Annotated in this window: 249 protein-coding genes, 2 tRNA genes and 2 pseudogenes (2 of these 253 cut by a window edge); 162 read left to right on the top strand and 91 right to left on the bottom strand. The window is 56.1% G+C overall.

Translation table 11 applies throughout. The annotated features are described in order from the left end of the window. From ACZ5PA_RS02275 to ACZ5PA_RS02260, 4 genes are all read left to right on the top strand, one after another. On the top strand, positions 1 to 330 hold the end of the coding sequence (locus ACZ5PA_RS02275; protein WP_464930676.1) for a CofH family radical SAM protein. 750 nt of this gene lie to the left of the window's left edge; the window shows 330 of its 1,080 coding nt (coding positions 751-1,080); the start codon falls outside the window, past its left edge; the stop codon is at positions 328 to 330. Between the two features lie 27 nt (positions 331 to 357). Next, the gene (gene sixA, locus ACZ5PA_RS02270) at positions 358 to 819 is read left to right on the top strand and encodes a phosphohistidine phosphatase SixA (RefSeq protein WP_464930675.1); all 462 of its coding nucleotides are present in this window, start codon (positions 358 to 360) and stop codon (positions 817 to 819) included. Positions 820 to 1,220: 401 nt separating this feature from the next. Continuing rightward, positions 1,221 to 2,501, top strand: coding sequence for a hydrogenase formation protein HypD (gene hypD / locus ACZ5PA_RS02265; protein ID WP_464930674.1), 1,281 nt, complete (start codon positions 1,221 to 1,223; stop codon positions 2,499 to 2,501). A 1-nt stretch (position 2,502) separates the two neighbouring features. Then, the gene (locus ACZ5PA_RS02260) at positions 2,503 to 2,850 is read left to right on the top strand and encodes a HypC/HybG/HupF family hydrogenase formation chaperone (protein ID WP_464930673.1); all 348 of its coding nucleotides are present in this window, start codon (positions 2,503 to 2,505) and stop codon (positions 2,848 to 2,850) included. 2 nt (positions 2,851 to 2,852) lie between these two features. Here the strand turns inward: ACZ5PA_RS02260 and ACZ5PA_RS02255 are convergent, their stop codons facing one another. The 13 genes from ACZ5PA_RS02255 to ACZ5PA_RS02195 form a co-directional block, all read right to left on the bottom strand. Next, entirely contained in the window at positions 2,853 to 3,482 is a 630-nt protein-coding gene (locus tag ACZ5PA_RS02255; protein WP_464930672.1) for an ATP-binding cassette domain-containing protein, read from the bottom strand. Next, on the bottom strand, positions 3,467 to 4,120 hold the full coding sequence (locus ACZ5PA_RS02250) for a hypothetical protein (RefSeq protein ID WP_464930671.1): 654 nt from the start codon (positions 4,118 to 4,120) through the stop codon (positions 3,467 to 3,469). The genes ACZ5PA_RS02255 and ACZ5PA_RS02250 overlap by 16 nt, the downstream gene beginning before the upstream one ends. Further along, positions 4,117 to 4,383 carry a PDGLE domain-containing protein gene (locus ACZ5PA_RS02245; RefSeq protein ID WP_464930670.1) on the bottom strand — a complete coding sequence of 89 codons (267 nt, stop codon included), beginning with the start codon at positions 4,381 to 4,383 and terminating at the stop codon, positions 4,117 to 4,119. The genes ACZ5PA_RS02250 and ACZ5PA_RS02245 overlap by 4 nt, the downstream gene beginning before the upstream one ends. Further along, positions 4,380 to 5,012 (bottom strand): energy-coupling factor ABC transporter permease, encoded by a 633-nt coding sequence (locus ACZ5PA_RS02240; protein ID WP_464930669.1) that lies wholly within the window; start codon positions 5,010 to 5,012, stop codon positions 4,380 to 4,382. Before ACZ5PA_RS02240 ends, ACZ5PA_RS02245 begins: the two co-directional genes overlap by 4 nt. Positions 5,013 to 5,084: 72 nt before the next feature. Continuing rightward, a complete protein-coding gene (locus ACZ5PA_RS02235; protein ID WP_464931263.1) occupies positions 5,085 to 5,678 on the bottom strand; it encodes a hypothetical protein in 594 nt (197 codons plus the stop codon). Then, on the bottom strand, positions 5,678 to 5,926 hold the full coding sequence (locus tag ACZ5PA_RS02230) for a hypothetical protein (RefSeq protein WP_464930668.1): 249 nt from the start codon (positions 5,924 to 5,926) through the stop codon (positions 5,678 to 5,680). Before ACZ5PA_RS02230 ends, ACZ5PA_RS02235 begins: the two co-directional genes overlap by 1 nt. Beyond that, entirely contained in the window at positions 5,910 to 6,422 is a 513-nt protein-coding gene (locus ACZ5PA_RS02225; protein ID WP_464930667.1) for a hydrogenase maturation protease, read from the bottom strand. Before ACZ5PA_RS02225 ends, ACZ5PA_RS02230 begins: the two co-directional genes overlap by 17 nt. Next, positions 6,401 to 8,320 carry a nickel-dependent hydrogenase large subunit gene (locus tag ACZ5PA_RS02220; RefSeq protein WP_464930666.1) on the bottom strand — a complete coding sequence of 640 codons (1,920 nt, stop codon included), beginning with the start codon at positions 8,318 to 8,320 and terminating at the stop codon, positions 6,401 to 6,403. Before ACZ5PA_RS02220 ends, ACZ5PA_RS02225 begins: the two co-directional genes overlap by 22 nt. Before the next feature lie 52 nt (positions 8,321 to 8,372). After that, entirely contained in the window at positions 8,373 to 9,395 is a 1,023-nt protein-coding gene (locus ACZ5PA_RS02215; RefSeq protein ID WP_464930665.1) for a hydrogenase cytochrome b subunit, read from the bottom strand. Then, positions 9,392 to 10,741, bottom strand: coding sequence for an NADH-quinone oxidoreductase subunit B family protein (locus ACZ5PA_RS02210; protein ID WP_464930664.1), 1,350 nt, complete (start codon positions 10,739 to 10,741; stop codon positions 9,392 to 9,394). The genes ACZ5PA_RS02215 and ACZ5PA_RS02210 overlap by 4 nt, the downstream gene beginning before the upstream one ends. A 21-nt stretch (positions 10,742 to 10,762) precedes the next feature. Further along, positions 10,763 to 11,341 carry a helix-turn-helix domain-containing protein gene (locus ACZ5PA_RS02205; protein WP_464930663.1) on the bottom strand — a complete coding sequence of 193 codons (579 nt, stop codon included), beginning with the start codon at positions 11,339 to 11,341 and terminating at the stop codon, positions 10,763 to 10,765. Continuing rightward, complete coding sequence (locus ACZ5PA_RS02200; RefSeq protein WP_464930662.1) at positions 11,325 to 11,810, bottom strand: Ni,Fe-hydrogenase maturation factor; 486 nt, start codon at positions 11,808 to 11,810, stop codon at positions 11,325 to 11,327. Before ACZ5PA_RS02200 ends, ACZ5PA_RS02205 begins: the two co-directional genes overlap by 17 nt. A 100-nt stretch (positions 11,811 to 11,910) precedes the next feature. Continuing rightward, complete coding sequence (locus ACZ5PA_RS02195; protein ID WP_464930661.1) at positions 11,911 to 12,222, bottom strand: hypothetical protein; 312 nt, start codon at positions 12,220 to 12,222, stop codon at positions 11,911 to 11,913. A 37-nt stretch (positions 12,223 to 12,259) separates the two neighbouring features. Here ACZ5PA_RS02195 and ACZ5PA_RS02190 point away from each other — a divergent pair, with 37 nt between their 5' ends. The 7 genes from ACZ5PA_RS02190 to hypF all read left to right on the top strand — a co-directional run bounded on the left by ACZ5PA_RS02190 (position 12,260) and on the right by hypF (position 19,933). Continuing rightward, positions 12,260 to 12,652 (top strand): CopG family ribbon-helix-helix protein, encoded by a 393-nt coding sequence (locus ACZ5PA_RS02190; RefSeq protein WP_464930660.1) that lies wholly within the window; start codon positions 12,260 to 12,262, stop codon positions 12,650 to 12,652. 29 nt (positions 12,653 to 12,681) lie between these two features. Continuing rightward, complete coding sequence (locus tag ACZ5PA_RS02185) at positions 12,682 to 13,092, top strand: hydrogenase maturation nickel metallochaperone HypA/HybF (RefSeq protein WP_464930659.1); 411 nt, start codon at positions 12,682 to 12,684, stop codon at positions 13,090 to 13,092. After that, positions 13,089 to 13,820, top strand: coding sequence for a P-loop NTPase (locus ACZ5PA_RS02180; RefSeq protein WP_464930658.1), 732 nt, complete (start codon positions 13,089 to 13,091; stop codon positions 13,818 to 13,820). The genes ACZ5PA_RS02185 and ACZ5PA_RS02180 overlap by 4 nt, the downstream gene beginning before the upstream one ends. Next, positions 13,820 to 15,721, top strand: coding sequence for an AMP-binding protein (locus ACZ5PA_RS02175; RefSeq protein WP_464930657.1), 1,902 nt, complete (start codon positions 13,820 to 13,822; stop codon positions 15,719 to 15,721). The genes ACZ5PA_RS02180 and ACZ5PA_RS02175 overlap by 1 nt, the downstream gene beginning before the upstream one ends. Before the next feature lie 50 nt (positions 15,722 to 15,771). Then, positions 15,772 to 16,806 (top strand): hydrogenase expression/formation protein HypE, encoded by a 1,035-nt coding sequence (hypE, locus tag ACZ5PA_RS02170; protein WP_464930656.1) that lies wholly within the window; start codon positions 15,772 to 15,774, stop codon positions 16,804 to 16,806. Beyond that, positions 16,800 to 17,390 carry an MBL fold metallo-hydrolase gene (locus tag ACZ5PA_RS02165; protein ID WP_464930655.1) on the top strand — a complete coding sequence of 197 codons (591 nt, stop codon included), beginning with the start codon at positions 16,800 to 16,802 and terminating at the stop codon, positions 17,388 to 17,390. The genes hypE and ACZ5PA_RS02165 overlap by 7 nt, the downstream gene beginning before the upstream one ends. A gap of 287 nt (positions 17,391 to 17,677) precedes the next feature. Next, entirely contained in the window at positions 17,678 to 19,933 is a 2,256-nt protein-coding gene (gene hypF, locus ACZ5PA_RS02160; RefSeq protein WP_464930654.1) for a carbamoyltransferase HypF, read from the top strand. 123 nt (positions 19,934 to 20,056) lie between these two features. Here the strand turns inward: hypF and ACZ5PA_RS02155 are convergent. Next, positions 20,057 to 20,174 (bottom strand) — tRNA-Met (locus tag ACZ5PA_RS02155). Between the two features lie 125 nt (positions 20,175 to 20,299). On the opposite strand from ACZ5PA_RS02155, the gene ACZ5PA_RS02150 reads away from it, so the two are divergent. From ACZ5PA_RS02150 to ACZ5PA_RS02140, 3 genes are read left to right on the top strand one after another with little or no spacing between them, the layout of a single operon-like run. After that, positions 20,300 to 20,497, top strand: coding sequence for a hypothetical protein (locus ACZ5PA_RS02150; RefSeq protein WP_464930653.1), 198 nt, complete (start codon positions 20,300 to 20,302; stop codon positions 20,495 to 20,497). A 29-nt stretch (positions 20,498 to 20,526) separates the two neighbouring features. Continuing rightward, positions 20,527 to 20,856, top strand: coding sequence for a hypothetical protein (locus tag ACZ5PA_RS02145; RefSeq protein WP_464930652.1), 330 nt, complete (start codon positions 20,527 to 20,529; stop codon positions 20,854 to 20,856). 32 nt (positions 20,857 to 20,888) lie between these two features. Then, positions 20,889 to 21,077 (top strand): hypothetical protein, encoded by a 189-nt coding sequence (locus tag ACZ5PA_RS02140; protein ID WP_464930651.1) that lies wholly within the window; start codon positions 20,889 to 20,891, stop codon positions 21,075 to 21,077. Here the strand turns inward: ACZ5PA_RS02140 and ACZ5PA_RS02135 are convergent. Further along, a complete protein-coding gene (locus tag ACZ5PA_RS02135; protein WP_464930650.1) occupies positions 21,055 to 21,978 on the bottom strand; it encodes an ATPase domain-containing protein in 924 nt (307 codons plus the stop codon). The genes ACZ5PA_RS02140 and ACZ5PA_RS02135 overlap by 23 nt on opposite strands. A 116-nt stretch (positions 21,979 to 22,094) precedes the next feature. Beyond that, positions 22,095 to 22,604 carry a hypothetical protein gene (locus tag ACZ5PA_RS02130; protein ID WP_464930649.1) on the bottom strand — a complete coding sequence of 170 codons (510 nt, stop codon included), beginning with the start codon at positions 22,602 to 22,604 and terminating at the stop codon, positions 22,095 to 22,097. A 433-nt stretch (positions 22,605 to 23,037) separates the two neighbouring features. Here ACZ5PA_RS02130 and ACZ5PA_RS02125 point away from each other — a divergent pair, with 433 nt between their 5' ends. Then, positions 23,038 to 23,220: a winged helix-turn-helix domain-containing protein gene (locus tag ACZ5PA_RS02125; protein WP_464931262.1), complete on the top strand. Its 183-nt coding sequence runs from the start codon at positions 23,038 to 23,040 to the stop codon at positions 23,218 to 23,220. On the opposite strand, the gene ACZ5PA_RS02120 is transcribed toward ACZ5PA_RS02125, so the two are convergent. The 5 genes from ACZ5PA_RS02120 to ACZ5PA_RS02100 all read right to left on the bottom strand — a co-directional run bounded on the left by ACZ5PA_RS02120 (position 23,217) and on the right by ACZ5PA_RS02100 (position 30,536). Beyond that, on the bottom strand, positions 23,217 to 23,462 hold the full coding sequence (locus ACZ5PA_RS02120; protein ID WP_464930648.1) for a hypothetical protein: 246 nt from the start codon (positions 23,460 to 23,462) through the stop codon (positions 23,217 to 23,219). The two genes, ACZ5PA_RS02125 and ACZ5PA_RS02120, sit on opposite strands and share 4 nt — an antisense overlap. A 655-nt stretch (positions 23,463 to 24,117) precedes the next feature. Beyond that, a complete protein-coding gene (locus ACZ5PA_RS02115; protein ID WP_464930647.1) occupies positions 24,118 to 24,783 on the bottom strand; it encodes a hypothetical protein in 666 nt (221 codons plus the stop codon). Between the two features lie 356 nt (positions 24,784 to 25,139). Further along, complete coding sequence (gene brxL / locus ACZ5PA_RS02110; protein WP_464931261.1) at positions 25,140 to 26,573, bottom strand: BREX system Lon protease-like protein BrxL; 1,434 nt, start codon at positions 26,571 to 26,573, stop codon at positions 25,140 to 25,142. Then, positions 26,573 to 30,265, bottom strand: coding sequence for an Eco57I restriction-modification methylase domain-containing protein (locus tag ACZ5PA_RS02105; RefSeq protein ID WP_464930646.1), 3,693 nt, complete (start codon positions 30,263 to 30,265; stop codon positions 26,573 to 26,575). Before ACZ5PA_RS02105 ends, brxL begins: the two co-directional genes overlap by 1 nt. Before the next feature lie 79 nt (positions 30,266 to 30,344). Then, entirely contained in the window at positions 30,345 to 30,536 is a 192-nt protein-coding gene (locus tag ACZ5PA_RS02100; protein ID WP_464930645.1) for a hypothetical protein, read from the bottom strand. A gap of 368 nt (positions 30,537 to 30,904) precedes the next feature. On the opposite strand from ACZ5PA_RS02100, the gene ACZ5PA_RS02095 reads away from it, so the two are divergent. From ACZ5PA_RS02095 to ACZ5PA_RS01925, 35 genes are all read left to right on the top strand, one after another. Then, on the top strand, positions 30,905 to 31,552 hold the full coding sequence (locus tag ACZ5PA_RS02095; RefSeq protein WP_464930644.1) for a hypothetical protein: 648 nt from the start codon (positions 30,905 to 30,907) through the stop codon (positions 31,550 to 31,552). A gap of 108 nt (positions 31,553 to 31,660) precedes the next feature. Beyond that, positions 31,661 to 32,398, top strand: coding sequence for a hypothetical protein (locus ACZ5PA_RS02090; protein WP_464930643.1), 738 nt, complete (start codon positions 31,661 to 31,663; stop codon positions 32,396 to 32,398). Then, complete coding sequence (locus tag ACZ5PA_RS02085; protein WP_464930642.1) at positions 32,395 to 32,736, top strand: hypothetical protein; 342 nt, start codon at positions 32,395 to 32,397, stop codon at positions 32,734 to 32,736. The genes ACZ5PA_RS02090 and ACZ5PA_RS02085 overlap by 4 nt, the downstream gene beginning before the upstream one ends. A gap of 29 nt (positions 32,737 to 32,765) precedes the next feature. Further along, positions 32,766 to 32,978: a hypothetical protein gene (locus tag ACZ5PA_RS02080; protein ID WP_464930641.1), complete on the top strand. Its 213-nt coding sequence runs from the start codon at positions 32,766 to 32,768 to the stop codon at positions 32,976 to 32,978. Positions 32,979 to 33,093: 115 nt separating this feature from the next. After that, complete coding sequence (locus ACZ5PA_RS02075; RefSeq protein WP_464930640.1) at positions 33,094 to 33,429, top strand: hypothetical protein; 336 nt, start codon at positions 33,094 to 33,096, stop codon at positions 33,427 to 33,429. Continuing rightward, positions 33,426 to 34,133, top strand: coding sequence for a ParA family protein (locus tag ACZ5PA_RS02070; protein WP_464930639.1), 708 nt, complete (start codon positions 33,426 to 33,428; stop codon positions 34,131 to 34,133). Before ACZ5PA_RS02075 ends, ACZ5PA_RS02070 begins: the two co-directional genes overlap by 4 nt. After that, positions 34,130 to 35,656 carry an ATPase, T2SS/T4P/T4SS family gene (locus tag ACZ5PA_RS02065; protein ID WP_464930638.1) on the top strand — a complete coding sequence of 509 codons (1,527 nt, stop codon included), beginning with the start codon at positions 34,130 to 34,132 and terminating at the stop codon, positions 35,654 to 35,656. Before ACZ5PA_RS02070 ends, ACZ5PA_RS02065 begins: the two co-directional genes overlap by 4 nt. A 30-nt stretch (positions 35,657 to 35,686) precedes the next feature. Next, on the top strand, positions 35,687 to 35,962 hold the full coding sequence (locus ACZ5PA_RS02060; protein WP_464930637.1) for a hypothetical protein: 276 nt from the start codon (positions 35,687 to 35,689) through the stop codon (positions 35,960 to 35,962). 10 nt (positions 35,963 to 35,972) lie between these two features. Beyond that, positions 35,973 to 36,290: a hypothetical protein gene (locus ACZ5PA_RS02055; RefSeq protein ID WP_464930636.1), complete on the top strand. Its 318-nt coding sequence runs from the start codon at positions 35,973 to 35,975 to the stop codon at positions 36,288 to 36,290. Positions 36,291 to 36,320: 30 nt separating this feature from the next. After that, positions 36,321 to 37,520 (top strand): hypothetical protein, encoded by a 1,200-nt coding sequence (locus ACZ5PA_RS02050; RefSeq protein ID WP_464930635.1) that lies wholly within the window; start codon positions 36,321 to 36,323, stop codon positions 37,518 to 37,520. A 35-nt stretch (positions 37,521 to 37,555) separates the two neighbouring features. After that, positions 37,556 to 38,164, top strand: coding sequence for a hypothetical protein (locus tag ACZ5PA_RS02045; RefSeq protein WP_464930634.1), 609 nt, complete (start codon positions 37,556 to 37,558; stop codon positions 38,162 to 38,164). A gap of 52 nt (positions 38,165 to 38,216) precedes the next feature. Then, positions 38,217 to 39,155 carry a hypothetical protein gene (locus ACZ5PA_RS02040; RefSeq protein ID WP_464930633.1) on the top strand — a complete coding sequence of 313 codons (939 nt, stop codon included), beginning with the start codon at positions 38,217 to 38,219 and terminating at the stop codon, positions 39,153 to 39,155. A gap of 45 nt (positions 39,156 to 39,200) precedes the next feature. Continuing rightward, positions 39,201 to 39,617, top strand: a complete 417-nt coding sequence (locus ACZ5PA_RS02035; protein ID WP_464930632.1) for a hypothetical protein — start codon at positions 39,201 to 39,203, stop codon at positions 39,615 to 39,617. Between the two features lies 1 nt (position 39,618). Then, on the top strand, positions 39,619 to 40,437 hold the full coding sequence (locus ACZ5PA_RS02030) for a hypothetical protein (RefSeq protein WP_464930631.1): 819 nt from the start codon (positions 39,619 to 39,621) through the stop codon (positions 40,435 to 40,437). 1 nt (position 40,438) lies between these two features. Further along, positions 40,439 to 41,068 carry a hypothetical protein gene (locus tag ACZ5PA_RS02025; protein WP_464930630.1) on the top strand — a complete coding sequence of 210 codons (630 nt, stop codon included), beginning with the start codon at positions 40,439 to 40,441 and terminating at the stop codon, positions 41,066 to 41,068. 35 nt (positions 41,069 to 41,103) lie between these two features. Further along, on the top strand, positions 41,104 to 44,073 hold the full coding sequence (locus ACZ5PA_RS02020) for a hypothetical protein (protein WP_464930629.1): 2,970 nt from the start codon (positions 41,104 to 41,106) through the stop codon (positions 44,071 to 44,073). Then, positions 44,070 to 44,540 carry a hypothetical protein gene (locus ACZ5PA_RS02015; RefSeq protein WP_464930628.1) on the top strand — a complete coding sequence of 157 codons (471 nt, stop codon included), beginning with the start codon at positions 44,070 to 44,072 and terminating at the stop codon, positions 44,538 to 44,540. The genes ACZ5PA_RS02020 and ACZ5PA_RS02015 overlap by 4 nt, the downstream gene beginning before the upstream one ends. 71 nt (positions 44,541 to 44,611) lie before the next feature. After that, a complete protein-coding gene (locus tag ACZ5PA_RS02010; protein WP_464930627.1) occupies positions 44,612 to 47,011 on the top strand; it encodes a hypothetical protein in 2,400 nt (799 codons plus the stop codon). A gap of 614 nt (positions 47,012 to 47,625) precedes the next feature. Further along, the gene (locus ACZ5PA_RS02005) at positions 47,626 to 47,886 is read left to right on the top strand and encodes a hypothetical protein (protein ID WP_464930626.1); all 261 of its coding nucleotides are present in this window, start codon (positions 47,626 to 47,628) and stop codon (positions 47,884 to 47,886) included. Continuing rightward, positions 47,874 to 48,173, top strand: coding sequence for a hypothetical protein (locus ACZ5PA_RS02000; RefSeq protein WP_464930625.1), 300 nt, complete (start codon positions 47,874 to 47,876; stop codon positions 48,171 to 48,173). Before ACZ5PA_RS02005 ends, ACZ5PA_RS02000 begins: the two co-directional genes overlap by 13 nt. 44 nt (positions 48,174 to 48,217) lie before the next feature. Next, positions 48,218 to 48,706, top strand: a complete 489-nt coding sequence (locus ACZ5PA_RS01995) for a hypothetical protein (RefSeq protein ID WP_464930624.1) — start codon at positions 48,218 to 48,220, stop codon at positions 48,704 to 48,706. Then, complete coding sequence (locus ACZ5PA_RS01990) at positions 48,703 to 48,987, top strand: hypothetical protein (RefSeq protein ID WP_464930623.1); 285 nt, start codon at positions 48,703 to 48,705, stop codon at positions 48,985 to 48,987. Before ACZ5PA_RS01995 ends, ACZ5PA_RS01990 begins: the two co-directional genes overlap by 4 nt. Next, positions 48,984 to 50,882 (top strand): helicase HerA domain-containing protein, encoded by a 1,899-nt coding sequence (locus tag ACZ5PA_RS01985; RefSeq protein WP_464930622.1) that lies wholly within the window; start codon positions 48,984 to 48,986, stop codon positions 50,880 to 50,882. Before ACZ5PA_RS01990 ends, ACZ5PA_RS01985 begins: the two co-directional genes overlap by 4 nt. Then, entirely contained in the window at positions 50,879 to 51,592 is a 714-nt protein-coding gene (locus ACZ5PA_RS01980) for a hypothetical protein (RefSeq protein WP_464930621.1), read from the top strand. Before ACZ5PA_RS01985 ends, ACZ5PA_RS01980 begins: the two co-directional genes overlap by 4 nt. Continuing rightward, positions 51,586 to 52,350 (top strand): hypothetical protein, encoded by a 765-nt coding sequence (locus tag ACZ5PA_RS01975; protein ID WP_464930620.1) that lies wholly within the window; start codon positions 51,586 to 51,588, stop codon positions 52,348 to 52,350. Before ACZ5PA_RS01980 ends, ACZ5PA_RS01975 begins: the two co-directional genes overlap by 7 nt. After that, the gene (locus ACZ5PA_RS01970) at positions 52,350 to 53,267 is read left to right on the top strand and encodes an AAA family ATPase (protein ID WP_464931260.1); all 918 of its coding nucleotides are present in this window, start codon (positions 52,350 to 52,352) and stop codon (positions 53,265 to 53,267) included. The genes ACZ5PA_RS01975 and ACZ5PA_RS01970 overlap by 1 nt, the downstream gene beginning before the upstream one ends. Then, the gene (locus ACZ5PA_RS01965; RefSeq protein ID WP_464930619.1) at positions 53,254 to 53,838 is read left to right on the top strand and encodes a hypothetical protein; all 585 of its coding nucleotides are present in this window, start codon (positions 53,254 to 53,256) and stop codon (positions 53,836 to 53,838) included. Before ACZ5PA_RS01970 ends, ACZ5PA_RS01965 begins: the two co-directional genes overlap by 14 nt. Continuing rightward, positions 53,828 to 54,241 carry a hypothetical protein gene (locus ACZ5PA_RS01960; protein ID WP_464930618.1) on the top strand — a complete coding sequence of 138 codons (414 nt, stop codon included), beginning with the start codon at positions 53,828 to 53,830 and terminating at the stop codon, positions 54,239 to 54,241. Before ACZ5PA_RS01965 ends, ACZ5PA_RS01960 begins: the two co-directional genes overlap by 11 nt. A 50-nt stretch (positions 54,242 to 54,291) precedes the next feature. Next, positions 54,292 to 55,233, top strand: a complete 942-nt coding sequence (locus ACZ5PA_RS01955; RefSeq protein ID WP_464930617.1) for an ATPase domain-containing protein — start codon at positions 54,292 to 54,294, stop codon at positions 55,231 to 55,233. A gap of 190 nt (positions 55,234 to 55,423) precedes the next feature. Further along, a complete protein-coding gene (locus ACZ5PA_RS01950; protein WP_464930616.1) occupies positions 55,424 to 55,873 on the top strand; it encodes a hypothetical protein in 450 nt (149 codons plus the stop codon). 46 nt (positions 55,874 to 55,919) lie between these two features. Beyond that, the gene (locus tag ACZ5PA_RS01945; RefSeq protein WP_464930615.1) at positions 55,920 to 56,390 is read left to right on the top strand and encodes a hypothetical protein; all 471 of its coding nucleotides are present in this window, start codon (positions 55,920 to 55,922) and stop codon (positions 56,388 to 56,390) included. Next, positions 56,390 to 57,190 carry a hypothetical protein gene (locus tag ACZ5PA_RS01940; RefSeq protein ID WP_464930614.1) on the top strand — a complete coding sequence of 267 codons (801 nt, stop codon included), beginning with the start codon at positions 56,390 to 56,392 and terminating at the stop codon, positions 57,188 to 57,190. Before ACZ5PA_RS01945 ends, ACZ5PA_RS01940 begins: the two co-directional genes overlap by 1 nt. Further along, on the top strand, positions 57,187 to 68,742 hold the full coding sequence (locus ACZ5PA_RS01935; protein WP_464930613.1) for a hypothetical protein: 11,556 nt from the start codon (positions 57,187 to 57,189) through the stop codon (positions 68,740 to 68,742). The genes ACZ5PA_RS01940 and ACZ5PA_RS01935 overlap by 4 nt, the downstream gene beginning before the upstream one ends. 205 nt (positions 68,743 to 68,947) lie before the next feature. Continuing rightward, positions 68,948 to 69,343 carry a class III signal peptide gene (locus tag ACZ5PA_RS01930; protein WP_464930612.1) on the top strand — a complete coding sequence of 132 codons (396 nt, stop codon included), beginning with the start codon at positions 68,948 to 68,950 and terminating at the stop codon, positions 69,341 to 69,343. 25 nt (positions 69,344 to 69,368) lie between these two features. Continuing rightward, positions 69,369 to 70,469, top strand: a complete 1,101-nt coding sequence (locus tag ACZ5PA_RS01925) for an RAD55 family ATPase (protein WP_464930611.1) — start codon at positions 69,369 to 69,371, stop codon at positions 70,467 to 70,469. Here the strand turns inward: ACZ5PA_RS01925 and ACZ5PA_RS01920 are convergent. Further along, positions 70,410 to 70,889: a flavin reductase family protein gene (locus ACZ5PA_RS01920; protein ID WP_464930610.1), complete on the bottom strand. Its 480-nt coding sequence runs from the start codon at positions 70,887 to 70,889 to the stop codon at positions 70,410 to 70,412. The two genes, ACZ5PA_RS01925 and ACZ5PA_RS01920, sit on opposite strands and share 60 nt — an antisense overlap. Positions 70,890 to 70,984: 95 nt before the next feature. On the opposite strand from ACZ5PA_RS01920, the gene ACZ5PA_RS01915 reads away from it, so the two are divergent. Then, positions 70,985 to 72,145 carry an NAD(P)/FAD-dependent oxidoreductase gene (locus ACZ5PA_RS01915; RefSeq protein ID WP_464930609.1) on the top strand — a complete coding sequence of 387 codons (1,161 nt, stop codon included), beginning with the start codon at positions 70,985 to 70,987 and terminating at the stop codon, positions 72,143 to 72,145. After that, a complete protein-coding gene (locus ACZ5PA_RS01910; RefSeq protein WP_464930608.1) occupies positions 72,142 to 72,573 on the top strand; it encodes a helical membrane plugin domain-containing protein in 432 nt (143 codons plus the stop codon). The genes ACZ5PA_RS01915 and ACZ5PA_RS01910 overlap by 4 nt, the downstream gene beginning before the upstream one ends. 10 nt (positions 72,574 to 72,583) lie before the next feature. Here ACZ5PA_RS01910 and ACZ5PA_RS01905 read toward each other — a convergent pair. Further along, positions 72,584 to 72,997 (bottom strand): annotated as a pseudogene (locus tag ACZ5PA_RS01905) (hydantoinase/oxoprolinase family protein); the annotation flags it as partial. Positions 72,998 to 73,057: 60 nt separating this feature from the next. On the opposite strand from ACZ5PA_RS01905, the gene ACZ5PA_RS01900 reads away from it, so the two are divergent. The 3 genes from ACZ5PA_RS01900 (at position 73,058) to ACZ5PA_RS01890 (ending at position 73,952) form a co-directional block, all read left to right on the top strand. Beyond that, on the top strand, positions 73,058 to 73,186 hold the full coding sequence (locus ACZ5PA_RS01900) for a hypothetical protein (RefSeq protein WP_464930607.1): 129 nt from the start codon (positions 73,058 to 73,060) through the stop codon (positions 73,184 to 73,186). 134 nt (positions 73,187 to 73,320) lie between these two features. Next, positions 73,321 to 73,632, top strand: a complete 312-nt coding sequence (locus ACZ5PA_RS01895; protein WP_464930606.1) for a hypothetical protein — start codon at positions 73,321 to 73,323, stop codon at positions 73,630 to 73,632. Between the two features lie 41 nt (positions 73,633 to 73,673). Continuing rightward, positions 73,674 to 73,952, top strand: coding sequence for a hypothetical protein (locus ACZ5PA_RS01890; protein ID WP_464930605.1), 279 nt, complete (start codon positions 73,674 to 73,676; stop codon positions 73,950 to 73,952). Between the two features lie 172 nt (positions 73,953 to 74,124). Here the strand turns inward: ACZ5PA_RS01890 and ACZ5PA_RS01885 are convergent, their stop codons facing one another. The 4 genes from ACZ5PA_RS01885 to ACZ5PA_RS01870 all read right to left on the bottom strand — a co-directional run bounded on the left by ACZ5PA_RS01885 (position 74,125) and on the right by ACZ5PA_RS01870 (position 77,087). After that, on the bottom strand, positions 74,125 to 74,541 hold the full coding sequence (locus ACZ5PA_RS01885; RefSeq protein WP_464930604.1) for a hypothetical protein: 417 nt from the start codon (positions 74,539 to 74,541) through the stop codon (positions 74,125 to 74,127). A 213-nt stretch (positions 74,542 to 74,754) separates the two neighbouring features. Continuing rightward, complete coding sequence (locus ACZ5PA_RS01880) at positions 74,755 to 75,753, bottom strand: hypothetical protein (protein ID WP_464930603.1); 999 nt, start codon at positions 75,751 to 75,753, stop codon at positions 74,755 to 74,757. Positions 75,754 to 75,771: 18 nt separating this feature from the next. Next, positions 75,772 to 76,020, bottom strand: a complete 249-nt coding sequence (locus tag ACZ5PA_RS01875; RefSeq protein ID WP_464930602.1) for a hypothetical protein — start codon at positions 76,018 to 76,020, stop codon at positions 75,772 to 75,774. Positions 76,021 to 76,466: 446 nt separating this feature from the next. Then, on the bottom strand, positions 76,467 to 77,087 hold the full coding sequence (locus tag ACZ5PA_RS01870) for a hypothetical protein (RefSeq protein ID WP_464930601.1): 621 nt from the start codon (positions 77,085 to 77,087) through the stop codon (positions 76,467 to 76,469). Between ACZ5PA_RS01870 and ACZ5PA_RS01865 the strand changes: the two genes are divergently transcribed. From ACZ5PA_RS01865 to ACZ5PA_RS01850, 4 genes are all read left to right on the top strand, one after another. Further along, positions 77,080 to 77,412: a winged helix-turn-helix domain-containing protein gene (locus tag ACZ5PA_RS01865; protein WP_464930600.1), complete on the top strand. Its 333-nt coding sequence runs from the start codon at positions 77,080 to 77,082 to the stop codon at positions 77,410 to 77,412. The genes ACZ5PA_RS01870 and ACZ5PA_RS01865 overlap by 8 nt on opposite strands. A gap of 546 nt (positions 77,413 to 77,958) precedes the next feature. Continuing rightward, a complete protein-coding gene (locus ACZ5PA_RS01860) occupies positions 77,959 to 79,128 on the top strand; it encodes a zinc ribbon domain-containing protein (protein WP_464930599.1) in 1,170 nt (389 codons plus the stop codon). A 616-nt stretch (positions 79,129 to 79,744) separates the two neighbouring features. Continuing rightward, the gene (locus tag ACZ5PA_RS01855) at positions 79,745 to 79,957 is read left to right on the top strand and encodes a hypothetical protein (RefSeq protein ID WP_464930598.1); all 213 of its coding nucleotides are present in this window, start codon (positions 79,745 to 79,747) and stop codon (positions 79,955 to 79,957) included. Between the two features lie 19 nt (positions 79,958 to 79,976). After that, the gene (locus tag ACZ5PA_RS01850) at positions 79,977 to 80,153 is read left to right on the top strand and encodes a hypothetical protein (RefSeq protein ID WP_464930597.1); all 177 of its coding nucleotides are present in this window, start codon (positions 79,977 to 79,979) and stop codon (positions 80,151 to 80,153) included. Positions 80,154 to 80,661: 508 nt separating this feature from the next. Here ACZ5PA_RS01850 and ACZ5PA_RS01845 read toward each other — a convergent pair. The 6 genes from ACZ5PA_RS01845 to ACZ5PA_RS01820 form a co-directional block, all read right to left on the bottom strand. Continuing rightward, the gene (locus ACZ5PA_RS01845; protein ID WP_464930596.1) at positions 80,662 to 80,844 is read right to left on the bottom strand and encodes a TrmO family methyltransferase domain-containing protein; all 183 of its coding nucleotides are present in this window, start codon (positions 80,842 to 80,844) and stop codon (positions 80,662 to 80,664) included. Positions 80,845 to 80,941: 97 nt separating this feature from the next. Next, complete coding sequence (locus ACZ5PA_RS01840) at positions 80,942 to 81,166, bottom strand: hypothetical protein (RefSeq protein WP_464930595.1); 225 nt, start codon at positions 81,164 to 81,166, stop codon at positions 80,942 to 80,944. A 365-nt stretch (positions 81,167 to 81,531) separates the two neighbouring features. Further along, positions 81,532 to 82,560, bottom strand: coding sequence for an encapsulin (locus ACZ5PA_RS01835; RefSeq protein ID WP_464930594.1), 1,029 nt, complete (start codon positions 82,558 to 82,560; stop codon positions 81,532 to 81,534). Between the two features lie 245 nt (positions 82,561 to 82,805). Then, on the bottom strand, positions 82,806 to 83,402 hold the full coding sequence (locus tag ACZ5PA_RS01830; RefSeq protein WP_464930593.1) for a molybdopterin cofactor-binding domain-containing protein: 597 nt from the start codon (positions 83,400 to 83,402) through the stop codon (positions 82,806 to 82,808). Beyond that, the gene (locus ACZ5PA_RS01825) at positions 83,288 to 83,584 is read right to left on the bottom strand and encodes a hypothetical protein (RefSeq protein WP_464930592.1); all 297 of its coding nucleotides are present in this window, start codon (positions 83,582 to 83,584) and stop codon (positions 83,288 to 83,290) included. The genes ACZ5PA_RS01830 and ACZ5PA_RS01825 overlap by 115 nt, the downstream gene beginning before the upstream one ends. A gap of 722 nt (positions 83,585 to 84,306) precedes the next feature. Next, the gene (locus tag ACZ5PA_RS01820; protein WP_464930591.1) at positions 84,307 to 84,957 is read right to left on the bottom strand and encodes a PD-(D/E)XK nuclease family protein; all 651 of its coding nucleotides are present in this window, start codon (positions 84,955 to 84,957) and stop codon (positions 84,307 to 84,309) included. A 159-nt stretch (positions 84,958 to 85,116) separates the two neighbouring features. Here ACZ5PA_RS01820 and ACZ5PA_RS01815 point away from each other — a divergent pair, with 159 nt between their 5' ends. The 12 genes from ACZ5PA_RS01815 to ACZ5PA_RS01760 all read left to right on the top strand — a co-directional run bounded on the left by ACZ5PA_RS01815 (position 85,117) and on the right by ACZ5PA_RS01760 (position 94,982). Continuing rightward, positions 85,117 to 85,338, top strand: coding sequence for a hypothetical protein (locus ACZ5PA_RS01815; RefSeq protein ID WP_464930590.1), 222 nt, complete (start codon positions 85,117 to 85,119; stop codon positions 85,336 to 85,338). Then, positions 85,335 to 85,523, top strand: coding sequence for a hypothetical protein (locus ACZ5PA_RS01810; protein WP_464930589.1), 189 nt, complete (start codon positions 85,335 to 85,337; stop codon positions 85,521 to 85,523). Before ACZ5PA_RS01815 ends, ACZ5PA_RS01810 begins: the two co-directional genes overlap by 4 nt. Before the next feature lie 504 nt (positions 85,524 to 86,027). Next, positions 86,028 to 86,318, top strand: coding sequence for a hypothetical protein (locus ACZ5PA_RS01805; RefSeq protein WP_464930588.1), 291 nt, complete (start codon positions 86,028 to 86,030; stop codon positions 86,316 to 86,318). Between the two features lie 230 nt (positions 86,319 to 86,548). Next, positions 86,549 to 86,938: a hypothetical protein gene (locus tag ACZ5PA_RS01800; protein ID WP_464930587.1), complete on the top strand. Its 390-nt coding sequence runs from the start codon at positions 86,549 to 86,551 to the stop codon at positions 86,936 to 86,938. A 209-nt stretch (positions 86,939 to 87,147) separates the two neighbouring features. Next, the gene (locus ACZ5PA_RS01795) at positions 87,148 to 88,509 is read left to right on the top strand and encodes a thermopsin family protease (protein ID WP_464930586.1); all 1,362 of its coding nucleotides are present in this window, start codon (positions 87,148 to 87,150) and stop codon (positions 88,507 to 88,509) included. Next, a complete protein-coding gene (locus ACZ5PA_RS01790; protein WP_464930585.1) occupies positions 88,484 to 89,188 on the top strand; it encodes a hypothetical protein in 705 nt (234 codons plus the stop codon). Before ACZ5PA_RS01795 ends, ACZ5PA_RS01790 begins: the two co-directional genes overlap by 26 nt. A 24-nt stretch (positions 89,189 to 89,212) precedes the next feature. Beyond that, positions 89,213 to 90,346: a glycosyltransferase family 2 protein gene (locus ACZ5PA_RS01785; RefSeq protein WP_464930584.1), complete on the top strand. Its 1,134-nt coding sequence runs from the start codon at positions 89,213 to 89,215 to the stop codon at positions 90,344 to 90,346. Further along, positions 90,343 to 91,440, top strand: coding sequence for a glycosyltransferase family 4 protein (locus ACZ5PA_RS01780; protein ID WP_464930583.1), 1,098 nt, complete (start codon positions 90,343 to 90,345; stop codon positions 91,438 to 91,440). The genes ACZ5PA_RS01785 and ACZ5PA_RS01780 overlap by 4 nt, the downstream gene beginning before the upstream one ends. A 108-nt stretch (positions 91,441 to 91,548) precedes the next feature. Continuing rightward, positions 91,549 to 92,622, top strand: a complete 1,074-nt coding sequence (locus ACZ5PA_RS01775; RefSeq protein WP_464930582.1) for a glycosyltransferase family 4 protein — start codon at positions 91,549 to 91,551, stop codon at positions 92,620 to 92,622. 593 nt (positions 92,623 to 93,215) lie between these two features. Continuing rightward, positions 93,216 to 93,422: a hypothetical protein gene (locus ACZ5PA_RS01770; protein ID WP_464930581.1), complete on the top strand. Its 207-nt coding sequence runs from the start codon at positions 93,216 to 93,218 to the stop codon at positions 93,420 to 93,422. A gap of 118 nt (positions 93,423 to 93,540) precedes the next feature. After that, complete coding sequence (locus tag ACZ5PA_RS01765) at positions 93,541 to 94,368, top strand: glycosyltransferase family A protein (protein ID WP_464930580.1); 828 nt, start codon at positions 93,541 to 93,543, stop codon at positions 94,366 to 94,368. A 20-nt stretch (positions 94,369 to 94,388) separates the two neighbouring features. Then, positions 94,389 to 94,982: a DUF1616 domain-containing protein gene (locus ACZ5PA_RS01760; RefSeq protein WP_464930579.1), complete on the top strand. Its 594-nt coding sequence runs from the start codon at positions 94,389 to 94,391 to the stop codon at positions 94,980 to 94,982. Here ACZ5PA_RS01760 and ACZ5PA_RS01755 read toward each other — a convergent pair. Beyond that, positions 94,959 to 95,594, bottom strand: a complete 636-nt coding sequence (locus ACZ5PA_RS01755; protein WP_464930578.1) for a hypothetical protein — start codon at positions 95,592 to 95,594, stop codon at positions 94,959 to 94,961. The two genes, ACZ5PA_RS01760 and ACZ5PA_RS01755, sit on opposite strands and share 24 nt — an antisense overlap. 216 nt (positions 95,595 to 95,810) lie before the next feature. Between ACZ5PA_RS01755 and ACZ5PA_RS01750 the strand changes: the two genes are divergently transcribed. The 7 genes from ACZ5PA_RS01750 (at position 95,811) to ACZ5PA_RS01720 (ending at position 103,989) form a co-directional block, all read left to right on the top strand. Further along, on the top strand, positions 95,811 to 97,487 hold the full coding sequence (locus ACZ5PA_RS01750; RefSeq protein WP_464930577.1) for a hypothetical protein: 1,677 nt from the start codon (positions 95,811 to 95,813) through the stop codon (positions 97,485 to 97,487). Then, the gene (locus ACZ5PA_RS01745) at positions 97,487 to 98,413 is read left to right on the top strand and encodes a glycosyltransferase family 2 protein (RefSeq protein ID WP_464930576.1); all 927 of its coding nucleotides are present in this window, start codon (positions 97,487 to 97,489) and stop codon (positions 98,411 to 98,413) included. The genes ACZ5PA_RS01750 and ACZ5PA_RS01745 overlap by 1 nt, the downstream gene beginning before the upstream one ends. Before the next feature lie 4 nt (positions 98,414 to 98,417). Then, positions 98,418 to 99,440 carry a glycosyltransferase family 4 protein gene (locus ACZ5PA_RS01740; RefSeq protein WP_464931259.1) on the top strand — a complete coding sequence of 341 codons (1,023 nt, stop codon included), beginning with the start codon at positions 98,418 to 98,420 and terminating at the stop codon, positions 99,438 to 99,440. Continuing rightward, positions 99,433 to 100,551 (top strand): glycosyltransferase, encoded by a 1,119-nt coding sequence (locus tag ACZ5PA_RS01735; RefSeq protein ID WP_464930575.1) that lies wholly within the window; start codon positions 99,433 to 99,435, stop codon positions 100,549 to 100,551. The genes ACZ5PA_RS01740 and ACZ5PA_RS01735 overlap by 8 nt, the downstream gene beginning before the upstream one ends. Then, a complete protein-coding gene (locus ACZ5PA_RS01730; protein WP_464930574.1) occupies positions 100,548 to 101,093 on the top strand; it encodes a glycosyltransferase family 2 protein in 546 nt (181 codons plus the stop codon). Before ACZ5PA_RS01735 ends, ACZ5PA_RS01730 begins: the two co-directional genes overlap by 4 nt. A gap of 443 nt (positions 101,094 to 101,536) precedes the next feature. Then, positions 101,537 to 102,694, top strand: a complete 1,158-nt coding sequence (locus tag ACZ5PA_RS01725; RefSeq protein WP_464930573.1) for a glycosyltransferase family 2 protein — start codon at positions 101,537 to 101,539, stop codon at positions 102,692 to 102,694. A gap of 2 nt (positions 102,695 to 102,696) precedes the next feature. After that, positions 102,697 to 103,989, top strand: coding sequence for a glycosyltransferase family 4 protein (locus ACZ5PA_RS01720; protein ID WP_464930572.1), 1,293 nt, complete (start codon positions 102,697 to 102,699; stop codon positions 103,987 to 103,989). A 225-nt stretch (positions 103,990 to 104,214) separates the two neighbouring features. Here ACZ5PA_RS01720 and ACZ5PA_RS01715 read toward each other — a convergent pair whose 3' ends face one another. Then, positions 104,215 to 104,337 (bottom strand): hypothetical protein, encoded by a 123-nt coding sequence (locus ACZ5PA_RS01715; RefSeq protein ID WP_464930571.1) that lies wholly within the window; start codon positions 104,335 to 104,337, stop codon positions 104,215 to 104,217. A 124-nt stretch (positions 104,338 to 104,461) separates the two neighbouring features. Then, the gene (locus ACZ5PA_RS01710) at positions 104,462 to 105,253 is read right to left on the bottom strand and encodes a glycosyltransferase (RefSeq protein ID WP_464930570.1); all 792 of its coding nucleotides are present in this window, start codon (positions 105,251 to 105,253) and stop codon (positions 104,462 to 104,464) included. A gap of 73 nt (positions 105,254 to 105,326) precedes the next feature. Between ACZ5PA_RS01710 and ACZ5PA_RS01705 the strand changes: the two genes are divergently transcribed. The 7 genes and pseudogenes from ACZ5PA_RS01705 to ACZ5PA_RS01675 all read left to right on the top strand — a co-directional run. Next, positions 105,327 to 106,271: an FkbM family methyltransferase gene (locus tag ACZ5PA_RS01705; protein WP_464931258.1), complete on the top strand. Its 945-nt coding sequence runs from the start codon at positions 105,327 to 105,329 to the stop codon at positions 106,269 to 106,271. Position 106,272: 1 nt separating this feature from the next. After that, the gene (locus ACZ5PA_RS01700) at positions 106,273 to 107,148 is read left to right on the top strand and encodes a class I SAM-dependent methyltransferase (protein WP_464930569.1); all 876 of its coding nucleotides are present in this window, start codon (positions 106,273 to 106,275) and stop codon (positions 107,146 to 107,148) included. Between the two features lie 407 nt (positions 107,149 to 107,555). Then, the gene (locus tag ACZ5PA_RS01695) at positions 107,556 to 108,605 is read left to right on the top strand and encodes a glucose-1-phosphate thymidylyltransferase (protein WP_464930568.1); all 1,050 of its coding nucleotides are present in this window, start codon (positions 107,556 to 107,558) and stop codon (positions 108,603 to 108,605) included. Beyond that, on the top strand, positions 108,602 to 109,567 hold the full coding sequence (gene rfbB, locus ACZ5PA_RS01690; RefSeq protein WP_464930567.1) for a dTDP-glucose 4,6-dehydratase: 966 nt from the start codon (positions 108,602 to 108,604) through the stop codon (positions 109,565 to 109,567). Before ACZ5PA_RS01695 ends, rfbB begins: the two co-directional genes overlap by 4 nt. Then, on the top strand, positions 109,564 to 110,415 hold the full coding sequence (locus ACZ5PA_RS01685; protein ID WP_464930566.1) for an SDR family oxidoreductase: 852 nt from the start codon (positions 109,564 to 109,566) through the stop codon (positions 110,413 to 110,415). The genes rfbB and ACZ5PA_RS01685 overlap by 4 nt, the downstream gene beginning before the upstream one ends. A gap of 442 nt (positions 110,416 to 110,857) precedes the next feature. Continuing rightward, positions 110,858 to 111,661 carry a DUF8196 domain-containing protein gene (locus tag ACZ5PA_RS01680; protein ID WP_464930565.1) on the top strand — a complete coding sequence of 268 codons (804 nt, stop codon included), beginning with the start codon at positions 110,858 to 110,860 and terminating at the stop codon, positions 111,659 to 111,661. Between the two features lie 218 nt (positions 111,662 to 111,879). Continuing rightward, positions 111,880 to 112,041 (top strand): annotated as a pseudogene (locus tag ACZ5PA_RS01675) (glycosyltransferase); the annotation flags it as partial. Between the two features lie 612 nt (positions 112,042 to 112,653). Here the strand turns inward: ACZ5PA_RS01675 and ACZ5PA_RS01670 are convergent. Genes ACZ5PA_RS01670 through ACZ5PA_RS01640 form a run of 7 tightly spaced genes read right to left on the bottom strand, consistent with a single transcriptional unit; the run spans position 112,654 to position 117,884 of the window. Further along, complete coding sequence (locus tag ACZ5PA_RS01670; protein WP_464930564.1) at positions 112,654 to 113,592, bottom strand: AAA family ATPase; 939 nt, start codon at positions 113,590 to 113,592, stop codon at positions 112,654 to 112,656. After that, positions 113,574 to 114,290: a hypothetical protein gene (locus ACZ5PA_RS01665; RefSeq protein WP_464930563.1), complete on the bottom strand. Its 717-nt coding sequence runs from the start codon at positions 114,288 to 114,290 to the stop codon at positions 113,574 to 113,576. Before ACZ5PA_RS01665 ends, ACZ5PA_RS01670 begins: the two co-directional genes overlap by 19 nt. After that, the gene (locus ACZ5PA_RS01660; RefSeq protein ID WP_464930562.1) at positions 114,274 to 115,764 is read right to left on the bottom strand and encodes a DUF4129 domain-containing protein; all 1,491 of its coding nucleotides are present in this window, start codon (positions 115,762 to 115,764) and stop codon (positions 114,274 to 114,276) included. The genes ACZ5PA_RS01665 and ACZ5PA_RS01660 overlap by 17 nt, the downstream gene beginning before the upstream one ends. Continuing rightward, positions 115,761 to 116,000, bottom strand: coding sequence for a hypothetical protein (locus ACZ5PA_RS01655; RefSeq protein ID WP_464930561.1), 240 nt, complete (start codon positions 115,998 to 116,000; stop codon positions 115,761 to 115,763). The genes ACZ5PA_RS01660 and ACZ5PA_RS01655 overlap by 4 nt, the downstream gene beginning before the upstream one ends. Next, entirely contained in the window at positions 115,997 to 116,632 is a 636-nt protein-coding gene (locus ACZ5PA_RS01650; RefSeq protein ID WP_464930560.1) for a hypothetical protein, read from the bottom strand. Before ACZ5PA_RS01650 ends, ACZ5PA_RS01655 begins: the two co-directional genes overlap by 4 nt. Continuing rightward, positions 116,629 to 117,138, bottom strand: coding sequence for a DUF1616 domain-containing protein (locus ACZ5PA_RS01645; protein WP_464930559.1), 510 nt, complete (start codon positions 117,136 to 117,138; stop codon positions 116,629 to 116,631). Before ACZ5PA_RS01645 ends, ACZ5PA_RS01650 begins: the two co-directional genes overlap by 4 nt. Next, entirely contained in the window at positions 117,120 to 117,884 is a 765-nt protein-coding gene (locus ACZ5PA_RS01640; protein WP_464930558.1) for a DUF1616 domain-containing protein, read from the bottom strand. Before ACZ5PA_RS01640 ends, ACZ5PA_RS01645 begins: the two co-directional genes overlap by 19 nt. Before the next feature lie 45 nt (positions 117,885 to 117,929). Between ACZ5PA_RS01640 and ACZ5PA_RS01635 the strand changes: the two genes are divergently transcribed. Then, positions 117,930 to 119,018, top strand: coding sequence for a DUF58 domain-containing protein (locus tag ACZ5PA_RS01635; protein WP_464930557.1), 1,089 nt, complete (start codon positions 117,930 to 117,932; stop codon positions 119,016 to 119,018). Positions 119,019 to 119,694: 676 nt separating this feature from the next. Here ACZ5PA_RS01635 and ACZ5PA_RS01630 read toward each other — a convergent pair. Beyond that, on the bottom strand, positions 119,695 to 120,075 hold the full coding sequence (locus tag ACZ5PA_RS01630) for a hypothetical protein (RefSeq protein WP_464930556.1): 381 nt from the start codon (positions 120,073 to 120,075) through the stop codon (positions 119,695 to 119,697). 764 nt (positions 120,076 to 120,839) lie between these two features. On the opposite strand from ACZ5PA_RS01630, the gene rfbC reads away from it, so the two are divergent. From rfbC to ACZ5PA_RS01610, 4 genes are all read left to right on the top strand, one after another. Further along, positions 120,840 to 121,397: a dTDP-4-dehydrorhamnose 3,5-epimerase gene (rfbC, locus tag ACZ5PA_RS01625; protein WP_464930555.1), complete on the top strand. Its 558-nt coding sequence runs from the start codon at positions 120,840 to 120,842 to the stop codon at positions 121,395 to 121,397. Between the two features lie 153 nt (positions 121,398 to 121,550). After that, on the top strand, positions 121,551 to 121,757 hold the full coding sequence (locus tag ACZ5PA_RS01620) for a hypothetical protein (protein WP_464930554.1): 207 nt from the start codon (positions 121,551 to 121,553) through the stop codon (positions 121,755 to 121,757). 60 nt (positions 121,758 to 121,817) lie between these two features. Continuing rightward, on the top strand, positions 121,818 to 122,006 hold the full coding sequence (locus ACZ5PA_RS01615; protein WP_464930553.1) for a hypothetical protein: 189 nt from the start codon (positions 121,818 to 121,820) through the stop codon (positions 122,004 to 122,006). A 27-nt stretch (positions 122,007 to 122,033) separates the two neighbouring features. Beyond that, a complete protein-coding gene (locus ACZ5PA_RS01610; protein WP_464930552.1) occupies positions 122,034 to 122,660 on the top strand; it encodes a hypothetical protein in 627 nt (208 codons plus the stop codon). 140 nt (positions 122,661 to 122,800) lie between these two features. On the opposite strand, the gene ACZ5PA_RS01605 is transcribed toward ACZ5PA_RS01610, so the two are convergent. Both ACZ5PA_RS01605 and ACZ5PA_RS01600 read right to left on the bottom strand, forming a co-directional pair. Continuing rightward, positions 122,801 to 123,802 carry a glycosyltransferase gene (locus ACZ5PA_RS01605; RefSeq protein WP_464930551.1) on the bottom strand — a complete coding sequence of 334 codons (1,002 nt, stop codon included), beginning with the start codon at positions 123,800 to 123,802 and terminating at the stop codon, positions 122,801 to 122,803. A 271-nt stretch (positions 123,803 to 124,073) separates the two neighbouring features. Next, positions 124,074 to 125,153, bottom strand: a complete 1,080-nt coding sequence (locus tag ACZ5PA_RS01600) for a glycosyltransferase family protein (RefSeq protein WP_464930550.1) — start codon at positions 125,151 to 125,153, stop codon at positions 124,074 to 124,076. Between the two features lie 757 nt (positions 125,154 to 125,910). On the opposite strand from ACZ5PA_RS01600, the gene ACZ5PA_RS01595 reads away from it, so the two are divergent. The 7 genes from ACZ5PA_RS01595 to ACZ5PA_RS01565 all read left to right on the top strand — a co-directional run bounded on the left by ACZ5PA_RS01595 (position 125,911) and on the right by ACZ5PA_RS01565 (position 133,557). Continuing rightward, complete coding sequence (locus tag ACZ5PA_RS01595; protein ID WP_464930549.1) at positions 125,911 to 127,110, top strand: glycosyltransferase; 1,200 nt, start codon at positions 125,911 to 125,913, stop codon at positions 127,108 to 127,110. Between the two features lie 95 nt (positions 127,111 to 127,205). Continuing rightward, complete coding sequence (locus tag ACZ5PA_RS01590; protein ID WP_464930548.1) at positions 127,206 to 129,080, top strand: AMP-binding protein; 1,875 nt, start codon at positions 127,206 to 127,208, stop codon at positions 129,078 to 129,080. A 47-nt stretch (positions 129,081 to 129,127) separates the two neighbouring features. Beyond that, positions 129,128 to 130,270: a thiolase domain-containing protein gene (locus ACZ5PA_RS01585; RefSeq protein WP_464930547.1), complete on the top strand. Its 1,143-nt coding sequence runs from the start codon at positions 129,128 to 129,130 to the stop codon at positions 130,268 to 130,270. Then, positions 130,267 to 131,454 carry a thiolase domain-containing protein gene (locus ACZ5PA_RS01580; protein ID WP_464930546.1) on the top strand — a complete coding sequence of 396 codons (1,188 nt, stop codon included), beginning with the start codon at positions 130,267 to 130,269 and terminating at the stop codon, positions 131,452 to 131,454. The genes ACZ5PA_RS01585 and ACZ5PA_RS01580 overlap by 4 nt, the downstream gene beginning before the upstream one ends. Further along, on the top strand, positions 131,451 to 131,984 hold the full coding sequence (locus tag ACZ5PA_RS01575; protein ID WP_464930545.1) for a Zn-ribbon domain-containing OB-fold protein: 534 nt from the start codon (positions 131,451 to 131,453) through the stop codon (positions 131,982 to 131,984). Before ACZ5PA_RS01580 ends, ACZ5PA_RS01575 begins: the two co-directional genes overlap by 4 nt. After that, complete coding sequence (locus tag ACZ5PA_RS01570; protein ID WP_464930544.1) at positions 131,981 to 132,412, top strand: Zn-ribbon domain-containing OB-fold protein; 432 nt, start codon at positions 131,981 to 131,983, stop codon at positions 132,410 to 132,412. The genes ACZ5PA_RS01575 and ACZ5PA_RS01570 overlap by 4 nt, the downstream gene beginning before the upstream one ends. Next, complete coding sequence (locus tag ACZ5PA_RS01565; RefSeq protein WP_464930543.1) at positions 132,409 to 133,557, top strand: acyl-CoA dehydrogenase family protein; 1,149 nt, start codon at positions 132,409 to 132,411, stop codon at positions 133,555 to 133,557. Before ACZ5PA_RS01570 ends, ACZ5PA_RS01565 begins: the two co-directional genes overlap by 4 nt. Here the strand turns inward: ACZ5PA_RS01565 and ACZ5PA_RS01560 are convergent. After that, positions 133,547 to 133,753: a hypothetical protein gene (locus ACZ5PA_RS01560; protein WP_464930542.1), complete on the bottom strand. Its 207-nt coding sequence runs from the start codon at positions 133,751 to 133,753 to the stop codon at positions 133,547 to 133,549. The two genes, ACZ5PA_RS01565 and ACZ5PA_RS01560, sit on opposite strands and share 11 nt — an antisense overlap. A gap of 63 nt (positions 133,754 to 133,816) precedes the next feature. Here ACZ5PA_RS01560 and ACZ5PA_RS01555 point away from each other — a divergent pair, with 63 nt between their 5' ends. Next, a complete protein-coding gene (locus ACZ5PA_RS01555; RefSeq protein ID WP_464930541.1) occupies positions 133,817 to 134,794 on the top strand; it encodes a hypothetical protein in 978 nt (325 codons plus the stop codon). Here ACZ5PA_RS01555 and ACZ5PA_RS01550 read toward each other — a convergent pair. Further along, a complete protein-coding gene (locus tag ACZ5PA_RS01550; protein ID WP_464930540.1) occupies positions 134,757 to 135,152 on the bottom strand; it encodes a putative metallopeptidase in 396 nt (131 codons plus the stop codon). The genes ACZ5PA_RS01555 and ACZ5PA_RS01550 overlap by 38 nt on opposite strands. A 41-nt stretch (positions 135,153 to 135,193) precedes the next feature. Between ACZ5PA_RS01550 and ACZ5PA_RS01545 the strand changes: the two genes are divergently transcribed. The 3 genes from ACZ5PA_RS01545 to ACZ5PA_RS01535 are packed head-to-tail and all read left to right on the top strand — an operon-like array spanning position 135,194 to position 137,574. Continuing rightward, entirely contained in the window at positions 135,194 to 137,056 is a 1,863-nt protein-coding gene (locus ACZ5PA_RS01545; protein WP_464930539.1) for a molybdopterin-dependent oxidoreductase, read from the top strand. 37 nt (positions 137,057 to 137,093) lie between these two features. Then, positions 137,094 to 137,369 carry a 50S ribosomal protein L44e gene (locus ACZ5PA_RS01540; RefSeq protein WP_464930538.1) on the top strand — a complete coding sequence of 92 codons (276 nt, stop codon included), beginning with the start codon at positions 137,094 to 137,096 and terminating at the stop codon, positions 137,367 to 137,369. A 1-nt stretch (position 137,370) separates the two neighbouring features. Next, a complete protein-coding gene (locus tag ACZ5PA_RS01535; RefSeq protein WP_464930537.1) occupies positions 137,371 to 137,574 on the top strand; it encodes a 30S ribosomal protein S27e in 204 nt (67 codons plus the stop codon). Here the strand turns inward: ACZ5PA_RS01535 and ACZ5PA_RS01530 are convergent. From ACZ5PA_RS01530 to ACZ5PA_RS01515, 4 genes are all read right to left on the bottom strand, one after another. Beyond that, a complete protein-coding gene (locus ACZ5PA_RS01530) occupies positions 137,571 to 138,047 on the bottom strand; it encodes a DNA replication complex GINS family protein (RefSeq protein ID WP_464930536.1) in 477 nt (158 codons plus the stop codon). The genes ACZ5PA_RS01535 and ACZ5PA_RS01530 overlap by 4 nt on opposite strands. A 20-nt stretch (positions 138,048 to 138,067) precedes the next feature. Beyond that, the gene (locus tag ACZ5PA_RS01525; RefSeq protein WP_464930535.1) at positions 138,068 to 139,000 is read right to left on the bottom strand and encodes a DNA primase small subunit domain-containing protein; all 933 of its coding nucleotides are present in this window, start codon (positions 138,998 to 139,000) and stop codon (positions 138,068 to 138,070) included. Between the two features lie 119 nt (positions 139,001 to 139,119). Continuing rightward, complete coding sequence (gene pcn / locus ACZ5PA_RS01520; RefSeq protein ID WP_464930534.1) at positions 139,120 to 139,872, bottom strand: proliferating cell nuclear antigen (pcna); 753 nt, start codon at positions 139,870 to 139,872, stop codon at positions 139,120 to 139,122. A gap of 45 nt (positions 139,873 to 139,917) precedes the next feature. Beyond that, positions 139,918 to 140,247, bottom strand: a complete 330-nt coding sequence (locus ACZ5PA_RS01515; protein ID WP_464930533.1) for a transcription factor S — start codon at positions 140,245 to 140,247, stop codon at positions 139,918 to 139,920. 77 nt (positions 140,248 to 140,324) lie between these two features. Between ACZ5PA_RS01515 and ACZ5PA_RS01510 the strand changes: the two genes are divergently transcribed. The 12 genes from ACZ5PA_RS01510 to ACZ5PA_RS01455 all read left to right on the top strand — a co-directional run bounded on the left by ACZ5PA_RS01510 (position 140,325) and on the right by ACZ5PA_RS01455 (position 146,734). Continuing rightward, positions 140,325 to 140,801, top strand: coding sequence for a 30S ribosomal protein S19e (locus ACZ5PA_RS01510; protein ID WP_464930532.1), 477 nt, complete (start codon positions 140,325 to 140,327; stop codon positions 140,799 to 140,801). Continuing rightward, positions 140,801 to 141,133: a DNA-binding protein gene (locus tag ACZ5PA_RS01505; protein ID WP_464930531.1), complete on the top strand. Its 333-nt coding sequence runs from the start codon at positions 140,801 to 140,803 to the stop codon at positions 141,131 to 141,133. The genes ACZ5PA_RS01510 and ACZ5PA_RS01505 overlap by 1 nt, the downstream gene beginning before the upstream one ends. 38 nt (positions 141,134 to 141,171) lie before the next feature. Beyond that, the gene (locus ACZ5PA_RS01500) at positions 141,172 to 141,327 is read left to right on the top strand and encodes a 50S ribosomal protein L39e (protein WP_464930530.1); all 156 of its coding nucleotides are present in this window, start codon (positions 141,172 to 141,174) and stop codon (positions 141,325 to 141,327) included. Between the two features lie 23 nt (positions 141,328 to 141,350). Beyond that, positions 141,351 to 141,626, top strand: a complete 276-nt coding sequence (locus ACZ5PA_RS01495) for a 50S ribosomal protein L31e (RefSeq protein ID WP_464930529.1) — start codon at positions 141,351 to 141,353, stop codon at positions 141,624 to 141,626. Further along, positions 141,626 to 141,976 carry a hypothetical protein gene (locus tag ACZ5PA_RS01490; RefSeq protein ID WP_464930528.1) on the top strand — a complete coding sequence of 117 codons (351 nt, stop codon included), beginning with the start codon at positions 141,626 to 141,628 and terminating at the stop codon, positions 141,974 to 141,976. Before ACZ5PA_RS01495 ends, ACZ5PA_RS01490 begins: the two co-directional genes overlap by 1 nt. Before the next feature lie 26 nt (positions 141,977 to 142,002). Then, on the top strand, positions 142,003 to 143,223 hold the full coding sequence (locus tag ACZ5PA_RS01485; protein WP_464930527.1) for a helicase C-terminal domain-containing protein: 1,221 nt from the start codon (positions 142,003 to 142,005) through the stop codon (positions 143,221 to 143,223). Next, positions 143,223 to 144,119, top strand: coding sequence for an ATP-binding protein (locus ACZ5PA_RS01480; protein WP_464930526.1), 897 nt, complete (start codon positions 143,223 to 143,225; stop codon positions 144,117 to 144,119). The genes ACZ5PA_RS01485 and ACZ5PA_RS01480 overlap by 1 nt, the downstream gene beginning before the upstream one ends. 238 nt (positions 144,120 to 144,357) lie before the next feature. Next, positions 144,358 to 144,720, top strand: coding sequence for a DNA-binding protein (locus ACZ5PA_RS01475; protein ID WP_464930525.1), 363 nt, complete (start codon positions 144,358 to 144,360; stop codon positions 144,718 to 144,720). Between the two features lie 31 nt (positions 144,721 to 144,751). Beyond that, the gene (locus tag ACZ5PA_RS01470) at positions 144,752 to 145,714 is read left to right on the top strand and encodes a M48 family metallopeptidase (RefSeq protein WP_464930524.1); all 963 of its coding nucleotides are present in this window, start codon (positions 144,752 to 144,754) and stop codon (positions 145,712 to 145,714) included. Beyond that, on the top strand, positions 145,693 to 146,085 hold the full coding sequence (locus ACZ5PA_RS01465; protein ID WP_464930523.1) for a hypothetical protein: 393 nt from the start codon (positions 145,693 to 145,695) through the stop codon (positions 146,083 to 146,085). The genes ACZ5PA_RS01470 and ACZ5PA_RS01465 overlap by 22 nt, the downstream gene beginning before the upstream one ends. A gap of 24 nt (positions 146,086 to 146,109) precedes the next feature. Further along, the gene (locus ACZ5PA_RS01460) at positions 146,110 to 146,286 is read left to right on the top strand and encodes an FYVE zinc finger domain-containing protein (RefSeq protein WP_464930522.1); all 177 of its coding nucleotides are present in this window, start codon (positions 146,110 to 146,112) and stop codon (positions 146,284 to 146,286) included. Further along, positions 146,258 to 146,734: a hypothetical protein gene (locus ACZ5PA_RS01455; protein ID WP_464930521.1), complete on the top strand. Its 477-nt coding sequence runs from the start codon at positions 146,258 to 146,260 to the stop codon at positions 146,732 to 146,734. Before ACZ5PA_RS01460 ends, ACZ5PA_RS01455 begins: the two co-directional genes overlap by 29 nt. 19 nt (positions 146,735 to 146,753) lie before the next feature. Here the strand turns inward: ACZ5PA_RS01455 and ACZ5PA_RS01450 are convergent, their stop codons facing one another. After that, on the bottom strand, positions 146,754 to 147,827 hold the full coding sequence (locus ACZ5PA_RS01450; RefSeq protein ID WP_464930520.1) for a sugar phosphate nucleotidyltransferase: 1,074 nt from the start codon (positions 147,825 to 147,827) through the stop codon (positions 146,754 to 146,756). Next, positions 147,827 to 148,519 (bottom strand): hypothetical protein, encoded by a 693-nt coding sequence (locus ACZ5PA_RS01445; RefSeq protein WP_464930519.1) that lies wholly within the window; start codon positions 148,517 to 148,519, stop codon positions 147,827 to 147,829. Before ACZ5PA_RS01445 ends, ACZ5PA_RS01450 begins: the two co-directional genes overlap by 1 nt. 68 nt (positions 148,520 to 148,587) lie before the next feature. Here ACZ5PA_RS01445 and ACZ5PA_RS01440 point away from each other — a divergent pair, with 68 nt between their 5' ends. The 6 genes from ACZ5PA_RS01440 to spt4 are packed head-to-tail and all read left to right on the top strand — an operon-like array spanning position 148,588 to position 151,507. Continuing rightward, on the top strand, positions 148,588 to 148,809 hold the full coding sequence (locus tag ACZ5PA_RS01440) for a hypothetical protein (protein WP_464930518.1): 222 nt from the start codon (positions 148,588 to 148,590) through the stop codon (positions 148,807 to 148,809). A 21-nt stretch (positions 148,810 to 148,830) separates the two neighbouring features. Next, the gene (locus tag ACZ5PA_RS01435) at positions 148,831 to 149,304 is read left to right on the top strand and encodes an HIT family protein (RefSeq protein ID WP_464930517.1); all 474 of its coding nucleotides are present in this window, start codon (positions 148,831 to 148,833) and stop codon (positions 149,302 to 149,304) included. Continuing rightward, positions 149,295 to 150,341, top strand: a complete 1,047-nt coding sequence (locus tag ACZ5PA_RS01430; RefSeq protein WP_464930516.1) for an ATP-binding protein — start codon at positions 149,295 to 149,297, stop codon at positions 150,339 to 150,341. Before ACZ5PA_RS01435 ends, ACZ5PA_RS01430 begins: the two co-directional genes overlap by 10 nt. Beyond that, a complete protein-coding gene (locus ACZ5PA_RS01425; protein ID WP_464930515.1) occupies positions 150,338 to 150,679 on the top strand; it encodes a PIN domain-containing protein in 342 nt (113 codons plus the stop codon). Before ACZ5PA_RS01430 ends, ACZ5PA_RS01425 begins: the two co-directional genes overlap by 4 nt. 37 nt (positions 150,680 to 150,716) lie before the next feature. Next, positions 150,717 to 151,286, top strand: a complete 570-nt coding sequence (locus tag ACZ5PA_RS01420) for a DNA-directed RNA polymerase (protein ID WP_464930514.1) — start codon at positions 150,717 to 150,719, stop codon at positions 151,284 to 151,286. Further along, positions 151,283 to 151,507, top strand: a complete 225-nt coding sequence (gene spt4, locus ACZ5PA_RS01415; RefSeq protein ID WP_464930513.1) for a transcription elongation factor subunit Spt4 — start codon at positions 151,283 to 151,285, stop codon at positions 151,505 to 151,507. Before ACZ5PA_RS01420 ends, spt4 begins: the two co-directional genes overlap by 4 nt. Here the strand turns inward: spt4 and ACZ5PA_RS01410 are convergent. Then, positions 151,480 to 151,890 carry a hypothetical protein gene (locus ACZ5PA_RS01410; protein ID WP_464930512.1) on the bottom strand — a complete coding sequence of 137 codons (411 nt, stop codon included), beginning with the start codon at positions 151,888 to 151,890 and terminating at the stop codon, positions 151,480 to 151,482. The genes spt4 and ACZ5PA_RS01410 overlap by 28 nt on opposite strands. 44 nt (positions 151,891 to 151,934) lie before the next feature. On the opposite strand from ACZ5PA_RS01410, the gene glmS reads away from it, so the two are divergent. The 3 genes from glmS to ACZ5PA_RS01395 are packed head-to-tail and all read left to right on the top strand — an operon-like array spanning position 151,935 to position 155,763. Beyond that, positions 151,935 to 153,740: a glutamine--fructose-6-phosphate transaminase (isomerizing) gene (gene glmS, locus ACZ5PA_RS01405; RefSeq protein WP_464930511.1), complete on the top strand. Its 1,806-nt coding sequence runs from the start codon at positions 151,935 to 151,937 to the stop codon at positions 153,738 to 153,740. Positions 153,741 to 153,742: 2 nt separating this feature from the next. Beyond that, entirely contained in the window at positions 153,743 to 154,822 is a 1,080-nt protein-coding gene (locus ACZ5PA_RS01400; RefSeq protein WP_464930510.1) for an NDP-sugar synthase, read from the top strand. After that, a complete protein-coding gene (locus tag ACZ5PA_RS01395) occupies positions 154,819 to 155,763 on the top strand; it encodes an acyl-CoA thioesterase (RefSeq protein WP_464930509.1) in 945 nt (314 codons plus the stop codon). Before ACZ5PA_RS01400 ends, ACZ5PA_RS01395 begins: the two co-directional genes overlap by 4 nt. Here the strand turns inward: ACZ5PA_RS01395 and deoC are convergent. After that, positions 155,756 to 156,424, bottom strand: coding sequence for a deoxyribose-phosphate aldolase (gene deoC, locus ACZ5PA_RS01390; RefSeq protein WP_464930508.1), 669 nt, complete (start codon positions 156,422 to 156,424; stop codon positions 155,756 to 155,758). The two genes, ACZ5PA_RS01395 and deoC, sit on opposite strands and share 8 nt — an antisense overlap. Positions 156,425 to 156,466: 42 nt before the next feature. On the opposite strand from deoC, the gene ACZ5PA_RS01385 reads away from it, so the two are divergent. From ACZ5PA_RS01385 to ACZ5PA_RS01370, 4 genes are read left to right on the top strand one after another with little or no spacing between them, the layout of a single operon-like run. Continuing rightward, positions 156,467 to 157,219 carry a hypothetical protein gene (locus tag ACZ5PA_RS01385; RefSeq protein WP_464930507.1) on the top strand — a complete coding sequence of 251 codons (753 nt, stop codon included), beginning with the start codon at positions 156,467 to 156,469 and terminating at the stop codon, positions 157,217 to 157,219. Positions 157,220 to 157,258: 39 nt separating this feature from the next. Beyond that, positions 157,259 to 158,554 carry a signal recognition particle protein Srp54 gene (locus tag ACZ5PA_RS01380; protein WP_464931257.1) on the top strand — a complete coding sequence of 432 codons (1,296 nt, stop codon included), beginning with the start codon at positions 157,259 to 157,261 and terminating at the stop codon, positions 158,552 to 158,554. Further along, positions 158,551 to 159,033 carry an RNA methyltransferase gene (locus tag ACZ5PA_RS01375; protein WP_464930506.1) on the top strand — a complete coding sequence of 161 codons (483 nt, stop codon included), beginning with the start codon at positions 158,551 to 158,553 and terminating at the stop codon, positions 159,031 to 159,033. The genes ACZ5PA_RS01380 and ACZ5PA_RS01375 overlap by 4 nt, the downstream gene beginning before the upstream one ends. Positions 159,034 to 159,052: 19 nt before the next feature. Continuing rightward, positions 159,053 to 160,285, top strand: coding sequence for a tRNA pseudouridine(54/55) synthase Pus10 (locus ACZ5PA_RS01370; RefSeq protein ID WP_464930505.1), 1,233 nt, complete (start codon positions 159,053 to 159,055; stop codon positions 160,283 to 160,285). A 46-nt stretch (positions 160,286 to 160,331) separates the two neighbouring features. Here the strand turns inward: ACZ5PA_RS01370 and ACZ5PA_RS01365 are convergent, their stop codons facing one another. Both ACZ5PA_RS01365 and thiI read right to left on the bottom strand, forming a co-directional pair. Continuing rightward, positions 160,332 to 160,967 carry a DUF981 family protein gene (locus tag ACZ5PA_RS01365; RefSeq protein ID WP_464930504.1) on the bottom strand — a complete coding sequence of 212 codons (636 nt, stop codon included), beginning with the start codon at positions 160,965 to 160,967 and terminating at the stop codon, positions 160,332 to 160,334. A 125-nt stretch (positions 160,968 to 161,092) separates the two neighbouring features. Further along, positions 161,093 to 162,505 carry a tRNA uracil 4-sulfurtransferase ThiI gene (gene thiI / locus ACZ5PA_RS01360; RefSeq protein ID WP_464930503.1) on the bottom strand — a complete coding sequence of 471 codons (1,413 nt, stop codon included), beginning with the start codon at positions 162,503 to 162,505 and terminating at the stop codon, positions 161,093 to 161,095. 355 nt (positions 162,506 to 162,860) lie between these two features. Between thiI and ACZ5PA_RS01355 the strand changes: the two genes are divergently transcribed. Then, entirely contained in the window at positions 162,861 to 163,040 is a 180-nt protein-coding gene (locus ACZ5PA_RS01355; RefSeq protein ID WP_464930502.1) for a hypothetical protein, read from the top strand. Between the two features lie 369 nt (positions 163,041 to 163,409). Here ACZ5PA_RS01355 and ACZ5PA_RS01350 read toward each other — a convergent pair whose 3' ends face one another. From ACZ5PA_RS01350 to ACZ5PA_RS01315, 8 genes are all read right to left on the bottom strand, one after another. Beyond that, positions 163,410 to 164,384, bottom strand: a complete 975-nt coding sequence (locus ACZ5PA_RS01350) for a Gfo/Idh/MocA family protein (RefSeq protein WP_464930501.1) — start codon at positions 164,382 to 164,384, stop codon at positions 163,410 to 163,412. 21 nt (positions 164,385 to 164,405) lie between these two features. Continuing rightward, positions 164,406 to 165,557: an aspartate aminotransferase family protein gene (locus ACZ5PA_RS01345; RefSeq protein WP_464930500.1), complete on the bottom strand. Its 1,152-nt coding sequence runs from the start codon at positions 165,555 to 165,557 to the stop codon at positions 164,406 to 164,408. A gap of 27 nt (positions 165,558 to 165,584) precedes the next feature. Beyond that, positions 165,585 to 166,400: a nitrilase-related carbon-nitrogen hydrolase gene (locus ACZ5PA_RS01340; protein ID WP_464930499.1), complete on the bottom strand. Its 816-nt coding sequence runs from the start codon at positions 166,398 to 166,400 to the stop codon at positions 165,585 to 165,587. Next, positions 166,391 to 167,245, bottom strand: coding sequence for an NAD+ synthase (locus ACZ5PA_RS01335; protein ID WP_464930498.1), 855 nt, complete (start codon positions 167,243 to 167,245; stop codon positions 166,391 to 166,393). Before ACZ5PA_RS01335 ends, ACZ5PA_RS01340 begins: the two co-directional genes overlap by 10 nt. 17 nt (positions 167,246 to 167,262) lie before the next feature. Continuing rightward, a complete protein-coding gene (locus ACZ5PA_RS01330) occupies positions 167,263 to 167,736 on the bottom strand; it encodes a class II glutamine amidotransferase domain-containing protein (protein ID WP_464930497.1) in 474 nt (157 codons plus the stop codon). Between the two features lie 235 nt (positions 167,737 to 167,971). Then, positions 167,972 to 169,273 carry a glutamine synthetase family protein gene (locus ACZ5PA_RS01325; RefSeq protein ID WP_464930496.1) on the bottom strand — a complete coding sequence of 434 codons (1,302 nt, stop codon included), beginning with the start codon at positions 169,271 to 169,273 and terminating at the stop codon, positions 167,972 to 167,974. A gap of 127 nt (positions 169,274 to 169,400) precedes the next feature. Continuing rightward, positions 169,401 to 171,455, bottom strand: a complete 2,055-nt coding sequence (locus ACZ5PA_RS01320; RefSeq protein ID WP_464930495.1) for an FMN-binding glutamate synthase family protein — start codon at positions 171,453 to 171,455, stop codon at positions 169,401 to 169,403. Positions 171,456 to 171,745: 290 nt separating this feature from the next. Continuing rightward, positions 171,746 to 173,455, bottom strand: a complete 1,710-nt coding sequence (locus ACZ5PA_RS01315) for a GltB/FmdC/FwdC-like GXGXG domain-containing protein (protein ID WP_464930494.1) — start codon at positions 173,453 to 173,455, stop codon at positions 171,746 to 171,748. 97 nt (positions 173,456 to 173,552) lie between these two features. Here ACZ5PA_RS01315 and ACZ5PA_RS01310 point away from each other — a divergent pair, with 97 nt between their 5' ends. The 7 genes from ACZ5PA_RS01310 to ACZ5PA_RS01280 all read left to right on the top strand — a co-directional run bounded on the left by ACZ5PA_RS01310 (position 173,553) and on the right by ACZ5PA_RS01280 (position 178,618). After that, on the top strand, positions 173,553 to 174,020 hold the full coding sequence (locus ACZ5PA_RS01310) for a PadR family transcriptional regulator (protein WP_464930493.1): 468 nt from the start codon (positions 173,553 to 173,555) through the stop codon (positions 174,018 to 174,020). A gap of 32 nt (positions 174,021 to 174,052) precedes the next feature. After that, complete coding sequence (locus tag ACZ5PA_RS01305) at positions 174,053 to 176,479, top strand: COG1361 S-layer family protein (protein ID WP_464930492.1); 2,427 nt, start codon at positions 174,053 to 174,055, stop codon at positions 176,477 to 176,479. 22 nt (positions 176,480 to 176,501) lie between these two features. Continuing rightward, on the top strand, positions 176,502 to 176,927 hold the full coding sequence (locus ACZ5PA_RS01300; protein WP_464930491.1) for a hypothetical protein: 426 nt from the start codon (positions 176,502 to 176,504) through the stop codon (positions 176,925 to 176,927). Next, entirely contained in the window at positions 176,924 to 177,484 is a 561-nt protein-coding gene (locus tag ACZ5PA_RS01295) for a MarR family transcriptional regulator (protein WP_464930490.1), read from the top strand. Before ACZ5PA_RS01300 ends, ACZ5PA_RS01295 begins: the two co-directional genes overlap by 4 nt. Then, positions 177,481 to 177,804 carry a TusE/DsrC/DsvC family sulfur relay protein gene (locus ACZ5PA_RS01290; RefSeq protein WP_464930489.1) on the top strand — a complete coding sequence of 108 codons (324 nt, stop codon included), beginning with the start codon at positions 177,481 to 177,483 and terminating at the stop codon, positions 177,802 to 177,804. The genes ACZ5PA_RS01295 and ACZ5PA_RS01290 overlap by 4 nt, the downstream gene beginning before the upstream one ends. A 62-nt stretch (positions 177,805 to 177,866) precedes the next feature. Then, positions 177,867 to 178,301 (top strand): helical membrane plugin domain-containing protein, encoded by a 435-nt coding sequence (locus ACZ5PA_RS01285; RefSeq protein ID WP_464930488.1) that lies wholly within the window; start codon positions 177,867 to 177,869, stop codon positions 178,299 to 178,301. Between the two features lie 23 nt (positions 178,302 to 178,324). Then, positions 178,325 to 178,618 (top strand): translation initiation factor aIF-1A, encoded by a 294-nt coding sequence (locus ACZ5PA_RS01280; RefSeq protein WP_464930487.1) that lies wholly within the window; start codon positions 178,325 to 178,327, stop codon positions 178,616 to 178,618. Here ACZ5PA_RS01280 and ACZ5PA_RS01275 read toward each other — a convergent pair. Next, complete coding sequence (locus ACZ5PA_RS01275) at positions 178,615 to 179,967, bottom strand: glutamate synthase-related protein (RefSeq protein WP_464930486.1); 1,353 nt, start codon at positions 179,965 to 179,967, stop codon at positions 178,615 to 178,617. The genes ACZ5PA_RS01280 and ACZ5PA_RS01275 overlap by 4 nt on opposite strands. A 277-nt stretch (positions 179,968 to 180,244) precedes the next feature. On the opposite strand from ACZ5PA_RS01275, the gene ACZ5PA_RS01270 reads away from it, so the two are divergent. Continuing rightward, a complete protein-coding gene (locus ACZ5PA_RS01270) occupies positions 180,245 to 181,294 on the top strand; it encodes an asparagine synthetase A (RefSeq protein WP_464930485.1) in 1,050 nt (349 codons plus the stop codon). Positions 181,295 to 181,308: 14 nt separating this feature from the next. Here ACZ5PA_RS01270 and ACZ5PA_RS01265 read toward each other — a convergent pair whose 3' ends face one another. Next, a complete protein-coding gene (locus tag ACZ5PA_RS01265; RefSeq protein ID WP_464930484.1) occupies positions 181,309 to 181,716 on the bottom strand; it encodes a DsrE/DsrF/DrsH-like family protein in 408 nt (135 codons plus the stop codon). An 83-nt stretch (positions 181,717 to 181,799) separates the two neighbouring features. Between ACZ5PA_RS01265 and ACZ5PA_RS01260 the strand changes: the two genes are divergently transcribed. The 3 genes from ACZ5PA_RS01260 to ACZ5PA_RS01250 are packed head-to-tail and all read left to right on the top strand — an operon-like array spanning position 181,800 to position 183,809. Beyond that, positions 181,800 to 182,039 carry a sulfurtransferase TusA family protein gene (locus tag ACZ5PA_RS01260; RefSeq protein WP_464930483.1) on the top strand — a complete coding sequence of 80 codons (240 nt, stop codon included), beginning with the start codon at positions 181,800 to 181,802 and terminating at the stop codon, positions 182,037 to 182,039. Further along, on the top strand, positions 182,036 to 183,223 hold the full coding sequence (locus ACZ5PA_RS01255; protein WP_464930482.1) for an NAD(P)/FAD-dependent oxidoreductase: 1,188 nt from the start codon (positions 182,036 to 182,038) through the stop codon (positions 183,221 to 183,223). Before ACZ5PA_RS01260 ends, ACZ5PA_RS01255 begins: the two co-directional genes overlap by 4 nt. Beyond that, positions 183,216 to 183,809 carry a DUF1641 domain-containing protein gene (locus ACZ5PA_RS01250; protein ID WP_464930481.1) on the top strand — a complete coding sequence of 198 codons (594 nt, stop codon included), beginning with the start codon at positions 183,216 to 183,218 and terminating at the stop codon, positions 183,807 to 183,809. The genes ACZ5PA_RS01255 and ACZ5PA_RS01250 overlap by 8 nt, the downstream gene beginning before the upstream one ends. On the opposite strand, the gene ACZ5PA_RS01245 is transcribed toward ACZ5PA_RS01250, so the two are convergent. Further along, positions 183,802 to 184,179: a GyrI-like domain-containing protein gene (locus ACZ5PA_RS01245; RefSeq protein WP_464930480.1), complete on the bottom strand. Its 378-nt coding sequence runs from the start codon at positions 184,177 to 184,179 to the stop codon at positions 183,802 to 183,804. The genes ACZ5PA_RS01250 and ACZ5PA_RS01245 overlap by 8 nt on opposite strands. Positions 184,180 to 184,232: 53 nt before the next feature. Here ACZ5PA_RS01245 and ACZ5PA_RS01240 point away from each other — a divergent pair, with 53 nt between their 5' ends. From ACZ5PA_RS01240 to ACZ5PA_RS01220, 5 genes are read left to right on the top strand one after another with little or no spacing between them, the layout of a single operon-like run. Then, the gene (locus ACZ5PA_RS01240; RefSeq protein WP_464930479.1) at positions 184,233 to 184,907 is read left to right on the top strand and encodes a DNA/RNA nuclease SfsA; all 675 of its coding nucleotides are present in this window, start codon (positions 184,233 to 184,235) and stop codon (positions 184,905 to 184,907) included. 19 nt (positions 184,908 to 184,926) lie between these two features. After that, positions 184,927 to 185,646, top strand: a complete 720-nt coding sequence (locus ACZ5PA_RS01235) for a hypothetical protein (RefSeq protein WP_464930478.1) — start codon at positions 184,927 to 184,929, stop codon at positions 185,644 to 185,646. Further along, positions 185,639 to 186,127, top strand: coding sequence for an AAA-associated domain-containing protein (locus ACZ5PA_RS01230; RefSeq protein WP_464930477.1), 489 nt, complete (start codon positions 185,639 to 185,641; stop codon positions 186,125 to 186,127). Before ACZ5PA_RS01235 ends, ACZ5PA_RS01230 begins: the two co-directional genes overlap by 8 nt. 13 nt (positions 186,128 to 186,140) lie before the next feature. Beyond that, positions 186,141 to 186,689 carry a THUMP domain-containing protein gene (locus ACZ5PA_RS01225; RefSeq protein ID WP_464930476.1) on the top strand — a complete coding sequence of 183 codons (549 nt, stop codon included), beginning with the start codon at positions 186,141 to 186,143 and terminating at the stop codon, positions 186,687 to 186,689. Positions 186,690 to 186,708: 19 nt separating this feature from the next. Further along, positions 186,709 to 187,266, top strand: coding sequence for an alpha/beta fold hydrolase (locus ACZ5PA_RS01220; protein ID WP_464930475.1), 558 nt, complete (start codon positions 186,709 to 186,711; stop codon positions 187,264 to 187,266). Here the strand turns inward: ACZ5PA_RS01220 and ACZ5PA_RS01215 are convergent. Together ACZ5PA_RS01215 and ACZ5PA_RS01210 are read right to left on the bottom strand one after the other, a co-directional pair. Continuing rightward, entirely contained in the window at positions 187,263 to 188,111 is an 849-nt protein-coding gene (locus tag ACZ5PA_RS01215) for a methyltransferase domain-containing protein (protein ID WP_464930474.1), read from the bottom strand. The genes ACZ5PA_RS01220 and ACZ5PA_RS01215 overlap by 4 nt on opposite strands. 19 nt (positions 188,112 to 188,130) lie before the next feature. Next, a complete protein-coding gene (locus ACZ5PA_RS01210; protein ID WP_464930473.1) occupies positions 188,131 to 189,021 on the bottom strand; it encodes a dihydropteroate synthase in 891 nt (296 codons plus the stop codon). A gap of 29 nt (positions 189,022 to 189,050) precedes the next feature. Between ACZ5PA_RS01210 and ACZ5PA_RS01205 the strand changes: the two genes are divergently transcribed. Genes ACZ5PA_RS01205 through ACZ5PA_RS01195 form a run of 3 tightly spaced genes read left to right on the top strand, consistent with a single transcriptional unit; the run spans position 189,051 to position 191,065 of the window. Beyond that, positions 189,051 to 189,473 (top strand): hypothetical protein, encoded by a 423-nt coding sequence (locus tag ACZ5PA_RS01205; protein WP_464930472.1) that lies wholly within the window; start codon positions 189,051 to 189,053, stop codon positions 189,471 to 189,473. Between the two features lie 29 nt (positions 189,474 to 189,502). Then, positions 189,503 to 189,802 carry a hypothetical protein gene (locus tag ACZ5PA_RS01200; RefSeq protein WP_464930471.1) on the top strand — a complete coding sequence of 100 codons (300 nt, stop codon included), beginning with the start codon at positions 189,503 to 189,505 and terminating at the stop codon, positions 189,800 to 189,802. An 18-nt stretch (positions 189,803 to 189,820) separates the two neighbouring features. Further along, entirely contained in the window at positions 189,821 to 191,065 is a 1,245-nt protein-coding gene (locus ACZ5PA_RS01195; RefSeq protein WP_464930470.1) for a tRNA (N(6)-L-threonylcarbamoyladenosine(37)-C(2))-methylthiotransferase, read from the top strand. Here ACZ5PA_RS01195 and metG (ACZ5PA_RS01190) read toward each other — a convergent pair. The 5 genes from metG (ACZ5PA_RS01190) to ACZ5PA_RS01170 all read right to left on the bottom strand — a co-directional run bounded on the left by metG (ACZ5PA_RS01190) (position 191,062) and on the right by ACZ5PA_RS01170 (position 196,024). Beyond that, positions 191,062 to 192,777, bottom strand: a complete 1,716-nt coding sequence (metG, locus tag ACZ5PA_RS01190) for a methionine--tRNA ligase (protein WP_464930469.1) — start codon at positions 192,775 to 192,777, stop codon at positions 191,062 to 191,064. The two genes, ACZ5PA_RS01195 and metG (ACZ5PA_RS01190), sit on opposite strands and share 4 nt — an antisense overlap. Positions 192,778 to 192,980: 203 nt before the next feature. Beyond that, positions 192,981 to 193,685 carry a polyprenyl diphosphate synthase gene (gene uppS / locus ACZ5PA_RS01185; RefSeq protein WP_464930468.1) on the bottom strand — a complete coding sequence of 235 codons (705 nt, stop codon included), beginning with the start codon at positions 193,683 to 193,685 and terminating at the stop codon, positions 192,981 to 192,983. After that, positions 193,675 to 194,001: a methionine--tRNA ligase subunit beta gene (metG, locus tag ACZ5PA_RS01180; RefSeq protein ID WP_464930467.1), complete on the bottom strand. Its 327-nt coding sequence runs from the start codon at positions 193,999 to 194,001 to the stop codon at positions 193,675 to 193,677. The genes uppS and metG (ACZ5PA_RS01180) overlap by 11 nt, the downstream gene beginning before the upstream one ends. Positions 194,002 to 194,039: 38 nt before the next feature. Continuing rightward, positions 194,040 to 194,432 carry a hypothetical protein gene (locus ACZ5PA_RS01175; protein ID WP_464930466.1) on the bottom strand — a complete coding sequence of 131 codons (393 nt, stop codon included), beginning with the start codon at positions 194,430 to 194,432 and terminating at the stop codon, positions 194,040 to 194,042. After that, positions 194,429 to 196,024: a hypothetical protein gene (locus ACZ5PA_RS01170; RefSeq protein WP_464930465.1), complete on the bottom strand. Its 1,596-nt coding sequence runs from the start codon at positions 196,022 to 196,024 to the stop codon at positions 194,429 to 194,431. Before ACZ5PA_RS01170 ends, ACZ5PA_RS01175 begins: the two co-directional genes overlap by 4 nt. Positions 196,025 to 196,865: 841 nt before the next feature. Here ACZ5PA_RS01170 and ACZ5PA_RS01165 point away from each other — a divergent pair. Further along, positions 196,866 to 197,615, top strand: a complete 750-nt coding sequence (locus ACZ5PA_RS01165) for an HAD family hydrolase (protein WP_464930464.1) — start codon at positions 196,866 to 196,868, stop codon at positions 197,613 to 197,615. On the opposite strand, the gene ACZ5PA_RS01160 is transcribed toward ACZ5PA_RS01165, so the two are convergent. Genes ACZ5PA_RS01160 through ACZ5PA_RS01140 form a run of 5 tightly spaced genes read right to left on the bottom strand, consistent with a single transcriptional unit; the run spans position 197,588 to position 199,917 of the window. Beyond that, positions 197,588 to 198,352, bottom strand: a complete 765-nt coding sequence (locus tag ACZ5PA_RS01160) for a ParA family protein (protein ID WP_464930463.1) — start codon at positions 198,350 to 198,352, stop codon at positions 197,588 to 197,590. The two genes, ACZ5PA_RS01165 and ACZ5PA_RS01160, sit on opposite strands and share 28 nt — an antisense overlap. Next, entirely contained in the window at positions 198,352 to 198,585 is a 234-nt protein-coding gene (locus tag ACZ5PA_RS01155) for a hypothetical protein (protein WP_464930462.1), read from the bottom strand. Before ACZ5PA_RS01155 ends, ACZ5PA_RS01160 begins: the two co-directional genes overlap by 1 nt. 21 nt (positions 198,586 to 198,606) lie before the next feature. Then, on the bottom strand, positions 198,607 to 198,915 hold the full coding sequence (locus tag ACZ5PA_RS01150) for a DNA-binding protein (protein ID WP_464930461.1): 309 nt from the start codon (positions 198,913 to 198,915) through the stop codon (positions 198,607 to 198,609). A gap of 36 nt (positions 198,916 to 198,951) precedes the next feature. Further along, positions 198,952 to 199,233 (bottom strand): hypothetical protein, encoded by a 282-nt coding sequence (locus ACZ5PA_RS01145; RefSeq protein ID WP_464930460.1) that lies wholly within the window; start codon positions 199,231 to 199,233, stop codon positions 198,952 to 198,954. Positions 199,234 to 199,248: 15 nt separating this feature from the next. After that, the gene (locus ACZ5PA_RS01140) at positions 199,249 to 199,917 is read right to left on the bottom strand and encodes a hypothetical protein (RefSeq protein ID WP_464930459.1); all 669 of its coding nucleotides are present in this window, start codon (positions 199,915 to 199,917) and stop codon (positions 199,249 to 199,251) included. 136 nt (positions 199,918 to 200,053) lie between these two features. On the opposite strand from ACZ5PA_RS01140, the gene ACZ5PA_RS01135 reads away from it, so the two are divergent. After that, positions 200,054 to 200,956, top strand: coding sequence for an AbrB/MazE/SpoVT family DNA-binding domain-containing protein (locus ACZ5PA_RS01135; protein WP_464930458.1), 903 nt, complete (start codon positions 200,054 to 200,056; stop codon positions 200,954 to 200,956). Positions 200,957 to 201,000: 44 nt separating this feature from the next. Further along, complete coding sequence (locus ACZ5PA_RS01130; protein WP_464930457.1) at positions 201,001 to 201,672, top strand: DUF1614 domain-containing protein; 672 nt, start codon at positions 201,001 to 201,003, stop codon at positions 201,670 to 201,672. Positions 201,673 to 201,892: 220 nt separating this feature from the next. Here ACZ5PA_RS01130 and ribC read toward each other — a convergent pair whose 3' ends face one another. Next, positions 201,893 to 202,348, bottom strand: coding sequence for a riboflavin synthase (gene ribC / locus ACZ5PA_RS01125; protein WP_464930456.1), 456 nt, complete (start codon positions 202,346 to 202,348; stop codon positions 201,893 to 201,895). 46 nt (positions 202,349 to 202,394) lie between these two features. Between ribC and ACZ5PA_RS01120 the strand changes: the two genes are divergently transcribed. Genes ACZ5PA_RS01120 through ACZ5PA_RS01100 form a run of 5 tightly spaced genes read left to right on the top strand, consistent with a single transcriptional unit; the run spans position 202,395 to position 205,307 of the window. After that, a complete protein-coding gene (locus ACZ5PA_RS01120; RefSeq protein ID WP_464930455.1) occupies positions 202,395 to 202,763 on the top strand; it encodes a CopG family ribbon-helix-helix protein in 369 nt (122 codons plus the stop codon). Further along, positions 202,760 to 203,677, top strand: a complete 918-nt coding sequence (locus ACZ5PA_RS01115; protein WP_464930454.1) for a (Fe-S)-binding protein — start codon at positions 202,760 to 202,762, stop codon at positions 203,675 to 203,677. The genes ACZ5PA_RS01120 and ACZ5PA_RS01115 overlap by 4 nt, the downstream gene beginning before the upstream one ends. A 2-nt stretch (positions 203,678 to 203,679) precedes the next feature. Then, a complete protein-coding gene (locus ACZ5PA_RS01110; RefSeq protein ID WP_464930453.1) occupies positions 203,680 to 203,979 on the top strand; it encodes a 4Fe-4S dicluster domain-containing protein in 300 nt (99 codons plus the stop codon). Then, positions 203,945 to 204,322 carry a M67 family metallopeptidase gene (locus ACZ5PA_RS01105; protein ID WP_464930452.1) on the top strand — a complete coding sequence of 126 codons (378 nt, stop codon included), beginning with the start codon at positions 203,945 to 203,947 and terminating at the stop codon, positions 204,320 to 204,322. The genes ACZ5PA_RS01110 and ACZ5PA_RS01105 overlap by 35 nt, the downstream gene beginning before the upstream one ends. 7 nt (positions 204,323 to 204,329) lie before the next feature. Continuing rightward, positions 204,330 to 205,307 carry a M24 family metallopeptidase gene (locus tag ACZ5PA_RS01100; RefSeq protein ID WP_464930451.1) on the top strand — a complete coding sequence of 326 codons (978 nt, stop codon included), beginning with the start codon at positions 204,330 to 204,332 and terminating at the stop codon, positions 205,305 to 205,307. Here the strand turns inward: ACZ5PA_RS01100 and dcd are convergent. Beyond that, positions 205,304 to 205,843 (bottom strand): dCTP deaminase, encoded by a 540-nt coding sequence (dcd, locus tag ACZ5PA_RS01095; protein ID WP_464930450.1) that lies wholly within the window; start codon positions 205,841 to 205,843, stop codon positions 205,304 to 205,306. The genes ACZ5PA_RS01100 and dcd overlap by 4 nt on opposite strands. Before the next feature lie 90 nt (positions 205,844 to 205,933). Between dcd and ACZ5PA_RS01090 the strand changes: the two genes are divergently transcribed. Next, positions 205,934 to 206,458 carry a hypothetical protein gene (locus tag ACZ5PA_RS01090; protein ID WP_464930449.1) on the top strand — a complete coding sequence of 175 codons (525 nt, stop codon included), beginning with the start codon at positions 205,934 to 205,936 and terminating at the stop codon, positions 206,456 to 206,458. A gap of 42 nt (positions 206,459 to 206,500) precedes the next feature. Here ACZ5PA_RS01090 and ACZ5PA_RS01085 read toward each other — a convergent pair whose 3' ends face one another. Beyond that, positions 206,501 to 206,767 (bottom strand): MoaD/ThiS family protein, encoded by a 267-nt coding sequence (locus ACZ5PA_RS01085; protein WP_464930448.1) that lies wholly within the window; start codon positions 206,765 to 206,767, stop codon positions 206,501 to 206,503. Positions 206,768 to 206,810: 43 nt separating this feature from the next. On the opposite strand from ACZ5PA_RS01085, the gene ACZ5PA_RS01080 reads away from it, so the two are divergent. The 4 genes from ACZ5PA_RS01080 to ppdK all read left to right on the top strand — a co-directional run bounded on the left by ACZ5PA_RS01080 (position 206,811) and on the right by ppdK (position 211,021). Further along, complete coding sequence (locus ACZ5PA_RS01080) at positions 206,811 to 207,230, top strand: methylated-DNA--[protein]-cysteine S-methyltransferase (RefSeq protein WP_464930447.1); 420 nt, start codon at positions 206,811 to 206,813, stop codon at positions 207,228 to 207,230. Between the two features lie 25 nt (positions 207,231 to 207,255). Further along, entirely contained in the window at positions 207,256 to 207,489 is a 234-nt protein-coding gene (locus ACZ5PA_RS01075) for a ferredoxin (protein ID WP_464930446.1), read from the top strand. Then, entirely contained in the window at positions 207,486 to 208,109 is a 624-nt protein-coding gene (locus ACZ5PA_RS01070; protein ID WP_464930445.1) for an HAD family hydrolase, read from the top strand. The genes ACZ5PA_RS01075 and ACZ5PA_RS01070 overlap by 4 nt, the downstream gene beginning before the upstream one ends. A 155-nt stretch (positions 208,110 to 208,264) precedes the next feature. Beyond that, complete coding sequence (gene ppdK, locus ACZ5PA_RS01065; RefSeq protein ID WP_464930444.1) at positions 208,265 to 211,021, top strand: pyruvate, phosphate dikinase; 2,757 nt, start codon at positions 208,265 to 208,267, stop codon at positions 211,019 to 211,021. Between the two features lie 6 nt (positions 211,022 to 211,027). Here ppdK and ACZ5PA_RS01060 read toward each other — a convergent pair whose 3' ends face one another. The 3 genes from ACZ5PA_RS01060 to ACZ5PA_RS01050 form a co-directional block, all read right to left on the bottom strand. Continuing rightward, positions 211,028 to 211,360, bottom strand: a complete 333-nt coding sequence (locus ACZ5PA_RS01060) for a hypothetical protein (protein WP_464930443.1) — start codon at positions 211,358 to 211,360, stop codon at positions 211,028 to 211,030. 435 nt (positions 211,361 to 211,795) lie between these two features. Beyond that, positions 211,796 to 212,629 (bottom strand): metallophosphoesterase, encoded by an 834-nt coding sequence (locus tag ACZ5PA_RS01055; protein WP_464930442.1) that lies wholly within the window; start codon positions 212,627 to 212,629, stop codon positions 211,796 to 211,798. A 90-nt stretch (positions 212,630 to 212,719) separates the two neighbouring features. Continuing rightward, positions 212,720 to 213,433, bottom strand: a complete 714-nt coding sequence (locus ACZ5PA_RS01050) for a TatD family hydrolase (protein WP_464930441.1) — start codon at positions 213,431 to 213,433, stop codon at positions 212,720 to 212,722. A 78-nt stretch (positions 213,434 to 213,511) separates the two neighbouring features. Here ACZ5PA_RS01050 and ACZ5PA_RS01045 point away from each other — a divergent pair, with 78 nt between their 5' ends. After that, positions 213,512 to 215,251 carry an isomerizing glutamine--fructose-6-phosphate transaminase gene (locus tag ACZ5PA_RS01045; RefSeq protein WP_464930440.1) on the top strand — a complete coding sequence of 580 codons (1,740 nt, stop codon included), beginning with the start codon at positions 213,512 to 213,514 and terminating at the stop codon, positions 215,249 to 215,251. Continuing rightward, positions 215,248 to 215,697, top strand: a complete 450-nt coding sequence (locus ACZ5PA_RS01040; RefSeq protein ID WP_464930439.1) for an aminoacyl-tRNA deacylase — start codon at positions 215,248 to 215,250, stop codon at positions 215,695 to 215,697. The genes ACZ5PA_RS01045 and ACZ5PA_RS01040 overlap by 4 nt, the downstream gene beginning before the upstream one ends. Here the strand turns inward: ACZ5PA_RS01040 and ACZ5PA_RS01035 are convergent. The 3 genes from ACZ5PA_RS01035 to ACZ5PA_RS01025 all read right to left on the bottom strand — a co-directional run bounded on the left by ACZ5PA_RS01035 (position 215,665) and on the right by ACZ5PA_RS01025 (position 216,879). Beyond that, on the bottom strand, positions 215,665 to 215,865 hold the full coding sequence (locus ACZ5PA_RS01035) for a hypothetical protein (protein WP_464930438.1): 201 nt from the start codon (positions 215,863 to 215,865) through the stop codon (positions 215,665 to 215,667). The two genes, ACZ5PA_RS01040 and ACZ5PA_RS01035, sit on opposite strands and share 33 nt — an antisense overlap. A gap of 30 nt (positions 215,866 to 215,895) precedes the next feature. Then, entirely contained in the window at positions 215,896 to 216,306 is a 411-nt protein-coding gene (locus ACZ5PA_RS01030; protein ID WP_464930437.1) for a CBS domain-containing protein, read from the bottom strand. A 461-nt stretch (positions 216,307 to 216,767) separates the two neighbouring features. Next, positions 216,768 to 216,879: transfer RNA gene (locus ACZ5PA_RS01025), tRNA-Cys, on the bottom strand. A 48-nt stretch (positions 216,880 to 216,927) separates the two neighbouring features. Here ACZ5PA_RS01025 and ACZ5PA_RS01020 point away from each other — a divergent pair. Then, positions 216,928 to 218,082, top strand: a complete 1,155-nt coding sequence (locus tag ACZ5PA_RS01020; RefSeq protein WP_464930436.1) for a fucose isomerase — start codon at positions 216,928 to 216,930, stop codon at positions 218,080 to 218,082. Here the strand turns inward: ACZ5PA_RS01020 and ACZ5PA_RS01015 are convergent. Beyond that, positions 218,068 to 219,441 carry the 3' portion of a UbiD family decarboxylase gene (locus ACZ5PA_RS01015; protein ID WP_464930435.1) on the bottom strand. Its footprint extends 51 nt past the window's final position, so 1,374 of the gene's 1,425 nt are visible here — the last part of the coding sequence; the start codon falls outside the window, past its right edge; its stop codon occupies positions 218,068 to 218,070. The genes ACZ5PA_RS01020 and ACZ5PA_RS01015 overlap by 15 nt on opposite strands.

Here is a 219,441-nt window from a genome sequence, read left to right as displayed (position 1 = left end):
CCCCAGAACACCGAGCTGTACGCCCGCGGCGTAGTGACCAAGCCCGCCTCGTCTATATACGACGTGAAGGTGGTCGCCATCGCCAGGCTGATCTTGAAGGACGAATTGAAAGTAGGGGCCTATTGGCTGTCGGCGGGCAAGAAGCTCGCCTCGACCCTCCTGCTCGCCGGCGCCAACGACCTAGTGGGCACTATGTACAACGAGGCCGTCTTGAGGGCGGCGGGCGCGAGGCATAGCGCAACGACGGAGGAGCTCGCCGCGATAGCCAGAGAGGCGGGGAAAAGGCCGGCGTTGAGGGATACGTTCCACAAAATCCTCGCCTACCTTTAACCCTTAAATACGCGGCTTGGCCAGTACATGCCTGCGTTGTATCTGGCACAACACGGGAAGGCCTTCTCGGAGGCGGAAGGCCCCGAGAGGAGGCTCACGCCCGAGGGAGTCGCCGAGACCGAGAGAGTCGCCTCGTTCTTGGCCAAGGCCGGGGTCAAGGTGGGGCGAGTGGTCCACAGCGGCAAGACCAGGGCGAGGCAGACGGCCGAGATATTCGCGAGGCATTTAGGCGCCTCCGTGAGGGCCGAGGACGGCCTAAACCCCAACGACGACCCGGCCATCTGGGCCGCCAAGGCCGAGGCGCTCGCTGAGGACCTCATGGTGGTCGGCCACCTCCCCCACCTCTCCAGGCTGGCCTCCTTGTTGCTGACGGGCGATGCCCAACGGGAGGTGGTGAAGTTCAGATACTCGGGGGTGGTCAAGCTGGAGAAGGCGGAGGCCGGCTGGAGGCTCGCGTGGTATATAACGCCGGAGATCGCGATCTGTTAGGGCCTCGGCCAAGGCGAGGGTCGCGCCTGCCGACGTTCGTCGAGGGCTTCGGCTCTAAGGACGCCGACTTTGTCCAAACGCAAGTGCGTGGACACGTCTCCCCGGCTCGCCTCGGCCCTCTCGCCAGCTACGAGTCTGGAGGCATCGACTTGCTCCGCAAATTTCGACCGCCTTGTCTTTGGAATGGACGGCATTAACTTAATACGCCCCTCGGTTGTTATCGCCCCTCTTATAATAAGTAATGAAATGATATAGGAATTATAATAATAGCAATAATATAAATTATTTTAATTATAATTAAAATCAAATTAAATTTATATATTTACAAATAATTTTATTTCAACAAGATTTTCCGTATAACTGAAAACATATCTTATAGCTCAAGGACGGATAAGTGCTTCATGTCATGCGTTTCGCTCCCAACCGACTTCCCCGTAGCGCCGACGTTGGACTGTTGGAAATGCCCAGTGATGAAGCGCGAGATGGCAGCGATAGAGCTAGCGTTTAGGCGCAAGACCGCGGTGACCTCGACCCTCATCCGGAGCATAAGGAAATATTCGGAGGAGCTCAAGGCGAGGAATCCCGGCTACGTCTACAAGACCATGGACTTCTGCGGCACCCACGAGTGGACCATCGTGCATTTCGGCTTAAGGAGCCTCCTCGAGAAGGCGGGGGTCGACAACGTGGAGCTAGTCGCGGGGCCGGGCTGTCCCGTGTGCGTAACGCCCTCTTATTACATAGAACAAGCCATTAAGTTGGCCCTCGAGGGCGTAGTGGTATACACTTATGGCGACGTGTACAAGGTGCCGGACCTACGCCCCGTCAAGGGCGCGCGCTCGCTCGCCGAAGCGAAGGCCTTGGGCGGCGACGTCAGGATAGTCCACTCGTTCCTCCACGCGATCCTCGACGCGCGGAAACACGCCAAGCCCTCGGCCTTCGTCGGGATAGGGTTCGAGACGGTTGCGCCGGGCTATTCCGAGGCCGTATTGAAGGGCCTAGTGCCGGATCACCTCAAGCTAATGTCCTTGGTCAAGCTCACCCCGCCGGCCATGTTCTACACCCTCGAGGTGGTGAGGGAGAAGCCCACCGATTTCCCCATATCGGGCGTCATAGCGCCGGGCCACGTGTCGACCATAGTGGGCGGCAAGGCTTGGCGGCCCGTGGCGGAGCAGTTCGAGATCCCGGTCGTGGTGGCGGGCTTCGAGCCCAACGACGTCTTGACCGCTATCGCGGAGATATTGAGGCAGTTAGTCCGGGGCGAGCACAAGGTGGCGATAGAGTACACGAGGGCGGTCACATGGGAGGGCGACTTAAAAGCACAGTCGTCTATAAGGACTGTGTTCGAGACCGTGGACTCCGCGTGGAGGGGCATAGGCTATATACCCAAGAGCGGGCTGGCGCTTAGGGAGGAGTTCAAGAAACACGACGCGTTGGAATACTTCGGAATCCCCGACCTAACGCCGGACACTTGGCGTTATGATCTCCCGGCCAACTGCAAATGCGCCGAGGTGAACTTGGGCAAGGCCAAGCCCACGGACTGTCCGTTGTTCATGAAGGCGTGTACTCCTGATAGGCCTATAGGCCCTTGTATGGTCTCGGTAGAGGGGACTTGCGCCGTGTGGGCCAGATTCGGCGGGGGCGGGTTGGCCGAGGAGATAGCGAAAGAGATCGGCGTGTTGTGATATGTGCTGGGCCGTCCCGTCCGTCGTCACAAAGATCGAGGGCGGCATAGCTTGGGTAGATCCAGGCGATGGCGTGGAGAGGCCGGCGGTGATAGGGATCGAGGAGTCGGCGCTCCAACCCGGCGACTTGGTCATGGTGCACGCCGGCGTGATCATAGCCAAGGTGGACCTCGCGACGCTTAGGGAAAGCATGGAGATGTGGAAACAGATGGCGAGGGAGCTCGCCTTATCTACAGGGGAGGATCCAGAGGCCGCCGCCAAGATAATAGAGGAGGAGATGTGGCGCGTGTTGAAGATAGCCGAGGACGCCAAAAAAGGAAGGAGGGAGGCCGTCAGAGAGCTGGCTTAACATCACGGCGCACATCTACACCTATCGTATCCGTATTCCTTGGCTTTCGCCAAGGCCTCATCGCCTGAGTAGAGAACACCGTCGGCCAAGAAGTAGAAGTTCCAGCCCAGCTCCAGGAACTGGTGCGACGTCATCACCACGGTCTTCGCCGCGGCCGTCGCGACGGAGAGGGCCTTCTTGAAGACATTGGGCGAGAGGCCCTCGGGGAGCTCGTCGAGGAGCAACACGTCCGGTTTTCTGGCGAGCGAGCACAAAAGCGCTGCGAGTTTTTTCTGGCCCCAGCTCAAATAAAACGGGGATTTGTCGAGGATATCGCCTATGCCGAGCCTATCGGCGATTTCCGCGATCTCGCGCTCGTCGGATCGGCCCGCGCTCCACAAAACGGCGTTCTCCAACACCGTCCCCGCCACGAAGTGCATCTCGGGGTCTTGGAACATTATGGAAACAGACCCTTCTACTTCGATTTTGCCGCGTTGCGGCCTCAACACTCCAACGATGGCGTGGAGGAGAGCGGTTTTGCCCGAGCCGTTGGGCCCGAGCAATAGGTTCAAGCCCTTGAATTCGCCCAAGGCTCCTCTCAACACAGCCCTTCCGCCGAGCTCGAGCCAGACGTCCTCTAGACGAACGGCCATATCGCTATAGCCGCGATGAACGGGAGATCCCACAACGACAACGTCTTTTTACAACGGGGGATCAACATAGTGGATACGGTGTACACCTCTCTGTACCTCACCTCCATCCTCCGCAACATGTAAGCTACGGCGAAGGCTGCCCCTTGGAGGTCCAGCCGCCCTCTCAACGCCTTGTACGCGCTCACGGCGTTTTGTAGAGCGTTCGGGGACAACAACACGGTCTTCAACATGGACACGACAGCGGCGCCGTCAACGCCTATGCATATCAACGAGAGGGCCGTGGGCGTGAACCCCCTCAAGGCCACGAAGGCCCCCAAGAGGGACGCCGAGGATATAACTCGGTAGAAGGTCGGGAGGGCCTCTTGGGGCAAGCTGCGCGCCAAGACCATCCCGAGGGCGTATATAACTGCGGTGAACGCGGCGGCCGTCGCGGACATCCTCAACACCACTCCGATGCGCCTCCCGGCGGACCCCATCGATATCGCCAATGCGAATAAGAGCGCGTATAGATCCACCTTGAAGGCGTATAGCGATACCGCCGCGGCCGCGATTATTAGAGATATGGGGGACGCAGGCTCCCACTTCTCCTTGACGAGGGAGAGCAAAAAAGATTGAAGTTCTGATAGGAAGGCGCTCACCTCCGCCTCTCGAGGAGCAATGTCAGTACTATAAAAATCGCGACGCCCATAGCTCCCGCTACTATATAACTCACCTCGTCGGGGAGGCCGGGCACTGTGTAGTCCTTGAACGGAGTCCAATTTATGGCCGACTCGTTTAGGTGCAACATATCCGCTATGTGGTCGAGAGGCTCCGCGTATCCGACCGCGTTGGCTAGGATAACGCCGAATATGGGCGATATCAGCAGTAAGATTAGTATGAGGACCAAGTAGCGCTTGGTCATGGCCTAGGCGTTTGTATCGTTGGTAATTGCGCCGGCATCATCTTGTAGTGCTGCAAGGCGCCCACCAAGGCCGCCGTGATGGCGCCCTCTACTAATCCCAATAGGAAGTGGGGGAGCGCCATGGCGGGCACCGTCACTGAGAGCGGGAAGCCCACGGTGGGCATCAGCCCGATCTCCAAGCCCGCGACGGTCCCTGCGATGAACAAGCCCAGCCAGCCTCCTAGGAAGGCCCCAGCTACTGGATACCTCCTCGCGAGGAGCTTCCACAAAGCCCACCCAATCCAGACGTCCACTACGCCCATGTTCAACACGTTGGCTCCGTACGTGGTGATGCCCCCGTCGTGGAACAACAAGGTCTGCACGGCCAAGACCAACGCGATGGATATCGAGGCTGCCCACGGGTTTCCTAAATACATGGCTGCGAAGGCGCCTCCGACGAAATGGAGAGATGTGCCGCCCGGTATCGGCCAATTGAGCATCTGTGTTACGAAGATCCCGCCGGCAGCCGCCGAGATCTTCGGCAGTAAGTCCTTGGGCGTTCTCTTCGCCGCAAAATAGAGACAGACGGCCGTGATCAGCCAAGTCGCGCCTGCTATATAGGGATCTAGCCACCCATCCGGTATATGCATAACGGCGTAATACATTATCTCAATATAAGTAATATTTTCGGCGGGACGAAAAACTAGAGGCGCGCCGCTTAGCTACGCGGCCTTGTTGCAGTTGAAGAAGGACAAGAGGGAGTTCACGATATCCCCTGCCCTCTTCAAGCGGGAGACGACGTATTGCCAACTCCCGCCGATTATTATATACGCCATATAGCGGTTATCTCCCAAGGGCGTGATGGATATGTAAATGCCCTCTCCGCCTTGCGGCTTCCCGCTTATCAGCACGAGGCCCGTCTTGATGAACTCCTCGCCGGCGAGGGCTATCCTCTCGCTCTTGCAATCGTTGCCGAGGAAGCCGAAGGATATATGTAGCTCGGCCCTCGGAGGCTCGGGCGCGGAGAGCTCAGCGAACGTCCTCGAAAGATCGGCGACGCCTCTATTCACTAAGTTGTAGCTATCTGCGTATACCCCCAACGCTCCTCTGTTCAAATCGGCGAGCACGTACACCACTCCGTCCTCGTAGACGCGTTTGGCGGCCGAGCCGTCCGGGAGCGGCTCCAAGTGGACTAGCCCTTGCCTATAGGCGGCCTTGCCGACCTCGTAGCCCAGCCCCACTAGCTTGGCCAAGACGGCCGGGAGGTCTATGTTGGTGCCGTATATGAACCAATAGATATAGGAGAGGCCGTACATCACTTGAAATGTTCCTTGATTTTTTTATATAGTTCCTCTAAATCTACGTTTTGTAGCTCTTTGGCGTTGCCTAGATCGGTCACCCACGAGTAGAGTATCGAGCTGAGCGTTTTCTTGAACTCCTCCTCGATTGGTTGCGCGATGGGCCTCACGATCTCGGCTCTCAGCTCCTCTATGGGCTTTAATATCGGTTCCACTGCTCTCTTCAACTCTTGGTAGATCTTCAAGAAGTCACGCGCGGAGGACACGTCTATAACACTCCTCAATCCCTTTTTTAACATCGCCCTCGACCTTGAGCTCGTATCTGAACTCCGCGAGCTTGGCCTTGAGCTCGGAAAGAACTACGTAAGACGCCGCGAGGACCTCCTCGGAGGGTTGCGAGAGCGGCTCCACCCTCTTGGGCCCTACCGCTATTAAATACGCCTTGGGGTTCCTCCCCATGGCCCTCAGATAACCGACGAGGAGGGAAGGAGGCGTCCTATGGGCGTCGACCAGCCTAGTGTCGGACACCGTGAGCGAGCCCTCGATCCTCTCGACGGCAACTGCTCCAGGAGGCAATTTAGCGTCAACGTCTAGGAATATCAAGACGTCGTAGTCCGCGAGAGTGCCGAGCACGCCAATGCCGTGCGCGTCGGCGTCTAGGACGAAGGGGTTGGAAAGCGACAAAAACTGGGCGAGACAAGAACCGAAGCCGTCGTCGCCGTAAATGGGGTTGCCCAGCCCTACAACGAGCAAGCGTTCCATATAACTTTCTCTATCACGTTATACACGCGGCCGCCCTCGCCCTTGGCTTCAAAGTGCACGGCGCATGCCAGACAAGGATCGAAGCTACGTATAGCGCGGACGAAGTCGAGGCCTGTCCACTGATCCGGCGGCACTTCCTCCGTCACTTTGCTGTTGCGGACGGACATCTCGAACGGGCCGGAGCACTGGCCCTTCCACGGATCGGTACATCTGTTGTTGGTCGGGCTGACGTTGGGCGTAGTCGGCGCTTCGTATTGGTAATTCGCTATGCGGCCGTTCTGTTGGACTAGCCAATGCATGCAGTTGCCTCTCGGCACTTGCCACCAGCCGAAGCCGTAGGAGAAACTGGGCCACTTGCCGTAGCTCCACGGCCTAGAGGTCTGGGCCTTCCCGGCGCTCACGAGCTTCAAGCCGTAGAGCAAGTTCGCCCACGCCAAGGACGCCGCAAGGGCCAAGTGGACGGCCCTGGCCAATAGCCTCTCCATTGTGGTGGAGTAGTTGGGCATGTTCCAAGTTATCACCAACTCCTCGGCCGTGCCCGGCGGCAAGTCGGGGTTCACGGTGTTTCCCGGCAGATAGACCTTGAGCTGGCTCCCGTTGCTCTCCCAAGCCTTGTAGTTATCCACTTGCACCGTGGCCGCGTGTAGCGTGTCGAGCCACAGCTGAGCTATGGGCCCGGTCTCTATGGGGGCGATCCTACCGTCCTTTAACAACAGCCTAGGCTCGGCGGCCCACGTGTATTTCTCGGCGAAGTTGACGGCGCCGGGCTTCGGGATAGTCGTGCGGTTCCACATGTGGTACTTGAACAACGGATCGTTGCCGTATGCTAGAGGCCTACCCAAGGGATCCTCCTTGAGCCAGCCGTAGGGCGGGGCCACGTTGGCCGCGACCCAGTCCTCGTAGAAGGAGGAGTCCGCGAACTCGAGATAGCCGAGCTGTATCTCGGTGGGGTTGGGGCTATAGATCTCGTGGCCTATCGCGAAACCCGGCTTCTCCCATCTGGCGTTATAGGCCTTGTCCAGAAGGGAATACATCTTAGTCCAATCCCCGCCGGCCTCGTCGTATATGTTGCTGTATATTTCGGGGTCGTCGGACCAGCCGCCGGCGAGCAGTACAGGCGGGTCGTGGGTCTTGCCTTGGACTAAGGCGTAGGGCTGCCCGTCGGGCGTCGAGACGTGGTCTCTGAAGAACTCGTAGAGGTCTTGCCATATGGCCCACACGAATTTAACCCAAGCGGTCAAAAGGGAGAGGCGCGCGTAGTATTCCTGGAGCAACGAGCCCAAGAGGGTTACGTCGGTCGATATGCCGCCGGGTATCAACGTGGACGGGTGCGAGTGGCGTCCGTATATCAACACCCCGGCCTCTCTGGCTATGCGTTGGTGCTTGACAGTCAACTGCCAGATGCGCCCTTGGATGGGGTTGAGGTCGCGCATTATGTCCGCGATCGTGCGGTAGCCGTGTATGCTGGAGTAGTTGGCGGGCGTCTGCTGGGCCGTCTGCCACACCGAGGGCGTCAACTTGCTCACCATCAATTCGCTGTAGTCGGGGCCCTCTAACATGTTGAGGATTATGGAGTGGTCGTAGGTGTAGTCGGTCATGGCGTAGGCCAAATTCCTCAATACGTTGCCCATGGGGAGCGGCGTCATGCCCGCCGCGGCGTCGCAAGCCCTCGTGGACGCGTTGGCGTGGGCCGCGCCGCAGACGCCGCAAGTGCGCGAGGTTATATGGATGGCGTCCTCCGGAGGCCTTCCCCTTAAAAATACCTCAAAGCCGCGGAACATCATGACGGTGGTCTTAGCCGTGGAGACCGCGCGAGCGGCGGCGTCCACCTCTGCGTAAAGCGCGAGGTGGCCCTCTATACGCGTTATGGGATCTATCCAGAGTTTTATTGTGGACATAGAATTATTGAAAAAGACAATTAAAAAATCCCGTTTTCAAGCCCACGAAAAATCACTTGCCGGAGGTCTGTTTATACCAGAGCGGATGTTCCTCTCTCGCTACGCCCTCGGGCATTTTGCCCTCGTGGAACATCTTGTTATAGGGGAATATATGCGGCATGAAGTGCGTATACGTTATGTGTACTATTAACAAGAAGCTAACGGCCAAGATGGCTTCCTTGGTGTGGAATAGAAACGCTAAACCGTCAAAGGCCGAGGGGCCGTATATGGCCATCAACGCGCCTGGGATGCCCAATATGACAATACCCCAGTATACGCCCCAGTACTCGAACAACTGCTCCTCGTCGTATTTGTGATACACGGGGGGCTTCCATCTGGGACTTATCAGCCAGAGCGATCTTCTAACTAAGCTGACCACGAAGCTCCAAGTCCAGAACCTTAAGATGGGCCATTTCTCCATTACGCGCTCTCTTCTAATAATGCCGATCAATACCCGCACTCCATAGTAGGCGAAATGCGCTATCACTAAAACGCCCATCGTGATCCCGGACCAGACGTGTATCACATAGATCCAAGGCACCGGGCCCGTCTGGGACGGCCAGAGGAAATAAGGCGGCGGGCCCGCCGCTTGGTAGACGCCGGGTATGTTGAAGTATTGTACTTGCGGGTTGTTTATCTCCATGCCTATGAAGCCCGTGACCGCCGTCAACACGAGCGTCACGAACATCGCGATGTGTTGTACCCTCTGCATGACGGACCACCTCTGCACCTTCGGGGTGTTCATGAGTTGTCTGTAGTGGTCGTAGTTGGCCGCGTAGACGGCGAAATGTCCCAACGTCCAGAACGAGCCGTAGATGGCTATGAGGGTTATCAAGACGTCGAAGAAGACGCTCCAGAAAAGCGTCTCGAACTGAAGATCGAATATCCTAATCCCGTAAGTGCTCATATAGGACCATAACAAGGGCCACGTCTCGCTTAAGGAGGGTAGCACTAAGAAATACCAGATCGACCAAGTCGCCCCGACGGCTATCGCGGTCCCGATAAGGCTACCTATGATCCTCCCGGTCCACTTCATTTCTTTTCCTCCTGCCCGCCGCTCTGGGCTTTCTTCTCGGCCCTGGCCCTAGCGGCGGCCCACGCGCCTCCTATCACGCCGGCGCCGGCTATGGCCGCCGCCGTGACTACGGCCACGTCGGTCAATGATTTAAGCCCTACCGGCGCGTACGGCAGTTTTGCGTAGAACGGCTCGAAGGCGTCGGTGAAGCCGGGCTGGGTACATCCTATACAGACGCCGCCCGTCCTCGTGGGCCCTCCAACGCCGCCGACCCAGCCCACCTTGTTCCAAGGACAGTGCGAGACAGGGCCCTTACAGCCGACTCCGTACAAACACTTCGCGTCGCCGGCGCCGGGGTAGGGCCTGAAGTCGCCTGCGGCGTACCAAGCAGCCCTCGGGCATTGCTCGTGGGTAGTATATTCAAATATAAACATAGGCCTTGCGTATTCGTCCAAGAAAGTCTCGCGGCGCAATACGCTGATGTCTAAATATCCCGCCGCTACTAGGACCAACAACGCGAGGGTCCTCATGATGCCGTTGCCGTTAGCCGGACAGCCGGGCACGGCCACGGCAGGTTTAATCGTCTTGAGGTCCGGCACTCCGCCCTCGTCGATGTATTTACGGAACGGCTCCACCTCCGGCTGGAAATAAGACTGGTGTATTACTCCCTTTATCCCGCGCAAGGGGTCGTCGAAGAAGCCTATGGCCCCCGTCGGCGACTGCGACCACGTGGCGTAGTTAAAACCAGGCGGAGGCTCCAACACCTTATTGGCCGGAATGCCGCCGTAAGTTGCGCAATTGCCCACGGCTACTACCGCGACCGCGTTGGGCAACAATTTCTTGAGCCATTCAGTGCACGTGTGTTGGCCTATTTTGCAGTAGTAGCCGCCCCCAGCGGTTATGTTGGAGCCGGATATGCCGTACTCTTGCGGGAAGCTCCCCTCCAGTACTAAGACGTAGGGGCCGTACTTGCCGTTCGCCAAGTCCGTCAATATGGCGTCCGCGTTACCGGGAGCTGGCTGTTGTGAAACTATAGAGGCCAAGTATTGGTCGTTGTTGACGTCCGAGGGCGACGTCATGTGATATGCCCCCCACTCGGGCATCACGGTTTCGTGGAACAAGAGCCTCACGGTGCTGGGGCCCACCAACGGCGTCGTCCCCAATAAGACGTCCACGAGCGAGGGATCAGTGGCTTGTATGACGGAGGTGGTGTTGCCGGCACAGTCCTGCGCCTCGAGCCAAACAACTCCTATATCGCCGTTTTTGATGGCCTCGCCCGCCGCCTTTACTAAAGTACCCCAGTTGAGCGACGCCAACATCGACGCGAGAGCCGACGCCTTTAAGAAATCACGTCTTTTTATTAGCATTGGTAGATTTCTTAGCGGCGCTTAAAAATCGTATTTCCAGATATTTGGAAAAATCTTAATGCGATGGCATTCGGGGTATAACTCGAAGCGAACTCCGCCACAAAGATTGCATTGAGCCGCGATAATTCCCCCTTTCCCGAGAATAAACTTAGAGCCGTTTATCTCTATCGCGCAGTCCTCGCAGAACTTCAACAAGAGCTTAGCGGCGAGCTCCTCAGCTCGTGTGCCGCGTAGCCCCCTCAACGAGCTAGGCCCTATTAAGCCCACGGTGTCCGCCAAGGTCTTCACAGGCAAGTCGTTGACTTTACTACAGAGGAACGCCAGGTACTCCTCGACTGCCGATGCGGCGACTCCGTATTTGCGGGCCAAGATCGCTAAGGCCGTCGGATCGCCGTGGCTTGCCAAGACCGCGAGCCCCGCCTCGGTCACCTCGATGTTGCCCCTCTTGTACTCCACCAGCCCTGCGTCGGCCAGACGTTGGACCATCCTCCAAGCGGAGGTCAAAGGGAGGGAGGTCTTCTTGTAGGCGTGATAGAAGCGCTGAGATTCCAGCGAGGCCTTCAGCAGCTCCAACTCCCTTTTCTCAAGCTTTTTGCACATGGCCCAACAGCTCCAACGCTTTCTCGGCCATTAACTTAGCGCATTTCTCCCCCTCGGGGGATAAACCTATGCCCGGCTCGGGGCGCGGGGGCTCGCAATCTATCACGTACACCTTCTTGGAGACGGGGCCCAAGACGCTGAGGCCTACGAGCAGATCTTGGAGCGATATCCTCCCCTCCAACGAGGGGCGGAGCGCGTCCGCCGCCGCGAGGACGTCGTCGAATTTCTGAGGCTCAAACTCGTACACCTCGAGGGTGCCGGGAGGACGGCCCTTTTGTATAGCGCCCAGCAAGATCAAAACCTCGTGAGGGCGCTTCTTTAGCTCATCGATCATAGCGAAGACGTCTCCGGACAGCTCCAGCACCTCGAGGCCTCTCTCCCTCAATATACGAGCGGCCTCATACCCTATTGCGCAATCCCTCTTCAAAAAATAGCCTACAGAAGCTATTAAGGTACTATATAAGCTCATAATCTATTCGGAAACCTGATCTTAAAATACTTTTAACTAATATATATTGTATAATTATTACTATTTTATTATGAAAATTTTCTTACAAAAAGTATAAAAATCATTCCTTTTCAAGAATAGTAGATACTATTTCTTCAATTGAGGTAATTCTTAGTTTATCAAGATCAGCGTCGTAGACCAAAACACTCTCTACGCCCTTTAAGACGAACCGCCTCATCTCAGAGTCGTGCCATACGTTCGGCAACAAGGAGCCGAACATGGACATCAGATCGTTGGCCGCTATGGCGTAGCAGATCTCCTTTTTCTTGGCCGCGGCGCACTCCTTGTACCTCGTCCTTATACTCCTCAAGCCGTCTCTGACCATATCAACTTTCAGTTCTCTTGGCGTTATGCCGTCGTCCATCTTGAACATGAGGGGAAGTTTTTTAGTATTGATAAGGATCGCAAACGTGAAACGCATCAGCTTGGCCCTTGACGATAAACTTTACAAGGAGGTGGAAAACGCTATGTCGATAATAGGCGAGACCAACAGATCTCGTTTCATAACCTCTATAATAGCCGAGAAAATCAGCGAGATTGTACAAAAGCCCATAGCTTCAATTATAGTTTATATATATGACCATGAGGTGGGGGACGTGGCCAAGAACATAACCGAGATACAACACGAGTTCAGGGACGTTATACGAGCATCTACTCACATACACCTCGACGACAGGAACTGCCTAGAGGTGATACATGCGCTCGGCGACAGCGAGAGGATAAGAGATCTAGTCGCGAGGATGTCCAGAGTAGGCAGAGGCCTTAAGTTCTTGAGAGTCGTGAACGTCCCGCGCCTCGAGTAGCACTTTAATACTCTAAACGCCTACCTGATATGCACGAGTGGTCGTTGGCGTTATCCTTGATACAGACGTTGGACCGCTGGGCTCTAGAGCGCGGCGTTGGGATAAAAAAAGTGGTCTTGTCGGTGCCCTCGCCGGCTCAACTAGACATATCCGTGTTGACCGAGGCCTTCGACACGCTCAAGAGGGAGTCTAGGCTGGAGGGGGCGAGGCTGGAGGTCAAGGTGAGGTCGCCCCGTTACCGTTGCCGCGCTTGCGGGTACGAGTTCGGCCAAGAGGAGGTGGAGCCTCAGATTAAGCGCATAGCGGGCGAATACGGCGAGGAGTACCCCTTGCATTTGATCCCGGAGCTCCTCCCTACTTTTATCAAATGCCCCAGATGCGGCTCCCACGACATAGAGGCCGAGCTCTCGATAAAGGTAGAGGAGGTGGAGACCGTATGAGGCCTCTCTTAGGGCTCGCGAAGGATAAGCTGAGGGGGAGGAAAGTAATAGCCGTGTTGAGCGGCAAGGGCGGCGTGGGCAAAAGCGTTATAGCGTCTTTATTGGCGCTGAGCGTTGAGAACTCCGTTTTGATAGACCTAGATCTCAGCGGCATGTCCATCCCGAAGCTCTTCGGCGTTTCGGGCAAATTACACGAGGTGGGAAAGGAGGGCATAGAGCCCCTCGTCGTCGGCGGTTTGAAGTTGTTCTCGTTGGGCGGCATTGTGGGCGATAGGTACGTGATCCTCCCTGGATACAGCCAAGCCGGGACGGTCGAGGCCCTAATCGCCTTCGCCAAGCTCGGCGATGTTAACACCATAGTGGTCGACATGCCGCCCGGCATGGGCGAGGAGTTGTTGGCCTTGGGCAGAATCGCCGATTATATCCCCGTGGTGGTCTCCACGCCATCTAAGGCCTCCTACAAGGTCGTGAAACACCTAGTTGACTACTTAACCGAGGCGGGCCGTAGGCCGAAGGCCTTCGTCCTCAACATGGCCTACGTCGATTGCGGAGGGGCTAGGGTCTATCCCTTCGGCCGCGGCGATGACGCGAGGAAGTTGGGCGAGGATATCGGCGCCCGCGTCTACGAAGTCCCGATAGATCCCTCGCTCGAGGACTACGTCGGGAGGCTACACGAATATAAAGGCCCTGTGGCCAAGGCAGTGCAAGAGGTGGCGAGGTCTCTCTAATGGAGGCCTTACTGAAAGAAATCATGAGCGAGGAGCGAGTGGTCCCGCCGCTTTTTAAGTATAAGACAATCGACTACGCCCAATACAAGAAAATACATCGAGAGAGCTTAAGGCCGGAGTTCTGGGCCGAGGAGGCGTCTCGTCTGATCTGGGAGAGGCGATGGTCGAAGCTCGTGGAGGGGGATCCCCCGGCCGTTAAGTGGTTCGTGGGGGGCGAGCTGAGCCCCTACAAGAACGTGGTGGGGAAACACGCCGGCACTTGGATCTGGGACAAAATAGCCTTGATCTGGAGGGGGGAGGACGGCCTCATCAAGGCCTTCACGTACTCCGACTTGGACCGCCTCGCCGTGAAGTATTCGGGCGCGCTCAGGGCTCTGGGCGTGGGGAAGGGCGATTGGGTCATGTTCTACGCGCCGCCGACGCCTGAGGTCATCGCGCTTATGTTGGCCGCGGTGCGCATAGGCGCGCCCTTCGAGCCCGTCTTCACGGGCTTCGGCCACGGCGATTTGGCGGCGCGGGTCGAGGACAGACGCCCCAAGCTCCTCGTGACGGTGGACGCGTTCCCCAGGAAAGGGAAGGCGATAAGGACCAAGGAGGTCGTCGACAAGGCGTTGAGGTCGACGAAACATGCCCCCAAGGTGCTAGTAGTGCGTAGGATGGGCGTCGACGTGGAGTTAGTCGACGGGAGGGACTTCGTCCTGGACGACGTCTCGCCCGTCGAGGCTGAGGAGGCCGTGGTGGAGTCCTCACACCCGCTCTTCGGCCTCCACGTGGGCTACGACGAGGGCTTAGGCTTCGTCGCGCACGGGGCTGGCGGCTACTTGACGCAGACCTACGCCACGACTAGGTGGATGGGCTTAAGGCCGCGGGATACTTATTTCTGCACGGTCTTGCCCGGGTGGATAACCGGCGTGACCTACGTCTTATTCGGGCCCTTCATGGTGGGCTCGGCGGTCGTCGTGTACGAGGGAGGGCCCGATTACCCGAGCTGGGATATATGGTGGAGCGTGTTGGAGGACTACGCGGTCAACGTCTTCTTGACGACGGCGGGGGCCTTGAGGCTCCTCTCCAGACAAGACCCCAAGATCCTCGAGGAGCACAATCTAGACATGTTGAAGCTCATCTTGACCACGGCGGAGCCCTTGGAGGTCAAGTACTGGAAATGGGCGTACCACTACGTGGGGACCGGCGCCGCGCCCTCCATAGACTCTCTGCCCGGCAAGCTGAGCGGGAGGATACCCGTTATCCATATGTTCATCCAGACGGAGCTCGGGACCTTCGTCACGGGTAGCCTCCCCAACTACGCGTTCGTCCCCTTGGCGCCAGGCTCCGTCGGGCCTCCGATGCCCGGCTTCGACATAGACGTGGTGGACGAGAGGGGCGATCCCGTGAGGGGGAGGCCGGGCCAATTAGTCGTCAAAATGCCTTGGCCGGCGATGCCGGTGGAGTACTCGAAATGGTTCGCCGAGAAGTGGAGAGGCGGGATCTACTACGTCGGCGATATGGCCGTGATGGCCGACGACATGAACATATTCCCCCTCGGCAGATCGGACGCCGTGATGAAAGTGAACGGGTACAGGATATCGCCTGCGGTTATCGAGGAGGCCGCGTCGTCGTTGCCGGGCATTAGGGGCGCGATCGCGGTAGGCGTATACGACCCCCAGAAGTTCGAGGCCCCGCTCCTCGTAGTTGAGGGCGAAGTTCAGCCCGAGGACGTGAGGCGTAGGGTCAGAGAATACGTGGGCCCCATAGCGGAGCCCTCGGCGGTGGTCGTAGTCGACGAGATCCCGCGGGAGCCCAAAAGGCAGTTGCGCCTCGCCCTAAAGCTGGCGTTGAGGGGGGTGAAGGGGGTTCATCCGTGGGCCGAGGAAATCGCCTCGCGGCTGAGGGCGGGGACATGAGCGGGCCCGCGTCGTAGCGAGTCCGTTATTTATAGGCTGTTTTTATCTCCATGAGTGAGGTCATTAGGCTCGCCCACGGGGCCGGCGGTGTCGAGACGTCGCAAATCCTCGAGGCGTTGATATTCTCCAAGGTCGAAGAGAAGTTGAAAAAAGTAGAGGGGGGTTTAGGCATAGATTTCCCCGACGACGCCGCGGCTATACCCATCGGCGATGGGCGCTACTTGGTCGTGACCATCGACTCCTACACGGTCAATCCGCCTTTCTTTCCCGGCGGCGATATAGGCGTTCTCGCAGCCGCCGGCTCCATCAACGACGTCTTGATGATGGGGGGAAGACCTATCGCCCTCATGGACGCCATCATAGTCGAGGAGGGCTTTCCTATGGAGGACTTGAGAAGGATAGTGGACTCGATGTTGAGGGTATTGCGCGAGGAGGGCGTTGCGTTGATAGGCGGCGATTTTAAAGTCATGCCGAGGGGTCAAATAGACAAAATAGCGATAGCCACGGTGGGCATAGGCGTTGCCGATAGGCTGATAGTAGATAGGCCTCAGCCCGGCGATAAGATAATCGTGAGCGGATATCTCGGAGATCACGGGGCTGTGATATTGGCGAGGCAGATGGGCCTCGAGGAGCCGGGCGGGGGGCTCATAAGCGATGTGAAGCCCTTGACGAAGCTCATGTTGCCCTTGGTCGAGAAATACGGCCAGTACATCCACGCGGCCCGCGACCCGACCAGAGGCGGTTTAGCCATGACGCTCAACGACTGGGCCAAGGCCTCGGGGAGCGTGATAGTCGTGGACGAATCGACTATACCCATCAAGCCGCAAGTGGCGTCCTACGCCAACATGTTGGGCATAGACCCCTTGGCGCTCGCCAGCGAGGGCGCGGCCGTGCTCTCCGTGAGCCCCGAGGCGGCCGACGAGGTCGTGGAGTTCATGAAGAAACTCGGCTTCGAGAACGCGGCGATAATAGGCGAGGTCAAGAAGGCGGAGAAGTACAAGGGGTACGTCCTCCTCAAGACCGTGGTCGGGGGGTTGAGGATATTAGAAGCGCCTAGAGGCGACCTAGTGCCGAGGATATGCTGAGGCTTGAGTTCAGAGGCGTCGAGGTGCGCAGGGCGGGCGGCCCCGCCGGCGTGGCTATAAGACGCGGCGAAACCGCCTTGTGCATCGACGCGTTGGACTTAGACAAGTGCGACTACCTCCTCTACACTCACGCCCATCCAGCCCATTTCCCCGGCGGAATTTCCGAGTTCTACTCCCCCCTCGGCGGCCGCAAGGTAAAGCCAGGCGATGTCCTGGACTTGGGGCCCTTCAAGGTAGCCGTAGTGGACGCCTACAACGTCACCAAGCTCATGGGAGGGCGGCCGATCCACCTCAAGGGCGAGGGCGTGGGGTACGTCGTGGAGGCGGGCGGGGTGAGGCTCTACCATACAGGCGATACGGACCTCATAAAGGAGATGTCGTCCGTGGGGCCTATCGACGTGCTCCTAGTGCCCATAGGCGGCGGCTCCGTCATGACGCCCGAGGAGGCCGCCGAGGCCGTGATGTTGTTAAGGCCTAAGATAGCCGTGCCGCTCCACTACGTCGAGAAGAAACACTACGTCAAGTTCAGAGATATAGCCTACCCCTATACGAACATAATCGCTTTGCCCGCCGATAGGTCCTAGGCCATGCTGGCGAGGTCGTGGAGGGCTTCGGCGAAATGGCCGTCGAATTCTTCCAGGAGGTCCTCGGAGCGGGTCGACGCCTCCAAGCGCTTGTTCGGCGCCCGGGGAGCCCGCCTAGGGAGCGCGAGGTCTTGGCGGTTGTCGACAGCGTATTGGATCGCCCAAACGCGCCCGACGGCTGCTCCGCCCAAGCTCCCGATCTCCGAGACCTCGACGGCCTCCTCGGCGAACGCCCTCGCCGCCCCTCTTTTAGTTCTGCGTTATCGCGACGCGGCGATAAGCGCTTTATGTCGAACGGCCTCGTGAAGGCGTTTAGGATATACGCCATCGGCATAGTGCAAGGCGTGGGCTTTCGGCCCTACGTGAAGATGTTGGCGAGCTCGTTGGGGCTTACGGGATACGTCAAGAACATGGGCGGAGGCGAGGTGGAGATCTTCGTGGAGGGGGAGAAGGCGGCGGAGTTCATAGAGGCGCTCCGGAACAGCCGGCCTAAGGCCATAATGCTCGAGGAGCTCGTGGTGCAAGAGGCGGAGCCCCGAGGCTATAGCTCTTTCGAGATATTGAAGAGCGACGAGGAGGCGCGCACGCCGTCTAATATACCCCCCGACATGGCCATCTGCGACGAGTGTTTGAGGGAGGTCCTCGAGGGCGAGTGGAGGAGGCGCGGCTATTACTTCAACTCTTGCAGCTTCTGCGGCCCCCGCTTCTCGGTGATGAGGCGCCTCCCCTACGATAGGGAGAACACGAGCTGGGCGAGCTTCCCCATGTGCCCCCGCTGCGAGGCCGAGTACTCGTCGCCCCAAATAGGAGGCATTAGGAGGTTCTTCTACCAAGGGATATCGTGTAAACTCGACGGGCCTCGGGCGAGGCTCCTAGACTCCTCCGGCAAGCCCTTAGACGTAGAGGACCCGGTCTTGAAGGCGGCTGAGCTGGTGTCTGAAGGGCGCATAGTCGCCGTGAAGGGCATAGGGGGATATCACATATTCGCGAAGGCGACCGACGACTCCGTCGTGGCGGAGCTGAGGAGGAGGAAGAGGAGGCCGAGCCAGCCCTTCGCCGTAATGGCATTGGACTTGGCCGCGGCCGAGCGCCTCGTCCATATAGACGAGAAAGCCGCCGGCTTGTTGACCTCGCCCCAACGGCCCATAGTCCTATTGCCGAAAAGGGAGGACAGCCCCGCCTCCCCGCTCGTCTCCCCCGGCCTCGACAAAGAGGGCGTGTTCTTGCCCTATACGGCCCTGCAGTACTTGTTGTTGGCGAACACCGACGACAAATTCGCCGTGGCCACCAGCGGCAACGCACACGGCGAGCCCATGTGCAAGGACCTCAAATGCGCCTTGGAGAAGCTGGGGCGGATCGTGGACTTCGTGTTGGACCACGACTTGGAGATAGCGCATAGGGTGGACGACAGCGTTGTGAGGTTCACGAACGGCGCGCCGACTTTTCTCAGGAGATCTAGAGGCTACGCGCCGGCGTGGATCCGCGTCCGGCGCAAGTTCAAGAGGCCCGTCGTCGCGTTCGGCGCAGATCTACAGACGGCCGGCGCCGTGGCCTTCGAGGACAAGGTGGTCTTGACCCAGTATATAGGCGATTTGGACGACTTCGACGCCCTCAAGGACCTGGACGAGGAGCTGAGGTGGTTCGCCAAGGCGTATAGGCTCAAGGACCCCGTATTGGTCTGCGACAAGAACCCTGCGTATAACAGCACGAAGCTCTGCAAAGAGTGGGCTGAGGAGTTGAAAGCTGAAATGCTCGTCGTGCAGCACCACCACGCCCACGCGCTCGCCGCGGCCGCCGACGCTGGGCTAGCAGAGCCCTTCGTGGCCGTCGCCATAGACGGCGTGGGGTACGGAGACGACGGGATGGCTTGGGGCGGCGAGGTGCTCTTCGTGGAGGGGGCCGAATACGCGAGGGAGCGCCATCTGCGCTACGTCCCCATGCCCGGAGGCGATCTAGCCGCCTTGAGGCCCGCCAGGATGGCCGCGGCGTATTTCAAAGAAGCCCTCGGCGACGTGCCGCAACAACTCGCCGATCGTCTGCCAGGAGGGCTCTTGGAGCTCGAGGCGGTTGTCAAAGAGCTCAAGGCGCCGAGGCTCTTCACGTCGAGCGCGGGGAGGTTCTTGGACGCAGTGGCCGCCGCGTTGGGGATCGCCTGGGAGCGCACCTACGAGGGCGAGCCGGCCATAAGGCTCGAGGCCGCCGCGACGGGCGGGAGGCCTCTGCCGTTTAGGGCCGAGGACCAAGTGGAGCTGTTCGCGGAGGTCGTGGAGGCGTTCCGGTCGGGTTCGCCGGCGAGGGACGTGGCGTACTCGGCGCAGTTGAGGCTCGGCTCCATCCTAGGCTCTTGGGCGTGCGAGAGCGCCCAGAGGAGGGGCGTCGACGTCGCGGCTGTGTCGGGAGGCGCCGCCGTGAACGATATCGTGGTAGCGGGCATAGCCCACGAGGTTAAGAGGTGCGGGCTGAGGCTAGTGCAGCAGACGAAGGCTCCGCCGGGCGACGGCGGCATCGCCCTCGGGCAGGCGTACTTCGCGACGTTCGTATAACGGTCGACGGCCGCCGCGGCCATAACCGTCGCCCACAGCGATGTGTCGTGGTGCCTCTGCCGGTTAAAACCGAACAGCACGGAGGCCGGACTAGGAGCGTGGCAGTTGAGGAACGAAGAAAGGTAGCGGGGCCGGGATTTGAACCCGGGACCTCGGGGCTGCTCGGGCCTAGAGGCCCTTTCTGCTCGGGCCTTAGGGGCCCTTTATGAGCCCCGCGGCCTGCCCGCTGGCCCACCCCGCTATCTATTTTTCCAATTTTTCTGGGTTTATAAACTTTTCCCGATTATTACTGCGAACAGCCCATCCCTATTAGTTCGCGCGGCGTGTTTAGGAGTAAAATTTTTCCGCCCCTCCACGGCGGTTTGCGTGGTCTTTCGGCCTCTGCTCCCTCCCACCGCCCTCCTCCACTACAGGGACTTCGACTTGGCGTGTTCAATGCTGGACGGGGTGCGCGAGGCGGTGGAAAAGGCCATATCGAGGCTGTCCCACACGTTGAGGGAGTTGGCGATGCGCCTCCCCCGCCGCCTGTGGCTTTACTTAGCTGGCGGTTGGGGGGCCGTATAGAGAAGGGCGGGCGGCGTTTAAAAAGGGGCGTGCGTGCCCGAATACAGTTAGACGAAATAGACAAAGTCCCGGCGAAGGAGCTGGCCGTGCTCCTGCCGGTGCTCGAGGGCAGGAGGCTGGTGGTCAGGAAGCACGGCAAGGCAGCGTCGATAGACCTCGCGGGGATGAAGGCCGTGGCCACGGCGAACGTGGCGTTTAGGAAGACGAAGGTGTGGGAGCAGGTGAGCGACCGCATGCTGGTGGTGGAGTTCGACGCGATCCCCCCAGAGGAGTTCCGCCAGCTGATACTGAGGGAGGTGCCGAACGCTGACCCGGAGGTCGTGGAGGCCGTTGTGAAGAACTTTGAAAAGTGTCTATAAGAAACGCCATAAACAAGGGGCATATGCGCCTCGTGCCAGGGTCTAAGACGAAGACCGCGCGGCCGGGGAATTGGGAAAACGACCTAAACAGCCCCTCCCTATCCGACAGCGCCGCCGCCACTGAGAAGACGTCTACGTATAGGCACGTGACCCCCTCCAACGTGGCCGGCATAAGCTCTGCCTCTACGCCCTTCCTCTTCATTCCAGCCCCGCGTCGGTGATGCGGTATTCTATCCTCACGTCCGGCGCCATGCCCGGCACGTCGAGAGGCCACATATAGCCCTCCGCCTTGGCCTTGTTGGGCCTCACCATCATGAACCTCGCGTTGACGGCGTGGGCCAAGACGTTGCCTCCGGCCGGCCTCTTGCCCACTGAGAAGGCCTCCGGCACGTCCATGACCTGGTTTGTAAGCACCGACGTAAGGCCGAAGGTCCTGGCGTGCCTCCTCAGCCAGTCCACTAGGTAATGGATGCGCTGTTGCCTGGCGGCCAGCATTTCGCGGCCGGGGAACTCCGCCCTATACAAGGCCGTGATGGTGTCGATTATGACCAGGCGGCATCCCTCTTGTATATGCCGCGGCAGCTCGAACTTCACGATCTGCTCTAGCTGCACCACGTTGGCGGGCTGGTACACCACTACTGCCCCCTCCGGCACCTCCACGCCGAACCGCCTGGCCACGGCCTCTATGAGGGCGGGGTTGAAGGTGCCCTCCGTGTCCACGTACACCACTCTCTGTGTGAACCCCTGGGCTATCGAAGCCACTGCCAGCTGGTGCGCCAGCATGGACTTCCCCGCCCCGAACTCCCCGGCGAACTCGTAGATGAAGGCCTCGCGGACGCCTCTCCAAGGGGTCTTCTCGTCGAAGGCGGCCACGCCGGTTTTGAAGGTCTTGAACTGCCTCTGCTTGAGCTCTGTCAGAGTCATGGCCTTGGCCGTGTCCACCCTCTGCAACGCCTGCTGGAGGAGCTTGATGGCCCGGTCGTATTCAATGCCAGCCTCTACCAGCTCCTCTATGGTGAACTCTGACAAATGTTCTATCGAAACTACGCTCAGCTCTTCTAGTTTTTCCAGCGTCTTGGGGCCCACGCCCTCTAGAGAGGCGAGTTTCTTGTCTTTTTTCACACTTCAGAACTCGAGTATGTCAAGTGTAAATACGGCGTTCAGGATCCTGAGCGGCGAAAATACGTTTTACTTACCCATATTCTGTGAGTAATCTTTGTCAACTACTACACGGGAGTTCAATATATCAACGGGGGTTTGCCATGCCTGGAGATTGAAAAGAGGCTTTTAACAAGCTCCAAGATGTGTAAAAACTTGGAGAATACATAGCCAAAACGCGCCATTGCAAGTGCCGAGGTGTCTGGCTCGTTATTGAGCAACAGACCGCCAGTGACACTGATAACACGTGTCAAGGCAATGTTTAGGGCGTTTGCGAGACGATCCATTATGGCGTGGGCCTCCTCTGCCGAGACGCTTGGGTCTTCCTCCGCCTGTTGCGCTACCTGCCACATGAGCAACTTAGCCACCGCCGCAATTGCGCGGATAATGCGGCGGTAGGCGTATTCTATATTCGCCGTGGTAACGGAGTAGAGAGTCTCGTCGAAGATCATGGAGGCGATGTACTCGCTGATTAGGTGCGCCACTTTGGAGAGAGGTTCGTTGTTCTTAAGCGCATTGTAGATGTCTACCTCTGTGACTTTGACCTCGGCAAATTTAACCGGCGGCGGGGTGTTTGTTATCCTGTACATCCCACTCACAAGCACGCCAACAAGCCCATATTTATTTTTGTCTGTCTACTACTCACCACTCATACGCCCCGGTCCACATCTCCACAGCCGCCCAGGGCCTCTCCAAAACCCCCTCTTCATCGCCTGGAACCCCCGGTGTCCGCCCAAAAATCGCCGCGGGGCGGCTTTGTGGTGGCTAGGTTGACCATCCAATCCACCCTAAAGGGCAGGGGGGAATTTGTATACCAGCCGCAGGGCGGTCACTGCTTGCCTTGGATGTGGTGTCGTGTTTCATGCGTAACGGCGCGGCTGGGGGATGGCTTGTGGAGGAGCCCGCCGCCGGCGCGGCGAGCCTCTAAGTCGCCGAGGCGTGTCAGTTGGGCGAATTTGCATGTTTAACATGTGCCTAGTAAATTGAACTGTGTTACTAATTTACACTTGTATCGTGTCAGCCATGGAATCACGTGTTGGGATTGTGGAGCTCCTCCGCTGCGAGGGGCCTCTGTATACTCGCGACATCGTGAAGAGTCTTGGCATGCCGTGGAGTACTGTAATTGAGACGCTTAGGAGGCTCGCCAAGCGCGGCGTCGTCGTTGTGGAGAGGGATGGAACTCGGTACATTTGGCGCTTCCGCTAAGAGGGCGAGTCGCCGACGTGGCCGACGCCCCGCGTGGCGAGGCGGTAGCTCGAGCAGAGGGCTGTGGAGCTTCTTAGACGCGCGCCGTTGACCACTTCTGCTCTTGCGAAGCTACTTGGCGAGAAGTACGCCACGACGTACGGCATACTTCGCCGGCTGAAGAGCCGCGGCTCAGCCACACCCTCGGCGTAGCAGAGCTCAGACGGCGTGAGGCCCAGCTCCCTCGCCTTTTCGAAAGCCATTTCTACCAGCTCCTCAAAGCCCAGCTCGCCGTCCCCCGCGGGGACAAAGCGGTCTGGCCAGCCAAATCATGTAGTAAAAAACACTCAATATTAAATAACTTACACACCCACGCCACGGCCATATCTACAGAGGCTAAGCTATGTTGAGTTAACTGTGAGAATGAGCTCTACCTCAATCTCCTAAGCCGCATTGTTGTAGAACAAGTATAGTCTTATTAGAATCTCAAAACTTTTCTAAACTAGACGAGTCCTATCTTAGCTAATACTTATATCTATTTGACTAACGCCTTAGTTGCCACGCGGCTTTAACGTAACTCTAGGTTTAGAACTGACATGACGCTTTTCACGCCGCCTATAGCTACGCTCTATGTAGCTGCTGAGAGTTATGTAAATGTTATGAGGAATTTGCTAAGTCGACGAGTTAAAAACTTGGCCGCTGGCGCCTCTTTTAGCGACACAGCCCGCTCAGCTCGCCTAACACAAGCCCCAGCCTCGTCAACCACAGACCACTCAGGCGAGGCGCTTTCTTCTGATGGATAGTCGCCTTACGGGCGTATACAATCGCCGCATAGCCGACGGGGTCGACCGCCTCAGCATGCCCCCTCTTCCATACGCCGTGGTGTCATCCCGACTCCGGTGCATGTGGAAGAAGGCTTTAACAACACGTCTTTACCACCCTAAGTACGCACCCCACGTCTAGAGACCTCATAAAACACTGGTTGAACTGTTCTAGCGGAATCTTCCTCCCGTTCACTAAGACGTAGTGTTGAGAGTAGGCGTACTTACTCACGCCCCACCTCGCCGGCTCCTCCACCACGGCGGCGTCGCGTTGTAATTCCACTTCGCCGAACCGCTCAGCCAGCTCCCATAGCAAATCGGCTTGCCACTGCTTTAGGCCGCCCTCCTCGCGCCGACGCCGCTCCTCCTCTCTCCACCTTCGCTTCCTTTTGGCGAAATAAAAGGGGCACTGTACTTCTTCGCCGATATAACATGTAAACTTAATCTTGGCGAAGGCTTTGCGGTATCTCCCATATACCGTAAAGATCCACCAGCCGCCCTCCTCTACACATTCCACCCTCTCCACCGTGGCCTCGAAGATCTCGCGGAAGAGCCTAGAGACGCGACTCCACTTGGGGCACGAGATCAGCCGCGGCTTCTGCGCCTCCCCTGGGACAAGCCACAAGTCTAGCGTCGTAGTAGCCCCACTTCCACGTATGTCGTGTGCATTAGATTTTGATCGAATTCTCCTATAATTCTCCCCGCCGTTATCAAGTACCTTGCCGCCAACTTCTCTATGAGGCGCCTCTGGATTGCCCTCCACGCAACTATTTTTCTTTATATCCAACTATACCCAGCCATTGCTAAACACGCCTCGTCCAATGACTTGTGCTACACGGCGAGGGAAATAGTCGCCATAACGACGTGTCGTAGAGGAGGAGAAAGGGGAATAGGTTGCCGCGTGTCTCGACACAAGGGGATATACGCACAACAAGAAGATGTTATACGTTCGGCATGGCCCGCGACTAGGCCCTCCTTATGTTAGTCTCCGTGGGCCACAGCGCCCGTCCACGCAGACACATTAGCCCCTCTCCGGGCAACTAATGCCATGTTGACCATGGCCGACATCTCGCCAGCACGGCAAATCTGCTGCCTCGCCTCCTTAGCGGCGTTTATATTTTACGGTTTTATGGCATATGATAGTCTTTCCTTTGGAAACTCTCCTGGAGATAGTTTATGTAGCCAGTCTCTAATCATCTGTCTCATCTCCACGGCGTACTCCACAACTACCTTAAGCTCGCTTTTGTCAAATTGTAGATTTGGAAGGAGGAGCTTCATGAAAGCGCTAATTATCTTCTTAATGGCTTTTTCATCTCTAATAGTCGTATTTCCAATCAACTCCACGTGCTTACCCACCTCACCCACTAAAGACTCCTTCCTCATGGTATGAAGCGCCTCGGAGAAGTAGTCTAGAGCTATTCCAAATCCTTGAGATAGATAATGCCTAGCTCTGCCTATTTTAGGAAGCTCCCAGCCTGGTATAAGCCCTCTAATCCTATCTATCAGGGCTGAGTCCCTCATGGGCTTTGGCAGTATGTACGTTAAGTCCTCCACGGGCACATAAGCCCCCTCCCTCTCCTCAACTTCCACATTCCCAAGCATAGCTAGAGAACACCCTGAAGTAACTCTCTGTCTACCCCTCTCGTACTGGCCGCTTTCCATGAAGTCCTTGAGTTTAGCAACTATCTCATCGGGATTGGGAAATCTGACTTTGGATATCTCATCGAATACTACTGAATCCCTAACAGCTATCTCGCCGGGCATGCCGTTTCTGAGATTGTAGAACAAGGCCGCTGGGCTTATCATGCCGCCTACGATAATCCTCGTATACCTACTCACATTCCTAAACACGTAAGTCTTGCCGGTAGCCTTAGGCCCAAACTCCACAATATGCAAATTCTCCTCCACAAGCGGTAAGAGCCTCGAGAGGAGGACAAGCTTCCTCCCAATGCCCGGATAGGCGTTGTGATTATAACCAATGGTGTTTATGAGAACATCAAGCCATTCCTCAAAGGTAAAGTAGCCCCGGGCCTCAGCAAGTATCTTAGGATCCGAGGTGGGCGCCTGGAACGGCGTGAAGCCCGTCACGATGACTGGATTTTCTACGAAATTTTCACTTATCCTCGCAGTTTCAGGCGAGTATTCGAGTTCTATTAGACCCCACATCCCCGTGATCATGGTCATGGGATAATTCCTGGCTATATCCGGCGGGACTCTTACGTCGCTCTCACCAATAGATGGGATTATACCCCTGTGCTCGCCGCTTTCTAAATCCACCCAAACCCTTAACTCATCTATAATCTTAATGCGCCTCTCCTCAACAAGCCTATGCTTAAGATACTCCTTCTCACTAGCCTCAAAATAATGCTGTTTAATGAACTCCCTAAGCCTCGTCTGCCAATCATCGGGATACTCCGCCGCGAACTCCGTTATGAGGTACTCAGCAACAAAACCCGGCAGCCTAGATATCTCCGTCTCATGAAGTAGGCTCTTATCCACAGCATAGTCCCCAAAAGCCCTCCTAATCTTAGCATAAAGATCGCCCACAACCATCACCCAAGTCTAAGAGTCCTGGGCCTCCTAGGCCCCTCCGACAACCTGGAGGATGCCGTTACCTTAACACTACCATCATGCTCATAATCAGAGCACTTAAAACTATACGCAACCTCATAAACCCCCTCAGGGACCTTAACCTCAATCCTATGCCTACCATCACCAAGGTTCAGCGTCTGCGTGCCCCAGGGCCACCTAAGAACGAGCACAGCCTTATCACAAAGCTCCGCAGTCACAATATTAACCTCCAGGTAATCAGTCTGCCCAGCAACAACATCGACCTTGAGAAACTCCACCGAGGGCCTAACAACCCCCGCGACGCCCTCCCCCTCTTCGGGAACACCCTCACCAGCCAACACACCCAGTAACTTCCTGAACTCCTCTAAGGCACCCTCGGGTATGCCATAGAGCTGGGCCACAGCCCTATCAAGCTCCTCCTCAACCCTCCTAAGCTCACCCTCTGGGTCCTTAACTTCCCTGCAGTAATCGGGCTTGGCATTGGCGTGGATACACCTGGCGATTTCGTGAGCCCTTTTAGAGAGCCCGGCAATCCTCATGTGTAATTCATTATTAGGATAATAACGAGGAATTCTTATAAAATCGATTATATGCGTTTCTTGCCTCAGCTCATATGTATATGCCGCTATTATTGCCCTTACAACAATTGAATTAAGGATGCCAGCAATATAGTAGGCCTCCTTCAGATCGTTAAGATCTATTAGTATAGTCCCATCATCAGGTATCACAGGCTTTTTACCCGAATGCCCTACCTCTATGGGTTCTACCACAGCACATGAAAAACTAACAGCCTTACCACTAATGCCCCCGGCAATTCTACTCCACACTACCTTGTAGGGAGCTAGGCTAGGCTCTACGTTGAACACCCAGTAAAACGGTGGCGCACTTTTTTCCGCTACCTCAAGCGGCAACCTCCTATAAGGTTCTAACTTACTTTTGTAGGGCTCGCCACCCCTATTCACTAGATCTCTGAAGAATTCATAGAAGTACCTATATGTATTGGGATACTTTATCTTCATTTTATCATGCTTAATTGTATTCCCCCGCTCGTCTACAGGAAGAATGATGTACCTCTCCCTGTAGTCCACATACCACTTCTTAATGTCCCTGCCCCTAATGAGCGGGTAGACAAGGTCAGGCTCTATAGCCGCCTCAACTTGCCTAACCCTCTTCTTCTGCCCAGGCTCCGGCGGGTTAGTGATTAGCAACTTACCATCCGGAAGCCTCTGTTTGATCTGTATGAAGTATACCTGGTTTAGACCCGTATATACTCCCGCATGCGCCTCGTATGGTGAGGGCCCAGAGGTTATCTTCCTAATGTAGGGTAGTACTTTCCTTGTTACCTGCATCCAGGGACTTGAGGGGTCCCCCTCTACTAGGGGCGCCATTATGGCCTCGAACCTCTCCGTATCCTTGAGGATGTCCTCCAGGTGCGCATCGGTGGGTATGGGCTTCCCTGTCTTGTTAACCCATATTACGTGCCTAACCCCATCCCTATTCTCCGCAGTGTTGCCCGTCTCGGGTTTCTCAACAACTATTGCCGAGACTCTGTTCACGGTCCCCTCGAATGGATACAGAGTTACCATGTCGTGCACAACATGCACCCTGGTTTTGGTGGCTAGGAACCTCCTAAACCCCGAGCCAGCCTGTGTCTTGAATACCGTGAACGGCATTAAGAAGCCGTGCCTACCACCTGGTTTTAGGTATAGGTCGAAGCACCTGGCCATGAAGAGCATCGCCAAGTCCCTCTTAACCTTACCCAACCCCGTCTTCCCCCTAATCTCGGCCAGCCCATAGTGCTGCCACAAGTCCCTGGACAACTCCCTGAAGTCCTCAGGCAAGTTTTCCCAGTTGACCCATGGTGGGTTACCCACAACGTAGTCGAACTTGCCCCTCAGTATTGGTGCGAAGGCGTTCCTTATTATGGATACCCAAACATCGTCCTTACCCTCCTCCTCCAGCTTTAGTAGCGTGCTGTAGAAATCCACCAGGACGCTGAGCTCGTTTTCCTCTAACTCCCTGAACCTATACCTCAGCCTCTCTCTAAACTCACTTGGTTTGTACCTGTTTCTCAGTGCGTCAGCCACCTCATGGAGTATACCTGGCAGTAGGTTCTTCTCGACAATGCCTGCTGGTATCCTGAACTCCCCAGCCGTTGTCTTCAGCACGTAAACATCACCCATTAGCGTGGACCTCCTCTCAACCATCAGGGAGTCCGCTAGGTAGATTGGTATCTCCACCCTGCCCCTCCTAGGTAAGTCCGCAATCATGAGTAAGTAGTTTGTCCTGGCGGTGAGTACCGCCAATGGGTTTAGGTCGTACCCAACGACGTTCTGGAGTAGGTAATCGACCAGGACATCCTCCAGGAAGTGCTCCCTGGCATAAGCCCTAAGCCTCGCTATGTACCTCACAAGGAAGGTGCCCGAGCCACATGCTGGGTCCAGAACCCTCAATTGCAGCGGTTTCAGTGGGTCCTCCTCGCCCATCTTCATGAGGTTCTCTAGGCTGAGGCCCACCTCATCGAGTAGGAAATCAGCAAGCCAGTCCGGTGTGTAGTACTCACCAAGCCTATGCCTAATGTCCCCGGGTACTAACTGCTGATACAGTCTCTTTAGGAGATCCCTGGCGTACTCGGGCTCCAACTGAGGCGTTGCTGGTTCGTAGTCCGAGAGCCTCCTTATCACTTCAGCCAGTGCATCAGCTAACTCCCTATCAAGCTCCTCAAGGTACCATGAGAAGTAATCACCCTCCAGGAAATTCTCATAGCCAAAGTGTTTAAAAACGCCGCCGCTTTCCAACTCCCTAAGCTCATCCCTTAGGGCGTCGACACCGCCCCTTGTGTACGCGTCGTCGAGCTCGGCTATGTAGGACTTGTAGAACCTGCCACCGCCGTATAGGTACACAACCTCCGCTGCCAGGAGCTTTAGTATGAAGGCGTAGTACGTCTGTATCGCGAATATGAGCGCGTCATAGTTGACGTTGCCCGTTAACCCGTACTCCCGAGCCAACGCGGGTAATTCCTCAAGCTCCTCAGGCCTGTAACCCGTTGCCTGCCTGAAGAGCCTCATCCAATCCTCAAACAACACCCTAGTCCTCGGGCTCTTACTCTCAACGAGCCTCCTATACAACGCCCTAATAACCCTCTTAGCAAGTTCCGACCGGGGGCCGAAGTCCCTCAGGAGGTTATCCACACTGAGCGCCTTCCTCCTTAGCCCCCTCAGGGCCTCAATAACCTTTATGACGCTCTCCCTGGTGATGTTGTACGGGCCCCTTAGGACCCAAGTATCCTGCGGTTTGTAGTACCTCACGAAGGCTATCCTATCACTGATTACAATACCCAGGTACCTATCCCACTCAGCCTTTGAGGCAGCCTCCGTTTTAATGTAGTTTATTACCTGCTCCTTAGCCTTGGCTATGTCGGTGTTTGTTGAGAATTTGCCTGGGGCTTTGTACTCTATGATTACGTGCCCGTAGAGGGCATCAACCCTAGCCCCGGAGACTAGGGTGTACTCGTAGCGACCGTATTGCGTTATACCCAGTGGTTTGAGGATCATGTCCTCTATGCACTTGGACACGCTAATCCTCAACTCCTCCTCATTACTAGCCCTCTTAACACCCTGTAAGAAACAATTTAAAACGCCATCAACATCTATTTGAAAGCTCGACGTAGCCACAGAGATTAGTAAATAAAGAAATTTAACCCTAACTCATGAAGCGTCGACATAGGACCCCCAGCGCCTCGTTTTGTGTTGTCTAGCCCTGTCGCCGCCCCGCCGGCCTTCTCGGCCCGACTCTGAGTACGAATTCCCTGCCCTTGCCCGCGTAGTGGTTGAAGAGGCCTCCACAGCTCTTACAACGGTAATGCGTCACGTCGTATCCCTGCTTGGGCATTTTCCAACTCTTAACAACCTCCACGTCGACTGAGCCGCAATACGGACATTTCATGCTCTCACTATATAGGTATAATATATACATAATGGCTATGACCTTCGACATATCTGCGGCGGCTACTCAACGAGCCGCTTGGCGCCTACACATGGACGAACTCTCAGAGCTATACTAAGTGAATAGAACTCGACGACGACGGGCAGAGGGCGCTGGATACGTGACAGCGTTCCCGGGGAGATGTGGGACTCGGCTGGGGAGGCTTGACAATGCGCGGGGCTGGGACGTGGGTCGAAGGCTGGGCTGTGAGCAGAGAGGTGTAGAGGTGAGAGGAGGGGGTGTTGTAAAATACGCGCGGCTTGGGGCTACGTATATCACTTCCCTTGTTAGCCTAACTAGAGCAGTAGCTTTTAAAGATCTATATATATGTGGTGTATAAACCAGAGCTGCCTCCCACTGCCCTCCTCCATTACAAGGATTTCGACTTGGCGTGTTCTAGGCTCGACGGCATATGCGAGGCCATGGAGAGGGCCATAAGCGCCAAGCTTCCGTACACGTTAAAAGAAGTGGCCATGGCCGACCCCTCCCTCCTTCGCTTTTTCCTCCACGAAGAGGTGGACGGCCCCTACAAGGCCGAGTGGTTGCGGTTCAAGAGAGGGTTGCCCATAGGCTTGCACGAGGTATGGCAAGTGCCCAAGAGCGGGTGCGTCTTGGACGAGGCCTGCCGGGCGGGCCCGGAAGTGTTCCTCGCCCCGCCCCACGTGCAGTACAAGTACCTCTCGATGTGCCCCTCCGTCACGAGCCGGTATAAGGCGCTCTTCGGGACTATGCCCTGGGATTACGACACAGCGAAAAGAGTGATCGTAAAGCCCTTCCCGAAACCCGTCTTCATGCTCGAGCGCTTGCTCCGCGACCTCCCGCCTCCCGAGAAGATCGCCTCTTGTAAGCCGTCCGTCAAGTACGTAAAATCGCTGAACCCGCTGGCCTCCCTCGTCTACTGGGCCAGGACGAGGGGTGTGGCCTCTATTGATAATCTGTTAGATTCGTCAAGCACGCTACCGGTGGTGTTAAAATGAAGGGCGGGTGTAAAGATAATAGGCTCTATCATTTTCACACTTCGCATTCATTCGTACACCTTATCAGCATGCTTTACATATTTATAAAACAACCTATGTTATTTAAATATGGACTCAATTGAGTGTCAAGAGATACGTAAGACTAAGTATGGGACCGCTTGCCTAGCCAAGGCGCCTGCGTCTATTCTGCCCCGCGCGATCTCCTTGACGAGGGAGGACGCCGAGGTGCCGGACAGCGACTTGTACAAGATCATAAAACACGTCTGGAAGGGGGATCTCCCCATCCTCTCCTCGGCGCTTGTCGTGAACGCCGATTGCGGGAGGCTCGAGGAAAAACGCCTATTGCTCGATGTCGAGTGCCGCGACGCGTACAAAATCGATGTCAAGGGCGCCATGTCCAGCGTGATAATACTGTCCGACAACTACATAGAGGCGGCCCACGACATCGTCTTGTATTTGCTGAACGCAGGGCATCACCACGTGTTGGACGCGTCCGTCCTCAAGGCGTTCGAGGGCATCGGCCTCGACCACAATGAGTTCATCAAAGAGCTGGCCTCCTACAAGGAGCCCCAAGATAGCCGGAATCCCTCTTTCCTCGAGCCGCCGGCGGATTGGCCCGTTGTGGTTGCGCCGCGAGTGCGGACGGATCTCCGCGAAGACGGCGCCCTCCAGGCGGAGGAGCCCGACGTAGTAGACGTCCGCGCCACGCCTGAGCTCAGCCTAGACGCGATATGCCGAGCGCTCGCCGCCGACAAGGAGCTCTTCGACGTGGTGAAGAACATCTACTCGAAGTTCCAGGAGAAGCGCGAGGCCACGATTGAGCTCGTGAAGAAGATGTTGGCATGACCTTCCGGGCCGCCGCCGCGGAGTACGTGAAGGCGTTGACGGAGATATGGAAGCTGTGCAAGAGGAGGGGGTTCGTGAGGAGGGGGCCTTGCCTAGCAAAGCTGTGCGCGCTCGCCTACGCCGCGACGCTGAATCCCATAGGCCGCGTCGTCAGGTGCAACTACTACATCTACGCCTACCACGAGCTGGACGACAAGAACGACTACGACGTCTTGGCCAAGGCGGCTACTAGGCTCGTCAAGTGCTACGACGAGCGGAACATCATCGACTACGAGCAGTTGCTCGCCAAGGCCATAGCTTATTACGAGTACCTGCGCGTCCGCGGCTGTCGCAAGTAAGGGTTTTTCGGCCTCCCAGACGAGCTCCCGTGATCGAGGCCGTGGTCGAGGACAGGTGCATGCGCATGTTACAGACAATCGACCACGTACGCGAATCGGCGAAGGTGTGGTGCAAGAAGCCGCGTGGGCCTTTCTGCCGGGCGCTGGAGGTCTACGAGGCCATTTGGCGCTACAGAGACCGCGATGAGGTGCCCCTCTCCGCCGAGGCCCTCGGCTTGACGTCGAGGCATGTGCCGTTTTAATCCCGCTACAACAACGCTTCGGCAGATCGGCGCCGTTCGAGGACGCGGCGTTGTACTACATAGCGGTGTTGCTCAAGGCGCTGGACCGCCATGTGATGTGGGTCCTCAAAAGGCTATGATAGACTGGGATTATCTGAAACGCCTCCTCTGCGAGAGGACGAAGGAGCTCTACGCCAAATACGCCGGCTACGACGAGTGCCTCGAGGGCGGCGCGCTCAAGTCGTTGAGCGATAAGTGCGTGGCGCTGTACGTGCTGGTCAAGTTGGCCGGTTCCGGCAACTGCGTCTTCAAGAACTACAAGGAATTCGCCGAAGCCGTGGGCTTGGACCACCCCGTGCTGAGGAAGATATGGAGGCGCGCTAAAGGGAAGCGCTCGGCGGTCTACGCCGCGTGGCTCAAGGACGAGGCGGAGTTAATGCTTTTCCGCTCCGACGCCGGCTCGGAGACATGAGGCCCGTTAAGATAGTCGTTATCAATTCCCTCGACGGAGGCGTCGGGAAGACGACTTTAGCCACGGTGCTCTCCGTGGCCAAGGGCTACACGCTACTGATAGATGCGGACTGGGAGAAGGCGGACCTCTCGCAACTCTTCAGAGCGCCCAAGAAGCCCGGCTGGCTCGCTCCCTACATCGACGGGCAGATGCCCTACGTGCACAAGGTCAACCCCACTCTCTACGTGATCCCCGGCTACGAGGCCTACGAGCTCTACCAGCGCATGGGAGACGGCGCCGTATCGGAGTTCGCCGAGGCCTTGTTGGAGTGGGCGACGCTGATGCCGAAGTTCGTGGCGAAGATGAGGATGCCCGTGGACACCGTCGTGATAGACACGACGGCTGCCCTCAGACTGGACGTGTTGGCCAAGCTACAGAAAATGGGCGCATACACGATCTTCATGGCCGACCGCCGCCTCATTTCCCGCATTTCCGACGTCAAGGCCGAGCAGTACCGCCAGTACATGGCCTACTCGGCGCTCGTGGTGGTCAACCAGCTCGAGAAAGAGGACTTCAAGATCGCGCGCAAGATCGCGCCGATTCTTCTGAAGCGGGTCAAGATGCCGTCCGAGTACTACGGCGAGGTGGTGGCCAACGCAATCTTGAAGGACAAGGACAACAAGAAGTCGGTAGACGCCATAATCACTAGGATAAAGACGGTATGATATACGCCCACGCGGACAACTCACTGAGAGCTAGGTGTTGGCTACGCAGAGAGGGCATCATAGTGGACAGAGGAGTCCGGATCGACGCGTGCATCACGGAGGATTTGATGTACGTAGTGCTCGACCCGGAGATCCCGGACGAGCTCCAGACGGCGCTCCTCCTCATAATGTTCAGAGGCTCCATCCCGCCCGACGAGCGCGAGTACCCCAAGATTATGAAGTCCATCTCGGAGGGACTTCGCGACAAGGCAATATGGTCCCTCTACAAGGACTTCAGAGATCCCGTTCACCTCTTCCTCGATCGCTGGTCGGGCCGCGGCGAGTTCGGAGGATACGGCGCGCTCGAGGTCCTCATGAGAGACCCCATGTTGACGGAGATCGTGATCCCCCAGCCCGTGGCGCCCTCCGCCAAGTACACCTACGTGCCCAAGTCGCTCAAGGAGCAACTGGAGTACATCCGCTTCCAGATGGTCGAGCTGGGCCGATACAGGCGCGTGATAGCCGTGCGCAACGAGCTACGCATGCCGACCAACATAGTGATCCCGGAGCCGTTGATGTATGTCGCCGTCAAGCAACTGATGCCGTCCTTGACCATGGACCGCCCCATGGCGACGCGCGAGGACCAGATCTACAAGGCGAGGATAGCCGCCGATCTCTTGGAGTACAATGTGAACATAAGGAAGACGTCGACGTACCCGAAGCCGTCGTTGTCGTTGCTCAAGCCGTACGTGATGAGGCCGAAGGCGGAGGAGGCGAAGATCGCGCAAGCGCACAAGCCTGAGGGGCTCGAGGTGCTGGCCTTGGCCTCGCTCGTCCTCGAGACCAAGGGCAGCGTCGTGTTCTCGGGCGCCATGGGCACCGGCAAGACCACCCAGCTGAACCAACTGCTGTACCTCACCCCTCCCTGGTTCCAGGTAGTGGTGGTGGAGAGAGGCGCGCGCGAAATTTGGGCCCCCCTTGAGGGGCAGATGCTCCACCTCTCAGTCCCCAGCGAGGACAAGCTCTGGACCGCCTTGGACCAAGCCCTCCGCTACGGCACTATGCACGCAGTGGTGGCGCTGGCCGAGGCGAGAACGCCCCAGGAGTTGCGCACCTTGGTGAACTACAAGTTGACAGGCCACGGAACGCTCACCACCATGCACGCCGATTCCGTGAAGGACGCCATTCTCCGCATTAGAGAAGCCGAGGCACCGCCCGAGGGGCTGGACGGCGTGCTTGTAATTCAGCTAGGCGCGTCGGGCGGGACCCGATACGTCAAGGAGGTCAAGGCCATTGTGGCCGACGGGCGCGACGTGAGGGCGGTGGAGCCGGCGGAGCTCACGCCCCGCCTAGACGCATACGTGCGCGAGATGTACGGCTTGGACTTGAAGAGGGAGCTGACCCTCAGAATCGAGGCCTTGCAGAAAGCCGCCGAGGTCGACGAGCCGCTGACGGCCAGGCGCGCCATCCTGGAGCATATCTGGTCCCGCGTGGACTTCAAATCGGCGGTGGAGGAGGAGGCCCGCCGCTTCGGCTATGCCTAAGGTTTATCCGATCCCCGTTAAGCCGAGGACATGTTGAGGAGGAGGTTGTCGGACTTGCTGGGACAGGAAGCCGCCCAACAAGCCGAAGCGCCTGCGCTACCTCCCGAACCGCCTCCCGAGCCCGCCCAGGAGCCCGTCCACGACGACTGGAAGCACTACTTGGCGATAGCCATAGCCAACATGCCCGACGAGATCGCCTCGAAGATGGCGAAATGTCTCGGGAAGGATCTGCTTCTGGATATCGTGAAGAGCAGGAACGACCCCTACTTGAAGCTCGCCATCCTTCTGCTGAAGGATGTGCAATGAGAAGGAGGCTTTGAAGAAGGGGCTCACCCTCTCCACGGCCAAGTGGATCTGCGAACTTGCAAGGGAGCTCCGCGTGGACTACAAGAAGCTTCTCAAGGCGATCGAAAAGATGGCGAAACAAGGCGTGTTCTTGGACGCCGACGATTGGCGCTTCATAGCCCGCTTCGTCGACCTCAACAAACACATGGACATGATCGTGGACTACATCGCCAGGCGGGTCGCGTCGGGCGTCCTCCCCGCGCAGGCCGTGAAGGAGTTGCCCGAGGCAGTGGCGAAGGCGGGCAAGCTGGAGCACGTCAAACGCGTCCTCGAGGACGTACTGAAGTAGCGTTTTTCCGCCCGCGCTCTTTTTTGCCCCATGAAGAAGGAGGACTACTACACAACGGCAGCGCCCGTGTTCGCGACCTACTTGGGCGTCACGTCCGGCAACGAGGCGTTGAAATTCACCTCCGTCAACACCGCCGACATAGACGAGAAGGAGGCCCGCGGCCTCTTCGTGGCCTCGCTGACGCCTACGCCCTCCGCGTTGTTCCTGGACGCCAAGGAGGAGGCCGCGAGGCTCTTCGGCTTCGCGTTGGCCCAAGAAGAGGCCGGCGTCGACAGGAACGTGTTGGTCCACTCCTTCCTCGAGTCCATGAAGACGGTGGCGCTCGCGAAGACAGAGGCCAAGGCCAAGACGTATGAATCGCTCGCCTCCTCCTTGGGCGCGTTGTTCTTGACGCCGTTGTTCTTGCTGTTCTTGTGGTCCCTCGGCGTGTTCCCGATAGAACCCGTGTTACTCTACGCCGTGATGTTCGCCGTGCTCGTCGGCATAGGCGCCTTGGCGTACATGACGATGCCCCGCGACTTAAGCCTCTGGCGCACCTACGAGTGGTCCCTCCCCTTGGGCGCCGCCGTCGCGGCCGTAGCCGCCGCGTTCCAGCCGGTCTTGGCCTTCGCCGCGTTCGGCGCAGTGACGTGGATATGGCTCGTCTTGAAGGATAGGGAGTGGTGGTTCTCGATCGCCAGGGAAGTTCCGCCGATGCTCCGCTCAGTCGCGGCCATGCTCAGAGAGGGCGCGCCGCCCGACATCATTCTGGGCCGCCTCATCGGCAAGTACAAGACGGCGGCTAGGATCGCCTACGGCTACTTCATACCCTCGAGATATTTCGTGCTGGCGCGTAGCATGTTCCGCGCCATCGCCGAGGCTGGAGGGACGGCAGCGCTCAAGGCCGTGGAGTGCATCCAGTCCATAATAGACATAGAGAGCACCGCGGTGAGGAAGATGGTCAGGATGGCCATGGCCTTCTTCGTCCTCTTCATCGTCGCGGTCGTGGTGTTGGCCTACGCGATCTCCACGGCCTCCAAGGCTCTAGAGCAAGCGCAAGTGTCGACGTCCGTGCCCTTCTTCACGCCGCCGCCCTACGAGGAGGTGAAAGGCGTAGTCGTCACCGCGTTGTCCTTGATCACGGCCACCTTCATCGCCGTGTTCCTCATGCCGATGGGGCTACACAGATCCATGACGTTCGGCGGCCTCGCCGGGATCGCGATGCAGTACGCGTTGTGGCTGTACCTCTAAGCTAAGCTTTTTCCGCTCCCCCTCTCGCGCTTTTCATGTCCGAGAAGCCCGCAAAGAAGGCGCGCAACATCGCCGCGATGGGGTTGTTGTTATTGCTGATGGCGATCTCGGCCGAGGCCGCCCCATCCGCCCCGCAAGCGCTTGCGTTGTTGGCGATCGCGGTCCCGGTAGTCGTCCAGCCGAGAAGGCTACGCGGAATGACCACGATCGAGGCGCTACTGGTCGCCGCGGCGTTTATAATCGTCGGCGTGATCGGCCTAATGGTGTTCCAAGGGATGGGCAAGGCGATGGCACAAGCGCTCAGGAGCAACGCGATAGTCACTGTGGACAAGTACGGCTTCGACGTAACGCTGGAGGTGTTGAACGGCCAAGCAAACGGCGTGCTCGTGTACTACGGCGTGAACAACCAGCCTCCCACTACCGCCGCCCAGATCCAGTATTGCATAACCAAAGACGGCACCACGCTAAGCTCTAACACCAGCTGGAATCCTCCCGTGGTGGCAGGGGAATCGATTACGTGTCGTTTCAACGCAGGCCCCTTTAACCCCGGCGACTCTGTGACGTACATCGTCTACGTCGTCGACGCCAACTCCGGCAAATCGGTCCAAATCGCTAAGGGCACGGTCACTGTCGGGATCTCGTAACCCCCTCTTTTTTCGCCCCTAACTTTTTTCCGACCCTTTTCCCTCCCTCTCCATGCGGGCGTCGATGGCGATAATACTAATGGCGGCCATAGCGTTTGCCCAGTGGGTAAGCTGGTATCCGCCGGGCGCGTTGATCGTCCAAGCCAACCCCATGAACACGACACATTTCATGGCGTATCTCGGGAGCAAGGCCGTCTACATAGCGCAAGAAGGACTCACGTTCATGGGCTCGAAGGCCGAGCAGAACGCGGCGTTGCAGTACCTCTACTCCTTATGTAAGTTCGTGGCCGTGGACGTGCACAACGCGACCGCGGTCGGATACGCCTTGGTCTGGACCGGCGACGTCTACTGCGGAAACGGCACTATGTGGATGCCGCTGAAGTGGCTGTCCCTCAGATTCACGGCATATGTCAGCAATGTCAAATTCGTCAACGTCACGAACGCCACAGTCGTGACGCCGATCGGGGCGTTCTACTACACTATCCCCGCGGGCTGGTACTACGACCCGGCGACGAGGACTGTGTTCAACATACCGCAGAACAACGTCACGGCGATACAGAAGCTGGACGCGTTGTACGCCCAAGCGCAAAAGCTTCAACAACAACTACAAATCGCTGGCCAGAACAACACCGAGCTGGCTATTCTCGCCGCCCAGTTGAGCGCTAAGCTGGCCGACGCGCAGAAACAAGTAGCCGACCTCCAAAACGCGCTCAACGAGAAGGACTCCCAGATCAAGGCGCTTCAAGCCGAGCTGAACGCCGCGACTGCCGAGAACGAGAGGCTGAGGGCGCAGATACGGGATCTGCAAGCACGACTGGCGAACCAGAGTAGGCTAGTGCAACAGCTCCAGTTGCAACTTCAGCAACAACAGCAACAACAACTGCCGCTTCCGCAAGAAGGAGGCTTCAACATGACGTATTTGCTGATAGCGGCGTTGGTCGGAGTAGTGGGAGCCCTCATCTATATCAGGAAGAAGAGGGCCGAGGAGTAGCGCTCGGACGACCAACTTTTTTCCGCCCCTTCCCTCTCCCCCCTCATGGAGGACGTAGTGGCGGCAGCGGTCTTCTCTTTGGCGGTCGTGGTACTTTTCGTGTTCATGATAGTGGTGCTGATGCCCTTCCTGCCCGGCAGGATCGCGGAGGCGCCTGTCTCGCCCGGCAACGACACGCCCGTGAGGTACATCTACGTCTACGACACGGGATACGCGGTGGAGTACCCCGGCAAGAACATAAGCGCCTTGGCGCCGCTCATCGGCGTCTCCGGGAAGCCGATCGCCGAATTCGTCGTCTACCCGGGCGGCTATAGATGTAACGGGTCGGCCGTCAGAATCGGCACAGACCCCTACACGGGGCTCTGGTGCCCTCCGCCCATACAGCCGCGAAGCGTGAGCGGTTGCACGCCGATAGGCGTCACCTCGCAAGGGAGGTTCATAATAGTGCAGTACGCGTGTTGACATGTTCGCCGTACGCGACCTCCTGATCGCCGCCTCGCTGGTCGCCGTTGCCGTCGCGGTTATCGCAACGCTCTTCCCAGTACGCGAGGGCGTATCGCCAGCGCCCGCCTGCTCGGACTGCGCGTTCAAGCTCACCGGCCCCTACGTGTTGGCGCAATACGGCAACTACGCCGCGATTCAACTCGGAGGAAGGGAGGTGGCGAGGTACGGCTGGGCCTACGCCTACGGCCGTCCGTTGAGGCCGGGAGAAGCCGCGTCTTGCGACCCCATGTTCGTCTACGTAATTGCGGGCAACGCCTACGTCTCCTGCAACGCGACGGTGCCCGCTATAGGCGGAGAGGCCACTATGCCTGCCTACAAGCCGCCGTCCTCGCTGATCCCACCGCCTCCACCGCCTCCGCCACTGATATGGTACAAGGCTGTTATTAACTATTACTCGAATTATTACTACACTACTTGGTGTAGCAACAACATTCACGTAACGGTCGGGAGCAAAGAACTGGCATTTTGCTCCAATTCGAACTGGGGCACTGCGACCGTCTGGTTCTCCAACTACGGCAACTTGACGGCCAAGGACCCCGGGCTTCAGTGCAACGCGGGCGCAACGCCGACGAGAGTGGATAAGTACGCGTCGGGAGAAGTCTTCAGTCTCACTGTAAGCGTTAGCGGAAATATGGTACAATTCGAAGGAATAGCTTGGATTGCGGATTTAGGCGTTGTCGTATACATGCCGGGAGGCGCCAACGCGACAATACACTCGTGGATGGACTACCAACACACTTTGGAAAGAGCCTACATCTACTTGTACGCCTGTCGGTGATATGTGGTCGGTGACCTTCGGCCTAATAGCGCTCGCCGTCGTGGCCTTCGCGGTGGTCTACGTCGCGCTCCACACGCCGCAGTTGATCACGCTGAACATAGCCGAGGAATGGTACTACGCGAAGCTGAAGGCCGCTTGGGGGGCCAAATCGCTTGAGACGAGCAACTTGACCGTCTTCAACTCGGCGAGGACCAACGCCACGTACTACGTCGTCGTGAACGGCATCGGCTACCCCGTGGCAGTGAAGGCGGAGGGGGCGATCAACGGCACGACGAAAGTCGTCTATTCCGTCTACCTCTACCTCTCGAACTGCACCTATGTCTACACAGCGACGGGCGAGCGGGCGCGGCTCTACATAATCGCGATGAGGCACCCGCAGATAATGCCTTGGCTGGACGTATACACGCTCTACCCCGGGCCCGGCTTTTGGCAATACTTCAAGGGGAGGGTGATCGGCTACGACGACCCGCTCTACCCGCGCGGCTTCAAATACCTCGTCGCGGAGAAGGCCGAGTGGGCGCTTGTGAGAGCCCCTGACGGCTCCTACGCGCTCTACGTCTTGGCGCCTCCCAACGCGACGGCCGTGTACGTGGTGGATTACCCAGCGGGCTTCGTGTTTGCCTGCCCGTAATTCAAGGTTTTTCCGAGATCCCCCCTCCTCTCCTCATGCGTCCCCAACTCCTGATAACGGCGATAGCGACGGCGGTAGCGCTCTTAGGCCTCATCCCGGCGGCCAATGCGCAGACGTTGATCTCGCAGAACGTGAACTGCGTCCGCATAGGCGCATTCAACTACACCGGCGTCCCCGCGACCGCGACCGTGGGCTTCAACTGGAAGGCCTACGCCCCCGCCTGGAGCCAGTGGGGTATGATACAGATGGGCAACTGGTTGCTCTCGCCGTTGTCGTCAGTGCAGTGGAACTACACGTTGTTCTACAACGTCACTGTGCAGTACATCGACGCTTGGCTCGTCGGCAACTACAACTGCACTCTGACGCAAGTGTGGCAGTCTGGCAACAAAACCTACACGACCTACCAGACCGAGATCGTCGGTAGAGTGGATAAGGAGTACTGGAACTCGACCGTCGTCTCGTTCAAGGTGGGTATTAATGAGGTGAGCCACGTCGAGTCGAAGACAGTGCCCATCAGAGAGTACAACGCGCAGTACTGCTCCGATCTGCCCACCGTTTCGTCTTGGCCGAACTGCGCCTCCTACTACCAACAACCGTCCACCAAGGCATCTCTGCAGAAGCCCGGCGAGTGGCCGGCCTTGGAGATAAACGGGCTGGCCACAGGCGCCAACTACACTGTGGGCAACGTAGTGGTGACTCTCCAGAAGCCGTATATGTACACAGACAGCGCCGGCCCCGACCCGGTGAAGCTCTACTCGGATACGGGCCAGAGCGGCCTCTCGGTGGGCTTCCGGTACGGCGTGACGGCGAAGGGCTCCGCCGTGCCGAGGGATACATCTACGGTAGAGATAGACACATATAGTATACAACAGCCCCCCAATATTGAGATATACTATGCAACTGGGACGAACGTCAATCAAGCAATATCCGTTGCGGCTAAAACCTACTTATGGGGCACGGTGGAACGGAACTTAGTCTTAGGCTACTATACGTTCACGGAACAAGAACAACAAAAGTTCTACTATCTATGTATCTATATCGGCCCTCCCGACCCCTCGTGGTGCTCCTGGATTAAAGATGGCGTAACGGCGGTGCTCCATACTACTGGATTTCCTCAATCCGTTACGGGCGAGCCTGTATTCGTTTACTTTCCTACACTAAAGGCCGTTACCAAAGTAGCATTCCAAAACGGCCCCAACTTCGACATATCCTCCGGCCTTTCCTTTATCGTGCCCTACGGCTCAGTGCTCACGCTCGGAGCGGCCTACCACTACTTGATTCCGTCCGCCAACGGCATAGTCGCCTCGCCGTATACGACCCTCGCTCCTGAGAAACGGACTTGGGCCATAGCTTGGGACAATCTCACCGGCATCAAGAGGCTGTGGTTCCAGAGAGGGCTAGTCGCCAAAGTGCAATTGGCGGTGGACAACTACACGCAGAACATGCTTGGGCGCCTCGGTGTGCTCCCCTTATCGTTCGGAGGACCGCTCGACACGCCTCCCACGACTATAGGAGATATCTACAGCAGTGCCACGTTCACCATTAAGTGGCTAGGAACAGGCGATTACGCCGTGCCGCTCGTGTGGAACCAAATATACGACTTCGGCGTTAAAGCGCTGACATATATCGGCTCCGTCGAATCGCCTTGGGGAGTATTCAACGTCGCCAACCAATCCGCCTCCCTAATCGGAGGCCCCGGCGAGGCGAAGACGTTGGTGGGCCTCAAATACCTAGGCGCGACTAACCTCTTCGATCCGGGGCGGTTCGCCCCCTATCTCGACTTAACTCTCCCCACCAAGATCGTGAACACCGTTGTAAATCCGGGCGAAGGCATGTCGTACGTGACAGGCGTGACCTACAACCCGATAGCCCCCTACTACACTTCGCCGCCTAGATGGCCGGGCTCAGACCCAATGCCCGTGGTGATCGGCTTCGTCCCAGCCTCCGCCTGCGATACTTGGTACTGCACTACGCCTGGGGTAAGGGTCTGGGGGCCGCTCCCCAGAGAGTACGCGGGCGTGGTCATGCCCAACGCGTCGTATCTCATGTACGTGGCGTTCGTGAACCCGTACATCGGCGACACTTTCGGCGTGCGCGTGTGGATCAACAAGGTGGACTTCGTGTTCCCCAACGGCACCGTCGTGTACGGCGATCAGAAACACATGAAGTTGTTGGTCGACACCGGCATCAGGAAATGGACGCCGTACCAGCCGGTCCTCCTCGGGCCTGGCTGGTTCCGCGACGCGAGCTTCCTCACTAGCCCTTGTAGCAGTATATACCTCGGCGCTGTGCCGTACATATTCACGCCGAACTACGGCTTCTTCGTCACGGTGGAGGCGTACACCAGTAGCGTTTCGCTTAAGGCCACTTATCTCATAATCGCGGCCAAGCCCGTGCTCGAGGTCATAACGAACACCACGGCCTCGGCCAACATCACGGCCCCAACGCTCAACTACACGGTGAGGTTGTGGGGCGAGACCCCGATGGGCCAAATGTTCAGGGAGTGGCATCTCTTCCCCGCCTTCGGCGAGGGGGGCATGTGGAGGGATCCCGTATGTAGCGCAAGCACGGGCGACGTGTACCCCGAGGCCCAAGCCGTCTACTCGGGGGATTTCAGAGGCTATTTGGAGGCCGCCGGCGTGGAGGCGAACATCACAGAGGCCTACTCGAGACCTGCGTTTGTCGTCTTGGACTGGGACAAGGGCCTCGTGAACATCTCGGCGCCGGGCCCGGTGTACGGCTACGCCTTCTATGTACAACGCCAAGGCGCTTGGGTCAAAGCCGCCGAGGTGAGGGGCAGGTGGGTCGTGGTGAACGCCTCTAGGATATACCCGTGGGATCCCGTAAAGGTAGTGCCGTTGTTGTCCCAAGACATCTTCGTCCAGAACGGCGAATCCGTCGTCGTGTGGCGCCCGGCGGAGGCCCTGCTGTTCAAGACTTGGGCGGACGCAGCCGGCTACCCGCCGGGGGCGCAGAGCCAAGTGGTGATTGTTAAGGCGGGATGATTACGCTTAGGTATCTGCTTCTGGCAGTAGCCGCCGTGGTCGCCGTCGCGGCCGTGGCCGCCGCGATGCTCGGCGCAGTGCAACGGGCGGAGCCCTACGTCGAGAACTTGGCGCTGGCGGTGGCGGCCGGCAAGCCCGCGAAGACGCCGGTCCCGGTGACGGTTACGACGTACCGCGCGTACTACTACAACGGAGTCTTGGCCTACGACAAGGGCATTCCCGTCTACGCCGTGGGCTTCGGCCAGTGCCCCGCCGCGCTTCCGCCGGCGGTGTACGGCAAGACCTACACCCTTGCCAACAACACCGTGCATTTCGGCCAGTGCTCCCTCGTCCTCCCGGCGTATCAAGACGGCCGCATCGTCAACTACGTCCCCCTCTGTAGCGGCGGCACCGACTTCGAGCCCGAGACTGCGTCGGAGCAGGTCGGCAACTACACGATAGACGCCGTCTTGATACGTTGCGGCTGAGCTGCGCGAAACCCCCCTCTTTTTTCCCCTCCTTTACGTTAATTTCATAATTGCCGCCGCATCTTATGGACATGCCCAAGGCAATAATACCGGTGCTAATACTGGCGGTCTTGTTAACAACCCTAGCCCACGGCGTGATGATATACATCGACAAGTTCTACAACCTCACCCAATGGGGCATAGACGGTGAGGGGGGCGCCGCCGTGGCGGTGCCCAACGCGCAGGAGCTGTGGGCCAGGCAGTTGGTCTTCTACATCAACAACACGGGGGTGGACGAGTTCGAGTACATGAATACGTGGACGTGGATGATTCAGAACTCGACTTGGTGGGTTATCGCTAAGCCCAGGGCGCAGTATTCCCCATTCATCGACGTTCTCTTCACGCTCAGAGCCGGGGAGGAGCCCGTCGTGGAGAAGTGGATCCCCGCAGGGGAGGGCGTGTTCGAGCCCGGCGGCCACTTGAAGCCGATCAACGTGCAGACCTTCAACGCGACGCCCGGCGGTGGGAAGGTCTACCTCGTGTGGATGACTACGTGGGCGACGCCCGAAATACGGGTATACGACGTATCCCCCGGCAATCTGCGCAGATTGTGGTGGAGATTCGTCGACATATGCGACTGGCCGAAATACGTCTGGGTCAACGCGTTCCCCAACGGCACGCTCAAAATAACGTTCGTGAACGCGACGCCGTTTCTGGGCTTCAACTTCTCGGAGCCGATATGCGGCAACAAGGCGGTCAACGTCACCTACACGATACAGCTCGGAGGGGATCTCTGGGTCTGGGTCTCGCCCGACTACCCGACCACGATAATCGCGGGCGCAACCGACCCCTGGTACTTCAAGGGGTACCTCGAGCACAACCTCCAGCACTACTCGGCCCTCCAGTACGTCATGTCTTGGTTCTACCCCGATCACAGCGGCGTCCTCAGCTTTTTCCCGTGCGGCAACTACCCGCTGAGCTTCTACCAATGCGTCCGGTACTCCCCGCCGAAGGCGCTCGAGCTGGGCGTATACGTGGGCAACGACACCCTCATGGTGCCTCCTCTCGTATATCCCTTCTACGCGGGCGTCGGGGCTGAGGGGCGCGTCGTCAACTTCACCTACTACGCAGGCGCGACTACCGTGAACCGGACGGAGTGTTTCTACCCCAGCTCGAGCAACCCCTACATCTGCCCCTTCGGCAGACCCGCCAAGCCGCTCTGGGACCTCCGGGGCAAAACCGCCGAGATATGCGACGTCGACGCCGGCCAGTGCCAGGCCGTGCCCGCCGGGACTCTCTTCTGGCCTCCGCCTGGCTATACGGCCAACGCCAGCAAGACGCCGCTGGGGTACGTGGCCGTGGGCCACGTCTACATACACAAGCCCTTCTACTACATCCGCGTCGAGATGCCGAACGGCACCGCGGTCTTCAAGACGCCCTGGGGCGCCGTCTTCAACTACACGCCTCCCGACGTCTACGAGGAGGACACGGCCTATGTCAACGCGACGCCCATCGCGTTGAAGGTCTGGGGCAACGCGACCGTCCGCCCCAACTACACCGTGCTGTACAGAGTGAGAGTAGAGACCCCGCTCGGCGAGGTCGTGGCCTGGGCGCCCTCCGGCTCCCTCTGGAGGTACCAAGGCGCAGACGTGACGTTCGACAACGGGACGTGGGTAGTGGTGTATCCAGTCGAAGTCGTAGTGGACAAGCCCACGGCTCTGGCGGCCAACTACACCGTCTACTACAACGTGACGGTCGTGACGCCGCTCGGCACGCGTTGGGAATGGCTCGAGAGGGGTAGCCGTTTCGAGTACAGCGCCGACATGGTGCTTAACAACAAGACGCGCATCGTGGTGCATCCCATCCAAATCGCGGTGGACAAGCCCATGACGCTCGTAGCCAACTACACCGTCTACTACCTGGTGGAGGTGGAGGCGCCGAACGGCACTTTGAGGCTGTGGGCCGAGCGTGGTAGCCGCTTCGAGTATGGGCCGGAGCCTTGGGACTTCGGCAACGGCACTAGGCTAGCCGGCGTTAGGCCGTGCTCCCTCGTCGTGGAGGCGCCCTCCTCCTGCGCCTTGAGCTACGAAAAGAGGCAGTACTACGTCCGCGTCGAGATGCTGAACGGCGCGTATGTGGGCTGGGCAGACGAGGGCTCTACGTGGGGCTCAGAGGTCGCGGTCGACAACGTCTTCTACAAGCCGATCCCCGTCGTCGTGCGCGGGCCGGGCGACTACGCGGTGCGCTACGTCGCGGTCTTCCAGGGGGTGGCCAGAGACGTCTTGGGCGTGCCGAACCCGCTGGCCGAGATATCGTTGTGCAACGCCACCGCGAGGCCGGGGCTAGACGGCCGCTTCAACGTCTCGGCCGAGGCCGACGGCTTGTGCCGCGCCGAGGTGAAGGCTTCGCCCGTGTCGCCGTATACGGCCGCGGCGGTGGCAATACCATCGGCAACCGCGCTAGCGCTTAGGAGAAGGCGCCCGAGGAAATAGCCGTTTTTCCCCCGCTCTTTTTCCGCAAGCATCTTCTACACGGCCCCGAGAGGATTCCGCGTTCGGGCCCATGCGAGGCGTAGCGGCCTTCCCGCAGAAGCCGCATTCGGCCCGCGGCATGTATGTATCCGAGAGAGTAGGGAGCAAATATCGTCGATCCTCACGGAAGAGGAATAGAACGCTTGAATCCAAAAACTTCGGCGTGTATGTAGCCGAAGGAGCTGAACGCATCAATCGCCGTTCTGGTCAAGAGCGGAGTAGAACGGAATAGTTCAACTCCTTAGACGTGTATGTAGCCGAAACAGTTGAGGGCGAATGCCGCCGCGCCTGTCAGAAGCGTAGTTGATCGCCTAGTTCGAAAAACTCGGCGTATATGTAGCCGAGGAAATAGAGAGCACACAACGCCGAACCCCTCGGGAAGAGAACAGAATGTTTGGGTTCGAAAAACTCGGCATGTATGTATCCGAGGGAGTTGAAGGCATGTCCGCCGGATTTCCGTCAAGAAGGGATGAGCGCTTAGTCTAGTCCTCGAAACCGCGTATGTATCCGAGGGAGTAGAGAGCTACAATTGCCCTAGAGGATGTAGCTTTTTCCGCCCCGCCTCCTCCCCGCCCATGCGCTTGGAGATAGCGCTTATACCCGTGCTCCTGGGCTTCGCGATAATCGCCTTGATGGCGCTGAGGCCCGTGACGGTCTCGAAGACGGACCTCTCGGCGTTGTACCTCTACTGGCCGGAGGCGTATAGACAAGCGGAGGCCGGGATCGGCCCGCAGTGGTTGCCTCTGTCGTGCGCCGCGGTGAACCGGACCGTCGTTTTGAACGGCACCGGCCTCGCGTACAAAATCCTAAACGTCACGTGCCTATGGAGGAGCTGATAGAGCTCGCGGCGATCTTGGCCCTCGCGGCCATCGCGTTCGTCGCGTTCGCCATCGCGTTCCAGTACTACTCCACCCCCGCCGTATGCCGCACGGTCGAGCTCGTCGTGCAGAGCCCCGGCTCCTCCCTAGTCGTGTACGGCAAAGTGAGGGTCTGGGCCAGCTCCCAATACGTCTACTTCTCCTGCGGCCTAGCCGTGCCCAAGGACAAGGTGTTGGCCGTGGAGAGGACGGAGGGCGTGTTGACCATCGGCACCACGGCCGACGGCCTCCTCTACATCAAGTAATCGACGGCTTGTAAGGTTTTTTCCGCCCGGCGCCTCCCCCCTCCATGATCGTCGCGGTCGTGGGCCCTAAATGGGCCGGCAAGACCATGTTGGCCACGTCCCTCGCCGTCTACTTGTACTTGGCCACGCCGCGCACCGTCTTCGTGGACTTGAGCTACGACAAGCTGGGCGCGCAGTTAGTGAGGCGCTACCTCCCCGCGGCCAAGAGCATAAGCGAGGCCAAATCCGCCAGATTCGTGGTGGTGGACACGCCGCCTCTCGAAGGGGCGACGCCCGAGGAGGTGCTGGAGGCCGACAAATACGTCCTAGTGTCCGAGAAGCCCGTGGACGTGAAGTCGGCCAACGTGGCGGTGGTCCTCAACAAGGCGCAGAGGCGATGGCTCTGGGGGAGGAAGCTGGTAGTCCCGTTCGACGACTCCATCAAATGTGCCATGGACTCAGGCTATCCGCCTATTATGGTCCAGAACGTTAGGAGCTGGAGGAGGCTCGCCGAAGTGGTGAGGGCGATAGCGGATCCGTTGCTGGGCCCATGAGTTGCAGAGCCCTCGTAATGCCTCTAGACGCCCTCTCGGAGAGGCTGGGCGTCAGGCGGAGGTACCCCGAGCTGTGGGAGTACTGCAAAGCGGTCGAGGACGTCGTCAAGTGCTACGCGGCACTCGCGGACGCGGCGGAGCGCGGCCTCTACGGCTTGTTGACGCGCGCTATTATGTACGGCGTGCCGCCGGGCGAGTTGTTGGGCAAGCTGGGCCGGAGCTACGAAGAGCTCGAGCGCTTCTTGGAGAAAAAAGCAAGCAAGGAGACCCTCGTGATATGAGGCGCTACTACAAGTCGTTGTTAATATTCGCCGCGATAGCCGCGTTGGCCCTCTTCTGGCCTCCCGCCGCCTTGGCCGTAGCCGCCATGGTGTGGGCATTTGGAGAAGACGTATTGGTTTGGCTGTACACTCGGTTTAGGCCAGTAGAGCCCCGGAGAGTCGCCGTGGGCGAGGAGTTCCCGGCAGCTTACGACCCCGTCCACAAGCTCTACCACTGGGTCTGGAAGGCCGAGCCCGCCTATTCCCTAATCGGAATAGAGGCGGAGAGGGCGATATACGAGCTCTACCACGGGCTGTCGCTCAAGAGAGGCGAGTGGATATCATACATCGTCATTGGGCCGGACAAGTACATACGCTTCACCTCTCGCGTCTACGACCTCCAGAGGGCGAGGGAGGTGGAGAGGGCGTTGTCGAAGTACTACGTCCTCACGCCCATGAAGGCCTGGGTGGGGACGGGGAGGCCCGTCTCCAAGGCCGTCTATTTGACCGCCTTGTGGCCCCTCCTCGTCTACTGGTCTTGGTTCGCGCTCTTCGCCGTCGCGGCTTGGCTCTACGTCGTGCGCAAATTCGCCAAGTCCTACGTGGAGCCCGCGCTGGCCTTCGACTACAAGATAACGGCCGAGGCCCTCACGCTGAACAGGGAGTCGCTGGAGGCCGTGGCCGAGGGAGACGCCGCCGCGGTGGCGATGCAACGCGCGTGGGCCGTGGCCTTCACGGACAGGCCGCCCGTGGAGATCACCAAGCAGTTCAAGAAGATCTACGAAGGCCGCGACACCGGCAAGCGCATCGTCGGCCTTACCATGTACAGCGCCTATTTGGACAGGCTTTTCCACTTCGGCGAGAGGCCCGTCGCGCTTTACGGTTTCGGCACGGCCGAGGTCTTCTCCTTGTCGATGACCCGCGACTACTTGGCCTCCGCCGAGTTCTGGCTACTGAAAGAGCCCGCGCGCGCCTTGACCGGAGACTTGGCCAGATTTCCGATCATGTACGGGGGGAAGTTGTTGGGCAAATCGAGGGAGGTCCAGCTGGCTGTGGACGAGTTCGGCCGGCCCGTGGTGGTGCCCATAGACTCCCTGCCCACAGTGCACGGCATCATCGTGGGCGCGAGCGGCATGGGCAAGTCCTGGACGGTCGGCACGTGGATGAGCAAGCTGGCGGACGCCGGCGTGAGGATAGTGGCGGTGGACCCGCACGGCGATTATTTGTTGTGGGCCCAGCGGAGGGGCGCGCAAGTGTTCAAGATACCCTACGAGGTGCCCGACGACTTCGACCAAGTCCTCGAGAAGAGCGCGTGGTACAAGAAGCTGGTGGAGGCCACGGGCGTGAGGGACTTCAAGACCAACGGCGTGGAGCCCAAGAAGAAGAGGCTGGGCGATGGGCACGTGGTCTTCGACGTGCAGGCGCTGGCCACCGACTCGGCCGCGCAGGCCTTCTGGCTGTCGTTAGTGCTCGTTTACCTAGTTACTAAGTTCTTGAAGGACAGATCGGAGCGCCTCAACACGTTGATAATATTCGACGAGGCTAGGATCTTGTCGGAGTACGCCAAGGCGGCGGAGGCGCTCATGAACATGCTCCGCGATTTGGCCTTCGGCGGTAGGAAGTACGGCTTCGCGGTGTGGCTCGTGGCCCAGCTGGAGTCCCAGTTGCCGGACGACATCGTGGACAGCGCCGCGATACAGCTAATACTTGGCGGAGGCTTGTCGTATGTGAACAGGGTGGTGAGGAGGTTCGCCCTCTCGCCCGACGACGAGAGGTTCTTGCTACTGGCCAGAACGCCCTACGAGTCCTCGTTGCTGACGGGCGAGCCGATGGCGCACGGCATACTGCGCTTGGCGCCGAGGGCCGTGTACTACAGAGTGTACATCCCCTTGGACCTCTCGTTGAAGAGGCCATGAGCGACGCCGACAAGCCCCGCGACTTCGACAAGCTGAACAAGCCGATCGACGCCTACGGCGCAGATAAGCAATACGACGTGGACGAACAGGCGCGCGACATCGAGAGGCCGTACGAGCTTCGCGAAACGCCCTACGATGTCGATTCCGAGGAGGGGGCCGTCGCGGCGCCGCCTCAGACGATCCGCCAATCAGTAGCCGAGAGGCAAGTGTACAAACACCGCGGCTTGCTCCTCTCGTCCTACTGGCTCGTCTCCAACGAGGCGACGGCGAGGATAGGCGACGTCGTGGTGGTGTTGCCCGACAAGTGGCTCGTGCTCAAGCGGGTCAAGAGGCCGGATACATGGGTCGACGCGGACGACTCCCTCTACGTGCGGGGCCGTATCGACAAGCAGATATGCATCTACGGCTACATCCCCCGCAACGCCATTGACCACATAGCCGAGATGGCGCGCTCCGGAGCCGTCATAGCCGCCATGTGCGACCCCCGGAAGCGGGTCCGGCCGCCGCGCCACTTCGAGCTACAGATGCTCTGGAGGACGGACGGCTATCTCGTGAACCTGTCGCCCGCCAAGCTGGCCGTGTTTTGGCCGGACGACGGCGGCAAGCGCTACTTCTTGGCCGACATCGCCAAAAAGGGCTGTCCCGTCTACAGCCACTTCGCCAACCAGTTGTTGCAGAGGCTTGGGGTGCTGGCGAGGCTGGTATGCTAGAGATCGTGGTGGGCTCCGTCGTGGGGGATACGGCCGAGAGGCACTACACCATATGCCAAGCCGACAAGACGACGGGCGTCGGCTTCGAGCTGACGCCGGAGGGCCAATTGGCCTTCGCCGCGATTGCCCTTAGGCTGGGCCACCCGATGCCTCCTCCGCGCCACACAGCCGATTTGTTGCAGTGCTCCACCCCTCTCTGTGTGTTGTTCCGCTTCGCCGACTTCTCCGACTTGGAGGAAAACCCCGGGCAGTATCAACTAAAGGCGGCCGTAGCCGACCCCGTCGCGTTGGCCTTCGGGCTGGCCTTGGCCCACTACCTGGACTGGAAATACGACAAGTGGCTGGTGGAGGTGTACTCGGACGCTTGGCCCCAGTTCACGGACTTGCTGGCCGCGGCCAAGCCCCTCGCGGGCACGCTCCGGATCTACACGTCGACGTACGACCCCCGCATCGTCGTGGCGGACAGGGTCGTGTACGCGGTGCAGTCCGTGAGCCAAGAGGCCCTCGCCGCGAAGAAGGAGTGGCGGGGATGGCGCATGTGCCGCGTCCTCGCGCCGGAGTTCGCCTCGCTGGAGGACGAGGTGAGGGAGGTGGTGGAGGCCGTGTGGGACGGAGGGGGCTTCCTCTCGCTCAAGTTCGCGCAAGAGCGCTTCGGCGATAGGCTCATACGCGCGGTCAACGCCGGGTACCTCACCATAGACCCGCTCACGTTGACCGTGAAGATCACGGAGATGGGCGTCAAGCTGCTGGGGTCGTGATGCGCGCCGAGCTCTACGCCAAGCTCTTCAGCTTGGTCGTGGCCGTCGAGGGGAACGCGCTGATCACCGGCCTGCCCGGCACCGGCAAGACCTCCTTCATCAAGTGGTCTCTGCGGGAGGTGCCGCCGGACTTCGCGATCGCGGTGTACGACACCACGGGCGATTTCAAGGAGTGCAACTTCGCGGGGAAGTACTCCGTCAACCCGGTGGACCTCCCGACGCCTCGCTTCATAGAGATATTGGAGGAGGCCCTCTCCGCCACATACGGCGAGTACTCGTACATACTGACGCCCGCCATGGCCGAGCTGATCGCGCGTTCGGTGGAGGTAGGCGCCAAGAACCCATCGGAGATCAAGAAGGCCGTGTATCAAGTAGCGGAGGCCCACGAAGTGGACACGGCGCATGCGGTGAGGCGTAGGATGGCCCACTTGGACCATCCGCAGTTCAGCCGCACGTTCGTGCCGCTGAGGGCGGGCGCCTCTACTTGCATAGACATCTCGGAGCTGGACCGCGTCGGCAGAGTGGCGTTCGTGTTGACGCATCTAGAGCTGACGCGCTCCGCCCGGAACGTGATATACGTCATAGACGAGGCGCACCGCTTCTTGGCCTTCGCCAACCGCTATTCGTTGTTGACAGACCACTTGAGGACGGGGAGGGCCCGGGGCCGCTTCTTCGTCCTCGTGTCGCACTCTATTAGGGAGTTCGCGAGGCATATGGGCTACGTCAAGATGGCCGTGAGGTTCTTGGACTGGGACTGGGAGCAAGACAAGATGCCTCCCGTCGGCCCGAGCGAGGCGTTGGTGACGCTCTGGGGCGCCTCTACGAGATCGGCGGAGCAATTGGCCAAGCTGGGCGTGCCGCTGGCGGGCGGCATGTCCAAGTTCAAGATCAAGGTACCGCCCTATGTCCCAGCGTAGCTCAGACCCTCTGAGGCGCGCCATAGAGTCGCTTAGGCAAGACTTCCCCGGCAAGTCCTACTCCTGGATCCGCCGCGCCGTTTTGAGGCTCGGCGACGTGGAGGAGCTACAGAGCGGCCTCTACCTCGTGGAGGGCAGGAGGGAGCTGGGCGACTGGAAGCCGTTGTACCAAGTGTGGTTCTCGGAGAGGGAGAAGAGGTGGTACTGCACCTGCTACTTCTCCCGCTTTGGGCAGGTGAGGAGCAAGGAGATATGCACCCACGTGGCCGCCGTCATGTTGTTCCACCGATACAAAAAGGCTCTGGAGAGGGCGGAGCGGAAGAGCGTGTACGTGGCCGAGGGGGAGATCGCGTGCAACGGCAAGATCGAGGCCAACGGGGAGGTGCACCTAAAGCCGGTGGGCGCGCGGGACCTCACCTTCTACGTTGCGCCTCGCTACAAGTTCCTCGTGGTGTCCCCGGAGGAGCGCGTTATCGTGAAGTGCAACGGCGACGTCGTGTACGAGGCCGAGGGGGAGGAAGTGCCGTTGGCCACCGCCCGCTTTCTAGTGGAGAGGTTCTATGAAAAATAGGAAAAATAGGAAGGGCCGCTTCTCCCTACGGCCCGCCTCTCTGTCCGACTACAGGAGGGTGTACGTCGACGTCTTCTCGGTGGCCGCAGCCCTCTCCTCCCCGGAGGAGCTCTTCGCCTCGGCGGCCGAGGCGGGGGTAGACGCCGTCTTCGTCATAGACGCCTGGAGCGAGACACACCTCCCTCTGGCTAGGCGCTACGTGGAGCTTTGCCGCCGCTACGGCCTGGAGTGCAGGCTGTCGGAGCACAAGCCGGCCGAGGCATACGCCGTGGAGCTGTGCGAGGAGGAGTGCGGAGGGGAGTGCGCCGTCTTGACCAGGGACTACGACGCGGTCTTGGCCGCGCGCAGTTGCGTAGTGTTGATATTCCAGAAGGGGAGGATATGGCTGGCGAGGCCTTTGTAGCCGCGTCTAAGAAGTCTGTAAGGCTTATCCGCCGCGCGGCGTAGAGGGCTATGCCCAAGCGCCGCGACGCCCCTCAAGGCTGCGAGTGGGTCTACGAGGTTTTCTCAGGGGAGAGGGCCGAGAGGGCGTTGGAGCTCTGCCAACGCGGCTACACGCTCCGCAAATTCGCCCTCATGACGCCGATGGAGATCCAAGAGCTCTTGGACTACGAAGATGTGACAGACGCAGAGAAGGCGCTGAGGCGCATACGCGAGGCCGCCGGCCTCTCCCAGAGGCTTGTCACGGCCGCCGATCTGCTGAAGAGGAAGGGCGAGGAGAAAGTCCTGAAGACGGGGGTCAAGGAATTCGACGAGAAGACCCCTTGGGGCGGCGTGAAGCTCGGCCTCATCTACGGATTCGCCGGCGAGTACGGCACGGGCAAATCGTTGCTGGCCAAGCAGATTTCGGCCGTCGCGCTGTCGCAGGGGATGAAGGTGGTGTACATAGACGCCGAGGGCACCTTCGACATAGATAACGCCACTATAGCCGCCATGTTCAAGCGCTTCAACGTGCCCGAGGACGCCTACGCTAGGCTGTACATCTACCGCCCCGTCGACTCCTTCCAGCTGATAGAGCTGTTGAGGGAGCTGCCGGAGGACGTGGACGTCATCGTGGTGGACTCGCTGGTGGCGCCGTTCAGGGCGGAGTACCGCGGGAGGCAGAACTTGGCCCCTAGGCAGCAAGCCATGCTCTACGCGCTCAACATCTTGCAACGCTACACTAGGCTGGGCAAGCTGGCCGTCGTCACGGACCAAGTAATGGACGTGCCCTCCCTATTCTCGGCGAAGAGGCCCGCCGGGGGGAACGTCTTGTTACACACAGTGCACTGCCTCTTCATGATGGAGAGGCCCAACAAGGCGAAGATGGCGGGCAGGATGTGGCCTCTGGACGTGCCCGGGATGTCGCCAGAGACAGAGATCGAGTATGAGATCAAGAGCGATGGCCTCTACTAAGCAGACTAGAATCCGCCGTATAGACGGCGTAAAATTCGGCGACTCTAGTCCGCGTTGGGCGTATCGGCATGCCTACTAGATTTCGGCGTAGAGCCGCCGAGATGCTCGGCGGATCTAGTTCAAGTTTTTCCGTCGCGCAATTAGTTCTCCTCGTGAACGACGTAAAACTCGGAGATCTGGTCTCGGCGATATGAGGCGCAAGCTAGTGGACGCAGTGGACTTGTCGGGGGTGAGGATATGGCTGTGGCGAGACGGCCAGTACTTATACCTCGGAGTCAAGTACGGCGAAAAGAGGCGCGTGATATACCTAGGACGCGCCGAGGACAGAGGGGGCGGAGCCGTCGGACCGCGCGGCCTCGACCCCGACTGCTGGGATCTATTACAGCAAGTGGTCGAGGAGTACAGAGGGGCGGTGGAAGTGGTCAAGAAGGCGCTGAGGGAGGCCAAGACCAAGGAGGAGATGAGGGAGGCGCTGGACTACATCTCGACCACTGCGCTTAGGAGGGCGGAGGAGGCGCTCCGCGCGAGGGGAGGGGAGGCGCCTAGCAGAGGGGGACGGCCCGGGGCCGAGCAGCCAGAGGCCCCCGAGCCGTTTTCGGACAACCTCTGGGTGAAGATGCTCAGGAGCAGGAGGCCGTAAGCCGGGGCTTAGTTTAAGGTTTTTCCGCCCGCCAAAGAGCGTAGGCATGCCCCCCAAACAAAAGAAGGCCGAGAAGAAGGCCGTGGCGGTAGCGGCCGTCTTGGCCTCGCTCATGCTGGCGGCGTTCGCGCTCGCGCAGTCGTCGGTAGTCCAGAACATGCCGTATGCGGACGTAATCCGCTCGGCGATTAGGGCTCTGATATACCTAATAGGCTACGCCTCCATGGTGGCCATCATACTGCTGGCCGCGTACGGCTTCGTCGTCTACGTGCTGTCGCCCACGCAGTGGTATAGATGGTCGGCGTTGATCAACGTGGTGGAGCACCTCAAGTGGTACCTCGTGGGCGCGGCGGTGTTCCCCATAGTCCTCGCGCTGATCGTATACGGCATAAACGCAGTGGTGGCGGGGCTGGGCGGAGGCTCCACGGGCATAGACCCCGTGCAGGCGGCCACGAGCTTCTTGAAGCTGGCCTACGTGGACTCGTTCAAAGACGCCTTCAGCTGGATATTCGGGTGATGGACCTCCTCTCAACAGCCCCCTTTTTCCCCGTCCTCGGCTACTTCGCCTACGGGGCCCTCCTCTGGGTCCTGGGAGGAGCTCGCGGGAGGGAGGAGGCCTGGGCGGTCTGGCACAGAGCCGTCGTCATCGCGCTGGTCACAGCCTTCGCCTACTTCTCGCCCGTGTTATTGGGCAAAGCTGTGCAGTTCTACATCAGCCAGACGGGGCGGGCGGGGCCTTGCTTGAGCGAGCTGGCGAGCGCCGCCGGGAGCTTGGAGCAGTACTCGCCGGCGGGGCCGCTGTCGTGCGCCATCAATACCTTCGAGGGGCTGTTCGACGAAATTAAGAAGACCTACGTCGACGTCTTCGCGACCACGACTATCACGGGCTTGTTCCCGCTCACCTCCTCCTACTCCATGTCCTTGTTCCAGATCGCCATGCCCTTCTCGGGAGCCGCCTCGGGCGCGTTGATTTCGCTTGGAGTGGCCGCGGCCGCCTCCTACATAGCCGCCGGCTTCGCCTTCATCGCGGCGTTGGGGGCGTTCCTGTTGGCCACGGGCAAGCTGGAGACCTTGGGCGCGTTGATAGTGGCCGTGGCCATAGCCTTCCCGCCGGCGCTCGCCGCCGCGGCGGACGTCGTGAGGAACTTGTACAACCCGTCGTGGCCTACGCTGAACTGGGGCAACCTCGTGGACTTGACCGCCTCCTTGGCCACGATCACAGCCTACATAGCCGCGGCCCTCTCCATCGCGGGCGCGGCCACGGCCGCGATCACCTACGCCTTGTCCAAACTACCGCAACACCTCTCCGTCGAATGACGTTGCTCGAGCTAGTCCTCTTCTCCGCGGCCATCTCCGGCATACTCCTCCTTGTGTTTAGGGGGGACGAGGAGTGGTACGTCCCCGTGGCGGGGGCCGCCTTGACGTTGCTGGCCCCCTTGATCGTGTCCTTCGTCTTCTCCCACTTCGTCTTCGCCAAAAGCCCCGTCTACGTCTACGGGGCGATGGACGTAAGCGCCGATTTAAAGGCGGCGGGGGCCGTCGCGGAGTCCACGGCCGAGGCCGGCTTGGCGTTGGCGAAGGCGGCTGCGTACGGAGTGCTGGGCGCCGCCGCCGCGGAGGACGCGCTCAAGGCATTAGCCGCCGTAGCCGCCGTGTTCGGCCAAATAGAAGTGGCCGCGAACGCCTTGACGGTCCTCGAGACGATAGTGGAGCCGCTGCACCTCGCCCTTCTGACTATCTACAACGTAGCCGTAGGCGTCGGCATGGCCTTCCACGTCTTGGCCATCGCGGCGGAGGCGGCCGAGGCGCTGGTCCCCGCGTTGTTGCCCATCTCCCTAGCCCTCTTAGTCTTGCCGAGGGCTAGGGCCGTCGGAGGCTTGCTGCTCGGCGTATCGCTTATTCTCTACGCCGCGGCTATGGCCGCGCTCTACTTCTCGGGCCCAGTCGGCGATATCTTGAAGTGGGGCTACGAGGTGGTGCAGTGGGCCAACAAGACGATGGAGGTCGTCGAGAGGGCGAAGGAGGCGGCCAACTTCTCCTCCTTGATTGTCCCCTATGGAGGAGGTCTGTTCTACGGCCGCTACAACGCCGCGTTGAGCGTATCCGCCGTCCAGGCCAAGCTGGACGAGGTCCTGCTCGCCGCGCAGATCCCCGGAGGGCCTAGGCCGGGCGACGTGAAGGTCGTCGTCCGCAACGGCTCCGACTACGTGGCGGCCAACGGGCCGACGCCGATCTGGAACGGAAACGCCACTTGGTACAACTACACGACGGTATTCGCGTGGCTGGACGTGCCGCGCAGTCCGGAGAAAGCGCCGTGGGATTTGTCCCACTACGTCGAGCTGTACGAGACCTTGACGCCCCAGTATAGCGAAAAGGGGAGGGAGATAGTACAAGCCGCCGCCTCGTTCTACAACGACGTCAACCCCCTCTGGCGGGTGTACACCGGACCGCAGCCCTGGTGGGACTTGCTCACGGCCGCCGTGAGGGTGGAGTCCTCCGTCTTAAACTACACAGAGCGGGGCTCTGTGCCGGCCGTAGTGGGGGTGTGGGGGTGGCTGAAGCCGCCCCCCAGCTACAACCTCACGAGGGACGTCACGGCGTCGCCGGGATACCTATCGTTCAACGCCACAAGTGGCGCCTACTGGGTTAGGCCCGAGACGAAAGACGCAGTACTCTCCTTCGTCATGCCCGGCGACACTGGAAGTTTGAAGCAAGTCAATTCTATTTACTTCTATAAATGGACAGAATTATGTCAATGGTGTATTAACGGGACGTGTAAATCGACGAGCAGGGAGGCGCGGGAGGAGCCCGTCGTGAAGGAGAGGCTGGTGGAGAGGCAAGAGCCGTTGCCGATCACGCTCTACTCCAGGCCGTGGGTTCCCGAAGGCCCGCGCGACGTCGTGCTGAACTTCACGTACACATACAGGATGTGGGAGGTGTCTAAAGACGTCGAGTACGGCCCTTGGAGCGACGGCCCGCCTCCCCCCAACGCGACGTGCAGAATAGAGGACGTCCAGCCGTACAAGAGGGTAGTCGTGTGGAGCAGAGACGGCGTTGTGGACTACGTCTACGGCTTCGCGTGGCTATCCTCGGTCTCCCAAGTGCGCGCGCGGGGGAACGCCACGTTGGGCGAGTGGGGTAACGGGTCCGATATAAACATCGTCGAGGGGCCGGCGTACGCCTACGAGTGCAAGTCGTTCGTCGTCGAGGCCTCCGAGCCGCGGTGGCGGTGGGTGCCGGAGGCGGTGGACAACTTGACTAGGCTGAACAGCGAATTCGCCTACGCCTACTACACGACTGGGCAGTTCGTCGAGTACAAATACGACGTGGCCGAGCGCATAATAGACGCCAATAGGCAATACGTAGATCCCAAGATCGCGCGACTAGTGGAGGGCTTGATGGAGATGCCGGGCCAGCCCATGGTCTACCCGTTGCCCGAGGCCGAGCCCGTGGGCTACCGCCCGTACAACGTAGTGGTGGCCTGCGTCTACGGGGCCCGCGCGGCGCCGAGGATCAACATGACGCTGGCGCCTGGGGCCTCGGCGTGGCTCATGTCCTACCCCATGGGGGACTCGGCCCTCAGCGAGGAGGCGGCCCACGCCGCCGCCTCCCTCTGGCGCTTCTTGGAGGCCAACCCGCCCCCTCCGCCTCCTCGATCCGTCGAGGAGCTCGCGGGCGAGATCGCCTTCGCCATCCCGGCGGCGCCGATAGCGCCTATACGGTACGCCTATGAGGCGATGGCGGCTTGGCTGAACGTATACGGCAACATCTTCGCGGGGCTGGTCATGGCGGTCGCCGCGCTGGAGGCCCTAGCCGCCGTCTTGGACTTCCCCTCCCCCGGCGTGTTGCTGGCCAGCTTCATATGGGACGTGATACAAGACCTCGCGTTCTGGTACCAGATCAGGATGCTCGTCAAGGCCAGGATATTCTCCAAGGTGTTCAGGCTTCATCCAGTCCGGGCCTTGGCGAGGCGCGCCGTCCACAAGCTTTACTACAAGGCGTCCCTCAAGACGCGGTTGGAGAGGCCGGACGCGGAGAGGCGGGCCCTGGAGAGGCTGGAGCGGTGGCCGGAGCACAAATTACGTAGGACGGTCGAGGGCTGGGCAGAGAGGGCTGTCTCGAGGACTGCCGAAGCCGCGAGGAGGGCGGCCGGGAAGGCGAAGGAGGCGGCGGAGAGGGCTTGGGAGAAGGTCGAGCCGGCGGCCGAGAGGGCTTTGAGGAGGGCGAAGCCGATAGCCGAGAAGGCTGGGCGGGCCTTTAAGTGCCACGACGTTATATGCGCGCTTAGGCAGATAGACGTCGTCGACAGATGGTTCGAGGAGAGGATCGAGAGGGCCGGCCCGTTGTCGTACCTCTTCTTCTGGAGCTGGTTCGACGACAAGATGACGAGGTTGCTTAAGGCGGCCGCCAAGAGGCACGCCCCCGTCGAGCAGAGGCAAGCGCTCGAGAACTTGAGGCTGTTCGATCAAGCGCTGCGCAGAGCGGAGAAGGCCAAGGCGCTGAGGACCTCGGCGCCTGCCGAGATCATCGAGAGGGCCGAGGAGGTGGAGAGGAGGGCGCTGGAGGCCTCCCTCTCGGCCATAGACCGCCTGAAGGAGGCCGTGATGGCCGGGGCTCCGCAAGAGGAGGTGGAGAGGCTGATCGCGGAGGTGGTGGACCCGCTGGCGAGGTATCACCAATCCGCCCGCGCCAAGTTCGAGAGGATAGTCAAGGAGGTGTTCGGGCCCAACGGGCTGTCCAACGCGCCGGAGGCCTTCGAGGAGCTTAAACAACGCTGGGCCGAGGAGTGGTCCCACGCGTTTTCGCTGAAGGCCGAGCAAGACTGGCGCAAGCTGCAGAGGCTCGAGAAACGCGCCGGCGCGATCTACGCGCTGGATCTGGCCTTGTCGGTAGCCCGCGGCGCGAGGCTGGACGAGGCCAAGAAGGCCGTGGAGACTAAACAAGGCGACCCGCGCGCGTTGGAGAAGTACGCGGACTTGGCCTATCTGGTAAAAGACGTAGAGATACCCGCTAAATACGCCAAATTGCTGGAGAGGGCTATAGAGGCGCGCGAGAGGGGGGACGCCAAGGCGTTGGCCGAGATCGAGAGGAGGGCCGAGAGGGAGCTGGGCAAGATCATCAGGGAGATAGACCGGGACTTCGCGTTGGGGTACGCCAAATCGGCCGCGGAGAGGGCTTTGGCCAAGGCGTTGGCCGGGGAGGACAGAAGAGCGGCGGCGGAGGAGATGAGAAGGGAGCTGGAGCGCGTCGGCTTCGGCGATTTGGCGAAGAGGGCCGCGCGGGTCTTGGAGGGCGTGGAGCCCGTGCGCGCCCAGATCGACGCGGCCGAGGCCTCGGCAAAGGCGGACGCGGCGAAGAGAGCCCTAGAAGCGCTGGACGAGAGATCGTTGAGAGTAGCGACGGACCTGGAGCGCGTAAAAACGGCGAAAGAGGCCTACCGAGCGGCGCTCGAATACGACAAGGCGCTCTCCAAGGCGATCGAGGCGTATGGACGGCTACGCGAGGCCGCAGAGGCCTACGACGGCTCTATAAGCGCCGCGAGCCGCCTCGCGGAGAGCCACAGGCAGTACGCGGAGGCGGTGGCCAAGTTGCGAGAGTTGGAAGAAGTCCTCTCCAAAGCCCCGGTCGATTTGGGCCTCGCGAGGAGCAGAGCCGACGTGGCCGAGGACGCGAAGCTCTACGTCGACGCCCGCCGCTTCAAGCAACTAGTGGAGAGGCTGAGGGCGGCCGACGAGTCCGAGAGGCCGCGGATTTTAGCCGAGCTGAAGGCCCTCGCCGCCGAGCTTCAGAGGAGGCCGAGGGAGGAGGTGGCCAAGGCGTTTAGGGAGCCCGTCTTCGGCAAGGCCGAGAGGCTGGCCGCGTTCGTAGAGGCGTACAAGCTGGCCGGGGAGCTGGCGAGGACGCGCGAGCCGGCCGTGCAGTTCGTCGAGCTGGTCAAGAAGGCCGAGGCGGCTCCTCCCGAGGAGAAGAAGAGGATAGCGAAGCGGCTGGCCGACGTCGCGGCGACTCTCAAGATAATGCCCAAGGAGGAGGTCGCGAAGGCGATAAAGGAGGCCGAGAGGGCGGTCGAGATCGAGGAGAGGCTGCGCGTCTTGGCCGGCCAGCTGGGCGTAAACGCGGAGGAGCTGAGGCTCTGGGCCTCGGCCGCCGCAGAGGACTTGCGGAGGGCGGAGGCGCTCAGAGAGGCGCTGGAGGATCTGGGCGTGCCGCCGGCTATCGTCGCGATGTTCGGCGCCGAGAAGGCCAAGGCCCTTTTGAGGCAAACGGCGAGGGAGAACGAGGCGTTGGCCCAATTGGCCGAGTTCTACGCCACCGGGAGGCTGGACTACGACTTCGCCTTGCTGGAGAAGGCGGCCAAGAAAAGAGGACTGCCGACCGAGCCGCTTAGAGCCGCCGCGGAGCTGAGGAGGCTCTTCGAGAAGGAGGACAGAGAGGCTTGGTGGCGTTGGGCCGTGCTCAACGCGCCTCCGGCCGCGCACTTGTTGACCTCAATGCCCTTGTCGCAGGCCAGAGCGGCGGCGCGCTATCTAGAGGGCATGGAGGTCGTGGAGGACATATCGTTGTTCGCGCCGGCCAGGCTCGGCTTGCCCGTGCCCGTCGTCGACCCGCTCTTCTCGCACTTGGCGCATCTGGAGACCTATCCCGAGAAGGCGGCCAAGTACATCGCCGACTGGAGCAACGAGGGGGTGAGGAGAGGGGTTAGGAGGTTCTTCAAGGCCAACGTAGAGCACCTCAAGGCGGCCGAGGTGGTGCTACACGCCGCGAAGGCGGCCGCGTATTTGCACATAGCCGCGAAGCTGAGGAGGAAGGCGGCGTCGTCGCCCGAGGCCAAGGCGGCCGAAATAGCGGCGCGCCTCTTGGCGGCCAAGGCCGCGCTCCACGAGCTGAGGATCGCGCAGATCAAAGGCGACGGGGCGCTGGCCGAGGAGGCGGCTAGGCGGTTCAGAGCGGCTTTGAGGGCCGCGAGGAAAGCCGCCGAGGAACTGCCGAGGGAGGAGCTGGTGGAGGGGCTGAGGGAGTACTTCGGCAATAGGGCCAAGCTTGCGAGAGGCGGCTTGGAGAAGCTGGTCCACGCGCTGGACTTACGGCCCTTGTGGCGCGCCTTTAGGGACGAGTGGATCGCCGGGGCGCTGAACGCCGAGAGGACCTACTACCGCTTGGTGAAGCCCTTGAGGGAGGAGGGGCGGGCGGCGGCCGAGCCCAAGACCGCGGCGGGATTGAAGGCCCTCGAGGCGCCTATCTCGTGGAGGCCCGACTTGGTCCACGAGGCGGTCCTCTCGGCCCTGCGCGATTGGCTCGAGATCCGCGTGGACGAGCTACGCGAGGCGTTGAGGCGGTCGAGGCCCGAGACGGCCCCGTCGACGTTGAGAGGGCTGGCCAGAGGCGATGGCGACTTCAGAGAACACGCGAGGAAGTTCGTCGAGGACGTGAAGAGCATAGCGCAGTTCTCGCACGCGGCTAAATTCGCGCTTATACAAGCCGCCGAGGAGCTGGCGAAGTGGAGGATAGAGGCCGAGCTGGCCAAGTACGCCGCGATGAGGATCATACAAGCAGCCAAGACGGAGGTCGAGGGCAAATACGACGCGCTACCCGAGGGGCTCAAACACGTGTCATCGATGTACATACGCGAGTACGAGCACCTGTACTACCCCGACAAGCTGAAGAAGATAGCCGAGGCGCTACATCTGAAAGAGCTGTGGGGCAGGGCGAAGCTCGAGGACCTCGCCGTCGGGCTGGAGTCGGTGGGGGCGAAAAAGGCGGCCGAGGCGGTGAAGCAGTTGGCCGAGGCGGACCTAGAGGTGGCCGTCGAGAGGGCGGAGGACGCGGGCCGGATAATGGCGGAGGAGCTCGCCGAGGCGGTCAAGACCGCCAGGGCGGCCAAGGAAGAGGAAAAGAAAGAGCTCCTCCGCGTATTGGGCTCGAACGACGCCGACGCCATACTCGCGAAGGTCTACGACGTGCTCGCGAGGATCAAGGACTTCGCGCCCATCAAGGACGAGCTAGCCGGGGAGATAATCGCCAAGGCGACGGAGGGCAGGATCTTGATCGCCAAGAACGAGAGGACGGCCGCCGCGTTGTCCCGGCACTACGACGTCAAGCGCGTAGAGGCGGTGTACCTCGAGGAGGGGGAGATGAGGAGGGAGGGGCTCTACCTGCTGGTGCCCCCAGCCAGGGAGGGAGAACTAAGAGCGGCGTTGGACTTCGCTGAGGCCGAGCTGGCCAAGCGGGGCTACTTCCTCGCGAACTTCGGCGGCGATGTACCGCCGTACGCCGTGTTCTTGCTACAGCCCAAGGAGAGGATCGCCGTGGTCGAGGAGAACGGCGCCCTCCACGCCTATTTCTTGGAGAGGGCGGAGGACTTGGCTAGAGGCGTCGCGGAGGCCTTGGCCGACAACGACGTGGAGAGGGCTAGGCGCATATACAAGGCGCTGGACAGAATCAGGCGCTTGATAGCCATACGGCACGGGCTGAGGGAGGAGTCCGCCGTGGAGGAGCTGATCAAGAAGAAGCTGGCCGAGGCGTTGAGGGAGAGGATCAAGGAGGACAGGCGCGCGGTCTACGACTGGTCGCCCATGCCCGAGCTCTCCAAGGCCTTCGGCGCGGACGTCTTCGACGTCAAGGAGTGGCTCGAGTGGTTCGAGGAGAGGAGGGGCTTGCCTCCGGCCGTGCCCGAGGCCTTCGTCCCGGCGGCTAGGTTCTACTCCGAGGCGACGGGCAAGCCGTATCGCGACGTGTTGAGGAGCATCTTCTCTTGGGAGGGGGCGACCGCGGCTTACATAAAAGAGACGGTGGAGATAGCGAGGAGGGAGCTGGGCGAGGAGCGGCCCTACGCCCGCGAGGAGGCGTATAGAAGAGAGGAGGCGAGTCCCTACGCCCGCGCGCGGTTAAGAGAAGAGGCGCGTCCACTGAGCGAGCGCGGCGCGAGGCTCGTCGAGAGGGAGGAGGAGAGGCGCAAGGCCGAGAAGGAGGCGCGCGTCGAGGCGGCCGAGAAAGAGGTCGCGAAGAGGGCGGAGGAGAGGAGGCCCGAGGCGGAGAGGGCCAAGAAGAAGGCCGAGGGCGTGTTGAGAGGAGAGGTATACGGCGTGGAGGCGGCCCTAGAGCTGGCGAGGGCCTTCGGCGCCTCGTCCGAGGACATAGAGAAGGCGTTGGGCAAAGCCCTCGAGAAGGCCAGGGCGAAGGCCGCGGAGGCCGTGCGCAGAATAGCGCTGAGGAGGAAGATGGAGTTGTTCCGGGCCTTGGAGGACTTCCTCAACGACGTGGACCAAGAAGTGCGCTCGATCGTCTCGACGCTCGCCTCATCTCCCGAGGCAGTGAAATACGCCGAGCTGCTGGCGTACCGCCTCGAGGACGCCTACGCCGGCTATTTGGAGGACGGCGTCGCGAGAGACGCCTACAAGCTGTTCAAGCGGGTCATAGACGCCGCCAAGAAGGCCGAGGAGGAGCTGGGCGCCGGCGACGTCGTGTTGAAATACGCCGAGGTGCTGGCCGACAACTTGTTGCGAGAGGCCGAGAAGGCTTGGGGCAGGGCCTTCAAGGCGCTGTCGATGGCCGAGAGGCTGCTTCTGCCGATGGCGGCCTCCGCGGCCGGGGCCGTCGCGGCTGTGGTCGTACACGACGCGGTGATGGGCGCCTCAGCGGCCATGGCCTCGGCCGTGGCGTTGACCCTAGCAGAGCGCTATCAAGAGGCCGTGGCGAAGATAAGGGAGGCGGCCGAGGCCATATACGAAAGGCTGAAGCAGCTCGGAGTCGCTCTGGAGCGGGCGGTGGAGGCCGTGGCCGAGGCCGTGGCGAGGGCCGTGGGCTACATAAAGGCACACTGGCTGTTGATGGCCGCCGCGGCGGCCGGGCTAATAACATGGACCACTGCGCAGTGGCTAGACCACACGCTTTGGATGGACCACATCGCGTTTGCCGCCTTCGCCATAGCCCCGGCGTCGTTTATAGAAGTTGTTGAAAAGAAACTTGAATATGTAAAGAGTCACGAATTCAACTTGTTATACGAATCGGCAATAAGAGTCTTGGAAGAAGACAAGTTGTTTAGAAGAAGTATTGAAAAGAAACTTGGGAGGAGGCTAATTGTAGATGAAAAGAAGGTTCTTGGACAAGTCATAGCGGCGTCGAGTTTGACAATTCTGGCGCCGTATGTCTTTGCTAAGCATAGGCCGCCTCTCGAATTAGGCGTGTCAAAATTGCGAAATCTACAACCTTCACAATCAATCGAAGTGCCAGTTGACTTCCAGAAGTGGGTGCAGTGGGTGAGAGAGTGGAAAGAGCTTAAGAAACAAATTGAAGATGTCATTAGTCACCTCCGCGGATATTTCAAACGCTCTCCAGGTGTTGGAGAAGACTTCTGCACATTCTTAGAGGGACAGTTCGAACTGAGACATGTCCGCGACTTGTCTACATTTGGTAGTAATGAAATGCGTCTATTTGATTCAACTTTTGCCGATAGGATATACGCATTTGTCGAAAGCCTCCTAGACGACGCAACATGGGCCATAACAGTGAGGAGTATTTTAGAAGAGGCGGTAGTTGAAAGCGGGGAGCAGATAAAGATTAAGGAGCCCGAGTTGGTGTGTAGAATATTTACCAAGGAGTCCACGTCGAAATTAGTTGAGGAATACTACAAAGAGCCGTACAAAACGCTTGAAGAGAAAGTGAATTACATGGCAGAGCGTGCAGTCGTTGCATTTGCCAAACTAGCCGCCGAGGGGAAGCTGAAGATCAATGAGTTGTCTCTCAGAATAGAGAAGTGGAGGTCTGACAAATGGTTAATAATTGTAAAGACAGACAAGCTGACTGTACAATTTGAGCAAAAAGACACAATTTGGAGGGCGAGGGACAAAGAATTGGCTGAAATTCTCGCTGAGCCGCTTAGCACCGACTTAAAGCTCGGCGAGGGCTTCCTCAGAGCGTTGCTAGTCACCGACGGTAGCTACGACTCGAATGTTGGCATCATCGCCAGGACCACTTCCGAAGTCCAAGCCCTCTTGTACACAGCCCTAGACCTCGGAGTTAGTCCAGACGAAAAAATTGACTTGACTCAACACGGCCTTAAGGTAGAGTATAAGGGACAGCGCTATGCTTCTGTTGACATGTGGAGAGAAATGTTACAAGGCGTAGAAATAGGTGAAGTAATACGCTGGCTGGGAGAGGCTAAAGATGTAAGGCTCACCGGCTATGCAGACCCCCAGAAATTGGCAGAGGCCATAGAAGACCTCAAAAACCTTGAAATCGGCGACGGGTATTTAATTATCAACGGTGTGAAGATTACGCACGAGGACGGGCCCTTCATACGCATATTCGCGCCGCTGTTGTACTACCTAGGCGCTGAAAGAGATGTGCAAGACGTGGCGGAGTTCTTCATAGGTGCCACGTTATTTGACGGGTCTGTAAGCGCCAATGAAGCGTACCTTGGAGTTGGCAGATTTAAGGCAGATGAGGTAAAGAGGAGAGATCTCGTGGAGAAGTTTAATGTATATCACAAAGCGGCTTTGTGGGTAGCTTTTGCAAAGAAGTATGGCATAGGCATTAGAAGTATATACCGCGACAAAGAAGGCACGTTACGAATAAACTTTGACATTGCAGACGTTTTGCAGAAATTCTTACTAGTCAGAGACGTGTTAATTAAACTGGCCGACTCCCGGCCGCTGAAGAGAGCAGATCACCTTCAGAAGAAGATCTACAAGCTAGACTTGACGGTTAGGGGGTACACTCAAATATCAGTAAAACCTGTGGAAAGAGATAACCTAGAAATAACGCTAACTTACATAGGCAATAAGAAGAAGCGGACAAAAGAGCCGAAACGCTTGGTAGAGCTCATCGCAACCGTCAAGCGGGAGGGCGGCCAGCCGCGCGTAGAGTTCACATCCGAGGAGGCGGCGAGGATGGCGGCCGCGGCGCTGAGCTCTCTAGGCTGGGAGGCGATACAAGCCGGCGGCGAGCTCGTCGTCGAGGAGCTACGCCGAGTAGCCGAGAAGTACATTGAAAATCTCAAAACAGCCATCAGGGAAGTGGATTCTACACAAAAAGAGAAACTTACAAGGTATGCTACAGAAAGTGGTCAAGACAGAGCTCAAGAAGTACTTCGGCAGGAGGGTCGGATGGCTAAAGAGCAGAATCAAAGAAATGCTGCAAAGACTAGACCTACTGTTGCAAGCATAAAGACATCTCACACGCCAACAACACCCAGCGTCGACGAGATGAAGAAATTGTTATCGTATCTGACGTACATAACAGTCAGCCCAGATGTGGCTGAAGCGCTTAGACGTGTCGGCCTCGAAGAGGTGGTATACCTCAGAAAGGCCGACGATGGGCAGAGTTACATTGTTGAGGAGGAGGGCTTGTTAAAACTGGCGCTGAGGACCGTCTTTGACCAGGACAGAGAGGCAGGTGAAGCACTAATGAAACTAAAGAGCGACCCCAGCCACAGCGAAATAGTTGACGCATATATAAACTTTGCACAACAAGTAGAGTCTGTAACTCTGTCAGAGCTGAGCGACGAAGACATAAAGATATTAAACATCTCTGCGAAGAGAGAAGACGGCGAGCTACTCGTCGATATTCAGTATGAAGTAGATGGCAGGCCGGACAAGTTGACTCTCACTTGGGAAGTACAACGCGACGATGGCAAAGTACGCGCCAGAGTAGGCGTAGGCGACCCCTCCAGAGCGGAAGTAATGGCCAAGGTGTTCGTAATTGACAAGTCGAAAATAGACAAGGTCAAAGAGACGAGGGACAAAAGACTGCTACTTTCCAGGGATGATTTATTCGCGTTGGCGAGGATAAAGGGGGTCGGGCTGGAGGTGATGAAGTGGTACGTAGACGACGTGGCTCGCATTAGAGCTAACAGGCGACAACATCACTAGTTTTAAACGACCCCGCTTCTCGTCCCCTTCGTTATCGGCAAACGTGGCCGTTTAAAAACTTTTCCCGACATAGGGCCGGGGGCCGGATTACGGCGACAATCGGGGGGCACGTCCGGCGACCCTCGACGGTTATATACGACATTATAGCGTTAGTTAAAGAAAGGCGCAACGCAAAATATATATATACAATGTGTTCGTAAGGGGTATGAGAGGCCTAACATCGATCGAGCTGGCGATACTGTTGGCGATAATAATAGTGATAGCGGTGGCGGTCGGCTGGTACATGTACACGACGTTCCTGGGCGCCACGCAAACCCAAGCGAAGTTGTCGGTGGTCAGTGCGGTGTACTACGCCGGTAGCAAAACTCTACAGTTGACGGTGCAGAACCCCGGCCCAGTTACGGCGGTAATACAGTCTGTATACCTCGCCGGCCAGCAATGCGATCTGCAGCAGGCGCAGGCTACTACCATAACCGTCGGCCAGGTCCAGACTGTGCAAGCCAATTGTAACGTTAACGCAGGTCCTGGAGCCACTCTAACAGGCCAAGTGGTATTGACGACGGGCACGACGTTCCCGTTCACGGCGGTCGTACAACCGTAAATCTAAAAACAACTCCTCTTTTTTTATGGATTTTAGCGGAATCACTGCAGTTTACGGCGCTCCTGGCACCGGCAAGACCGTCCTCGCGGCCTCCATAGCCCACAAACGCCTCCAAGAGGGGCAGAGAGTCCTCTGGGCCACTTTTTACGAGGACAGACAAACCCTATTGGACTCGGCGGCTAGGCTCGGGTACGACCTCAGCGGGGCCGAGATATGGGAGGGGGTTTTGGCCGACCCGACCTCGACCTTCAACCAGCTCTCCCACCTCGTCTCCCACAGCCCCCCGAACCTCTTAGTGCTCGACTCCATAACGCAGCTCCAAGGAGTAGACGTGAGGGCCAACTTGACGAACCTCATATACCGCGCTTTCAAGTTCGCCGGGATAGACGCCGTTATCACCTCGGAGGAGCCCATCGGCGCGCTCGGCTATATAGCGGACAACCTCGTGAGGCTGACGTTGGAGTTCGCGGAGAGCGGAGTCGCCGTCAGGAAGATGTACGTGGAGAAGTCCAGGGGGAGGCCGGCCGGTTTCGCGAAGGAGTTCGAGATAGTGGAGAGCCGGGGGATAGTGCTCCTCGACGAGCTGGCGCCCTCGCCCAGGAGTAAGCCCGTCCGCCTAGCCCCCGGCGTGCCTAAGCTGGACGAGTACCTCTCCGAGGCCCGCTCGGCGTTAGTGGTCGGGGGCCTCGAGGCGTCGGCGCTCGCGGCCGCTTGGGCGGCGAGGCTCGCGAGTTTGGGCCTAAGGGTGCTCTTCAGGAGCTATAGAGGCGCGGCGCCCCGGGCGGGGCTCGTCGTGGAGGCGTTGCCGTACCCCTCCAGCTACGGGGGGCACCTCTACGACTTGGTCTCCAGAGTCGAGGCGACGGGGGCCGAGGCCGTCTTCTACGACGGCGTGGAGGCCGAGGCCTTGTCCCTCGGCCCTTCTCTGGCCCGTAGGCTGAACGCGAGGAAGGCCTCCTCCTTGGCCAAGGCCGGGGCGGCGTTGGTGTTGGCCTCATCCCGCGATTTCGGCTTGAGCCTCCTCGTCGACGTGGTGGCCAAGGTCAAAGGCGACGCCGTGGTCTTCTCAAGGCCCTACGCCCGGCCCTTGACGTGTAGAATTGCCGGCGATTTCCTCGAGTGTTGAGGCCTTGCACGGGTCCCAGACGGCGTAGTCGCCGCAGCCGTAGCTGGCGGCGGCCCTGCAGAGGACCACGACGTGGTCCCCGACCTCGACCTCGCGCTCGTATAGGCACTCCACGACTCTGGCCGCGTCGCCTAATGCGCGGCAGGGCAACGTCTTGCACCGACGCTCGCTCCCCCACCTCTCGAGCTTCCGCTCGCCCGGCCTCCCGAATATCGCGTACGCCCTCTCGGCGTCAGCGACTAGGTTTATCGAGAAGGCCTTCTCGGATCTGATGAGCTCGAGCGTCCTACGGCTCTTGTGCAGGGGGAGCCCTATCAGGGGCGGCTCGCCGGGCACTACCAACGGCCAGCCCACGACCGCGCCGTGGTCTGCCACTACTACCACTAAGACGGGCGTCGGCAACGGGGACCTCTCGCACACGGCCGTCCGGGACCCGGGTTTAAACGTTGTGGCCCGAAAACGACGTTTAGTGCAAGATCTGCACAAAATATAAATATGTACACATTGCGGGATCCATGGCCAAAAAATTGTTAGTGCTCGGAGGCGGCACTGGAGGCCTTATAATATCCAAGGAGGTGAGGGAGATCGCGGGCCCTGGCGAGGTGGAGATCACGTTGATAGATAAAAAGGATAGGACCGAGTTCCGCCCCTCGTACCTCTACATGGCCTTCGGCTACAGGAAGCCCGAGCAGGTGTCCGCCCCGTTGGAGCACGTGAAGAAGCTCGGCGTTAATTTCGTGAAGGCCGAGGTGAAGGCCATAGACCCCGCGAATAGGAAGGTGAAGACCACTGCGGGGGAGTTCAGCTACGACGCCTTAGTGGTCTCCCTAGGGGCCGAGACGGTGGACACGGGCTTCCCGCACACTTGGGAGCTGGAGCCGTCGTTGAAGGTGGCCGAGGCCTTGTCGCAAGTGAGGCAAGGGAACGTAGTGGTGGGCGTCTACTCCATGCCCTATAGATGTCCGCCCGCGCCTATAGAGTTGGCAATGTTAGCCCACTTCTTCTACTTGACGCGCGGCTTGAGGGATAAAGTGAAGGTGACCGTGGTGCACCCGATGAAGAGGCCCTTCGAGAACTTCGGCCCGATGGCCGCCAAGTGGATGTCGTCGTTTTTACAACAGCTGGGCATCGAGTACATCGGCGTGGGCCAAAACCCCGCCATAAAGGCCTTGGGCAAGAACGAGCTGGAGACGGCGACGGGCGAGAGGATAAAGTTCGACGCCGCCCTCATCGTGCCTCCGCACAAGGCCCCAGACCCCGTGCTGAACAGCGATTTGGCCAAGAACGGCTGGGCCGCGCCCCGCAACCCCGCCAACGGCGATTTCAGAAGCGAGAAATACGACGACGTGTACGTAATAGGCGATGTGGCCGCGCCGAACGTCCCCGTGGGCATGGCCGGGACTATACTGCACTCCTACGCGCCGTGGATCGTGAGCAACCTACTCGCCGATCTGTCGGGGATCTCGTTGGGCAAGCCGCCGTTTAGGATAGTGGGCACTTGCGCGTTGGACGTGGGCGCGTACGGCATGGCCGCCGCTTGCGACTTCACGCCGTTTGTCAAGAAGCAGAAGCCCTACCCTGACTGCACGTTCCTGCCGCCGTCGCCTGCGTCGCGCATCTTCAAGGAGATGTTCGAGAAGATATACTTTAATTGGCTCCTGGGGGTGGTGCCATGACGGAGGTCGTGGCGATACCCAAGGCCGAGTACGAGAAGTTGTTGGCCGAGGTGCAAGCGCTTAGGAGGGAGGTGGAGGAGCTGAGCTCGTTGTTGTTGCCCGTGAAGATCGTGTTGGAGAAACTGCCGCACCTCATGGCCGATATACAAGTGTTCAAGGTCGCGGCCCCTCTGATATCCATGTTGTCGATAATGGACGCGGCCGATATAAACGCCATGGGCGCCGCCATGCAGGGAGGAGTCGTCTGCGCGAGCAAGGCGTTGCGCCAAGTGGCCGAGAACGGCGCCCCGAGGGTCGGCCTCTTCGGCCTAATGAGCGCCATGAGGGACCCCGAAGTCCAGAAGGCCATGGGCATTATGTTGACGGTGCTCAAGGCGATGGGCAGCTGCCTGGAGGATAACTTAAAGCAAGTGAGTGAAAAGCTCTGATTTTCCCCGTCCTCCTAGCCGCCTCCGCGTCGAGCTTCAGTCGACCCCCCGCCAAGGAGTCGGGGATTCTGCCCAGCGCCAAGTTGGCGTCGGTGATCGTGGGCTCCGTCCCGCCTCTGCCGTAGCAGACGGGGCCCGGATCCGCCCCTGCGCTCAGAGGGCCGACCCTCAAGGCGCCGCCTATATCCCTCCAGATTATGGTGCCGCCTCCGGCCGACACTTCCGCCAAGTCCACGAAGGGGAAACGCACGGGATAGCCGGAGCCCTTCACGACCCTCCCCTTGTGGCTCTCGCCTCCTACTTCGTACTCGGTGGTTATGGCCGGCTCAAAGCCGACGACGGTCCCGGCCTTCGCCGTCGTGCCGCCCATGTCGAAGGATATAATGCGCCCCTCGCCGAGAAGTCTCGCCAACTCAGCCGCGGCTGAGAAAGGCCAGCCAGGAGGCGGCGCTGATCAACGTCGCGGCGCATGTGCGGTCTACACATGAGCGAGGTGGCGGTAGAGGTGGCGGAGTCCGAGGAAGAGAAAGAAGTGGAGGAAGAAGTGGTAGAAATCGTCTTCGACCTAGTCCCCTCGGAGGAGGAGCCTCCGACGGGGGGAGGCAAAGCGTAGCCCCCTTTTTCCTGTCCCCCCTGTCTCGCCGTATTTACGGGCGTAGGAGGTTCAGGACTTCCTACGCGTGGGAAATACGCCGAATTTACGGCGCGGTCTTCGTGTTACATTTCAAATCTTCCAATCCATGGGACATGGAATGCGTAGACCTGGGAAAGGTGCCCAAAGCGTCGTACACATACGTCATAGACCTCTTGTGTGACAGGTGGTACCTCCTAAGGAAGAGCTACGTCGTGAGAGAGGGGGCGGGGGCGAAAGAGATGTTGGCCAAGCTGTTTTGGTATGAATACTTCTTTAGGCCTACTGCCATCATCATATACAACGGTCGATATAACATCCTGGGAGAGTTTTGGTTCTACTACGAGCCGGAGGAGATTGTCCCCCGCCTGGCGCGGGAGTTGATACGGCTGGGCCTTAGAGACGTTGTGGAAAACCCACCTGCATGACCCCTCTTTTTTTACCCGCCACTTGGGGCTTGGAGTTCAACATGAGAAGTAGAGAGCAGAGAGACATGACAGACTTCTACAAGAAGTATACGAAAAGAGTTGTCACGGCAGATGTGGTCGACGGCGATAAGAAGAAGATAGTAATCAGAGCGGCGGACAAGGACTACCTACTCACCGAGCAGGCTGATAAGCACTTCGTAATAGCGCTTCTGCTGAGAGTTGACAAGTTTCTAATAGTACAGGCGCTGGCTAGAGAAGACAGCGACGAGGCGAGGCACGTCGCGGCAGTGGTATACCACGCAATGCTGTCACTCTCCTAACCCCCCTTTTTATTTTTCGAGACTTTGAAAACTTTGTAAAGCGCGCTTTTTCCACCCATATAGGCTTCCACGGCGTGCTCAAGTATGTAAATCATCCTTTGCCCGCCGATGCGGGGGTATATAGGAGTGTCCGCTTTTAACGGCGTCGGCGTCGCTTAGACAAAGATTACGTCTAGGTGGGTTTTGACGTGTGTTTGGCGTTGTCTGCTTCGTCGGCATGCGCCGTGTTTTTTCTGCAGTCGAAGACGAATTTGGCTGCGACGGTATAGTATTTCACGTCGCATTTGTCTTTTACCTCCTCCCACAGCTTCAGCGCTGCCTTTCCGGCGCCTCTCGACGCGTCGGGGATTTCGGCCTCCCCCTCGGCGTCGCGCCTCGCCGCGCGCTTGTACGCCTCCCACATGACCTCCTCCAGCGGCTTGTCCATGCACAGCGCCCTCACCTCCTCCACGCGCCGCTCGACGCCGTCGAACACCTCCACCGAGGCGACGGGGCCCTCCACGGGGACGAGCCAGTACTTCCCAGCCCTCTTCCCGCCCCTGGCCGGGGCCTTGACCACAGCCACGCAGACCACGTCTATACTACGCACGGCCAAATAAGAAGTACGCAAGCAGTCTGAACCTAAACAAAAAGAAAAGAGGCGTCCTGAACTTTCAAATTCGCCGTCTTTACGCCGAGTCCTGAGGTTTCCTGATTCGCCGGATTTTTCGCGCGTAGGACATTCAGGAGTTCCTACACGGCGTGAAAAACGTCGAATTTGAAAGTTCAGGACCCGCCGTAAAATCGGCGAGGACAGGAAGGATCAGGACGCCGAATTTTGATAATAAGATAGGAACTGCCTCACGAGGTCCGAGAGGTGTGCGGCGGCATGGTTCGGCGGGAGGTAGACGGCGTTCGGGTCGTCTTCGTCGTATTCGTACTCCTCGACCCCCACTGGCTGTCTGCGGATTATCTCGATGAGCGTAACCATGTCAATAGCCATCTGCACTGCCTTGAGCGCCTCCTCGGGCACGTGCTCCATGAGCCACCTGTTCCGCCGCCACCACTTCGCAAAACGCATCAACGGCTCCGAGTAGAGCATGACGGCGTCTGTAAGCGACACCCCGTGCCTCTTGGCGTAGTCCCAAGCATTTAATAGAGCCCCCCTCGCCGCCTCGAGCCACTGGTCTAGCCTCTTCCTCGCCTCCTCCACGTCCTCGGGGAGGGGCTCGGTGGGTAGCCGGCCGTCTAGAAAGCCCATCGCCATTTTCATTGCCCACTCCGGCCTTGTGTCCACCACATCGTCTAGGTACTTCACCGCCTCCCTCTGCCGCCTATTCCTAGCAGCTCTTAGAAGCCCCTCCCTCCTAAGCCAGTAAATCTGTTTAAACCGTTGCGGGTCGCCCCCTGCGTCTTTTAGGAGCTGGGCCAAGACGGCCCTCCAGGGGTCCTCCGCGCGGATCCTGGGCGGCTGTCCCCCCACGAAGCGGTAGAGCGGCTCTAGGGGGTCCGCCGCCTCCTCCACCTCGCGCATGAGTGAGCGCCATGCGGCCTCTGCCTCCCTCCCCATCCTCCTCACGGCGTCCAGCCGTACGGCCATCTCGGAGAGGGCGGCCCTCCTCCTGGCCTCCTTGGGCTCGGCCTCGGCTCTGCGGATCACCAGCCGGGCCATGTCCCGCAGCGTGGGGTTGACCGAGGCCTCCTCGGCCGCGGCGACGGCGAAGGCAACTGCTAGGCCGAGCGAGACCTCGGCGTTTAGAAACTCTTTCAGCCTCTCTATAATCCTCTTGATAGGCAATCGAGAGGGGAGGTCTACCCTCAACTCCCTCCTCCTGCCCAGCTACGGCTTGAAGTTGGGGTGCGGCGGCGACTCGGACAGCCTCTTCAACGCAGCTCTGACGTCTACCTCTTCCAACACGGCCGTGGCCTTGTATATGGCCGCCCTAACCGCCGAGGCTATGGAGAGGCCCCGCTCCCGAGCGTGTCTCTCCACAAGATAATACCATGGCGAGGGCAACCACGCAGTGGAGATGTACACCCCCGTCACATTATACGTGTTTATTTTGAACAACTGAAGGCGCCTCAACACGGCGGCGTCGACCTAGAGCCCCTCAACACGGCAAATTCGACATGGGGACGGGGGAGGCGCCCCGCTTAGACAAAGAGAACGCCAAGAGAGGGACGTCCACCCCCACTTCTCCTCTCTCTATTTTACACAGAGAGAATCTTCTCTTTACTTTTTTAGAAAAGACTCTTATTAATATGGATTAATACGCAAAAAAGAAAGTAAAACACTCTCTTACGAGTCTCCCTACTCGCCACTCCGTCTCGATTTTCCAGGCATAAAACTCGGCAGACCCCGTCAAATCCGCCGTCCTGTCTTTTCCTACATCCGCCGTTTTTGCGCCGGGTCCTGAACTTCAAAACCCGCCGAATTTTTCGGCATGTAGGAGTTGCTGAATTTCCTACGCACGTAAAACTCGTCGAATCAGGAGAGGTCAGGATTCGCCGTTTTTACGCCGGGTGTAGGAAGATTCAGGAGGACGTTGGGCCCATGGCGGCTTGTGCTATCGCGGCGTGGGTCTTCACTCCTCTGAGTCTTGCCTCCTTCCCGTCGCACACTACTGTTATCTCCTCTTGCGAGGAGACGGCGTATATCTTAACCTTGGCGGGCTTGGCCCAGTCGGCTAGGGTCCTCCTATCGGCCTCGACCCTCCAGGCCGAGGCGCCCTTCACGGAGACGTCGGCGCATTCCAGCTCGGCCTCGAAGTAGTACACCTCGCCGCCGGCGTAGGCCTTGTACCTTCGGTACAGCATTACAGCCGCTACGTGGGTGCAGACCTCCCTCTTACGGGCATAGCCGAACCAAGAGAAGTAGCATGTGCAGACCCACCTCTTCTCCCTCTCTTCCCACCACACGTAGTAGACGGGCTTCACGTCTCCCAGCTCTCTTATGCCCTCCACGACGTAAGAGCTGCCCACCTCTCTCACGTATGGCAGGCGGAGGAGCGCCCTGGCAATCCACGACGGCGACTTGCCCGGGAACATCTCCCGTAGCCTCTCCACTGCTCGCATAAGCGCCTTGTCCACTGTACGCCACTGTGTATAGACAACGTTGTTCAACTTGGGGGGCGGCGAGTTGGCAGTTATGGACACAAAGGAGAAGATCCTCGAATTGTTAAAACAGCGAAATCCGCTTACCGTTTACCAAATTGCTAAACACCTGGGGCTTTCCTACGGCGCCGCTCAGTGGCATGTGTTTGTGTTCGAGCGGGAGGGGCTTGTGAAGACGGTTAAAGTCGGCGAAAAGCGTCTTGTCTACATCTCGCCTCCCAGGGAGGTCTCCGACTCGGAGCTGGCAGACTTATTCGGGCGCATTGCAAAGGCCATTAGGAGAGGCTGCCCCCTCAGCCCCTTGGAGAGGGAGCTGGTAGAGCATGCACGCCGCTTAGTTGTTCAATATATCAACAAGGAGAGGTAGAGACATGTCGAAACAAAAAGTAGAGGCGAAGAGCGTTGTTGAACTGCTGCGCCCCCTGGGCGTACTAGACACGGGGGTGCATATTCTATACGGAGCGTCACAAGTGGGGAAGACTACCTTGGCCATCGCCGCCATGCGGGAGTGGGACGGGCCGAGGCTCTATGCCCCCCTCGCCCCACATCCCCAGTCGGCCGTCGGCCCCACTCTCGGGGCGGTTCACGGCTTGCCGGGCGGGGGGCTCTGCCCAGCCCCGCGCGGCGAGCGGGCACCTTTCGCCTCTCTTGTCTCTTCTTATTGTGGGGGTTTAAATTGATTAATCTAAGCGTTCTCAGAGGCTGGGTGTTCAACAATACGTGACGCTGTAAAAGAGAGTAGGGGAAAAGGGGGGCTTTCTTTAGTGTCCAGAGTAGGGGCTCTACGTCGCCTCGGAGCCCAACGTCTTCTACGACGGCAAGCTCGAAATTGCAAAGAAATACGGCGAGGCCCACTACGTCAAGCACCTTCATTGTCTAGTTGTTCAACGTGTCGATGTTGTAGGCCCTATACATGAAATACGCCTACAGAACGCTGGTAGTGAAAAGGCCGCTCAGCCAGTTCTCAGAGGAGGAGAGGGGGGCGTTGATAAGAATATTGACGCGGGCAGAGGCCCTGGGCAACCTCATAGTTAGGGGCTACGACGTGGCGCCACCTGGAATGGAGTACTTCGCAAAAGAGTTCAAGTGGTTTAGGAAAGAGCTGGCGAGGCAGATCCACAAGAACAGACGGCTAAACCGAATACACGCAGTGTTTAACTGCCAGCTACGCGTCGGGAAGGAGAAGGATACTAGCAAGGGCGTCCTCGTCGACTTGCCACAAGGCGTTCTGCGGCTAAGAAGAATCATCAAGGGAAGGGCCATTGAGATAAAGCTGACAAAACAAGAGCTGAAATACATACGGCAGAGGGTAGGGGAGGGTGGTCAACTTGTCTACGCCCAGGCCTGGGTCGAGGGGAGCAAGCTTCACGTGGCGTTGACATTTAGGCGGGAGGTTGAGCCAATTACGCCGAAGGCGCTTATTGCCATAGACATCAACGCCCTCCACTACGGCGTCTCTGTTGGCGTCGTAGAGAGCGGCCGGCTAGTAGAGGTGAAGACGTTTAAAGCGCCTGTGGATAGGCTGTACAAGGTGCTGAAGCAAGCAAGGAAGTGGGACAAGGTGAAAGGGCGGAGAGACGTCGAGCAGAATAGGAAGAGAAAGGCGAGAAGAAAGGCCAAAGAGAAGAAGAGGGCCTATGCCATAATTAGAAATTATGTCGACACGACAGTTCACGAAATTGTGGAACTGGCTAGGCGGAGGCAGGCAGAGATTTGGATAGACCCGCCGAAATTTGAAAGCGTTAAGATGCTTTACCAAAAGATGCCGAGGGGGAAGAAGATCCTGCTGGCGGGGATGCGCAGACTCGTGAAGAGGATTATGGAGCAGGCAGAGTGGTATGGACTGCCGGTAAAAATCGTGCACCTCCCGTCGACTCGGTGCCCCAGATGCGGCGCCGAGATGAGGGAGGAATACGTAGAAGACGACAGAGTGATGGTGTGTCAATGCGGCTTCATAGAAAGACGCGACAAGGTGCCAATACTGTGGGCCGTCAAGAAGTACAAGAAAGCCCCCCTTTTTTCCTATGCCTACTCTCCACCTGCGATATATGTCTACACCAGCCTTGTCAAAATCTTTGTCTAACCGACGCCGACGCCGTCAAAACCGAAAAGACGTATGTCTTTTCCGCCGTATACCCAACGCTTTACCTTTGTGAACACGCCGAGAATTGCTATATACGCGTGAAAACCGCGCTTTACACAGTTTTCAAAGTTTCGAAAAATGTAAACAAGATTAATCTCGCGGCTCTCAAAGTAGCCACGGACACCATGCAGTGATCTATTTAAACCCACACAACAAGGAGACACAAGAAATGCGTTGGCGACCCGCTCGCCGCGCGGGGCCGGGGCGACGCCCCCCGCCCCGGTGTGGCGTCCAGCGGCCGTGACGGCCGCCCGGCCGGAGCCGCAGCCCCGAGAGTGGGGCCGGTGGCCGACAGGGATGTGGGGCTGGGGGCGCAGTAGGGACGGATCCGCCCACGCGATGGGCGCCCTCGGCGACCGGCGGAGGCCCGCCAATGGGACGCGGCGAGGGCCGAGGTGGGGGGCTCGGCTATGAGGATAAGAGGGCAAACCTACCAATAACCTCTCTGAATAGGTACCATTAATCGAGGATGATGCCAGTGGCCCATCGGGATGTGGGGGCGAGGAGCTCAGTAGGTGAGCTACAAAGTTTTTTAATGCTATATCTCTTAACATACGTGGTCTCTCTAGAGGGCATTATTGAAAGCTTCTTGGCACAAGCTCCTCTAGTGGCGGTTGCCGTATTAATACTTTACAACAAAATCGACAAGCTTTCTAACGAAATTAACAAGGTAAGAAGTGAGGTGCGTAGTTTAGCTAGGTCTATTTACGCCTTTAACGATACGTTGATAGAATTTCTCGCTTCAAAAAAACATAGCCACGAAGGCTGAGGCCGCTCTACTCCGGGGAGTGCTTAAGTTTGTCCCTGTGGCTAAGACTAAGTACTATACTGAGGAGGTTCGGAGGCGGCTAATAGAGTTGTTAGATAAAGACATCGACGCATATACGTGGGAAGACGTGGCAGAACTCGAGAAAATCGCGAACGCCATATACAAAGAGTACCTAGAAACTAAGAGAGAAGACTAATAGAATACTATCCCAAGCTGAGAATGTACATAGCAATGATAAGGGGGTTGCTTAGGAACAGGGAGGAAGAGCAGTTGTTAATCAAATAGGGAAAATCGCCGGGCGCTCCTCCGCAGAGCTCGCCACCAAGGGCTGTGGTTGCGCAGATGTCTTAATCCGGTGTAACGAATCGCGCCGATCTACGACACGCCACCGATTTCAAGCTTGTTTCAACTAAGATTTTACACATCTCGACAGAGACGGCTAGTATAAAGCAGTAGAGGCTGTAAACGGCGCCGTCTTTAGCAACGTCTCTCTCCCCATCTAAGTCTTGCGGCGCCGTCGAGGCTATACGCCGTAGAAGGCAGTAGGTTAGGGGATGGAGGCACCATCTTGCCTTATTACTATAGCAACGCCAATAAGCAAAACGCCTAGACACATCTAAGTACACGTTGATTGGGGCCAGTCCCATGGGCATGGAGTCTTGCATCCTGGACAAGTGGCGTTGTGTTTTTACGTGTACAGAAGTTTAGACACGCCTAGCGTCTGTCTTGGCCATGAGCTCTGTCAGCCAGCTGGGATAAGACACGCCGCAGAGAGCCTTGTCGGGGGTGACAGGCTTGATGTCGAGTATGGGAGTCCCGTCAAAAAAGTCGAGGCCAGAGACGCGGAGGATTCTGCCGCTTCGGCCCAGAAGCCTAACTACACTCACCCCAATTGGGTTTGGCCTATGGGGGAGCCAGAGGCGAATACCCCCACCAGGGGGAGCTCGTCGAGGCTAAGGCCCAGGTATACAAGGCGCCTGGGCTTCACCTTGAGGACACTCCTAGCCTCTTCACTAACTTTGTGGAGAAGTGAGATGAGAATAATATGAGAAAAGCCGTCGATGCCGTCAAGCCCCTCTTCAAACTCTTCAAAAACCTCACAACCCCCTCCACCCCGTCAAAAGACTTCCTAACAAAATCGTTGTCAAAACCATGTCTAACCACGCCAATAGGCCTCAAAACTATGCCAAGACCCTCCACACTGACCACGTAGGGGGGTGTTAAAAAGATCTAAAAACTTAACACATCTAGTGCCGCAAGGACAAGGCCCAGATCCTCATATGTAGCTCTTCAACCCCGGGTAAGCCATACGACTTGGCCACACCTCCTCTAGAAAATCCGCCGGAGGGAAGTGCCTCAACCGTAGTCTCATTTTTATGAGCCTATTGTCTGTCACATGATTAACCTCCGAGCGTACTAGGGGAGACACATGGCTCTCAGCCGAGTTTTATTAAGGTTAACCATTCTAGCCTCATTTCCACAAGACAGCTTTTAACGAGTTTCAAAACTTACATACGCTAACGCCTTGGGGTTGGTTGCGAAAAAGTAGTTTGTTTAAAAACTCTAATACCGAGTTACTTCGATGTGCTCTCCATTAGTACAACGCCTTCAGGCGACTTGACCCTAACAGCTATGGTTGACCAAAGCCTAAATGTGTGGAAGCCGTCTTCCGGCCCTATGTAGTCTACTTCCGCGTCGCCGCCATATACCACGTCTAAGACTTGCCGAGTGGCTGAGAACAATACAGCCTTGTCTGCGGGTACGTGTTCCGTGGCTACCACGTCGTCTACAAGCATTTTAACTCTTTCCAGATCTGTTAAACCAGTCTTCTCGCCCACGACGAGCAGCTTTACAAACCTAGCGGGGCTGACTAGGAGGATATAAGGCCGCGGATACCCCCTCTTAGACAACTCGCCCACGGCACTAGCCACCTCCTGGACAGAAACCCCCGGCTCAGACCAGGCAGTAAGCGGAGCCTTCACCCCCGCCCCGCCGAGTAGCTCCCCCACTACAAATCGCTCCTCCTCCCCGGCTAGCCACAACGCCGACTTAGTAGCCTCCGGCATTTCCAACAGCTGGCCCACCCTAGATGCGTAGTCTACTTCTCTCTGAGAAATCCTAAACTTGGTACCCACCTCTCTAAGCGGCAATACCACTCTTTCGCCAAACCTCTCAAGAGGAACGGCATCAACGCCACGTCCCAGCCTCACCACAGGCAACTTCTTAGCCAAGACCCTGGCAGACTCTACGAGGTTTTTAACCTCCTTGGCAACAAGTTGAAAAGGTTCAATCTCCCTCTCCGAAGAGGGCTGACTAAGCCCAGTGAGCTTGGCAACCTCCTCCCCGCCCTTTTCAAGTTCTCTAACCTGTTCAGGGTCGAGCATTTTTAAAAGCGCGAGAAACTCGCCGACATGGGCCTTTTCTTCTTTTGCAACGTCTTCAAAAACTTTTCTCACTCTCTCGTCGTCTATAGCCCGCGCAAGTTGGAGGTATAAATTAATCGCGTCGAGCTCTGCAATAATTGAAAGCCTAACAGCATCCGCCACCTCTTCCCTTGACAACTTCCTCCCAGCAGGTATCTCCAAGGGATGCTTAGACAACATACACTCTAAATACATCATAATATAAATTTATTACCTAACTGTGGTCGCCTGAGAAGCGGCATTTAGAGGAGTCTAATGTGGCGCTTTACATATCTTCTAGGGGGCTGGGCGGGTTGGGAGAATTTGTAAAGTTTACTTATGAGAGTGCCCGCCTGCCAGGGGCCTATACCCCTCTTCCATATAACACAAGGCTTCCTCCACATCTCTAGCCTTGACATATTTAAAAGGCCTGGGATAAGGCGGCCTCATAGCGGCAGGCGACTAGTCTTCTTCTTGTAGAGATCTGCCACTGCGTTTGCCAAAGCAGCGGGCGCCCCCATCACTGGGCCCTTGCCAGACCCCAAGGCGCCTGAGGGGAGATACGCCACTGGAGTCTCAAAGTGGATGAGCTCTACCTCTAGGCCTACGAAGTGGGAGAGGTCAGGCGTGCCATATGTTTCGAGAAGAAGTGACTTAGGCACGGCGTCTTCGCCATACTTCAACTCTTTGTATATGGCCATACAAACGCCGTGGTGTATGCCGCCGTAGAGCTGCCCCTCTAACAACTCTTTCTTTAATATCCTCCCGGCGTCGTGTGCCACTATGTATTTAACTAGCTTAACGTCGCCCTCCACCTCCTCTACTACTGCCAAGTGAGCTTGTATTGCAGCGGAAGAGTTTACTCTGTCGCCTAGCGGGGCCTTCACTGTGGACGGGTGGAAGAAGACAGTCACTGTAAGGTTTGGGTCTACTCCCTCTGGTAGCCCCCCGGGGTCCCAGTGGACGGCGGAGGCAAGGCGCCGTATGTATATCCTCTTCTGGGGGTTAGACTCGTCGTATAAAACTCCCCGTTCATACGCCATGCGACTAGGTGATGTACGTCTACGCCCAGGGCTCTGGCTAAGTCGTATTCATCTTTTTTCGACATGGCGTACTCCACGACGGCTGGGTGGAGGTACGAGGGCATGAAGGGTAGCACTACTACTTCCCTAAAACTTTCGTGGATGTAGGCCACCCCCGTGGCGCCCGCCAGGTAGGCCGCCAAGATGCCGTATGTAGACTCCGGCTTATAGCCGCCGGTCCGAGCTTGACAATTCTATACAACTCTCCCTTGGCAAGAGGCGCCTTCTCAGCCCTCAACACCCCCTCACCTGTAAGTAGCTCAATAAAAAGCTCTTGGTAGGCAGTATACGCCTTAGTCAGCCTATCAATCCTCTTATTAGTTTCGTCAATCTTCTTATCAACAATCTCAAATTTATGTTCAATCTCACCGAATTTCTTCCCTAGCCAATACGCCAGAGTTGCAATAGACGCCACTACTGTGACTACAGTTCCCAGCAAATTTATGAAAAGCTTGTCTACAGTAGCTTCTATCTGACATAATAAAATGTTTGTGGGTTAAACACGGCTGGGCCTAAGTGGGGAGCCGATAGCTATTTTATACGCCGTGAAGTGGGCCAAAACCACCATGATATACCTAATCCAATTTGCAAACGTCCTCTCGGGCACGTCTTTGTACACATGTCAACACGTCCCAGGGCAACAGCTGGCCCGATGCCCACGAGCAGGCTTAGGGAGGTGGCCAGCGCGTTGATCGATAAGTACGGATGGGAATTACTGTACTCGGAATTGGCTCTGAATAAGAGTTTCAATACAACGGCTTGGATAGGGAGGGCTTGGCGAGTAGGTACGCGGATTTACACGATGTGGACATTAGGCACCTGGTGAGCAAGACCCTGTATTGGGTTGAGCACAAACCCCAGTTTGTTAGTAATCGAGTACTGAACCCCTGCATGCAACCCCAAGCTGGTCGGCCAGCTCCTTAGCCCTCCTCCTAATTGCGGAGGCCACCATTAGCAACTTGGGCTTAACGCCGTTGATCTTCTCATAGAGCTGCCCGATCCTGTACAACTCGCTGACATCTGCCCTATCCGCGTACGACTTGAACTCCACCAGTATATGCTCCGTATCCCTTATGAGTACGTCGACATCTACTAAGCTGGGGTAGCCGTAGACTATGCCGTCGGCGTCGTAGTAAACCCACTTACTGACCTTGTGCGTCTTCAGTAAGTCCTCGACTAGGTACTTTATGGAGTCCCTAAAGGCCTCCTCAGTAACCACGCCCCGCCTAGTGCCCAGGGCGTTTATCCCAACGGCCAACTCCCTAACGGCCTTTGTATGCTCATTCACCTGGGCCTCCAACGAAACGAATTGGGCTTGTAAAGCCTTTACCTGCTCTTGCAGGGCTATGAACCGCGTATCCAGCGACTTAACTTGCTCCTGAAGCTCCCTAATGGCCTTGGTATTCTCGTCGATGCTCTGAAGGACCTTATCAATGCCCAGTAGTCCTAGAACGGCGTACCTAAAGCTCTCGTCCTCCTTCAAGGCCTTGAGGACGGCCTCCTTATCGAACTGCATTATGATAACCTAAGTCGCCAATGCTATAAATTTTGTAGCACCGTCGCTAGGTAGTACGAGGTCGTGGCTAAGGCATAGGAGAAGATGAATTGCACAATTAGTGTTAGTAGCATTTAACAACTCGCAGTCCGATCTTCCTAGCCGCCATCAATAATCTAAATGGCGTCTGCGCTCCAAAGCGAGAGGCTCGCAGAACTCGGAATTGAGGAAAGCCAGACGTTGAAGCCGGATCAAGTCGGGGCCTACCTCATAAAACCCGACGAGGCGAGAGGCATAGCCGCAGTCGAGCAACTGCGCGTAGACGAAGAAGGCGTACCCGAGGATGAGATGGCGCTTGTCGCCGAGGAACTAGCCAACCAGAGGGCGGATATAATTATATGAAGAGGATAGACGAAGAACTTGTCAAAAAGAAAAACCTCGGAAAACATGCCAATTATATTATAGTAATGGAAAACTTCATAGTAGAAGAGATGGAGCGGCCAAAATTGAAAAACGGAGGCTTGGAGCCGGATATCTCGAAACCAAACCCACTACAGAATAGTGGCAGTAATACACAAACGACGTAGGTCGGACTACCCCGTAGCGCAATTGGTAGTGCGGAAGAGTGGAAAGGAGGCGGCATATAGGATCGCGAATTGTGAGAAACATTTACAGCTTCTCAACAAATTCGGTGACTAACTCGATCAAACTGCACAATAAAAGCTAGGCGAAGACCCACTTACAACAAGTAAAAGAAAAGGCGAATGTCACCAAATACGACGCCGGGGGTCGCCCAACGGCGCTAATAGGTAGCAGCACTCCGCACAGCTTGTGAGCTAAAGGGAGGCCGGCGACGGGCACGGAAGGAGTTGGGCCGATGCGGCGGGGCCCTCTTCGCGCTCCTCCTTGCCGATCGTCGTGTCGGAGGCGGTCAACGGTTTGGCCTACGCCTATGGCTACTACGAGCTCGTCCTGGCGCTGGGCCTCGCCGCAAATGTGCCGAGGGTTATACTCTACCTCCTCCTAGTCCCCGGGATAGGCGGCCGCGGCTTTTACTGTAGGCGGCTTCTCCGGCCTCGCCGCCGCGGCTTGTGGGCTTTTGGATCGACTGGGCGGGGGCGTTGGCGGCATTTGCCGTACCGACGGCGCCGGCTCTGCTCAGCGCTCTTCTACGCCTCCCCCGGCTCGTGGGCGCTTTGGCCGCTCTGGGCTCCGTCGCCGTGGGGTACCCCCTCCTCGGCCTAGTCGACAAGGGCGATCTCCGCGAGACCTCCACCTTTTCTAGACGAGAGCGCTTGTACCAGCGGCTGAGGCCTTTGGCGGACTGCCTCTTCGGGGAGTTCGCCGACGTCCGACTCATGCGGACCTTTGGCGACGGGTGAAATGAGCGGAGGCCGCCGCATAGGCGCTTTACGGCCTGCCGGCACGGACGTCGCGCCAGGTGGGCCGCCAGACTCGGCTACGTCTGCCCGTCAGCACGGCGGCAAGGCCGGCACGTAGGCGGCCACGTCCGGGCGCAGGCGCTTTGTAGCGGCAATTTTTGGGCCTTCCGACGGCGTTTTTCGGCGGCAGCGCTCCGTTATTCTTATAAACCCCCACATTAAAAAACGGCATGTCCTCGCCGCCGGCGGGCAACGCCTTGTTGTTGCGCAAGCTCATCGCCGTCAGGAACCTCGCCTTGAGGAGAGGAGTTTGGTTCCGCGTAAGGCCGGCGGCGAGGGCGCTCGTCGAGGCCGCGATCTTCCACTTGAGGAGGGGCGGGAGGCTGAAGGCCCCCGCCGTGGTGGAGGCCCTCAAGAGGGCCGTGGAGGAGGCCTTGTCCAAGGCCCTCCCCCTCCGCCTCAAGGCCAAGGCGATCGGGTACGCCATAGCCAAGAGGCTGGGCATAACGGTGGACGACGAGAAGGCGTTGGCGTTGGGGATACAATGGCTAAACACGCCGAGGAGGTACAGAGGAGGCGCCGGGCTCTCGGCGCTGGGCGCGTCTTGGACCGCTCCGTAATGCGCGCACGCCTCGGCGAACGCGGCCGGGCGGAGAGGCGGATATGGCAGTATCCCCTCGAGGGCGATGTGGCGCGAGCGTCGGAGCCAAGCCGCGTCGACGGGCGTGGTCGAACCTGCATCCGCGCGGGATTTGCGCCACGGGATCTCCCGCACGGCGTCGTTGCTTAGCGACGTCCTTATAGCTTCACTATAGGCGATGCGCACAATATGAAGGCCAGGAGCGCGGCCGCCGTCGCGCTCGCGGCGTTGGCGATAGCCGCGGTCGGCAATGCGTATGTTATCGCGAATCCGCCTAGGTGTTGGCACTATTGGACCGTGAACGCCTCGTACCTCGTGCTCTACAACTACGGGGACCGGGTTTACACGATCTACGTCATGACCCCCAGCGAGTACCAAGTCTTCAATAAAGGCGAGACGTCCACGGCGATTGGGGAGTGGGGCCTCAATCCGCATTCCTCCCTCGCGATCCCCTTGCCCAGCTACGGCGAGTATTACGTGGTCGCGTCCGAGGGCTCGTGCGAACAAGCCGCGACAATTAGATCGTATGAAGGCCGCGGCGCGCCTATCGGCGTCTCCAGCTTCGGCCCCGTGAGGACCGCCGCCGTGCTCGGCTTCTTCAACATAACGGGCATAAGCGCCTACAACCCCGTGGGCGAGGGCGAGTTCGGCGTGCCCAATAGCGGCGCGTCGCTACAGTTGAACGCAGTCCTAGAGGCTGAACTACTCGACGGGACCGCGCAGTACTACTGGCTTCAGGACGTGGTGCTCTTAATCACCAACAGTAGCAAGCGCTATTTTGTGGGCGATAATATTTGGAACAATACAGACAAGCAAGGGATTCTTAGTAATTTTACGATAGGCGGCAATGGCGTAGTTTATCTAAGCGATAATGATTACTATTACGCATACGGCACTCCCTACGAGTCCTACTCCTTGCCCTTGGCCGGCTACCTGCTCATAAACATCACGAGCACTAGCCCGCTTAAGGTTCAATTCTGCTATGCGGTGGTCCAGAACGGGACGGCTTACTACCCGCCCGTCTTCGACTGCTACGACGCGGTGACTATAAGAACCCCGTCGCCCGTCGTATCGGCGGCGATAATCGCCGCGCCGGATAGGGCAACGCCGTCAGATCACCTCCTGGACGCCGAGCTGGTCTTCGGCGGCTACGCACGTGGCGAGTACACCGCGTTCAAGGCCCTAGGCGCCGATTTGGCGTTGCTCTATCGCGACGGCGATGCTTGGGCTTTGTTCCCCAACCTCTACATAAACGGCTGGGACACCGCGGAGGCGGCCACGAACCTCGTAAGCTCGGCGAGGCCCAACGGCTTCGTCCGCGTTGCCGTCGGCCCCCTGCCCAGCGGCTCCACGTTCATGGCCAAGTCGCTGCCCTATCCGCCGCTCCCGACGACCTACGTCCACTACGCCAACACGGCCACCGGCGAGGAGTGGGGCAAGTACATCACTAGGCCGATTACGATAACCGCGCCGGCCGTGGTGAGCGGCGGGCAGGGCGTCAGGCACGTGCTCATGGGCTTTAATAGTGGACGGCAAGTTCGTCAACGATAGCGCCGTCGCGATAACGCCGAGCAACGACTTCGCCGCTTACGATGTGCGGGCTAGTTACAAGACGTACTACCTAGTCACGGTCGCGAGCCCGATACCGGTCACGGTGAGCACGCACAACGAGTCGGCGACGGCCTCGACCTTCAGCGAGTGGGTGCCCAGCGGCTCGGCAGTCAGCGTGTACGTGCCCAAGGTGTACGCGTTCGACAACTCCACGAGGCTCGTCTACAAGGGGTCCAACTTGACGGTCGTCGCGGATAGGCCTTTGACGTTGGCCGTAGACGAGTTCGAGAGGCAGTACTACGTGGCGATCGACAGCGAGTACCCCGTTTCGATAAACGGCGTAAAGACCGCGCACTACAGCGAATGGGCGGCGCAGGGCAGCGCGTTGACCATAGCGCCAGCCACGGTGTTCGCTAACGGGGTGTTCCTAAGCGAGCCGGGCTACAATATCACGGTCGATAGGCCGATAAAGATGACCGTCGAGTGGACCGTTAATTGGGCGTTGACCGCGTCGCTCTACTCGGCGATCGTGATCCTCATCGCGGCTGCTGCGTTCGCCGCGAAGAGCTCCAAGAAGCGCCGGGCTTACATAGAGATACCCGTAGGCGGGCCGCGGGGCTCCTCTACGCGGCTAGCCCTCGATGACGGCGTGCGCTTCTCCGCCCTCGCGCCGAGCTGAACAGGCCTTAAGGCCGGGGGGCGCGTGTTGGAGCTAGCGCTGGCGCTGGCGGCCGTCCACTTCGGAGCGCCCTTGGCGTATTACTCGTACTTGAGGAAGTGGCTGGACAAGCCTTGGGGCGTAAAGAAGGACCCAGGCTATAGGCCCAGAGTCACTGTGATAGTGCCCACGTACAACGAGGCCGAGCTCGTGGAGAGGAAGCTGGACAACATCCGCGAGCAGGACTACCCCAAGGACAAGCTGGAGGTCATAGTGGTGGACTCGGCGTCGACGGACGGGACTGCGGAGAGGGCGAGGAGGTGGGCCGAGAGGAACCCCGACGTGGACTTGAAAGTGGTAGAGGAGCCGGAGAGGAGGGGGAAGGCCCACGCCCTAAACGAGGCCTTAAGGCGCGCGGGCGGGGAGGTGGTGGTGATAACGGACGCAGACGCTTGGTGGCCGTCCAGAGACACGCTGGCGAGGGCCGTGGAGTGGCTGTCGGACCCCGCAGTGGGGGCCGTGTCGTGTCTGAAAAGGCCGGCCGCCCCGGGCGCCGCTGGGGTGGAGGACGGCTATAGGCGGTATTACAACGTCGTCAGGCTGGCCGAGTCCAAGGCCTGGTCCACGCCGGTGTTCCACGGAGAGCTCGCGGCCTTCAAGAGAGAGCTCTTGGAGAAGCTGGGCGGCTTCCCCGTCGACTTGGGCGCCGACGACAGCCACGTCGCGACGAGGATCGCGTTGATGGGGTACAGGGCGATAACGCCGGATGACGTCTTGTGCATCGAGGCGGTGCCGCCCAAGGGGTACCACTTGTGGCGGATCAGGAGGGCGCAGCACTTGGTGCAGCACTTCTGGAAGACGCTCAAGCTGCGGAAGACCCCCAAGGCCTTCAAGCCGATACTCTACGTCGAGATGTACTTGCACTTGGCGAACCCGTGGGCCTTGCCGGCGGCCGTCGCGTTGTTGGCGGCCTCGGCGATTGCGGGGAGCCCGTTGGCCGCCGCCTTGCTGGCGCTGGGAGTTGCGCTAACGATATACAAGCCCTACCGGACGTGGGTAGCGACACAGCTCTACTTAATGATAGCAGCGCTGAGAAACCTCAAGACGAAGGATATTGTGTGGGAAAAACAGGCGAAGGTGAACGCCGAGGGTAGCCTCCTAGTGGCTAGGCGTCGATGAGAGTTCTTTACATAACGCCGACATATTACCCGCGCATAGGCGGCGTCGAGTATGTGGTGAAGTCAGTCGCCGAGAGGCTCGCCAAGAGGGGGCACGATGTCACGGTGCTGGCGGGCGAGCCCGAGCTGGAGAGGCCAGCCGAAGAAGAGGTAAATGGAGTACACGTCGTCAGATGGCCCACATGGGCCCCAGGAGGCGCATACCACATACCCCGGCGCAGGATAGAGCTAGAAAAGCTACTAGGAGAGCTGGCCAGAAGATGCGACGTGGCTCATATACATAGCGTCCACACCATCTTCACAGTCTACGCTGGCATAAAGCTAGCAAGGCTCGGCACTAGGGTCGTCGTCACGCCGCACTATCATGGCACGGGACACACGCCGCTTCGGAGAGTGTTGTGGCTACCTTGGAGACACTACGTCAAGAAGCTCTTAACGAGCGCCACAGTCCACAGCGTCTCCAAGTACGAAGCTTCCCTAATCCAAAAACACTACAACACCACCACCGTCGTAATAGAACACGGCGTAGAAGAAATAGTACTCAAAGCCACGTGGAGGCCAGACAACTACGTCATGTACAGCGGCCGCATCGAGAAGTATAAAAACATTCACAAACTCGCCAAGATCGTAAAAATTCTAAACGCGGAGCACGGCCACAGCCTCAGCCTCAAGATATTTGGCGAGGGGCCCTACAAAGAAAAACTAAGAAAAGAACTAGAGGCGCTAGGCGTAGAATATGAAATGGAAAGCTTCAAGCCATACGAAGAATACGTCGAGGCCCTGTCAAGGGCGAGGCTATTCGCGTTGCTCTCTCAAAAAGAGGCATACGGCCAGACAATAAACGAGGCAAATGCAATCGGCGTCCCCGCTATCGCCGCCACGCCCTGGGGCCAAAACTTCAGCGAAAGACCGAGAACTCTCATAGTAGACCCCACCCAAGACGATAGAATAGTAGCAAGAAAGGTGGCCCAGTTCCTAGAAACAGCCCAAAAACAGCCACGGCCACAAGTACCAAGCTGGGACGAAGTAGTAACAATATATACCCACACGCTGTATCGCCAATTAAAAGCATCAGAGGCAGAGCAGAATTCATAGGAAGCCACCTAGTAGACAAACTCTTAGCAAAAGGATACGAACTAAGAACAATAGACAACCAAGGCGGTGGGGGGATGGAATACATAACCCATAAGGAACAGGATTAAAATGAAGATAGCGTTAATTAGACGAGAGTTCATAACGCACTTAGACGGAGTCAATAGATTCATCGCCGCCCTAGCCGAAGGCCTTAGCCTCCTAGGGCACAAAGTCGTGATAATAAGCTGGAGCTATCGAGGCGTCCAAAGAGAAAACCTAGAGGAGTGGTTTAAGAGAGTCCATGGCCTCGAGACGGATATTGAAATCTACACACTAAGAGGACCTGAAAATAGAGACAGATGGACCGTTATGCTTTACGAGTGGTACACAAAAGGTAGTGCATTGATTAAAGAACTAGGTGCCGACGTAGCACTAGTCAACGGCGTCGTATCCCTACGATTCGAGCCGAAGATAGCCATTGCCCACGGCCCCATACATATTTCACCTTTCCAAAAATTTATACTTACAATTCTCTATAGGCTTTACGATCACGTTGTATGCGTATCAAAAGCTTCCCAGGTGGAGTACAAGGGCATTGTAAAATGCAATTCCATCATACCACTCCCACTTATATACAGGAACTACAAATCTAAGCCATTAGATGAAAGAGACGACATAATCGTGCATGTTGGATCTAGACCCACGAAGAACCCCCAGGTCAGTGTCGAGGCCGTTAGAATCCTAAGAATGAGGGGGTTCAACGTGAGACTCGTCCTAGTAGGCGAGAAAAACGAGGCCGTTGAGAGGCTGGCTAGAGAGCATAGCTTCGTGGAAACACTATATGGAGTTGATGAGGGGATTAAAGCCGAGATCCTATCCAGAGCAAAAGCGCTGGTACTGCCTTCCAGTGGCGAGACCTTCTCATACACGGTGCTTGAGGCTATGGCTAGTGGCACCCCGCCAGTAGCATCCGCAGCCGTCCCGGAAGACGTCGTAATAGACGGACTCAATGGCCTTAGGGTGAACTCCCAAAACCCCGTGGACTACGCAAACGCCTTAGAAAAACTCCTGAGGAACGAAGAGCTCTGGCTGAAACTACACAAGGCTGGGACTGAGTTCGCTAAGCAATTCGACCACGTAAACATCGCAAAGAGATACGAGGAACTCGTAAAGGGTTTACTTAATGAATGTCAGAGAGCGTGAGGCCCTACTAAAGGTTAAGGACATCATAATAACCCATGGAGATTCTAGGGCTATAGGCAGTTATTACCTAGAATTTCATAGGAGACTCGAGGTCCTAGAGCTAGTATTAAGGTACTGGGCAGGGGTGGATTGATTGTCGATTTTGGTGCAAGCCCCTTCATAACCTCCTGTGCCCTAAAATTCTTAGGATACAGAGTAATAGCTGTTGATGCAGATCCCCACAAGCACGAGGCAGTGGCCAGGGCTTGCGGTCTAGATGTTATTAAAGCTGACCTTGAAAGAGATAGAGTACCTTTAGGGGATGAACAGGTGATTGCGCAATGTTTACTGAGGTTTTAGAACACCTTAACCCCTACACGTTGGGCATGCACTCACTGAAATCAATAGGGTTTTGAAAACAAGTGAGGTTAATTATTCTCACAACCCCTAACATAGCCCCCCTCTTTAGAAGACTTTAGACTATTATAGGCCGCCAGCCTCAGTATAGGTACCACGTCCATGAATATACCAAACATGAGGTTGAGGACATCCTCACATCCCACGGCTTCAAAATCCTCGAGAGCTTCTACTCAGACATAAACGACCTCACCTATGTGGATGCAAGGGATGAGGAATACCTCAGGTTGGGAACCTACAAAGCCTTAATAGCCCTAACCATCAGAAGACCTACAAAGCTTAACCTACTCAAGGCCCTGGTCTATACATTACTCAAGGTAGTACCGGACCTCAAGATGTTGATTATTACTATCGCAAGAAGGGAATTCAATGCCAAACCAGAAGAAGTACGAAGGTGGGGTTAAAGGATAAAACCAAGGTTAAAAATGATGACATGAAGGCTGCTCACGGTGGTTACGTACTTATCCTAGATGTGGTAATACTTAAAATAAACAATATAATATTAAAAGTCATGAATCAAATATGAATAAGGTGTCTATAATTGTCCCCTCTATGAATGAGCATTACTTAAGGTACTTGCTTTCGGCTCTTTCAAGACAGTCTATTAAACCATTCGAAATAATAATAGTTATTAAGGGGTTTAACGCAAAACATGTTGAAGATACCTGTAAAAACAAGGGATTAAGATGCAACATCATTGAACAAAAACAAGGCTATGTCACACATGCACTTAACCTCGGTAAGAAAGAGGCTAAAGGTGACATGATAGTCTTCACAGATGATGACGCGATACCCCCAGGTGGCTGGATCAAAAGATACGTGAAACTATATTCAATATATCCAAACACCTCATGTATTTCAAGCAGAGATATATACCTAGAACTCAACTTCATGAGGCTCATGCCCACGCCAGATGACTTAGTTAACGTGAGGCTCTACAGATGGCTCATAAGACCTTGGTTAGAAAGGCCTCATCCAGCATTAAACAAGTACAGACTTGGCGTCTACCTAACTAAGGATTTAAAGATTGCCCACGGCTTATGCATACCAAACGGCACATGTTACTCACTGCCGTTCAGAGGCGTTAACATGAGCTTCAGTGGTCCCGCTCTAAGCGAGACGAAGTTCCCAGAACACCCACTCCTTAAAAGGGCTCCTATGTATGAGCAGTATGCTGGCCTTCAACTAGTTCTTAAAGGTCATAACTGCATCTATACATCAAATAACCCCATACTACACATCGCTAGAGTAGAGAGCTTATCAAGAGGGGTTAATGATAAGAAGGCATTAGTAGAGATTATGATTATGAGGAATTTATTCGCAGAATTATTAAAGCAACATGGATCATAAGCCAATGATATTAAACCAGTATGAGCAGTATTAACGAGAACAATGTAAGAGAATTCATTAGAAAACTCACTAGTGGTAGATGCATCACAGTTGATGATTTAATTAAAGCCCTTATGGAAAGATACGGCATCGACATCCATGAGGCATCCTGGATTTTGTTCAAGGAATGGGTCAGAGGTAGAGTCAGGTTTAGTTCAAGGATGGATTCACTATTCTTCTTAACCATTGACTCAATGGGATACTGGATACTAACAGCACTACTCATACTAGCCCCAGTCGTGATTAATCTAAGCAATCCAATACTCCTACCAGTGAGGGTGATCGTTGGTGTATTGGCTTACGTCTTCCTGCCAGGCTACTCAATACTCATGTTAATTTACCCGGTTAATAATCCGCTTAAGCCAGTTGAGATTATGTTAGCCTCAATTGCAGTATCATTATCAATAATGGGGCTTATCGCATTATTCTTCTCCCTAATTACGCCAGCCCCATTGATGAATTACATTGAACCAATTTCACTAATAATGAGTACCATGACCATAACATTCTTAACCATAGCTTACATTAAGCGATCCAAGGCCCTTAGCCTTTCACCCTGTCACCGATACGAATAACCTCACATACCTACCCGTGTAGGTTAAATCACCATTAGTGCTAATCATGTATAGCGATGCCGTTACGTTGTATAGGCCTGTCCTGCTGAATGATAATGTTACTGGGAATGTGTAATACTCATTCATCAGCATTAACCTTTGCTCACTTTCAATCAATGTGCCATTAACGTACACGTTAACAACATACCACGTTGGATTTAACCTATGACTGTAGACAAGCACGTAAAGCGTTATATTCTGCCCAATGAGGAGACTTGTAGGGTAGTTTGAAAACCCACTGCTGGTTAATAGACCTATGGCCTCATATTGTATATTGACGGGAATTTCGATACTCATGAATGCGAACAATGCAAAGGCCAGAACAATGCCAATTAAGACGCCTATGAATGCCTCATCACGCCCATTACCAGGCTCAATCACAGAACTTAACCTAGGCTTTATGAATAGTCTATAAACCAGCATCATGACGAGCCTCCTTAACCAACGCCTATACCTATACACCAGGTATGTTAGCATGATCAACGCTATTAACGATACGGTGATAGCAATCATAATGCGCATCTCCTGTTGAATCAAGGATTCATTAACCTGATTCACTAATTCCTGAAGCATGACACTGGCCTCAGTAGTATTAGCATTCATAATGACTTAGTACTTCATTGAACTCATTAACATACCTAGTGACATTATACCCAAGTTCGTTCAGCTTAATAATGCCCACATAGGCCTTAACCAGCAGCGAATACTGCATTAATATAGGTTGAGCGTAGGCTTATTTAATCTTTTCCATGGGTAAAGCATTTAACCCAATACACCTCAGCCCCACTAATGATAATTAACCGCAGTACAGCATCAACGGTGTTACTAATTGCATCGATAATACTTCTAGTGGAGTCCGCGTTTAAGTCACTTTCAATACTCTTAACTAACGTATACTTATTGAACCTAAACGCCGCAGCCCTAGGCATATTAAGCACTCTAACACCCACATACTTCATCGGCTTAACGGCAGCTGCCTTAGCCTTAATACTAGGTAATAATGTCATTAAAGGTGTCTCAACAATCATGCTGCTCATGTACCTTGTCGGCTACCCCCTACTGCTCAGCCCATATCCACCGTACCTACCTGACGGAACCCTATATGCTGGGGAATCGCTTGCGGTTTATGAAATGGGGTACCTGCCAATCAAGGGGTTTCTGTATAATGGTGGCGCTTACCCATTGGCATTCCTAATAGGTGCGGTGCTTCACGGTATCCTAGGCGTGGGTGCCATTAACATATCTGCAGCCTATGGTTTACTGGAGCCGATAATCCTTGGGCTTGTGGCATACTCCGTGGCCACTAGGCTTAGTGATAGTAAATGGCACCCATATGTGGGGTTACTGGCCATATTAATGTATATTGCATTAATATGGTCTTATCAATTCCACTTTAGCCCCCAGGACCTTAATATTGTTCTACTGATGTCATCAATACCATTATTCATACAAGCTGTAAAGAGTAACGTTAAGGCCTTTGGGTTATTAACGTTACTCTTTACAGCCTTAATTGTTGGGCATCAGACTGAGGCGCCCATACTCCTAGCATCATCGCTGGCATTACTGGTTTCATTAGTCATGAGTTCGAGGCGTCCATCAGGTCCATTGACAATGTATGTAGCCCTCAACTCCGCTTTAATCTCAGTAATGTGGGTAACATTCAATAACTACGTATTCCCAGCAAATAACCAGATCGTGTTTAACGTATTTTCAAGTAACGCCCTTGAGAGGCTGATTAATCTAATACTGGGTAGACTTCACCACGCCGTATTCTTCTCAGTATCTGGGCAAGGCGTGTATTGGCTTAGGTCATTGATGTACCACTATGAGCTCCATGGCGGATACGCAATGGCATTATTCGAGCTTGCCGCATCATTAATCATTTACCTTTGGTCAATGAAGAGGAGTAATGTTGAGCTTAAGTCATACTCATCAATAGCAGTGGGGGGTCTTATCGTAATTGCACTGATAACCATAGCCTTAGGCACATATAGCAACAGGTTAACCATATACACGGCACCAGTGTTGGCTGGGCTCTTAGCGTACCTAATTTATCCAAAGATCAAGGGTAAATATTTTATATACATCATGCTTCTTCTCCTAGCCCTAGGCTTCACCGGGTTAGTATTCTCAGGTTCAACAATATACTGGGATTACTCAGCAGGCAATGAAATCACCTGGAATTCGTACAGTATTCTATATCAATTTAATTACCATTATAATTTAATAACTTATTATGCATCTAATTGGTTAACGTATTATCGTGTCATTGAACTTATCCACAATATTAATATTACTAAAGTATTCCCATATCCTGGCAATTTACTTGACTATAATAAAAATGATCTACTATATTTAGCAAATGATATAGGTTTGACCAGTTTTGAGAATGTCTTATCACAACTTCATAATTCAACATTAATAATTTATAATGATGGTATAAACATTATTACGGTGAAAACATAATGGTTTGTGTAATCATGGTCACTCATAATAATGACTCAACCATTGAACATGCATTAAAATCATTGTTAAATAGTTATTATGTTGATTTGGTAATAGTTGTTGATAATGCATCAAAGGATAATACAAAATATATACTGCGCCAATTCATACATATGAATGTGAATGTTAAGGCAGTATTTCTAAAGGATAATGTTGGTTTTCCAAAAGCCGTTAATATTGGCTTAAGATTCTGCCCTTATGAGGAATATTTCGCGTTATTTAACCCTGATGCTTATGCTACTAAATCATGGTTACTTAAACTAGTTAACGTTGCAAACAGTGATAAAAGCATTGCAATGGCACAGTCGCTTTTAATTAAACCTAATGGTGAAATTGACTCAGCAGGTGGGTTCATTAACGGTCTTGGTTACCCAATAGAATTTAAACCTAAGGTTGATTTAGATAAATTAATTAAAATAAATCCTTATGAAGTAATGTACGCTAAAGGTGCTGCCGTGCTAATTAGGCGTAAGGCCTATGATGAGGTTGGTGGTTTTGATGATAAGATATTCTTTTACTACGATGAAGCGGACTTATCCTATAGGTTAAGGCAACACGGATATAAAATCGTTATTGTTCCTGACTCCATAGTTTATCATGTTGGGTTAGGTAGTAAGATCCCTAATAAGGAGTTATTCGTACTTTATTATATTGAAAGAAACCATCTATATTTTCTTGCTAAAAATATGCCAAGCAGATTAATATCAGCTTTATCGTGGTCAATAATGGGTATGGTAAAGGAAAGATACGCCATCAGAAGAAGAGTTAGGTTTAAAGCATTATTAGATTTCATAAAGCTTATCACTGGATGTAAAGTTAATGAACCCTTTAAATTAGATAGCTTAGAGAAACTTATAAACCTTAGACATTATTGGTCTTGTGATTAACACAATGCATAACCTTAGGATTGCCTTCGTCCTTATGGAAACAATATACCCCTATAGGGGTGGTGTTCATGAGGGGGTTTACTTACTCTTAAGGGAAATTAGGAAATTAGGAATTAATGCTGAAATAGTAGCTTACTCAAGGAGAAGGGTTGATGAGAATGGACGTAGATTATTATGGCTTAGATCATTATCACCACACTTTATTAAAAAATTATCTAATTATGATGTTTTAATTGGTGAGACAGCATGGATAGTTTTACCCACATTAATGGTTAACCGTAGTTTTGGGAAGAAATGCATAATGCATTTACATTCAGTGGAATCTATTCAAGATACTGGATTAAATACTATTGGAAAAATAATTGTGAAATATCTCGAGAAACTAAGCCTAATGTGTGATGCAGTATTAGTTCCCTCTAAGGTTGAATACGAATTACTAAGTAAAAGAACTAAGAGGAATAATGTCTATATATTGCCGAACTTCATAGACTTTAATTCATTCATTACCAGTAAACCAGCCCCACTAAAAAAGCCTGCAGTGGTTTTTGTGGGAGGGATGGGTTATCCACCAAATAGGGAAGCCGCATATACAATAATCAAGATCTCTAAGTTAGTAAACAGTAGTGGAAGAAAAGTTAACTTCTACCTGGTAGGCCCCTCACCGCCACCAGTATCTCCACCCGTGTATGCAACTGGTTATGTTGAATCCACAGCACCATACATACTTGGTGCCGATATCTGCATAGCACCAATATACAGAGGTGGTGGTGTGAAACTTAAAATGTTAGAATATATGGCATCAGGTAAACCCATAATAGCCACTAAGAAGGCGGCTGAGGGCATAGATGATATAGTGTACGTGGAGGCTGAAAAACCCGAGGAATTTGCCGAGGCGATAATCGCTATTTTAAAAGGAAAAATAAATATGGACTTTGGTAAAAATATTAACGTAATTAAAAGAAACCATACACCTAATAAGGCAGCTGAGAAACTCATTAAGATAATTAACGGTGTCATTAATGGCTAGGTTAAATGTAGTAATAATCAATGACTGGATTAGTAACTTAACATCAGGTGGAACGTATAGAATACAGGGATTTGCGCAAGGATTAACAATGCTCGGACATAATGTATTCATAATAACACCATGGGGAATCACCAAGTATGAGAATGACATGCATGTATATCAACCCAATTTAGGAAGCCCACTATATTACTTCACAACATTCGCATTATTACCAATTAATACACTAAGATTGCTGGAAAAGACATATGGAGTGGATCTTGTAATAATTCAAATGCCAAGCCCAATAACTAAACCATTAACCATACTACCAATACTAAAATCCAAAAGTATACCGGTAATTCTAGACTTTGGTGATCCATGGTGGAGCCGAAAATCCCCATGGCTTTATATTAAAATCGCCAACTACATTATTAAAAAAGAAATACAAAACTCAGTATTAGTATCATCATCAAGCAAACTACTGCTAAAGGCATTAGCTAAGAGCATAGATAGTAAGGTGCCGATGTTATATATACCAAATGGTGTTGATTCAAGGGTATTCAAGCCCATTGGCGAAGGTAATAGCAGCGTCATAGGGCTCTTGGGTAGATTTAATGCAAGAAATGGCAGTAGATTAATAATCCCAATCTTGAAGAGATTAGTATCAAGAATCCCTGATATTAAATTCCTACTCATTGGTGACGGAGAAGATTTGCAATTAATAATTAATGATGCATATAAGGCTGGATTAAATAAAAACATTATTGTAAAAGGCCCATTACCAAGATACAGGATACCTGAGGAGTTATCTAGGGCAGGAATACTAATAGCACCATATAGTGATGACCCAACTTTACATTTCATCTTTCCAACTAAAGTTCCAGAAATGATGGCGCTGAAAAGACCTGTAATAACCGCGCCCCTCTATGAAATATTAACATCATTTAAGAACGGTAAAGAACTTTTAATAGCTCGAAATAACCCAGATTCATATGCAAATAAGATATTAACATTATTCAACAATACTGAGCTTAGTAAGATAATAGCTATGAATGGATATGCAACTATAATGAACAATTATACATGGGATAAACTTATTAAGCTACTATTAAATAAATATATAGCATTATGAAACCTTTCATCTCGGTAATAGTAATAGCTCATGATAGGAAGCAGTTTCTACCTGACGCATTAAGAAGTCTGGAAGCACAGACCCTAAGTAAAGATCTATTCGAGGTGATAGTAGTTAAAAACTTCGTACACGAGGAGATCGATAAAAAGATTCGAGAGAACGGATGGTTATCAATAATTACTAATAAGAAACATGTAGCTGGTAAAATAGCTGTTGGATTAGATAAGGCAAATGGTGAAATAGTAACATTTTTAGAGGATGATGATATCTATAAACCCAATAGACTCGAGAAAATATATCAAAGTTTTATAAAGTATCCCAACATAATATTTTTCCACAATAGCTTTGAGGAGATAGATATTTATGGTAATTCGTTAGGAATAAGACCAGCGACCAAATATGGAGAATTAATACTACCAAGTAAATTGAAATCCAAGTTTGCCGAGGCCTTTGATGAGTTATCATGGGCATCTATGCATAATAGTTCTATTGCAATAAGACGGGGCATAGTAATGAAGTACATAGATAAATTGGAAAATTAGTGTATAGCGATCCATTTTTCTATTATATATCATTAATAGAAGATGGGGATCTTTACACTACATCAGATGTATTAACGCTTAAACGAGTACATAACATTGGTTTTTATAGGACTTTAAATTCTAGTGATTTCAACAATAGAGTATTTAATTTATATATTCATTATGTTATGAGTTCATCCGTAATAAGAGATCTTCTTAAAATAATGAACAATGACTATACTAATAAATATATAAGGCTATACTTTTTGCATAAGATGGAACTTGCCGCATTGACTTCGTTGATAGGTAGTGATTTAAAATTAAGTGATTTCTTGCTGCATTAAAAGGATGGCGTAATTATCCCCTTCGAGAGCTACTGATCATTATGGACTATGTAGTGTCTAAGATGCCTAAAATGGCAAAGAATATTTATTTACTAGGTAGATACCTTATCTCTAGGTGTTATGGTCGATAAACTAGTTAGTGTAGTAATCCCAGTCTATAATGGTGAATCTACCATAGGATATGTTCTCGAAAGTATACTTAACCAAGATTACCCACACGTTGAGGTAATAATCGTTGACAATGGATCCACAGATAACACATCGATCATAGTTAGCAAATATAGAGATGCATTTAAAAGCAAAGGATATGCCTTGAAATACATTAAATATCCTAAACCATTAGGTCACGCTCCAGCCATTAACATAGGCATAAAGGAATCCTCAGGGCAGTACGTGCTGATTTTACATGCTGATGTAATGTTGTGCTCACAGAATTGGATATCGACAATGGTCAATATTCTTAATAATGATAATAGAGTTGCGGTGGTCTCAAGCATGCTAATAACAAAACCTGAGGAATTGAATTTCATAAATCGAGTATTTTCCTATATATACATATTAGGATGGCATGATTACTTAAAAATACCTCCCATGTATGTACCATATACTGGACTCAATAATGACTTAATACGTGCATCAATATTTAAAGATGTAGGATTACTTGATGAAAGCTATAAATATGGCGTACATGATATTGACTTCGCTGAAAAGATAAGACGCAGAGGTTATCTAATAAGGCTCGAGACCTCTGTATGCGCCAAGCATTTACTATCGTATGATCAAAGGTCATTAAAGGGTCATTTAAAAAAAGCTCGGCAATATGGCTACCCCTCTGGAATAATACTTAAGAGGTATGGGTATTTACTAAATATAGATAATGCATTATTTTTCCTTTCACTACTCCTGGATCTAATATCGTATGCATTAAAAATACCTATAATTTATCCATCATTACTAATGATAATGTTGCTCTTAATCGCCTTCAGGTATGAACCAAAAAATTATTACGGGAAAAATAAATTGCTCGTTAGGGCATACAAAAACATAGCTAATATTACCGCTGGGTTAACCGGATATTTACTATGGCATTACTTACTGGTAATGGGATTAGGTGCTGGTGTCCCGTTATATAGAGCTTTATCGTCGTCATACAATTCATTTAGGGATTTTCATGATATTAAACTAGCGATAACAGTCTTTGTACTAAGTTTAATATGGTATATCATAAATGGAGCAGCCACCATAATTGGTTTATTTAAATATTTAACTAAAAAGTGAAAGTGAATATAGGGATAAGCTTTAAAAATGCAATAATGGGTGAAAGCAGGATGGTTAGGATACATATAGTTACAGAGACCATTCAAAGAGGTACCTTTGCTACCATGTATTTATTAGCAAAGGAGTTAATGAAGCGGGGTTTCGACGTTAAAGTTTATGGCCCTGTTGAAAAGTACGCAGACATTAATTTAACTAAGATCCCAATGCCGCCGCATGGCGCGATATTTGGTTCTGAAGTATTAATTAATCGTAGTAATTATGTTGAAAATGTCTTTACATTAATAAAAAGAGACATTATTCCTGGAAAATCAATACTTCACATCGTTAATGCGATGCACGGTTTACTACCATTTGTACACAGAGCTAAGGCTTACTCTGTCATAAATATTCAATACTGGTGGCCGATTTGCTACTTTAATGATTTAGCATGTTATTTTAGAGATGGCTATAATGCCGGCTGTATAAAGGGAGACTTTTTAAAAATTATAAAATGTATATTTAAGAGAAGGAATAGTGCATTAAGGTATTTATCGCCTATCGAAGCGGTGTATGCATTAAGAAAGCTTAAATGGATTCATCGAAATCTTATGGAAGCTGATGTAATATTGGCAGTAAGTAAAATTGTTAAAGATATATTAGTAGCCGCTGGATTTCCTGAAGATAAAATAAAGATAATAAACATTAACGCTATAGTACCAAGTATAGATTACATTAAGCCAGTACCACATAGTGGATTTATATATGCTTATTTAAGTTACCCAGATGAGGGTAAAGGTATATTCCAGTTACTAAGGGCATTTGCTAAGGCCGTCAAGGTTAATAATAAAATATTCCTCAAGGTAATAGGTGGTCTTGAGGAACCAAGGGTTGTGGAATTCGCTAAGGAGCTAAATATCATCAATAATTTAATACTAACTAAGAGATTATCGTTTGATATTTTCATGAATAAGTTGCCTGAATTACTGGGCGATGTTGATGTTGTAGTTGTGCCATCTATCGTCTTAGATACATGGGGTAGGGTCGTAACAGAATCCATGCTAGCAGGCAGACCCGTAATCGTAACTAAGAATAATGGCGCCTTAATAGAACAAGTCACTGATGGAGTTGATGGCTTTCACGTAAATGTATTTGATATTGATGAATTTGCAAGGGCGCTCATTCAGATATCGCAATTACCCGGAGAAGAAATAATTAAGATGGGAATTAAAGCAAGAGAAAACATAATGAATAAATATAATAAAGAGAATATAATAGAAGAAATAATTAATTTATATAAATCATTGATAGAAAATTAATTTTTATAATCCTTGATTTCTTACTCGTGATCACTGATGGCATTAGGTTCTAGGGTTTGGCGTATAATAAAGCCTATTAATGATTCCTCTAGGTTAGACAGATTATTATCCTACCATAAATGAGAACTGATGCATAACATGGGTATGAACAAGATTACATTAACATGGAAGCTTACCTCTACAAAAATAATAGATATCATATAATGAACTAGAGTCTTTACATTTTTATAAGTCATGAGGCGGTATTAAATCGTTGAATATGACTAATCCCTTGGTGAATAGCCCCGTGAGTTCTATAGCGCTGGATCTCACGTGAGGCGCTCTGTAGAGATCCAGCTCGCCCAGCATGGATTTTAGGAGTTTGCCGAGTTTCTGCCCATCCTTTATTGCTGAGTAGTATGTCTTGCTTGATTCATTCCTGGTTATGTTTAGGTATAGCCAGAGTATTGTGCGTCTTAGAGTTATGGTGAATCTAAGGGGGGCTGTACCTGGTCCTCAGTATCATTAATAATGCCATAGTAGCTCTATAACCATAGTAAAGCGATGTAAGGCCTCTAGTGGTCATACTTGCATAATGTCTTCCTGCCTTTATTGGTATGTATTTTACTTTGTATCCTTTATTCCATAGTACTAGTCCTAGTAGTGAGTCGTCTAGGTATAGGTATGTTTCGTTTATGAATGGCTTGCCATGTGGCATGGCGTTCTTTACCGCATCGACCCTTACCACCATGTATGCCCCATCCGCGTATGTCACGTGGTGCTCTTTGTTCATGCCTGGGCAATCCCCTGGTAATGCTCCATGACAAATACCACCTCCTGTCCAAGTCTCATTGACGTAACCACCAGCTGAGTATATCGTTCTACCATCACCGAAGTAAATCAACCCACTTACTGCCCCTATCTTCTCATCACCATCCATTGCCTCTATGAGCCCTCTCAGCGATTCTGGTTCTGCGATGAAGTCGTTGTTCACAAAAGCCACGTACTTGGTTTCTGGGTCTCTTGCGTCCCATCCTAGGTTCATTCCTCCTGCGTAGCCGAGGTTAGAATCACTCCTAACAAATTTAACCCTCAGGTTGCTCGGTCTCGTCTCCTCAATGTGCTTCTTTATCAACTCGAAGCTACCGTCGTTTGAGGCATTATCCACAATGATTAGCTCGTAGTTGTCGAAGTCCAGGTTCATGAAGGAATCAAGACTTTGGAGCATTATGTCCCTGAACCCCATGCTGTTGTAATTCAACCAAACCACCGAGACCAAAACCACGAAATAAGCAGGTCCGCAGGGCTTAAATGCACAACGCATTTAAGCACGCGCACTACCTCAAACCGTGGGCTTAATGAGGAGTGCCAGGGTTTTGCTGCGTAGTAGGCGTTTATTCAGGAACTGGCTGGGCCTCGGCATCAGGTACTGGTTAATGAGGCATGGCATGATTAGGAGGGGCGAGTTACTAACTAAGTGCCGTGATGGTTCTACGTTGTTTGTGGATTCTAACCTTTACTCGAATATTGTTAATGCCATGGATTATGTTAGTGTTGATTGTTTTGGTAGTGGGTTTCTGGTTGATGGTTTAATCGAACTTGTTCGTGTTGATGGCGATTGGGTTTTTAAGTTACCTGGTGGTATTAGGATAATTGCTGGCGATTATTTCTACACCATCTATGAGACTTGGATTCTGGGTATTCATTTCCTTGGCTTTGACTTGAGGGATTGGGTTGTGGTTGATGTTGGTTCATTTATTGGGGATACACCGCTCTACTACGCAAGTAAGGGCGCCTTTGTGATCGCCCTAGAGCCCGTGCCGAGGCATTATGAGATAATGTTAAGGAACCTCAGCTTAAACCCGGGGCTTGCTAGTAGGGTTTTACCGATAAATGCAGCCTTAAGCGGTGTTGATGGCTACGTGGACATTGCGGTTACTTCGCAAATCGATGGTGTAGCATCGATGTTCAAGGACGGATTAAGGCATAGGGTCAAGTCGTTCACACTATCAACACTACTCAAGCACATTGAGGACCAGGGTATAGATATTAGTAAGTCTAGGGTTAGGGCTTTGAAGATGGATTGTAAGGGTTGTGAGTACGACGTGGTTAATGACGAGTCCATTAGGGTGTTTGATGTGTTGAAGATTGAGTACAGTGGCTACCTCAGGGGCGCCACGGTAGAGCCATTAATAAGGAGGCTCGACGAGGTGGGCTTTGTGTGCGAGATGTTTAAGCACAATCCGTATATAGGGCTATCACTAAAAACACACGGAACATTAAGATGCATAAGGGGTAAGTGACATGAATCTTGGTGTTTATTTATTTGTTATTAACGTTTTAAGGGGTTTAGTAAATAGGGGTTGTTTCAGGGTTGTTGAGGCCGGCTCCTTCAACGTTAACGGCAGTGTTAGGGATTGGGCTGAGCATAACTTATGCGTCGACTACATCGGCGTTGATTTGTCTGGACAGAGGGGCTACGTGGACGTAATCGCCGACGCGCACTTGTTGCCGTTTCGCGACGGCGCCTTCGACGTGGTTATATCGACTGAAGTCCTCGAGCATGTTAGGGATTGGCGCTCGGTTGTTGATGAAATAAAACGCGTCTTAAGGGTAGGCGGCCTCCTAGTAGTCACCACCCGCAGTCCCGGCTTCCCGCTTCACTCCTACCCCTATGACTATTGGCGATTCACTTTGAGCGATTTCAAGGCCATATTTGCGGACATGAGGGCCTTGAGGCTTGTGGAGGATCCGGAAGACCCAGGGGTTTTCTTCGCCGGCGTTAAGCGCGGCGTTGCTCGCACGCCCTCGGTCAATGTCCTCAGCGTTTGGCAAACACTTAGGAATCGCGGCAATTTAAACCCGGGGAGCGGCATTACGGGAAGTATTAGGCGTATGATCCTCAGGTTAGCTCTACTGTTAATGGGTTACCCAAGGTTCGTCTTGGGAGAAGTTTTGAATATGTGGACTAGAGGATGTAAGGTTAGTAGGGGGTCCATCGCGTGCGGCGACTCCGTTTACTACTTCGACAAAAGGGACCTAATCCTCTACTTGAAATCCCTGGTTAAGTCGCAAATTAACTACAGACCAAGGCCGGCGGCGTTTGGTGTATTATTCCTCATTAGGCGACTCCTCGACCTCGCCCTACGTGACGAGTCGCCTAATGCCGCAAGATTTTAGGCGTAATACGTCGACTGTGTGTTGTACCCCTTCTAGTGTTCCTCTCCTTACATCAAAGACTTAACGAGATCCTCAGGAAGTGCGGCATTATTAGGATCGGAACTTAGTAGGGCCCGACCGCCTCTGGAGGGGGTCTATTAAACGACGAAATCGTTAGGGATATTAGTACCAGGCGCGGTGGAAGTCAGCGAGCTCCCGGCAATGTCCTTCGTGGTGATGAAATGGGCTTAAGTGAACGCTGCGAAAGGTCTAAAGCGATTATACATGCCGCTGGTATGCAGAGGCCCGCATGAGCCTGGAGACCTCAGAGGGTCTGCTATGCGCAGAACATAGCGGAGTTGAGTGCGGTCACGGGGGCCTCTGTGACTTGTATACCAAAACTTATTAAATGTGGAGCCTACACTTTTGTGCAGGGCGTAGTGTTGGCTGGTGGTCACGCCACTAGGCTTAGGCCTACCTCTCTTTCTATGCCTAAACATCTAATTCCACTCGCTAACAAGCCCGTTTTGGGTTATGTCTTAGAGGACTTAGCCGCCGCGGGGGTGAAAGAGGCTTTCATCGTGGTGGGTCCTCACAATAAGGAGGCGATTGTTGAATATGTGGGGGACGGCTCTCGCTTTGGCCTCGTTGTGGAGTACGTTTTGCAAGAGAGGCCTCTGGGGATTGCCCACGCCCTTTCTCTAGTAGAGGACTTCGTCTCGGGGCCTTTCGTAGTTTACCTGGGCGATAACTTGATACAAGGCGGCGTGTCTCAATACGTTGGGCAGGCCGCTGGGAAGGACGCCTTAGTCCTCTTGAAGGAGGTGGAGGACCCCACTCGTTTTGGCGTGGCTATTTTCGACGGGGCTGGGAAACTAGCGGGCTTTGTGGAGAAGCCCAGGGAGCCCCCCTCCCGCATGGCCTTGGTCGGCGTTTATTTCTTCTCCCCTGTTGTGTTTGACTACGTCAAGAAGCTCAAGCCTTCGTGGCGGGGGGAGTACGAGATTACCGATGCGATTAACCTCATGCTCAAGGAGGGAGCAAGGGTGAGCTACGCGGTGCACGCCGGGTGGTGGCTAGACGTGGGAAAGAAAGACGACGTGCTCGCCGCAAATGCCCTCATATTAGACGAAAGGGCGGTTCGCTCGGTGAGGGGGGTCGTGGAGAACAGCAGAGTCGAGGGGAGGGTGGTGGTAGAGGAGGGCGCAGTGGTTAAGAACAGCGTAGTGAGGGGGCCGGCGGTGGTGGGGAGGGGCGCAGTGGTGGAGGACTCTTTCATTGGCCCGTATACTAGCGTGGGTGATCGCTGTACTGTCAAGAACAGCGCAGTGGAGTACAGCGTGTTGATGGAGGGCTGTGTGGTGGAGGGTGTGGAGAGGCTCGAGGAGTCCATAGTGGGGAGATATGCCAAGGTGTCGGGCGGGTGGAGGAGGGCGGTGAGGCTTCACGTCTCGGACTACTCTTTAGTGGAGATATGATCTTGGTGACCGGCGGCGCCGGGTTTATCGGATCTGCCCTAGTCCATAGGCTGACGGCTTCTGGAGAGGAAGTAGTGGTGGTGGACAAGTTGACCTACGCGGGGCGGATGGAGAACCTCCCCAAAGAGGCCCGCTTGGTCCCCATCGACGTGGCTGACTTCGAGCAGATGGCCAAAGTCGTGAAGCTCTTCCGCCCCCGCCTCGTCTTCCACCTCGCCGCCGAGTCTCACGTAGACCGCTCGTTCCACGACCCGCTTGTGTTTACTAAGACAAACGTATTGGGGACGCACTCCCTCCTAGAGGCAGTCAGGCGGTATGCCGACGATGCAAGGGTGGTGCACGTCTCCACAGACGAGGTGTATGGCCCCGCCGCAGACACGCCGTACCGAGAGGAGGACCCCCTCCGCCCAACTTCTCCATATGCCGCTAGTAAGGCTGGGGGAGATATACTCGCCAGGAGTTACTTCGTGACCTATGGACTCGACATAGTAGTGGCGAGGCCTAGCAACACCTACGGCCCTAGGCAATACCCAGAGAAGTTAATACCCAAGGCCGCAATAAGGCTCATGTTGGGCCTCCATGTGCCTATACACGGCACTGGGAGGCAGAGGCGTACTTGGACATACGTAGAAGACGTAGTTGACGCTTTGTTGTTACTAGCCGAGAGAGGCGCCAAGGGGGAGGTCTACAACATAGCAAGCGGGGAGGAGCGGACTGTGCTCGAAGTGGTCGAGGCCGTCGCCAAGGCCTTGGGAGTGGAGCCGAGGGTGAAATTCGTCAGAGATAGGCCGGCGCAGGACGTCCGCTATCTCTTAGATACTACAAAGATAAGAGAGCTGGGCTGGAGGCCCCGCACCCCCTTTGACGTGGGCGTGGTGAAGACTGTTAAGTGGTATCAGGAGAATAGAAGCTGGTGGGAGCCCCTCCTCGACGATGAATACTTCAAGAGGGACGAGCCGTGAGGGTAGCGTTAATTACAGCCACGGGCCTTCTGGGCTCTAAGCTGTACTCCCTCCTCTCGGCGAGGGGGTTCGACGTATTGCCTTTTTCCCACTCCTCTGGGCCGTTTCCGCGTTTTGATTTATCTAGCCCCGACGTCGACTTGTTGAAGCGGGCTAGGCCCGACGTTGTGATAATCTCGGCGGCTTATACGGACGTGGACAAGTGCGAGGACGAGAGGGAGAAGTGCATGGCTGTTAATTGCCTCGGCGTAGCCGCCGTGGCCAAGTCGCTCGGCTCGGCCGCCCACATCGTCTACATCTCCACAGACTACGTCTTTCGGGGGGACCGCGGCATGTATACAGAGGCCGACGCGCCGTCGCCAGTGCAGTGGTACGGCCTTACTAAGCTGTGCGGGGAACACGCCGTGGCTATGTACAGCAACAGATGGACTGTGCTACGGCCGTCGACGCTTTTCGGCGTCGGCGGGTCTAAGCTAAACTTCGCCATGTGGGCCGCCGGAGAGTTGACAGCCGGTAGGCGGATCAAGGCTTTTACCGACGTGTACTCTACGCCCACGCTGGCCGATTCCTTGGCCGAGGCCGTGTTGGAAGCGATAGAGAGGGGGCTGTACGGCCTCTTCCACTTCGCGGGGGGCGACAGAGTTTCGCGTTTTGAGTGGGCTTTGGCTATCGCGAAGAGGCTCGGGGCTGAGGGCCTCGTCCAGCCCGCCAGCGCTAGGGAGGCGGCGTGGAGGGCGAAGAGGCCCATGGACTCTTCGCTCTACGCGAGTAGAGTATTCAAGACCCGAATTTTGAGCTTAGAGGAGGCAATCGACAAATTTATAGAGGAGTACAAACGCCGCGTCTAAAAGACTCCGTGTGCGGCGCAAACCGCATATCCCTCGGCGGCTTCGCGGGGTTTTCCTCACTGCAGGCGGTAGGCTGAATATTGGCGGCTATGTGTGGGCTCGTCCAAGTAAGCCGCGGCTTGTGGTGGGCCTAGTTGTCTGAGGGGCCTCGGGTTTAGCGGATTTGTCGTATGCCTCTGCCCTTGTCTATTCCTTCAAAATTCCCAGAGCGCGGCGAATTGGGCTAGAGGAGGTGCCGGCCTCCCCTGAGCTCTTCTTGTCGATGGGGTCGAGCGTATTTCCCGTACTTGTGCCGTACGACCCGCCGGCTTGGCTATTCGAGGCATTACGGGGCATTCCGCCGTCTTACGTCGGCCGGTCTAAGGCGCGTGCGGAGGTCGATTGTTGGCGGTCCCTGCGACTTTCAGCTGTAGAAGTTATTTATAAAGGGCGCGGAGTATGCGTGAGCCTCTCTCCTGAGGAGAAGAGGCGGTTTCTAAAGGCGTTGGAGGCGGATGAGGAGTTTAGGCTGGCCGTGGCGGGGGCCCTCGGCCTTGGCCAAGTCTTGGCTGAGTTAAAAAAGCTGAGAGAAGACTTTAATAACTTTGTAAAGAGGGAGGAGAGGAGGTGGCGTCAAAACGAAAAGCGTTGGAGAGAAAATGAAGAGAGGTGGAGGACGTGGTTTCAAGCTTGGCAGAAATTCCTAGAAGACTACGAACGAAAATGGCAAGAAAACGAGAAACGTTGGCAGGAGAACGAAAAATACTGGAAAGAGAACGAGAAGCGCTGGCAAGAAGATGAGAGGAGGTGGTTGGAGAATTTGAAGAGGTGGGAGGAGGCCGATAAGAAGTTCAAATGGCTCATGTCCGCGTTGGCGGATATTAGAGACGCGTTGGGCGGCGGCTTTGAGTACTACGCGGCTCGCGTAGTTTCCGCCTTGCTTAGGGAGAGGGGTGTAGAGTGTCGTGTCTTGGTGAATGTTGCTCTGCCCGTAGACGGCTTCAAGGAGGTGGATATATTCTGCCCAGAGCCGTTGGTTGTGGGAGAGGCGTCTGTGGCTGTGCGTACCATAGAAGAGGCAGAGGGCTTGGTAGAGCAGTTGAGGAGGTCGGTAGAGGCTGCGGAGAAGTTCGCCAACAAGAAGGCCTACATGAAAGTATTGGCAGTGGAATTCGCCCAAGCCGACGCCGCCCAGTACTTAAAAAAGAAGGCAGAAGAAGAAAACATATACCTAATACTAGGCAGGGAGTACGAGCATTGGATATAAGTAGTCTCTCGTTTGGTGATTTTTGGCTTGTCTTGTAGTATGGCTTTTTTGGTTGTGTTTCTGGGTTTGGGTCTGTCTTAGGAGTAGCCGCGGAGGAGACAGGCCGGCTACTACGTTTGTTGTTTAGGCAGTTTACTTCTCGCCGCCTCTATTATCGAGGCGTGGATTGCTAACTTGTTCATTATCTAATATTGCCTTCTATTGCAAAGAGGGCGGGGGTGGTGGTTGTTTTTCAAGAGGGTAGGGGGAAGGCGGATGCTGTGAAGACTGTACTGAGGCTTGTTAATACTCCCTATGTCGTGGTTATAGATGGCGACTTTAGCTACCCCGCGGAGTACATCCCCACTATGGTGGAAATGCTTAGGAGGGGGTATGACGAGGTTATTGGGGCTAGGAGGCATGTCGAGCCGGGTACGCAGCCGCGCCTATTTGCCTTGGGGAATAGGATTTTGACTTGGTGGTTTAACCTGCTCTTCGGCACGCGGCTGTCTGACGTGTTAAGCGGCTTGTACGCCCTGCGCCGCGAGGCGGTGGCTGACGACCTTTTCGCTAGTAGGGGGTTTAGTATTGAGGTGGAGATAGTTGCCCACGTGGCGTCGGCGGGGGAGATAGCTGAAGTGCCTATACGCTACAGGAGGCGTCTGGGGGTGAAGAAGCTGAGGGCTGTCCACGGCGTGAAAATTGCCATCGACGCCTTTAGGCTCAGCTGGTATTACAATCCCCTCTTCGTAATTGGCCTCCTCGGAGCCCTCCTCCTCGTCCCAGGAGTGGCCCTGACCTCGTGGGTGGCGTATCGGTGGCTATTCCTCGGCGTTAAGCACTACGTCTGGGGCATCATATCCCTCACTCTCGTGGGGGCTGGCGTTGCCTCAGCCGCAGTGGCCTTGCTCTCCCTCTACCTCAAACGGATGAAGAGGAGGTTTATAAAAAGCCCTGCACAGTGCCTGTCGCCGTTAGGCCCGGCGCTGTCTTATGCCTGCCGGCGTAGGACACTACCATGGAGCGGGAACTTTTTTCAGGACGTCTTTCCAGGGGCTGTCTTTGTAGGCGGCTGGTTCAAGCTTGGCAGCTATTCTGTGGGGGATGGCGTAGTGGAATGCCCTCTTTACGTCGTCCGGCACGACGTAGTCTCTGCCTTCCAAAGCGGCGAAGGCTCTGGCTAGGCGGGCCACATGGATGCCGGCCCTTATGCTGAGCAGCGCGTTGACCGACCTCCTGGCCTCTTCTACGAGGTCGACGATGTAGCCCGCCACTTTGTCGTCTAGCTTAACCCCTCTGAGGGCCCTCGTCGCTGCCGCCACTTCGGCGGGGCTTGCCAGTGGTCGCCTTTTAAGTGCTTCTAGCCTGTCTTCTATAACGTCGGCGCCTTCGACGATTAGCCTCTCTAGAGAGGTGTCGGGCTTCTCTACGTATATGCTAGTGGTAAATCTGTCGAGTACTGCTTGTGGGATTTGGGCTAGGCCTAGCTCTTGCAGATTAGCAGTGGCTATCACTATGTGGGGCTCTGGGAGGGGGAGTTCCTCTCCTTCAATTGTGACTTTTTTTTCTTGCATGGCCTCTATAAGCGCCGAGAGGCTTCTCGGCGGCATTCTATTCAGCTCGTCGATTAGGACGACGTTGGCGAAGATGGGCCCCTTAATTATGTGGCGTGAGCCGTCTCTGGCGTACACCACGTAGCCCAACACGTCGGAGGGGAGTGTCTCATTTGTAGCTTGTATCCGTTTGTAACTGCCGCCCATGGCGTAGGCGAGGGCTTTGGCTAGCGTAGTCTTGCCCACCCCCACGGGGCCTAGGATTAGTAAATGGCCCCCGGCTAGGGCGGTGGCTACCACGGCTTCAATTACGGCGGAGTCTCCCAAATATACGCTTTGAAGCGCGGTCATGAGCCTCCTGGCCAGGTCGAAAACTGGTTTTAAGGCTCCCTGGGCCATAACGAGATTAGGAGAGCAACGAGAGGTATTAACACTATCGCCTCGGGAGCGCTCCTCACCGCTCGCCACACCGCCGCCCTTGCGTCTACCTCGCCTCCCAGATATGCAGTGGGCTTGTCGCCGCACAAAGACTTAAGCCACTGGGCGTTTTGCGCCATGTCGAGAAGGGCGTTTGTGAAGACGTAGGGGCTAGACACGGCAATTACCTCCGAGTCGCCTACACGCTGGCGTATAGCTACTACGTACCTCCCCGCCGAGCCGCGCCATGTGGCAAACTCGCTTGTCTCGGCCAGAGGCAACGATGCGGGGCCTGGCACCATCGGCAAAGGCTTGTAGAGGGCGACTGTGTAATTGCCCACTAGGGCAAGTGGGTAGTTGTAATTAAGCGCGTTGAGGACGGGGTCTGTTATCTCTCCGCTTTTTACATATGCGTCTACTCCCAGCGCCTTTAGCGTTTGGTTTGTGGGGCCTAGCAATACCACCACCAAGCCTGGCTTGAGGGGCGGCGGGTCGGCGTCTGGGGCGATTATGACCACCGAGGCGTTTTCCAAGGGCGCCAGCTTGCACAACTGGCCTACCTTAGACGCCCCTTGCGGCCCAGTGTTGTAAATACTAAACGGCGCCGGGTCGGGAGATATGTACACTACTGCAAACACGGCGGCTAAGACTATCAACGCGGCGTTAACGTAGCTCTTCATAATCCTCGGCTGTGGGCTGGGCACCTCCATAGAGTACTTCTTCAAGTCTGCGCCCAATTTTCCAAGCTTTTTCGTAGAGGGACTTGTCTACCTTGGCCACTTCGCTTAGCAATTCTCTTATAGTAGTGCCTGGGAATAAGGTAATTCCGAGCCGTTGGGCCAGCGCCCTCAGATACCTAGCCGCCAACACGGAATAGTCATATGGCATGTATTCAAGGCGTACTTCGGCGTCTACACGCCGCGCTCTTTTGAGCGCCATAGTAGTTAAAAATACTGCGAAGCCTCCTAGCGCGATTATTTGCACCGGGTTTATTAACACTGCTTCGAATTCCGCCACTGCGCCGGAGTAGGGCATGTGAGGGGGTATGTAGATGGCGAATTTTCTATACCCCGTGGCCTCTAAGAGGCTGGGCGTGTAGCGGAAATAAGGAGTTAAGGCCGCCGGTATGCCGGCTATGAGGACTTGTGGCGGTTGAGCCAAGGGCGGGGGCTCTGCCGTGATGTTAAAAACGCAGCTGGCTGACGCCGGTGCGTATATGCCAGAGGGGGGTGCATATACTGTGGCATTGTACACCCCCGGGGGCAACGCCGTGGTGTTTACAAGGACTTGGAAAACTCCCCGAGACACGGAGGCATTCATAGTTAATTCCCCAATCTTTACAACTACTTGCTGGACGTCGCTCGATACCACGCCTTCTAGACTCGCCGCGCGGCCCCACTTAACTTCTGTGGGGCATTGGAGGCGGATTGTTGTATTTACATATTCGACGTGTATCGTGGCGTTGGCCTGAGCGGCTCCGTGCTTTCCGTCGTTCGGCATGTAGAGAGCTGACACCACCGCCTCGGGCTTGTAGACGTTTAGCACCACTGGCACGCGGACGTGGCCTTGGAGTGGCACCTCTTTTACAAGTCTGCCTTCTAGGAATATGGACAACGTGCCGTTGGGGGGCTGGGCCCATGCCTCGATGTAAATTGTGGAGCCGGCCCTTGCCTTGGACGGCGCTATGAGGGTTAAGTTAGCTGGCGGCCTCTCCTCGAGGGCCTTCCCATAGCTCTCTACTCTGAGATACGCCGCTGTGTAGTAGTCCTTAGCCTCTTCCCACAGTTTTAACTCTAATAGAAGTCTTCTAATTTGTTCTAAGGTTGCTTTCGCCGCCGCGTAGGCCCTCTTCGCCTCTGTAAAATTTTTCTCAGCTACTGCACTCGCCAGTGTGGACATCTCGGCGTCTAGTTGTTTTACTAACGTGGCTAGCTGTCTAATTTTTTCTGCCTGGGTGTTATTGGCGAGGAGGATCAACTCGGCGTATTGTCTAAACTCCGGCGACCCGGCCAGTTGGGCCAGCGACGACAATTTTAGTCCAATTGGCTTTAATTCTACATGTGGGCTTTCGAGCCACGGCTTGGGGCCGGCGGCTGTTGTTTGAAGTAGGGCGAAGAGTAGTAGAGCCACGGCTACGACGATTACGTACTTCATAATAACTCAACTATTCTCATTGCGGCGAAGTAAGCGAAGGCAATTAACAGCCCCGCTGCCACTATGTCGGCGGCTTTTGAATAATGGGGTGCCACGGGCCTTGCCAAGGCCAAAGTTATGAAATAGGTTAAGGCGAGGATAGAGACGTAGACTCCCAAGTCGTATACGCCAACCGTCGAGAGGAAGGAATACGCAATGCCTGTGAGGAAAACCCACAAGGCGAGGTACGCCTTCATACAAACCTAATTACAATACGCCTCCTCTGCCCCTCCCGGTCTTCTTCTTCTACATACGCCGGCCTCCCCGCGGCCTCGGCGGCCACCGCGGCGGCCACAGAGGCGGCCCAGCTTCCAAATACATACTCAGCCACCGTCCCCTCGTAGACTAAGTCTTTTACCTCAGCCTCAATCCTAAGGCCGCCGGCCAGGGGGGTGGCCACTATCTTCTTCGCAAGGCCCGTCTTTGCTAGACATGCCGCCACGCTCTCTGCCGGGTCGCTCCCGATTACGTCTCGGCAGTATTCTACCAAGGCAGAGCCCGGCGGTATGAAGACAAAGCCGCCGCCGGCTTTGAATGAAAACCTCTTGGGCGGCACAGGCTCGCCTACCACTGCCAAGGGCCTGGGGGCGAGAGAAGAGGGCATATAATAAGCCTGAGAGACTGGGGGGAGGGATTCTAGCACTAACTGGACATTTAGCCACGACCCCTCTGCTATTTTTCTCCACACCTCCTCGGGGGCTGTCCTCTGGGGGGCCGCTAGTATTGCCCCCGAAGCCGCCACAGCCACGCCTAGGAGTAACAGGCTATAGTTGTTTAAGTACACTGCGGCGGCTAAGATGACTATTGCAACGACAAATAGCTCTTTCATTTACAAGACGCTACGTGTTGGGCTTTTCTCCACCCGGCGTATATTAACAAAGGCACTGTCACTGCGGCGAGGGCAGAAATTACGGGGACTAGTCTTATGCCCCAGGGGGTGTAATTCAATACGAGACCTACCAGCGGCACTACGGCGAGGCTTAGGCCGATGGATAGGGCTAGGCGCTCTAGTGGTGAAAGCTCGTCGCCGCGGGGGTAAAGCGCCTCTACCAATGCGTAACCTGGCAAGAACAAGACGAAGAGAGTTCCCAAGACGTAGCGAAGAGGCCCCGAGCCCGCCAAGGCCACGGCGACGGAGGCCGCCACGAGCCCTAGCAGAAGCCATAGCCACAAGCCTGCCGGGGAGAAAAACCAGGAGTATCCCTTGGGCGCCTCTAGCTCTAACTCGCCTCTCTTAACCGCTAGCAGTACTTTAAAAGCTTCTTCGTATATGTCGCCGCCGCGTGTCTTTACGAGCTCTTCTACTGTGAGGCAACTCACCTCGCCTTTATCCATATGTAGACTGATCTGTTCGTATATATTAAAGTTCCATCTGGCTGGTACATCCAAAGCTCGGCCTTAAATACGCCGCTACTATTTACCACAAACCTCACGGGGAGGATCGCCGACTCGTTGTGGCCGAGGAAAAACTCTCTCACGTAGAAGCCGCTTGGAGAGGGCGCGGCCTCCGGGCTGTCTACATACCTTCCAACTACTCTAAACCACACGGGGTGGCCCATGTGGTTAAAGACGTATATGTAGAGAGTGACTACCTCTCCCTTTGAGACGTTTGTGGGGTAGTCGCCGATCTTCCCCCCGGGCCCCAAGAGGCCGAGGGCTGTAAAGGGCTCCAGCGGCTTAAACTGCGACGCGACGGCGAAAGCCACTGCCACTACAATCACCGCCGCGAATACCGCCGCCACCTCTTCGTCAAAGAGGAGGGTCTTCGGCCTCCCGGACCCCTTTAACACCTTCCTCTTCCCATGTATTTTAAGGAAGAAGAAGCCGATAATCTTCCTGTGGCGTAGGAGGAACAGCGTTGCTAGGACTGCCGCGGCTGCGGCGGCTGTCCATGTATACACGTCGCTCCAGAACTTGGCCGCCTCTGCTCTGGCCACTTCAGCCGCTACTTGTGACAGGAGGGCGTCTCTCTCGGCGCCGGTGGCGTTCAGCGCCTTGTTTAAAAGCGGGACTACGCCGCTGACGTCGACGCCTCTTTTCGCCGCTTCTACTACCAAGCTGTAGGCTTGTAAGAGGTCCACGGGGGGTTGCGGAACAACGTTTTATATGCCTAAATACTGCGAGTTGTGCGCCTCCTTCAGTGGCTAGGCGAGAAGAGCCACTTCTTTACCCTCGCCTACCCGGCGGCGTCGCCCATACTCATCTTCATACCTGTCGTAGCTATTTGGAAAAAGAGGCGGGAGGTTTCCGCCGCTTTGCACATAATGGCGTTGCCTCTACTGCCCTGGCCTTGGAACTACCTCCTCGCCCCCTACGCCACACTCTTCTTATTTACAATACCCACGTCGATGTACGGCCCCTACCTAGCCGCCGCCTATGTACTGGCGGGGTTGGTCTGGGGCCCTATGAACCCTTTGCTCATCCCCCTGGCTGTGGCGGGGGGCTGGTGGGCTTTTTGGAAGGCTAGGCACCTCGCCTCCCCAGTGGAGGTACGCGCAGAGCCGCCTACCCTTGTGGCTGGGGAGGTGGGGGTGTGGGTGGTGGAGGTGAGGGCGTGTTGTAAATTTCGTATTAGGCCGGGCCAGCTGTCTTTCGCCGAGGTGGAGGGGTACAAAGTCCTGAGTACTGAGGCTAGGGCGGCGTTTAAAATTGGGGGGGTCTACGCCCCAGAGGTTGAGGTAGAGCTGTTAGACCCCCTTGACGTGGTGCGCACCGTCGTCAAGGCCAGGCATCCGCCGGTGACTGTTGTGCCTAGGGCTAGGGCGGCACTGGAGCAACTGGCGGCGGGGCTGGAGCCGGCGGAGTACAAGGGGCTTAGGGAATACGTCCCGGGGGATAGGCCAAAGTTGATATATTGGAAGAAATCTACGGCCTTGGAGAGGCTAGTGGTAAAAGTCTTCTCCACTGTTGGTAGCTACGGCGCAGTTGTGTTAATCCCCTATGCGAGAGACGGCGAGGCGGCGGACAAGCTCGCGGCCGTCGCCATATACTCCACGCTGGCGGCGGGGGCTCCGCTGTATGTTTACGACTTTAAGACCTTGGCCAGGGTGGAGAAGGCAGAAGAAGTGCTGACGGCGGTGAGGGTAGTGGGCAACTTCTTAACACGTCCCTCTGAATGTTTCACAGAGCCGCGGGGCCTGCCCCCCGACGTGTTAATACTCGCCGACGAGCCATACGCCGCTTGTTTTAAAAATTTCCAAGTGGCGACGCCGTAACCCCGCCGCCGTCGAGTACGAAGAGGGGACACGAAGCGGCGGCAAAATGCCAGGGCGTTTAGAAGAGGCGGGTGTCCCTCGTAGGGGGATTTGGCGATGTTAACGCGCGGCGTGGACCTACGCGCCGCGGCTACTCTTGGGCTTGCAAAAGGCGGCGGCTGAATACGCCTTCCTAATGTAACCTCCGGGGCGGCGCACGGCGAGCTTAAGCACCTCCCCTCAGACGACGCCACGCACTGAAGGGGGCAGGCGGCGTTGTGAGGGCTTAAATACGCCGTGGTGTCTTTTAACATCTACGGCACGGGGCGGCCCATACGCGGGAGTGATATAAGCGGATAGAGAGAATGAGGCGGAGATAGCCGCCGCTAATACGCGGCGTTAGATGTGGAATTACGGGGGGCCTCCTCTGTGAACTACAGCCCACTTAGCTATGAAGCCGGGCTGTGTAGGAGGAGAGCCTCACCACGACGCCCCGCCCGGCGACATTATACACAGATATTGGTAAGCCGCAACTCGGCTGTGATCCGTCTCGCTCCTCTCGAGCCGTCGCACAGGGCGAGCTTAGCCGTAACCCTGGCGTCATGCGACTCGTCGCCTAGCTCCTTCCGGTAAAGCCGTAGACAGGGCAAGTGCGGAGAATTCACAAGCTCGAGACGTCTAACACCCGACGTTTTTGTTAGGCGCTGGTTCTACCTTTCACCGCCTCTATTATCGAGGCGTGTATGGCCAACATGGTCTTGTTCATCTCCACTAACAGCTTCTGGATCTCCAACATGGCCTTCTGGAGGTCGTCTATGCGGGCTTCGAGCGAGTCTATCCTCTTATTCGTCTCGTCTATCCTCTTGTTGAGGGAATCCGCCAACGCGTCAATCCTCTTATTGAGCGAGTCGGCTAGTGAGTCTATCCGCTTGTTCGTCTCGTCGATACGCCTATTTTGTTCTCGGAACATGGCTAGGGCGAGGACGACGAGGTCCTCGGTCCTCAACTTCTCGCCCTTTTCCAACTTCTTAACCACGTCGAGGGACTTGTCTAGGAGAGTCCCCAAAAACCCCTCCACGGACACAACAGTAGGGAGATTTAAGAACATGTCCACCATGCGCAGTAAGGGCTTTGTGTGGTAAATGGAGGGCTTAGAGCGGGCGCTTGTCCAGAGGCATAAGGCGTCGTCCCATCACGCGGCGCCGAGGCGTTGTAGATATGCTGGCGTCTTTAAGGTTGGGCTGCGGCGCGGAATCTCCTAATTGTGACGAGCCTATGCGCTCGTTTAGAACAACGCCTAGGCGAGTCTACGGGTCTAATAGGCCTTTGGCTCGTTGCGCGGCCGTCGATCTAGGCGTAGGGGCCGCGGCCGAGGCTCACGCGGTCTACCGACGGGGACAAGGGCTTTTACAAAGAGGGGGGCCCACCTGCATTTGTGCAGTAGCACGGCGTCTCTAAGTTGCGCGGGGGCCTCTAGGCGGACCGCTTTGAGGCCCTCCGCCCCTTTCGGCGCGGGCGGCTCTAGGCTGGACTTCGCCGGGCCGCGGGGGCTCTCGGCCGGGAGTCCCAGAGGCCTTCGCCTCCGCGTTGGCCGATAATCTAGTCGAGGGGGATATACGGCCTCTTCCACTTCGCCGAGGGCGGACCGCGATATCAACGGCGAGGAGGCCATGCGCAAGCGGCTGGTCGAGGCCGCCGCGTCGGCCGAGCGGAAGGCGGCAAGGCCCAAGGACTCGTCGTCCGCCGAAAGGGCGCGGCTTTTGGGGCCGATCGGAGGCGTTGGGCGAAATCGGAGGCCAAATCGCGGCGGGAAATCTTTTAAGCCCAGCGCGCGTTGCCCCTATGCCGTTCCCGAGCTTCAAAAGGCTTTCTATTCCCGATGTGGTCCTCGTGGAGTACCAGCGTTTTCCCGACCACAGAGGCTTCTTCGCGGAGCTCTGGAAACGCACCGACTTCTTGGCCAACGGGATCCCCTTCGACTTCGTGCAGCTCAGCGCATCCCGCTCTAGGCGCGGCGTCGTGAGGGGGCTCCACTACCAGCTCAGGCCGGCCGAGCAGGGGAAGCTGGTGACCGTGTTGAGGGGCCGCGTGTTGGACGTGGCGGTGGACCTACGTAGGGGCTCTCCCTGGTTCGGCAAATACGTGGCCGTGGAGCTCTCGGCCGAGGAGCCGCGGCTCCTCTGGGTGCCGCCCGGCTTCGCCCACGGCTTCCAAGCGCTCGAGGACGACACTCTTTTCCTCTACCTCATGACCAAGGAGTACAGCCCTCAACACGAGCGGTGCGTCAAGTGGGACGACCCCGACATCGGCATACCTTGGCCCATAAAGGAGGCCATCTTAAGCGAGAAGGACTCGAGGTGCCCGCCTCTTAAACAAGCCGAGACGAATTTCGAATATTAGCGGCAAGACGCCGCGCGGATGCGCCGATCGCTCGCCCGAGGGCGCTCGTTCTAGGCCCTCGGCCCCTGCCTGCTCCAAGGCCGCGGCCCTCCTCGTCCCTAATCCTCGGCCGTCCCTATCGCGGGCGGCGCGCCGCCGTCGCCAAACCCGAGCGTGCCCATAGCTCTCGCAACAGTCCTCTTGACCTACGCCGACTTGTCTGTGAGAGGCGTTGAGACGAGGAGGCGATATCTAAGCAAAACGGCCCACAGCTGTAGTTATTTGCCGAAATACAGGACGGCCCTTCTTGAGGTCGGCGTTGGGCCCGGGCGCGGCGCCAGGAATTCAAAACCGGACGAGCGGAACACGTCGTGGGTTTAGCCGAGGGGCCCTCGATAACGCGTAATTGAACTCTTTTAAACTCTAGGTTTCGCCCCCTCGATGGTCGTCTTGGCCACGTATTTGCCGTTCTATAGGATCCACGAGATAGCCGAGTATTTCGTGAAGAACGTGGAGGTCGTTAGGCCCAAGACCGCCGTGGTCTACGTCGATAATGTATACCGCGAGAGGCAAAAGGAGATCCTAGCCGAGGTCCTCCCCAACGGCGTGGAGGTCAAGGTGGGCTATTGACGTAATAGGAACAACACCTGGCTAGCCATGCTCAAGGATTTCCACTCCTTCTCCGACGACGTCATGGTCGTGGACAGCGACAACGTCGTGGAGCCCGTTTTGGCGGAGGTCCACGGCCTGTTGAGAGGCCGCGGCATATACACGATACTCGACAAGGAGGCTTGGGGCAGAAACCCGGGGCATTTCCTCGCCAGGAGTAGGAAAGCCGGCGATTTGAAGTTGAGCAACGCCGACTTGCCCTTGTACGAGTACAAGGTCTACGACGACTCTTTGGGCGGCATGTTCCGCGGCTCCGTGTTCTTCATAGGCCCTAAACAAGTGGTCTCCTTCTCGAGGCTCCCCGACGTCGAGTTGCTCGATAGAGTCGAGAGAGCGCTCGAAGGCGTGGATCCTTGGCTCAAGAACTACATAAGCGACGAGACCCTCCTCGGCGTCATAGCGCACTTGATGGGCTTCGAGTGGGTTCCTTGGACCATAGCCAGCCATCACCACCACCACGGCTCAACCCCCGGCAGAGCCACTAAGTTGTTGGTCGCCGCCGCCCATTACCAGTTCGGCAAGGGTTTGGTTAGGGAGTTCGGCGGTTGGGGGTTCAGGAGGTACGCCCTCAAGTACCTCTTGTCCTCTTTGAAGAACATCGGGAGCGTTTTCTAGAACTGACTCCCGTAGTGGTCGCGTCTTGGCCATTGCCGTTAGCTAGGCCGTAACGGTCGATTATATATCTGCGAGAAGGTGGGCACCCCCGCGCATCCTCCGCTCGTTAAGAGCCCCAGCCGTGCGCTTATCGATGAGCCTTACTCATGCGTCACGGCCTCGCATAATCCCCTAATGAACTCGTCGGCGCTAAATGCCCAAGCCCTCGACATGGCCTTTGCGGCGTACTCCTCGTAGCCGCCGTTTAGTAGGTATTCCACAGACTTTACCAATTCGTCCTCCGACGAGTACGCAACGCCGTATTTGCCGTATTCGATTATGTCATGCCACGGGGCCCCTGATCTGGGGACCACGGGGACTGCGCCTGCCGCCATGGCCTCCACAACGACGATGCCGAAGGGCTCCCGCTCTCTGAGGTGCAGGAACACCTTGGATCTGCCTAGGGCGCTGTAGGCCTCCTTTATCGACGGGTTCAGTACGAAGGCCACGTTGTGGTTAATTCCAAGATCGCTCGCGAGCTTCATCAAACTCCTCACATACGCAACGCCCACTTGGTCGCCCACCGAACCCATTATGTAGGTCTTGACCTTCAATCCGCGTTTCACTAATTCCTTGGTTACCCTTATTGCTTGTTCGGGGCCCTTGGCCCTCGACAGCCTGGCGAGGAAGACCAGCGCATCCTCCCTCTCGCTTGATCTGTGCTTGCTCACCAAGTCTACGTCTACCGGCGGGTAGAGGACCTTGGCCTTGACGCCCAATGTCTTCTCCGTTATGTACGCCGTGTACTTGCTATTGGCTAGTACAATGCGTGCGCGCCTTATTATGTCGTAGTCCGTGCCCAGGGCTAAGTAGGCGTGCATGAACATCCTGTACGGCTTGGCGAAGGGTATGGTGGGCCTCTCCCTCTCTATAGGCGCGTGCAGGTAGAATACCAGATTGCCCCTCGGCGGTGAGCGTTTGAAGAACGGCCCAACGAAGGGAGTGTCCACGTAAACCAAGTCGTAGCGTTTCACGAGGCTCAGGAACTTCGTCGCAGAGACCGTGGCGTTCACAAGATCGCAAGGCACGTTCCACCCTCTGCAACGTAACCTCGGGAATTTAATGACCTCGATATTGCTCAGCTGGACTCCGTGGTACTCCATCACCTCTCTGGGGTTTATTTTGTGGCTGTGGCCACGTGGACCTCGTACCCACACCTCTGGAGCGCGTTGATCGTAAATGGGTACATTCTCTAAATACCGCCAACGCCGCCCAAGGCCCAGTAAACGAGCGCCTTCATTGACGCGTTCACCATGGCATGGATATTAAAACTATATTAATATAAATTATCCGTTAATTAATTATAGTTATATATTGACCAGTATTAGCCATATGTTAGTAATCACGCATAAGCTACTACCATAATATTATACATTATTCAAAATTAAGAAATTTCTGTATTGTAGTAATTAAGATATTATTATATTCAATAGATTTATTATATACATATTCCGCATTCTCGATTCCATATTTAATTATCTCTTCTATACTCAAAGATTTTATTTTAGCCACAAGATCGTATTTATCGGTAAAAGTGAATTCGTGAGGGAGAGGCTCGCCGACGGCATTTATCATGTAATTGAATGGCACATTACCTGCTATAGCATAATCATATCTTTTAACGTTTGAGCCTGGCTGGTATTTCGCACGATTAAAATTAATTCCTATATGTCCGTTGGCAAGCGTATTCAGATATTCTTCACGTGAAGATATAGCCCCTAAGTCGTGGACTCCTGGAATTTTAGGCATATTTATACTATAAATTTCAATATTATCTAAATGTTTTAAAAGAAAATAAATAATATCTTTTACATTATTTATATTGAGCTTAACTAAGAATATTCTTAACTTATCAGATCGCTTATTTATTTTAAGTTTCATATCAGGATAATAAAGATTAGGATATGGTATTATTTTAGTATGATCATCAATTTTTTCAGAATATAAAATCTTATCGCGGACGCTCGCAGTTATAATAATTTTTGCATAATTATTTAAGTAATTATATATTAATTTATCATATAAAATTCTTCGTAAAATTTTAGTATATACATGATAGTATGGAAACTCCTCATGATAATCATGTAGGATCACTATGGATGGTTTCTTGATATTGCATTTAGCTAACATGATGACCGATCTTATATGATCGGCAATTACTACATCGCTATTAGTGATTATTTTTGATAATAAATCACAATTTATCCAATAAAATCTAAATTCCCTGAAAAACGATGAAGACCCTATTAGTTTCAACTTCTCAACTATTCTACCGTTTAAAGCGAAAAATTTGGATATTGATGAATCTACATCTTCTATAGTTATCTCGACCGTTTCAGCGGGCTTTAAGACTTCATATATTTTTCTAGTTAAATATATTCTTCTGGTATTGCCACCTGAATGTTCATTTATCGTTTTACGGTTGCGCCACGTAATAGCAGCAATGCGCCTCATCGGTGGCTGACGTTATATATGATTTAAAAGTTTTTCATGTAGTTAGCTCAAGAATTCGGCAATTGTATTACTGAGGGCCTAAGTGGCGGCCAATTGGCGCATCGGCTACGACGGCCCTTAATGGGCTCGGTTTTTGGGCCGATCCTCATGGACGCCTTTTAACCCCAGAGCCTATGTTGATTGGACGGCATCGACATCAACAAGTACGGCGTCAAGGTCCTTTTGCCCCTCATCATCAAGGTCCTTGGAGTGGGTTATCGAAGAGCTCGTGTTGAGGGATTTGCATAAAGTTAGTGCCGACCTCCTCTCCGCCGATAAGCTTACGTGCAAGCCCCTATTTGAGGTCCAGGCGCCGTGGGCTTGGGATAATCGAGTACATGCGCTTTCCGCTTGAGGTCGTTAGAGAGGAGTTAGGAAAATAATTGCGAGGATCTATTAGTGTTTTAAAAACCAACAACGTCTTCTAGACGTATCGATAGGGTATTGGGCGTAGGAGTCCACGGATCCCTCCGGCAAGGATCATCGCGGATACCCCTCGGCATTACGACACTCCGGCATCCCCGAGGCCGCCCTTCGTCGTGGCGATCCGGCGCTATCCGCACGGGGGCCGCCCCGAGCGAGGGGATACAAGATGTCCGGAAAAGACGTACGCCGCGGCCCCGCCGGATTTTACCTCGAGACCCCGCTCCCCCTTCCCCAGCGCACCGCTTCGCTGTTGTATAGTTTAATGCTTATATAGCGGTGAGCAAGGCGCGTTGTGTCCCTCGTGGCGCATCACTACTGGGGCTCGCCCGGCGGGGGACAACTTGTATGCGCCGCCGCCGCCCTCGCCCTAGACGAGGCCGGCCTGTCCCCCGCGTTGTCCGGCACTTTCAAGTTCGATCCCGGGAAGTACGTGGAGTGGTATGGCATAGATATCTCTAAATACCCCATCTACACCCTGCCCATAAGCGCCAAGGCCTTTGGACTCTGGTCGAGGCTATTAGTGTGGCTACCCGCCAAGAAGGCCATAGAGAGGCGCAACCCAACGCTCGTATTCACAGACGAAGTAGCCTACAAGCCCATCGCCAAGAAGAAAAGCTTCAAGCTAGTAGAGTATATACACTTCCCCTTCGAAGTCTTCATCGACCCCCGCTTCAAGGGGACTGGCCTCGCCTACGGCGAAGACCCCTACATCACTGCGAGGTACTCCCGCTTCCCCTTGAACGTCTATTGGGGGATCTACGTGAGGCTCCTCCCCAAAGTGGCCAGGGAGAACCCCTTCCACTACGCGGATTTGGTCTTGACGAACTCGAAATGGACGGCTAAAGTGGCCAAGGAGGTATACGGCGAAGAGCCAAAAGTGCTGAATCCCCCCATAGCCCCCAACGTGGAGGTGGTCAAAGAGCCCAAGCCCTTCGAGGAGAGGAGGCCCGCGGTGGTGATGTTGGGGAGGTTTTCACAAGAGAAGCGCTACCACTGGGTCGTGGCCGAGGTGGCGCCGAGGCTTGTAAAAGAGGTGCCCGAGGCGCGGATAGTGATATTCGGCGGGGCAGCCACGCCCACGCTGAGGGCCTATATGGAAGAGGTGAAGAGGCTTGCCGAGAAGGCCGGCGTGTCGCGTACAGTTGAGCTAAGGCCCAACGCCCCCCGCGTCGAGATAAACTCGGTCATGGACGACGCCAGGGCCTTCCTCCACGCCACTATAAACGAGCACTGGGGCATAGCGGTGGCCGAGGCCATGGCCCGTGGCCTCCCTGTCGTCGTGCACAAGAGCGGGGGCGCGTGGACGGACCTCGCGGAGGAGGGCGCCGCAGGGCTCGGGTATACGGACGCTGAGGAGGCCGTGGAGCAGTTGGCCAAGGCGTTGACCGACCCCTCCGCCTGGAGAGCCTACTCGGCGAAGTCCGTGGAGAAGGCGGCGGGCTTGAGCTACGCGTCCTACGCCGAAAAGCTCAAACGGCTCCTCGAGCTCTAAGCCGGGGAGGCGCCTCCCGCGAGCTTGAAGGCCGACGGCTATTGTTTTACATATAAAAATAGAAAAATTTTAATTTCAATAATTATTTTTTGAATATGTGGGTCCCTGAAAAACGCCATTTGGAGGAGTCCAACGTAGCCTTGTACATGTCCTCTAGGGGGTTGAACGCGTTGGACGACTTCATCAAATACACCTACGAGAGGCCCGAGGAGTTCTGGGGCGATTTCGTCGATTCCGTGTTGGGGATGAAATGGGCCAAGAAATACGAGAAAGTCCTCGACTTGTCCAAGGGGGTCCAATGGCCGAGGTGGTTCGTCGGCGGCAGGGTCAACATCGCAGATCAACTAGAGGACTCGCCCCAGCCCTTGGTCAAATGGGAGGGCGAGGACGGGTCCAAGGCCGTGTGGAGCTATTCGGAGGTCTTGTACAAGGCGAAGGCCGTGGCCTCGTGGCTGAGGAGGAACGGCCTAGGGAAAGGCGATAGGGTGGCCGTCTACATGCCTATGGTGCCAGAGGTAGTGCCGGTGATGCTCGGCGTGATTAGAGCCGGCGGGATCTTCGTCCCGTTGTTCAGCGGCTTCGGCAGGGAGGCCATAAGGGTGAGGTTGGAGGACAGCGAGGCGAAGTTCGTGTTCGCGTCGGATATCTCCTTCAGGAGGGGCAAGGAGGTGGAGATGTTGTCAGAGCTCGAGGCGGGCCTCGCCCCCTCCGTCAAGCAAGTGGTCTTGCACAAGCGAAGGAAGGAGGCCCGCGACTACGTGGACTTGGGCGAGGTGTTCCGCACGGGCGGCGACCACGTAGAGGACACGGAGGCGGAGGACCCCCTCATGATCATATACACCTCGGGCACCACCGGGAAGCCCAAGGGCACGGTCCACACACACGACGGATTTCCCATAAAGGCCGCTGCCGACGTCTACTTCCACTTCGACTTGAAGAAGGGGGAGACCCTCACGTGGGTGACGGACATGGGCTGGATGATGGGGCCTTGGATGGTGTTCTCGGCGTATTTGCTCAAGGCCTCCATGGCCTTCTTCGAGGGGGCTCCGGATTACCCCAAGGATAGAGTCTGGCGCTTCGTGGAGGAGTTCGGCGTGAGCGCGTTGGGCATGGCCGCTACTTTGACCAGACACCTCCGCTCCATCGGCGCGACGCCCGAGGGGAGGGCGCTGGACTCCTTGAAGGCCTTCGGCAACACCGGCGAGCCCATCGACCGCGAGAGCTGGCTCTGGCTCCACGGACTGGGGAGGGGGCGCATACCGATCATAAACTACTCCGGCGGCACCGAGATCTCGGGAGGCATACTGGGCTGCTACGTGGTGAGGCCCATCAAGCCCAGCTCCTTCAACGGCGCATCGCCGGGGATCAAGGCCGCCGTGTTCGCGGAGGACGGAAGGCCGGCGCCTCCCGGAGTCGAGGGGGAGCTCGTGGTGCTCTCGGTCTGGCCAGGCATGACGAGGGGCTTCTGGAGGGATCCCCAGCGCTATCTGGAGACCTATTGGAGCAAATGGCCGGGCGTCTGGGCGCACGGCGACGCCGCCGTGGTGGACGAGGAGGGCTATTTCTACATAGTGGGCCGCGCCGACGATACGATAAAAGTCGCCGGGAAGCGCCTGGGCCCGGCCGAAATAGAGACGGTCCTCAACTCCCATCCAGCCGTTGCGGAGTCGGCGTGCATCGGAGTGCCCCACGAGGTGAAGGGCGAGGTGCCCGTGTGTTTCGTGGTCTTGAGGCCTGGCTACGAGCCGAACGACGCGTTGAGGCGCGAGCTGATAGAGTTGACAGAGAGGGCCTTGGGGAAGGCGTTCGGCGCGGTCGAGGACGTGAAGTTCGTCAAAATGCTTCCGAAAACCCGCAACGCCAAGATCATGAGGAGGGTCATAAAGGCCGTCTACCTCGGCCGCAACCCCGGCGATCTCTCAGCCCTCGAGAACCCGGAGGCGATAGAGGAAATAAAGAGAGCCATTTAAATTTGATAGTAGACTCACTGTTAAAAATAGCTTGATCTTTCATTTCAATGAGGGTGGGCATAGCGGGCATGGGCTGGTTCGGCTTCCAGCCCGAAGTAGTCGACTACTCCTTCCGCGAGATGATGTTCAAGGCGGCGCAACGGGCGTACGAGGACGCGGGCGGCTTGGACCCGCGCAGAGACGTCGACGCGTTCGTGTCGTGCCAAGAGGACTTCTGGGAGGGCATCTCGATAGCGGACGAGTTCGCGCCGGATCCCATAGGCGGGGCCATGAAGTCCGTGTACACGGCATCGGGAGACGGCCTCCAGTGCGTGGGGCAGGCCTATATGATGATCAAATCGGGGCTATTCGACGTAGTCGTCGTCGAGTCCCACGCCAAGCCCTCTGACATAACGACTCTCGACGACATTATGTTCATGGCCACGGACCCCATATCGGTCAGGCCGCTCGGGCTCGAGAACGTCCACGCCTTGGCCGCGCTGGAGGCGCGGGCGTATATGTCCAAATACGGCGTGACTGAGGAGCACTTGGAGGCCGTCGTGGAGAAGGCGCATAGGGCCGGCGTTAGGAACCCCAGAGCCGTGTACGCCTCGCCGGGCAAGTCGAGGTCCGCCACTCCCGTGGTCGCGGACCCCTTGAGGGAGGCGGACATAGCGAAATTCGTAGACGCCGCTATCGTGGTGGTCTTGGCCTCGGAGAGGGTCATCAAGGACTACACGGACGCGCCCGTGTGGGTCGACGGCGCTTGGTGGTCCACCGAGATCTCGTCCCTGGAGCTACACGATTGGTCGTTCCCAGTCCACGCGAGGGAGGCGGCCGACGGCGCGTACGTCCAGGCCAAGATAGCCGACCCCGCCAAGGAGGTCGGATTCGCCGAGGTCGACAACCGCTACAGCTTCAAGGAGCTCCAACACATAGAGGCCTTGAGGCTGGCCCCCGTGGGCGCGGCCAAGGACTTGTTGGCCGACGGCGCCTTCTGCCCGGGCGGGAGGCTCCCCGTGAACTTAAGCGGCGGGGCCCTCGCCGAGGGCGTGCCGTTCGAGGTCCACGGGCTAGCCCGTTTGAGCTACGCGGCGGCCGTGATGAGGGGCGACGTGAAGGCCCAAGCGGATAGGAAGGACGTGGCGGTCGTGCACAGCTGGAGGGGGGTGCCCACGACGACGAGCGCCGTGGTGGTGTTGAGGATATGACGAGCCGCAACCTCAACTTCAAACACCGCGTGGCCGTCGTCGGGGCCGGGCTGACTTTGTTCAGGAGCAGATTACAGGAGACCCCGCAAGAGCTCGCTTGGCTCGCCGCTAAGCAAGCTCTGGACGAGGCCGGCCTCACGTTGAAGGACATAGACTGCGTCGTCATAGGCAGCGCTCCCGACGCGTTCGACGGAGTCCACATGAAGGGCGAATACTTGGCGGAAGGCGCCGGGGGCATCCGCAAGCCCGCGGTGAGGGTGTACGTGGGCGGCGCCACGGGCGTCTTCGTCCCCATAGCTGCGTGGTGGCACGTGGCCTCCGGCCTTTGTAAGAAAGTGCTCGCGGTGGCCGAGGAGAAGATGAGCCACGCAGCCAAGCCGCATCCGCAATACGTCTTCCGCTATATCTGGGACCCCATAGTCGAGAAGCCGTTGAACCCCAACCTCATCTGGATATTCGCCATGGAGATGCACCGTTATATGTACAAATGCGGCGTGAAGAAGGAGGACATCGCGTTGGTATCCGTCAAGAACAAACGCAACGCGTGCGGCCACCCCTCGGCCCAGCTCTGTATGCCCAACATAACCGTCGACGACGTGCTCAAGAGCGAGGTGTTGGTGTGGCCGGTCCAGCTCTACGACATATCCCCCACGAGCGACGGGGCGGCGGCCGTGGTCCTCGCCAGCGAGGAGGAGGCCAGGAGGATCACCGATACCCCGGTCTGGATCAAGGGCATAGGCTGGACCTTGGACACGACCCACTGGACCAACCGCGATTTGGCCTTCCCCGAGTACGTCCGCCGCGCCGCCGAGATGGCCTACCGCATGGCGGGCATAGACAACCCGCGGAAGCAGATAGACGTGGCCGAGCCCTACGACCCCTTCGACTACAAGGAGCTACACCACATGGAGGGGCTAGGCTTGGCCAGGAAATGCGAGGCCCCCGTGTTGACGAGGGAGGGCGTGACGCAGAGGGACGGAGATTTGCCCATCAACCCGTCCGGCGGCCTCTTGGGCGTGGGCAACCCCATCGCGGCGGCCGGGTTGATGAAAGTGGCCGAGATATTCTGGCAATTGAGAGGCGAGGCGGGTGCGAGGCAAGTGAAGAAGCCCGCGTACACGGGCTTGGCGCAGGCGTGGGGCGATTTAATGCAAGCAGGGACCGTCGTAGTGATGGGGATATGACCGGCAAGCCCGTCAACCCCAGAGGGACTAAGTACGAGCACGTCGACTTCCCGACGTTTGAGTTCCCCGTGGTGGACAAGGCGCGTTACAACTACACGACCGGCGAGGCCCTCGGCCGCTTCCTCGCGGGCCTTAAGGAGGGCAAGATCCTGGGCACTTACTGCGACAAGTGCGGGCGGGTCTTCGTGCCCCCGCGCATGTACTGCTCCTACTGCTTCAAGGAGGTCGACGGGTGGCTAGAGGTCAAGGACGAGGGCGTCGTGGTGACGGCCGTCATGAGCTACATATCGGCCACGAGGGCCCGTCTGGAAAGGCCCGTGGCCGTGGGCGTGATAAAGCTGGACGTGCCCGGCCGCTCCTTCGACGACCACTTCTTCCCCGGGCTGATGCACTACATATGCGGCGCAACCGAAAACGACGTGAAGTCCATGAAGGTGTTCGGGGCTAGGGTAAAGGCCAAGTGGAAGCCGCCGGAGCAGAGGACGGGCTCTATCACCGACATAGAGTGCTTCGAGGTGGTGGGGCCATGAGGCGCGTCAAGTACTTCCCGGAGGTGATGGAGATAGAGGCGTACGTCTACACGGCCGGCCCCATCGGCACTAAGTGGCTCGAGGCGTTGAGGGCCGGGAGGCTCACGGCGGCGTATTGTCCCAAATGCGGGCGCTTGTTCTTGCCCCCCAAGATGTACTGCCCCTTCGACTTCGAGGAGGTCAAGGAGCTCAGGGATATCGCGCCGGAAGGCGTCGTGGAGAGCTACACGGTGATAGAGAGGGATTTCTACGGCGAGCCGTTGAAGGAGAGGAGGATATTGGCGTTTATAAAATTCCCCGGCGTGGAGGGCGGGCTCCTGCACTACGTGAAGTCCGATAGGCCGAGGGTCGGTATGAGGGTGAGGCCCAAGTGGCGCGAGGAGAGGAAGGGGCTCGTGACCGATATCGAGTACTTCGAGGAGGCATGAGCCTTTTGACCCAAGAGCACGAGCTAGTGAGGAAGACTGCGAGGGAATTCGCCGAGAAGTACGTCGACCCCATCGCGCGCAAGATGGACAACGAGAACTACTACCCGCGCGAGGCCATAAGGGAGGCCGGGAAGCTGGGCCTCCTCGCGCCCACCGTGCCGGCCGATTACGGAGGAGGAGGCGGCGATTTGAGGTCGGCGGTTGTGGTGTTGGAGGAGTTGGGCAGAGTCAGCGGAGGGTTCAGCTTGTTGGTCGAGGCGTTGGGCATACTCTTCGCCGACGCCGTTAATAAACACGCGTCCAAGAGGCAGAAGGAGGAGGTCTTGCCGAGGGTCGCCTCCGGCGAGAGGATAGGCGCTTTTGCCTTATCTGAGCCTTGTTGCGGCTCGGACGCGGCGGCCATCCAGACTAAGGCCGAGCGGGTGGGGGGAGAGTGGGCCATCAACGGCCATAAGATGTGGATAACCAACGGCCGCTACGCCGATTATTACCTAGTGGCGGCTAGGACGGGCCCTAGAGAGGCCAGACATAGGGCGATAACGGTTTTCCTCCTGGAGAGGAGCAACTGCGTAGAGGCCTCGCCCATAGAGGTGATGGGCGTCAGGGGCACGGGCACCGCCGAGATTAAGTTCAACGACTGCAGGGCGGGCGACGACGACATAGTCGGCGAGGTGAACGGGGGCTGGAGGGTTATAGTGAACACCTTGAACGTGGGCAGGACCGCGATTTCTGGAGTCGCCATAGGCATAGCCAGAGGCGCGTTCGAGGAGGCTTTGAGGTGGGCGAGGAGTAGAGAGCTCTTCGATAAAAAGCTAATAGAGTTCCAGAACGCACAGTTCGAGCTCGCCGAGATGTACGCCTCTATCGAGACCGCCAGGACGTTGACGTACTACGCCGCGTATCTCTACGACATAAACTCGCCCGACTTCGTGATGATGACACACGTGGCCAAGCTCCAGGCCGCCCGTTTGGCGGTGGACGTGGCGAGGCGGGCCGTGCAGATGGAGGGAGGCTTCGGCTACAGCAAGGAGAGCAAGGCGGAGATGTTCTACCGCGACGCGAAGATCTTGGAAATAGGGGAGGGGACCAACGAGGTCATCAAATACGTCATATACAAGATGTTGGAGAGGGGGCTCAATCCGTAGTCTGGGCCACTATGTCCACCAGCTCCTTGGGGCACATCTCGGACAACATGGACTCCGCCTTCTTCCCGACGACCTCGGTGACGAGCCCGACCTTGTAGAGCTTCACGAGTTGGTACAACGTCCTGCACGCCATGGTCTTCTCCACGCCGTATTTATCGGCGGCGGCTTTCAATTTAGCGTCCGCTATGTAGTACACGACGATCCCGGCGCGGGGTCTTAAAAGCTCTCTCGTTGAATTATTTTATACCGTATATATCACGTGTCGTTGTGGTACAGAATAGGCAAGGGGCCCCAGAGGGAGTACTTCCTCGCCAACCTTGACTTGATAAGGACGTCGCAGATAGCCCTCGCGCTCTCCTTCGCCTTCTTCATGGCCGGCCTCGTTGCGCCGCGCTTCTCGATAGCGCTCCACGGCGAGTTGATGACGTTGGGGCTCGCGTCCTTCTACCTCTCGGTGATGTACCTCCAACACCCCGCCTTCACGAACGCCATGCCCAAGAGGCCTCTCAGCTACGTCTTACTAGCGCTCTTCCTCTTGGGCGCGGCGGGCTGGCTCTTGCGTCTGCCCCTCGCCTGGGCCCCCTTCTCCGCCCTCTACATAGCTCTATATATTCCCGGCTTCAAGGGCAAGAACGCCCCGCCCAACTTGGTGACCGTCGCCGGCCTCGTCGCGCTCGTCTTTGCCGAGTCCCCCTGGAGCGTCGTCATGTCGTTCCCGGCCGCCTCGGCCATGAGCTTGATGATGCGGGTCGACTCGGCCAAGAGGAGGTTGGGGATAGGAATAACGCCGACGGCCGCCTTCGCCGCCGCGTACTTGGCCCTCGTCCTCTCGCCTCTGCCTCAGCCCATCTCAACGGCGTTGGCGTTCGCAGCGTTCATCGCGCTCGTGAGGGGCTTCTACTTGGCCAAGGAGCCCTACGCCTGGGGCACCGCGGTGGGCAGGGCGCTCCCCCTCTTGGCCCCTCTAGGGCCGTCGGCGAATCACTTCCTCTACATGGGCATATCTGTGATAATGTTCAGCCTCTGCATCCCGTGGTTCCTCCCCTCGGTCTTCTTGAGGAAAGTGCCCCGGTGGCCTGAGCTACTGCCCTTGTTGCCCATAACCGCCAGCGCTCTTAGACTCACCGGCTACCCGCCGCTGGTCGCCGCATCGGCAATTCTGTTGATGGGAGGCGGCGTTTACGTAGCCGTAGCTATTCTCAGAGAAAAGGCCTTTCCCTTCGGTCCGCCTCCATGATCAAATCGCAGACTGCCTCGGCGTTTCTCGAAATTATCTCGTAGTCCCTCTTGAAGGAGGCGTTGTGGGGCCTCAAGGCCCCGCTCGCCGTGCGCGGTATATGGGCGAGCTCGTGGGCGAGCACCCTCGCCTTCTCCTTGCAGCTGAGCCGCCAGAAGGGCTTGAGGAGCTCCACGACGTACGCAGGGCCCACCCCAAGCGCCTCCTGCAACGGCGCTGGGAGGCCCCATATCCTGGCGTAGGCCCTCGACCGCGAGTTGGAGGCCACGACGTAAATGGGGACCTTCGACAAGTGGGGCAACGCAGACATGGACGCGAGCGCCCTTACGGCCTTCTCGTAATAGGCCAGCCTAGCCATGTCGTCTCCCGACGGCTATTAAATATAGGAAACGGGCATACGTGCGCTACGTCGCTTGTACCCGCGATTGCTATGATACGTGCATATTCCGGCCCGTCGTGTCGGGCGGCGAGCTAGTCGACTTGAGGCCGGCCGACGTCTTCCCCACGCTGGGCTTCACCTGCCCTAGAGGACGCGCCGACGTGAAGCGCCTCCGCTCGGCGAGGAGGATCAAGAGGCCTGCGTTGAGGAAGGAGAGCGGTTTGATCGAGATAAGCTGGGATAGGGCCATATCGGAGCTGGCCGAGAGGCTCAAACGAGCCGATCCGCGGAAGGTGATACACGTGGAGTACGACGGAAATCAAGGCCTCTTGACTTGGTATTACCCAGCCCGCCTCTTCAACGCGCTGGGCGCCGCCTCGACCGACTACTCCATATGCAGCTCCGAGGGCCACGCGGCGCTTAAGCTGCACTGGGGTAGGTCGTGGGGCATGTTGCCCGAGGAGTTGGCTGGCGCGCGGGCGGTTGTGTTCTGGGGCATAAACGCGGTCGTCAGCTTCATACACGGCTGGGCTTTGGCCAAAAAGGCCAGGGCGAGGACCGCCGCTGTCGACGTGGCGCCCACGGAGACCATCAAGGCCGTCGACTTGCCCGTGATCGTGAAGCCGGGCTCCGACGTGGTCCTCGCGCTCGGCGTGGCCAGAGAGTTGATCTCCAGAGGCCTTTACGATAAGCGCTTCGTCGAGGAGCGGACGTACGGCTTCGAGGAATTCGCCGCATACGTCGATAAGTTCACGCCAGAATACGTCGAGAGGGAGGCCGGCGTCGGCCGCGAAGTCCTATCGAGGTTGGTCGAGCTCTACGCCTCGGGCGCCAAGACGGTGATAGGCTTCTCCTTGGGCAGGACCTTGAACGGAGGCGACGCGGTCAGGGCCATATCCTTGATACACGCGCTCCTCGGAGATCCTCTGGGCTTCTTCTACTCAAACTCGGGGACTTGGGGGATCGACTTCGACTATTTGAGAGGCCTCCACGCCGGCAAGCCCTCCGAGGTCGTGCCCATGGGCCTAGTAGGCGCCAGAGCCCGCGAGTTCGAGGTCATGTACGTCTGGAACTCGAACCCCGTCATGACTTTGCCCCAAGGCGATAGGATCTGCCGGGCGGCCCAAAACGGCGATTTGTTCTTGGCAGTTCACGACATAGTGTTCAACGAGACGGCCGAGTGCGCCGATTTGATCCTCCCGGCCCCCGCGTACTTGGAGAAAGACGACGTGATCTACAGCTATTGGCACAACCTCTTGATATACAACAAGGCGGTGGCCCGGCCCCCCGGCGAGGCCAGGCCTGAGCATTGGGCGATCAGAGAAGTGGGGAAGGCAATGGGCTTGTCCGAGCATAGGCTCATCGCCGAGGATCCTTGGAGGGCCGTGGAGATCGCGTTGAGGCCCGCCGGCGTCGAGCTCTCCGAGCTCTTGAAGAGGGGCGTCGTGGCCTTGAGGCGCGGCGATCCTCTACGTTTCGACACGCCCACGGGCAAGCTGGAGTTCTACAGCCTCTCGGCCGAGCGGAGGGGCCTCAGCCCTCTGCCCAAATACGAGAGGGCGGAGGGCTTAGTCTTGACGTTCACGTCGGAGCCCTTGCACACAAACACGCAGTTCTTCGACGAGTACGGACTCCCTCCGCCCGTGGCCGAGGTCAACCCCGAGGACTTCGTCGGAGAGGTGGCGTGCTTAGAGGCCGGAGGCGCGTCGATTAGGATAAGGCTTACGCCTAATCCCCAAGTCCCGCGCGGCGTCGTGTTGATGAGGGGCATACCCAAGGACCTAGACGGCCGGCCCGTAAACTCGGTCGTAGACGCGACCCCGAACCCGTACGGGGGCACGCCGAGGATAAACACGAGCCCCGTGCGCCTTCGCCCTTGTTAGGGGAGCAATGTTTTTAACACCAGTTATAGGGCGGGCCATGCGCTTTCCCAAGAGGGTTAACGCCTATTGCCCGCGATGTGACGCGTACACGGAGCACTCCGTGTCGATATACCACCAAGGAAAAAGGCGGGAGTTAGCCGAAGGGCAGAGGAGGTATAATAGAAAGCTGAAGGGCTACGGCTCGTCGCCGAAGCCTAAGCAGAAGAGGTTCGCGAAGGTCAACAAGAAGATATCGTTGGTGTTGACGTGTACTAAATGCGGGTATAAACTACACAAGAGCTTGGGCAGAATGAAGAGGGTGGAGCTGGTCTGATATGCCGCCGCGGTACTCCAGGGTGTTGATTCCTCAGCCCCGGACGAAGTTCTTGAGGGTCAGATGCCCCGACTGCGGCAACGAGCAAGTGATATTCAGCCACGCGGCTATGGTCGTGAGGTGCTTGGTCTGCGGGAGGGTCCTGGCCCAGCCCACAGGGGGGAGCGCGCAGATATTCGGGAATATAATAAGAGTGTTGGATTAGAGGAGCTTGAACCTCTTCACGTAGCCTTTGGCCTCCAACTCCCTGGCGTCTTCCACGGGTATCTTGGCCAAATCGCCTTTGTTGAACGGCCCTATTTGTTTGAAGTCGGACGTGGATATCACGGGGAGGCGCTCTAGGAAGACCACTATCTCGTATCTGCCCGACGTCTTGGCGGGCATCTCGAGCACTCTCCTCAAGGCGCCCAACAACCTCTCCTCCTCGGCTGTCAAGTCGCGGGGTTCTCTGCCTTGGTACACCTCTGCCACTATCTTCCTCGTCCTGATCTCCATGATAGAGGCGAGGGCCCTCGCTAGCTGGATCCTCAACCCCTCCTCTAGGGCGGGAGGCAAAGCGGCTTTTTTCAACTCCTCGTTCAACTCCTCGGCCAGCTTGGTGTACGACGTCGTCGGCGGCTTTGCCAACAGCTTAGAGCTCAGCTCGGCCGAAAGCCAAGCGTAGATCTTGTTCAACACGTCGTCGTGGAACTCCTCCTTTATTTCTCTTCCCGTATATCGGCCTTGCCTTGTAGATATAGATATATAGCTATATAGAGCGGCAAGACCGCCTCCTTCCTCCCTATCCTCACGCCTAGGACCTCCTCGACGGGCTCCTTGAGCTCTACGAGGGCATGGCCCTTCTTGAACGCTATCGCCCTCTCCAGTATGCTCTCCGCGTCTTTGTCCAAGTCCGAGTACGTCAACGGAAGCGCTATGAACCCGCTTTTGTTGTTGAGGGACCCCGGCGCTCTTATGAGCCTGTGGACGTCCGCCGTGACCACCTCGTCGATCTTAACGGCGTAGCTCCCGTCGTCTAGCCCGCGCATTATCCTGGCCAAGCTCCCCACGGGCTCCTCGACGTAGAGCTTCACCAGCTTCCTGCCAAGGCGGACCTCGAACTTGGACAAGTCCAAGTTCTTGGCCGTTAGGAAGTCCACGAGCCTTCTGCGCTCGGCCGCGCCCAAGCTCCTCACCTCCTCCGAGCGCACGTGCACGTGGAACCCCCTATGGCCCGAGTAGACGGGCATCCCCTCTAGGCCCAGCTCGTTCCTCAAGGCCTCCAGCAGCTTCAAGGCCTCCTCTTTGGCGTCCTCGAGGCATTTCAAGTTCAACAGCTCCATGCCTCTACAATTCGGCGTATCCAGGTGATCTCCGTCTATGTCGAAGACCAAGTCGGCCCCTTGCCATCCCTTGGCGTCCATGTCCCTCTCGTCGGGCCTCTCGTAGAGCGCCGCGGAGTAGTAGAGGCCCAGCGGCGGTTGTTTGACCAAGAAGGACCTCAGCTCCTCCAAGGACTTGAACGACCTATGTCTAACCATGACGCCGTCTAGCGTCAAGAACCCGACCTCCCTCCTCTCTATTTCCGGTATATCGGGCTGCGCCTTTCTGTAATAGCTCCTGAACAACGCCTCCACGAGCCGCGAGGCCACTAAGCCACTGACACCGGGACTTAAAAGGTGGAGCCGCACGTCACGTATTCCCGCGCGCAGGGCCGCGATCTCGGCGAAGGCCTTCCCCGAGCTGAGCCTACATCGATAGGCGAAAGCTTCTACTCGACGCGAGGCGCGACGAAATACGTCAACCTCCCCCCAGCAGGTATGTCGAAAGTGAGGGATATGGGCTTGGCCGTCGCCAGCTCTATGGTCACTATATCGCTGACTTTAGAGGCCTTGCCCGATATGTCCACCAAGTACTCCAGGGAGAACGTGGCGCTAGCGGGCTCCTTCACGTCGAACTCATAGACGAGCTCTCCGCCTTTGTCGAGCTTGACTTCGACCTCGCCCTTGTCGCTGGACGCCCTTATGTAGAGGGCCTCCTCGTCTACGTCGAACTTAACGGAGTCGGCCACCGCGTCTGCGTCCTTGAGCGCTTGGCTCAACACATCGCTGGCCGTCTTGACCGTGGCCGTGTAGACCACCTTCGGGGTCGGGAGCTCCTCCGCGGCCGTCTCCAAGAGGGGCAAAGTAATCGACCGAGTCGACTTCCCGACGAGCTTGACCCTCAATTTCGATTCCTCTATCTCCAACGATATCTTATCGCCCTTTTTAAGGCGCCTCAACAACTTCTTGAAGTCCTTGAAGTTGATGCCCATTCTGATCTCCGACTCCAGCTCTGGGTATTCCTCGAACGCCTCCTTGGGTATGAAGAGGTCCACCATGGCCGTCCTCGACGGGTCGAGGGACCTCAACGCGAGCCCGTCTTGCCTGAAGACGAAGCCCGCCTCCTCGACCAAGACGGCTATCGAGTCGAGTATGTAGGACCACTCCTTAGCGTCTGTATAGGTCACTACGTACTTGGCCATGCACCCACTGAGGTCCTCGAATATAAGCTTTTGATCATAATACGATCAAGCGTATTCCCTCCAAGTATACCCGCACTTCGTGCAACGGTAGAACCTCGTGGGCGGCTCGTCGGCCGCCCTGGTCTGTTGCATCCACACGTACGCCTCGTCGTTGCCGCACTTGGGACACGTGGCCTTGGCCTTGGGCAACGCCTCGACCACGGCGTCGGCCACTAATATCTCGTTTTTCTTCTCGACCACCGACTTCGACTTATAGGCCGTCTTAACGGCTTCGTTTACGGGCTCCTCGTAGCCGCACTTGGGGCACCTAAGCACAGTCCGCCCTTCCTTCTTGACGGGCACCAGCAAGGAGCCGTCGCGGGGGCAGAATCGCATGGCCCCGCTACAGGAACTCGTTATAAAAGCCTTTTCGTCGAGCGGAAAGCTTTTAATGGGGGCTTAAGGGCTCGGACGTGGTTTCGGTCAAGGACGTCCCCGCGGATCTGTTAATAAAGGAGCTGGCCAGCTACCTCAAGGCCAACGCGGCCCAAGTCAAGCCGCCAGTGTGGGCTATATACGTAAAGACGGGCGCCAACAAGGACAGGCCTCCCATGGACGAGGACTGGTGGTACATAAGAGCGGCCTCCGTGTTGAGGAGGCTGTATCTGGACGGCCCCGTGGGGCTCTCGCGGCTCCGCACGTATTACGGATATAGAGCTAAGGTGGGGCAGGGGGTAAGGAGCGAGAGGACCAGAAAGGCGGGCGGGGCTATCCTCAGGAAGATCTTGCACCAGTTGGAGCAAGCAGGCCTCGTCGCCAGGACCAAGCGGGGCAGAGTTCTGACGCCCGAGGGCAGATCGTTGCTCGACACCATTGCGACGAAAATAGCAAAGGACTTAGTTAAGGCTAGGCCGGAGCTCGCGAAGTACATCGCTCCGCCCAAGGAGTAATGGCCGTCGATGAGGGCAACGACGAGGAGCTAGAGAGGCTACGCGAGAAGAAGCTGAGGGAGCTCCAACGCGAGGCGGAGGAGCGCAGCAAGGCCCAGGAGCTGGCCGCCCAGAGGAGGTTGGCGCTCAAACGAATACTAACTCCCGAGGCGTTGGCCAGGCTGGACAATCTGCGCATAGTTAGGCCCGAGCTCGTCGAGGCTTTAGAGCAACAGCTCTTGGCCCTAGCCGCCAGCGGGCGGATAAAGCTGCCCATTTCAGACGAGGACTTAAAGCAGATATTGGCCCAGATCTACGAGAAGAGCAGGAAAGAGTACAGATTCCGCTTCTAGGAGGACAATCTTTAAAAGGGGCCCAGCCGCGGCACGACATGGCGAGGAACAAGGCCTTAGGCAAGAAGCTCAGATTGGCCGCCGCGCTAAACTCCAATAGAGATCCGCCCGTGTGGGTTAGGCTGAGGACCAAGAACAGGGTTACCAGATCCCCGGCCAGGCGCTACTGGAGGAGGGTCAAGCTCAAGGCTTAAAAAGACTCCTCCGACCAACGGCCATGTCAGAGGAGGCCAAGGTTGTCGCCACTAGGGAGTACAGAATAAGCCTAAAGAGGGCCTATTGGGCGGCCCGTACTAGGAGGGCTAAGAGGGCTATGCGCATAATTAAAGAATTTGTATCCCGTCATATGAAGACGGATTTGAAGAAAGTCAAAGTGGATCCGGCCGTTAACGTCGTCGTGTGGTCCAAGAGCAGGGAGAGGCCGCCGCGCTACATCGACGTGGTTGTCGAGAAGAGGCAGGACGGCACCGTCCTCGTTAAGCTCAAGCAGTGATGGATCCCCTCAAGGCGTTGCGGTACAAGTTCGTGAGGTACTGCGTCAATAGGGCTTATGTAAACATAGACCTATCGAGCAAATCCGCCGAGTTCGTCAACTTCCTAGACGACGTAGTGGAGGAGTTGAGGGATCTCGAGCACGTCATAGCGGAGGATCTAGACAAGGCCGAGCAAGTGCTGGTCGGCGAGTTCATGGAGAAGTTCCGCCAGCTCAAGGATAGGGATCGGGAGGTGGCCAAGGCGTTTTTCTCGAACATACTTAAGAACTGCCTAGAGCTCGAGGAGATCTCGGAGAGCAAACTGGGCGGAGTCATAAGGCGGCTGCTCGACGAGGTCGAGAGGGCTTAGTTGCTCTTAAACCTGCCTCCTATTGCGTGAGGGTATTGCTCCAAGCGCCGCCCGGCTACGGCAAGAGCAGAAAGCTGGTCAAATTAGCTGTCGAATCGGGGAGGAGGACCTTGTTCTTCGTGCGCTCCCACGCTGAGGCCTTCCAAGTCTACTCCTACGCGGCCTCATACGGCGGCTCCGCCGCCTTGATGTTCGGCCGATCTGCTCTGTGTAAATTCGGGGCGAGGACCTCCGCCGAGTGTCTAGAGTTACGCGAGAGGGGCGTGTGCAAGGCGAAGTACAAGTACTTGGACAAGGCGTTTGCGAGGATCGAGGATATATACGAAGCGGGCGTCTGCCCCTACGAGTACCTACAAGCCGTTGGGCGTCAGAGCAAAATCGCCGTGCTCCCTTTGTCGTATCTAGAGAGCCAAGAGTACTTGTCCTCGATATTGGACGTTATACACGATACGGAGCTCGTCGTAGTCGACGAGGCTCACAACTTATTGCTCCACGACCTATATGCCGAGAACGAGGCGCCATCGAAGTATATATGCGATGAGGAGACGAGGCGTTGTTTATTGATGCCGATAGTGGGCAAGTTGTTGGACAACAAGGACGTGTTGATGGCCAGCGCGTCGATAACTGAGCCGTTTTCCGATATATTTATCAATTTCCTAAATATAAAATATATAAATAAGGATAATATATTTTTTGATAATTTAATAATAGATATATATCCAATAAAAATACGATATATAAATAGAAAAAAGAAATATATATACGAATACATAAAAAATATAATAATTTCAATTTTTAATAATTATGATAAAATTATTGTTTTCTTCCCAAATAAAGATATATATGAATATTATAAGTTAAAATTAAAAGACTTGCCGACATCAGATAGGCCGTTGGGCGACTTGCCGCACGTAGCCTTGACCTATTTCGGCAGCTCCCTATCGGAGGGGCTCAACTTGGACGTAGACGCCGCCGTCCTCGTCGGCTTCCCCCTGCCCGACGTCAAGGACGCGTGGTTGAGGGCGAAGGCCCGGTTATTGGAGCGCTCCGGGTTCGACGGGTATAAATACGTCTTTCTATTCACGGCGGTGAGCAACGCGGTGCAGGCCATGGGCAGAGCGATGCGAGATCTGGAGAGGAGGGAGAAGTACATAGCCGCCGTCGACGACAGGTTCTGGAAGTACAGATGGGCGATGCCCAAGTGGTTCAACAAGCTCGTCGTGTTGAGGGAGACCCCTAGGAGGTGATGGACTTGCTACTGCTCTCGCTCCTCGCGCTGGCGGCCATCGCGTACGCGCACAGAGACGACGAGGTGTTCGTGGGCATAGGCTCCAACGGGCTCTCCAGCGTGCCTCTAGATAAACACATAACGATATTGGGACCCACTAGGTCCGGCAAGACCACGTTGGCGCGGAGGATAGCTAAGAGGAGCAAGAAGAGGGCGCTCGTCTTGGACTGGAACGGCGAATACGACATAGGCCTCAGAGTGCCTGCTTCTAGGATAAAAATTGGCGTTTCTAATATAAATAAGAAAATATTAGTAGAGTTAATAGGTTTATCTCTTAATTTAAATGAGCCTTCTATTTATTTTATGTATAGATCACTTAGAGATCAAAAAATAGAGCGGCTCGAGGACCTAATAAGGGGCATCGACGCGTATTTAACAACTACTAAGAGCGAGACCGAGATGAAGGCCGCGGTGCTCCGCAGACTCGAGTACATAGCGGATGTCTTAAGCGGGGGCGACATACCCTTGGAGGCGCTTATTAGGTCGAAGAGGAATCTAGCGATTGACCTATCTAACCTCTCCTTAGTCGAGGAGAAGATACTCGTCTCATCGATGATCTTAACATATATATATAACTTATTTAGGAAAAAAGAAATTACAAAAGATATTAAACTTTTAATAATAATAGATGAAGCACAAAATTTATTGAATTTAGTTATAATAAAACATATAATTACGGAAATGGCGAAATACGGAATTAGATGCATCCTCGTAACCAACGCCTTGCCGCCTGGCGACATACTCTCACATACTAATATTATTATAGTAAAACCTCATATATCTTTTAATTTAGGAATAAATTATAAATCAATTATTATTAATGATAAGATAATAAGAATATATAAATTTTTATAAATGAACAGAGACGAGGAGTTCGAGGAAATATTGAGGAAAGTGACCGCGGCTTTGCGACATATTGGGGTCGATATCGACGAACTGGAGCCATGTGTCATCTATTTAAAATATCTTAATCATAAATTAACATATATAGAAAGAGTTCTATATAGTTTACAAGAGAAAATTATATTTATTGAAAATATCTGCAGAAAGAATAGAAAAGAAACGCATAAATAATAGGCACATTCCAATACTTATGGAAGGCTTTCGTACAATTTACAAGTATTCAGAAAAACTCGATTCGTATATAATTAAAAAAATCACAATTAAATTTTTGCAAGACCAAGCAAGAAATGCTAAGGGAAATTTAATAACATTTCGTCCATCTAAAATAGCACAAGACCTTAGCATATACACCAGGAAGGACATACGCGCCAAGACTGTCATAATAAGAGGTTTCCTCGACGAGCTGGTCCACAGAGGTTATATAGCTGTAATAAAGCGAAGCGCCAGGGGCAAAGTCTACGGCCTCTACCGCTCCGGCAAGCTCTGGGATTTGCTCGAGAAGTACGAAACCGATAAGATCCTAGAAATATTGGAGTCCGAGAAGATTCAATAAAGCGGATTTATTACTCGCCCGCGCCCTTTTTGTGGAGGCCAGGAGGGGCTTCGGCAAGACCGAGGGGCCAGCCGACGTCCTCCTAGATCCGAGGAAGTTGAGAGAGTTGAGGGAGCGGGCCGCCTATTTGTCACGACTAAAAGAGTTGATAACCGATAGCCGCTATAACGTTGCGATAATAGGCGCGTGGAGCTCCGGCGAGTTGGTGGAGCCTCCTGAGATGAAGATAAGCGGCGCGTTGGTGTTCCTACCCTTTATTCTGAGCGTGCCGGCGGCTCTACTTGCGCATATGTTCTTGTTACAAATAGCGACCGGCGTATCGGCTATAGTGGGCAGTTATACTTTAATATATTTTTACCTCAAAAGAAAATGTGTAAAAATCGATTTTATAACTATAATAAAAACAAAATATAATGATATAGAATTTTTAAGAAAAAATAAGAAAAAAGTTCTGGAAGACCCGAGCTTGTTGGGCGAATACGAGGCGTACCACATCCGCGCGAAAGGCCTATGTGTGGTGAGAGACCGCGCCGCCAACGCCATGTCCTTCGAGTTCCCGTTCGGGAACCTCGTGGTGGTGACCACGGGGCTCCTCGCCAAGTTGACGCCGGAGGAGTTCGAGGCGGCGCTCAAACACGAAGAGGGGCACCTAAGACTTCACCATATGTATAAGATCTTGGCCTTTTTGATAAGTGAATTTATACTGAGATCTTATTTGATCCATTATGTATACTCTAATATATCATTATATTTACTTGGAATACATCTAATAGGAGCGTCGTTGATGTATACATCGCTCATTAGGCTCTACGAGTACGAGGCCGATAAATACGCTAGGTCGAGGCGGTTAGCATCGGCGTTGCTCAAAGTGGGGTGGAACGAGGTCGTCGATGAGGTATTATATCCGGCCTACTCGAGGCTCAAGTTCTTAGTTAAGACCCACCCTAATACGTTGGACCGGGTGTTGAGGATATGGATGTCGTCAGGGATTTAGCAAAAGCCGTGAGGGATTTGGACAGAGCATCGAGCCGCTACGACGACGAGGAGCTGAGGGACGCCGTTAGGCGCGTCATGGAGGAGCTGGGTGTAATGGTGGGCGTATTGGGGAGGTTGGCGGCAGTGTACGAGGAGCTGGAGACGTTGGTCAAAGGCGTTCTGAGGCTCGACTCAGCCGCCATCCCCGAGATCGAGCTGGAGGACGGAGAGAAGATAACGGCGTTTATAGGCAGATGCAGAGAGGCGGGCGTCGATCACAACAAGGTCCTAGCCTATCTGCTCGGCACAGGCAAGGCGAGGCTGGAGGCCGAAGGCGACGAAGTGCGTCTTAGGATAGTCAAGGAGGGGCAAAGGCTGATCAATGTTTAAATAGGGCGGTCTGAGGGGGCGTTCGTGGTATATCCGGTCAAGACCTTGATGATAGGGCGTTGTAGTAGGTGCGGCCGAAGGCTCTACCTCTACGAGGACAGATACCTCTGCAAGAAGACGGGTCATTTGTTCTGCGACGTCTGCGCGAGGAAGCTCCAGTACAAGTGCCCTGATGGAGTCGACCCGCTCGAGAGGCTATAAGGGGCCTCTCCTCTCCGTAGTGGTGAGCCCCTTCGTCAAATCCATATCCATTATCGGCAAGGGGTCGGCCTTCTTGCTGCAGTACCACCACGAGACCAGGAGCTTCTACTCGGCCTTCGTGGGCAAGGGGCGCGAGGAGCGCCTAGTCGACGAGGACGTGGTGAGGGCCGGGAGGATCTTGGCCAAGCTCATGTCGTTAATAGGCAAGGCCACTAGATCAAGGTACTACTCCTTCACGGGCCAGGTCCAAGTTGAGGAACGGCGCATCGTCTATAGGCCCTACGTATCGCCGACGACTACCGCCAGGATATACATAGAGGGCAACAAAATAGCGGCGGACGTAGGCGATGTTTTTAGGAAGAAGATCAGGACTAGAGTAGACGTGGAGAAGGCCCTACGCGCTATTTTGAGCAGACTCGATGATGAGGCCAGGCTGGCGGATAGGTGAGCGCGGTTAAAAGCGCTGATTATGGCAGAGTCGCGCCGTCGTCCACGTCCTCGACGACTTCTCTATTAGGCCCTATAGCCGCGTTGCGTCCCACCTTCACCTCGTCCTTCACGTATACGCCGTCTGCGATTATGGCGTCCACTATGCGCGTCCACCTCCCTATATAGCTCTCCTCGCCCACTACGCTGCCGGATATATACGAGCCGGGCTCCACGACTACAGACCTCATCAAGACGCTGTTCTTGACCCTGGAATACTTCCCTATCTTGACGCCGGAGCCCAAAACAGCATAGGGGCCTATGGAGGCCCCCTCGCCGATCTCGACGCCGTCGGCTACGTAGACAGGCGGAACCACCTCGGCTCCGCTCGCCTCCACGGGCTTGCCCCACTTCTTGAGCGCCGCGAAGTTCGCCTCGAGGTAATCGGCAGGGGTCCCTATATCGTGCCAAATCCCTTTATGTATATAGACGTATATATCGTGGCTCTCCAACAACGCGGGTATGAGGTCCTTCGCTATCTTCACCTCGCCCCTGCGCCTAGGTATAGCGCGTATGGCCTCGGGCTCCAACACGTAGATCCCCGCGTTCGCCAACCTGCTACCTTGAGGCGGCTCCTTGGGCTTCTCGACGAACTTCTTCAACCTCATCGATTCGTCCACGACCGCGATGCCGTATTTGCTCACGTTTTCAGGCGACACCTCGACGAACGCTATCGTCGCAACGCCGCCGCGTTTTTTGTGGAAGTCCACAACGGCTGAGTAGTCCACGTCGGTGAACACGTCGCCGTTCACCACGAGGATAGGCCCGTCTAGGCCCAACGTGTCCGCCACATACGCTATCGCGCCGCCGTCCCCCAAGGGCCTAGTCTCCTCTATCACCGTCGCCGCCCCGCTCCACCTCTTGCTCACGTGTTCTCTGATCATGTGGGCGAGGTATCGCGCCGATATGACCACCGGGGCTATCCCCCTCACGCCTTCGATTATCCAATCTATCAACGGTTTGTCCAATACCGGGAAGAGGGGCTTAGGCCTCGTGTAGCTGAGCGGCCTAAGCCTTGTCGCGAACCCACCTGCGAGGATCAAGACGCGGTCCATCAAACCCGCTGGGCCTCGTCGATATAAAGGTTCAGCTTTTCGAGAGGTCCGATAAATCTTTTCAATATATTTCCACTATATCCTCTAATTATTATAACAATATTACTTCTTTTTATTTGTATATTCATATATATCTTTACTAGTATATACTCGGTGCCGCGCCTCGCAACTACTTCTATTGGGAGCAACCCTAGCCTACACGAGCACGTGATGGACACCTCCCCGAAACTCCTCAACGCGTTGAGCGCCTCAACGACGGCCCTTACGTGGGCCTCGTCCGTGCGCGCCGCGTTCAAGTGGAGCAAGGATCCAGCCCTAGAGGCCCCTAAGGCCAAGGCCCCTGCACTGCCCCTGATCAACAACAACTTGTTCCAGACGTCGTCCCAACGCCCGAACTCCTTGTTCTTCACCGTCTGGAGGGCTACTCTGCCCTTGCGCAACTTCCTCACTCCGCCCGAGTCCAACAACTCCACGTCGCCGTCGACTGCCACGGCCTTCACGAGGGATGCGGAGTAGGAGGCGATAGCGACGTGGGATCTCACCTCGGCCTCGTCGGCCTTCAACTCGGCAACGCCGATTCCGCTTATATCTACCGGCATATCGTAATATCTGCCCCCCTCGACGTCGTACGCCACGAGCCTCTCCTCTCTGCGTCCTACGGCCAACACAATAGGCGTCTGCAACGTGATCATGCCGGAGTTGTCGTATACGCTTAAAACCGTAACCGTGGGCTAAAAATACGGCGTCTCTAAGCAATACTATGGACCTGAGGGCTATTGCCAAGTTGATATCGCTGAAGGCGACCGACTCCGCGGATCTAGACGACATATTGAGACAACACGGTCTGAGGCTCAGCTTCGACGAGAAGGTCCAGCTGGTCCACATGTTGTCGAGCGACTTCTTCGTGGTATACGACGTTCTCCTGGACAAGTTTATCCTAGTAAAACGCGTTGCCGAAAGCAGAGAGGCGCAGGCTATTTAAAGGAGTCAGTAGGGCGGCTGGGTGGGCGGATTCCGCATAGTCCTAACGCCGTGGAGGTACAAGTACATCACAGGCGGAGTCAAGGATTGTTTCTTCTGCGATTACGCTAAGAGGCCTGAGCTCGATCCCGACAACTTGGTCTTCTACAGAGGGCGCTACTCCTTCGGCGTTTTGAACAGATATCCGTACACGTGGGGGCACGTGATGGTCGCCCCGTATAGACACGTCGCTGATTTAGAGCAAATGAGCGATGAGGAGCTAGCCGGCCTCCTCAAAGAGGCCTACGCCGTGAAGAGGGCTGTGGCCGAAGTGGTCAAGTGCGACGAGATATTAATGGGCATAAACGTCGGGAAGGCCGCGGGCGCCGGCGTGGAGTCCCACTTACATATCCACATAATACCCACGTGTAAGGAGATCGATCCGGCCACGCCGCCCGAGGCCTTGGAGGCCATGTTGAGGCAATATAGAGACGAGCTGGCAAGGCTATGGAGCTGAGGAGGCTCTGCGCCTACAAGTTCAAGTCGCTGGACGGCTGCATCGACTTGAAGGGGTCCACGTTGATATACGGACCGCCCAACTCGGGCAAAACCGCCTACTTGGAGGCGCTCTCGATGTTGATGCAGAGCAGAGGCGAGCAGTGGATCTTGTTCGAGGGCCCTCTCTTGATAATACACGAGGCCGAGGACGTCCACCTAGGCGGCGATACGTCTATCCCCTTCACCGTGGAGGCGCATTGGCTACTTGACGATAAGGTCTACGGATACAGCTACACCTACGCCACAAAGGGGGGATACGTGGAACAAGCAGTGTACGAGGACTTCAAGCCGTTGTTGAGGATAAAGAAAAGCGGACAAAGAGGCGTCGTGGTCTACCCCGAGATAGGGGCGGAGCTCTGCACTGCCCCGTACGCCGTGTTGAACGAGGACGTTCTGATAGCTTGTTCCTCCGTAGACGACGAGAGGTTTAGAAGGGCCGAGAGGATCCTCATGGAGTTGAGGATAGGGCTGAAGGACTCCTTCTACTTCATCAGCGGGAGGAGGCTCGCCGCGTGGAAATACACTTACGAAACTCACGTGGATCTACTCCCGGCGACCAGCGTGGGGCCCGAGGGGCAGTACACTGCCCACCAGCTGTCGCGCATATTGTCCCAGCCTCAGTTCGAGCCCCTCCGCGATTACTTGTACAAGCTCCTCAAGACCGCCCGCATAGACGACGTCAGGGTGGGGCTCGTGTCCACTGGGAGGATCGCCATGTACGTGAAGGCCGGGGGCGTTTGGACCAACGCCTACAACGTGGGGAACTTCACCAAGGCAGTCCTGCCCGTGCTAGTACAGCTCGTGCTCTCCAACGAGAACAGCGTAGTGGCCGTAGACGACGTCGATCTCGCCGTGCCTGAAAGCTACGCCGAGGAGCTACTATCGGTTTATTTAGACGTGGCCAAGCTGAAAAAGCTACAGCTAGTTATGACGAGTAAGTCCGAGGCGTTCAAGAAGGCGTCGGAGAGGCTGGGCCTAACAGTCGTGGAGCTTTGAGAATCGTAATCGATACCTCGTCGCTTATATACCTCGTGGAGAAGCGGCTGGACCCCTCCATCCTCGCAGAGCATACGGTCTTCGTGGCGTACTCGGTGTTGGAGGAGCTACAGATATTGGCCAACAAGAAGAGGAGGGCCAGAGTGGCCCTCAAGCTCGTGCGGGCCTTGGCGCCCTTCGTGGCGGGCGGGGCGGAGCCCGCGGATAGGTCTATCTTAGCCGTCGCCGAACGTTACAAATGCGCCGTCCTCACCGGCGATTCCGAGGTGGTCAAGGAGGCCAAGAGGAGGGGGCTCGCGGTGTTGTTGTTCCACGACAGGGAGCTCGTGTCGCTCTAGGCGTTTTATTTTTATAAATAAGAGTTAGAGGCCAAGTATGCCTTTCCGCCTTATCGAGGCAGAGGACTACGTGAGGGTACATCCCTCGGAGTTCGGCAAATCGTTAGAGGACGTGGCCTTGGCCCAGCTGAGGGCTCGGTACGAGGGCAAGGTCTTCAGAGATCTGGGGTACGTTGTGGCCGTGCTGAACGCCAAGGTGTCCAGGGAGGGCGTTATACTTTTCGGCGATGGCTCCACGTACCACAAGGCCTTGTTCAACCTGCTCGCCTTCACGCCGCTGGACGGGGAGATAGTGCACGGGATCGTCGAGACGGTGCGCGAGATAGGCGTCATGGTGAGGATAGGGCCGGTCCTCGGGTTCATAAACAAAATACACTTGATGGAGGAGCCCAACGTGCTCTTCGACGCAAGCACCAAGAGCTTCATCGGCGAGAGGAGCAAGAGGAAGATAGGCGTAGGCGACGTAGTGAGGGCGCGCATAACCGGCGTGTCGTACGTGGCGCAGAAGGAGGGCGTCGACTTGGCCATGAGGATCACCATGACCATGCGAGGCCCTGCCTTGGGCAAGCTTGAGTGGCTTAAGGAGAAGAAGGCCAAGAAGGCATGAGCCGCGCGACGAGGAGGACTCTGGCGGGCTATAAGGCGTGTAAGAGTTGCAAGCTGATAGTGCCCGAGGGCGCCGCACAGTGCCCCAACTGCGGCTCCACGAGCTTCGCCAACAACTGGCGCGGCATGTTGGCCGTCCTAGACCCCGAGAAGTCGTGTTTGGCCAAGAGGCTCGGCATAACTAAGCCCGGCGTCTACGCCTTAGAGCTCGTGGAGGAGTGAGCCGATCGGCACCTCTTCTCGGCTTTTTTGACCATGTCGGCGAGCTTGAACAACTCGGCCCTATAGGCCTCCAGCTCGCGTAACAACAACTTGTAGTCCACATCGGGCAAGGAGACGTCGTCCCCCAGCGCGAGCCTCGCCAAGGCGGAGAGGGCGCCGCCGGATAGCTCCTCGTAGAACTCTACGAGCCTCCTTATCCTCGACTCGAAGATGTAGTAGTCGTTCAACAACTTGAGGACCTCTCCGGGGCCCACGAGCAAATTGCACTTATACGCGTCGAGGAGCTCCCTTATAGCCTCCGCGACGCTCCTCCCAACGGCCTTGACAAAAGTAGGGCTGTTCAGCTTGGACTCCAAGAGCGCGACGGCCTCCTCTAGCTCCACGCCCTCGCGGCGGTACTTTAATATATACCTTCACGTCTCTGTCCGTGTGCGGCATTTTCGGCATTACGTTGAGCTCCGAGACGACTATCGGCGCTCTTCTCCGCAGAGCCCTAGAAAGGCTGGAGTACAGAGGATACGACTCGGCCGGCATCGCCGTCGTGACGCCTCAAGGCGTCTTGATTAAAAAAGACGCGGGCAAGGTGGCCGAGGTCTCTAGCCGTTATGGCTTCGACCAAGTCAGGGGCGCCACCGGCGTGGCCCACACCAGATGGGCGACTCACGGCAAGCCCAACAAGATCAACGCGCACCCCCACAGCGATTGTTCCGGGGCCATAGCCGTCGTGCACAACGGGATAATCGAGAACTATGAGGAGTTGAAATCCGAGTTGGAGGCCAAGGGCCACGTCTTCAAGAGCGAGACAGACACGGAGGTCTTCGCGCACCTCATGGAGGAGTACGAGAGGAGCGGCCTAACGCCCTGGGAGGCTTTCAAGAAGGCCTTGTCCAGAATACGCGGCGCGTACGCCATAGCTGTCGTGGACTCCAGAGAGCCCGACAAAGTGTTCTTCGCGCGGAACTTATCCCCTCTGATAATCGGCGTCGGCGACGGCTTTAACCTAGTCGCCAGCGACATACCCACGGTGTTGGACCACACCAACAGGGTGATACCCTTAAGGGATGGAGAGTACGGCTACGTAACCCCCCGCTCGATCGTCGTGGAGCACGACGGGGTGCCTATAGACGTGAGCGACAGAGTACAGCTAATACCCTGGAGCGCCGACCAGGCGCTCAGAGGCGGATATCAGCACTTTATGCTAAAGGAGATACACGAACAGCCCGAGGCGCTCGCCTCGACCATAGCCGGGCTCGAGACGAGGCGCCTCGCCGAGGTGGGCGAGATGTTGTTGAACGCCAGGAGGATCTACGTGGTGGGGGCCGGCACGTCGTATTACGCCGGCTTGGTATTCCAGCTAGGCCTAGTCGAGTACAAGATGGCCGCTATTCCCATAATCTCGTCCGAATACTCGACGTATGAGGGGCTCTTCGACGTCGACGACGTCGCAATCGCCGTGTCGCAATCTGGCGAGACCATAGACACGATCAGAGCTGTCAGGGCCATGAGGGAGAGAGGCGTCAAGGTCGTGGCAGTGACCAACGTAGTCGCGAGCACGTTGGCCCGAGAGAGCGACGTTGTGCTGTACACCAGAGCAGGCCCCGAGATAGGCGTGGCCGCTACTAAGACCTTCACGACGCAAGTCGCCTTGCTCGCGGCGCTACACGCCCAAGTGGGGAAGCTCGTGGGGGCGGACGTGGAGCCGCGCGTGCAGAACCTGAGGAAGTTGCCGGAGGCGGTCAGGAAGTCAATAGAGTTGAATGAGGGTTCTGCCAAGGCCCTCGCCGAGAGGCTAAAAACCAGCGCGAGCGCCTACTACCTCAGCAGAGGGTTAGGCATGCCCGTGGCCCTCGAGGGGGCGTTGAAAATGAAGGAGATAGCGTATATACACGCAGAGGCCTACCCCGCCGGCGAGTCGAAACACGGCCCTATAGCGTTGGTCGAGAGCAAGTTCCCCGTGGTCTTCGTCTTCTCCGACCCGTCCTCGAAGGAGAAGCTCCTCAACAACGTCGCCGAGATGCAGGCCAGAGAGGCGTTGACAATAGGCGTAGTGCCGCGCGGCGACGACGTGGCGAAGAAGCTGAGGTACGTCCTGGAGGTCCCCCACTTAGACCCCTTGTTGAACTCGGCCTCGTTCGTCGTGCCGCTCCAGCTCTTGGCCTACTACACGGCCGTTGCGTTGGGCAGAGATCCCGATAGGCCTCGTAACTTGGCGAAGACCGTCACGGTGGAGTAGGCATGATCTTGCCGATAGTCGTCGCGAACGAGTACGACGAATTGTTCAAACCTTTAAGCGACGGCTACAAGGCCTTAGTTAGATTAGCCGGCAAGCCGTTGTACCGGCACATGGCCGACCTCGTGTCCCAGATATTCGGCAAGGCGTATGTGGCTATCAAGGGCGGAGTCGAGGATAGGTACAACGTGCTCGACGTCGAGGGCGGCTCGATATCGGACGCCGTGATGGCGGCCGGCGGCTTGTCGGCGATTGCCGATAGGCTGTTGATAGCCGACGGGGCCGTGATAACCGAGCTGGGCGCGATAAGGGCCCTCGTGGAGACCATGGCGTCCACCGGAGCCGACGGGGCCATTTTAGCTGTGCCGACTAGGAGGAGGGAGGAGGTGTTGGTGAGCATCTCGGGAGGTTACTTGGCCGGAGTGAGCGAGGAGGGCCAGCTCGCGTACGGCGGGATCATGTTAATACCCAACAAGGCCTCCAGGCTCTTCGAGGGGTCCTCGTTGCGCTCGGCCCTGGCCTCGATCGCGGCTGAGTTCAAGATAGGCGTGGCGGTGTGGGGAGGTAAATGGTTCAAGGTAGAGGAGCCGTTGGACCTCGTCGAGGCCTTGGAGCTCGTGATGCCGGAGGCCACCTACATATCAGCGGGCGCTAAGGTGAGCCCCACTGCGGTGATAGAGGGGCCGGTCCACGTGGAGGCAGGCGCCGAGATAGACCACTACGCCGTTATAAAGGGACCGGCCTATATCGGCGAGAACGCGTTCATCGGCGCACACGCCTTGGTCAGGAACTTCTCCGATGTAGAGGAGGGATCGGTGGTCGGGAGCAGCGCGGAGATAACCCACAGCCTAGTGGGCCCGCGGTCGACTATAGGGAGGGGCTCCTTTATATCGTACAGCGTAGTGGGCGAGGGGGCCGTCGTCGAGCCCGGCGTGCTCACCAAGTCGGTCTTGAGGGAGGGGAGGGAGAGGCTCAAGCCCATAGAGGTCAGAGGGCGCGAGCTGTACAAGCTGGGGGCGTTGATAGGCAAAGGCGCGCGTATTGAGGCGGGCAGCATCCTCAAGCCCGGCGAGGGCTTCATATGACGGCCATATCGGAGACCAAGGTGGAGGTTGTGAGGCTCGTCACGCCGCATTATATCAACCCGTTAGGGAACCTTTACGGCGGCTATATGCTCCAATGGCTAGTCGACGCTGGCACTATCGCGGCCATGAACTTCTCGGAGTCTAACGTCGTGCTCGGCTACCTCGACCGCATCCACTTCGTGACGCCCGTGCGCCTAGGCGATATAGTCAAGCTGAGGGCGTGGATAGTCCACGTCAGGAGGTCCAGCATGACGGCCTTAGTCGAGGCCTATGTCAGGAGGCAGGAGGGCCTCTCGTTGGCAACGATAGCGCGTATGATCTTCGTGAAGATAGGGCCCGACGATAGGCCGATCCCCGTCGGCAAGGGGCTCGAGGCGTTTAGTGATTGGGAGAAAAGGCTGCTCTCCCACTTCTCCAAATGGCGCGAGCAAGTCGAGGCCGAGCTGAGGCGCGAGCCCTCCGCCGACGACCTCCCCTTGGTGGGCCACATCCAAGTCATGCCCGAGGACGCCGTATATGGCGACTTGATGTACGGCGGTAGGTTGCTCTTCTATTTGGACCAAATGGGGGCGATAGCCGCGTTCAACTATAAGCCCGGCATATACGTCACCGCTAGCTTGAACTCTATAAACTTCAAAAGACCTATATATGTAGGCGATATAGTGGAGGTGCGCGGAGGCGTCGATTACGTGGGCCGCACGAGCCTCGAGGTTGTGTTCAAGATCACGGCGAAGGGGCTCAGGGGCAGGAGAGACGTGGCGAGCGGCTATTTCACATACGTCAACATGACTCAAGGAGCGCCTACTCCGATAGGTCAAGAGTTGCTCAAGGACCCCGGCGCGTTGAAGAGAAAAGAGGAGAATTTAGCTGAGGCCAAGGCCTTGAGGGCGATAGCTTACCGGGAGGACGCGCCGTCCTACGTCTCCATTTTGCCTACTTGAACGTATTAATTATATCGACGCCGTGGCTAGACCCTATTCTGTTCGCGCCCGCTTTTATCATCGCGATGGCTTGTTCCGCAGTCCTTATACCGCCCGCGGCCTTGACGCCGGCCCTATCGCCTATGGCCTTCCTGATGATCGCCACGTCCTCCACGGTCGCGCCCCGAGGGCCGTAGCCTGTGCTGGTCTTCACGAAATCCGCTCCGGAATCGACCGCCAAGAGCGACGCCTTTGCTATCTCGTCGGGCGTGAGATAGCCAGTTTCTATTATCACCTTGAGGATTCCCCCATAGTCGTGGACCACGGAGGCCACCGCCTTTATTTCCCTCGCCACTATTTCGTAGAGCCCCGCCTTGAAGGCCCCCACGTTCATGACCATGTCGATTTCGTCAGCTCCGTCGTTCAAAGCCGCCTCCGCCTCCTGTACCTTCAAGGAGGGCTTAGCGGCCCCGAAAGGGAACCCGACCACCGACATCACCTTCGCCTTGTTCCCCACTACGGCCTTGGCGTAGGACACGTAGAAGGGGTTGACCACTATCCCCCAGAAGCCGTACTCCAGCACCTCCTTGCAGTAGCGCTCCACGTCCTTAGGCGTGGCGGCCGGGTTCAGTATAGTGTGATCGATGAGCCTCGCCAGCTCCTCCTTAGTTTTGGGGACCATGAAGAATTAAACTTAATTAATATTCCAATAGAGCGGCTTTCTATGTTAGGTGAATTACTCGCGCAGCTCCTCGTCTTCGCGTTGGTGTACAACAACGCGCTAGTCGTCTTGGGCCCCTTCGCTTGGGGCGGCATAGCGCCGAGGAGGGCCCTCGTAATTGCGATAGTCTCCGAGGTTGCGGGGACTTTGCTATCGCCTATGCCCTCGCTAAGGTTCGAAAGCCCGCAGTATTTGGTAACGCTCTTGTTCTACGCCGTCTTTATAGCGGCGAAGATCTCGTTGCCTATCTCCATCTTCCTCTATTCGCTCAAGGGCCTGACCGTCGAATCCCTTGCGTTGTGGTTCGGGACGCCTGTCTTGGCCTTCGGGGCCGGCTACGTCGCCGGGAGGTCGTTTAGGCCGTCCCTCGCGATGGGCTATTCGACGTTGATCGCGACGACTTTTATGTTCGGCGCGAACAACATAGCCGTTGTCGCCAAGGACGTATACGTGATGGTGCCCATAGTCTTGGGCAATTACTTGGGGCTGGGCTTCTCCAGATGGATAGTTAAGCTGTACGCCTTCTCGTTCAGCGGCGCCGTGTCCGCCAGCGCCTCGGCGTCGTTGTTGGCGATCTTAGGCACCGCGTTCAAGGTGCCCATGTCCTTCACGTTGTTGGTGTACAGCACCCTGCTAGGCGCCGCCGCGTCGCGGAGGGTGAGGATAATCAAGATTTGGGACTTCATAAAGGCCTTGTCCTCCATCCTCTTGGCGATGTTGTTGGCGTATATAACTCTGTTAACATTAGGGAGATAGCTTTTATAACGAGGGCCCGAGGGCTTTGTGCGTCCGTTGATGGAGATATTCTCGAAGATTGTGGAGAAGATCAGAGGCGTTGACTACATCGACGAGCAGACGCTCTCCGAGATCTCGCGCGAGCTCCAGAGGTCGTTGTTGAAGGCCGACGTCCCCTTAGACCTCGTTAAGTCCTTCAGCGAGTCCGCGGTTAGGAGGATAAAGGAGGAGAGGCCTCCGCCTGGGGTACCCCTCAAGGACTTCTTGGTATACATAATATATCAAGAGCTCGTGAAGCTCCTAGGAGGCGAGGCGGAGCCCGATCTGAGGCTTCCCAAGAGGCCGTACATCCTTATGTTGCTCGGCGTAGAGGGCAGCGGCAAGACCACCACAGCCGCGAAGATAGCCCTCTTCTACATGAAGCGCGGGGCGAGAGTCGGCCTGATCGAGACGGACACCATCAGGCCGGCGGCCTACGACCAGCTCAAACAGCTCTCCGAGAAGATAGGGGCGCAGTTCTACGGCGAAAGAGAGGGGGGAGACGCCGTGGGGATAGCCAAACGGGGCTTGGAGAGGCTGAAGGGCGCGGACTTGATCATAATAGACACGGCCGGTCGGCACAAGAACGAGGAGGCGTTGTTGCAAGAGGTCAAGGCAATATACGAGGCGGTGAGGCCCGACGAGGTCATGCTCGTGGTAGACGCCACGGTGGGCCGCCAAGCCGCGGTCCAAGCAGAGGCGTTTATGAAGTACGTGCCCATACACAGCGTTGCGATAACTAAAATGGACAGCACCGCTAGAGGCGGAGGGGCGCTCGCCGCCATAGCCAAGACGGGGGCCAAGGTGAAATTCATCGGCGTAGGCGAGGGGGTGGAGGAGCTCGAGCCGTTTAGCCCCAGGAAGTTCGTGGCCAGAGTCCTCGGCATGGGCGACTTAGAGGCCTTAGTGGAGCGCGTTAAGGCCGTCTTAGAGGAGGAGGAAGTCCTGGAGGAATTAGAGAGCGGCCGCATGGACCTCTTTACATTCAAGAAGCAAATTGACGCCTTGTTGAAGCTGGGACCTCTCAGCAAGGTGTTCGAGCTACTCCCAGGCACGTTGGCCTCCAAGATAAGCGAGGAGCAGATCGAGCTTTCACAGAAGAACTTGAAGAAATGGCGCGCTATCCTCAGCTCAATGACCGTTGAGGAGTTGAAGGATCCCAGTATATTGAACGCCTCGAGGATCAGGCGTATAGCCATAGGCGCCGGCGTGACTCCTAAAGACGTCAAGGACATGTTAAGGGCGTACGAGTCCATGAAGAAGATGGCCAAAGTGCTAAGGCGCCAGTACAAGCTCCGCAACGTGCGCCTTAGATGAGGCGTTTCTTGTTGGTCACCTCCTCTAGGGCTTTTGAGGAGAGGCCCTACGTCCACGGCAAGGCCCTAGTGGCCGCTCTGCTCATCTCCAACGGCATAAGGAAAGACGCCGAGTTCGTGGCTTATTTTGCCGACATCGGCGTAGCCTTAAGGGTGTTGGGCAACGCCGTCAAGGCGTTGTTCCCCGACGAGGAGTCGTCGACGGGGTTGTTGAGGAAGGGGTTGAGGGGCGTCCGCCATCCCGGAGTTAAGCTGATCAAGGGGATTAAGCTAGAGGAGCTCGTGAAGAGGCCGTTGATAGACGGCGGTCGGGGGGCTTGTAGGCCTCCGGAGGATTTCACGTACGTGGCCTACATGGAGCCAGCGAAGCTAGAGGCCGACTGCGGCGTCGGCCTAGGCGATGCGGAGCCCCATCACCAATTCGCGGTGATGAACATAGAGGCCGACCGCGAGGCGCTCCGGCGACGAAGAGCTTTATAACCTCATCAGCGGCAACGACGTGGACCCCGTCGAGAAGGCCAAGGAGATATTACGCGCGTACCCGCTCTGCGATTCGTGCTTGGGCAGGTTGTTCGCCTCGATGGGATACGGCATAGAAAACGCCGAGAGGGGACGCGCCATTAAGACCTTGCTCCACATGAGGTTGATTTACGACTACAGAAACGGCGTCGATGTGTCGGAGGACCTCAAAGCGTTGGCGAGGGTACACGCGCCCACTCGGAGGTTCTTGGCGACAAACGGGATCAAGGTCGAGGAGGCGCCTTGTTACGTGTGCAGGGGCTTGTTGAGGGACGTGGAGAAGTACGCCGAGAGCGTCGCCGCGGCTTTGCTGCCTATAGACTTCAACACGTTCCAAGTAGGCTCGGTAATCCCCAAGGACGTCCTCGAGAGGGAGAGGGAGATTATGGCGAAATACGGGATTCAGACCGGCGAGTCCATTAAACACGAGATCAACAGAAGAATAGGGAGGCTCGTCGGCGAGGCGCTCAAGAAGCCCGCGAGCAAGGAGAGGCCGGACGTCGTGGCGACCGTGAACTTTGCCGATGGGTCCGTCAAGGTCTCCCGGAATCCTCTGCTCTTGATAGGCCGTTATCTGAAGCTGAGCCGAGTCGTGTCGCAAGGGAGGCTAGTCCCCGGCGCCGTCAAGGTGATGGAGGACCTCTTGGAGCCCATAAGGGCTAGGTTCGGCGGCAAGTCGTTGGTGCTCCACGCGGCGGGGCGGGAAGACGTCGATGTCAGGATGTTGGGCAACGGGAGGCCCGCGGTCATCGAGATAAAGGAGCCGGACAGATATAGGGGGGACCTCTCGGGACTGGCCGTCGATGGTGTGATCCTATCCCAGCTCAGCTACGGCACGAGGAACGACGTAAGGGAGCTGAAAGCCAAGGCGAAGACGAGCATAAAACTGTATAGAGCGTTGGCGCTCTCCGACAGACCCCTATCGAGGGATGATTTAGCCAAGTTGAAGGCGCTAGAGGGCGCCGTGGTCGTCCAGAGGACTCCCAGGCGCATAAAGAGGTTGAGCCCCAAGGCGAGGAGGAGGCGCATGGTCTACAACGTGGAGGCCCGCTTGGTCTCGGAGCGGGTGCTAGAGCTATTCATCAGATGCCAAGGAGGTCTATACGTCAAGGAGTTCATAAACGGAGACGGCGGACGCACGCAGCCCAGCGTGGCTGAGGCGTTGGGGACCTCGCTCGAGGTCGTGGAATTAGATGTGCTAGATGTGGAGTAGCGCTCTCGGCGAAAAATGGGAAAAAATTGGGGTTTATATGGACTCTTTAGTGGGCTCCGTACCAGGGCGTCCAAGCCTTCCAAGTCTTCGTATGAGCGAAGATCGCCTCGATGCCTATCAACAAGGCGATCAGGCCCGCTATGACTAACAACGCCATGAGGAGGTACGCGATGCCCTTGGCCGTTTTCTTATAGCTCAACAACGGGCTTAACAAGCCGGCTAGGCCTATCGCGAAGAACAATAAGCCAGCTAAAGGCGGCTCGTTAGTCAGTCCGTAAGCCCAGAGCACGAACGCATACACGAACGGCACTAATGATAAGGCCGCTATGCCCACTAGGGCGCCTCGCACATAGTAGATGCTCTCCTCGCCGACCACCTCAGCGCCGGCCTTGAGATTAACTAGGCCCAACAATAATAACGCGACGCCGAACAACGGCCACGCATCGGAGAAGAGCAGATTGTATGGGCCGGGGAACGGCCACGTGGCCGTGGCCCATAAGCCCGACGCCAAGGCGTAGACGCCCGTGGCGATGTAGAAATAGCCGAAGGACTTGTTGAACACTTGCTTCACGCCGACAGGCGCCTTGGAGACGAAGTTTAGGTAAAGCCAATATACTGTTGCCAACAACGTTGTGCCCAATACGTCGAGCCATAGATCTAGTGGGTCCATAAACAGCGGCATGTATACATAATTGTTGTAGCCTAAAAAGTCTTATTACATTTTTTTCATGTAATTACATAATAATAGAAAAATAGTCTAAAATTATAATTAAGATTTAAATATTATTATTATAGAAATAATTTAAATTATAATTTTAGACTATATGCCCTATAGCCGGATCTTCTAAGACGCTCGGCCACATCCGCGCTCAACGCGCCCTCGTAGCAGTAGAAGACATAGACTTTGTCCTTGCCGTGCTCCTCCACGAAGTCGAAGACCCTATCCAGCTCGACCCTTATTGCGCCCGGCAGATGCCATTTGGCATAGGCTTCTTGATCCCTTAAGTCCACCACTATCGCGCCGTCTGGCACTTTATCTATCACTAAATCGCTCGCGCTCGGCAGTATGGAGGCGATGGCCGATTTCAATTCGCTCTTTCTTATCGTCTTGATAGTCGCCAAGGCCGCCTCCACCGCGTCGTGGACGTATAGATCTATCGTCTCTATCTCGGCCTTGGAGGCCCATCTCCTAGGCTCCTTGGAGAATATACCGCAGTACTCGGGAACCGCCGCCGAGAGGTCGTACGTCCCGATCTTCTGGGCCATGCGCACTATGTCCTCTTTGTCTAGCCCTATCAAGGGCCTGAACACCGGCAAGTCGATCCCGCTCTCGACGGCCGCGAGCGCTTGGAGCGTCTGCGAGGATACTTGGCCCAAGGACTCGCCGGTCGCGAGGGCCTCGGCCTTCACTATTCTGGCCGCCTTCTCGGCCAACTTGTACAACGCCCTCTTGAAGGCGATGGACCAGAGGTGGTGGTCCACGCTTCGGCGTATCGCATCCGCTATAGGCGCACAATCGGCCACGAGGACCTTGGCGTCGTAGCCGTGGGCCCACTCCAACAACTTGTCCACAACCCTCAAGACAACGGCTTCCGTCAAGGAGCCGCCCAAGTTGCAGTACAACACGTCGACATAGGCGCCTCTGCGCATCATATACCACGCCGCCACGGGGGAGTCTATGCCGCCCGATACGAGCGCCAATATCTTGCCCTCGGAGCCCAGGGGGAGGCCGCCGGGCCCCTCGTAGATATCCGTATAGGAGTAGACCCTATTCCCCCTCACCTCGACGAAGAGCTCCACTTGGGGGCTCTCGAGGTCCACCTTTCCGCCGGCCTCGACCAACAACTCGCCCACCTTGGCGGCCACATCCCTCGACGTGAAGCCGTGGACGCCGACTCTGTGCGCCCTCACGGCGAACGTCCTGCCGTTGACGACCTCCCTCCAACGCCCAGCGACCTTGGCGGCGAGGTCCTCCAGCGAGGAGAAGACGTCCTCAGCCGCAGGGCTCGTCGATTTCACGCCGAATACCTTCGAGGCGGCCTCGGCCACGCACTTATCGTCGTCGGAGTATGCGAAGATGCGGCCCGGCTCCGTCCTGAACTTGAGCCTCCCGCATTTAGAAGTGGCGTCTCGCACGGATCTGATCAACAACGCCTCCATCTCCCTCCTCGTCCTTCCCCTCTTTATGGCCATCTCGGCGTATCTGATTATGACGACCACATAGGCTATAAGGGACGTTAGTTTATAGCCTTTCCCTTACCTGACAGCTCGGCGCAGGCGAGGGACGACGGGCCTTGCGCCTCCCGCAGACCTGTTGAGCGGGACAAGCCGGGACGTGGGGCAATAAACCGCCAAACGCCTCATAACTGGTTCTCCTCGACTATGTTACCGGTCTATGCCTCTACCTCGACAAGCTAAACGACGCTCTTATACGAATAGCCGCGGCCGGCTAATTCGCCAGTATTAGGATCTGTCAGTAGCTTGCCCCTGCCGCTTTGCCGAAAATTTCTTAACTTACTTAGAGTAAATTACTTTAAGTAAGTCGAGTTTTTATTAATTCGGATAGCATAGGCTTGTGAGAGCTACAACATTAATAATAGCCGCCGGTGCGCTCGCCCTAGCTGTGCTAGTCGTAGTGTCTATGTCTTCCGTGGACATCGCCAAGTGGTATTACGAAAAGAGCAACTTCACCGCGGGCGGCGGCCCACAGCCGCTCGGCGACATATACAGCGAGGAGAAGCAAGCCGTATATTAAATACAGCCTTTTAAGCCACAGCATTTGGTAACAAGACAAGAAGCCTCTTCTTGAATCTATCCGCCATGTCGGCGCACGTCGTGCCGAATATAAAAGCGACTTACTGGAAGTAAACGAATGTAGGGCGCAAAGCGGTATTTAAGGGCTTGCGCGGCCGAAGTCCTACAGCGCTCAGTAAGTATGCGTAGGCGCTCTTCTAGGAGCTTCTACATTAGAGAAGCGGACGTTGAAGGGATCCGTTACGCGTACGAGACAGAGGGCGTTCGGCTGTCTACTCGTTCTATGCCCGAAGGTTGAACTCTGTGTTTCAGTAGCGGGAGAGCGACATGTGCTCCACGTCGAAGCTAGACGAGTTTTCGCCCGCGCGGCCTAGACCCAAGGAACGCCTGCTGCTCTATATATATCCAAGACACCTTTGAGGTCCCTCAAGGCCAACTCCGGCGGATAGGGCACCTCGGCGTCTTCTTCGACGGCCTTGATGAAGCCACGGAACATCTCGACGAAGACGTCCACGTCCGGCACCTCAAGCCTTTGGCCGTTGAGCACTGGATCGCCGTATACTCTATACCTGGGCGGCGCCCACGTCCTCTTCTTAGTCTCGAGGTCCTCGACGACGACTCCGGCGTCGCCCACTACTTCGTAGGATGGTATAAGCGGCGGGTTTGGGTACGCCCAACTGTAGAAGAAAAGGCCGTAGGCTCCCGACTTGAACTTAAAGAGGGCCATGGACGTGTCGTCGCCCTCCATCTGCACGAAGGCCCTATAGGCGTAGGCCTTGACCTCGACGTATTCGCCCCCGAAGTTCAACAAGGTATTGATGAAGTGGACGCCGCCGTCTATTAAGGCCCCGCCGCCCATCTCCTCAAGCCTAGTGCGCCAGTCCCTAGGCCTCCCCAAAACTTGCGACCTAACTATGATCGTGTGGACTCTCCCCAGCCGGCCCTCCTTTATAAGATCCATCACAGCCTTGACGGCCGGATCGAAGTGGAATTGATCGGTCACCATTAACTTCTTGCGGGCGGCCTTGGCCGCGTTTATCATATCGAGCGCTTCCCCCTCGTTCCTCGCCATGGGCTTCTCGACTAGGACGTGTTTGCCGGCCCTAAGGGCTGCTATGGTCATGTCTCTGTGGAGGTGGTGGGGCACGACGAGGTCCACTATATCGGCGTTCGACGAAAGCACCGAGGAGTACTCCTTGTGGACCTTCCTAGCGCCGTACTTCTCTACGCACGTCTTAGCCGCCTCTTCGTTCCTCTCCATGATCTCCAAGTCCAAGCCCAGCTGGCTCAAGGCCCTGAGGTGCACCTGGCCCCATCCCTTACATCCGACGACTACGACCTTCATTAATACTGGATACGTGGTTGTTTATATACGGACCGCGTCCCTCAACACTGCGGATACGGCTAAGCCGATCCGCTCCACGTCCTCCTTAGTTATCATGTAGGGAGGCAGGAACCTCAACACGTTCATGCCCGCGGTCAACGCCAAGACTCCCCTGGAGGCGAGCGGTTGTATGAACTGGTCGGCCTTAACTCTCAACTCCAGCCCCTGCATGAGCCCCATGCCCTTGACCCTAAGGCCTATCCTGGACCCGTGCTCGGAAAGGGCCTTGGCCAACTCCCTGCCCATGGACTCAGCCCTCGCCGGCACGTCGTCCCTCAACAATAACTCCGACGCAGCAGCGGCCGCGGCCATAACCACGGCGTTCCCGGCGAAGGTCGAGCCGTGCTCCCCCGGCTCGAAGACGTCGCCGTACTCCTCCTTGGCCACCACTACGCCTATGGGGAGGCCTCCGCCCAGCGCCTTGCCCGCCGTGAAGAGATCGGGCTCCACCCCGTATTTCTGAAACGCCCAGACGGCGCCGGTTCTGCCGAAGCCCGTCTGCACCTCGTCGAAGATCAAGAGAGCGCCCTTCCTAGTCGCCTCCTCGCGCAACGCCTTGAGGAACTCAGGCGTGGCCGGATTAACGCCGCCTTCTCCCTGTATGGGCTCCACGACCACGCAACACGCGTCCTCGCCCACTATCTTCTCCACCTCGGAGGCCACGTTGAACTTGCCGAACCTCACGTGGGGATACAACGGCTCGAACGCCTTGCGATACGCCTCGTTCCACGTGATTGAGAGGGAGCCCATGGTCCTCCCGTGGAAGCTGTTGGTGAAGGCCACTATAGTGGGCCTCCTGGTTATCTTCTTGGCGATTTTTATAGCGGTCTCCACCGCCTCGGTGCCTGTGTTCTGCAAGAAGACAACGCCGAACTTTGCGGGCAAGAGCTTGGAGAAGGCCTCCACGAACCTCTCCCTGGCAGGCGTCGCGAAGTTCAAGGAAACCGCCCACACGTCCTCCAACTGCCTCTTGACCGCCTCGACGATATAGGGATTCGCGTGGCCCAAGAACGCCACTCCGTGGTTCGTGTTGCAGTCGACGTATTGTCTGCCTTGGTCGTCCCAGAGATATTGCATACGGCCTCTCACTATCCTTATCCCGTATTCGCGGTAGTAACGGGCCAGACGCGCCATGTTCGATAAGGCCCTATATAAAAAGAATCACAGCTTGGCCAACACTTTGTGGAAAGAGGATATGTGGTCTCTGAAACTGCTGAAGAAGCGGGCCCTCCTAAGCTCGTCGACGTCGATGGAGTAGACTGCCCTATCCTCCTCGAATACTTTAAGCCTCAGCTTGACCTCCCCAAGCGGCGATACCACCATGGAGCCGCCCCAGAAGAACTCCTCCTCTTGCGCTCCCACGGTGTTGACGAAGGCGATCCACACCGTGTTCATAATCGCATGGGCCTTCAAGAGGGCCTCCCAGTTGTCCTGTATAGCGAGCCCCTTGCCGAGCCTACGCATCGGCGATGCGGCGGGTATGAGTATTAGATCGGCGCCCATCAACGCCAACGCTTCGGCGGGCTCGGGATGCCAAGCGTCCTCGCATATCATCACGCCGAAGTTGACCCCGGCGTGTCGGAAGATCCTCAAATCCCTCGCAGGATCCCCGCGTTGGAAGTACCGCCGCTCCTCGAACAAGCCGTAGGTGGGGAGGTAGAACTTATAGACGTACTGGACATCGCCGTTTATTATCACGGCTGCGGAGTTCCTCAAGACGCCGGGCCTCACCTCCTTGATTGTGCCCGCCACTACGCATTTACTCCCCGCAATTTCGGCGAGCTTCTCGACGGCCCTCTCGCTATATCGGAAAAGCTCGAAGACTAAGTCCTTCAAGACGTACCCCGTCAGCGAGAGCTCGGGGAAAACCACGCAATCGCTATCGCTGGTTTCTACTATCTCCTTATGCTTTAGGAAGTTGCGCTCGACGTCTCCTAAAAGCGGCCTTATCTGGGCCAACTCCACCCTCATGCCCACGGCCTCACGTTCCAGTAGCGCCTGGGGTACCTCCAGTCGGACCCGATGGCCCTACCGCTTAGCCTGAATATCTCGGGCGGCAGCCTCTTGTGTTGGCTCTTTCTGACCAGCGAGTCTATTTTGTCGACCACGGCCACGTCTATCCCCAACATGGACGCCACCTCTTCGCGCGTCCTCATCTCCTCGTATCGAAGGTACAAGACTGAGTCTATCGTCTCATAGTCGATGCCCAGCTCGCCCTCTGCCGTTTGGCCCTCCCAAAGAGCCGGCGATGGCGGCTTCGACACTATCTCCTCGGGCAAGCCCAAGCATTTGCCCAGTTGCCTCACTTGCGTCTTGTAGAGATCGCCTATGGGGAGCACGTCGACGCCGCCGTCGCCGTATTTAGTGAAATAGCCCAACATCAACTCGCTCTTATCCCCGGTGCCGACCACTAAATAGCCCAGCTTCTGCGCGTAGGCGTATAGGAGAGCCATCCTCACCCGAGCCTTTATATTTCCCACTATCTTCTTGTCCTCCACCTTGGCCGCCTCGGCCAACGCCTTGACGTAGTCGTCGATGGGTATCACAGCGTATTTCCCCTCCGCCTTGAGCATCTTCACGACCTTCATGGCGTCCTCCATGTCCCTAGGCGGGGTCGAGGACGACGGCATGAGGAGGAAGAAGAAGTTGTCGGTGGCCTTGGCTAAGAGGACCGCCGTGACGGACGAGTCTATACCGCCGCTGAGCCCCAGAACCCCGCCCTTGAGCCCGCTCTCCTCGATATATTCGCGCAACCTCTCGACGAGATACCGCGAGACCTTGTCGCAGTCTATGGCCAACGCCTTGGCCACGTATTCGTTCATCTAGTGCTCTATGCTCTCTACGTAATAAACTTAACAACGCTCACGGCGCCCTTAGAGATCTTCGTTATGGATCCGTTGGGCAGAGGCGACCAGGAGTCGTCGTCGAGCGGCTCCGACGCCACGGCCGTCACGTCGCCTATGCGGTAGACGGGGACGTAGTGCGGCTCCTCCACTAGCCTATACGTCACGAAGTACGCATCGGCCGTCCTCAAATATACTATGGCCATATTCATGATGGGCTCCTCGTGGTCTATGTAACGGATAGCGGTCTTGGACAACTCGACCAAGGCATTGATATCGCCTCCTAGGTCCACGAACGCCTTAAGGAACAACTCGCTGTCGGTGGTCCCGCCGGTCTTGACATCGAGCCCTCTCCTCTTGAGCTCCTCCGCCAACTCCTCCTTGCGGAAAGTCCCGTTATGCGCTAGGGCGAAATCGCCGTAAACTATGGGATGGGTGTTGGCGGGCGACACGCCCCCTACAGATGCCAAGCGCGAATGAAGCAAATATAGATCATATCCAGCCGGCGGCTCTATATATGATTCCCATATCGGCCTCGTGGACTTATATAGTCCATATTCGCCCTTCCTGGCGTATAATAAGCCCCAACCGGATCCGTGCGATAGCCCGAGCGTTCTGTCCTTCCTCGAGATCTCGACGAACGATCTCAGAAGAGGAGGCGAGGGGTTTCCGAAAAAACAAGAAGATCCTACACATTTTTACGCATCAAACAACATCTAGATACCGCTCGTACTCCCAGGGAGTTATCGTATTCCAAGTCCTCTCCCAGCCCTCGCCGACGCTGGCCAAGTAGTCGGACCACTCCCTCTCCTTGAGCGCCAAGTACGCCTTGATCAGCTGTTGCGGCAGTACCTTCGCGGCCACCCCATCTGGCGCGAGCTTGACGGCCTCGCCGAGATGTCTCGGCGTTTCCTTGACGCCCTCGAGCTCGTACGCCACCTCCTCCACCGGGCTGGGCGGTTCCAGCCTCCTCTCCAAGCCCTCGAGGGCCGCTAATATTATCGCCGAGAAGCCCAAGTACGGGTTGGCGGAGGGATCTGGATGGCGGTACTCGAACCTGTTGATCTTCTTGCCGTAATACGGCACTCTGACCATGACTGAGCGGTTGCCCAGCCCCCAGACGATGCGCGTAGGCGCCTCGTGATGCGGCACCAAGCGCTTGTAGCTGTTAACCGTGGGCGCCACGAACACGCTGTTGGCGAGCGCGTTCTCCAACACGCCGGCTATGGCCGATTTAAGCTCCGGCGTCGGCTCCTTATACGACGAGAAGAGGTTCACGCCGTCGCGCCAGAAGCTCACGTGTACGTGCATCCCGGAGCCGTTCACGCCCCAGAACGGCTTCGGCATGAACGTACACGTGAGCCCGCGCCTCTGCGCCACGGACTTCGCCAATATCTTGAACACGACGATCTGGTCGGCCACCTGCACCGGGTCCCCCGCCGGTATGTTGACCTCGAACTGACTTGGCGCGACCTCGTGGTGCGACTTCGTGAAGCCTATGCCCGACAAGTAGAAGTGCTCCATTATCTCCTCCACGACAGGCATAGTCTCCTTGAGCGGATACCCCTCGAAATAGGCCCCGTTGTCCACAAGCGATGGCGGGTTGCCCTTGACTAGGAAGAACTCGACCTCGGCCCCCATCTTGACGTCATAGCCCTTAGACTTGGCGTAGTCCACCGTTTGCTTCAACGCGTTGCGCGGATCCATTGGATGCGGCTTATCCCCGTCCAACGTGCTGGTGAACACGAGCGCGCTCTTACCGTCGTTCCAAGTCTCTATGTAAATCGCGCTGGTATCCACCTCGGCCACGAAATCGCTCTTGTTGACAGTGGTGTAGGCCGGTATGGAGGAGCCGTCGTACGCTATGCCGTCTACGAACGCGTCGCGGGCAGCGTCTATGGGGAGCACCTCCAGCTTAGGCCTGCCGAATATGTCTATTATGACGAACTTGACGTACTTCACTCCGGCGCCCTTGAGTACTCTCCAAGCGCTTAGCCCTTCCGGCATACCCTTCATGCTCGGTCCATATATAAAATTTTCTCGTAGATATCCGTTCTTATCGGAGGCTATATAGTCTTTGTTATATTCAGCAACGAGGGTTTCAAGTAATTCTTACCGACAAATTCGCCGGAGTCTAGTTCCCGGCCAAAGGGACGTTGAGTTTCTTGGCGACTTTCCCATCAAGAGATCTAAGTAAATCCCTATTTCCGACCATGTGGAAGTAATTTGTAATTCCTCCAGCGCCCATGGCTAATTTAAGCTCCTTCGTGAGCCCTAGTATGAGGTTCTCGTACCAACGCCTCTTAACGGCGTAATTAGGCGCGGGCTTGCTCGACAAGAGCTCAAAGGCCTCACGAGGCTCCACGAGGTCCGCGCCTAGGGCGGCCAGCTTGTAGACGTCGGCGCCGCTGAAGAGGCGGCCCGCCGCTATTATGACCATCTTGTCCCTCACCCCAGCTTGTCTGGCTCTTTCGTCGAGCAGAGCCACGGCCTCCTCCAGCCAAATGTCTCCCTTGAGCCTTTCATCTATCACCACTACGCCCTCCTTTGGCTCTATGTCCCTAAGAGGCGGCAACCTGACGTGCGGCAGAGAGGATAGGCAATATTGAGGCTCCGGGCAGCCCTCCCCGTCGACCAGAGCGCCGAGCGCGTAGCCTGCCATCACCGCGGCGCGCTCCAAGCCGGGCACCACTACGGGCGTGTCGTACTCGAGGCCGTTTACGTAGACCCTCACGTCCACCTCCTCCCTGTACGGGTCCACGGATGGGTGCGTCACTTGCGCCGCCTCTATCCTCAACAAATCGAGCGGCCTTCTGGCCGGATAAGTGTAGCCCGGCACTATGCCGCCCATGCCGATTATGGGGACTTTCCCTTCTTCGTACAATTCCCTCGGCAATATCGGCACGTGGTCTTGGTAGAACGCCACCTCCCCCTCCGCCACGAGGTCCACGCCGATAGTAGTCGCCACGTCCTCGTCGGCGTAGAAGAGCCCCAGCAGATCCCTCCGCCCGACGAGCTCCTTGAGGCTGTCCATGCCTAACGAGTAGAGGATGGCCTTTAGGCCGAGCCTCAACGCGCGCAGATATCTCCTCAACATCGCCGAGGCCCACTCGATGTCCAGATCGGGCCTAGCGCCTATGGTGTTGGTTAAGGACGTCGGACAACCCCCTGTGTGGCAAGAGTGGCACATTATACATCCGAAAGACAACAAAGCCGCTGTGCCTATATTGGCCATATCGGCGCCAAGCGCTATCAGCTTCGCTATATCGGAGGCGCTGTACAACATGCCTCCCCCTATCACCAAGAAGTTGTCCCTAGCTCCGTTGTCCTTCAGCCATTTGTCCACCACGGGGATGGCGTAGTCTATCGGTATGCCCAAGTGGTTGCGCACCGCGACCGGCGTGGCGCCCGTCCCGGCGCCTGCGCCGTCTATTATTATCCCCTCGGCCGTTGATCTAGCCACGCCAACCGCCACGTACATTATCTTATTAACGGCGGCTACCTTGACTAAGACTGGCTTGTTCGTGAGGTCCCTCAATGCCTTCACTCTTTGTGCCAGATCCTCTATCGAGTATATGTCGTGATGAGGCGCTGGCGATAACGCCTCGCTACCCTCGGGGATCTTCCTGAGCTCCGCTATTATCTTGGTGACCTTCTTCCCCGGGAGATGGCCTCCTATACCGGGCTTAGCGCCTTGGCCTATTTTTATATTGACCGCCAAACCCGCCTTGAGCAACTCCATGTCCATGCCGAAACGGGCCGACGCCCACTGCACTACTATGTTCCTGTACTTGGCCACCTCGGGGTGGAGCCCTCCTTCGCCTATCCCGGCCACGACCCCCTCCTCGGTGGCCGCCTTGGCTATGGCTATGTTCGGGTTCCCGCTCAACGCTCCGAACGACATATCTCCGAGGTATATGGGGGCCGTGAGCTTCGTGCCGAAGAAGTCTACGCCTACATCTACGTCTAAGCTCTCGGCGCGTTTCAAGAGCTCGTTCACCTCGCGCGGGCGCAGGTCCTTAAAGACCAACTTGTCGAGGAGCCGCCCGACTTTGCTCGGGACCTCTTCAAGCGCATAGGGCGGGAGGCCCTCCAGAGAAGAACGGCGCACATATTCTATTCTGTCGTGGCTCCAGAACTCCTGTATTCTATGTATTGCTGGACGTAAATATATATTTAACTGGCGCACTATATTATGGGTTTCATGTGGTATATAAGCCTTGTATCGGGCAGACGGCTATATCCCAATCGCCGAAATCTCAATATATCAAATTCTTAAATTTAGTTTTATCTTTTTATAATAATCTAATTCTTTCATCAAGAGTCCAGACGCGCCCAGCATATAACGAATCTGGCGCCGCGTTATCGCAAGTGCTCGACGCAGTCGTCGTCGATCGGGAATCTTGCGATAATAGCGCAAGACCCATAGTTAAGAGGGGGCGTCCTCGTACAGGCGAGGAGGGATTACCGCCAAGAGGATTAAGTCGAAGCCGATTTGGGCGATTCCGCGATACGGACGGAGGCTTCGCGAAGTTTAGGTCTTATTATTGTGAAAATATCTTTCTTTATATTTATATCTAAATTGAATATCTTATTAAATTTATTTATATATTGACTTAATTTAATTAGTTCCTCCTCAGATAGCTCTCTCTGCTCCACGATTAAGGGATCGCCGTCCTCGAGCAACTTCGCGTAGCTCGCCCTATCGATTAGCCCGTCCATGAGCAAGGACTTGGCGTATCTCTCCAGGGCTCTTCTGTCCACGCGGTTTATGTACTCGACTGGGACCTCGCCTCTGATGTATATTTCGCCTCCTACCATGCCTCTGGCCACCATGTCGCCCACCTCCTCGTTGTTGGTGGCGCGGAGCACCACGACAGTGCCGCCGCCCATGTATTCGCCTAAGTACTTGCCCGCGGAGCCTCCCACGACCACGACGCCGCCTCTGTGCTGGATGGCGGCCCTCGTGCCGACGTCCCCGTAGACGTATATCTCGCCGCCTCTCTTGGCTTGGCCCAGGGCGTCGCCGGCGTTGCCGTAAATAATTGCCAAGCCTCCGTTCATGGCGTCGCCGAAATCGTCTTGCACGTCGCCGTAGACCAAGAAGGTCCCTCCCGACATGACATTAGCCGAGGCGTTCCCCACGATCCCCCACGCCTTTAGGACGCCCGAGGACATACCGTTGCCTAGATATCTGTGGCCGTTGACGTTGACCACCTCGACCTCGCCGCGCTTTGCGAGTTCGGCCCTAATGACCGGCGCCAACGATATCGCGTCGTACTGGCTTGCGTCTATTGCGCCTTGAGGGGGCTGGGGCAGCTCCGGGTAGACGTACCTCCTTCTGTAGTTGCCGCGCACGTCGTCCCCCTCGGCTATTACGTACTCGCCGCCTCGCAACGCCCACACGGAGGCCTTAGGCTCCACGGCCTTTATCGCGGCCGCCTCCGAGGCGACGAGTAGCAAGGAATCCGTCATGCCCACGTACAGCGGGCGGAAGTGTTGCGGGTCCACGAAGGCGCCGAACACGGGCTTCGGGCCCCCTATCATGAACGCCACGGCGTAAGGCCCGTCGAGGCGCGCCCACCTATAACGCCTTCCGTACATGAGCTCGTTCACGGCCTCCTCGACGCCCAGCTCGGCCGCCAATAAGGAGAGGAGATAGGCTATGGCCTCGCTGTCGTTCCCCGTGAACTTGACGTGTGCTTTATACTTTATGAAATTAACGTTGGCGCCGTAGCTGCTCAAATCGCCGTTGTGGACTATCGCGACGTCGCCTGCGGCGAACGGGTGGGAGTAATAGGGAAGCCTCCCCGGGCTGTTGGTGGGGTATCTCGTGTGCCCCAGCCACACTCTGCTGGACAAGCCGTTGATGCCGTAAGTCTTGATTATGTCGGCGGGCCATCCAACAACTTTATATATATCAATCCATTTACTATTTAAATATATATAACCATTTATATTTATAGGTTTTTCAAGTTCAACGTCATATAGATTATCATACAACTTAATGTATTTATGGCCGAGAGGCTCGCGGGAGAAGGCCTTTATCCTGGGCTTGTCCGAGGGCCTATATAGCGCTAGGCCAGCTCCGTGGGGCGTTCCGCGTTCCCTCATCGCCTCGAGACCCTTCACGACGATCTCTATGGGTATTTCCCCGCCGAACGAGTAAAGCCCCAAGATGCCGCACATGACGCCCCAATGTAATCTATATAAAAACATTCCCTTCATATATACCTGGTTAATTCCTCGAGGCTAGATTTTTATTTTAATTAAACTTTGTAAATCGATGGGCGTTAAGTGGCGCGGCTACTATAAGGCGATAGTGTTATATCTACTCTTGTCGGGACCCATGAGCGGCTACGAGATGATTAAAGCGATAGAGGGATCTTTCGGCGGGCGGGTAAGGCCGTCGCCCGGGACCATATACCCCCTCCTTAAATTCCTGGAGGAGGAGGGATACATAACCTCCGAGGAGCGGCGCGTCGGAAGGAAGATGAAGAAAGTATATAGGATAACCGAGAAGGGGCGGGAGTTGTTGGACGGCTATCTCAAGGACCAGACCTTCTCCCAGCTTATATCCTATCTACAACGAGGTAACGAGGAGAGGGGGGATATCTTGTCGTCGATTATCGAGGAGGTGAGGTTCCTCTCGGAGATATTCGACGAGGTCGAGAACACGGATAGGGAAAAGCTGAAGGAGCTACGCAACATCCTCGATGAGTTCTCAAGCAAGGTCTCCAAAAGACTTCAGTAAAATTTATATAATCCGATATATCTAGGTCTCACATGAGGAAAGTGGAAACGTTATTGTTGACGACGGCGTTACTGGCGGCTTTGGTTTATTCCCAAGTCGTAATGCCGCAGACCACCCAACAAAAATCCCCGTATATAGGGATCACAGTTCTACAGAACCCGCCCGTCGTATACCCCGGCGGCTTGGCGCAGCTGAACGTAGTGCTCACGACGACGACTCCCGTCGGCCCCGTGGACGTCCAGATATCTTCGTCCGACCTAGTGGTGTTGACTGGCGGCTTGTACAAGCTGGCGGGCCTAGCTCCCGGATCCCCCGTCACGTTGACCGCCGTGGTCAAAGCGCCCTTGGGCCTAAGCCCGGGCGACTACGGAGTGACGGTCAGCTTAGTGAACCCGGTAAACGGCGTCCAGTTCGAGAGCGTTACGTATAACGTGGAGGTGTATCCGTTGGACTACGGCGCGTTGGCCCACCCCATAGTGAAGGGCCCGCTCGCGCCGGGCGAGGTGCTACAATTGCCCGTGTTGCTCGTGAACCCCACCGCTGATATAGTGAAGGCCTCAGTCGCGTTGACCGGCGGCCCCTTCTCTCAGTACTCCAACGCCTCTCTGAGCTGTTGGACCTATATCCCTCCGAGCTCCAACTCGACGTGTTTCATACCTGTTCAAGTCAAGAACGGGCTGGAGCCCGGCAGCTATACCGCCTATATCAACGTCACCTACCAGGACACTGTTGATAATTCCACCATCTCCTTCTCGAAGAACTTCACCGTCTTGGTGGCCGCGCCCGTGAGCTTCAACATAGGCTTAATACCTCAAGGACCAGTGGTGCCCGGACAGCCCAGCACTATGCTCCTCTCAGTATCGACGGGCGGCCCGACGCAGCCGACCAACGTGACCATAATCCCCCTAAACACCAGCGATGTGACCTTCATATCTCGGCCGATAAGGTTGCCCATCTTGAGCTCAATACAAGTGCCGTTAGAAGCTATAGTCAATAAATACGGCGCAATCACGGCGTCGTTCGAGATATGCTATTTCTCGAGCGTATGCGTCGTGGAGAACGCCAGCTTGTACATACCCAACCCCGACTTGGCCATAAACGTGGCACAGAACCCGCCGTGGGCCTACCCCGGCTCTATCGTCCAGCTCACCATCGCTTTGTCCACTAACCAGCCCATGGGACCTTTCCGAGTGTCCGTGAGCTCTGACGATTTGGTCGTGCTCGAGGGCTCCTCGTTCAGACTCCCCGGCTTAGCCCCGGGCTCCCCTGTCACGTTGACCGCGTTGGTGCAAGTGCCGAGCGATCTATCGCCGGGCAGATACCCCTTGACCATTAGAGCAGGCGGCTATAACTACACTTATTACATCGACGTGAAGCAAGGCGGCTTGAGCATAGCAGCGACGGCCAATCCGCCTATTGCTTATCCCGGCGGCATCGTCACGTTGAGCATAATCTTGTCGAGCGACGCGCAATTGAGGGGCGTCCGCGTCAACGTGACCACGCCTCTTCAAGTGCTCGAGGGATCGTCGTATTACTTGCCGTTGTTGCCTTCGGGCAGCCCGATCACGTTGACGTCCGTGATAAAGGTGCCCGACGGTCTCCAGCCAGGCGATTATCCCGTATATGTATCAGCCGGCGGGATCTCCGACGTCGTATATATACACGTCGAATCCGCTTCGGTGATAGTCCAGAACATAGCAGTGGAGCCTCCTACAATAGTCGCGGGCGGGCTATTGCCCTTCGTCAAGGCCGTCGTGTACCTCCTCAACACGGGGCTTGTCCCGGCCCGCGACGTGGTCGTGGCCTTGTCGGGGGCGCCGGTCGTGGGCAACTCGACTATCAATATAGGCACGTTGCCGCCCGGGCAGCCGGTGCAAGTGCCCTTCCTCATCAACGCAAGCGCGCTTGCGCCGGGGTCGCGGAACTTGGCCGTGCTGGTGTCCTGGCTTGGCGGCTCCACGTCGGCTACTTCGTCGATAACGGTCCTGCCCAAGGCCTATCTAAACGTAACTTACAGCGTGTCCAACGCCCAGCCGGGGTCGACGGCCATCGTGACGGTCACCGTCAAGAACCTCGGGCCCGTTCCGGCCAAGATGGTGACTTTGCAATGGACGCCGAATCAAGTCTTCCAGATACACACGCCCAGCTCGGCAACCCCAACCGCGAACTTGCTCCAGTCTAGCATGAGGCTCTTGGGCGATATATACCCGGGCCAGAGCGTCACGACGACGTATTTAATAGACGTTTCGAGCAACGTGCCGAGCGGGGTCTACTACGCAACGTTGGTGCTTGAGTGGAACGAAACCGGCGCCTTGACGCCAGTGATCGAGACGGTGCAGATACCCATAACCGTGAAGTCCTCGCTGAATCTGCTTGAGGTGGGCCCCCTCGCCGCGGCGGCTATTGTGGTAGTAGTCGGCGTCGTCATATACTTGAGGAGGAGCAAGAAAAGCGCTTAATAGCATCAGATAAAACCGACCTATGTCCATCTCAATACAACACGTTTTGGAGAAGCTCAGAGAAGCCGTCGACAAGAGGGGCGTTCCTTGCGATCCGGGAGCTCTAGATCTACAAGTATCCGATGATCTTTATTTGAGCGGAGCCAAGGCGGTGCTCAAGGCGGGGAGCGGCTTCAAGTGCCTAGAGGTCGGGGCTGTGGCGGAGGCGTTGAGGACGTTGGCTTATCCCAGAATAATCGAACAGAGGCCCTTGAAGACCTTGAGGCCTCCCTACGTGGAGCTCTACGAGGACGAGAGGAAGTACGTAGTGTTGGGGCTCTACGAGGACGAGGTGTACATGGCCGAGTGGTCGGGCATAAGGCTGTGTTGCTCTTGGGTAGTCGAGATGAACGCAAACGCCTATAGATCGGCCATCGACATCCTCGAGAAGTTCGTCAATAGTTCATGAACTCGATGAGGCTAAACGTGCAACTCGACGAGAAGGAGCTGAGGATCTTGGCCAGTATACTCTTGAACGAGCCGATAACAGCATATAGGATAGCCGTCGAGAACGGAATGTATTTCTCGTACGTATATAAGAAGTTAGAGCGTTTTGAGCAGGAGGAGCTTGTCGCGTATTTCTGTGAGCCGGGCAACGGGAGGAAGCTGTATTACGTCTTGCCCAAGGGCGTGCTCGTGTTGTTATCGCAAGGGGTTCTCGGCAAGCGCTTAGTCTTAGATAAACTTAGGGATAAGTGGAATCTCAAGGACTTCGCGGATAGCGAAATCATGGCCCTCGCCGAGCTGCTCTTGAAGAACTATAAGCCCGGCATGCCCGTTAACGACGTGGTCATGATGGCGTATTCGCTGTACACGAGGTATCTGGCCGGGGATCTAAACGTGTATGGCCATAGAAGTCTGCTCAACAAGCTATTCAAGAGGTCATTCGAGGCGTTGATGGGGCTAATAGGCGAGGAGTGCCTAAAGGAGTGCGGAAGGGCTATCTCGACGCGGGAGTATATATGAAGTGCCCGGGCAAGTACGTGATCGGAGATAGGGAGGTCGAGCTGGACGAGGACTGCTTCCTCGCCGATCCGAGCGCTTGGGACGAGGACGTCGCAGTTTGGATCGCCCAAAACATCGAGGGCCTCGCGCTTACCGACGAACACTGGCGCTTGATCCGTTACGTCAGATCCTATTGGGAAACCCACGGCGAGTGTCCCCACATCAAGAGGCTCTTGCGGGATCTGGGCATTACCTTCGAGGACCTCTTCCGTTTGTTCCCGTCGGAGCCAGCCGATAGCATTTGTAGAATAGCGGGCACGCCGCGGCCCACGGGTTGTTAGCTGTACTTCACTATAGCCCGCCCGCGAAGTGCTCATTTAAATACGTCCTACAGCTTGGAGGCGTGAGCGCCGAGGAGCGCATATTCAAGGCTCTCTCGGATCCCGAAAAACAAGAGGCGATAGCCTTCATCTTGGAGAACGTGGAGTCTCTGCGCGATCTAGTCGCCCTATTGGCCGAGCTTAAGAGCTCGGGCGTTCTAGAGCTGCTGACCTCCGGCATCGCCACTATGAGGGCTCTATCCGCCGACTTGGTGACCAGCAGAGATTTCGCTGAGAAGGCCGGGAAGCTCTTGGAGTTCTTGCTCGCCGCAGAGTCTGCTATCAAGAACAGCGGCGTTGGCTGTATCGCGGAGGCCGCCGCTCGCACAAGCACTGGAAAGCCGATGGGTATTTACGGAATACTAACGGCGCTTCAAGATCCCGATGTCCAGAGAGGCGTAGGCTATCTCTTGGCCTTCGTGAAATCGCTGGGGGCTTGTCTGGAGTCGAAACGATAAATAGAAGAGGTTTATGCGTAACGATGTCTGAATTCAGAGTGCCGGCCGAGGGCGAGATGTTGGGCAAGGTGGTGGAGCTTTTAGGCGATAACAGAGTCAAGGTGGTCTGCCAAGACGGCGAGACGAGAGTAGCCAGGATACCTGGACGATACCGCAAAAGGCTTTGGCTGAAGCCTGGGGATTACGTCATAGTGGCCGTGTGGGATTTCGACCCGAAAAAAGGCGATGTGGTACATAAATACGATAAAAGGGATCTCGACGAGTTGAGGCGTAGAGGATACGCCGATGTTTTGGACAACTTGGAGAAGCTAGGCTAGCTGTACACGTACGTTATCCTCAACATCTCGGCCACATCCCTATCGAGGGCGGCCACGTCCTCGGGGCCTACGTCAGTTACGTCGTATTTGCCCAACGCCGACACCAACATCTGGACCTCAGCCTTGAGGGACTCTATATAGTTCTCAACTCCCTTCTCGCCGTGGGCCAAAGCCGCTATGAGAAAAGGCCGCGCCATATATACGCCGCTCGCCCCCAGAGCCAACGCCTTCACGACGTGGCCTCCGTCGTATAGCCTCCCCGCTATCAGTAGGGATATCTTATGGCCCTCCTCCCGCGCTCGTCTGATCGCCTTGAGGCCGACCAGGGTAGGGTAGCCGAGGTCCTTCATCGCGGCCGTCGGCGCCATGCCGGTCCCGCCCTCTTTGCCGTCTATGACCACAGCGTCGGCCCCCTCCTCTGAAGCTATCTTTATCACGTCCAAGGCGTCTCTGAAGGGCCCCAGCTTTATCCAGATCTTGGCTCTCGGATACGCCGTCTTCATGAACCTGATAATCCCCATGAGTATCTCGGCTGTGAACGTGCCGGGGACCGAGTACCTAGTTACGTATTTCTTCCTCAGCTCAGACTCGTCGAATTTATACTTAGCCCTAAGCCTTTCTACTTGCTCGCGGGGGATCTTCACCACTCCGCCCAGCCCCGGCTTGGCGCCTTGGCCTATCTTGATCTCGAAGCCGATTCTGCCCTCTTCTATATACGGCTCGATGTCCTTATCACTGTAGACCTTGTTCCACAGCTCGTCGTATGCGTCCTCGACGCTTTGTTGAACTATCACTCCTCCTCTCTTGTCCATGTTGGTCAAGTACGCCAAAAGCCGCTCCTTAAATGAGGGGTGTCCCCTAGTAAGCCTCCTCGAATAGCCCCTCACCGTGGCCACGTTCTCGCCGATGCCGTAGATTATACCCGCCTTGGCGGCCGCCCTAGATATGCTCAAGGCCGTCTTGCTGGCTATGTGCGTCGAGCCCATGGAGCCCACGACTACGGGCAAAGCTGATGGGAAACCGCCTATTATCGTCTCGGTCTTCACGTCCATGAAGCTCGGCTCTCTGAGGAGCTCGGCGGCTTTCTCCAGCCTCTTCGGCGTGAAGGCCGGCGGCATTAGAACCACGGAGTCTAGCGTCTTGAAGCGGGGACGGCCATTGACGTATATACCAGACCCGAGCACCGCGGTTCCGTACGACGAGATAAGCCCGAAGGGATAAACGGCACCTCTTCCCCTTAAAGCTCTGAACGAAATCTCGCCTACGGGATATTCAGCAAAGAACTCCTTGTATCCCGCCAATGCGAAGAACAAGCCCTTGAGGAAAACGGCTAATCTAGCGGGCAACACGACACGGCGTTTCCCCAGATTTTATATGCATATCATAATTATCTTACGGAGAGTCGAGCGGGGTTTATGTAATTTATTCACATCTCGCCGGACGACGGACAGCGTAACGTCTATGCCGTTCTATAAATCTATTGCATATATTTCTGGATTCTTGCGCCCTCTACAGAATCTGTAACTTAAATAATCGGCTATCCTAGGTATAATTTCCCATAGATCCGCTGTGTTTCATATAATTTATTTCGCTATATTTTAAAACTCTTTCCGCTCAAGTGCGGTTATGCCCGGCTTTCATCCGGCGGTGTTGGAGTTCGAGAAAATGGTCGCCGATAAGGCCCAATACAAGAAACAATTAGAGGAATGGGTTAAGTACTCTTGGCGATGGGCGGTGACGGACAAATATAGGTTGGTCTTCAGAGTCCAAGCGTCAGCGTTGAGGGCTATAAGGGAGTTCTTGGACTCCAAGGGCTTCGTGGAGGTCCTATCCCCCATCGTGGGGCCGGTGACGGATCCCGGCATTAGAGGCGCGAAACAAGCCACAATAGACTTCTACGGCGCTGAGTACAAGGTGATGTCCTCGGCGATACTCTATAAACAATACATGGCGGCTTCGTTGGGCAAGATATACTTCGTGAGCCCTAACGTGAGGCTTGAGCCCAACGACAGCATATACACGGGCAGACATTTGGTGGAGTTCTACCAAGTCGACATCGAGATGTACAAGGCCTCGTACATGGACGCCATGGATTTAGCCGAGGAGCTCGTCAGCTACGTAGTGAAGTACATCAAGGACGTGCACGGGAAGGAGCTCGAGGATAAGCTCGGGAGACAACTACGGGAGTTCCAGAGGCCTTTCAAGCGGTATTCCCACAAAGAGGCTGTGGAGTTCGTCAACAAGCTCGGTTGTAAGAACCCGCCTAAGGAGGAGCTCCTATGGGAGTGCGAGAAGCTCATGTCGGCGCATCACGATTCGCCGTTTTTCGTTTACGATTACCCCAGAGGGTCGCGGGGCTTTTACGACAGAGAGGACCCCGAGAGGCGCGGAGTCCTCAGGGATTTCGACATGCTTTACCCCGAGGGATTCGGGGAGGCCATAAGCGGCGCTGAGCGGGAGTACGAACCCGAGAAGTTAGTAGGAAGGATAAGAGAGAGCGGCGAAGACCCCGCGAAGTACCAGTGGTTCCTCCAGATGGCAAAGGAGTTGTATCCGTTACAGACGGCGGGTTTCGGCATAGGCGTGGAGAGGTTGACGAGATATTTATGCGGCTTGAGGGCTGTGTGGGAGGCCAGGCCGTATCCCAAAGTCGCCGGAATAGTGGGAGGTCCTTAAAAATAGAGAAGAATTTATATAAATAATATTTGGCCTCCTTTTGCGTTTTCCAAGAAAGTGGTCACGCCCACTACGTCATCCACAAGCGATGGATCGAAGTGCTCCTTCTTGAGGCCGGCCGCCTCCGCCATCATGGAACACACGTATACCTTAGCGCCCATCTGCTTCGCTTGTTTAAGCATGTCCTTCCAAGTCGGCGCTTTTATTTTGGCCATCCCCTCCTTCAACCTGGGCACCATATGCTCGAACTCCTTCGGCCAGACCTCAGACATAGGTTCCTTTAACAACTTGAACATCGCCCAGCCGGTGAAGAACACGTGGACCTCGTAGCCCAAGGCAGCGGCCGCTTGCGATATGACGCCGACCGGTATCAGCTTGTCGTCAGTCCCCGAAAATACTATCATTGATATTTTCTCCGGCATGTCTTTTCATGTAGGGATAGATAATATGAGTTATTACATGTATCTATGTAATAAAGGCAATAAGATGGCGGGCCGATTTAGGTATGCCTGAAAACAAGATAAGAGTGGACGCCAGGGGGATGGCTTGTCCGGGTCCCATCACGGAGCTAGTCAAGGCGTATAGAAACGCGAAAAACGGCGACATAATAGAGGTCATGGCGACAGACCCAGGCTTCAAGCCCGACGTAGAGGCTTGGATAAAACGTACCGGCAACCAGCTGCTCGAGTTCAGAGAAGAGGGCGGGACCTACATAGCTGTCATTAAAGTTACCGCCAAGAAATGAACAAAAAGCGCGTAGTTATAATCGGCGGCGGGACGGGCGGCGCGCTGCTCGCCAACAGCCTACCGCCGGAGGAGTTCGATGTCGTCGTGGTGGACAGAAGTCCTTTTCATCACTACTGGCCCTGGCTCCTCTACGTCGCCTTCAAGGGCTCGAGGAGGCCCATGAGGCGGGATATCAAAGAGTTGTTGAAGCCGACCGTGAGGTTCATCCAGTCGGGCGCCCAATCTGTCGATTTAGGTAATAGAAAAGTGGTTCTCGAGAACGGCAAAATCCTGGACTACGACTATCTCGTCATCGCCACGGGCTCGCGGCCTACGTATGACACAATAGAGGGCCATAAGAAGGCCGTTGAGAAGTACGGCGATTACCACTCGTCCGAGGAGAACGCGTGGCGCGTGTGGAACACGATAAACTCGCTCAAGCAGGGGACCTTCGCGATCGTGGTCGGAGGGGATCCCTATAGGTGTCCGCCCTCGCCGCTGGAGGGCGTGTTCTTGGCCGAAGAGTTCTTCAGATCCAGAGGCCTCAGAGATAAGGTGAGGGTGGTCTTCGCCGTGCCTTATCCCAGGCCCTATCCCGCCGAGCCCATGAACGAGGTGGTCGAGCCCATCTTGAAGGAACGCGGCGTGGAGTACGTCACGTTTTTCATCCTCGACAAGATAGATGAAGAGAAGAAAGTCGCTGTCTCAATGGAAGGCGAGGAGCTCAAATACGATGCGTTGGTCGTGATACCGCCACACGTGGGAACCGACATTAAGATATCCCCAGAGGAGGTATTGACGCAAGATAGGTTCATCCAAGCCGATAAGTTCACCAACAACATAAAGGGGTATGACGATGCCTTCGTCATAGGCGATGCGTCGGCCGTGCCCGTGGCCAAGACCGGAGTCACGGCCCACCTTCAGGCGACCGTTGTGGCGAGAAGGCTACAGGGCGAAGATGCGCGCAATAACGGCCGCACAAACTGCCCGTTCGATTTGGGATACGGTCTCGGGACCTTCGTGATAAGCGATTACAACAACCCCGTAGTGAAGTTGCCGCCCTCGCGCTTCTCGCATCTGGCAAAGCTCGCGTTCGCCGCCGCCTATTGGGATATGATAAAGTATCCCGAGCTCTGGAACCCCATATTCGACGCCTACTTCGAGGCGACCGAGCCCGCCAAGCTCAGGAGGATCTATGTCTGAGACCGAGACCGCCATAGCTCAGAGCTTGGCCGAGGCGTTGAGTCCGGAATCGGCCAAGGCGTTGGCCAAATTCGCGAAGATCTTGACGAAGGCCGACGAGCTCGGGTTGCTCGACACTTTGGGGGATCTCCTAGACTCCGATGTGGTGGGCGAAGTCGCCAAGAGCTTCTTGAACACAGGAATCGTGTCGTTGCTCTTCAACTTGGAGAAACTATCCGCTACGCTTGAGGCATTAGCCAAGAGCGCCGATAGCGTGACGAGGCTTCTCTCGTTGCTCGATAAACTCGAGAAATCGGGCCTCCTCGCCCTCCTCGAAAGCTTGGCGGAGCCGGAGAACGTGGGGGAGGCCGTCAAGTCTTACTTCACGACTGGGGCGTTCTATGTAATGAACGAGGCTCCTAAGATGCTCGACGCAATGGCCTCTATACGGATCGCCCAAGCCTTGGACGCGGCGATGAGGGAGAGCAGAGGCAAGCAAGTGGGGTTCCTAAAGGCCATTGATGCGTTATTACTCGACGAAGATGTGCGCAGGGGACTTTACTTCTTAGTGAGGTTGATGAAGGAAATAGGGGCTTCCCTTAAATAGGCACTTGGACCTCGACTTCGACCTCTGGAGGGTTCTGGCCCTTGTCCACTTTAAGGTACACCTCCCTAGTAGGAGAGCCGGGGGATACGCCGTTGTTCAACGCCCAGAAGAGTATCGCCGCATACGCGTTGTCGACCTTATCGAAGGGGCCGGAGAACTTGTAAGAGGCCATTTTGCCGGCTCCTAGGGTCTTGTCGCCGTTGGGATCCGGCGTGAACACCTCGACGAGCATGTTGGAGCCCTCCTTGCCGTGGAAGACCAACACCACGCCCGGCTTGAGGTCTTGGATTAAGGCGGCTCTATTCGGCACGCTCTTAACTACGCCAAATCCCTTGACCTCGGGCACCTCCTTGACCTCGACGTTAGGCATAGGGCTGGGGAAACGGTATTATATATAACGTTTCTCCCACCGTGGCGCCCTCCGTGGGCGACGTCGTATACAAGTTCAACGGTCCGCTAAGGCTCGTGGAGATATTGGATAGGCCCAACCGATTCCTCGTCAGGGTAACAGACGGGCAAAAAATCGAGTTCTGCCACCTCCACGATCCTGGCAGATTGCCGGAGCTCGTTAGGAGGGGCGCGAGGGCCCTCGTAAGGCCTACGAAGGGCCTCAAAACCAACTGCTCCGTGACGGCCATAGAGGCTCCAAACGGCGTTTGGGTCGTCGCAGATAGCAGAATACACAACGACGTCGCCGCCCTCTTCTTGGACAACGCCAAGAGGGAGGTGAGCGTGAGCGGACATAGGCTAGACTTCTTGGCCGGAGATACCTATGTAGAGGTCAAAGGCTGCACGTTAGTAGTGGACGGCGTTGCCCTATTCCCCGACGCCCCCACCAAGAGGGGGGCCGAGCACTTGGAGATTCTGCGAGCTTTGCTGAGGGAGGGCCACAGCGCCATGGTCATTGTGCTCGTCATGAGGCCTGACGCCGTCTGTTTTAAACCCAATTGGCGCACCGATCCCCGCTTCGCGAGGGCCTTCGCGAATTTCGCCAAATCGGGCGGCTCAGTCAAGGTGTATAGGTTCAAATTCGACGAGGGGGCTGTCGTCTTCGGCGGCGAGATCGGCCTCTGCGACGACTGGGAGGAATTTTTATAATACGGTTGTTTACGTCCTCGTGGATCTTATTTATTTAATGCTCGCTGCTGTTGGCGTCCTGGAAGTGTGGATCGCCGTGTACATACACAGAGGTCTTAAGTCTCTCGAATCCTTGATCTATCCTATATTCGCAAACCTATTGTGGATGCGCGAGAACAACTACGCTATTATAGAAAGCCTCACCGAGATGCTCGCCGCAAGGGGCGTCATCTCCTCGGAGGAGGTAGAGTCGTTGAGATCCTTGGCGCGGCCTAAGATCTTGACTCAGCAAGATCTGGACAAGGCCGAGGAGCTCTTGAACAAGAGGCCCGAGGAGTTGACGGATAACGACATCAAGGAATTGAGGAGAATCGCCATGGGGCTCCTGGCGTGGCCGTATAGAGGCGCGACGCGGCTCGCCTTGAGGTTGTTAGCCCTCGCATCGCAGATAGAGGGGGAGCGTAGCGCCGTGAAGTCTGCCGACAAGGTTGAGATCTCCTACGTAGCCGAGACCTGTACGATAAGGCTACAGCTCAAGAGGGGGGACTCCGCCGAGGTCGTCGAGGAGCCGGACGAGGAGTGCGTCGCCAAGAGGGCGGAGGCCTTGAGGAGGTTGGCCCGCCGCGAGGACGTCGGCGACGTCGAGGCATTGGCGATGTATAAGATCTGCCGTAATCGTAACGACGCAGGTTGTAGGTCCTTGCTCGCGCGCCTCAGCCCTATCGAGAGGAAATCGCTCGATCTATTGGTAGATGAGTAGGTCGTTCCATCCTGCGTCCATAGATCAAGTGCTCGGCCTCCTCAAGGTCGTGAACGCGTTTGGGGGCAAGATAGATATCTACAAGATAGATGAGGAGGTCGAGATAGACTTCGACGAGCTCAGCTCGGCCGTGAACGCCGCCGAGTCGCTGGGCCTTGTAAAAGTGGTCTCTGGAGATGTCGAGTTGACAGACTTAGGCCGTAGGCTCGTCGCAAGCGGTATAGACGAGGTCAAGAGGGAATTGGCCGAGAGGCTCGCCGCCTTGAGGCCCTTCTCGGATATATTGGATAAATTGAGAGAAAGGTCCTCGTTGACGCTGGACGAGGTGATCGAGATGCTCTGTAGCCTCGGCTACTGCGGCGAGGTTCCGGCTAGGAGGGTGATCACTTGGGCCGTGCGGCTCGGGCTCATCGTGGTGACGCCCGACGACGTGGTGTTGCCGGGGGAGTCTGCAAGGGCCGGTGAATTTATTTATCGATAGGAGAGTTCTACAGATGTCTTTCAACCTCGTGGTGGCGACCGGCTGGAGGCAAGAACGCATGTGCATGGAGGAGCTCTACAAGATCGGCGATATCTTGGCTAAAAGAGTCAAGGGAGTTTGGTTCACTGGCTTCGACGGATTATTAACGGCCGAGGTCGAGGGCGATCCCGTCGAGTTCACGAAGTCGCTCGCGGATCTCGTGACGTCGGGATACTACGTGCCGAGGTTCGTCTTGAGGGCCACTCCTATAATGGTCGTGGTGAGGACCGACTTGGACGAAATAGCGAGGGCCGCCTCCGAGCTTGCGGCCAAACACATCGGGCCCAACGAGACGTTCAAGATAGAGCTCAAGAAGAGGGGCGTCAAATACGATAGGCTGTCGATTATAGATTACGTGGCTAGGGTCATCGATAGGAAGGTCAATTTAACTCATCCCGACAAGGTCGTCTGGATAGAGATGTTCCCCTCAAAGACCGGCTTATCGGTATTGCGCGAGGGCGACTCGTTCTCCTTAATGAGGACTAAAGTCGGCGGCGATGCCGGAGAGGGTAATAACGCGTGAGGGAGTAAGGATAAGATACGTGGAGGAGGGGTTAGGGAAGCCGTTAGTGTTGTTACACGGGTACTCGTTCAACGCCGACAACTGGATCGCGTCGGGCATAGTGCAGAGCTTGACCAGAGACTATAAAGTATACGCCATCGATATGCCGTACGGCGCCAAGTCGAAGAGCTCTAAGTTCAAGTCCAACGCAGAAGGGTACGCCAAGTTCTTGAGGGGGCTGCTCGACGCTCTTTCGTTAGACGATCCGCCGATAGTGGGCCCCTCCATGTCGGGCGAGGTGCTCATGTGGTACGTCGCGCTCGGCTATAAGACCAAGCTGGCCGTGCTCGTCGGGCCCGTGGGCTTAGATGACAAAGAGCTACAAACCGCCCTGTCCAAATACGGCGGACGCCTCGTTGCGATATGGGGGGAGAGGGACGAGATATCGCCTCCTAGCATATATGCTCCGTTATTGAAGAGAATACTCCCATCGGCCCATGTCGTCGTTATGCCCGGCGCGGGGCACCCAGCGTATTTGGACAAGCCCGGGGAGTTCGTGGAGATATTGAGAGGCCTTCTGGCAGAGATAGACTATTAGGGCTTCTCGAACACCAGAGCGTAGTGGTGGCCCAAATCGTCGTATTCGACCTCCTTGAACTCCTTGAAATACCTCTTGACCTCGTCGGGGCCTATCTTCATAAAGCTCGGAGGCCCGAAGAGAGAGCCCGGCTTGTGCTCAATCACGACGACGTGGCCTCCGCGTTTTAATATCCTCGATATCTCCTCCACGGCAGCCTTCTTGTCGGCCACATCGTGGAGGACGTTCGCCAAGACGACTACGTCCACAGCGCCTCCGGGTATGGACGTGTGGAGTATGTCCTCGTTCAACAAGACTAAGTTGGGCGCGTCTATCCTTTTCACGTGCTCGAGCGCCTCCTTGTCTATATCCACGCAATAGACCAACGAAGCTATGTCCTTGAGCACATCGCAGAGCCTGCCAGCGCCGCACCCTAAGTCGGCCGCTACGCCGCCTTTAGGTGTGTACTTCAACAAGAGCGCGTATTCGTCCTCCGAGACCCCCAAGGCGTATCCGTGGTGATGATGCCTCTCGTGGGTAGGCCCCGAGACCTCCTTGAGCTCCCCGGCTACTAACTTGGCGAGTGCCTCCTCTACGGAGCCCTCGTACACGAAGACCTTCATGCCCCACTGCCTCGCTATTTCGAAGCCCCTTGGCCCTATCTCGGCCACTATAATAGCCGTGGCGCCTCGCCTGCGCGCCTCAGCGAGCGCCGCAGCGCCTCTCGCCATCTTGGCGTACTTAGCCGGGTTCTCGAGCTTCTCCACTAAGACGTATCTACCCCCGCTCACATCGTATATCGAGAGCTCCTCGCCCTCGCCCGGGCCTTCTACGCGGCCCCTGGTTTCCGATATCGCAACCCTCATGAAATCCGTTATCTCCTAACTATTTAAGATTTCTCAAGACCTCGGCTATCCTCACGGCCTGCCAGCTCTCCCTCGGATTATGGGTCCTTACCACATCGGCCCCGTGAAGTACAGCGAGAGCCTCGGCGGCTAAGGAGCCGGGCAAAACGCCGTCGGGCGATTGGACGCCGAGAAGTCGCCTTATGAACGACTTGCGCGAGACCCCCACTAGGATCGGCTTGCCCAATGCGGCGAATTTGGACAAGTTCTTTATCACGTACAAATCCCACTTCCACCAAGGCCATCTCTCGTCGTCGTGTCTGTACTCCCCCGTCACTACATAGGGCTCATCGCGTTTCGGCAATATAGGAAAACCTATTCCGGGATCCACCACGATTCTCTCGGGGTCTATGCCGCACGAGATCGCCGTGTCTAAGCTCTCCTTCAACGCGGACAAGAGCCTATCGATTGGATCGATTCCAGGCCTCGGCTCCCTCTCTCTCGCCATCACCACGAGCGAGGCGCCGTAGTCCTTCACCACTTTGCACATATCGGGATAGAGCTTAAGGCCAGTTACGTCGTTGACTACAGATGCGCCGGCCTTCAACGCCTCCTCGGCCACTTTAGGCCTGAAGGTGTCCACGCTTATGGGCAAATCCAAGTTCTGGGCCAAGGCCCTCACCACGGGGACCACGCGTTCGGCCTCCTCGTCGGGGGGTATCCAAGTGTCCTTATAGGGGGCTGTGGACATGCCGCCTACGTCTATCACGTCGACAAAGCCGAGCCAGCTCTGCGCCAGCTTCAACGCGCTTTCGGCATCCCTTACGACAGACCCGGCGAAGAACGACTCGGGCGACGTGTTAATAACGCCCATTATCCTCACGGGATATCCCGACCCGACTGGGATCTTACCCAATAGGGCGCGCGACATGGATATAACTCGACGGAGTTAAATAAGATGTGTGGGAGGAATTGGAAGAGGCCATAAAGGGCGTTGAGGAGGCCTCCGATTACGAGAAGGCCGTCAAGAGGTTCGCCTTGGATGTTTTGAATAAATGTAAAAACGCCGAGGGCCTCGAGCTAGCTTGTTGTCTGAAGCTATTGATGGAGATTGGTATACAGATCTTGTACATGAAGCGCTTTAAGCCAGAGGCCAGAATGGACGTGCTCAAGAGGCGTAGCGAGCGGGGCGTCGCGTTCAATATGTCAATGCTCGAGAGAAGCGGCTTGCCCGGCCCCTACAAGAAGAGGATCCTCCGGACTTACCTGAAGATAGCCTCATACGTACATCCCTCGGTCGAGGCCCTACAAGGCCAACTACCCGGCGATTTGGCGTCGAAAGCAATAGAGGTTTTAGTTATGATTTACAGCTCATCTAGGTAAAAGCTTTAATTTCGCGCCATGTTTGGATTATGCAACGCATCGTCAGGACCAAGACCTTTGTCTTCGAGGCGCCAATAAGCGATGAGATAATATCCAAGCTTTCCTTGTGGGGACAAGTCGCGTCGAGAGGCCGCCTTACTGTATTCGTGATGGATTCGGGCGAGATAAAGACTAGGGTCGTAAAAGAGGACGCGCGTAATAAGGTTAGGCGGATATATATCGAGCCGTCTTGCGGATGTAAGCTTACACTCGACGAAGTGAGGGATTTCGAGCGGGATTCTTTGTATTATAAATTTATCAAATATGAGCCTTGTGATAAGCATAAATAAATAACTCGCGAGTCGCTCGTGCGGATTTACGTGGAGACCTACGGCTGTTGGCTAGCCAAGGCCGATGCCGATTTGTTACTCCAGAGGCTCGGAGGCGTTAAGGCGAACGACCCGCGCGAGGCCGACTTAGTCCTCGTGTACACCTGCGCGGTGAGGGAGGACGGTGAGGTGCGCCAACTAAAGAGAATAGGCCAACTATCGGCCGTCGCCAAAAGGCTGGTGGTGGCCGGATGCCTCGCCAAGGCGAGGCCCTACACGATAAAGCGCATTGCGCCGAGCGCAGAGCTGATATACCCCGAGCGCGTCGAGGGCGAGGCGGAGAGGTCTATGAGGGTCTTGCCGCAACACAACGGCTCGTTGATATACACCGTGCCGCTCCAAGTCGGCTGTCTAGGCAACTGCACGTTCTGCGTGACTAAATACACTAGAGGCGGGGCCGGCTATGTGAGGAGCGCTCCGCCAGATCTAGTGGTCGAGCGCGTCAAGGAGGCCGTCGCCAAGGGCGCCAAGGAGATCTACTTGACGGGGCAAGACGTGATAACCTACGGCTTCGAGGCTAGGTGGAGGAACGGCTGGAACTTGCCCGATCTCTTGGAGAGAATACTGAGGGAGGTCGAGGGCGAGTACAGGATCAGGATCGGCATGTCGGAGCCTTGGGTCTTCGGGAAGTTCGCGGATCAAATATTAGATATTGTTAAGAGAGATCGCAGAGTTTACCGATATTTCCATCTGCCCGTTCAATCGGGCAGCGACGAAGTCTTGCACAAGATGGGCAGGAGATACACGGCGGACGAATACAGAGGCTTGATCAGGAAGATAAAGAGAGAGCTCAACGACGAGGTGTTCATAGCCACCGATGTGATAGTGGGCTTTCCCGGCGAGACCGAGGAGGACTTCTGGAAGACGGTCGAGCTGGTCGAGGAGCTCCAATTCGACGAGGTCCACGTGGCCAGGTTCAGCCCGAGGCCCTTCACAGAGGCCGCCGTCATGGAGGGCCAGGTGCCAGATGTCGAGAAGAAGAGGAGGAGCAAGATAGTGTCGGAAATAGCCTTGAGAGTCGCGCATTTGAGAAACGGCATGCGCGTGGGGAGGAACGAGGTGGTCCTAGTCGACGAGGTGGACCACGGACTAGTAGTGGGGAGGACCGACGAGTATAGGCAAGTGGTGGTCAAGAGGGGGGACGGCGACGGCGTTATGGGCGAGTTCCTCAAGGTCAGAATAGCCGGCGCTGGTCCGGTATATCTATACGGCGAGATTCTCTAGTCCAACACCACTTGCTCCCACGGGTATTTCCTACTCCAGCGCTCCTCCCTCATCCTCCTCAACTCATCCAACATGGCTTCGAGCTCCCTCTTCTCCACCTTTTTGAACATGGGCTCAACTTCGCCGAGCTTCGTCCCGGGCTCAGGCGCTTTCATCGCGTCGGCCCAAGTTATGGGTTGTCCGAGCCCCATCATGGACCACAATTTCTCGATAGAGGAGGGGATCACCGGGTACAACAAGACGGCGAGCGCCTTCAGTGCGGCGTAGGAGTTGTACACCACGGTGGCCGCCTCCTCGGGCTTCTCCTTAATCAATTGCCACGGTGCACGTTGGTTTAGATATCTATTGCCCTCCCGCGCTATCTCCACGGCGTCCATTAAAGCGTCCTTGAGCTCTATCCTCTCGAAATGCGCCTCTGCGGATTTGACCCTCTCGGCGATCTTCCTCGCGAACTCCTCGTCGAGTGGCGTCGAGGGGCCAGGCGCCGGGAGGACGCCGCCGAATCTCGACTTGATAAACGAGAGGACTCTGTGGGCGAAGTTCCCTATATCGTCGTTCATGACCTTGTTTATCACCTCGATGGCCGACGCCCACGTGAAGTCCACGTCTCTATTCTCCGGCCTCATGTAGATCAACACGAAGCGCCAGTAATCGACCGGCAACAGCTTAAGCGCTTCGTCTATCCAGACGCCCCATCTCCTGCTCTTGGAGAATTTATCGCCTTCGTAGTTCAAGTACTCGGTCGACGACGTAGTAAGCCTCATCGTGTAGCCCCCGCCGTTTGCCAAGATCAAGGCGGGGAGTATTATCACGTGGAACGGTATGTTGTCCTTGCCGACGAAGAAGACCGCCTTGGTGGATGGGTCGAGCCAATATTCTTTCCACTTCTCCAGTTGTCCCTTCCTCTCGAAGTACTCCTTAACCGCCGAGATGTAGCCGAGGACGGCCTCGAACCACACGTATATGGTCTTGCCCTCAGCGCCGGGGAAGGGTGCCGGTATGCCCCATTTGTTGTCCCTAGTGATGGACCTGGGCTTTAGCCCCTCGCGGAGTATGCCCAAGGCCATTTCCCGAGCGTTGGGCGGGAGCTCGTTGTTCCCCTCGACGTATTTCTTGACCTCCTTCTCTATCTTGGGTAAATCGAGGTACCAGTGCTTAGTCCTACGCCACTCCGGCCTCGCCCCGCATACGGCGCATCTGGGCTCTACGAGGAGCCGCGGCTCCAGCAACCTGCCGCACCTCTCGCATTGATCCCCCCTGGCCCTATCGTAGCCGCAATAAGGGCATTTGCCTATTATGAACCTATCGGGCAGGAATATCTTATCGTTGGGACAATAGGGGAGCTCCTCTTCTCTTATAAATACATATCCATTTTCATATATTTTTTTAAAGAATTCTTGCACAAATTTTATATGAGTATCACTATGAGTATGTGTATATAGATCGAAGGATATATTCCACCTCTTGAACAACTCTGCGACGATTTCGTGCATCCTCATCGCGTAGTCGCCTGGGTCCACCCCCAGTTGAATGGCCTCTACCTCAATAGGCGTGCCGTGCATGTCGGAGCCCGACACGAAGACGACGTCGTGTCCCTTCATCCTCAAATAGCGGGCATACACGTCCGCCGATAGGACCGAGCCTATCATGTTGCCCAGATGCGGGACCGACTGGACATAGGGCCAGGCGGAGCCTATGACGTATTTGGCCACGATATTCAGAACGCTGGTTTATTTAATCTTACGCGACGCCTTAACTCGGTCGCGCGGAGAGTCCTCTGCTATGCGCCCGACCGCTTCAGAGCTCTACAAGGCGTCGAGATCCCATGTCGTCCCTGCGCCGCGGCGGCTAAGACGTCGAGGCGGCTGCTTGCAGTTATGCAGACTCGCCCGCGAACTGGACGCGACGCGGAGGGCTATCTGCCGAATCGCCTTTGTCTTTGCGCGTACTCCTGCAAGACCTCTCTCAAGTCCTCCCTCTCCACCTCTGGCCAGTATTTTTCGAGGAAGAAGAGCTCGCTGTAGGCGGTCTGGTATAATAGAAAATTGCTTATCCTCTTCTCGCCGCCCGTCCTCAGAACTATGTCGGGCTCTGGATATTTGAGGTGCGACGTATCGAGGCATTGGAAAAGGGAGCTCTCGTCGATTCTCTCCAGCTTCACCTCGCCGCTCAGAATTCTCTTAATACATCTGACGAGCTCTGCCCTCCCGCCGTAGCCCAAGGCCAACGTGAGGTCGTAGTCGCCGTAGGAGGAGGTCGCGTCCTCCAGCCTCTCCATCTCAGCCACGAGGTCGCGGGGCAGTAGGCTACGATCGCCGATGAACTTGACCCTTATCTTGTTCTCGTGGATTATGGGGTCCTCCAAAGTCCTCCTTATCTCGTCCTTGAATATCTTGAACAAGACTTCGAGCTCCGCTCTACTCCTCTGTAGATTCTCCGTCGAGAGCGCGAAGAACGTCATGTGTCTAATATCCCTATATTCGAGCACCCAAGTGGCGAACTTCCTAACCTTCTCTACGCCGCGCTTATAGGCCTCTATCAACGAGAGCCCGTACTTCCGCGCATATCGCCTATTGCCGTCCGGTATAACCGCTATATGCCTCGGTAGATTAGCAGACATGCTCCCCTACGTGTTCGTCTGAGGGGTCGAGGATAGTCAAGAGAGTCGGCTTATCGCATGTGGCCAAGAGCATGCCTTGGCTCTCGTACCCCATCAGCTTCTTCGGCTGTAAGTTCGCCACGACCACCACGTATTTGCCCACGAGGGCTTCCGGCTGGTAGTGCTCGGCTAAGCCCGCTATTATCTGGCGTTTTTCAGCCCCCAAATCGACGACTAGCCGTATCAGCTTTCTAGACCCCTCTATTCTTTGCGCCTCCAGAACTTTGCCGACTCTTAGATCTATCTTCTTAAACTCGTCGATGCTGATAAGGCTCACGAAAAGGGGTTCCGAAATGTATATAAACGTTATCTCGTCTAGAGCTTTAAGTCTTTGTAAGCAGGCCCCACGGCGTATACCACAACGCCCTTGAGGGACACGCCTTCTTTGGCCTCGTAGGTTATCTGAACCGCCACCCCTTGCACTATATGCGCGTAAGCGATCCTCTCGACGAAGCCGTTCGTGATCCTCTCCTGGACAGGCGTCACCGTGGCGAAGTCGTCGCCGCTGGCGGCCAAGTACACGTCAAGCCTCTGGAGCACGCCATCTGCAGACACCTTGCACTCAACGAACACGGGCCCATCCGCCTTCCTCAGCTCCACGGAGGCGCCCATTTTCCTCAACTTCGAGACGACCATGGTCACAGTTGAGACTACTTGGTCCCTGTTGGGTAGCGGAAGTATCAAGACGGCGGGCGGCGCCGATATCATGAACTGCTGAACTTCCTCCTCTTTAACTTTAACGCCACGACCACGGCGTATGCCGAAGCGGCTGCAATGCCATAGCTCGCCGCCATTATCGCCGGAATTCCCAAGACGCTCCCAACGACGGCCACAGCCACCACGTTGGAGTAGTTGCCCTCCACGTACTGATTACCGCCATAATACGCCTTGACCTCGTAGGAGCCCGGCGCGCCAAGCGATATGGAGAGCGCCTCCTTGGATTCGTTCACATACTTTATAAAAGTATAATTATTTTTCCCATTAATATTAATGAAGTATATATAAATATATCCATTTACTATAGGGGATTTAGTATTTATATCTATATATATTATAAATGGGTTGTTCGGCAAAGCTTGTTTGTAGGGTATGCTGAGCGTTACGGTCGAGGGGTTCTTCAAGACTTCCACCGAGAGCGCTGAATTACACGGCGTATACCTATCATCGCCTTTGAATAGCGCCGTTATGATGTGCGCACCTGTTGAGTTGAACGTTATGGGAATCGACGTAGATGTGCCGACGTATTTGCCGTCTACGTACACCTCTGGGATCACTGTGGAGTTCGCCACGAGCAGATACCTCCGCAACACGTACACCTCGGTGGAGTTGAGAGATAAGGAGATAGAACATTTGGCCCTCTCGACGATCACGTAGAACGAGTACACGCTGTTGGAGTAGTTGCTGGAGAGGCTCTGGAACGACGCGGTCACGTTGAATAGTCCGCTTCTGGGCGGGCTCCAGTACGTCTGGACGCGCGCACCCTGCGCTGAATAGATCAACGTCCCGTTGATGTATATCGAGATAATTCCGGGGACTTGGGGCTGCGCGGCGACTGAGATGGGCACCGAGGAGCCGTATACCGCCCTCGTGGGGGCTTCGACTATTAACGAGACCTTAGCGCTTCGGACCACTAACAAGGACGTGGCGCTGACGGGGTAGAGGTCCTGCGTGCCCGGGAAAACTATCGAGATCTCGTAGGTGCCCGCCGGCAACTTGGGCAGTTGCAAAGTGGTGAGCCCGTTTACGCCGATCTGCGCGGTGTAGTTCCCCACGGAAATCACGAGGGTCGCAGGTATCGGCCTCCCGTAGACAAATAAGCCGACCGTCATGTTGGGGGTTTCCCCGTACGTCGCGGTTATACTCCTCGGCGCTATCAAGACGGGCATGGACTTAGACACGACTATTGTGACGTTCGCGCTCGCCGGCAGGAAGTTGTTGTTGGATGGGACGAAGACGACCCTAAGGGCGTGGACACCTGCGCCGAGCTTTAGCGTGTCCACTACGTCGCCAAAGGCGTTGTTGTCAACGAAGTACTTCACCACGCCGACAGGAGCAACCGTCGAGTTGAGCAATGCTTTCAAGACGAGGATTTGTCCGTATGAGGCCACGACTACCTGCTTCGCGATCGACCCGTTCACGTATACCTCGACCTTCACGGGCGCTGGCAAGATCTTGAACAAGACGCTGGAGTTCGAGCGCGTCGTGTTCGCCGTCTCCGCGGCCACTACCGTTAAGTTATAAGTCCCCGCGTCGAGCGCAGGCAACTTGAGCTGAAACGGAGTCGTGCCCGTAGCAACCAAGGAGCCATTAATGTATACACTTATATTTAAATTATACTCATTATTAAATATAAATGTCTTTATATTTAAATATGATGTTAAACCGTATATTATAGTATTATTTATATTAATAGCTATGCGTGGGATGGCTTTCAATATTGAGATGCTCGAGTTGAGTAGCACTAGGCCGTTTTGTTCCAGCACAAGCCTATAATCGCCTGCAGGTAGGGCGAATGGGGGTATAGTCACCGTCGAGGTGACCGGTATCTGTAAAGGCCCTATCACGGCGAGGCCGAGCCCGCGCAGAGGCGGATCGAGGGTTATATTGAGCCATTGACCGTAAGAAGTTTTATTAGTGTTTATAGAAGGTGATACAATATAAGTAAAATTAATATAATATGTATTATTTGTTATGATAATATTATATAATCCGGAATAAGGCGGACTATAGGGTTCCCCTATAATCCATTGTGTATTATTAATATATTCCTTTAAATTTAAGCAATTTGATGTAATATTTATATATATTTTATTTGTAAAATTTAGTGAATTATATAATATATTACATACATTCTCAACCCTCAACGACTTCGACGTGCCGTTGACGTTCACGACGACTTGATCTCCGGTTGGGTATATCCCGTATATCGCTATGTTTTCAATAAATTTCTTATAAATTATTATTGCATTACTTATAGTTATATTTGTATTATTAAAATTTACATTATTTTTAAAATAAATTGTAAGATTTGTATATGTATTTAAATTAACTACCTCAGGCGTTATCTTGAAGGAAGTGGCTTGATTGAACAAGTCCAGAAACGGCGTTTGGGCATAAATAGTCATGCTAATCATTAGTACGATGAGCAAGGCCATCACCTTCGACGTGTGGGGCACGATACTGCCCGTGGAGCCCGCTATAAAGGTTGTCGCCGACGTGCTCTCCAAGGCGTTAGGGGGCAGAGTCCAGTGGAGCTCCGTGTATTCCTTCGTGCAAGAGGAGAGACGGGCCTTGAAGCTGGCCCGTAGGGAGAGGCAAGAGTTCATCCCTCCGACGTACAACCTTTACAAGATAAAGAAGAAGCTCAAAGAGCGCGGGATCGCGGCTGACTTCGACGTGTACGAGGTGCAGAACATGATAGACCAAGCTGTGAGCGGGCTCGACATAAAGCCTCATCAAGACGCGGTGGAGGCGCTAAAAGCGGCCAAGGACGACGGCTATAAAACCGGCGTGGTCTCGAACGTACTCCTCTGGAGGTCCAAGGCGACTAGGGAGTTGCTCGCAAAGCTCGAGATAGCCGATCTGCTCGATGCCCAGATATACGCCGACGACGTCGGTTCCGTAAAGCCGAGCCCGCGTATATTCGAGATGGCCCTCACCGTGTTGGTAGGCGACATGATACCGGACGTCTACGTCCACGTCGGCGATGATTTCTATGAGGACTTCATAGGGGCTCTGATGGCCGACTACCAGGCGGTTCTAGTCGATAGGAACGGTTCCTATATTAAAAAGGAATACCACGAGGCGGTCCCCTGTAGGGCCTATATAGTACGCGACTTGAGGACGCTCGGCTTGATCACGCATCAAATAGAGAGCTGTGTCGCCAGGTAGCGCATATAGGCCAACATAGCGGCTAGCCCCGGGGACTCCTCAGGCCTAAGCTTCAACGACTCTATCTCGAGGGCTTGCCTAGCGGCCTCGAAGGAGGGGTCCGCCGGTATTATGTGGGGCTCCTCGCCGAAGTGATCCCTCACTATAGCCGGCCAATCCCGCCCGTAGATGGGCGTCACGTCGTAGCCCTCCACGTACATGTTAAGCACAGGCCTCAGCGTCTTGCCCCTCAGAGCCTTGGCGACTCCGGCCGCCGTGGCTATCGACGAGATGTCGGGCGTCACGACCGGCACGACGAAGTCGAGTAGCCCGGACAAGACCGTGTCGTGGCCTGTGGGCGGCGAGTCTAATATCAACGCCAGCGGATTTAGCCTAGCCTCTATTTGCTTTATCAATACGCTGAGAAGCCTGGCGGATAGGACGGTGGGCTTATTGAAGAAGGCGAAGACCACGTTGAATTCGTCTTGCTGGAGTTGCCAACGCCTTAAGTAAAAGGATTGGAGCACGTCGACGAGCTTGCCGTCGAAATATTCCGAGAGGCTCGCAAAGCCTTGTGCGCTATGAGTGCCCAGGAACAACATAGCCGCCGTGCCGACGCCCGGCGTCATGTCTATCAGCACGACGGGGAATCGGGTCTTCTTCCTCAACGAGTACGACAACACTACCGCCGCGTTGACCGCAAGAGTGGTCTTGCCGGTGCCGCCCTTGAGACCTGAGATAAAAGCTATGGTCTTCATCAAATCTCCGGGGGCTGTATAGGCCTTTTCTTGAGCTCATCAGGCGTGGGCCTCTTCGTCTCTTGACGCCGCTCCTCGGCCTCGCCTCGCGCAGGCCTTCTCTGCGGAATCAAGATCAAGACAACGCCGACTACGTATATAGACATGCCCAGTATAGTGGGGAGAGAGTCCCGCGTTGCCGCGAGTATCAACACCGCTATCGCTGTGAGCAAGACGCCGATATATTGTCTCACGCGATGCTAAAAAAGAGGTAATTAAGTTCTTTCAGCCACGATAATAGCACGTCTCACTATATCACACACGGCGTCCATGTCGCCTCTGGAGGCGGCTTCCCAGAGCGGCGAGCCCCTTCTGAGTATGTACTTCTTGCCTATTTTCTCTATGAGTCCCTGCGCCAGAAGGGCCTCGCATATGGCCGCTACTCTTAACGTGACAGATCGGGTAGTCCTGTACTTCTCCTCCGACCACCTGGAGACATCGCCCACTGTAAAGCTGACTACGTTCCCTCTCGCTCCCTCCACCAGCTTGGCTAGGTATCGTCCTAGTATCTCGCAAACCTCCACGAATAGGGCCTCAATATCTAAATATATAGTTTTCCTTCAACGGGCACTATATATCAACCTCCCCTCGTCGTCTAGGCGCTTTCTTATCCTCCCCGACTTGGCCAACGCATCTATGGCCCTCATGAGATCAGCCGTGGTGTAACCCTTGGCTTTGCCCCATTCGAAGAGCTCCTCCTTTGCTACGTATCCTCTACTCGATATGAAGCCGTACACGACATCCGCAACGCCTTCGGGTTTAACCGATGGCTTCTCGGGCTGTTCGCCGCCTAGGAAATCCAATAAACTCCCCTTCTTTCGCTCCTCCTTCCGCCTTGCCATAATGGAATATTTGTCTTAATTATTTTTCTGCACTAGCCTCTCTATAGCGCGCGACGCACATCCTGGGTCTAGTTGCGCTATTCCGAGCGGTTTCTGCGGCTTGGCGCATTCCCTCAACCACTCCGGCACGTCGTCGACGTAGGCGATGCCCCCTATAACGGCTCCCCTCTCGTCGAGCGCACGGGCTATGGGATCGCCGGCGTAAACTAAGAGCTTGCCGTCCTTTTTAGCTAGGCCCACGTCCACAGCCAACGCCACAAGCGACTTGAAGGCGACGTTGTTGACCCAGCCCGACGGAGATATCTCCGAAAGCCTCTTGTTCAAGGCCTCGAGCAACTCCTCGGGCTTAACGGCGCGTCGCTCCTCGAGAAGCTCGGCCAATATGCGATATTGGGTCAACGCAGCGCGGAGGACCGGGTGGAAGGCGGCAGGCCCGACGAGCTTATACGCGGTGAGTAGATCATAAGCCGACTTAGTCGGCGTAACTGCCTTGCCCGAGACGGCCACTAAGCCTAGTCTCTCCAAGAACCTCGTTATATCTCCCTTGCCTTTCCCGAAATCGAGTTGCTCCTCCTTCAGCTCGTCTATAGTGGCGGATCCCCTCTGCACTAAGAATTGTAGGTACCGCTCGATTCTCTCGAGCCTTATAGGCGGAAAGGGGATGCTCCTCTGTAGGTGGAACATCGCGGTAGGAGGTCCTCATGAATAAATGGAAGGGCTTTGCGCAGAGTTATACCCGGATAATCCCAGACTATGAGTCTACGAAGCTATAAGGCTTATACCTAAGTAATGTTTATTAGACTCGAAACTTCATAGATCTATGGAGATTAGGAAGTTAATAAGAATAGGTGAGAGGTCCTACGGCATAACTCTTCCTAGAGAGTGGGTCGAGTCTAATCAGTTAAAAGTAGGCTCGCCTCTGAAAGTTTTGGCAGAGGCGAACAAGATCTTGATACTACCCGCCACGTCCGAGAGGGCCGCGTTCATAGCGACCTTGAAGGAGAAGGACGTCGAGACAGCCTTGAGGGACATCATAGCGTACTACATAGAGGGCGTGGACGAGATAGAGGTGGAGTCCAATAACATCTCAGCGCTGGTGAGCAGAATAGAGGGCAAACTGCCCGGCGTCGTGGCGCTCGAGTCTGAGGGCAAACTCAAGCTTAGGATAGTCACCAAGGAGGACGTCAACGTCGACGAGGTGGTGAGAAGCATGTACACCACGGTGATGGCTATGTTCCACCTCTTCCTTGAGTTCGTGAGAGGGCGGGATCAAGAAAACGCCAAGGAGCTCTTGCGCATGGACGACCAGCTAGATCGCCTCTACTTCCTATCGCTTCGGATCATCAAGAAGAACGTCTATCAAGACCCCCAGAGCTTCGTGGACTACGTCATAGTAGTTAAGAACTTGGAGCACATGGGCGATGCGCTCGACAGAGCCACCAACTACCTGTTGCAGAACAAGGTGAGTTGCCAGAAGGAGCTCGCCGAGGAGTTCGAGCTTCTTCAGAAATACGCCGAGGGGGCCGCCAAGTCCTTCCTAGAGGGCTTGCACGAGGGGGCCTTGAGGGCTATATTGGAGCGGGAATCGGTTTTTAAGAGGCTCTTAGCCCTATCCACATGCGAGGGGGTTGCGCCTGTGATGCACGAAGCCATGCTGATAACCGCGCTAGCCGCCGATATAGCGGAGGCGGCCTATTCGAAGTACATACGACGAAGGGCGTAAGGGGTTCCGGCCGCGTCATATTCTCGCCGCCCTTCACGGGCTTGATGGGGATCATCTACGCCGCTTTTGCTCTGCTCCTGATGCCGTCGTATCTGACAGGCCTCGCCGCCGTGTTGCGCACGATAGGGGTCGGCGTAACGGCCTCGATAGCTATCGCATCGGCCTCGACCCTCTTAAGCCTTTTGACGAGCCCCCTACACGTCGTGATATATACAACGAGGAGGAGAGTCTACTACCCAACCGTGGGTATTATATACTTCTTCGGATTGCCAGTGCCCGTTCCTCAAATAGCGGTCCAAGAAGAGGTGGCCAGACTCGCCGTCAATGTAGGAGGCGCCCTAGTGCCCGTCGCATTGTCCACCTACATGCTGGCCATGTTGCCTCCCCTTTACGCTCTGGGCGCTACGGCGTCGGCCCTCGTAGCGTCGGTTCTCGTCTACTACATGAGCAGAGTAGTGCCCGGCGTCGGGGTGGTGACCCCTGGGTTTCTGCCCCCGCTAGCGTCCTTGTTGCTCTCGCTCTGGGCCGGCGGGCTGACGCCCGCCGTGGCCTACATCGTCGGCGTCTACGGCACCTTGCTCGGAGCCGATGTCTATAACATAAGGAAGATCTTGGCGCAGATGCCGCCCCTCGCCTCGATAGGCGGCGCCGGCGTATGGGACGGGATATATCTCACCGGCATTATGGCGGCTGTCCTCGGGCTGATAGTCAGATAGAAAGTACGGGCGGTCATGCGCTTGCCAGGGGGGTACGCCGGGGCATCAACCGCCCGTTGACAGCAACGTCTTGTGACTATATATGGCTTTCTATTGATATAAGTAAAATAATTTATCCATTAATATTATTAATTTTACTATTAATATTGTATTAGGGAAGACGCCGTATCTATTTGTACATAAATGAGGCCATAATAATAATAATTGTACGTTTCATTTTCTATATAATAGGTCCTACGTCCGGGCGTCCTTGCCTAAGCCCCATCCCCGCGAAACGCGTGAGGTCTCCTCTCAACAAGGCGATCAAGTTCCTGGCGTGTTTCCTGGCTCTATCTATCGCTATCGATTTCAACTCCCGTTCGTCGGAGGCCTCATCCTCATGTACCGTCACATCGAGTATTAAGACGTCCATGTGTATCTGGAGCTCTATAAGCCCTATCGACATGGCCAAGTAGCTCAGCTTATCGGTGAGCGTGGGACCGACCCAGCCTAGGACCAATAAAGCCGTGCAGCCCTCCTCCGCCAGCTTCTTGGCGCCCCATATGGTGTTCTTTATCCCCGGCACGGTTATCCTCTTGATCCGCACGTCGGGAGCTACGCTCTTTATCTCGTCTATGGCCTCCGAGGCCATGTCAACTCTGGCGAACGTGGTGTCGACCACCCCGATACAGTCCATGAAAGCCGACCGCAATATTAATTATATACTAAATCGTCGTCAATACATGAAGCGATTCGGGATATCGTTGCCCGAGGAGCTCGCAGTCGAGGTGGACAAGATCTCGAGAGAGCTCGGCGTCACGCGCAGCGCCGTGGTGGCGCAGGCGGTGTCCGCATTTGTGCAACTCTACTCGAAGCACCTCAAGGAGGGACACCTCTGCCTCGGCGCGATCCTCTCACTTGCGGAGAGCACGGAGGCTGTGGGCCATATAATGGAACAGTACAAGGACCTGATAGCCAGCTACTCGCATATACATATAGGGGATAGATGTCTCTCTGTCTTTGTCGTGCACGGAGACGGGAGAAGAGTGGGCGAGTTCCTCATGGGGCTGTCGGAGAGGGCCGTCAAGACCTTGTTCACGCCTCTGGAATGATGGAGGATTGGATACGTTCTCTCAAGGGCGTTCTGGTCGAGAGCTTGAGGCGCAACAAGCTCCCGCTCCCGGTGGATAGGTCGTACTGTAGCAGATGGGCCGACGGGCTGCCCGAGGGCGGCAAGCGCGTGCTCTACACGTCGTGTATGTACCAGCTGGCGCCCTTGATAGCCCGCGCCGTGGATATGTTGGAGAGGACCGGCGCCACGTCCGGAGGCATCAAGGCCAAGGTCGCCGCAATGGGAGCCAGGCTATTGGGCGGGCTCGTGTTGAAGCCCTCCGAAGAGGAGCTGAGGAGGGCAGAGGGCATACTCAAGAACATAGCCAATATGTTGGCCAAGGCTAACGTCCAGTTCGGGGTTTTGAAGGACGAGCCGTATTCGGGCGCTCTCTTATACGAGCTGGGCTTCGTTGACGAGTTCGCGGAATACGCGCGCGAGGTGTATAGGTATTTCAAGGAGCGCGGCGTAGAGGAGGTGGTGACGGTGGATCCCCACACTCATCACGTACTGGAGAAAGTGTACCCCGAGTTCGTGGACGGCTTCGACATAAAGGTAGTGAGCTATATGGACCTCGTCAAGCCCTCGAGGGCTAGCGTGAACAAGGTCGTGGTGCACGACTCCTGCCTATATGCGCGATATCTCAATAGATACGACGTCTACAGGCGGATATTGGACTCGGTGGGAGTTACGCATGTGGAGGACCCCTACGTGACGGGCAAGGCGTATTCGGGCTGTTGCGGGGGCCCAATAGAGTCGGTAAAGCCGGACGTGGCCAAGGAGGTCGCCAAGATCCGCGTGAGGCAACTCGCTAAGTTGTCCGACGTCGTCGTGGTCGTGTGCCCCATCTGCTACGTCAATTTGTCGCGGGCAGGCGGCGTCAAGATATTCGACCTCGCCGAGATAATATCATAGCGATGTTAGATGCCCTCGCCGAGATAGATAGGTGCGCTAGGTGCGGCTTCTGCGAGGCCGTGTGCCCCACATACAACGCTTTAAGGATGAGGCACTACGGCCCTCGGGGAAGGCTCCGGATGGCGCGGGCGGCGCTCGCCGATGTCGGAGTCTCGGACTTCGTCCTTGAGAGCTTGGCCACATGTCTGCGTTGTAGGGCTTGCGAGCTTGTGTGCCCGGCCTCTATAAGGATAGTCGATGTCATCGTCGAGGCCAGGAGGAGGCTCTATGAGAATCCCCCGAGAGCTCGTCGACGAGCTTAAGGCTAGGTGCGATCCCGGCGAGGAGTGCGCCGCCTTGTTGTTCGGCGTAGGGGATTCGGTCAAGGCGTGGAGGTGGATGCGGAACGTGGCCGAGAGCCCTATTGTGTTTAAGCTCGACCCCGAGGAGGTCTACGCTGCCCTTAAAACCGCCGAGGAGGCTGGGTTGGAGTTAATCGCATTATTCCACACCCATCCCGGCGCCCCCGTCCCGAGCCCCGTAGATGTTAAGTATATGAAAATGTGGAGGGTCGTCTGGGTGATAGCCAACGTCTACACAGCCGAGTTGAGGGCGTGGAGGCTAGCCGGAAATCGCTTGGAGGAAGTTGATATAGAGGTGTTTTAGTTCCGATGTGCTCGTGGTGACTAACCCGGTCAATATACGCTATTTCGCCGGAGTTGAGCTAGAGGCGTACGAGAGGTTCGCCGCGTTGGTCATATGCAACGCCGGGAGAGCCTTCGTTGTGCCCAAGCTCGATGAGGCTCGCGTCCCCGGCCCTGCCTTCGCCTACTCCGACGGCGAGGATCCAGCCGATGCGTTGAGGAGAGCCGCCGAGATGTGCGGCGATCGTGAGGTCGAGGTAGACGGGAGCACTACCTTGAGGGCTTGGGAAGTGATAAAGAGAGCCCTCGGCGTAACCGCCTACAAGATAGCCGACGATTACATAAACAGCTTGAGGTCCGTGAAACGCCCCGAGGAGGTGGAGAGGATCGCGAAAGCCGCCGAGATCATAAAGGAGGTCGTGGCCGAGGCATATGCCGAGCTCCGCCCCGGCATCTCGGAGAGGGAGGCCGCGGCCTCTATTTACTTGAAATTAGTCGAGAAGGGGTTACGGCCAGGCCCCATCTTGGTCCAATTCGGCGAGAACACGGCGTTGCCTCACCAGAGCCCTACCAGCAGAAAGCTGGGCGAGGGCGACGTGGTGATAATTGACGTGACCGCCGCCTATGATGGGTACTACGCCGATATAACACGCACGTTCGCCTTCAGAGGCGAGCCAGCGGGATTCCAAGAGGTCTACGCGGCCGTCTCGGAGGCGCAGAGGGCGGCTATAGCCACGGCGAGGCCGGGCGTCAGCGCCGGCGAGGTCGACGAGGCTGCCAGATCGGCGTTGAGGAGGCACGGGCTGGGTCAGTACTTCGTGCACAGGACTGGGCACGGGCTCGGCCTCGAGTTCCACGAGGCGCCGAACATAGCCCCCGGCGAGCCCTACAAGCTTAGAGCGGGAAACGTCTTCACGATTGAGCCCGGGGTGTATCTGCGGGGCCGCTTCGGCGTTAGGATAGAGGACGACGTAGTGGTGGAGGACAAGGGGAGTAGAGTGCTCTAGCACTCGTCCTTAAGCCCCTTGGGCGGCGTGACGCCTCTTTGGCCTAGATACGCGCCGAGGTATTTGGCGGATCCCTCGGCCTTCGCTAGGATCAAGTGGAGGAAGCGGAGGCCCGGCCTTAGGACCACGGTGTTGGGGGACTCGTTCACCACCTCTATGGTTATATTGCCCTCGAAGCCCGCGTCCACCACCGTCGGCGGTATGACGAGGCCGTACCTGGCCAAGGTCGAGCGGAGGTTGGCCAAGCCCACGACGTCCTCCGGCATCTTGACGTACTCCTCGGTGGTCAACAAGACGAAGTTGCGAGGCGGTATGGCTATCTCCTCGGCGTCTTTGACTATTCTGAAATGCCTCCTCGCCTCGCCCTCGGCCAAATCGCACGGCCTTATGGCGGCGCCCTCGTAGGCGTATATGGCGTATTCCCTCCCTATGCGCAGATCGAGGCCGTTCTCCCTCACCGTGTCGGGGCGGAGCGGGTCGACCGACAGTCTGCCCGAGGAGATGAGCTTCTTGATCTCGTCGCCTGCCAGTATCATGCTTTAAGAGTCCCAGGAATTTAACCGCCAACACGTCGCTGGGGCCATTATCTAAGAGATATCTTTATATTATAGGTTTCAGCTATTTCCGTGTTTGAACAAATATTGAACGTTAAGGGCTCTATCATCGCGTCGTGGGCATTTATGGTCCTCATCGCTGCGTTAATCGCCTTAATGGCGTCGGGGAGGCCTAAAGGCTCGGCGAGGCGTTGGCTGGGGGATTTCCTCGTGAGGTGGGGGCTAGCCGGGCTCTTCTTGTGGTTTCTCTTCTTCGCCCTCTGGGCGCTCAGAGAGGTCTTGGCCCAGAGCTCCGTCCTCCCCGTGGGGCCGCTACAAGGCTTCATCGAGAACGCGACGTTGTGGGGCGTCGTGCTCACGGGCTTTCTGACGATCGCGTTGTTCGGAGGCACTCTGTTCCTCCAAGCCATATTTTCCAAATCCGAGGTGCCGGAGGGCGTTGTGTATTACCGCCAGGAGGTGCTCATGACGCCCCAAAAAGTGGCGGCGAGGATGGTGGTCTTGCAGATGCCGGAAGAGCCCGTCGAGATAAAGGAGGAGCAAGCCGCGAAAGTTCAAGCAAGCGCCCAATTGCCGAAACGCAAACGCATCGGTTAAGCTCGGCGCAAGACCGGCCTTGGCGCTCCCCTCCTAGGCCTATTACCCGCCGTGTATATAGGCCAGTATTAGGACCGTGTCGTCCGCTTTAAGCGCAGTGTCCAGCCCCGAGAGCAGCCTTATATCCACGTCGTTGACTGCTATATATATGTCCGGATACAACTTGCCCTTACTTCTCACTATCCTTTCGTATAATTTCGGCATATCCCTGAGCTTCTCGATGAGCTCCCTCACGTTGGCCGCCTCTATTTGGAGCTCTCTCCTGCCCGCTAAAAACGCCAAGACGCCTGCGAATATCACCTTCGCCACGTAGACTATGGCGCGTAAAATAATTTGTTCCAAGTACGGCCCGGTGTCTCTGGCGCTTAGGGGGAATAGGATCGAAGTAGTCGATCGTTGCGAGGCATACGTCGAGTTGTCGGAGTTTGTCAAACACGTTAAGCTGGATCCCCGAGACCCTCTTATCCCCTTGCTCGGCATAAGGCGCGGCTCGGCCACCTCTTACAAGTTATTTGCATCGGCGATAGGCAAAAGCCCTCGGGCGGTCGGTCGCCTCCTCGCGGGCAACAAATACCCCGTTATTCTGCCCTGCCATCGCGTCGTCAGATCGAACGGAGCCCTCGGCGGATACACCTACGGCGTAGGGGTTAAAAGGGCCCTCTTAGCATACGAGGGCGTAGCGCTATGCGGCGATAGGGTATGCGAGCTCTCGCCGTTAGAGGACGTCGGCGATATAACAGAGGCGTTGTTGAGGAGCTTGGGGCTGCAATGATATATAATCTGGATAACGGACTGCCATGGTCGTCAGAGTGAGGATAGACAGAGGCAAATGCGTCGTCGCTCATTTCTGCCTATTCTACGCGCCTACGGTCTTCGTGCCCGTTTTGCCGGAGGGCAAGCCCGCCATCGTGGAGCAATACCGAGTCGATGGCAAAATAGAGGAGGGGATGGTGCCAGACTCCCTTTATGATGCCGTAAAGGAGGCCGAGAGGAACTGCCCCTCAGGCGCTATTAGGGTCTATAGGGAATGAAGTATAGAGCCGTTATCTTGGACGTAGACGGCGTCTTGACAAGCTTTAGGTCGGCTTGGAAGAGGCTCCACGAGATCCTCGGAGTTAACGCGGATCTGAACAGAGTCTTGTACGAAAAGAGGTATATAGACTACGTGGACTGGGCCATCGCCGATGTGGCCCTATGGCGCGGCGCGCCTAAGTATATCGTCGAGTCCTTGTTCAAGCCGAGGGAGGGTTTCGAGGAGCTCTGCGACGTCCTAAGGCGTAGCTCGGTCTTCAGAGTCGCCATATCGGCTGGCGTGGGGTACACCAGGAGGCTGTCCCGTTGCTTCGACGAGTTCCACGTGAACGACTTAGTGTACGAAGACGGCTTAGTCTCGGGCGTGGTGGTCTCTGTCACCGACACAAACAAGGCCGAGATAGCCGAGTCCGTCCTATCGAGGCGGGGCATCTCATTGAAGGAGTCCGTAGCGGTTGGCGATAGCGAGACCGACCTCCCGTTGTTAGAGAGGGCCGGCTTTGCCATAGCCTTCAACCCCACGAGCGAACGGGTGGCGAGGGCCGCGCACGTGGTGTTGCGGTCGCAGAGGCTATACGTCCTCGCCAAGTATTTATCGAGTCTACTTCTTCCCGAGTAGTTCTATTTAGGTTAATTATCTATTATGATAGATTGTGCCTAAACGATTCGTAATTCTAGTTTTCTATATTTTAAATTGACCTAAGATTATTTATTTATTTTACTTTTAAGAATATATAAGGAAAATCTTTTTTAGATCTCTATTTCTCTTTATCCATGGCGAAGAAGTATGTTTACGACTTCGAGGAGGCCGATTACAAGAACAAGAAGCTGTTCGGCGGAAAAGGCGCCAGCCTCATCCAGATGACACAGTTAGGCTTGAGGGTTCCGCCGGGTTTTATAATCACCACCGAGGCGTGTAAGGACTTCTTCTCGCCTCGAAGGGCCGAGATTTCGGAGCTGGAGTCCTTGCTGGCAAAGCAACCGCAGCCCGAGGTGAGGGATCAGCTCATAAATAAGCTCTTCTCTCTGATAAACAGCTTGGACTTGCCCCCTGGACTGTGGGAGGAGGTCGTGGAGCACATGAGGCGTCTAGAGCAAAAGACTGGAAAGAAGTTCGGGGACCCCGAGAACCCGTTACTCGTCTCGGTGCGCTCTGGCGCTGCCGTGTCCATGCCGGGCATGATGGATACGGTGTTGAACTTAGGCCTTAACGACGAGACCGTTAAGGGATTAGCCAAACAGACAAACAACGAGTGGTTCGCCTACGACGCATATAGGCGCTTCGTGAACATGTTCGGCAGAATAGTGCTCGGAATTGACGACAAGCTCTTCTCGTCGGCTTGGGAGGAGGTGAAAAGGAAGTACGGAGCCAAGGAGGATCCAGAAGTCCCCGTGGAGGGCCTCAAGGAGGCGGTCGAGAAGTTCAAGGACATCGTCAAGAGGCACTACGGCGAGTTCCCGCAGGATCCCTGGGAGCAGTTGAGGTTGGCGATCAAGGCCGTCTTCCGCTCTTGGGATAGCCCGCGCGCCATATTCTACAGAGTAGCCGAGAAGATCACCCCAGACATAGCCGACTGCACCGCGGTCAACGTGGTCACCATGGTCTTCGGCAACATGGGCTGGGACAGCGGGACGGGCGTGGTCTTCTCCCGCGATGTGGCCACCGGCGAGAACAAGCTCTACGGAGAGTTCCTCCCGGTGGCCCAAGGCGAGGACGTTGTGGCCGGCATTAGGACTCCGATGGACATAGAGGAGTTCAAAAAGAGGTTCCCGCACCTCTACGACGAGCTGTATAGAGGCGTGAAGCTGTTGGAGAAAGTGAACAAGGACGTACAAGACGTCGAGTTCACCGTAGAGAGAGGAAAGCTGTATTTCCTCCAGTGCCGCAACGCCAAGATGACTCCGCTGGCCCGCGTCAAGACCGCCGTGGATATGGCCAAGGAGGGTATCATCACAAAGGAGGAGGCGTTGCTCAAGGTATCGCCCGAGCACGTCCTCCAGCTCTTGTACCCGCGCATAGATCCCAAGGTTAAGGCCCAGCCCATAGCCAAGGGCCTCCCGGCCAGCCCTGGCGCTGTGTCGGGCCAATTGGTGTTCCACCCTGACGATGCGGTGAGGTGGGCCCGCGAGGGCAAAAAGGTGATCTTGGCCAGAGTGGAGACCAAGCCTGACGACGTCCACGGCTTCTACGCCGCTGTGGGCGTCCTCACGAGCAGAGGAGGCATGACCTCGCACGCGGCCGTCGTGGCCAGGGCAATCGGCAAACCCGCCGTGGTGGGGGCGGAGGCGCTCGTGATAGACGAATCGGCGAAGACCATGAGCGTCAATGGGCAAGTCTTCAAGGAGGGCGATTGGGTCACCATAGACGGCAACACGGGGAACGTCTACGCCGGCGTTGTGCCCACTGTAGAGCCCGAGCTGATACCGGAGCTCGAGGAGTTGCTCGGCTGGGCCGACGAGATCAGGAGGCTCGGCGTTAGGGCCAACGCCGATCTCCCGGAGGACGCCGCGTTGGCCAGGAAATTCGGCGCGAGGGGCATAGGGCTTTTGAGGATAGAGCGTATGTTCAGAAAACCGGAGAGGCTCGAGTTGCTCCGCAAGGTAATACTCGCCGAGAGCCGCGAGGAGAGAGTGAAATACCTAGAGCCGTTGTACAAGATGTTGAAGAGCGACTTCAAGGAGATCTTCAAGATAATGGACGGCTTGCCCGTGATAGTGAGGCTCATCGATCCTCCGCTCCACGAGTTCTTGCCGAAGCCCGAGGAGGTGTTACAGCAGATATACGAGACTAAGGCGGCCGGAAAGGACGTCAAGGAGCTGGAGTGGCTGTACGGAAGAGTCAAGGCCTTACAAGAGGCCAATCCGATGCTCGGACACCGCGGCGTGCGCGTAGGCGTGACGTACCCCGAGTTCTACTACTACTTGTCGAGGGCTATACTCGAGGCCGCCGCCGAGTTGAAGAGAGAGGGCTTCAACCCCGTCGTGGAGATAATGATACCTCAAGTGAGCGATGTCAGGGAGATAAGATATGTCAAGGAAAAGGGCATACTGCCGGCCTTGGCCGACGTGGAGAAGGAGACGGGCGTGAAGCTCGACGTGAAGATAGGCACCATGGTGGAGACCGTAAGGGCGGCGCTCACCATGGATAAAATAGCGAGAGAGGTCGACTTCATCAGCTTCGGCACGAACGACTTAACGCAAGCCGTCTTCAGCTTCAGCAGAGACGACGCCGAGAATAAGTTCATACCGCAGTACTTAGAGCTGAAGATACTAGACGCCGATCCCTTCGAGACCTTGGACATAGACGGCGTGGGCAAACTCGTCGAACTGGCGGCGAGGACGGCCAAGGAGGTCAACCCCAAGATCGAGGTGGGCGTATGCGGCGAGCACGGCGGTGATCCCAAGTCTATATACTTCTTCGAGAAAACTGCGGTAGACTATGTCAGCGCTTCTCCGTTCAGAGTACCGCTCGCCAGGCTAGCCGCGGCGCAAGCCAGAATACTGGGCTCAGGCAAGGCCGAAAGGGAGTAGTTTACATTAACGGGGTAAATTCTTATTCAAGGCCGCTATGGCCAACGCGATGATGAGCAGAAGATATAAAAGAAGCGGCGCGTGCTCGAGCGCAAGTGGGCCGAGGCCTATAGTCGGGGACCACACGGTCTCCGAAACCCTCCCGGCGTTGAACGAGGCTATGAACAGTAAAACTGCCAGGAGCCCTCTGCTGGCCTGCCTCAATAACAGAAGAGCGATAGCCGCGTAACACGCCGCGTAGACGAGGTTTTCGGCAATTAGCTGGGGCGGAAGCCCCATGAAATTCACGGCGATGTAGGCAAGCGCCAATACCAACAATAAGCCCGAAAGGACTTTCATTGCCGCGTTCGGGAAAACCCGATTTAAGTATTCAGACTGGGACGGCCAGCTCATCAATCCTCATATCGGAACTCATCACAGCTCTCCCGGACCTCCCCAGGTTCGCCGCCTTCGCCGGCGCCTCCAAGCCCTACGGCTTGGGCACGCCGGCTTGGCAGGCCCCGAGGGCCGAGGCCTCACTGCCTCCCGACGGCGCGCGCGGGGGCTACGGCCAGCCCGGCGGGGTTACGGGCCCCCCAGACCTGGGGCTCCTCGCGGAGGGGCGGGCGGCGCCCGCCCAGCCCACTGCGACCCCCGTCCTACCGACGCGCGCCTACCCGCGCGGACCGCCGAGAGGGTCCTCCGCCCCGGGTCCCCTCGAACGCCCGCCCGGCGGCTTATGGGTGCTCCTCCGGGGGATGGCCTCTCGGGGCTATTATCCAATAACAACGGGTTTTATATTTCAGCTTTATGGACCGCCTTGCCTGTCGACAGATCGTAGACCTCTAAGACGCCGCCGTCCAGCACGGCCACCTTCGGCTTGACTGAACGATACGGACCCGCTCTGCTTGTGAAGATGGTGTGCACCACGCCGTGGTGTTGCGTGTAGCCCGAGCTGACGTATAGATGGCCGCGCACGACCGCCTTAAGCCCTTCTTTTTTGAGGAACTTCTCGAGCGGGGACCTTCCGTACAGCCATATGCCGGGTCCCCGCGGGCTAGGGGCGTATGTCTCGCACTCACAAGGGTCGTTCCAGAGGGCTTGGTACGCGAGCGGATCGCCGGGCAGTATCAAATCGCCCTCGATCCTCCTCAACTCGTCGAGCGAGGCGGGCTCCATTGAGGGCTCCTTGAGCGGGATCCCTCCGTGCACCGCGAACACCTCCCCGTTCACCTTGGCCGCGATGGGCATTTTGGAGAACATCTGTTCGATCTCCCCGTAGAGCTCGGCGCAATTGGGTAGCTTCTTCAAGAGGCACAGCTCGTCTATAAAGCCGCCGTCCTCGTTCATAAGCGGCGACTCGTGGTTCCCCCTCAACACATAGGCCTTATCCTCTAAGTGGAGCTTCACGACTGCGGTTAAGACCTCGAGTCCGTGAGTCCCCCTATCGACGTAGTCGCCTAGAAAAAGGAGCTTGGAGCCCTCCCACCTCCTCAACACGACGTCCAGCGTGTCCTTATCGCCGTGCAGATCGCCGACTATCACAAGCCTCTTCTCGGCTACATCCAGCATAAGGCCGCCCTCCTCGAGCTTGCGCTTGGCGTCCGAGAACAACTTCCTTAGATCCACTAGCTTTCGGGATCGATGCCCAATATTAGAGTTTCGGGACGTCGGCTTCGACAACACGCGAAGGCGAGCTCGATCTGGCGCGAAGGCCTGTTACAACCTGAAGAGCCTAGCCGCGTTCGAGTAAAGCCTCTCCTCAGCCTCTTCGGGAGTCGTCTTCCATATATCGGCAAGCACTTTGACCGTCTCCCTGACCATTGGAGGCTCAAGCCTCAGCCCTCTATACTCGTAAGGCCCGTCGCTCTCGAGCACCACCATGTCGGGCTTCGCGGCTTCGGCCACATCCCTGTGCTTCCTCTGTATCTTAACGGCGGGATTTATCGAGATATAGAAGCCGTATTGGGCTATCTCGTCGAGCAGGTCCAACGGACCCGTATACCAGTGTATGAGCGCTCTGTCCACGTCGGCCTTTCTCAAGGCCTCCACGACGTCCCTCCACGCGTCGGGCGCGTGCACGTTTAGGACTAAGTCGTACTCTTTAGCTAAGCGCAAGAACGCCGAGAAGAACTCCTTCTGTTTTTCGTAAGTGTCCGGCACGAACCTCTTATCGAGCCCAACTTCGCCCACACAAGGCGCTTCGCTCTTCTCGATCAGCCTCAACGCCTCCGAGAGGTCCTCGGGCTTTGCCTTGCCGACGTTCCAGGGATGAATGCCTAGACACGGCACCACCCCCAGCTCCTTGGCGAGCTCCAAGGTCCGTTGCGAGCTCCTCATGTCGTCGGACACCGCGACCAGCCTTATTCCCGAGAACTTGGAGAGCTCCTCGTCGCTGAACTCGTGGCAATGGCAGTGGCAGTCCACTAGCATGTGGGAAATCGCGTATCCAAATTAAATTTTCGGTATCGTATACGATGCGGCGTTTTAAAAACCCGCGTAGACGTAGTCGTGGGCGGGATCTTCGGGTTCTACTGCAAAGAGCCGAGAAGCCTCGAGGACGTGAAGATCGGGCTGAAGAGGTTGACCTATAGAGGCTATGACGGAAGCGGAGTGGCGTATATATCGGGCGGCGCTCTGCGGGTGGTGAAAAAGCCCTCGCACGTGGACCTCTTGGAGCTCCCCAGGGAGGACGTCTACGTCGCGTTGGGCCATACCAGATACGCCTCCCGCGGCAGAATAACATTGGAGAACACGCACCCGCTCCTGGACTGCAAAGGCCGCTTGGCCGTAGTCGTCGACGGAGTTATAGACGACTACGAGAGGTTAAGGGATGAGCTATCGGCGAGGGGCCACAGATTTGTCTCGACCACGGACGCCGAGGTGATCGCCCACCTCTTAGAGGAGGCGAGGCCCGCGGAGGTCGCGCGGAGGCTCAACGGCCTTTTCTCCTTCGCCGCGTTGACCGCGGACGGAGTGCTCTTCGCAGCGCAACGCGGCCAGCCGCTGGTTGTCGCGACCTCTGGCGGTTGTGCATATGTGTCAAGCGATATAGCGAGCTTATACGGATTCGCTGAGGAGGCCTACGTGGTGCCCGAGGGCGCCTACGTGGAGTTGTCCCCCGGCGGCTTCAAGGCGTACTTGGAGGACGGATCGTCGGCGCCTCTTGAGAAGAAAAGAGTGAAGGAGCTCCAATACGCCGATAAGGCCGGATTCCCCCACTTCATGCTCAAGGAGATCTACGAGGTGCCAGAAGCGCTCGTGAGGACCAAGGCGGCATTGATGGAGAAGTACTTGCGGCTGGCCTCGATGATAATCCAAGGCGCTAAGAGCGTCTATATAATAGGCAATGGGACGAGCCTACACGCCGGGATGGTGTCGTCCTACTACTTCGCCGATGTGGGGCTGAACGTCTACGTCGTGAGCGCTGCGGAGTTCCCACACTACGCCTTGAGCAACGTGGGGACCGGCACCGTGGTCATCGCGATAAGCCAAAGCGGCGAGACCTCCGACGTCATAAGGAGCATAAGAGCGGCTAAGAGGCAGGGAGCTGTTATATTAGGCGTAACTAACTCCGTGAGCTCGAGGCTCGCCTTGGAGTCTAACGTCTATCTGCCTATAACCGCCGGTCCCGAGATGGCGGTCCCGGCCACTAAGACCTTCACGTCGACGCTGGAGACCTTGTTGATATTGGCCTACCACGTCGGGCTACACACAGGTAAAAGGGATGCCTCAGATCTTAGGTCGCTTGATAGGAGGATAGAGGCCCTCGCCGAGAGGTTGAAGAGCTCCATAGTCGGCTATGATAAAATAGCCGAGGCCCTCGCCGAGAGGTTGGCGATGGGAAAGTCCGTCTACGTGGCAGGCAGCGGGATCGTTTACCCAGTAGCCCTTGAAGGCGCCTTGAAGCTCAAGGAGGCCGCCCTCCTACATGCCGAGGGCGTCCAGCTGGGCGAGCTGCTCCACGGACCTCTGGCCTTGGCCTCGCGCGGGCTCCTCGCGGTCTTCCTCAAGCCTGCCGACGCCGGCGCGACGAGCCTATACGAGAGGGCTATCAAGATCGCCAAGGAGAGAGGAGTTGACGTATTGACCTTGGGCCCCGGTTGCGAAATGCCGGCTGTCGAGGCCGACCGCGAGTTGGCCCCTATATCTTATGCCGTCTCGTTGCAGTTACTGGCCTATCGAGCTGGCGTTAAGCTGGGGGTGCCCATAGACACCCCGCCTGGTCTCGTCAAAGCCGTGACTATATGAGGACCTATAAGTCCCAGATGCTCGGCGTTGACGTGGAGGTGTTGGAATTCGACGAGGGGGTAGAGACTGTTGAAAGGGCGGCGAAGGCCAGCGGAGCTCCGCCGGACTCCATAGTTAAGACCTTGTTGGTGAAGGCCGGCGGCCAATACGTCGTAGTCTTGGCCAGAGGCGTTGTGAGGATCGACTTGGAGGCCCTCTCCCGCGCCCTCGGAGCGCAAGCGACTATGGCCAAGGCGAGGGAGGTCAAGGAAGTTCTCGGCGTCGAGCCAGGTGCCGTGACGCCTCTCAGCGAGAGGGTCAAAGCGCTGAAGGTTATAGCGGATCCCGGAATACTTCGGCACGAGTACGTGCTCGCCGGCGGGGGCGCGGTCAACAAGTTGATCAAGGTGAGAGTCGCCGATTTAGTGAACGTCCTAAGGCCTGTGTTCCTCGAGGTCTTCCGTTAATCGCCTCTCGTCGGATCTTTCCTCGTATAGGCCTAAGCCCGCCACCAACACGACTACGAACCAAGCCAACGCCAAGAGGACGAAGTTCCGCGAGATTAAGGCGATCCAAGTGAACGCTATGGCTAACAACAAGACCGCAACTAGGGCCGCTATTTTGTCGAGTCCCATGAGGGCGGGAGCAAAAAGCGATTTTAAGGATTAGCCTGGAGGCGCGAGGCGCTCGGCCATCTCGGCGAACTCGGAGGCCTCCAACAGTTGGCCGCTCTCGTCGGCTATATCCCTCGAGGTCAGAACGCCTGCCAACTTGCCCCCCAAGGTCACGACAGCCACCTCGGCCCTTGCGTTCAACATAGCCTCGGCTACTCTCCACAAGGGCTCATGGCCCTCGACAAACAACGGCGGCGAGTTGACGGCCTCGATAGCCGGCGAGTCCGCCCCAACGCCGCGGGCGACGGCCTCTACGATGTCGGCGTCGGCGATGACTCCCAACACGTCGTCCCCCTCGGCCACGACGACGCAATCGCCGCCGAGCAACGCCTTAGCCGCATCGGCGAGCTTATCGGTGGGCCTTACCAAAGGCGCCTTCCTGGAGAGGTCTATCGCCCTCACGTGAAGATCTCGTTTTATCCTTAAAAATCTTATTATTTAAAAATATTGAATATATGTTTTAAGTAATTATGATTTATTTAATTTTATATAAAATAATAAAGACTTTAAATGAATGTTATATTTCATTTTAGTAATAATATTTGATTATATAATTATATTAGGTAAATATATTCTATATTGTAATTTTTCTTTTATTCAATATATGTTTACTGTGAGCTGTTTAAAACTTGAGCTATACCTCAGAAGCCGGTATAGAATAGGAGATAAGAATTCGGAAAATGATGATGATATCGCGTTTTAGACGACACGAGGGCGGGCCGAGAGATGGCTAGAGCCGGAAGCAACCGCGTGACGGCTCTACTGAGCGCTCGGAGATGGGGCCTTCGCGGCGAGGCTCTCGGAAAGATGGAGGATGTCAAGGTGTCTTAGGCCGGCGATCCTTAGAGGTCGGTAAAGACAGTTGGAGCCGCCGCCGGGATCTGTTCGGGGGAGCCCCCCGTTGAACCCGGGACATCCGCCTATTCAGCCTACGGGTCTGCAGCCCGCCGCTATACCGGGCTTAGCTACGGCGGCTCTGTTAAAAGCACGTCCAAGTTTATTAACTTTTGCCCCCGAGTTGCCGTGTACGCAATCATTGCGTTCTACTCGCCTATTCACGGCGAAGGCTACGCCAAGAGGAAGTTCGACGAAATTAGGCGATATCTGCCAAACGCCCTGGGCCCGTTTAAGTCGGCGGATGAGGCTCCCGATTTAAAGGCCAAGGTCTTGTTGGCAATCACGTTAACCGGCGGCACAGGCGCCATGGTCGCCGACTATGCGAAAAGGCTCGGCGTCAAGTCCGTGGTCACCTTGGGCTTCCCCGAGCACAACAGCGCTGCGTCTTCGTTATCTACGCGGTCATATCTGGAGGCCGAGGGCATCAGAGTCTGGCCGGTCCACTGCGCTTCTGGAGAGGACTGCAACGAGGCGGCGACTAGGGCCGAGAGAATTACGCGTGCCGCCGCGCTTTTGACCTCCCCGAGAGCGCTCTTAATAGGAAGGCGCACGGCCCAAGCCGACAAGTTCTCTGCTAAATTCGGCGGCGCGATCGATGTAATGAGCCTCGACGAGTTCGCAGAGCTGGTCAAGGGCTCGCCCCCCGATCCCGATTTCCTGCTCACCTTCGGCGTGGAGGACGTCGCCAAGATATACTCTGCGCTGAAGTCGTTGGAGGGCTACGACGGCAAGGCCTTGACGTGTTTCCCGTATATACTGAAATACGGCGTGACGCCTTGTCTCGCCTTGGCGTTCGCCAACGCCAAAGGCGACGTGGTGGCTTGCGAGGGGGATCTACAAGCGCTTGCCGGCATGCTTCTGTCCAAGGGCTTGACCGGACACAGCGGCTGGATCGCCAACGTCGTGTACGCTAAAAACGATGAGGCCTTCTTCGCCCATTGCACGATATCCCTCGACATGGCCAAGTCGTGGCGGCTCATGCCTCATTTCGAGACGGGGCGTCCCTATGGCCTAGCGGCATCTCTCGCCGAGAGGAGATATACGGCGGTCAGCTTCGGCCCAGCCTTCGATAAGATGGCCGTTGGCGTCTTCGACGCGATTGAGTCGGGCAATCTAGTCGACTGGGCTTGTAGAACACAATTGAGGGCCAAGCCGTTGTTCGACGGCGAGAGGATCTTCGGCCTAGCGCCGGCCAACCACCACGTGTTCATGCCGGGCGATAGGAGGCGGGAACTGAGGGCCGTAGCCTATTTGCTCGGCGTAGAGCTATTGGAGTACTGACTTGAGGATATCCGCGACTCTCTTGGAGACCTCGGGATCCGGCTCGACCTCCTCCGGCCACGGACGTCCGCCGTATTCCTCGGGGAGCTTCCTCGTGGCGTCTATGCCCAGTTTGGAGCCGTAGCCGGGCACGGGCGAGCCCGTGTCCAATATATCTACGTGTGCGCCGGGAATCACGACGACGTCCCTCTGCGGGTCCACGCGCTGCGCGATCGCGAAGACTACTTGGTTGAGGTCGTGGACGTCCACGTCGTGGTCCACCACTATTACGACCTTTGTTAACGACATCATGTGGCCTAGCCCCCAAAGCGCCGTCATGACCTTCTTGGCGTGTCCTGGGTATCTCTTCCTTATGGACACGATGGCGACGCCTTGATAGAGCCCGTATTCCGGCAGATTTAAGTCGACCACTTCCGGCAAGAGGAACTTCAAGATGGGCAAGAATATCCTCTCCACGGCCTTCCCCATCCAAGCGTCCTCGAGCGGCGGCTTCCCCACGACTGTGCCATAGTATATCGGATCCTCCCTACGTAATAACGACTTGGCCTTGAAGACGGGGTAGAGGCCTCCTGGATCGTAGACCCCGTAGTGATCGCCGAATGGGCCCTCTTTTCGCAGATCTTTTACGTCAACGCACCCCTCTATCACCACCTCGGCCCTCGCGGGGATCAATAAGTCGGTCGAAACGCCTTTAGTCACCTCCACGCCTTCTCCCTTCACCACGCCCGCGAAGAGGTACTCGTCCAGGGGATAAGGAGTCGGCATCATGCCGCTGAGCATCAATGCGGGCTCTCCGCCTATGGCTATGGCCGCGTCGACGCACCCCTCAGAGCTGGAGAAGAGCTCGGCCGCCCTCTTGTGTATCTGCGCGTGTACTATCGCCTCGGTCTTGCCCAGTATCTGTACTCTGTAGACGCCTATGTTGGTCGCGCCCCTCGCGTCTCTCGTTATGAACAACCCGTATGTTATATAACGACCGGCGTCCTTCGGCCAAGACCTAAACGCGGGCAAGGCGGTGAGATCCGGCTCGGCCACGACCTCCTTGACGGGCCCTCCCCTCACCAACTTCGGCATATATTTGCCCAACGATGCCACTTCGGCGAATGCCTTGATCTTCTCCGCGAACGTGGTCGGCGGAGGCGCCGAGAGAGGCGCCAAGAGCCTCTCGCCTATCTCCTCCAATCGCTCAACGCCGAGGGCTAACTTTATCCTATCTTGCGAGAAGAGGTTGCCGACCACGCGCCATCCCGGATAGCCCTTCACCTTCTCGAACAGCAAGGCGGGCCCCCTCCTATACGCCGCTTGTCTTATTGCTTCGGGTATCTCCAACTCCGGCGAGAGCTCCGCCGTTATCCTCCT

The organism is Thermoproteus thermophilus (genome assembly GCF_055392855.1).
Note: the sequence above shows the minus strand (reverse complement) of the source record. Positions and strands in the feature narration are given on the sequence as shown.

Bases quoted from the DNA above. Each gene is read 5' to 3' on its own strand.
- sixA (WP_464930675.1), top strand. From the start codon at position 358: ATGCCTGCGTTGTATCTGGCACAACACGGGAAGGCCTTCTCGGAGGCG.
- hypD (WP_464930674.1), top strand. From the start codon at position 1,221: ATGTCATGCGTTTCGCTCCCAACCGACTTCCCCGTAGCGCCGACGTTG.
- ACZ5PA_RS02260 (WP_464930673.1), top strand. From the start codon at position 2,503: ATGTGCTGGGCCGTCCCGTCCGTCGTCACAAAGATCGAGGGCGGCATA.
- ACZ5PA_RS02255 (WP_464930672.1), bottom strand. From the start codon at position 3,482: ATGGCCGTTCGTCTAGAGGACGTCTGGCTCGAGCTCGGCGGAAGGGCT.
- ACZ5PA_RS02245 (WP_464930670.1), bottom strand. From the start codon at position 4,383: ATGACCAAGCGCTACTTGGTCCTCATACTAATCTTACTGCTGATATCG.
- ACZ5PA_RS02240 (WP_464930669.1), bottom strand. From the start codon at position 5,012: ATGCATATACCGGATGGGTGGCTAGATCCCTATATAGCAGGCGCGACT.
- ACZ5PA_RS02235 (WP_464931263.1), bottom strand. From the start codon at position 5,678: ATGTACGGCCTCTCCTATATCTATTGGTTCATATACGGCACCAACATA.
- ACZ5PA_RS02225 (WP_464930667.1), bottom strand. From the start codon at position 6,422: ATGGAACGCTTGCTCGTTGTAGGGCTGGGCAACCCCATTTACGGCGAC.
- ACZ5PA_RS02220 (WP_464930666.1), bottom strand. From the start codon at position 8,320: ATGTCCACAATAAAACTCTGGATAGATCCCATAACGCGTATAGAGGGC.
- ACZ5PA_RS02215 (WP_464930665.1), bottom strand. From the start codon at position 9,395: ATGAAGTGGACCGGGAGGATCATAGGTAGCCTTATCGGGACCGCGATA.
- ACZ5PA_RS02210 (WP_464930664.1), bottom strand. From the start codon at position 10,741: ATGCTAATAAAAAGACGTGATTTCTTAAAGGCGTCGGCTCTCGCGTCG.
- ACZ5PA_RS02205 (WP_464930663.1), bottom strand. From the start codon at position 11,341: ATGTGCAAAAAGCTTGAGAAAAGGGAGTTGGAGCTGCTGAAGGCCTCG.
- ACZ5PA_RS02200 (WP_464930662.1), bottom strand. From the start codon at position 11,810: ATGAGCTTATATAGTACCTTAATAGCTTCTGTAGGCTATTTTTTGAAG.
- ACZ5PA_RS02195 (WP_464930661.1), bottom strand. From the start codon at position 12,222: ATGTTCAAGATGGACGACGGCATAACGCCAAGAGAACTGAAAGTTGAT.
- ACZ5PA_RS02185 (WP_464930659.1), top strand. From the start codon at position 12,682: ATGCACGAGTGGTCGTTGGCGTTATCCTTGATACAGACGTTGGACCGC.
- ACZ5PA_RS02180 (WP_464930658.1), top strand. From the start codon at position 13,089: ATGAGGCCTCTCTTAGGGCTCGCGAAGGATAAGCTGAGGGGGAGGAAA.
- ACZ5PA_RS02175 (WP_464930657.1), top strand. From the start codon at position 13,820: ATGGAGGCCTTACTGAAAGAAATCATGAGCGAGGAGCGAGTGGTCCCG.
- hypE (WP_464930656.1), top strand. From the start codon at position 15,772: ATGAGTGAGGTCATTAGGCTCGCCCACGGGGCCGGCGGTGTCGAGACG.
- ACZ5PA_RS02165 (WP_464930655.1), top strand. From the start codon at position 16,800: ATGCTGAGGCTTGAGTTCAGAGGCGTCGAGGTGCGCAGGGCGGGCGGC.
- hypF (WP_464930654.1), top strand. From the start codon at position 17,678: ATGTCGAACGGCCTCGTGAAGGCGTTTAGGATATACGCCATCGGCATA.
- ACZ5PA_RS02130 (WP_464930649.1), bottom strand. From the start codon at position 22,604: ATGTACAGGATAACAAACACCCCGCCGCCGGTTAAATTTGCCGAGGTC.
- ACZ5PA_RS02125 (WP_464931262.1), top strand. From the start codon at position 23,038: ATGGAATCACGTGTTGGGATTGTGGAGCTCCTCCGCTGCGAGGGGCCT.
- ACZ5PA_RS02120 (WP_464930648.1), bottom strand. From the start codon at position 23,462: ATGGCTTTCGAAAAGGCGAGGGAGCTGGGCCTCACGCCGTCTGAGCTC.
- brxL (WP_464931261.1), bottom strand. From the start codon at position 26,573: ATGGTTGTGGGCGATCTTTATGCTAAGATTAGGAGGGCTTTTGGGGAC.
- ACZ5PA_RS02100 (WP_464930645.1), bottom strand. From the start codon at position 30,536: ATGAAATGTCCGTATTGCGGCTCAGTCGACGTGGAGGTTGTTAAGAGT.
- ACZ5PA_RS02090 (WP_464930643.1), top strand. From the start codon at position 31,661: ATGGACTCAATTGAGTGTCAAGAGATACGTAAGACTAAGTATGGGACC.
- ACZ5PA_RS02085 (WP_464930642.1), top strand. From the start codon at position 32,395: ATGACCTTCCGGGCCGCCGCCGCGGAGTACGTGAAGGCGTTGACGGAG.
- ACZ5PA_RS02075 (WP_464930640.1), top strand. From the start codon at position 33,094: ATGATAGACTGGGATTATCTGAAACGCCTCCTCTGCGAGAGGACGAAG.
- ACZ5PA_RS02070 (WP_464930639.1), top strand. From the start codon at position 33,426: ATGAGGCCCGTTAAGATAGTCGTTATCAATTCCCTCGACGGAGGCGTC.
- ACZ5PA_RS02065 (WP_464930638.1), top strand. From the start codon at position 34,130: ATGATATACGCCCACGCGGACAACTCACTGAGAGCTAGGTGTTGGCTA.
- ACZ5PA_RS02060 (WP_464930637.1), top strand. From the start codon at position 35,687: ATGTTGAGGAGGAGGTTGTCGGACTTGCTGGGACAGGAAGCCGCCCAA.
- ACZ5PA_RS02050 (WP_464930635.1), top strand. From the start codon at position 36,321: ATGAAGAAGGAGGACTACTACACAACGGCAGCGCCCGTGTTCGCGACC.
- ACZ5PA_RS02045 (WP_464930634.1), top strand. From the start codon at position 37,556: ATGTCCGAGAAGCCCGCAAAGAAGGCGCGCAACATCGCCGCGATGGGG.
- ACZ5PA_RS02040 (WP_464930633.1), top strand. From the start codon at position 38,217: ATGCGGGCGTCGATGGCGATAATACTAATGGCGGCCATAGCGTTTGCC.
- ACZ5PA_RS02035 (WP_464930632.1), top strand. From the start codon at position 39,201: ATGGAGGACGTAGTGGCGGCAGCGGTCTTCTCTTTGGCGGTCGTGGTA.
- ACZ5PA_RS02030 (WP_464930631.1), top strand. From the start codon at position 39,619: ATGTTCGCCGTACGCGACCTCCTGATCGCCGCCTCGCTGGTCGCCGTT.
- ACZ5PA_RS02025 (WP_464930630.1), top strand. From the start codon at position 40,439: ATGTGGTCGGTGACCTTCGGCCTAATAGCGCTCGCCGTCGTGGCCTTC.
- ACZ5PA_RS02020 (WP_464930629.1), top strand. From the start codon at position 41,104: ATGCGTCCCCAACTCCTGATAACGGCGATAGCGACGGCGGTAGCGCTC.
- ACZ5PA_RS02015 (WP_464930628.1), top strand. From the start codon at position 44,070: ATGATTACGCTTAGGTATCTGCTTCTGGCAGTAGCCGCCGTGGTCGCC.
- ACZ5PA_RS02010 (WP_464930627.1), top strand. From the start codon at position 44,612: ATGCCCAAGGCAATAATACCGGTGCTAATACTGGCGGTCTTGTTAACA.
- ACZ5PA_RS02005 (WP_464930626.1), top strand. From the start codon at position 47,626: ATGCGCTTGGAGATAGCGCTTATACCCGTGCTCCTGGGCTTCGCGATA.
- ACZ5PA_RS02000 (WP_464930625.1), top strand. From the start codon at position 47,874: ATGGAGGAGCTGATAGAGCTCGCGGCGATCTTGGCCCTCGCGGCCATC.
- ACZ5PA_RS01995 (WP_464930624.1), top strand. From the start codon at position 48,218: ATGATCGTCGCGGTCGTGGGCCCTAAATGGGCCGGCAAGACCATGTTG.
- ACZ5PA_RS01990 (WP_464930623.1), top strand. From the start codon at position 48,703: ATGAGTTGCAGAGCCCTCGTAATGCCTCTAGACGCCCTCTCGGAGAGG.
- ACZ5PA_RS01985 (WP_464930622.1), top strand. From the start codon at position 48,984: ATGAGGCGCTACTACAAGTCGTTGTTAATATTCGCCGCGATAGCCGCG.
- ACZ5PA_RS01980 (WP_464930621.1), top strand. From the start codon at position 50,879: ATGAGCGACGCCGACAAGCCCCGCGACTTCGACAAGCTGAACAAGCCG.
- ACZ5PA_RS01975 (WP_464930620.1), top strand. From the start codon at position 51,586: ATGCTAGAGATCGTGGTGGGCTCCGTCGTGGGGGATACGGCCGAGAGG.
- ACZ5PA_RS01970 (WP_464931260.1), top strand. From the start codon at position 52,350: ATGCGCGCCGAGCTCTACGCCAAGCTCTTCAGCTTGGTCGTGGCCGTC.
- ACZ5PA_RS01965 (WP_464930619.1), top strand. From the start codon at position 53,254: ATGTCCCAGCGTAGCTCAGACCCTCTGAGGCGCGCCATAGAGTCGCTT.
- ACZ5PA_RS01960 (WP_464930618.1), top strand. From the start codon at position 53,828: ATGAAAAATAGGAAAAATAGGAAGGGCCGCTTCTCCCTACGGCCCGCC.
- ACZ5PA_RS01955 (WP_464930617.1), top strand. From the start codon at position 54,292: ATGCCCAAGCGCCGCGACGCCCCTCAAGGCTGCGAGTGGGTCTACGAG.
- ACZ5PA_RS01950 (WP_464930616.1), top strand. From the start codon at position 55,424: ATGAGGCGCAAGCTAGTGGACGCAGTGGACTTGTCGGGGGTGAGGATA.
- ACZ5PA_RS01945 (WP_464930615.1), top strand. From the start codon at position 55,920: ATGCCCCCCAAACAAAAGAAGGCCGAGAAGAAGGCCGTGGCGGTAGCG.
- ACZ5PA_RS01940 (WP_464930614.1), top strand. From the start codon at position 56,390: ATGGACCTCCTCTCAACAGCCCCCTTTTTCCCCGTCCTCGGCTACTTC.
- ACZ5PA_RS01935 (WP_464930613.1), top strand. From the start codon at position 57,187: ATGACGTTGCTCGAGCTAGTCCTCTTCTCCGCGGCCATCTCCGGCATA.
- ACZ5PA_RS01930 (WP_464930612.1), top strand. From the start codon at position 68,948: ATGAGAGGCCTAACATCGATCGAGCTGGCGATACTGTTGGCGATAATA.
- ACZ5PA_RS01925 (WP_464930611.1), top strand. From the start codon at position 69,369: ATGGATTTTAGCGGAATCACTGCAGTTTACGGCGCTCCTGGCACCGGC.
- ACZ5PA_RS01915 (WP_464930609.1), top strand. From the start codon at position 70,985: ATGGCCAAAAAATTGTTAGTGCTCGGAGGCGGCACTGGAGGCCTTATA.
- ACZ5PA_RS01910 (WP_464930608.1), top strand. From the start codon at position 72,142: ATGACGGAGGTCGTGGCGATACCCAAGGCCGAGTACGAGAAGTTGTTG.
- ACZ5PA_RS01900 (WP_464930607.1), top strand. From the start codon at position 73,058: ATGAGCGAGGTGGCGGTAGAGGTGGCGGAGTCCGAGGAAGAGAAAGAA.
- ACZ5PA_RS01895 (WP_464930606.1), top strand. From the start codon at position 73,321: ATGGAATGCGTAGACCTGGGAAAGGTGCCCAAAGCGTCGTACACATAC.
- ACZ5PA_RS01890 (WP_464930605.1), top strand. From the start codon at position 73,674: ATGAGAAGTAGAGAGCAGAGAGACATGACAGACTTCTACAAGAAGTAT.
- ACZ5PA_RS01865 (WP_464930600.1), top strand. From the start codon at position 77,080: ATGGACACAAAGGAGAAGATCCTCGAATTGTTAAAACAGCGAAATCCG.
- ACZ5PA_RS01860 (WP_464930599.1), top strand. From the start codon at position 77,959: ATGAAATACGCCTACAGAACGCTGGTAGTGAAAAGGCCGCTCAGCCAG.
- ACZ5PA_RS01835 (WP_464930594.1), bottom strand. From the start codon at position 82,560: ATGTTGTCTAAGCATCCCTTGGAGATACCTGCTGGGAGGAAGTTGTCA.
- ACZ5PA_RS01830 (WP_464930593.1), bottom strand. From the start codon at position 83,402: ATGGCGTATGAACGGGGAGTTTTATACGACGAGTCTAACCCCCAGAAG.
- ACZ5PA_RS01820 (WP_464930591.1), bottom strand. From the start codon at position 84,957: ATGCAGTTCGATAAGGAGGCCGTCCTCAAGGCCTTGAAGGAGGACGAG.
- ACZ5PA_RS01815 (WP_464930590.1), top strand. From the start codon at position 85,117: ATGGCGTCTGCGCTCCAAAGCGAGAGGCTCGCAGAACTCGGAATTGAG.
- ACZ5PA_RS01810 (WP_464930589.1), top strand. From the start codon at position 85,335: ATGAAGAGGATAGACGAAGAACTTGTCAAAAAGAAAAACCTCGGAAAA.
- ACZ5PA_RS01800 (WP_464930587.1), top strand. From the start codon at position 86,549: ATGTCCTCGCCGCCGGCGGGCAACGCCTTGTTGTTGCGCAAGCTCATC.
- ACZ5PA_RS01795 (WP_464930586.1), top strand. From the start codon at position 87,148: ATGAAGGCCAGGAGCGCGGCCGCCGTCGCGCTCGCGGCGTTGGCGATA.
- ACZ5PA_RS01780 (WP_464930583.1), top strand. From the start codon at position 90,343: ATGAGAGTTCTTTACATAACGCCGACATATTACCCGCGCATAGGCGGC.
- ACZ5PA_RS01775 (WP_464930582.1), top strand. From the start codon at position 91,549: ATGAAGATAGCGTTAATTAGACGAGAGTTCATAACGCACTTAGACGGA.
- ACZ5PA_RS01765 (WP_464930580.1), top strand. From the start codon at position 93,541: ATGAATAAGGTGTCTATAATTGTCCCCTCTATGAATGAGCATTACTTA.
- ACZ5PA_RS01760 (WP_464930579.1), top strand. From the start codon at position 94,389: ATGAGCAGTATTAACGAGAACAATGTAAGAGAATTCATTAGAAAACTC.
- ACZ5PA_RS01755 (WP_464930578.1), bottom strand. From the start codon at position 95,594: ATGCTTCAGGAATTAGTGAATCAGGTTAATGAATCCTTGATTCAACAG.
- ACZ5PA_RS01750 (WP_464930577.1), top strand. From the start codon at position 95,811: ATGATAATTAACCGCAGTACAGCATCAACGGTGTTACTAATTGCATCG.
- ACZ5PA_RS01745 (WP_464930576.1), top strand. From the start codon at position 97,487: ATGGTTTGTGTAATCATGGTCACTCATAATAATGACTCAACCATTGAA.
- ACZ5PA_RS01740 (WP_464931259.1), top strand. From the start codon at position 98,418: ATGCATAACCTTAGGATTGCCTTCGTCCTTATGGAAACAATATACCCC.
- ACZ5PA_RS01735 (WP_464930575.1), top strand. From the start codon at position 99,433: ATGGCTAGGTTAAATGTAGTAATAATCAATGACTGGATTAGTAACTTA.
- ACZ5PA_RS01730 (WP_464930574.1), top strand. From the start codon at position 100,548: ATGAAACCTTTCATCTCGGTAATAGTAATAGCTCATGATAGGAAGCAG.
- ACZ5PA_RS01725 (WP_464930573.1), top strand. From the start codon at position 101,537: ATGGTCGATAAACTAGTTAGTGTAGTAATCCCAGTCTATAATGGTGAA.
- ACZ5PA_RS01715 (WP_464930571.1), bottom strand. From the start codon at position 104,337: ATGCTGGGCGAGCTGGATCTCTACAGAGCGCCTCACGTGAGATCCAGC.
- ACZ5PA_RS01705 (WP_464931258.1), top strand. From the start codon at position 105,327: ATGAGGAGTGCCAGGGTTTTGCTGCGTAGTAGGCGTTTATTCAGGAAC.
- ACZ5PA_RS01700 (WP_464930569.1), top strand. From the start codon at position 106,273: ATGAATCTTGGTGTTTATTTATTTGTTATTAACGTTTTAAGGGGTTTA.
- rfbB (WP_464930567.1), top strand. From the start codon at position 108,602: ATGATCTTGGTGACCGGCGGCGCCGGGTTTATCGGATCTGCCCTAGTC.
- ACZ5PA_RS01670 (WP_464930564.1), bottom strand. From the start codon at position 113,592: ATGGCCCAGGGAGCCTTAAAACCAGTTTTCGACCTGGCCAGGAGGCTC.
- ACZ5PA_RS01665 (WP_464930563.1), bottom strand. From the start codon at position 114,290: ATGAAGAGCTACGTTAACGCCGCGTTGATAGTCTTAGCCGCCGTGTTT.
- ACZ5PA_RS01660 (WP_464930562.1), bottom strand. From the start codon at position 115,764: ATGAAGTACGTAATCGTCGTAGCCGTGGCTCTACTACTCTTCGCCCTA.
- ACZ5PA_RS01655 (WP_464930561.1), bottom strand. From the start codon at position 116,000: ATGAAGGCGTACCTCGCCTTGTGGGTTTTCCTCACAGGCATTGCGTAT.
- ACZ5PA_RS01650 (WP_464930560.1), bottom strand. From the start codon at position 116,632: ATGAAAGAGCTATTTGTCGTTGCAATAGTCATCTTAGCCGCCGCAGTG.
- ACZ5PA_RS01645 (WP_464930559.1), bottom strand. From the start codon at position 117,138: ATGGATAAAGGCGAGGTGAGTTGCCTCACAGTAGAAGAGCTCGTAAAG.
- rfbC (WP_464930555.1), top strand. From the start codon at position 120,840: ATGCCGTTCCCGAGCTTCAAAAGGCTTTCTATTCCCGATGTGGTCCTC.
- ACZ5PA_RS01615 (WP_464930553.1), top strand. From the start codon at position 121,818: ATGGTCGTCTTGGCCACGTATTTGCCGTTCTATAGGATCCACGAGATA.
- ACZ5PA_RS01610 (WP_464930552.1), top strand. From the start codon at position 122,034: ATGCTCAAGGATTTCCACTCCTTCTCCGACGACGTCATGGTCGTGGAC.
- ACZ5PA_RS01605 (WP_464930551.1), bottom strand. From the start codon at position 123,802: ATGGAGTACCACGGAGTCCAGCTGAGCAATATCGAGGTCATTAAATTC.
- ACZ5PA_RS01600 (WP_464930550.1), bottom strand. From the start codon at position 125,153: ATGAGGCGCATTGCTGCTATTACGTGGCGCAACCGTAAAACGATAAAT.
- ACZ5PA_RS01590 (WP_464930548.1), top strand. From the start codon at position 127,206: ATGTGGGTCCCTGAAAAACGCCATTTGGAGGAGTCCAACGTAGCCTTG.
- ACZ5PA_RS01585 (WP_464930547.1), top strand. From the start codon at position 129,128: ATGAGGGTGGGCATAGCGGGCATGGGCTGGTTCGGCTTCCAGCCCGAA.
- ACZ5PA_RS01580 (WP_464930546.1), top strand. From the start codon at position 130,267: ATGACGAGCCGCAACCTCAACTTCAAACACCGCGTGGCCGTCGTCGGG.
- ACZ5PA_RS01575 (WP_464930545.1), top strand. From the start codon at position 131,451: ATGACCGGCAAGCCCGTCAACCCCAGAGGGACTAAGTACGAGCACGTC.
- ACZ5PA_RS01570 (WP_464930544.1), top strand. From the start codon at position 131,981: ATGAGGCGCGTCAAGTACTTCCCGGAGGTGATGGAGATAGAGGCGTAC.
- ACZ5PA_RS01565 (WP_464930543.1), top strand. From the start codon at position 132,409: ATGAGCCTTTTGACCCAAGAGCACGAGCTAGTGAGGAAGACTGCGAGG.
- ACZ5PA_RS01550 (WP_464930540.1), bottom strand. From the start codon at position 135,152: ATGGCTAGGCTGGCCTATTACGAGAAGGCCGTAAGGGCGCTCGCGTCC.
- ACZ5PA_RS01540 (WP_464930538.1), top strand. From the start codon at position 137,094: ATGCGCTTTCCCAAGAGGGTTAACGCCTATTGCCCGCGATGTGACGCG.
- ACZ5PA_RS01535 (WP_464930537.1), top strand. From the start codon at position 137,371: ATGCCGCCGCGGTACTCCAGGGTGTTGATTCCTCAGCCCCGGACGAAG.
- pcn (WP_464930534.1), bottom strand. From the start codon at position 139,872: ATGGCCAAGTACGTAGTGACCTATACAGACGCTAAGGAGTGGTCCTAC.
- ACZ5PA_RS01515 (WP_464930533.1), bottom strand. From the start codon at position 140,247: ATGCGATTCTGCCCCCGCGACGGCTCCTTGCTGGTGCCCGTCAAGAAG.
- ACZ5PA_RS01505 (WP_464930531.1), top strand. From the start codon at position 140,801: ATGGCCGTCGATGAGGGCAACGACGAGGAGCTAGAGAGGCTACGCGAG.
- ACZ5PA_RS01500 (WP_464930530.1), top strand. From the start codon at position 141,172: ATGGCGAGGAACAAGGCCTTAGGCAAGAAGCTCAGATTGGCCGCCGCG.
- ACZ5PA_RS01495 (WP_464930529.1), top strand. From the start codon at position 141,351: ATGTCAGAGGAGGCCAAGGTTGTCGCCACTAGGGAGTACAGAATAAGC.
- ACZ5PA_RS01490 (WP_464930528.1), top strand. From the start codon at position 141,626: ATGGATCCCCTCAAGGCGTTGCGGTACAAGTTCGTGAGGTACTGCGTC.
- ACZ5PA_RS01480 (WP_464930526.1), top strand. From the start codon at position 143,223: ATGGACTTGCTACTGCTCTCGCTCCTCGCGCTGGCGGCCATCGCGTAC.
- ACZ5PA_RS01475 (WP_464930525.1), top strand. From the start codon at position 144,358: ATGGAAGGCTTTCGTACAATTTACAAGTATTCAGAAAAACTCGATTCG.
- ACZ5PA_RS01465 (WP_464930523.1), top strand. From the start codon at position 145,693: ATGGATGTCGTCAGGGATTTAGCAAAAGCCGTGAGGGATTTGGACAGA.
- ACZ5PA_RS01455 (WP_464930521.1), top strand. From the start codon at position 146,258: ATGGAGTCGACCCGCTCGAGAGGCTATAAGGGGCCTCTCCTCTCCGTA.
- ACZ5PA_RS01450 (WP_464930520.1), bottom strand. From the start codon at position 147,827: ATGGACCGCGTCTTGATCCTCGCAGGTGGGTTCGCGACAAGGCTTAGG.
- ACZ5PA_RS01445 (WP_464930519.1), bottom strand. From the start codon at position 148,519: ATGATCACGTTGCAGACGCCTATTGTGTTGGCCGTAGGACGCAGAGAG.
- ACZ5PA_RS01440 (WP_464930518.1), top strand. From the start codon at position 148,588: ATGGACCTGAGGGCTATTGCCAAGTTGATATCGCTGAAGGCGACCGAC.
- ACZ5PA_RS01430 (WP_464930516.1), top strand. From the start codon at position 149,295: ATGGAGCTGAGGAGGCTCTGCGCCTACAAGTTCAAGTCGCTGGACGGC.
- ACZ5PA_RS01420 (WP_464930514.1), top strand. From the start codon at position 150,717: ATGCCTTTCCGCCTTATCGAGGCAGAGGACTACGTGAGGGTACATCCC.
- spt4 (WP_464930513.1), top strand. From the start codon at position 151,283: ATGAGCCGCGCGACGAGGAGGACTCTGGCGGGCTATAAGGCGTGTAAG.
- ACZ5PA_RS01400 (WP_464930510.1), top strand. From the start codon at position 153,743: ATGATCTTGCCGATAGTCGTCGCGAACGAGTACGACGAATTGTTCAAA.
- ACZ5PA_RS01395 (WP_464930509.1), top strand. From the start codon at position 154,819: ATGACGGCCATATCGGAGACCAAGGTGGAGGTTGTGAGGCTCGTCACG.
- deoC (WP_464930508.1), bottom strand. From the start codon at position 156,424: ATGGTCCCCAAAACTAAGGAGGAGCTGGCGAGGCTCATCGATCACACT.
- ACZ5PA_RS01385 (WP_464930507.1), top strand. From the start codon at position 156,467: ATGTTAGGTGAATTACTCGCGCAGCTCCTCGTCTTCGCGTTGGTGTAC.
- ACZ5PA_RS01380 (WP_464931257.1), top strand. From the start codon at position 157,259: ATGGAGATATTCTCGAAGATTGTGGAGAAGATCAGAGGCGTTGACTAC.
- ACZ5PA_RS01375 (WP_464930506.1), top strand. From the start codon at position 158,551: ATGAGGCGTTTCTTGTTGGTCACCTCCTCTAGGGCTTTTGAGGAGAGG.
- ACZ5PA_RS01365 (WP_464930504.1), bottom strand. From the start codon at position 160,967: ATGCCGCTGTTTATGGACCCACTAGATCTATGGCTCGACGTATTGGGC.
- ACZ5PA_RS01350 (WP_464930501.1), bottom strand. From the start codon at position 164,384: ATGAAGGTCGTAGTCGTCGGATGTAAGGGATGGGGCCAGGTGCACCTC.
- ACZ5PA_RS01345 (WP_464930500.1), bottom strand. From the start codon at position 165,557: ATGGCGCGTCTGGCCCGTTACTACCGCGAATACGGGATAAGGATAGTG.
- ACZ5PA_RS01335 (WP_464930498.1), bottom strand. From the start codon at position 167,245: ATGAACGAATACGTGGCCAAGGCGTTGGCCATAGACTGCGACAAGGTC.
- ACZ5PA_RS01325 (WP_464930496.1), bottom strand. From the start codon at position 169,273: ATGCCGGAAGGGCTAAGCGCTTGGAGAGTACTCAAGGGCGCCGGAGTG.
- ACZ5PA_RS01315 (WP_464930494.1), bottom strand. From the start codon at position 173,455: ATGTGCGGCATCTTGGGGCTTTACTCGTTCGGCGGGGAAATACCCATA.
- ACZ5PA_RS01310 (WP_464930493.1), top strand. From the start codon at position 173,553: ATGGGCGTTAAGTGGCGCGGCTACTATAAGGCGATAGTGTTATATCTA.
- ACZ5PA_RS01305 (WP_464930492.1), top strand. From the start codon at position 174,053: ATGAGGAAAGTGGAAACGTTATTGTTGACGACGGCGTTACTGGCGGCT.
- ACZ5PA_RS01300 (WP_464930491.1), top strand. From the start codon at position 176,502: ATGTCCATCTCAATACAACACGTTTTGGAGAAGCTCAGAGAAGCCGTC.
- ACZ5PA_RS01295 (WP_464930490.1), top strand. From the start codon at position 176,924: ATGAACTCGATGAGGCTAAACGTGCAACTCGACGAGAAGGAGCTGAGG.
- ACZ5PA_RS01290 (WP_464930489.1), top strand. From the start codon at position 177,481: ATGAAGTGCCCGGGCAAGTACGTGATCGGAGATAGGGAGGTCGAGCTG.
- ACZ5PA_RS01280 (WP_464930487.1), top strand. From the start codon at position 178,325: ATGTCTGAATTCAGAGTGCCGGCCGAGGGCGAGATGTTGGGCAAGGTG.
- ACZ5PA_RS01270 (WP_464930485.1), top strand. From the start codon at position 180,245: ATGCCCGGCTTTCATCCGGCGGTGTTGGAGTTCGAGAAAATGGTCGCC.
- ACZ5PA_RS01265 (WP_464930484.1), bottom strand. From the start codon at position 181,716: ATGCCGGAGAAAATATCAATGATAGTATTTTCGGGGACTGACGACAAG.
- ACZ5PA_RS01260 (WP_464930483.1), top strand. From the start codon at position 181,800: ATGCCTGAAAACAAGATAAGAGTGGACGCCAGGGGGATGGCTTGTCCG.
- ACZ5PA_RS01255 (WP_464930482.1), top strand. From the start codon at position 182,036: ATGAACAAAAAGCGCGTAGTTATAATCGGCGGCGGGACGGGCGGCGCG.
- ACZ5PA_RS01250 (WP_464930481.1), top strand. From the start codon at position 183,216: ATGTCTGAGACCGAGACCGCCATAGCTCAGAGCTTGGCCGAGGCGTTG.
- ACZ5PA_RS01245 (WP_464930480.1), bottom strand. From the start codon at position 184,179: ATGCCTAACGTCGAGGTCAAGGAGGTGCCCGAGGTCAAGGGATTTGGC.
- ACZ5PA_RS01230 (WP_464930477.1), top strand. From the start codon at position 185,639: ATGAGTAGGTCGTTCCATCCTGCGTCCATAGATCAAGTGCTCGGCCTC.
- ACZ5PA_RS01225 (WP_464930476.1), top strand. From the start codon at position 186,141: ATGTCTTTCAACCTCGTGGTGGCGACCGGCTGGAGGCAAGAACGCATG.
- ACZ5PA_RS01215 (WP_464930474.1), bottom strand. From the start codon at position 188,111: ATGAGGGTTGCGATATCGGAAACCAGGGGCCGCGTAGAAGGCCCGGGC.
- ACZ5PA_RS01210 (WP_464930473.1), bottom strand. From the start codon at position 189,021: ATGTCGCGCGCCCTATTGGGTAAGATCCCAGTCGGGTCGGGATATCCC.
- ACZ5PA_RS01200 (WP_464930471.1), top strand. From the start codon at position 189,503: ATGCAACGCATCGTCAGGACCAAGACCTTTGTCTTCGAGGCGCCAATA.
- uppS (WP_464930468.1), bottom strand. From the start codon at position 193,685: ATGTCTGCTAATCTACCGAGGCATATAGCGGTTATACCGGACGGCAAT.
- ACZ5PA_RS01175 (WP_464930466.1), bottom strand. From the start codon at position 194,432: ATGATATCGGCGCCGCCCGCCGTCTTGATACTTCCGCTACCCAACAGG.
- ACZ5PA_RS01165 (WP_464930464.1), top strand. From the start codon at position 196,866: ATGAGCAAGGCCATCACCTTCGACGTGTGGGGCACGATACTGCCCGTG.
- ACZ5PA_RS01160 (WP_464930463.1), bottom strand. From the start codon at position 198,352: ATGAAGACCATAGCTTTTATCTCAGGTCTCAAGGGCGGCACCGGCAAG.
- ACZ5PA_RS01145 (WP_464930460.1), bottom strand. From the start codon at position 199,233: ATGGCAAGGCGGAAGGAGGAGCGAAAGAAGGGGAGTTTATTGGATTTC.
- ACZ5PA_RS01140 (WP_464930459.1), bottom strand. From the start codon at position 199,917: ATGTTCCACCTACAGAGGAGCATCCCCTTTCCGCCTATAAGGCTCGAG.
- ACZ5PA_RS01135 (WP_464930458.1), top strand. From the start codon at position 200,054: ATGGAGATTAGGAAGTTAATAAGAATAGGTGAGAGGTCCTACGGCATA.
- ACZ5PA_RS01130 (WP_464930457.1), top strand. From the start codon at position 201,001: ATGGGGATCATCTACGCCGCTTTTGCTCTGCTCCTGATGCCGTCGTAT.
- ribC (WP_464930456.1), bottom strand. From the start codon at position 202,348: ATGGACTGTATCGGGGTGGTCGACACCACGTTCGCCAGAGTTGACATG.
- ACZ5PA_RS01120 (WP_464930455.1), top strand. From the start codon at position 202,395: ATGAAGCGATTCGGGATATCGTTGCCCGAGGAGCTCGCAGTCGAGGTG.
- ACZ5PA_RS01115 (WP_464930454.1), top strand. From the start codon at position 202,760: ATGATGGAGGATTGGATACGTTCTCTCAAGGGCGTTCTGGTCGAGAGC.
- ACZ5PA_RS01110 (WP_464930453.1), top strand. From the start codon at position 203,680: ATGTTAGATGCCCTCGCCGAGATAGATAGGTGCGCTAGGTGCGGCTTC.
- ACZ5PA_RS01105 (WP_464930452.1), top strand. From the start codon at position 203,945: ATGAGAATCCCCCGAGAGCTCGTCGACGAGCTTAAGGCTAGGTGCGAT.
- dcd (WP_464930450.1), bottom strand. From the start codon at position 205,843: ATGATACTGGCAGGCGACGAGATCAAGAAGCTCATCTCCTCGGGCAGA.
- ACZ5PA_RS01075 (WP_464930446.1), top strand. From the start codon at position 207,256: ATGGTCGTCAGAGTGAGGATAGACAGAGGCAAATGCGTCGTCGCTCAT.
- ACZ5PA_RS01070 (WP_464930445.1), top strand. From the start codon at position 207,486: ATGAAGTATAGAGCCGTTATCTTGGACGTAGACGGCGTCTTGACAAGC.
- ppdK (WP_464930444.1), top strand. From the start codon at position 208,265: ATGGCGAAGAAGTATGTTTACGACTTCGAGGAGGCCGATTACAAGAAC.
- ACZ5PA_RS01060 (WP_464930443.1), bottom strand. From the start codon at position 211,360: ATGAAAGTCCTTTCGGGCTTATTGTTGGTATTGGCGCTTGCCTACATC.
- ACZ5PA_RS01050 (WP_464930441.1), bottom strand. From the start codon at position 213,433: ATGCTAGTGGACTGCCACTGCCATTGCCACGAGTTCAGCGACGAGGAG.
- ACZ5PA_RS01040 (WP_464930439.1), top strand. From the start codon at position 215,248: ATGAGGACCTATAAGTCCCAGATGCTCGGCGTTGACGTGGAGGTGTTG.
- ACZ5PA_RS01035 (WP_464930438.1), bottom strand. From the start codon at position 215,865: ATGGGACTCGACAAAATAGCGGCCCTAGTTGCGGTCTTGTTGTTAGCC.